This window comes from Parahaliea mediterranea, assembly GCF_017255185.1.
Lineage (GTDB): Bacteria > Pseudomonadota > Gammaproteobacteria > Pseudomonadales > Halieaceae > JAFKCZ01.
On sequence record NZ_JAFKCZ010000001.1, the window covers coordinates 228,248 to 458,933 of the forward strand.

At 62.6% G+C, this 230,686-nt stretch carries 183 protein-coding genes and 2 tRNA genes (2 of these 185 cut by a window edge); 129 read left to right on the plus strand and 56 right to left on the minus strand.

The features are described 5' to 3' along the window. The 6 genes from JYP50_RS00965 to JYP50_RS00990 form a co-directional block, all read left to right on the plus strand. Nucleotides 1-182, plus strand: the end of a protein-coding gene (locus JYP50_RS00965; protein ID WP_206558581.1) for an HAD-IIB family hydrolase. It extends 658 nt beyond the left edge of the window; only the last 182 of its 840 coding nucleotides appear in the window; its start codon lies beyond the left edge, outside the window; it ends in the stop codon at nucleotides 180-182. A 13-nt stretch (nucleotides 183-195) separates the two neighbouring features. Next, nucleotides 196-1,419: a glycosyl transferase gene (locus JYP50_RS00970; RefSeq protein ID WP_206558582.1), complete on the plus strand. Its 1,224-nt coding sequence runs from the start codon at nucleotides 196-198 to the stop codon at nucleotides 1,417-1,419. A 16-nt stretch (nucleotides 1,420-1,435) separates the two neighbouring features. Beyond that, on the plus strand, nucleotides 1,436-3,196 hold the full coding sequence (locus tag JYP50_RS00975; RefSeq protein ID WP_206558583.1) for a sugar phosphorylase: 1,761 nt from the start codon (nucleotides 1,436-1,438) through the stop codon (nucleotides 3,194-3,196). A gap of 407 nt (nucleotides 3,197-3,603) precedes the next feature. Next, on the plus strand, nucleotides 3,604-4,797 hold the full coding sequence (gene fabV / locus JYP50_RS00980) for an enoyl-ACP reductase FabV (RefSeq protein WP_206558584.1): 1,194 nt from the start codon (nucleotides 3,604-3,606) through the stop codon (nucleotides 4,795-4,797). Nucleotides 4,798-4,799: 2 nt separating this feature from the next. Continuing rightward, nucleotides 4,800-5,642 carry an MBL fold metallo-hydrolase gene (locus JYP50_RS00985; RefSeq protein WP_241262684.1) on the plus strand — a complete coding sequence of 281 codons (843 nt, stop codon included), beginning with the start codon at nucleotides 4,800-4,802 and terminating at the stop codon, nucleotides 5,640-5,642. A gap of 65 nt (nucleotides 5,643-5,707) precedes the next feature. Further along, the gene (locus tag JYP50_RS00990; RefSeq protein ID WP_206558585.1) at nucleotides 5,708-7,339 is read left to right on the plus strand and encodes a long-chain-fatty-acid--CoA ligase; all 1,632 of its coding nucleotides are present in this window, start codon (nucleotides 5,708-5,710) and stop codon (nucleotides 7,337-7,339) included. A gap of 206 nt (nucleotides 7,340-7,545) precedes the next feature. Here JYP50_RS00990 and JYP50_RS00995 read toward each other — a convergent pair whose 3' ends face one another. Next, entirely contained in the window at nucleotides 7,546-9,852 is a 2,307-nt protein-coding gene (locus tag JYP50_RS00995; protein WP_206558586.1) for a TonB-dependent receptor, read from the minus strand. 256 nt (nucleotides 9,853-10,108) lie between these two features. Here JYP50_RS00995 and JYP50_RS01000 point away from each other — a divergent pair, with 256 nt between their 5' ends. The 34 genes from JYP50_RS01000 (at nucleotide 10,109) to JYP50_RS01165 (ending at nucleotide 49,753) form a co-directional block, all read left to right on the plus strand. After that, nucleotides 10,109-11,674 (plus strand): FadD3 family acyl-CoA ligase, encoded by a 1,566-nt coding sequence (locus JYP50_RS01000; protein WP_206558587.1) that lies wholly within the window; start codon nucleotides 10,109-10,111, stop codon nucleotides 11,672-11,674. Beyond that, entirely contained in the window at nucleotides 11,671-12,150 is a 480-nt protein-coding gene (locus JYP50_RS01005) for an Lrp/AsnC family transcriptional regulator (protein WP_347136698.1), read from the plus strand. Before JYP50_RS01000 ends, JYP50_RS01005 begins: the two co-directional genes overlap by 4 nt. Beyond that, on the plus strand, nucleotides 12,147-12,614 hold the full coding sequence (locus tag JYP50_RS01010) for an AsnC family transcriptional regulator (protein WP_206558588.1): 468 nt from the start codon (nucleotides 12,147-12,149) through the stop codon (nucleotides 12,612-12,614). The genes JYP50_RS01005 and JYP50_RS01010 overlap by 4 nt, the downstream gene beginning before the upstream one ends. A gap of 155 nt (nucleotides 12,615-12,769) precedes the next feature. After that, nucleotides 12,770-13,642 (plus strand): CoA transferase subunit A, encoded by an 873-nt coding sequence (locus JYP50_RS01015; protein ID WP_206558589.1) that lies wholly within the window; start codon nucleotides 12,770-12,772, stop codon nucleotides 13,640-13,642. A 19-nt stretch (nucleotides 13,643-13,661) separates the two neighbouring features. After that, nucleotides 13,662-14,459, plus strand: coding sequence for a CoA-transferase subunit beta (locus JYP50_RS01020; protein WP_206558590.1), 798 nt, complete (start codon nucleotides 13,662-13,664; stop codon nucleotides 14,457-14,459). 4 nt (nucleotides 14,460-14,463) lie between these two features. Further along, nucleotides 14,464-15,558 (plus strand): NAD(P)H-dependent flavin oxidoreductase, encoded by a 1,095-nt coding sequence (locus JYP50_RS01025; protein ID WP_206558591.1) that lies wholly within the window; start codon nucleotides 14,464-14,466, stop codon nucleotides 15,556-15,558. A gap of 475 nt (nucleotides 15,559-16,033) precedes the next feature. Beyond that, complete coding sequence (locus JYP50_RS01030) at nucleotides 16,034-16,786, plus strand: enoyl-CoA hydratase family protein (protein ID WP_206558592.1); 753 nt, start codon at nucleotides 16,034-16,036, stop codon at nucleotides 16,784-16,786. Between the two features lie 100 nt (nucleotides 16,787-16,886). Then, nucleotides 16,887-18,050, plus strand: coding sequence for an acyl-CoA dehydrogenase family protein (locus JYP50_RS01035; RefSeq protein ID WP_206558593.1), 1,164 nt, complete (start codon nucleotides 16,887-16,889; stop codon nucleotides 18,048-18,050). Between the two features lie 157 nt (nucleotides 18,051-18,207). Next, on the plus strand, nucleotides 18,208-19,251 hold the full coding sequence (locus tag JYP50_RS01040) for an acyl-CoA dehydrogenase family protein (RefSeq protein ID WP_206558594.1): 1,044 nt from the start codon (nucleotides 18,208-18,210) through the stop codon (nucleotides 19,249-19,251). A 166-nt stretch (nucleotides 19,252-19,417) separates the two neighbouring features. Further along, nucleotides 19,418-20,566 carry an acetyl-CoA C-acetyltransferase gene (locus JYP50_RS01045; RefSeq protein WP_206558595.1) on the plus strand — a complete coding sequence of 383 codons (1,149 nt, stop codon included), beginning with the start codon at nucleotides 19,418-19,420 and terminating at the stop codon, nucleotides 20,564-20,566. Nucleotides 20,567-21,239: 673 nt separating this feature from the next. Then, a complete protein-coding gene (locus JYP50_RS01050) occupies nucleotides 21,240-22,127 on the plus strand; it encodes an SDR family oxidoreductase (protein ID WP_206558596.1) in 888 nt (295 codons plus the stop codon). Further along, the gene (locus JYP50_RS01055; RefSeq protein WP_206558597.1) at nucleotides 22,127-23,296 is read left to right on the plus strand and encodes an acyl-CoA dehydrogenase family protein; all 1,170 of its coding nucleotides are present in this window, start codon (nucleotides 22,127-22,129) and stop codon (nucleotides 23,294-23,296) included. The genes JYP50_RS01050 and JYP50_RS01055 overlap by 1 nt, the downstream gene beginning before the upstream one ends. Beyond that, complete coding sequence (locus tag JYP50_RS01060; protein ID WP_206558598.1) at nucleotides 23,293-24,492, plus strand: acyl-CoA dehydrogenase family protein; 1,200 nt, start codon at nucleotides 23,293-23,295, stop codon at nucleotides 24,490-24,492. The genes JYP50_RS01055 and JYP50_RS01060 overlap by 4 nt, the downstream gene beginning before the upstream one ends. Nucleotides 24,493-24,745: 253 nt before the next feature. Continuing rightward, nucleotides 24,746-25,537: an SDR family oxidoreductase gene (locus tag JYP50_RS01065; protein ID WP_206558599.1), complete on the plus strand. Its 792-nt coding sequence runs from the start codon at nucleotides 24,746-24,748 to the stop codon at nucleotides 25,535-25,537. A gap of 208 nt (nucleotides 25,538-25,745) precedes the next feature. Then, a complete protein-coding gene (locus JYP50_RS01070; protein ID WP_206558600.1) occupies nucleotides 25,746-26,948 on the plus strand; it encodes an acetyl-CoA C-acyltransferase in 1,203 nt (400 codons plus the stop codon). 247 nt (nucleotides 26,949-27,195) lie between these two features. Then, entirely contained in the window at nucleotides 27,196-28,941 is a 1,746-nt protein-coding gene (locus JYP50_RS01075; RefSeq protein ID WP_206558601.1) for a GspE/PulE family protein, read from the plus strand. Nucleotides 28,942-28,945: 4 nt separating this feature from the next. Beyond that, complete coding sequence (locus JYP50_RS01080; RefSeq protein WP_206558602.1) at nucleotides 28,946-30,154, plus strand: type II secretion system F family protein; 1,209 nt, start codon at nucleotides 28,946-28,948, stop codon at nucleotides 30,152-30,154. Between the two features lie 54 nt (nucleotides 30,155-30,208). Further along, on the plus strand, nucleotides 30,209-30,649 hold the full coding sequence (gene gspG / locus JYP50_RS01085) for a type II secretion system major pseudopilin GspG (protein ID WP_206558603.1): 441 nt from the start codon (nucleotides 30,209-30,211) through the stop codon (nucleotides 30,647-30,649). Further along, nucleotides 30,588-31,100 (plus strand): GspH/FimT family pseudopilin, encoded by a 513-nt coding sequence (locus tag JYP50_RS01090; RefSeq protein ID WP_241262685.1) that lies wholly within the window; start codon nucleotides 30,588-30,590, stop codon nucleotides 31,098-31,100. The genes gspG and JYP50_RS01090 overlap by 62 nt, the downstream gene beginning before the upstream one ends. Beyond that, nucleotides 31,087-31,479, plus strand: a complete 393-nt coding sequence (locus JYP50_RS01095) for a PulJ/GspJ family protein (RefSeq protein ID WP_206558604.1) — start codon at nucleotides 31,087-31,089, stop codon at nucleotides 31,477-31,479. The genes JYP50_RS01090 and JYP50_RS01095 overlap by 14 nt, the downstream gene beginning before the upstream one ends. Continuing rightward, nucleotides 31,476-32,084 carry a prepilin-type N-terminal cleavage/methylation domain-containing protein gene (locus JYP50_RS01100; RefSeq protein ID WP_206558605.1) on the plus strand — a complete coding sequence of 203 codons (609 nt, stop codon included), beginning with the start codon at nucleotides 31,476-31,478 and terminating at the stop codon, nucleotides 32,082-32,084. The genes JYP50_RS01095 and JYP50_RS01100 overlap by 4 nt, the downstream gene beginning before the upstream one ends. After that, a complete protein-coding gene (locus JYP50_RS01105; RefSeq protein WP_206558606.1) occupies nucleotides 32,084-32,962 on the plus strand; it encodes a hypothetical protein in 879 nt (292 codons plus the stop codon). Before JYP50_RS01100 ends, JYP50_RS01105 begins: the two co-directional genes overlap by 1 nt. A 1-nt stretch (nucleotide 32,963) precedes the next feature. Continuing rightward, the gene (locus tag JYP50_RS01110; RefSeq protein WP_206558607.1) at nucleotides 32,964-33,989 is read left to right on the plus strand and encodes a PilN domain-containing protein; all 1,026 of its coding nucleotides are present in this window, start codon (nucleotides 32,964-32,966) and stop codon (nucleotides 33,987-33,989) included. After that, on the plus strand, nucleotides 33,986-34,552 hold the full coding sequence (gene gspM, locus JYP50_RS01115; protein WP_206558608.1) for a type II secretion system protein GspM: 567 nt from the start codon (nucleotides 33,986-33,988) through the stop codon (nucleotides 34,550-34,552). The genes JYP50_RS01110 and gspM overlap by 4 nt, the downstream gene beginning before the upstream one ends. Then, nucleotides 34,549-35,205, plus strand: coding sequence for a type II secretion system protein N (locus tag JYP50_RS01120; protein WP_206558609.1), 657 nt, complete (start codon nucleotides 34,549-34,551; stop codon nucleotides 35,203-35,205). The genes gspM and JYP50_RS01120 overlap by 4 nt, the downstream gene beginning before the upstream one ends. A 28-nt stretch (nucleotides 35,206-35,233) precedes the next feature. Beyond that, complete coding sequence (gspD, locus tag JYP50_RS01125) at nucleotides 35,234-37,441, plus strand: type II secretion system secretin GspD (RefSeq protein ID WP_206558610.1); 2,208 nt, start codon at nucleotides 35,234-35,236, stop codon at nucleotides 37,439-37,441. 367 nt (nucleotides 37,442-37,808) lie between these two features. Next, the gene (locus JYP50_RS01130; protein WP_206558611.1) at nucleotides 37,809-38,258 is read left to right on the plus strand and encodes a hypothetical protein; all 450 of its coding nucleotides are present in this window, start codon (nucleotides 37,809-37,811) and stop codon (nucleotides 38,256-38,258) included. Between the two features lie 132 nt (nucleotides 38,259-38,390). Then, nucleotides 38,391-40,001 carry a hypothetical protein gene (locus JYP50_RS01135; RefSeq protein ID WP_206558612.1) on the plus strand — a complete coding sequence of 537 codons (1,611 nt, stop codon included), beginning with the start codon at nucleotides 38,391-38,393 and terminating at the stop codon, nucleotides 39,999-40,001. Between the two features lie 193 nt (nucleotides 40,002-40,194). After that, nucleotides 40,195-41,139 carry a peptidylprolyl isomerase gene (locus JYP50_RS01140; RefSeq protein ID WP_206558613.1) on the plus strand — a complete coding sequence of 315 codons (945 nt, stop codon included), beginning with the start codon at nucleotides 40,195-40,197 and terminating at the stop codon, nucleotides 41,137-41,139. A gap of 193 nt (nucleotides 41,140-41,332) precedes the next feature. Next, nucleotides 41,333-44,836 (plus strand): glycosyltransferase, encoded by a 3,504-nt coding sequence (locus JYP50_RS01145; RefSeq protein WP_206558614.1) that lies wholly within the window; start codon nucleotides 41,333-41,335, stop codon nucleotides 44,834-44,836. Then, nucleotides 44,833-45,642 carry a hypothetical protein gene (locus JYP50_RS01150; RefSeq protein ID WP_206558615.1) on the plus strand — a complete coding sequence of 270 codons (810 nt, stop codon included), beginning with the start codon at nucleotides 44,833-44,835 and terminating at the stop codon, nucleotides 45,640-45,642. The genes JYP50_RS01145 and JYP50_RS01150 overlap by 4 nt, the downstream gene beginning before the upstream one ends. 22 nt (nucleotides 45,643-45,664) lie before the next feature. Continuing rightward, a complete protein-coding gene (locus JYP50_RS01155) occupies nucleotides 45,665-47,185 on the plus strand; it encodes a hypothetical protein (RefSeq protein ID WP_206558616.1) in 1,521 nt (506 codons plus the stop codon). Then, nucleotides 47,175-48,656 (plus strand): GMC oxidoreductase, encoded by a 1,482-nt coding sequence (locus JYP50_RS01160; RefSeq protein ID WP_206558617.1) that lies wholly within the window; start codon nucleotides 47,175-47,177, stop codon nucleotides 48,654-48,656. The genes JYP50_RS01155 and JYP50_RS01160 overlap by 11 nt, the downstream gene beginning before the upstream one ends. Further along, nucleotides 48,653-49,753: a hypothetical protein gene (locus tag JYP50_RS01165; protein ID WP_206558618.1), complete on the plus strand. Its 1,101-nt coding sequence runs from the start codon at nucleotides 48,653-48,655 to the stop codon at nucleotides 49,751-49,753. Before JYP50_RS01160 ends, JYP50_RS01165 begins: the two co-directional genes overlap by 4 nt. 44 nt (nucleotides 49,754-49,797) lie before the next feature. On the opposite strand, the gene JYP50_RS01170 is transcribed toward JYP50_RS01165, so the two are convergent. Further along, on the minus strand, nucleotides 49,798-50,589 hold the full coding sequence (locus JYP50_RS01170) for a sulfotransferase family 2 domain-containing protein (RefSeq protein ID WP_206558619.1): 792 nt from the start codon (nucleotides 50,587-50,589) through the stop codon (nucleotides 49,798-49,800). Between the two features lie 341 nt (nucleotides 50,590-50,930). On the opposite strand from JYP50_RS01170, the gene JYP50_RS01175 reads away from it, so the two are divergent. The 15 genes from JYP50_RS01175 to JYP50_RS01245 all read left to right on the plus strand — a co-directional run bounded on the left by JYP50_RS01175 (nucleotide 50,931) and on the right by JYP50_RS01245 (nucleotide 68,951). Further along, entirely contained in the window at nucleotides 50,931-52,211 is a 1,281-nt protein-coding gene (locus tag JYP50_RS01175; protein WP_241262686.1) for an AmpG family muropeptide MFS transporter, read from the plus strand. A gap of 83 nt (nucleotides 52,212-52,294) precedes the next feature. After that, the gene (locus tag JYP50_RS01180; protein ID WP_206558620.1) at nucleotides 52,295-53,440 is read left to right on the plus strand and encodes a glycosyltransferase; all 1,146 of its coding nucleotides are present in this window, start codon (nucleotides 52,295-52,297) and stop codon (nucleotides 53,438-53,440) included. Between the two features lie 2 nt (nucleotides 53,441-53,442). After that, nucleotides 53,443-55,086, plus strand: coding sequence for a hypothetical protein (locus JYP50_RS01185; protein ID WP_206558621.1), 1,644 nt, complete (start codon nucleotides 53,443-53,445; stop codon nucleotides 55,084-55,086). Next, nucleotides 55,079-55,684 (plus strand): DUF4214 domain-containing protein, encoded by a 606-nt coding sequence (locus tag JYP50_RS01190; RefSeq protein ID WP_206558622.1) that lies wholly within the window; start codon nucleotides 55,079-55,081, stop codon nucleotides 55,682-55,684. Before JYP50_RS01185 ends, JYP50_RS01190 begins: the two co-directional genes overlap by 8 nt. Nucleotides 55,685-55,767: 83 nt before the next feature. Continuing rightward, nucleotides 55,768-56,724 (plus strand): glycosyltransferase family 4 protein, encoded by a 957-nt coding sequence (locus JYP50_RS01195; protein WP_206558623.1) that lies wholly within the window; start codon nucleotides 55,768-55,770, stop codon nucleotides 56,722-56,724. 1 nt (nucleotide 56,725) lies between these two features. After that, on the plus strand, nucleotides 56,726-58,015 hold the full coding sequence (locus tag JYP50_RS01200; protein WP_206558624.1) for a hypothetical protein: 1,290 nt from the start codon (nucleotides 56,726-56,728) through the stop codon (nucleotides 58,013-58,015). 36 nt (nucleotides 58,016-58,051) lie between these two features. Beyond that, nucleotides 58,052-59,086, plus strand: coding sequence for a GDP-mannose 4,6-dehydratase (gmd, locus tag JYP50_RS01205; RefSeq protein ID WP_206558625.1), 1,035 nt, complete (start codon nucleotides 58,052-58,054; stop codon nucleotides 59,084-59,086). 2 nt (nucleotides 59,087-59,088) lie between these two features. Beyond that, nucleotides 59,089-59,985, plus strand: coding sequence for an NAD-dependent epimerase/dehydratase family protein (locus JYP50_RS01210; protein WP_206558626.1), 897 nt, complete (start codon nucleotides 59,089-59,091; stop codon nucleotides 59,983-59,985). Beyond that, nucleotides 59,982-61,133 (plus strand): glycosyltransferase, encoded by a 1,152-nt coding sequence (locus JYP50_RS01215; RefSeq protein ID WP_206558627.1) that lies wholly within the window; start codon nucleotides 59,982-59,984, stop codon nucleotides 61,131-61,133. Before JYP50_RS01210 ends, JYP50_RS01215 begins: the two co-directional genes overlap by 4 nt. After that, on the plus strand, nucleotides 61,130-62,296 hold the full coding sequence (locus JYP50_RS01220; protein WP_206558628.1) for a glycosyltransferase family 4 protein: 1,167 nt from the start codon (nucleotides 61,130-61,132) through the stop codon (nucleotides 62,294-62,296). The genes JYP50_RS01215 and JYP50_RS01220 overlap by 4 nt, the downstream gene beginning before the upstream one ends. Beyond that, complete coding sequence (locus JYP50_RS01225) at nucleotides 62,293-64,401, plus strand: glycosyltransferase (protein WP_206558629.1); 2,109 nt, start codon at nucleotides 62,293-62,295, stop codon at nucleotides 64,399-64,401. The genes JYP50_RS01220 and JYP50_RS01225 overlap by 4 nt, the downstream gene beginning before the upstream one ends. Further along, the gene (locus JYP50_RS01230) at nucleotides 64,401-66,167 is read left to right on the plus strand and encodes a DUF7024 domain-containing protein (protein ID WP_206558630.1); all 1,767 of its coding nucleotides are present in this window, start codon (nucleotides 64,401-64,403) and stop codon (nucleotides 66,165-66,167) included. Before JYP50_RS01225 ends, JYP50_RS01230 begins: the two co-directional genes overlap by 1 nt. Beyond that, on the plus strand, nucleotides 66,164-67,309 hold the full coding sequence (locus JYP50_RS01235) for an acyltransferase family protein (RefSeq protein WP_206558631.1): 1,146 nt from the start codon (nucleotides 66,164-66,166) through the stop codon (nucleotides 67,307-67,309). The genes JYP50_RS01230 and JYP50_RS01235 overlap by 4 nt, the downstream gene beginning before the upstream one ends. Then, nucleotides 67,310-68,098 carry a class I SAM-dependent methyltransferase gene (locus JYP50_RS01240; protein ID WP_206558632.1) on the plus strand — a complete coding sequence of 263 codons (789 nt, stop codon included), beginning with the start codon at nucleotides 67,310-67,312 and terminating at the stop codon, nucleotides 68,096-68,098. 4 nt (nucleotides 68,099-68,102) lie between these two features. Beyond that, a complete protein-coding gene (locus JYP50_RS01245) occupies nucleotides 68,103-68,951 on the plus strand; it encodes a sulfotransferase family protein (RefSeq protein WP_206558633.1) in 849 nt (282 codons plus the stop codon). A 76-nt stretch (nucleotides 68,952-69,027) separates the two neighbouring features. Here the strand turns inward: JYP50_RS01245 and JYP50_RS22065 are convergent, their stop codons facing one another. Beyond that, the gene (locus tag JYP50_RS22065) at nucleotides 69,028-70,212 is read right to left on the minus strand and encodes a sulfotransferase family 2 domain-containing protein (protein WP_206558634.1); all 1,185 of its coding nucleotides are present in this window, start codon (nucleotides 70,210-70,212) and stop codon (nucleotides 69,028-69,030) included. Nucleotides 70,213-70,361: 149 nt separating this feature from the next. Further along, complete coding sequence (locus tag JYP50_RS01255; protein ID WP_277602391.1) at nucleotides 70,362-70,691, minus strand: MGMT family protein; 330 nt, start codon at nucleotides 70,689-70,691, stop codon at nucleotides 70,362-70,364. Between the two features lie 85 nt (nucleotides 70,692-70,776). Between JYP50_RS01255 and JYP50_RS01260 the strand changes: the two genes are divergently transcribed. The 9 genes from JYP50_RS01260 (at nucleotide 70,777) to sbcB (ending at nucleotide 81,474) form a co-directional block, all read left to right on the plus strand. Further along, entirely contained in the window at nucleotides 70,777-71,817 is a 1,041-nt protein-coding gene (locus tag JYP50_RS01260; protein WP_206558635.1) for a DUF481 domain-containing protein, read from the plus strand. Between the two features lie 68 nt (nucleotides 71,818-71,885). Beyond that, complete coding sequence (locus JYP50_RS01265) at nucleotides 71,886-72,299, plus strand: FxsA family protein (protein ID WP_206558636.1); 414 nt, start codon at nucleotides 71,886-71,888, stop codon at nucleotides 72,297-72,299. 214 nt (nucleotides 72,300-72,513) lie between these two features. Continuing rightward, nucleotides 72,514-72,804: a co-chaperone GroES gene (locus JYP50_RS01270; protein WP_206558637.1), complete on the plus strand. Its 291-nt coding sequence runs from the start codon at nucleotides 72,514-72,516 to the stop codon at nucleotides 72,802-72,804. Between the two features lie 49 nt (nucleotides 72,805-72,853). Continuing rightward, complete coding sequence (groL, locus tag JYP50_RS01275) at nucleotides 72,854-74,500, plus strand: chaperonin GroEL (protein WP_206558638.1); 1,647 nt, start codon at nucleotides 72,854-72,856, stop codon at nucleotides 74,498-74,500. 825 nt (nucleotides 74,501-75,325) lie between these two features. Further along, nucleotides 75,326-76,279 carry a hypothetical protein gene (locus JYP50_RS01280; RefSeq protein ID WP_206558639.1) on the plus strand — a complete coding sequence of 318 codons (954 nt, stop codon included), beginning with the start codon at nucleotides 75,326-75,328 and terminating at the stop codon, nucleotides 76,277-76,279. Nucleotides 76,280-76,680: 401 nt separating this feature from the next. After that, nucleotides 76,681-77,304, plus strand: coding sequence for a urate hydroxylase PuuD (locus JYP50_RS01285; RefSeq protein ID WP_206558640.1), 624 nt, complete (start codon nucleotides 76,681-76,683; stop codon nucleotides 77,302-77,304). 139 nt (nucleotides 77,305-77,443) lie between these two features. Then, nucleotides 77,444-78,232: a hypothetical protein gene (locus JYP50_RS01290; protein ID WP_241262687.1), complete on the plus strand. Its 789-nt coding sequence runs from the start codon at nucleotides 77,444-77,446 to the stop codon at nucleotides 78,230-78,232. Nucleotides 78,233-78,434: 202 nt separating this feature from the next. Next, nucleotides 78,435-79,958 (plus strand): fumarate hydratase, encoded by a 1,524-nt coding sequence (locus tag JYP50_RS01295; protein ID WP_206558641.1) that lies wholly within the window; start codon nucleotides 78,435-78,437, stop codon nucleotides 79,956-79,958. Between the two features lie 67 nt (nucleotides 79,959-80,025). Beyond that, nucleotides 80,026-81,474 (plus strand): exodeoxyribonuclease I, encoded by a 1,449-nt coding sequence (gene sbcB, locus JYP50_RS01300; protein WP_206558642.1) that lies wholly within the window; start codon nucleotides 80,026-80,028, stop codon nucleotides 81,472-81,474. 249 nt (nucleotides 81,475-81,723) lie between these two features. Here the strand turns inward: sbcB and JYP50_RS01305 are convergent, their stop codons facing one another. Both JYP50_RS01305 and JYP50_RS01310 read right to left on the minus strand, forming a co-directional pair. Continuing rightward, nucleotides 81,724-82,338, minus strand: coding sequence for a class I SAM-dependent methyltransferase (locus tag JYP50_RS01305; RefSeq protein ID WP_206558643.1), 615 nt, complete (start codon nucleotides 82,336-82,338; stop codon nucleotides 81,724-81,726). Continuing rightward, a complete protein-coding gene (locus JYP50_RS01310; protein ID WP_206558644.1) occupies nucleotides 82,331-82,729 on the minus strand; it encodes a hypothetical protein in 399 nt (132 codons plus the stop codon). The genes JYP50_RS01305 and JYP50_RS01310 overlap by 8 nt, the downstream gene beginning before the upstream one ends. Before the next feature lie 89 nt (nucleotides 82,730-82,818). Here JYP50_RS01310 and JYP50_RS01315 point away from each other — a divergent pair, with 89 nt between their 5' ends. From JYP50_RS01315 to JYP50_RS01380, 14 genes are all read left to right on the plus strand, one after another. After that, entirely contained in the window at nucleotides 82,819-83,832 is a 1,014-nt protein-coding gene (locus JYP50_RS01315) for an aspartate carbamoyltransferase (protein ID WP_206558645.1), read from the plus strand. Beyond that, complete coding sequence (locus JYP50_RS01320; protein WP_206558646.1) at nucleotides 83,832-84,449, plus strand: NUDIX domain-containing protein; 618 nt, start codon at nucleotides 83,832-83,834, stop codon at nucleotides 84,447-84,449. The genes JYP50_RS01315 and JYP50_RS01320 overlap by 1 nt, the downstream gene beginning before the upstream one ends. Nucleotides 84,450-84,461: 12 nt before the next feature. Continuing rightward, complete coding sequence (gene murJ / locus JYP50_RS01325) at nucleotides 84,462-86,081, plus strand: murein biosynthesis integral membrane protein MurJ (RefSeq protein ID WP_206558647.1); 1,620 nt, start codon at nucleotides 84,462-84,464, stop codon at nucleotides 86,079-86,081. A gap of 407 nt (nucleotides 86,082-86,488) precedes the next feature. Continuing rightward, the gene (ribF, locus tag JYP50_RS01330; protein WP_206558648.1) at nucleotides 86,489-87,430 is read left to right on the plus strand and encodes a bifunctional riboflavin kinase/FAD synthetase; all 942 of its coding nucleotides are present in this window, start codon (nucleotides 86,489-86,491) and stop codon (nucleotides 87,428-87,430) included. A 20-nt stretch (nucleotides 87,431-87,450) separates the two neighbouring features. Beyond that, nucleotides 87,451-90,255, plus strand: a complete 2,805-nt coding sequence (ileS, locus tag JYP50_RS01335; protein ID WP_206558649.1) for an isoleucine--tRNA ligase — start codon at nucleotides 87,451-87,453, stop codon at nucleotides 90,253-90,255. A 5-nt stretch (nucleotides 90,256-90,260) separates the two neighbouring features. After that, nucleotides 90,261-90,764 carry a signal peptidase II gene (lspA, locus tag JYP50_RS01340; RefSeq protein ID WP_206558650.1) on the plus strand — a complete coding sequence of 168 codons (504 nt, stop codon included), beginning with the start codon at nucleotides 90,261-90,263 and terminating at the stop codon, nucleotides 90,762-90,764. Between the two features lie 6 nt (nucleotides 90,765-90,770). Next, nucleotides 90,771-91,226, plus strand: a complete 456-nt coding sequence (locus tag JYP50_RS01345) for an FKBP-type peptidyl-prolyl cis-trans isomerase (RefSeq protein WP_206558651.1) — start codon at nucleotides 90,771-90,773, stop codon at nucleotides 91,224-91,226. Further along, on the plus strand, nucleotides 91,226-92,176 hold the full coding sequence (gene ispH, locus JYP50_RS01350; protein ID WP_206558652.1) for a 4-hydroxy-3-methylbut-2-enyl diphosphate reductase: 951 nt from the start codon (nucleotides 91,226-91,228) through the stop codon (nucleotides 92,174-92,176). The genes JYP50_RS01345 and ispH overlap by 1 nt, the downstream gene beginning before the upstream one ends. Before the next feature lie 799 nt (nucleotides 92,177-92,975). Further along, complete coding sequence (locus JYP50_RS01355) at nucleotides 92,976-93,521, plus strand: GspH/FimT family pseudopilin (protein ID WP_241262734.1); 546 nt, start codon at nucleotides 92,976-92,978, stop codon at nucleotides 93,519-93,521. A gap of 107 nt (nucleotides 93,522-93,628) precedes the next feature. Continuing rightward, nucleotides 93,629-94,252: a type IV pilus modification protein PilV gene (pilV, locus tag JYP50_RS01360; protein WP_347136699.1), complete on the plus strand. Its 624-nt coding sequence runs from the start codon at nucleotides 93,629-93,631 to the stop codon at nucleotides 94,250-94,252. A gap of 77 nt (nucleotides 94,253-94,329) precedes the next feature. Beyond that, nucleotides 94,330-95,286, plus strand: a complete 957-nt coding sequence (locus JYP50_RS01365; RefSeq protein WP_206558655.1) for a PilW family protein — start codon at nucleotides 94,330-94,332, stop codon at nucleotides 95,284-95,286. Nucleotides 95,287-95,359: 73 nt separating this feature from the next. Further along, nucleotides 95,360-95,857 (plus strand): pilus assembly PilX family protein, encoded by a 498-nt coding sequence (locus JYP50_RS01370; protein WP_347136707.1) that lies wholly within the window; start codon nucleotides 95,360-95,362, stop codon nucleotides 95,855-95,857. A 17-nt stretch (nucleotides 95,858-95,874) separates the two neighbouring features. Then, on the plus strand, nucleotides 95,875-99,075 hold the full coding sequence (locus tag JYP50_RS01375; RefSeq protein ID WP_206558657.1) for a pilus assembly protein: 3,201 nt from the start codon (nucleotides 95,875-95,877) through the stop codon (nucleotides 99,073-99,075). A gap of 42 nt (nucleotides 99,076-99,117) precedes the next feature. Then, nucleotides 99,118-99,567, plus strand: a complete 450-nt coding sequence (locus tag JYP50_RS01380) for a type IV pilin protein (RefSeq protein ID WP_206558658.1) — start codon at nucleotides 99,118-99,120, stop codon at nucleotides 99,565-99,567. A 9-nt stretch (nucleotides 99,568-99,576) separates the two neighbouring features. Here the strand turns inward: JYP50_RS01380 and JYP50_RS01385 are convergent, their stop codons facing one another. Next, nucleotides 99,577-100,947, minus strand: a complete 1,371-nt coding sequence (locus tag JYP50_RS01385; RefSeq protein ID WP_206558659.1) for a sigma-54-dependent transcriptional regulator — start codon at nucleotides 100,945-100,947, stop codon at nucleotides 99,577-99,579. An 11-nt stretch (nucleotides 100,948-100,958) separates the two neighbouring features. Then, entirely contained in the window at nucleotides 100,959-102,584 is a 1,626-nt protein-coding gene (locus JYP50_RS01390; RefSeq protein ID WP_241262688.1) for a sensor histidine kinase, read from the minus strand. A 250-nt stretch (nucleotides 102,585-102,834) separates the two neighbouring features. On the opposite strand from JYP50_RS01390, the gene JYP50_RS01395 reads away from it, so the two are divergent. After that, nucleotides 102,835-104,466, plus strand: coding sequence for an NAD+ synthase (locus JYP50_RS01395; RefSeq protein WP_206558660.1), 1,632 nt, complete (start codon nucleotides 102,835-102,837; stop codon nucleotides 104,464-104,466). Between the two features lie 184 nt (nucleotides 104,467-104,650). On the opposite strand, the gene JYP50_RS01400 is transcribed toward JYP50_RS01395, so the two are convergent. Continuing rightward, entirely contained in the window at nucleotides 104,651-105,529 is an 879-nt protein-coding gene (locus JYP50_RS01400; RefSeq protein WP_241262689.1) for an outer membrane protein assembly factor BamD, read from the minus strand. A 113-nt stretch (nucleotides 105,530-105,642) separates the two neighbouring features. On the opposite strand from JYP50_RS01400, the gene rluD reads away from it, so the two are divergent. From rluD to clpB, 3 genes are all read left to right on the plus strand, one after another. Continuing rightward, a complete protein-coding gene (gene rluD, locus JYP50_RS01405) occupies nucleotides 105,643-106,623 on the plus strand; it encodes a 23S rRNA pseudouridine(1911/1915/1917) synthase RluD (RefSeq protein ID WP_206558662.1) in 981 nt (326 codons plus the stop codon). After that, nucleotides 106,598-107,341 carry a peptidoglycan editing factor PgeF gene (gene pgeF / locus JYP50_RS01410; protein ID WP_206558663.1) on the plus strand — a complete coding sequence of 248 codons (744 nt, stop codon included), beginning with the start codon at nucleotides 106,598-106,600 and terminating at the stop codon, nucleotides 107,339-107,341. The genes rluD and pgeF overlap by 26 nt, the downstream gene beginning before the upstream one ends. 303 nt (nucleotides 107,342-107,644) lie before the next feature. After that, nucleotides 107,645-110,224: an ATP-dependent chaperone ClpB gene (gene clpB, locus JYP50_RS01415; RefSeq protein WP_206558664.1), complete on the plus strand. Its 2,580-nt coding sequence runs from the start codon at nucleotides 107,645-107,647 to the stop codon at nucleotides 110,222-110,224. 77 nt (nucleotides 110,225-110,301) lie between these two features. Here the strand turns inward: clpB and JYP50_RS01420 are convergent, their stop codons facing one another. Next, nucleotides 110,302-110,769, minus strand: a complete 468-nt coding sequence (locus JYP50_RS01420; protein WP_347136700.1) for a DUF4124 domain-containing protein — start codon at nucleotides 110,767-110,769, stop codon at nucleotides 110,302-110,304. Between the two features lie 615 nt (nucleotides 110,770-111,384). Between JYP50_RS01420 and JYP50_RS01425 the strand changes: the two genes are divergently transcribed. Both JYP50_RS01425 and ilvN read left to right on the plus strand, forming a co-directional pair. Further along, nucleotides 111,385-113,130, plus strand: coding sequence for an acetolactate synthase 3 large subunit (locus JYP50_RS01425; protein WP_206558665.1), 1,746 nt, complete (start codon nucleotides 111,385-111,387; stop codon nucleotides 113,128-113,130). 1 nt (nucleotide 113,131) lies between these two features. Further along, nucleotides 113,132-113,626, plus strand: coding sequence for an acetolactate synthase small subunit (ilvN, locus tag JYP50_RS01430; RefSeq protein ID WP_206558666.1), 495 nt, complete (start codon nucleotides 113,132-113,134; stop codon nucleotides 113,624-113,626). A gap of 120 nt (nucleotides 113,627-113,746) precedes the next feature. Here ilvN and JYP50_RS01435 read toward each other — a convergent pair whose 3' ends face one another. Both JYP50_RS01435 and JYP50_RS01440 read right to left on the minus strand, forming a co-directional pair. After that, nucleotides 113,747-115,213, minus strand: coding sequence for a RimK family protein (locus tag JYP50_RS01435; protein WP_206558667.1), 1,467 nt, complete (start codon nucleotides 115,211-115,213; stop codon nucleotides 113,747-113,749). Nucleotides 115,214-115,505: 292 nt separating this feature from the next. Further along, nucleotides 115,506-116,429, minus strand: coding sequence for a histone deacetylase family protein (locus JYP50_RS01440; RefSeq protein WP_206558668.1), 924 nt, complete (start codon nucleotides 116,427-116,429; stop codon nucleotides 115,506-115,508). 104 nt (nucleotides 116,430-116,533) lie between these two features. Here JYP50_RS01440 and JYP50_RS01445 point away from each other — a divergent pair, with 104 nt between their 5' ends. The 4 genes from JYP50_RS01445 to JYP50_RS01460 all read left to right on the plus strand — a co-directional run bounded on the left by JYP50_RS01445 (nucleotide 116,534) and on the right by JYP50_RS01460 (nucleotide 125,903). Next, complete coding sequence (locus JYP50_RS01445; protein WP_206558669.1) at nucleotides 116,534-119,215, plus strand: bifunctional acetyl coenzyme A synthetase (ADP forming), alpha domain/GNAT family N-acetyltransferase; 2,682 nt, start codon at nucleotides 116,534-116,536, stop codon at nucleotides 119,213-119,215. A gap of 62 nt (nucleotides 119,216-119,277) precedes the next feature. Then, nucleotides 119,278-121,437: a prolyl oligopeptidase family serine peptidase gene (locus tag JYP50_RS01450; protein ID WP_206558670.1), complete on the plus strand. Its 2,160-nt coding sequence runs from the start codon at nucleotides 119,278-119,280 to the stop codon at nucleotides 121,435-121,437. 30 nt (nucleotides 121,438-121,467) lie between these two features. Continuing rightward, nucleotides 121,468-121,893, plus strand: coding sequence for a CBS domain-containing protein (locus tag JYP50_RS01455; protein WP_241262690.1), 426 nt, complete (start codon nucleotides 121,468-121,470; stop codon nucleotides 121,891-121,893). 905 nt (nucleotides 121,894-122,798) lie between these two features. Further along, nucleotides 122,799-125,903 carry a LamG-like jellyroll fold domain-containing protein gene (locus tag JYP50_RS01460; RefSeq protein ID WP_206558671.1) on the plus strand — a complete coding sequence of 1,035 codons (3,105 nt, stop codon included), beginning with the start codon at nucleotides 122,799-122,801 and terminating at the stop codon, nucleotides 125,901-125,903. Between the two features lie 32 nt (nucleotides 125,904-125,935). On the opposite strand, the gene JYP50_RS01465 is transcribed toward JYP50_RS01460, so the two are convergent. Then, nucleotides 125,936-126,895: a class I SAM-dependent methyltransferase gene (locus JYP50_RS01465; RefSeq protein ID WP_206558672.1), complete on the minus strand. Its 960-nt coding sequence runs from the start codon at nucleotides 126,893-126,895 to the stop codon at nucleotides 125,936-125,938. Between the two features lie 45 nt (nucleotides 126,896-126,940). Between JYP50_RS01465 and JYP50_RS01470 the strand changes: the two genes are divergently transcribed. Continuing rightward, nucleotides 126,941-128,458, plus strand: a complete 1,518-nt coding sequence (locus JYP50_RS01470; protein WP_206558673.1) for a hypothetical protein — start codon at nucleotides 126,941-126,943, stop codon at nucleotides 128,456-128,458. A gap of 35 nt (nucleotides 128,459-128,493) precedes the next feature. On the opposite strand, the gene JYP50_RS01475 is transcribed toward JYP50_RS01470, so the two are convergent. The 9 genes from JYP50_RS01475 to JYP50_RS01515 all read right to left on the minus strand — a co-directional run bounded on the left by JYP50_RS01475 (nucleotide 128,494) and on the right by JYP50_RS01515 (nucleotide 138,890). Beyond that, nucleotides 128,494-129,858 (minus strand): hypothetical protein, encoded by a 1,365-nt coding sequence (locus JYP50_RS01475; RefSeq protein WP_206558674.1) that lies wholly within the window; start codon nucleotides 129,856-129,858, stop codon nucleotides 128,494-128,496. Further along, nucleotides 129,855-130,898, minus strand: a complete 1,044-nt coding sequence (locus JYP50_RS01480; protein WP_206558675.1) for a class I SAM-dependent methyltransferase — start codon at nucleotides 130,896-130,898, stop codon at nucleotides 129,855-129,857. The genes JYP50_RS01475 and JYP50_RS01480 overlap by 4 nt, the downstream gene beginning before the upstream one ends. After that, a complete protein-coding gene (locus tag JYP50_RS01485) occupies nucleotides 130,889-132,322 on the minus strand; it encodes a class I SAM-dependent methyltransferase (protein WP_206558676.1) in 1,434 nt (477 codons plus the stop codon). The genes JYP50_RS01480 and JYP50_RS01485 overlap by 10 nt, the downstream gene beginning before the upstream one ends. A gap of 168 nt (nucleotides 132,323-132,490) precedes the next feature. Further along, nucleotides 132,491-133,393, minus strand: a complete 903-nt coding sequence (locus JYP50_RS01490; protein WP_206558677.1) for a glycosyltransferase family 2 protein — start codon at nucleotides 133,391-133,393, stop codon at nucleotides 132,491-132,493. Between the two features lie 52 nt (nucleotides 133,394-133,445). After that, complete coding sequence (locus JYP50_RS01495; RefSeq protein ID WP_206558678.1) at nucleotides 133,446-134,399, minus strand: glycosyltransferase family 2 protein; 954 nt, start codon at nucleotides 134,397-134,399, stop codon at nucleotides 133,446-133,448. Further along, a complete protein-coding gene (locus JYP50_RS01500; protein WP_206558679.1) occupies nucleotides 134,396-135,415 on the minus strand; it encodes a hypothetical protein in 1,020 nt (339 codons plus the stop codon). The genes JYP50_RS01495 and JYP50_RS01500 overlap by 4 nt, the downstream gene beginning before the upstream one ends. A 153-nt stretch (nucleotides 135,416-135,568) precedes the next feature. Further along, a complete protein-coding gene (locus JYP50_RS01505; RefSeq protein ID WP_206558680.1) occupies nucleotides 135,569-136,639 on the minus strand; it encodes a DUF354 domain-containing protein in 1,071 nt (356 codons plus the stop codon). 110 nt (nucleotides 136,640-136,749) lie between these two features. Then, nucleotides 136,750-137,856: a DegT/DnrJ/EryC1/StrS family aminotransferase gene (locus JYP50_RS01510; protein ID WP_206558681.1), complete on the minus strand. Its 1,107-nt coding sequence runs from the start codon at nucleotides 137,854-137,856 to the stop codon at nucleotides 136,750-136,752. Continuing rightward, nucleotides 137,853-138,890 carry a Gfo/Idh/MocA family protein gene (locus JYP50_RS01515; RefSeq protein WP_206558682.1) on the minus strand — a complete coding sequence of 346 codons (1,038 nt, stop codon included), beginning with the start codon at nucleotides 138,888-138,890 and terminating at the stop codon, nucleotides 137,853-137,855. The genes JYP50_RS01510 and JYP50_RS01515 overlap by 4 nt, the downstream gene beginning before the upstream one ends. A gap of 428 nt (nucleotides 138,891-139,318) precedes the next feature. Here JYP50_RS01515 and JYP50_RS01520 point away from each other — a divergent pair, with 428 nt between their 5' ends. After that, a complete protein-coding gene (locus tag JYP50_RS01520) occupies nucleotides 139,319-148,630 on the plus strand; it encodes an Ig-like domain-containing protein (protein WP_206558683.1) in 9,312 nt (3,103 codons plus the stop codon). A gap of 78 nt (nucleotides 148,631-148,708) precedes the next feature. Here JYP50_RS01520 and JYP50_RS01525 read toward each other — a convergent pair whose 3' ends face one another. From JYP50_RS01525 to rfbF, 7 genes are all read right to left on the minus strand, one after another. After that, nucleotides 148,709-150,136 (minus strand): lipopolysaccharide biosynthesis protein, encoded by a 1,428-nt coding sequence (locus JYP50_RS01525; protein ID WP_206558684.1) that lies wholly within the window; start codon nucleotides 150,134-150,136, stop codon nucleotides 148,709-148,711. 157 nt (nucleotides 150,137-150,293) lie between these two features. Then, complete coding sequence (locus JYP50_RS01530; RefSeq protein WP_206558685.1) at nucleotides 150,294-151,211, minus strand: glycosyltransferase family 2 protein; 918 nt, start codon at nucleotides 151,209-151,211, stop codon at nucleotides 150,294-150,296. Nucleotides 151,212-151,310: 99 nt separating this feature from the next. Further along, nucleotides 151,311-152,477, minus strand: a complete 1,167-nt coding sequence (locus JYP50_RS01535; protein WP_206558686.1) for a class I SAM-dependent methyltransferase — start codon at nucleotides 152,475-152,477, stop codon at nucleotides 151,311-151,313. A 15-nt stretch (nucleotides 152,478-152,492) separates the two neighbouring features. Beyond that, the gene (locus JYP50_RS01540) at nucleotides 152,493-153,671 is read right to left on the minus strand and encodes a class I SAM-dependent methyltransferase (RefSeq protein WP_206558687.1); all 1,179 of its coding nucleotides are present in this window, start codon (nucleotides 153,669-153,671) and stop codon (nucleotides 152,493-152,495) included. 11 nt (nucleotides 153,672-153,682) lie between these two features. Further along, nucleotides 153,683-154,909, minus strand: a complete 1,227-nt coding sequence (locus JYP50_RS01545; RefSeq protein WP_206558688.1) for a class I SAM-dependent methyltransferase — start codon at nucleotides 154,907-154,909, stop codon at nucleotides 153,683-153,685. 17 nt (nucleotides 154,910-154,926) lie between these two features. Then, a complete protein-coding gene (locus JYP50_RS01550; protein ID WP_206558689.1) occupies nucleotides 154,927-155,952 on the minus strand; it encodes an NAD-dependent epimerase/dehydratase family protein in 1,026 nt (341 codons plus the stop codon). Between the two features lie 19 nt (nucleotides 155,953-155,971). Beyond that, the gene (gene rfbF, locus JYP50_RS01555; RefSeq protein WP_241262691.1) at nucleotides 155,972-156,772 is read right to left on the minus strand and encodes a glucose-1-phosphate cytidylyltransferase; all 801 of its coding nucleotides are present in this window, start codon (nucleotides 156,770-156,772) and stop codon (nucleotides 155,972-155,974) included. 546 nt (nucleotides 156,773-157,318) lie between these two features. Between rfbF and JYP50_RS01560 the strand changes: the two genes are divergently transcribed. From JYP50_RS01560 to JYP50_RS01585, 6 genes are all read left to right on the plus strand, one after another. Beyond that, nucleotides 157,319-158,458: a sugar transferase gene (locus JYP50_RS01560; RefSeq protein WP_206558690.1), complete on the plus strand. Its 1,140-nt coding sequence runs from the start codon at nucleotides 157,319-157,321 to the stop codon at nucleotides 158,456-158,458. Nucleotides 158,459-158,515: 57 nt separating this feature from the next. Next, nucleotides 158,516-159,022 carry an acyltransferase gene (locus JYP50_RS01565; protein ID WP_206558691.1) on the plus strand — a complete coding sequence of 169 codons (507 nt, stop codon included), beginning with the start codon at nucleotides 158,516-158,518 and terminating at the stop codon, nucleotides 159,020-159,022. Then, a complete protein-coding gene (locus JYP50_RS01570) occupies nucleotides 159,012-160,475 on the plus strand; it encodes a GumC family protein (RefSeq protein WP_206558692.1) in 1,464 nt (487 codons plus the stop codon). The genes JYP50_RS01565 and JYP50_RS01570 overlap by 11 nt, the downstream gene beginning before the upstream one ends. 45 nt (nucleotides 160,476-160,520) lie before the next feature. Then, entirely contained in the window at nucleotides 160,521-161,105 is a 585-nt protein-coding gene (locus JYP50_RS01575) for a polysaccharide biosynthesis/export family protein (RefSeq protein ID WP_206558693.1), read from the plus strand. Next, the gene (locus JYP50_RS01580) at nucleotides 161,086-162,339 is read left to right on the plus strand and encodes a hypothetical protein (RefSeq protein WP_206558694.1); all 1,254 of its coding nucleotides are present in this window, start codon (nucleotides 161,086-161,088) and stop codon (nucleotides 162,337-162,339) included. Before JYP50_RS01575 ends, JYP50_RS01580 begins: the two co-directional genes overlap by 20 nt. Nucleotides 162,340-162,415: 76 nt before the next feature. Further along, the gene (locus JYP50_RS01585) at nucleotides 162,416-163,348 is read left to right on the plus strand and encodes a CpsD/CapB family tyrosine-protein kinase (RefSeq protein ID WP_206558695.1); all 933 of its coding nucleotides are present in this window, start codon (nucleotides 162,416-162,418) and stop codon (nucleotides 163,346-163,348) included. 74 nt (nucleotides 163,349-163,422) lie between these two features. Here JYP50_RS01585 and JYP50_RS01590 read toward each other — a convergent pair whose 3' ends face one another. The 3 genes from JYP50_RS01590 to JYP50_RS01600 all read right to left on the minus strand — a co-directional run bounded on the left by JYP50_RS01590 (nucleotide 163,423) and on the right by JYP50_RS01600 (nucleotide 167,499). After that, nucleotides 163,423-164,835 (minus strand): sigma-54 dependent transcriptional regulator, encoded by a 1,413-nt coding sequence (locus JYP50_RS01590; protein WP_206558696.1) that lies wholly within the window; start codon nucleotides 164,833-164,835, stop codon nucleotides 163,423-163,425. 412 nt (nucleotides 164,836-165,247) lie between these two features. Then, on the minus strand, nucleotides 165,248-165,949 hold the full coding sequence (locus JYP50_RS01595; protein ID WP_206558697.1) for a methyltransferase domain-containing protein: 702 nt from the start codon (nucleotides 165,947-165,949) through the stop codon (nucleotides 165,248-165,250). 440 nt (nucleotides 165,950-166,389) lie between these two features. After that, on the minus strand, nucleotides 166,390-167,499 hold the full coding sequence (locus JYP50_RS01600) for an NAD(P)/FAD-dependent oxidoreductase (RefSeq protein WP_347136708.1): 1,110 nt from the start codon (nucleotides 167,497-167,499) through the stop codon (nucleotides 166,390-166,392). 252 nt (nucleotides 167,500-167,751) lie between these two features. Between JYP50_RS01600 and JYP50_RS01605 the strand changes: the two genes are divergently transcribed. Both JYP50_RS01605 and JYP50_RS01610 read left to right on the plus strand, forming a co-directional pair. After that, nucleotides 167,752-169,551, plus strand: a complete 1,800-nt coding sequence (locus tag JYP50_RS01605) for a DEAD/DEAH box helicase (RefSeq protein WP_206558699.1) — start codon at nucleotides 167,752-167,754, stop codon at nucleotides 169,549-169,551. A gap of 166 nt (nucleotides 169,552-169,717) precedes the next feature. Then, nucleotides 169,718-170,368, plus strand: a complete 651-nt coding sequence (locus JYP50_RS01610; RefSeq protein ID WP_206558700.1) for a tellurite resistance TerB family protein — start codon at nucleotides 169,718-169,720, stop codon at nucleotides 170,366-170,368. A 32-nt stretch (nucleotides 170,369-170,400) separates the two neighbouring features. Here JYP50_RS01610 and JYP50_RS01615 read toward each other — a convergent pair whose 3' ends face one another. Genes JYP50_RS01615 through JYP50_RS01625 form a run of 3 tightly spaced genes read right to left on the minus strand, consistent with a single transcriptional unit; the run spans nucleotide 170,401 to nucleotide 173,107 of the window. Next, nucleotides 170,401-171,525 carry a DUF819 domain-containing protein gene (locus tag JYP50_RS01615; protein ID WP_206558701.1) on the minus strand — a complete coding sequence of 375 codons (1,125 nt, stop codon included), beginning with the start codon at nucleotides 171,523-171,525 and terminating at the stop codon, nucleotides 170,401-170,403. Further along, a complete protein-coding gene (locus tag JYP50_RS01620) occupies nucleotides 171,512-172,384 on the minus strand; it encodes an SDR family NAD(P)-dependent oxidoreductase (protein WP_206558702.1) in 873 nt (290 codons plus the stop codon). Before JYP50_RS01620 ends, JYP50_RS01615 begins: the two co-directional genes overlap by 14 nt. Before the next feature lie 3 nt (nucleotides 172,385-172,387). Beyond that, nucleotides 172,388-173,107: a FadR/GntR family transcriptional regulator gene (locus JYP50_RS01625; protein ID WP_206558703.1), complete on the minus strand. Its 720-nt coding sequence runs from the start codon at nucleotides 173,105-173,107 to the stop codon at nucleotides 172,388-172,390. A 393-nt stretch (nucleotides 173,108-173,500) separates the two neighbouring features. Between JYP50_RS01625 and JYP50_RS01630 the strand changes: the two genes are divergently transcribed. The 11 genes from JYP50_RS01630 (at nucleotide 173,501) to JYP50_RS01680 (ending at nucleotide 186,748) form a co-directional block, all read left to right on the plus strand. Next, nucleotides 173,501-175,786 carry a TonB-dependent receptor domain-containing protein gene (locus JYP50_RS01630; protein WP_206558704.1) on the plus strand — a complete coding sequence of 762 codons (2,286 nt, stop codon included), beginning with the start codon at nucleotides 173,501-173,503 and terminating at the stop codon, nucleotides 175,784-175,786. A 208-nt stretch (nucleotides 175,787-175,994) separates the two neighbouring features. Continuing rightward, nucleotides 175,995-177,578, plus strand: coding sequence for a phytoene desaturase family protein (locus tag JYP50_RS01635; protein ID WP_206558705.1), 1,584 nt, complete (start codon nucleotides 175,995-175,997; stop codon nucleotides 177,576-177,578). An 11-nt stretch (nucleotides 177,579-177,589) separates the two neighbouring features. After that, nucleotides 177,590-178,741: a nitrilase-related carbon-nitrogen hydrolase gene (locus JYP50_RS01640; RefSeq protein ID WP_206558706.1), complete on the plus strand. Its 1,152-nt coding sequence runs from the start codon at nucleotides 177,590-177,592 to the stop codon at nucleotides 178,739-178,741. A 9-nt stretch (nucleotides 178,742-178,750) separates the two neighbouring features. After that, the gene (locus tag JYP50_RS01645) at nucleotides 178,751-179,005 is read left to right on the plus strand and encodes a hypothetical protein (protein WP_206558707.1); all 255 of its coding nucleotides are present in this window, start codon (nucleotides 178,751-178,753) and stop codon (nucleotides 179,003-179,005) included. Then, nucleotides 179,005-180,648, plus strand: a complete 1,644-nt coding sequence (locus JYP50_RS01650) for a thiamine pyrophosphate-dependent enzyme (protein ID WP_206558708.1) — start codon at nucleotides 179,005-179,007, stop codon at nucleotides 180,646-180,648. The genes JYP50_RS01645 and JYP50_RS01650 overlap by 1 nt, the downstream gene beginning before the upstream one ends. 20 nt (nucleotides 180,649-180,668) lie before the next feature. Next, the gene (hisC, locus tag JYP50_RS01655; RefSeq protein WP_206558709.1) at nucleotides 180,669-181,760 is read left to right on the plus strand and encodes a histidinol-phosphate transaminase; all 1,092 of its coding nucleotides are present in this window, start codon (nucleotides 180,669-180,671) and stop codon (nucleotides 181,758-181,760) included. Beyond that, nucleotides 181,757-183,241 (plus strand): aldehyde dehydrogenase family protein, encoded by a 1,485-nt coding sequence (locus JYP50_RS01660; protein ID WP_206558710.1) that lies wholly within the window; start codon nucleotides 181,757-181,759, stop codon nucleotides 183,239-183,241. The genes hisC and JYP50_RS01660 overlap by 4 nt, the downstream gene beginning before the upstream one ends. Before the next feature lies 1 nt (nucleotide 183,242). Continuing rightward, a complete protein-coding gene (locus JYP50_RS01665; protein WP_206558711.1) occupies nucleotides 183,243-184,154 on the plus strand; it encodes a sugar kinase in 912 nt (303 codons plus the stop codon). A gap of 15 nt (nucleotides 184,155-184,169) precedes the next feature. Then, nucleotides 184,170-185,363, plus strand: a complete 1,194-nt coding sequence (uxuA, locus tag JYP50_RS01670) for a mannonate dehydratase (protein WP_206558712.1) — start codon at nucleotides 184,170-184,172, stop codon at nucleotides 185,361-185,363. Nucleotides 185,364-185,408: 45 nt separating this feature from the next. Further along, the gene (locus JYP50_RS01675; protein ID WP_206558713.1) at nucleotides 185,409-186,380 is read left to right on the plus strand and encodes a sulfatase-like hydrolase/transferase; all 972 of its coding nucleotides are present in this window, start codon (nucleotides 185,409-185,411) and stop codon (nucleotides 186,378-186,380) included. Beyond that, complete coding sequence (locus JYP50_RS01680) at nucleotides 186,284-186,748, plus strand: hypothetical protein (RefSeq protein WP_347136709.1); 465 nt, start codon at nucleotides 186,284-186,286, stop codon at nucleotides 186,746-186,748. Before JYP50_RS01675 ends, JYP50_RS01680 begins: the two co-directional genes overlap by 97 nt. A 20-nt stretch (nucleotides 186,749-186,768) precedes the next feature. Here JYP50_RS01680 and JYP50_RS01685 read toward each other — a convergent pair whose 3' ends face one another. Continuing rightward, nucleotides 186,769-187,245 (minus strand): Lrp/AsnC family transcriptional regulator, encoded by a 477-nt coding sequence (locus JYP50_RS01685; RefSeq protein WP_206558715.1) that lies wholly within the window; start codon nucleotides 187,243-187,245, stop codon nucleotides 186,769-186,771. 148 nt (nucleotides 187,246-187,393) lie between these two features. Between JYP50_RS01685 and JYP50_RS01690 the strand changes: the two genes are divergently transcribed. Continuing rightward, entirely contained in the window at nucleotides 187,394-190,888 is a 3,495-nt protein-coding gene (locus JYP50_RS01690; protein WP_347136701.1) for an indolepyruvate ferredoxin oxidoreductase family protein, read from the plus strand. Between the two features lie 101 nt (nucleotides 190,889-190,989). Then, nucleotides 190,990-192,177, plus strand: a complete 1,188-nt coding sequence (locus JYP50_RS01695; RefSeq protein ID WP_206558716.1) for an aromatic amino acid transaminase — start codon at nucleotides 190,990-190,992, stop codon at nucleotides 192,175-192,177. Between the two features lie 161 nt (nucleotides 192,178-192,338). Here JYP50_RS01695 and JYP50_RS01700 read toward each other — a convergent pair whose 3' ends face one another. The 3 genes from JYP50_RS01700 to JYP50_RS01710 all read right to left on the minus strand — a co-directional run bounded on the left by JYP50_RS01700 (nucleotide 192,339) and on the right by JYP50_RS01710 (nucleotide 195,436). Continuing rightward, nucleotides 192,339-193,469: an FAD-dependent oxidoreductase gene (locus JYP50_RS01700; protein WP_206558717.1), complete on the minus strand. Its 1,131-nt coding sequence runs from the start codon at nucleotides 193,467-193,469 to the stop codon at nucleotides 192,339-192,341. A 97-nt stretch (nucleotides 193,470-193,566) separates the two neighbouring features. Next, entirely contained in the window at nucleotides 193,567-194,583 is a 1,017-nt protein-coding gene (locus JYP50_RS01705; protein WP_206558718.1) for a hypothetical protein, read from the minus strand. A 289-nt stretch (nucleotides 194,584-194,872) separates the two neighbouring features. Next, the gene (locus tag JYP50_RS01710; RefSeq protein ID WP_206558719.1) at nucleotides 194,873-195,436 is read right to left on the minus strand and encodes a MarR family winged helix-turn-helix transcriptional regulator; all 564 of its coding nucleotides are present in this window, start codon (nucleotides 195,434-195,436) and stop codon (nucleotides 194,873-194,875) included. A gap of 454 nt (nucleotides 195,437-195,890) precedes the next feature. On the opposite strand from JYP50_RS01710, the gene JYP50_RS01715 reads away from it, so the two are divergent. From JYP50_RS01715 to JYP50_RS01745, 7 genes are all read left to right on the plus strand, one after another. Continuing rightward, nucleotides 195,891-196,766 (plus strand): alpha/beta hydrolase fold domain-containing protein, encoded by an 876-nt coding sequence (locus JYP50_RS01715; RefSeq protein ID WP_206558720.1) that lies wholly within the window; start codon nucleotides 195,891-195,893, stop codon nucleotides 196,764-196,766. A gap of 174 nt (nucleotides 196,767-196,940) precedes the next feature. After that, a complete protein-coding gene (locus JYP50_RS01720; protein ID WP_206558721.1) occupies nucleotides 196,941-199,097 on the plus strand; it encodes a TonB-dependent receptor in 2,157 nt (718 codons plus the stop codon). A gap of 20 nt (nucleotides 199,098-199,117) precedes the next feature. Then, a complete protein-coding gene (locus tag JYP50_RS01725) occupies nucleotides 199,118-200,323 on the plus strand; it encodes an MFS transporter (RefSeq protein ID WP_206558722.1) in 1,206 nt (401 codons plus the stop codon). A gap of 194 nt (nucleotides 200,324-200,517) precedes the next feature. Then, nucleotides 200,518-201,768, plus strand: coding sequence for a sarcosine oxidase subunit beta family protein (locus JYP50_RS01730; protein ID WP_206558723.1), 1,251 nt, complete (start codon nucleotides 200,518-200,520; stop codon nucleotides 201,766-201,768). 21 nt (nucleotides 201,769-201,789) lie between these two features. Continuing rightward, nucleotides 201,790-202,080 (plus strand): sarcosine oxidase subunit delta family protein, encoded by a 291-nt coding sequence (locus JYP50_RS01735; protein WP_206558724.1) that lies wholly within the window; start codon nucleotides 201,790-201,792, stop codon nucleotides 202,078-202,080. Next, nucleotides 202,077-204,941: a 2Fe-2S iron-sulfur cluster-binding protein gene (locus JYP50_RS01740; RefSeq protein ID WP_206558725.1), complete on the plus strand. Its 2,865-nt coding sequence runs from the start codon at nucleotides 202,077-202,079 to the stop codon at nucleotides 204,939-204,941. Before JYP50_RS01735 ends, JYP50_RS01740 begins: the two co-directional genes overlap by 4 nt. After that, entirely contained in the window at nucleotides 204,934-205,494 is a 561-nt protein-coding gene (locus tag JYP50_RS01745; protein WP_206558726.1) for a sarcosine oxidase subunit gamma, read from the plus strand. Before JYP50_RS01740 ends, JYP50_RS01745 begins: the two co-directional genes overlap by 8 nt. 67 nt (nucleotides 205,495-205,561) lie before the next feature. Here the strand turns inward: JYP50_RS01745 and JYP50_RS01750 are convergent, their stop codons facing one another. From JYP50_RS01750 to JYP50_RS01765, 4 genes are all read right to left on the minus strand, one after another. Continuing rightward, nucleotides 205,562-206,257: a nitroreductase family protein gene (locus JYP50_RS01750; protein WP_206558727.1), complete on the minus strand. Its 696-nt coding sequence runs from the start codon at nucleotides 206,255-206,257 to the stop codon at nucleotides 205,562-205,564. 66 nt (nucleotides 206,258-206,323) lie between these two features. After that, complete coding sequence (locus tag JYP50_RS01755) at nucleotides 206,324-207,250, minus strand: AEC family transporter (protein ID WP_206558728.1); 927 nt, start codon at nucleotides 207,248-207,250, stop codon at nucleotides 206,324-206,326. Nucleotides 207,251-207,443: 193 nt separating this feature from the next. Beyond that, complete coding sequence (locus JYP50_RS01760; protein ID WP_206558729.1) at nucleotides 207,444-207,812, minus strand: cytochrome c3 family protein; 369 nt, start codon at nucleotides 207,810-207,812, stop codon at nucleotides 207,444-207,446. Continuing rightward, on the minus strand, nucleotides 207,809-208,594 hold the full coding sequence (locus tag JYP50_RS01765) for a hypothetical protein (RefSeq protein WP_206558730.1): 786 nt from the start codon (nucleotides 208,592-208,594) through the stop codon (nucleotides 207,809-207,811). The genes JYP50_RS01760 and JYP50_RS01765 overlap by 4 nt, the downstream gene beginning before the upstream one ends. Nucleotides 208,595-208,858: 264 nt before the next feature. On the opposite strand from JYP50_RS01765, the gene JYP50_RS01770 reads away from it, so the two are divergent. Beyond that, nucleotides 208,859-209,833 carry an N-acetylmuramoyl-L-alanine amidase gene (locus tag JYP50_RS01770; RefSeq protein ID WP_241262746.1) on the plus strand — a complete coding sequence of 325 codons (975 nt, stop codon included), beginning with the start codon at nucleotides 208,859-208,861 and terminating at the stop codon, nucleotides 209,831-209,833. Further along, on the plus strand, nucleotides 209,833-210,927 hold the full coding sequence (locus tag JYP50_RS01775) for a hypothetical protein (RefSeq protein ID WP_206558732.1): 1,095 nt from the start codon (nucleotides 209,833-209,835) through the stop codon (nucleotides 210,925-210,927). The genes JYP50_RS01770 and JYP50_RS01775 overlap by 1 nt, the downstream gene beginning before the upstream one ends. An 81-nt stretch (nucleotides 210,928-211,008) precedes the next feature. On the opposite strand, the gene JYP50_RS01780 is transcribed toward JYP50_RS01775, so the two are convergent. The 3 genes from JYP50_RS01780 to JYP50_RS01790 form a co-directional block, all read right to left on the minus strand. Continuing rightward, nucleotides 211,009-212,916 (minus strand): hypothetical protein, encoded by a 1,908-nt coding sequence (locus JYP50_RS01780; protein WP_206558733.1) that lies wholly within the window; start codon nucleotides 212,914-212,916, stop codon nucleotides 211,009-211,011. A gap of 1,087 nt (nucleotides 212,917-214,003) precedes the next feature. Next, nucleotides 214,004-214,651, minus strand: coding sequence for a hypothetical protein (locus JYP50_RS01785; RefSeq protein ID WP_206558734.1), 648 nt, complete (start codon nucleotides 214,649-214,651; stop codon nucleotides 214,004-214,006). A 141-nt stretch (nucleotides 214,652-214,792) separates the two neighbouring features. Next, complete coding sequence (locus JYP50_RS01790; RefSeq protein ID WP_206558735.1) at nucleotides 214,793-215,140, minus strand: hypothetical protein; 348 nt, start codon at nucleotides 215,138-215,140, stop codon at nucleotides 214,793-214,795. A gap of 295 nt (nucleotides 215,141-215,435) precedes the next feature. Here JYP50_RS01790 and JYP50_RS01795 point away from each other — a divergent pair, with 295 nt between their 5' ends. After that, nucleotides 215,436-215,771 (plus strand): hypothetical protein, encoded by a 336-nt coding sequence (locus JYP50_RS01795; RefSeq protein ID WP_206558736.1) that lies wholly within the window; start codon nucleotides 215,436-215,438, stop codon nucleotides 215,769-215,771. A gap of 35 nt (nucleotides 215,772-215,806) precedes the next feature. Further along, nucleotides 215,807-215,968 carry a hypothetical protein gene (locus JYP50_RS01800; RefSeq protein ID WP_206558737.1) on the plus strand — a complete coding sequence of 54 codons (162 nt, stop codon included), beginning with the start codon at nucleotides 215,807-215,809 and terminating at the stop codon, nucleotides 215,966-215,968. A gap of 231 nt (nucleotides 215,969-216,199) precedes the next feature. Here the strand turns inward: JYP50_RS01800 and JYP50_RS01805 are convergent. Then, nucleotides 216,200-216,276 (minus strand) — tRNA-Met (locus JYP50_RS01805). Between the two features lie 262 nt (nucleotides 216,277-216,538). Between JYP50_RS01805 and JYP50_RS01810 the strand changes: the two genes are divergently transcribed. Further along, on the plus strand, nucleotides 216,539-217,372 hold the full coding sequence (locus JYP50_RS01810; RefSeq protein WP_206558738.1) for an ion transporter: 834 nt from the start codon (nucleotides 216,539-216,541) through the stop codon (nucleotides 217,370-217,372). A 35-nt stretch (nucleotides 217,373-217,407) separates the two neighbouring features. Here JYP50_RS01810 and JYP50_RS01815 read toward each other — a convergent pair whose 3' ends face one another. After that, nucleotides 217,408-218,037 carry a glutathione S-transferase family protein gene (locus JYP50_RS01815; RefSeq protein ID WP_206558739.1) on the minus strand — a complete coding sequence of 210 codons (630 nt, stop codon included), beginning with the start codon at nucleotides 218,035-218,037 and terminating at the stop codon, nucleotides 217,408-217,410. A 128-nt stretch (nucleotides 218,038-218,165) separates the two neighbouring features. Here JYP50_RS01815 and JYP50_RS01820 point away from each other — a divergent pair, with 128 nt between their 5' ends. Continuing rightward, complete coding sequence (locus JYP50_RS01820; protein WP_206558740.1) at nucleotides 218,166-219,113, plus strand: helix-turn-helix transcriptional regulator; 948 nt, start codon at nucleotides 218,166-218,168, stop codon at nucleotides 219,111-219,113. Between the two features lie 65 nt (nucleotides 219,114-219,178). Here the strand turns inward: JYP50_RS01820 and ychF are convergent, their stop codons facing one another. From ychF to JYP50_RS01860, 8 genes are all read right to left on the minus strand, one after another. After that, complete coding sequence (ychF, locus tag JYP50_RS01825; protein WP_206558741.1) at nucleotides 219,179-220,273, minus strand: redox-regulated ATPase YchF; 1,095 nt, start codon at nucleotides 220,271-220,273, stop codon at nucleotides 219,179-219,181. A 42-nt stretch (nucleotides 220,274-220,315) separates the two neighbouring features. Further along, a complete protein-coding gene (gene pth / locus JYP50_RS01830; protein WP_206558742.1) occupies nucleotides 220,316-220,906 on the minus strand; it encodes an aminoacyl-tRNA hydrolase in 591 nt (196 codons plus the stop codon). A 26-nt stretch (nucleotides 220,907-220,932) separates the two neighbouring features. Next, the gene (locus tag JYP50_RS01835) at nucleotides 220,933-221,589 is read right to left on the minus strand and encodes a 50S ribosomal protein L25/general stress protein Ctc (protein ID WP_206558743.1); all 657 of its coding nucleotides are present in this window, start codon (nucleotides 221,587-221,589) and stop codon (nucleotides 220,933-220,935) included. Nucleotides 221,590-221,660: 71 nt separating this feature from the next. Continuing rightward, a complete protein-coding gene (locus JYP50_RS01840) occupies nucleotides 221,661-222,593 on the minus strand; it encodes a ribose-phosphate pyrophosphokinase (RefSeq protein WP_206558880.1) in 933 nt (310 codons plus the stop codon). Nucleotides 222,594-222,946: 353 nt separating this feature from the next. Next, nucleotides 222,947-223,021 (minus strand) — tRNA-Gln (locus JYP50_RS01845). Between the two features lie 12 nt (nucleotides 223,022-223,033). Next, entirely contained in the window at nucleotides 223,034-223,864 is an 831-nt protein-coding gene (gene ispE / locus JYP50_RS01850) for a 4-(cytidine 5'-diphospho)-2-C-methyl-D-erythritol kinase (protein ID WP_347136702.1), read from the minus strand. Beyond that, the gene (lolB, locus tag JYP50_RS01855; RefSeq protein ID WP_206558745.1) at nucleotides 223,861-224,457 is read right to left on the minus strand and encodes a lipoprotein insertase outer membrane protein LolB; all 597 of its coding nucleotides are present in this window, start codon (nucleotides 224,455-224,457) and stop codon (nucleotides 223,861-223,863) included. Before lolB ends, ispE begins: the two co-directional genes overlap by 4 nt. Beyond that, nucleotides 224,454-226,214 carry a tetratricopeptide repeat protein gene (locus tag JYP50_RS01860; protein ID WP_206558746.1) on the minus strand — a complete coding sequence of 587 codons (1,761 nt, stop codon included), beginning with the start codon at nucleotides 226,212-226,214 and terminating at the stop codon, nucleotides 224,454-224,456. Before JYP50_RS01860 ends, lolB begins: the two co-directional genes overlap by 4 nt. Nucleotides 226,215-226,427: 213 nt before the next feature. On the opposite strand from JYP50_RS01860, the gene hemA reads away from it, so the two are divergent. The 5 genes from hemA to JYP50_RS01885 all read left to right on the plus strand — a co-directional run. Then, nucleotides 226,428-227,837: a glutamyl-tRNA reductase gene (hemA, locus tag JYP50_RS01865; protein ID WP_206558747.1), complete on the plus strand. Its 1,410-nt coding sequence runs from the start codon at nucleotides 226,428-226,430 to the stop codon at nucleotides 227,835-227,837. Next, nucleotides 227,834-228,919 (plus strand): peptide chain release factor 1, encoded by a 1,086-nt coding sequence (gene prfA / locus JYP50_RS01870; RefSeq protein ID WP_206558748.1) that lies wholly within the window; start codon nucleotides 227,834-227,836, stop codon nucleotides 228,917-228,919. The genes hemA and prfA overlap by 4 nt, the downstream gene beginning before the upstream one ends. Nucleotides 228,920-228,929: 10 nt before the next feature. After that, nucleotides 228,930-229,763 (plus strand): peptide chain release factor N(5)-glutamine methyltransferase, encoded by an 834-nt coding sequence (gene prmC, locus JYP50_RS01875; protein WP_206558749.1) that lies wholly within the window; start codon nucleotides 228,930-228,932, stop codon nucleotides 229,761-229,763. Beyond that, nucleotides 229,753-230,505, plus strand: coding sequence for a molybdopterin-synthase adenylyltransferase MoeB (locus tag JYP50_RS01880; RefSeq protein ID WP_206558750.1), 753 nt, complete (start codon nucleotides 229,753-229,755; stop codon nucleotides 230,503-230,505). The genes prmC and JYP50_RS01880 overlap by 11 nt, the downstream gene beginning before the upstream one ends. A gap of 64 nt (nucleotides 230,506-230,569) precedes the next feature. Further along, nucleotides 230,570-230,686, plus strand: partial view of an HvfX family Cu-binding RiPP maturation protein gene (locus JYP50_RS01885; RefSeq protein WP_206558751.1) — the start only. The gene runs 471 nt beyond the window's last position; the window shows 117 of its 588 coding nt (coding positions 1-117); its start codon is at nucleotides 230,570-230,572; its stop codon lies beyond the right edge, outside the window.

The window sequence follows — 230,686 nt, forward strand, 5'->3', positions numbered from 1 at the left end:
GCGATGGCGACAACGATCGCGCCATGCTGGAGGCCGCCGGCACCGCGCTGTTGGTGCGTTCGCCGGTGCACGACTTTCCCCAGCTGCGGCGCGGGTCGCGGGTGATTCGCTCCCGCGCCACCGGGCCCGCGGGCTGGGCCGAGGGTGTCGCCACCTGGCTGCGCGGCGATACCGGCAACTGACGAGGACTATCCCATGGGCGATTTCTACCAGAACGGTATCATCACTACCCTGCACAACATGTCCGATCGCCCCCTGTCGGCGCTGGAGGAGGAGTTGACCGGCTTCGCCCGGCGCCGGCCGATGGGCCTGATCCTGCCCTCGCTCTACTCCGAACTGGAGGGCGAGGCCCTGCCGCGTATCCTCGACCACCTGGAGCTTGTCCCCTACCTGTCGGAGGTGGTGGTGGGCCTGGACCGCGCCGACGAGGCGCAATACCGCAAGGCCCTGGCGTTCTTCGCCCGCCTGCCGCAGCATCACCGGGTACTGTGGAACGAGGGTCCCCGGCTCAAGGCCCTGGACGCGGAGCTGCAGCGTTTCGACCTCGCTCCGCGGGAGCTGGGCAAGGGGCGCAACGTCTGGTACTGCATGGGCTATACCCTGGCCTCCCAGCGCACCGAGTCGGTGGCCCTGCACGACTGCGACATCCTCACCTACGACCGCTCGCTACTGGCGCGGTTGATCTACCCGGTGGCGCACCCGCAGTTCAACTACGAGTTCTGCAAGGGTTTCTACGCCCGGGTGGCGGATGGCAAGATCAACGGCCGGGTCAGCCGCCTGCTGGTGACGCCGCTGCTGCGAGCGCTGAAGAAAACCCTGGGAGACATGGAGTTTATCGAGTACATGGACAGCTTTCGCTACCCGCTGGCGGGGGAGTTCTCCTTCCGCCGGGACGTGCTCAATGACATTCGCATTCCCAGTGACTGGGGGCTGGAGATCGGTGTGCTGTCGGAGATGTACCGCAACTACGCCAACAACCGCCTGTGCCAGGCGGACATCGCCGATGTCTACGATCACAAGCACCAGGACCTGTCGGCGGAGGATGCCAGCAAGGGCTTGTCCAAGATGTCGACCGACATCGCCAAGGCCCTGTTCCGAAAACTGGCCACTCGCGGCGTGACCTTCAATACCGAGACTTTCCGCTCCCTCAAGGCGACCTATTACCGCATCGCGCTGGATTTTGTGGAGACCTACCACAATGACGCGGTGATGAACGGTCTCACCCTGGACATCCACAACGAGGAGAAAGCCGTGGAGCTGTTCGCCCAGAACATCATGAAGGCCGGGGAGGCCTTCCTCGACCGCCCCATGGAGCGCCCCTTCATTCCCAGCTGGAGCCGGGTACAGAGCGCGATCCCCGATATCCTCGAGCGCCTGCTGGACGCGGTGGAGCGGGACAACGCTGAATTCGCGGCGTGAGGCGTGGAGTGAAGTGATGCAGGGGGAGACGGGAGCCGCGCTGCGCGACCGGGTCGCGCAGCACATCCAGGCTATCTATCACGACAGCCCGCTGGGTGCCTCCCCGGAGGGCCTGGCGGCGGCATTGCTGGATATCATGCGCCTGCCGCCGGAGCAGGCGCCGCCGCTGCAGCACGTCAATCACTGGAACCAGTGCGACGCGGTCCTCATAACCTATGGCGACAGTCTCTTGGGGCGTGACGAAAAGCCCCTGGCCACCCTCAAGCGCTTCCTGGATGAAAACACCGACCGGCTGCTCAAGGGCGTGCACATCCTGCCTTTTTACCCCTGGAGTTCCGATGACGGCTTTGCGGTGCTGGACTACTCCAGTGTCAACGAGGCGCTCGGCGACTGGAGCGATATCGAGGCGATCGCGGCGGATTACGACTTGATGGCCGATCTGGTGATCAATCACTGCTCCAGCCGCAGCCTGTGGTTCGAGAATTTCGTCAAGGGCCAGGATCCGGGGCGCGGCTACTTCTTTACCGCCGACCCCGGGGAGGACCTGTCTGCGGTGGTGCGGCCGCGCACCTCGCCCCTGCTGCGGGAGGTTGAAACCAGTGAGGGCACGCGCCATGTCTGGTGCACCTTCAGTCACGACCAGGTGGACCTGGATTTTCGCAACCCCGAGGTGCTCAAGGCTTTTGTCAGCATTGTGCGTCAATACCTCGACGCGGGGGTGCGGATCTTCCGCCTGGACGCGGTGGCCTTCCTGTGGAAGGTGCCGGGAACCAGCTGCCTCAACCTCGAGGAGACCCACGAAGTGGTGCGGTTGCTGCGTACCCTGGTGGAGCACGCCCGGCCGGACGCGATGTTGATCACCGAGACCAACATCCCCAATCGCGAGAACCTGTCCTACTTCGGCAACGCCAACGAGGCCCACTGCGTCTACAATTTCTCGCTGCCACCGCTGTTGCTGAATACCCTGGTCACCGGCGATTGCAGCTACCTGAAGCAGTGGGTGATGGCGATGCCGCCGGCCCAGAACGGTACCGCCTATTTCAACTTCATCGCCTCTCACGACGGGATCGGCCTGCGGCCGGCGGAGGGCCTGTTGTCGGACGAGGAGCTGGACCGCTTGATCCAGGCGATGCAGCGCTTCGGTGGGCACGTGTCCTACCGCGCCCTGGAAAACGGCGAGTCCCGGCCCTACGAAATCAATATCGCCCTGTTCGACGCCCTGCAGGGTACCGTGGCCGGGCCCGACGAGTGGGGGCTGGAGCGCTTTGTCTGCGCGCACGCGGTCATGCTTGGCCTGGAGGGCATCCCCGGGATTTATCTGCACAGCCTGCTAGGTACCCGCAACGACTACCAGCGCGTGGAGCACACCGGGCACGCACGCTCCATCAATCGCCACCAGTGGGACCTGGACCTGCTGCAGGAAGCCCTGGCGGACGGCGATAGCAGCCACAGCCAGGTATTTCGGCGGCTGAAGGCGCTGCTGGCCATCCGCCGTCGCCAGGCCGCCTTTCACCCCAACGCCACCCAGTTCACCCTGCACCTGGGCACCGCGGTGCTGGGTTTCTGGCGCCAGAGCATGGACCGCCGCCAGAGTGTGTTCTGCATTTCCAATATCAGTCGCGAGCCGCAGGCGCTGAACCTGATGGACATCAACCTGATCGACTCCCACCAGTGGATGGACCTGATCGGCGGCGAGGTCTACGGGTCGCGGGACCAGCAACTCGAGTTGCGGCCCTATCAGACCCTGTGGATCACCAACCTGCCGGATCACTGCTGAGGTCGGTCGCAGGGGGCGGGCCGTGGGCAACGCCGGAGGGGTCGGTCGAATGAATTCGACCCTACAGCGGGCAGCTCAAACCCCCATGTAGGGTCGAATTCATTCGACCAAACCAGCCCGACCAAACCAGCCCGACCAAACCAGCCCGACCAAACCAGCCCGACCAAACCAGCCCGACCAAACCAGCCCGACCAAACCAGCTCGACCAAACCGGCTCGACCAAACCGGCTCGACCAAACCGGCTCGACCAAACCAGCCCGACCAAACCGGCCCGACCAAACCGGCCCGCCTTCACTGCCCGCGCGCGATCCACTACCAACCATCGGGTTCGACATCCCCCTGTGCTAAACTCGCCAAAACCGGTTCTAGCCCGGTGATCCGACAAGTTTGGTATCAGGAAGCAATCGATGATCATAAAGCCCCGCGTCCGCGGTTTCCTTTGCACCACCACCCATCCCGCCGGCTGCGACGCCAATGTGCGCGCCCAGATCGACTACGTGAAAGCCCGCGGCCCGATCGACGGCGGTCCCAAACGGGTACTGGTGATCGGCGCTTCCACCGGCTACGGCCTGGCCTCGCGGATTAGCGCCGCCTTTGGCGCCGGCGCCTCGACCCTGGGAATCTTCTTCGAGAAAGAGGGCAGCGAAAAGAAACCGGGCACCGCCGGCTGGTACAATTCCGCGGCCTTCCACCGGTACGCCGAGGCCGAGGGCCTGTACGCCAAGAGCATCAACGGCGATGCCTTCAGCGACGAGATCAAGCAAAAGACCATCGACACCATTCGCGCCGATCTCGGCCAGGTGGACCTGGTGGTCTATAGCCTGGCGGCCCCGCGGCGCCTGCACCCGGTAACCGGCGTGGTGCACAACTCCACCCTCAAGCCCATCGGCCAGGCCACCACCCAGCGGGGGGTCAATACCGACAAGGGCGAGATCCAGGATTACCACCTGGAGGCGGCCACCCAGGAGGAGATCGATAACACCGTCGCGGTGATGGGCGGCGAGGACTGGCAGATGTGGATCGAGGCCCTCGATGAGGCCGGTGTGCTGGCGGAGGGCGCGAAGACCACCGCCTATACCTATATCGGTGAAAAAATCACCTGGGACATCTACTGGCACGGCACCATCGGCGCGGCCAAGCAGGACCTGGACAAGCGGGTGATCGATATCCGCGAGCGCCTCGCGCAAAAGGGTGGCGACGCCCGGGTCTCGGTGCTCAAGGCGGTGGTCACCCAGGCCAGTGCCGCCATTCCCGCCATGCCCATCTACCTGGCCATCCTGTTCAAGGTGATGAAGGAGCAGGGCGTGCACGAGGGCTGTATCGAGCAGGTCGACGGGCTGTTCCGCGACTCGCTCTACGGCGGTGAGCCGCTGCTCGACGACGAGGGCCGCCTGCGCGCCGACGGCAAGGAGCTGGCGCCCGCGGTGCAGGAGACGGTAGCGGATATCTGGTCGCGTATCGATACCGACAATCTTAACGAGGTCTCCGATTTCGCCGGCTATAAACGCGAATTCCTGCAGCTGTTCGGTTTCGAGGTAGACGGCGTGGACTACGAGGCCGACGTCGATCCCGTGGCGCCAATCCATAACCTGGTCTCGTAGCGATGCTGGAGCACGGTAAACCCTTCGCGCTCAGCGAGCGGGTACGGCGCCTGGTGGCGCCCAATCCCGGGCTGATGACCGGCCCGGGCACCAACACCTACCTGCTCGGGCGCGACGAGGTCGCGGTGCTGGACCCCGGTCCCGCCATCGACGAGCACATCGACGCCATCCTGGAGGCCGGAGCCGGGCGTATTCGCTGGGTCATCTGCACCCACACCCACCCGGACCACTCCCCCGCCTGGCGCGCGGTTGCGGAGGCCTCCGGCGCCGAGGTTCTGGGCGCCCTGCCGGCGGATGACCGCTTCCAGGACGACAGCTTCGCACCCACACGGGTACTCGAGCACGACGACCTGCTGCGCGCCCCGGAGTTTTCCCTGCGCGCGCTGCATACACCGGGCCATGTCAGCAACCACTTCTGCTTCCTGCTGGAAGAGGAGGGCATGTTGTTTGCCGGGGATCACATCATGAAGGGGTCCACGGTGGTTATCGTGCCGCCGGGAGGCGACATGAAAGCCTACATCGACTCCCTGCGCCTGTTGCTCGACTATCCGCTGCGGCACATCGCCCCGGGGCACGGCGAGCTGATCCTCGATCCCCGCCAGGAAGTCGAGCACCTGGTGGAGCACCGCCTCAAGCGCGAGCGCAAGGTGGTGGCGGGGCTGGGGCAGCTGGGCCGGGCCGACACTGACGCGCTGGTCAAGGCGGTGTACGACGATGTCGACGAGGCGCGCCACGAGTGGGCCAAGTTGTCGCTGGCGGCGCACCTGATCAAGCTGCGGCAGGAGCAGCGTGCCCATCACCATGCCGACGACACCTGGGAATTACGTCGCCCAAGCGACAGTTAGCAGCCGTCCCGCCTGAGATAATCGACGTTTCAGCCTAACAATTACAGAAAACCGGAGCACCTTCCATGAATGGTCTAATGATGGACACCCCGCTGACGGTCACCGCGATAATGGAGCACGCCGAGCGCTTCAACGGCGGCGGTGAGATTGTCTCGGTGACCCGTGACAACCCGCGGCACCGCTACACCTACCGCGAGGCCTTCGCCCGCGCCCGGCAGCTGGCCAATGCCATGGCCGGCTGGAACCTGGCCCGCGGCGATCGTATCGCCACCCTGGCCTGGAACGACTACCGCCACTTCGAGACCTATTACGCCTCGGCCTGTAGCGGCTATGTCTGCCACACCATCAACCCGCGCCTGTTCCCCGAGCAGCTGGTCTACATCATCAATCACGCCGAGGACCAATACGTCTTCTTCGACCTGGATTTCCTGCCCCTGGTCGAGGGTGTCGCCGCGCAGTGCCCGGGAGTCAAGGGCTGGGTTGCCCTGACCAGCGAGGAACACATGCCCGAGACCCGGCTGGAGGGGGTGCTGTGCTACGAGACCCTACTGGCGCAGCACGGCAGTGAATTCGAGTGGCCGGCGCTCGAGGAGAACGAGGCCTGCGCCCTGTGCTATACCTCGGGCACCACCGGCAACCCCAAGGGCGTGCTGTACTCCCACCGCTCCACCCTGCTGCACGCCTACGCCTCGATGATGCCCGACGCCCTGGGCCTGTCCCGGGAGGATGTCGTGCTGCCGATCGTGCCGATGTTCCACGTCAATGCCTGGGGCATTCCCTACTCCTGCCCCATGGCCGGCGCCAAGATTGTTTTCCCGGGCGCCAAAATGGGCGACGGCGAGACCCTGGCCGACCTGATCAACGAGGAGGGGATCACCCAGTCCGCCGGCGTGCCCACTGTGTGGCTGGCGTTGCTGGCCTACCTCAAGGCTTCCGGTAGAACGATCGAATCGCTCCAGCGCGTGGTTGTCGGCGGCGCCGCCTGCCCGCTGTCGGTGCAGGAGGATTTCGAGCGCTATGGCGTGGAGGCGAGGGTCGGTTGGGGCATGACCGAAATGAGCCCCCTGGGCTCGGTCAATGCCAGCGCCGCCACCCGCGACCGTCACAGCCCCGAGGGCTTCGCCAAACTGCGGCTCAAGGCCGGGCGGCCGGTGTTCGGGGTGGAGATGAAGATCGTCGATGAAAAGGGTGATGAGCTGCCCCACGATGGCGTGGCCTATGGCTCGCTCAAGGTGCGCGGTCCGTGGATCTGCTCCAGCTATTTCAAACTGGAGGGCAGCGATGCCCACGCCGAGGAAGGCTGGTTCGAGACCGGGGACGTGGCCACCATCGACCCGGATGGCTACGTGGCCATCACCGACCGCACCAAGGACGTGATCAAGTCCGGCGGTGAATGGATCTCGTCCATCGAGGTGGAGAACGTGGCCACCGACCACCCCAAGGTGGCGGAAGCCGCGGTCATCGGCCACTACCATCCCAAGTGGAGCGAGCGGCCGCTGTTGGTGGTGGTGCGCGGCCCGGAGGGCCAGGACCTCACCGCCGAGGAGATGCTCGCCTGGTTCGATGGCAAGATCGCCAAGTGGTGGGTACCGGACGCGGTGCAGTTCGTGGACGAGCTGCCCCACGGCGCCACCGGCAAGATCCAGAAAGTCGAGCTGCGCAAGCAATTCGAAGACTTCCAGTTCCCCGGCGCCTAACCCCAAAACGGGGGCGGGTACCTATTTCCTGGATAGAAAATAGGTATCCGTCCCGAATGGTACTTACTTAAGTCAAGGACAGGGTATGTTGCCCTCTGTAGGGTCGAATTAATTCGACCAAAAAGGGTGCTGACGGCATCAATGGCCGAATAAATTCGGCCCTACAACGGTTAAGTAGGTGCCATTGGTACCCGTCCCCCTTTGTTTTAGTAGCGCAATTTCAGGTCCACACCCCAGGTCCGCGGCTGCAGGTAGGTGGTGGAGGTCTGGCCAATGCGGTAGTTGACGTTGTCTTCGTCGGTCAGGTTCTTGGCCCACACCGCGAATTGCCACTCGCCGCCCAGTAGCTGCACGTAGTCCAGGCTGATCCGGGCGTTCAGCAGGCCGTAGTCACCCACCAGTACCTCGCCGGCGTCGGTATTGGCCAGGGCGTACTGCTCGTCCTGCCAGGCGTAGTCCAGGTGCGCCTTCAGCTCGCCCAGCGAATCCAGCTGCAGGTAGTAGTCGGCCACCAGGCTGTAGGCATTTTCCGGCGCCCACACCAGCACGGTGGTGTCGGTGCGGTCGGAGCCGTCGGGGAATACCGCGTCGGAGATGTCCGAATCCAGGTAGGCGTAGTTGATGCCGATCTGGAAGTTGTCGGTGATCGCCGCGAGTATGTCCAGTTCCACGCCGCGAATCTCCGCCTCGCCGGAATTGAAGATGTCCACGATGTTGGGTGCGTTCACCGGGTCGGGGAGGTAGTCGAGGATGATGTCCTCGATTTCGGTCTGGTACACGGCGGCGTTGAGGCGCAGTCGGTTGTCGAGCAATTCGGATTTCAGCCCCAGCTCGTAGCTGACCAGTGTTTCCTCGTCAAAGGTCTGGGAGAAATCCAGGGATTTGGGGCTGGAGCCCCCGGAGCGGAAGCCGGTGGAGACCTTGGCGTAGGTCGAAACCTGGTCTGTCCAGCGGAAGTCCGCGGTGGCGCTCCAGTCCGGTTGGTTGATGTCCGAACCGTTGTCACCCGGGTTGAAGGCGTTCCACAGCAGGCCGTCGGTGGTACGGGTAGCGGTGCGTTCGTCCTGGGTGTAGCGCGCGCCGAAGGTCAGGTCCAGGCGGTTGTCGAGAATATCCGGGGTCCAGGTAGCCTGGCCGAACAGGGCGTAGGACTCCACTTCGCTATCCACCGTGAACTCGCCGAGGTAGGCGGGGTAGAAGCTTGGATCGAGCACGTTGCACACCGGCGGCGGAGCGCCGAAGGCGCCGGATACACAGGGGCCGCTGCTGTCGAAGGCGATGATGCCGGTGGATTCCACCAGCGTGCGATCAAGGTACTGTCGCTCTGCCGCACTGCCCTCTTCTTTTAGATAGTACAGGCCCCCGACGTATTTCCAGCTGGCGCTGGAGCCGGAGAGCTGGAATTCCTGGGTGTACTGCTCGTGCTCGGTAACTGTATTCACCTCCAGGCCTGAGGCGCCGCCAAAGGAATCGGCGAAATTCTGCGACAGGTTGTCGTCGAAGGCGCGGTAGCCGGTGATCGATTTGAAGGTGAGGAAATCGTTGATGTCGTAGCTTACGGTCAGCGAGTGACCGCGCGCCCGGGTGGTGGTCAGCGGCAGGTGATAGGCGCGCCGCTGGCCGGTCTTGGCGTCGTAGGTTTTCTCCACCCGCTCGCGGTAGCTGGCCACGATATCGCCGCCAGCGGCGCTGATGCCGGCGCCGGTTGCACCGGAGTACTGGAAGTAGGGGGACGTGGTGTCCATGTCGGAGTAGTCGAAGCTGTAGTCCACCACCAGCCGGTCGATCTGGTCGTAGCGCAGGGCGATGCGAATTCCCTGTTTGTCTTCCAGGTAGAAATCGTTGTAGTCACCGCCCGGCACCTGGCCGGCGCCGCCGTTCTCCACCCAGCCGTCGCGCTCGGTAAACGTCAGGTCCACGTGTGATTTGACGCCGGCAACCGTTGGCAGGTCGACGCTGGTCACCGAGCGCTGGTAGCCGTAGTTGCCCAGGCTGAAGGTCTGGTCGAGGCTGAACTCCCCGCTCGGTTTCTTGGTGATGAAGCTGATGGCGCCGGCGGTGGTGTTGCGGCCGTACAGGGTGCCCTGGGGGCCGCGCAGGACTTCCACGCGCTCCAGGTCGGCCAGGTCCGACAACACGCCGGTGTGGCGCCCGGCGTAGACGCCATCGTAGTAGACGCCGACAGTGTTGTCCTTGGTCAGGATGATGGAGTCGGCGTTGCCGATGCCGCGAATGAAGAAGCCGAGGTTGTTGCTGGTGGTGGGGTAGGCCGGGGTCTGCAGGCTGGGGCTGGCCAGGCCGATGTCCTTGGCGTTATTGAGCCCCATGTTCTCGATGGCCTCGCTGTTGAAGGCGCTGATGGCGATGGGGGTGTCCTGCAGCGATTCACTGCGTTTCTGGGCGGTGACGATCACTTCTTCGAGCCCCTGTGCCAGGGCGGCGATTGGCAGCAGAAGGCCGGAGGCCACGGCGACGGCGGAAGCCAGTCTCCGGCGGACGGTTGTTGGGTTCATGCAAACTACTCCTTTTGTCGTGATCCGGCTTTTTTACGCCGGCGCTTGCGAGGCATTCATGGTGCCAGAGGGGGCGTGGGGGCGGTATAGGCGGGTATACAACTATTTGCACTATGCGTAGATTATTGAGAAAAATATTACGCATTGTGCTTGTTGGGGCCCGGAAGGCCATCTATATTTGTCATCTACAACCCGTCACATTGGCTTGGGAGGCCGCAGAATGCGCGCAGCGGGTGCTGAATCACAAAGCGGTGGAATGAAAACCGTACCGCAGTTGGTCGCCGAGGCCGCCGCCATCCACGGCGAGCGGGTGGCGATCCGCGACGGCGAGGTGGAGCTTAGCTACCGGGCCCTGGACGCCGCGCGCAGGCAGGTGGCCGGCGCACTGGCGGCGATGGGGCTGCAAAAGGGCGAGCGAATCGCCATCTGGGCCCCCAATATGTATCAGTGGATCCTGGCCGCCCTGGGCGCCCAGACCCTCGGTGGGGTGATGGTGCCGCTGAATACCCGGCTAAAGGGCGGTGAGGCAGGCTATATATTGCGCGCCAGCGGCGCGCGCTGGCTGTTTACGGTGCCGGATTTTTTGGGTGTGAATTACCCGGAAACCCTGGCCGGAGAGTCTTTGCCGGACTTGCAGGGCATGGTCATGCTGGAGGGGCGGCACCCGGGGAGCCTGTCCTGGGATGATTTCCTGGCGCGGGCGGCCCAGACACCGGATGCGGAAGTGCAAGAGCGGGCGGCGGCGCTGAGCCCCGACGACACCCTGGATATCCTGTTCACCTCCGGCACCACCGGCAAGCCCAAGGGTGTGGTCACCGCGCACGGCCAGAATATTCGCGCCTTCGCGACCTGGAGCGACACCGTGGGGCTGCGCGCCGAGGACAACTACCTCATCATCAACCCCTTCTTCCACACCTTTGGCTACAAGGCCGGATGGCTGTCGGCCATTATTTGCGGCGCGAAAATCCTGCCGGTGCGCCAGTTCGACCTCGACGCCGTGCTGGAGCAGATCGCCCGCGACCGGGTGTCGATGATCCCGGGTCCGCCCACCATTTACCAGTCCTTGCTGGCCCACCCCCAGCGCGCGGAGTACGACCTCTCCAGCCTGCGCCTGGCGGTGACCGGCGCCGCGCCGGTGCCGGTCAAGCTGGTGGAGCAGATGCGCGAGGTGCTCGGCTTCCAGGCGGTGGTGACCGCCTACGGCCTCACCGAGACCTGTGGCGTGGTATCGATCTGCCGGCCGGACGACAGTGCCGAGCGCATTTCCCACAGCTCCGGTCGCGCCATGGCCGGGGTGGAGATGAAATGCGTGGACGCTGGAGGCGACAGCGTGCCCCCGGGTACCGAGGGGGAGATCTGGTGCCGTGGCTTTAACGTGATGCAGGGTTACCTGGACAATCCCGAGGCGACGGCCCAGACCATCACCGCGGACGGCTGGCTGCGGACCGGCGATATCGGCGTGCTGGACGAGGATGGCTACGTGCGCATTACCGACCGCCTCAAGGATATGTTCATCGTCGGCGGCTTCAACTGCTACCCGGCGGAAATCGAAAACACCCTGTGCGACATGCCGGGGGTGGCCCGGGCGGCGGTGATCGGCGTGCCCGACGAGCGCATGGGCGAAGTGGCCCGGGCCTACATCGTGGCGGCCTCCGGCGCCGACCTCGACGAGGCGGCGGTCATCGCCTGGTCGCGCCAGCACATGGCCAACTACAAGGTGCCCCGTTCGGTGCGCTTCCTGGACGCCTTCCCGATGAACGCGGGGGGCAAGGTATTGAAGAACGAACTGCGCGAGCTGGCCGCCGGGGAAGCGAAAGCGTGAGTACCGCAGCGGCCGTTGAGGCTCACCCGCAGCTGGACGAGGTGGATCACCGCATTATTGCGCTGCTGCGCGAGGACGGGCGCATGCCCTTTCGCGCCATCGCCCGGGAGCTGGGGGTCACCGAAACCACGGTGCGGGCGCGGGTGCGGCGCCTGGAGGACTCCAACACCATGCGCGTGGTGGCGGTGACCGATATCGAGGCCGCTGGCTACAACATGCTGCTGGCGGTGGGCGTGCAGGTGGAAAACCGCACCCCGGAAAGCGTCGCCCGCGATATGGCGGAGATCCCCGAGGTGTTCTCGGTGAACGTGGTGGTGGGCACTCACGATATCGAGGCATTGGTAGTGGCCGAGGATCAGGGCGCCCTGCATACCCTGCTGTCCGAGCGCCTGGCGGGCCTTCCCGGTGTGCGCCGGCTCACGCCCTCGCTGGCGGTGGACGTGCTCAAGAACCAGGCCGACTGGGTGCCGCTGTGAGCCGCCGGCAGCTGGACGGACTGGATCGGGACATCGTGCAGTGGCTGTCGCGGGACGCGCGCATCAGCAATCGCCAGATCGCCGCGGAGCTGGGCGTCACCGAGGGCACCGTGCGCGCGCGAATCAAACGCATGGAAGAGCAGCGCCAGATCCGCATCACCGCGGTGACCAATATCGACCGCTTCCGAGACGCCAGCCTGGCCTATATCTGGATCGAGGTGGAGCGCACCCACCAGGTGCGCGCGGTGGCGCGGGAGCTGGCGGCGATTCCCGAACTCGGTTTCGTCGGCGAAATGCTCGGTCGCTCGGACCTGCTGGCCATCACCATGGTGCGCAACAACGAGCACCTGGCGGAGTTTGTGCACAGCCGCATCGGCACCATCGAGGGGGTGCGTCGCACCGAGAGCACCCTGGGGGTGAATTTTGTCAAGCACGACTACCGCATGGCGCGGATCGTGAAGTGAGGAACTCAGTCTCCGTGTAGGGCCGAATTCATTCGGCCAGCCAGTGCGTACTGGCCTGGCCTATTTGGCCGAATGAATTCGGCCCTACAGGGGCGTCATTCCGGCAGGAATGGCAGTTTGGAAAGTCGGAACCCTTTTAGGTAACGGGAATTATTATGGACAAGCGTATCAGCCCCGCCGAGGCGGTGGCACAAATCTCGGACGGCATGACCGTGGGCATTGGCGGCTGGGGACCCCGGCGCAAGCCGATGGCCCTGGTGCGTGAAATTCTGCGCTCCGATCTCAAGGATCTCACCATTGTCGCCTACGGCGGCGCCGACGTGGGCATGCTCTGCGCCTCGGGCAAGGTCAAAAAGGTGATCTTCGCCTTTGTCTCCCTGGACTTCATCCCATTGGAACCCTACTTCCGCCAGGCGCGGCAAGCCGGCGCCATTGAGGTGATGGAAATCGACGAGGGCATGATGCTGCTGGGCCTGCGCGCCGCCGCCTGGGGCCTGCCCTTCATTCCCACCGAGGTGGGCCTGGGCACCGATATCCTGACCCACAACCCCGACATCAAGGTGATCGACAGCCCCTACGACGACAAGGAGTGGGTCGCCATGCCCGCCCTGAACCTGGACGTGGCGCTGATCCACGCCGACCGCGCCGACGCCCGGGGCGTGTGCCAGATCGAGGGCCCGGATCACTACCTGGACGACTGGATCGCCCGCGCCGCGCGCAAGACCATCGTGTCCTGCGAGGAGGTCGTGGACACCAGCTACTTCCAGGACCCGGCGCGCGCGCGGCAGGTGTTCTGGGAGCGTTCGATCACCGACGCCGTGGTGGAAATCCCCGGGGGCGCCCACCCGACCTCCTGCAACCCGCAGTACGGCTTCGACGTGCCGCACTTCAAGGCCTACACCGGCACCGCGAAAGACGGCGGTTTTGCCGCCTACACCGAGCAGTTCCTGGGCGCCTCCGAGGCCGAATACCAGGAGCGGGTGGGTGGCCTTGACGCCATCCGCAACATCGCCCTGCCCACTTACTGATCGGCCGAGGAGAGACACCATGACCGCAGCAACTGACTACACCCTCGCCGAACTGTGCATCGTGGCGGCGGCGGAGGCCTTCCGCGACGACGGCGAGAAGCTCGCCACGGGCATCGGGGTGGTTCCGCGCCTGGCCGCCAGCCTGGCGATGAAGACCTTCAACCCGGACCTGATGATGACCGACTCCGAGGCCTTTATGCTGTCGGAGCCCAACCCGCTGGGCAAGCGGCCCGACGATTTCGTGCAGGCCAACGAGAGCTGGATGGGCTTCTCGCGCATCTTCGACAACGTGTGGAGCCGCAAGCGCCACGCCATGCTGGGCCCGACCCAGATCGATCGCTTCGGCCAGTCCAACACCTCGGCCCTGGGCGGCAGCTACCAGCAGCCCAAGGTAATGATGCTGGGCGCGCGGGGCTTCCCCGGCAACTCCATTTCCCACCGCAACAGTTTCTTCGTGCCGGCCCATAACACCCGTGTGTTTATTGACGGCGAGTGCGACTACGTCTCCTCCATCGGCTACAACCCGGCGCGCCTGCCCAAGGGGCACAGCCTGGACGACGTGGACATCCACCGCGTGATTACCGATTTGTGCGTGATGGACTTCGGCGGCCCCGACCACCAGCTGCGCATCCTCTCCCTGCACCCCGGGGTGAGCGCGGATCAGGTGCGGGAGAATACCGGCTTCGAATTGTGCATCCCGGAGGGCATTCCGGTGACCCCGGCACCCACCGAGGAGCAACTGCAGATCATCGCCGGCCTGGACCCGCACAACCAGCGCGCGTACCAGATCAAGGACAACCCGCCGGGAGTGCGTTGAGCCGATGAGCCTGGATACACGCCTGACCGAGTTGCTCGGTTGCCGCTACCCCATCGTGCAGACCGCGATGGGGTGGGTGGCGGACCCGAGGTTGGTGGCCGGCAGCTGCAATGCCGGGGGCTTCGGCTTCCTCGCCGGCGCCACCATTCCGCCAGCGGAGATGGAGCGCGACATCCTGCGGGTCAAGGAGCTGACCGACCGACCCTTCGGCGTCAACTTCCACATGTACCAGCCCAACGCGGCGGACATCGTTGATCTGGTGATCAGGCACGGCGTGCGGGCGGTGAGCTACTCCCGCTCCCCCGGCCCGGAGTTCATCAAGAAACTGAAGGACGCGGGCGTGGTTTGCATGCCCACCGTGGGTCTGCCCAAGCACGCCGTCAAGGCGGTGGAGCTGGGCGCCGATGCGGTGACCGTGCAGGGCGGCGAGGGCGGGGGGCACACCGGCGCCGTGCCCACCACCCTGCTGATCCCCCAGGTGATCGACGCGGTGGGAGACAAGGTCCCGGTGGTTGCCGCCGGCGGATTCAAGGACGGCCGCGGCCTGGTCGCCGCCATGGCCTGGGGCGCGGACGGCATCGCCATGGGCACGCGTTTCCTGCTGACCCGGGAGAGCCCGGTGCCGGATGCCACTTTGCAGCGCTACCTGGCCTGCAAGGACCCGGCGCAGATTATCCGCTCCACGGCGATGGACGGCTTGCCCCAGCGCATGATCATGAACGAGTTGCTGGCCGACCTGGAAAAAGCGGGCGGCCTGAAGAAGTTACTGATCGCGGTACGCAACGGCCTGGCCTTCCGCAAACACACCGGCGCCAGCATCGCCAGCCTGCTGAAATCCGCCGTGGCCATGCGCGGCGCCGGCGACCTGACCGCCGCCCAGGCCATCATGTCCGCCAATGCGCCAATGATCATCCAGAAGGCCATGGTGGACGGCCAGCCCGAGCAGGGCGTGTTGCCCAGTGGCCAGGTGGCGGGGGTGATCGATGAACTGCTGAGCTGCGAGGAGCTGATCGGAAGTATTGTCGCCGAGGCGGAACAGCGCCTGGCCGCCCTGGCTTCCCGCGCAACCCGGCTGGATAAACCCGGCCCGACACCGTGATGGATACCCGGCTCTTAAATCGATACATGCGCCCGGCGCGCGGGATGTTCCCCTGTTGGGCGGAGGGCCTGCCCCTCTTTTTCGGGTCATTCATTCCGCCGCGGTCGAATGAATTCGACCCTACATGGCCAGGGCGCACCCCTTGTGGCGCCGAATCCATCCAACCCACGCGCGAAACACCTCGCCCCTGTAGGGCCGAATTCATTCGGCCAACACGCGAAACACCTCGCCCCTGTACGGCCGAATCCATCCGGCCAACACGCGAAACACCTCGCCCCTGTAGGGCCGAATTCATTCGGCCAACGCGCGGAACACCTCTTCCCCGTAGGGCCGAATTCATTCGGCCAACGCGCGAAACACCTCTTCCCCGTAGGGCCGAATTCATTCGGCCAACACGCGAAACACCTCTTCCCTGTAGGGCCGAATTCATTCGGCCAACTGCGCCGGCAAACCGAAAAGGTTCGAGGACATAACCATGACCGCAGTATTCAACACCACTATCACCGATGGCGTCGCCGAGATGGTCCTGGACCACCCGCCGGTCAACGCATTCAGCAGCGAAGGCTGGTTTGCCATCGCCCGCGAGATCGATGCCCTGGGCGCCAACGACGCCGTGCGGGTGATCCTAATCGCCGCCGAGGGCAAGGGCTTTTGCGCCGGGGTGGATATCAAGGAGCTGGCCTCCCACCCGGAACGCATCGTGGACGTCAACAAGGGCAACTACGAGACCTTCCGCGCCATCCACCGCAACCCCAAGCCGGTGATCATCGCCCTGCACGGCTTCGTGCTGGGTGGCGGTATCGGCATGGCCGGCGCCGCGGACATCCTGGTGGCCTCGGACTGCGCCCGCTTCGGGGTGCCCGAGATTGACCGCGGCGCGATGGGCGGCGGCGCCCACCTGCAGCGCATGTTCCCGGTGCAAAAGGTGCGCTATATGTACTTTACCGGTGAGTTTATCGACGCCGCCGAGGCCTACCGCCTGGGCGCCGTTGAACGCGTCGTGCCAAAGGAAGCACTGCGCGCCACCGCCCGGGAGATCGCCGGCAAAATCGCGGATAAATCCCCCGCCATGGTCAAGCTGGCCAAGGAGGCGCTGACCGGTATCGAGGACGGCAACCTGGAGGACAAGTACCGCTGGGAGCAGGGCTTCACCCTGGAGGCCTACACCGTGGGCGACTCCCAGGAGTCCCGCGACGCCTTCGTGGAAAAACGCGATGCCAAATTCTAACAGGGACGGATACCGATTCTCGCCCTGTGGGCTGGGAACTCTCGCCCTGTAGGGCCGAATTCATTCGGCCACCACCGACACAACGAATGACCGAAACACTATGAACCTGACCTACACCGACCAACAAAACGCCTTCCGCGAGGAAGTTCGCGCCTGGCTGGCCGACAATGTCCCGGCCGAGCCGCTGCAAACCTTCGACACCGAAGAGGGCTTTAAACAGCACCGCGAATGGGAGGCCACCCTCAACAAGGGCCGCTGGGGCATGGTCACCTGGCCCGAGGCACTCGGCGGCCGCGGCTGCGACCTGATCGAGTGGTTGATTTTCGAGGAGGAGTACTACCGCGCCCGCGCCCCCCTGCGGGTGAACCAGAACGGCATCTTCCTACTCGGCCCCACCCTGATGGAGTACGGCACCGAGGAGCAGAAAGCGCGCATCCTGCCCAAGATGGCCAACGGCGAGGAAGTCTGGGCCCAGGGCTGGTCCGAACCCAACGCCGGTTCCGACATGGCGGCGATTCGCTCCACGGCGAAGCGCGAAGGCGACAAGTACATCATCAACGGCCAGAAGACCTGGTCCACCCGCGCGGTGTGGGCGGATTGGCTGTTCGGCATGTTCCGCACCGACCCCGATTCCCAGCGCCATCGCGGCCTGACCTTCATCCTGGTGCCCCTGGACAGCCCCGGCATTACCGTGCGCCCGATTCCCCAACTGGATGGGCTGCCCGGCTTCGCCGAGATCTTCTTCGACAACGTGGAAGTGGATGTCAGCAACCGCCTGGGGGACGAGGGCGCCGGCTGGAGCGTGGCCATGGCCACCGCCGGTTTCGAGAGGGGCTTGATGCTGCGCTCGCCGGCCCGCTTCCAGGAGACCGCCCGACGTTTGGTGGAGTTGTACCAGGCCAACCGCGAGCAGGCCGACCGCGACCCGGCGGTGCGCGACGCGGTAATGCGCGCCTGGATGGACGCCGAGAGTTATTGCCTGACCACCTACGAGACCGCCTGCCGCCTCACCCAGGGCGGCAAGATCGGCGCCGAGTCCTCCACCAACAAGATTTTCTGGTCGGAGCTGGACCAGGCCATGCACGCCACCGCCCTGAGCATCCTCGGCGCCCGCGCGGAACTGCTGCCCCACGCCCCGGACGCCGGCGACGTGGGCGCCTGGCTGGACGGCTGGCTGTTCGCCCAGTCGGGGCCGATCTACGCCGGCACCAATGAGATACAGAGAAATATCATCGCCGAGCGCATGCTGGGCATGCCGCGATAGGAGGGGGAATGCGCTATTCACCGCAGCTCTTTGTCAGCTCCCTGCTCAGTCGGTCACGTATTGACGTATACGCTCCCTCCCTGCGCGGGGTGCTTCCTCAATCTGCGACGAATATCGCATCCCTGTCGTTCGGTGGACGAATTAGAGAGTTTTGATCATGGATTTTACCTTTAGCGAAGACCAGCTCCTGTTCCGCGATTCGGTGCGGGATTTCCTGGTGAACGAAGTGACCCCGGAGCGCATTCGCGGTACCTGGGAGAGCGACAGCGGCCGTGACGACGGTCTGTGGCGGCAACTGGCCGAGATGGGCCTGACCGGCATCACCGTGCCCGAGGAGCACGGTGGTCTGGGCATGAATGAACTGGACTTCGTACTGCTGGCCCAGGAGTGCGGCTACGTGGCCCTGCCCGAGCCCCTGGTCAACACCGCCCTGGTGGCGGTGCCGGTACTTACGCAACTGGGTGGGGAGCTTGCCGCCGAGTGGTTGCCGCAGATCGCGGCCGGTGACACCCGCGTTGCCGTGGGCTGTGCCGAAAACGGTTTGGCCGAGGACGCCGCCCAGTGTGGTTTGTTGCTGTGGGCCGAACCCCAGGCTCTCTACTTGCTGACGCCGGAACAGTTCGAGGCGCGTCACAACGCCTCGGTGGACCCCTCGCGCAAACTCTACGCCATCGATATCGCCGAGGGCGTCCCGCCGGTTGCCACCGGCGAGCAGGCGGCGGCCCTTTACCAGGCGGTGCTCGATCGCGGCGCCCTGGGGGCGGCCGCCCAGGCCCTGGGCCTGGCCCAGCGCATGATCGATCTCTCGGTGCAGTACACCAGCGAACGCCAGCAGTTCGGCAAGCCCATCGGCACCTTCCAGGCGGTCAAGCACCACATGGCCAATGTCGCCGTGCGCCTGGAATACGCCAAGGCCCCGGTAACCCGCGCGGCCTATGCCCTGGCCGGGGACGAGTCCCGTGCCGCCCACGCGGTGTCCCACGCCAAGCTGGCGGCTTGCGAGGCGGCCAACCTGGCGGCCAAGAACAGCATCCAGGTACACGGCGCCATGGGCTATACCTGGGAGGTGGATTTGCACATCTTCATGAAGAAGGCCTGGGCCATGGCCGGCACCTTCGGCGATACCGGCTTTCACAAACAGCGTGTGGCGGAGCACATCTTCGCCGACGGCGCCGTCCTGGGGGCAGGTACAACATTTTGAAACCTGCGGGGGCAATAGGCCGAGTGAATTCGACCCTACAGATGTACCGGTCTACCCCCTGTAGGGCCGAATTCATTCGGCCACCGGCGGAACGCCCAAGCCCCCGTAGGGCCGAATTCATTCGGCCAACCGACCACCGAATAATTGCACAGCGAGGAAACACACCATGCCAGAAGCCTACATCGTAGACGCCGTACGCACCCCCACCGGCCGCCGCCGCGGCAGCCTGGCCGAGGTGCACGGCGCGGACCTGGGCGCCCACGTGCTAAAAGCACTGGCCGAACGCAACGCCATTCCCGACAACGAATACGACGACGTGATCTTCGGCTGCGTCGACACCATCGGCCCCCTGGCCGGCGATATCGCCCGCACCTGCTGGCTGGCCGCCGGCCTGTCCGACGAGGTGCCCGGCACCACCGTCGACCGCCAGTGCGGTTCTTCCCAGCAGGCGGTGCACTTCGCCGCCCAGGCGGTGATGGCCGGGGTCAACGATGTGGTCGTGGCCGGCGGTGTACAGACCATGACCAGCATCCCCATCTCTTCCGCGATGCTGGCCGCCGAGCCCCTGGGCTTCAAGGACCCCTTCTCAGGCAGCCAGGGCTGGGTGGCCCGCTACGGCGACACCCCGGTGTCGCAGTTCAACTCGGCGCAGATGATCGCCGACAAATGGCAGTGCAGTCGCGAGGACATGGAGGCCTTTGCCCTGGAATCCCACGCCCGCGCCCTGCGCGCCATCGCGGAGGGCCGCTTCGATCGCGAAATCGTGGCCATGGACCAATTGGCGATGGACGAGACGCCGCGCAAGACCTCGATGGAGAAGATGGCGGACCTGGATCCGCTGGCGGAGGGCGGCACGATCACCGCCGCGGTATCGAGCCAGACCTGCGACGCGGCCTCGGCGGTGCTGATCGTGTCGGAGGCGGCCCTGAAGCGCTACAACCTGACACCCCGGGCGCGCATTCACCACATGAGCGTGCGCGGCGCGGACCCGATCTGGATGCTGACCGCGCCGATCCCGGCAACGGCCTACGCATTGAAGAAGGCTGGCATGAAGCTAGAGGACATCGACCTGGCGGAGGTGAACGAGGCCTTTGCGTCGGTGCCGATGGCGTGGATGAAGGAGACGGGATTCCCGTACGAGAAGATGAACGTGAACGGCGGCGCGATCGCCCTGGGCCACCCGCTGGGTGCGACGGGCACGAAACTGATGACGACGCTGCTGCACGAGTTGGAGCGCACGGGCGGGCGCTATGGATTGCAAACCATGTGCGAGGGTGGCGGGCAGGCCAATGTCACCATTCTCGAGCGCTTGTAATTGGTTGGGTATCGCTCTGGAATCGCATTGAATGGCGCTCCGTAGCAGGGCGCGCCACCTCGGGGGAGGCCGGCGGGACACGCCGTGAACCCGACCATGGGGGCTTGTGTTGCGGGGGGCCGCCCCCGGCATCCATGCCTCTCACAGTCCCGCCAGCCTCCCCCGAGGCGTCACGCCTTCTAGCGTGCCAACTCGAAATGCGTAGCCCAGGGTAACTGAGTTGGAAAATGTGGCTGGCAGTAAACGGGAGTAACCGATTTCGGCAGCTCCGAAGGTAGCCTGTAAAGGGGTCAGAGCCCTTTTAGCTATGGTGCTCCGGCACACGGCCCGGCGCCCACGGACCTCTTCTTGCGCGGCTCGGAGATTGGGCTGCCGGAAACACTGGGGTGAAGGATGGAAGTTAAAGCCTATTTCGACAGCACTGCAGGTAGCCCAGGGGGCGTGGGGGCGTTTTTCAGGACCGTGTGCAGCATGGATGCTGCGCACGAGCCTACATGGACGTATTCACGGCGAGTCCTGAAAAGCGCCCCCATGTCCCCGGGGCGGAATGTTAACCCCGAAGCGACGCCAATGCGGAAAAGGGGTCAGACCCCTTTATTAGAAAAGGGTTCTGACCCCTTTATTGGCCCCCTGTATTAAAACAGAGACACAGAGCAAAGACAGGAACTGAACAATGAGCGGAATCTGCGAAGGACGAGTAGTCATCATCACCGGCGCCGGTGGCGGCCTGGGCGCGGCCCATGCGAGGGTGCTGGCCAGCGAAGGCGCCAAGGTCGTCGTCAACGACATCAACCAAGAGGCCGCGGCCAAAGTCGTTGAGGAGATCAAGGCCGCCGGCGGCGAAGCCGCGGTCAACACCTCCGATATCACCAACTACGACGACAGTCTCAATGCCGTCAAACAGGCCATCGACACCTTCGGTGGCCTGCACGCCGTGGTCAACAATGCCGGCATCAACCGCGACCGCATGTTCGCCTCCATGACCGAGGCCGAGTGGGATGCCATCATGGCCGTGCACCTCAAGGGGCATTTCTGCATCAGCTCCCACGCCGTGCACTACTGGCGCGGGCAGGCCAAGGCCGGTGAGTCCGTCGATGGCCGCATTATCAACACCACCTCCGGCGCCGGACTGCAGGGCTCCATCGGCCAGTCCAACTACGCCGCCGCCAAGGCCGGTATCGCCGCCCTGACCCTCAATCAGGCCGCCGAGCTGGGCCGCTACGGTATCACCGCTAACGCCATTGCCCCCTCCGCGCGCACCGGCATGACCACTGCCGTGCCGGAAATGGCCGAGCGCATGGCCGCGCCGGAAGACGGCGGTTTTGACCACTTCGCACCGGAGAATGTCTCCGTGCTGGTGGCCTTCCTGGCGTCGCCGGAGTCCGCTGGCGTTACCGGCAAAGTGTTCGAGTCCGAGGGCGGCCGCCTGTGCATCTGCGATGGCTGGCGCACCACCGAGGGTCTCGACAAGCAGGCCCAGTGGCAGCCCGCCGAATTGAAAGAGGCGGTGGCCAAGCTGATCGAGAACGAAGTACCGGCACAGAAAGTCTGGGGGACCTGATGGACTTCGCTTTTACCGACGAGCAACAGATGATCCGCGACACCGCGGAGAGTTTTCTGTCCGAGGTGTCCACCAGCGAGGCCGTGCGCGCCGCCATGGCGACCGAGCGGGGCTACGACAGCGCGCTGTGGGAGCGGGTGTGCCAGGAAATGTTCTGGCAGGCGATTCACATTCCCGAAGAGCACGGCGGCATGGGCCTGGGCTATGTGGAACTGGTGGCCATGCTGGAGCAGATGGGGCGCTACCTGTTCTGCTCGCCGTTTTTCTCCACTGTCTGCCTGGGAGTAAACGCCCTGCTTGTGGCGGGCAGTGAAGAGCAGCGGGCCCAGTATCTGCCGGAGATTGTCGCCGGCAAGACCGCGACCCTGGCCTACGCCGCCGCCAACGGCGGTTGGGGCAGCGACGCGGTGACCGCGACCTGCGCCGCCGACGGCGAGGGTTATCGCATCGACGGCAGCTACCGTTACGTGACCGACGGCCACACCGCGGAGTTGCTGATGGTTGCGGCCCGGGCGGACTGCACTGCTGGCGATGAAGGCATCAGCCTCTTTGTCCTGCCGGCGGATACCCCCGGCATCACCCGCACCTGGCTGCCGACCATGGACCAGACCCGCAAGCAGGCCGAACTGGTGTTCGACGGCGTTACCGTGGGCGGCGACGCGCTGATGGGCGAGGCCGGCCGGGCCTGGCCGCAGCTGGCGCGGGTGCTGGATCTGGCGCGGGTCGCCGTCGCAGCCGACCAGGTGGGTGGCGCCCAGCAGTCCCTGGACATCACCGTCGACTATTTGCAGGAGCGGGTGCAGTTCGGCCGAGTGATCGCCTCCTACCAGGCAGTGAAGCACAAGGCGGCGGACATGATGCTCAAGGTGGAAGCGGGGCGCTCCGCCCTGTACTACGCCGCCTGCGTGGCCGACGAGGCGTTGCAGGGCGGCTCGCTGGGCGAGGGCCTGGTGGAGGCCGCCAGTATCGCCAAGGCCTACTGTTCCGACGCCTATTTCTTCAACGCCGGTTGCGGTATCCAGCTCCACGGGGGCGTGGGCTTCACCTCGGAGTACGACATCCAGCTGTACTTTAAACGTGCCAAGTCTACAGAGACTTTTCTGGGCGACGCCAGTTGGCACCGGGAGCGTATCGCGCGGCAATTACTGGACGGGGAGGCGGTAGCATGAAACTGAGCTTCAGTCCCGAGGACGAGCAGTTCCGCGAGGAAGTCGCCAGCTGGCTGGCGGACAACCTCAGCGGTGAATTCGAGTGTGTGAAAGGCCGTGGCGGCCCCGGCGACGAGCACCACCTGGTGGAGGAGCGCAAGGCCTGGGAGCGCAAGCTGCACGAGGGTGGCTGGACCTGTATTGGCTGGCCGAAGGAGTACGGCGGTCGCGGCGCGAGCATCGAGCAGCAGGTGATCTTCAACGAGGAATACGCCCGCGCGGGCGGCCCCGGCCGCATTGGCCACATTGGCGAAACCCTTGCAGGGCCCACCATCATCGCCTTCGGCAGCGACGCGCAGAAACAGAAATACCTGCCCGGTATCCTGCGCGGCGAGGAGTTCTGGTGCCAGGGTTACTCCGAGCCCAGCGCCGGCTCGGACCTGGCCAATGTGAAAACCAAGGCGGTTTTTGAAAAGACAGACGAGGAGGGCGCCGGCACCTGGCGCATCAGCGGCCAGAAGGTCTGGACCTCCCTGGCCCACGAGTCCGAGTTCTGCTTCGTCATCGCCCGCACCGACCCGCAGTCGGTGGCCCACAAGGGCCTGGGCTTTTTCCTGGTGCGCATGGATCAGCCCGGCGTCACCGTGCGGCCGATCGAGCAGCTGACCGGCACCTCCGAGTTCAACGAGGTGTTCTTCGACGAGGCCGAGTGCGACGCTTCGGATATCGTCGGCGCCCCCGGCGAGGGCTGGAAAGTGGCCATGGGCCTGCTGGGCTTCGAGCGCGGTGTGTCCACCCTCGGCCAGCAGATGCTGTTCCAGAACGAGTTCGACGCCATCGTCAAACTGGCGAAGGCCAACGGCGCCGCGCAGAACCCCGCATTGCGCCAGCGCATCGCCGAGGCCCACATCGGCCTGCGTATCATGCGCTACAACAGCATGCGCATGCTTTCCGGCGGCGAGGATGGCAGCCTGCAGAAAGAGGCGATGATCTACAAGCTTTACTGGGCCACCTGGCATCGCAACCTGGGCAAGCTGGCCATGGATGTCATGGGCCAGGAGAGCGAGATCCTCGAGGGCGCGCCCTACGAGCTGGGTCGCCTGCAGTCCATGTACCTGTTCACCCGCTCCGACACCATCTACGGCGGCACCAACCAGATTCAGCGCAATATCATCGCCGAGCGCGCCCTGGGCATGCCCCGGGAGCCCCGTGGATGAGGCATTACCCCATCGCCCGGACGACGGCCTCTCCATCGGCTGCCGGCAGACTCCCCTGTAGGGCCGAATTTATTCGGCCAATGCGCCTCCCGGCAGCCCGGGCCGGCGCACTCCCATACAGGGCTGAAAGTTTGTCCCACTTTTTTGGGCACAGCGGGCCCCGCTTTTCAGGTCATTCATTCGGCCAATGCGCAAGCAGACTTTCTTGGCCGAATGAATTCGGCCCTACACGCTATCTGTCGAGGATTCCAATATGGCTTTGAAAGAACCCCCACCCTACGTCCCCGGCCACAACCTGCTGGCCGGTAAGTCTGTACTGGTAACCGCCGCCGCCGGCGCCGGCATCGGCTTCGCCGCCGCCACCCGCGCCGCGGAAGAGGGCGCTCGCGCGGTGACCATCAGTGACATTCACGAGGGCCGGTTGGAAAAAGCCGTCGCTGCCCTCAAGGAAAATACCGGCCTGGAAGCGGTGTACGGCAAACTCGCCAACGTCACCGACGAGGCCGATGTGCAGGCCCTGATCGACGAGGCCGAATCCCGCATGAACGGCGTCGACGTGCTGATCAACAACGCCGGCCTCGGCGGCACCAAGCTGCTGGTGGATATGGAGGACGACGAGTGGTCCCGGGTGCTGGATATCACCCTTACCGGCACCATGCGCATGACCCGCGCCATGCTCAAAAAAATGCAGCCCCGCGGCGCCGGCGTTATCGTCAACAACGCCTCGGTCCTCGGCTGGCGCGCGCAGAAGGAGCAGTGCCACTACGCCGCTGCCAAGGCCGGCGTCATGGCCCTGACCCGCTGCGCGGCCCTGGAAGCGGCTGACCATGGCGTGCGCATCAACGCGGTGTCGCCCTCCATCGCCTTCCACGAGTTCCTGAAAAAGACCACGCCGATGGAACTGCTGGAGGAGCTGGCCGGCAAGGAGGCCTTCGGCCGCGCCGCGGAGGTGTGGGAGGTGGCCAACGTAATGATGTTCCTGGCCTCGGACTATTCGGGTTACATGACCGGCGAGATCGTGTCCTGTTCCAGCCAGCGGGCGTAGGCGGCGGGATGAATCCAGCCCGGCATGACCTGGGTAGGCACTCCCTGTAGGGTCGAATTCATTCGACCAGGCCGGATGAATCCGGCCCTACATGGATCGTAGTAGCCCTCCCTGTATGGCCGGCACCGAGTTAAATGCGTCAATTGCCCGGAAAATTGGGAATATTTCACAAATTCAAACGTAATCACATTATTAGTAGAGGCTAGCAATGAGAGAAGCAGTCATCGTCAGCACCGCGCGTACCCCCATCGGCAAGGCATTCCGCGGTGCCTTCAACGACACCGAAGCGCCCGCCATGGGCGGTCACGTGGTGCGCGCCGCCGTCGAGCGCGCGGGTATCGACCCGAGCATGGTCGACGACGTCCTCATGGGGGCCGCCGCCCAGCAGGGCACCCAGGGCTACAACCTCGGGCGCCTGTGTGGCGTCGCTGGCGGCCTGCCCGACACCACCGCCGGGATGACCATGGACCGTCAGTGCTCCTCCGGCCTGATGACCATCGCCACCGCGGCGAAATCCATCATCTGCAACGAGTACGACGTCGCCGTCGCCGGTGGCCTTGAGTCCATCTCCCTGGTGCAGAACAAGCACAAGAACAGCTACCGCAATGTCTCCAAGGCGGTGCTGGAAGTGTCGCCCCAGGCCTATATCCAGATGATCGAGACCGCCGAGGTGGTCGCCGAGCGCTACGGTATTTCCCGGGAGGCCCAGGACGAGTACTCCCTGCAGAGCCAGCAGCGCACCGCCCGGGCCCAGGAAGCCGGTGCTTTCGACGACGAAATCGTGCCCATGACCAGCACCAAGGCGGTGTTCAACAAAGAGACAAAGGAAACCACCTACGAGACGGTGACCCTGGAGAAAGACGAGGGCAACCGCCCCGGGACCACGCTTGAGGGCCTGCAATCCCTGGAGCCGGTGTTCAAGGACGGCCAGTTCATCAAGCAGGGCCAGTTCATCACCGCCGGCAATGCCTCGCAGCTTTCCGACGGCGCCTCCGCCTGCGTGCTTATGGACAGCCAGCTCGCCGAGCGCCAGGGCCTGGAGCCCCTGGGCATCTACCGCGGGCTGTCGGTGGCCGGTTGCGCCGCCGATGAGATGGGTATCGGCCCGGTATTCGCGATTCCCAAGCTGCTGCAGCGGCACAATCTCACGGTGGACGACATCGGCCTGTGGGAACTCAACGAGGCCTTCGCCTGTCAGGTGATTTACTGCCGCGACCAGCTGGGCATCGACAACGACAAACTGAACGTGAACGGCGGCGCCATCGCCATCGGTCATCCCTTTGGCATGAGCGGCGCGCGCATGGTCGGGCACGCCCTGATCGAGGGCAAGCGCCGTGGCGCGCGCTATGTGGTGGTGACCATGTGCATCGGCGGCGGCATGGGGGCGGCGGGCCTGTTCGAAGTGGCCTGACCTGTAGGGCGGACAGCGGGCCCCTCTTTTCGGGTTAGTTATTGCGCCGCTTTTGGTCGAATGAATTCGACCCTACAAGGGAGCATCGCCCCTGTAGGGCGGAATTCATTCCGCCAACCCCAGTGGGGGCGGGCTTGTTCCGCCATCGGGCGACCCCGCCCCTGTGCTACAATGGCGCCGTTTACCGCCCGGGGAAATCCCCGGGCCCTGACAACATTGCAATATTTGCAACGACAGACGGCGTGGAATGACCAAGATTGGCGAGCTGCTGGTGCAGCAGGGCAAGATCTCCGAGCGGGATGTGGAGCGTACCCTGCTGGCCCAGAACGAAATGGGCGACCTGTTTGGCCAGGTGCTGGTCAAGCTGGGCCTGGTTTCCGACCTGGATCTCGCTCAGGCGCTGAGCCAGCAACTCGATATCCCCCTGCAGGCGCTTTCCGACTACCCCGAGGAGGCGATCAAGCTCGACGGGGTGTCCCAGGACTTCCTGTTCAGTAACGCCGTGGTGCCGGTGACCGCCAGCGAGGAGCGCGTCACCTTCGCCGCCACCGTGCCCCAGGACCCCTTCCTCGCCAAGGCCCTGGCCCTGGCCCTGGACAAGCCGGTCAGCATCGTCCTCGGCCTGGAAGCCGATATCAACAAGACCCTGCAACTGCACCTGCAGGCCGAGGAGGGCGGGGACGACGAGGAGCTTTCCGACCAGTTCGCCGGCCAGAGCGACGACGAATTCATCGAGCACCTGCGCGACCTCGCCAGCGAGGCGCCGGTGATCCGCCTGGTCAACCAGATCATCCACCGGGCGGTGGATATGGGCGCCTCCGACATCCATGTCGAGCCCTTCGAGGACGGCCTGCACCTGCGCTACCGGGTGGACGGCGTACTGCAGGACTCCCGCGATGCGCCCTCACCCAGCCTGGCGCCGGCCATCGCCTCGCGCATCAAGCTGCTGTCGCACATGAACATCGCCGAGCGGCGCCTGCCCCAGGACGGCCGCATTATGACCCGGGTCAAGGGCCACGAGCTGGACCTGCGGGTGTCCACCATTCCCACCGTACACGGCGAGAGCATCGTCATGCGGGTGCTGGACCGGGGCAGCATCCGCCTCAGCCTCACCGAGATGGGTTTCAGCGACGATACCCTGGAGCGTTACCAAACCCTGCTGGCCCGGCCCCACGGGGTGTTGCTGATGACCGGCCCCACCGGCTCCGGTAAAACCACCACACTGTACGCCTCGCTGGCTTCCCTGGACTCCGAGCGGCTCAAGATCATCACCGTGGAAGACCCGGTGGAATACCAGCTCCAGGGCGTCAACCAGATCCAGGTGCAGTCCCAGATCGAGTTGAGCTTCGCTCGCGCGCTGCGCGCTATTTTGCGCCAGGACCCCGACATCATCATGATCGGCGAGATGCGCGACACCGAAACCGCGCAGATTGGCGTGCAGTCCGCGCTTACCGGTCACCTGGTGTTGTCCACCCTGCATACCAATACCGCAGCCGGCGCCATCACCCGCCTGGAAGACATGGGGGTGGAGCGCTTCCTGATTACCTCCTCGGTGAACGGGGTGCTGGCCCAGCGGCTGGTGCGCACCCTGTGCAAACACTGCAAAACTGAAGTCGAGCTCTCCGGCGAGGCCATCCGCCGCTACGGCCTGAAGCCCTTTCTCGCGCCCGGCCAGACCACGGTTTACCAGGCGGTGGGTTGCGAGCACTGCCTGGAATCCGGCTACGCGGGCCGTACCTCCATCCACGAGTTGTTCGTGCTGGATGAGGAGATGCACCGGGTCATCATGTCCGGCGCCGACGCGACCCTGCTCCACGCCGCCGCGCGCAAGCAGGGCATGATCACCCTCTATGAGGACGGCCTGCGCAAGGTGGTCGCGGGCAAGACCTCCCTTGAGGAAGTGCTGCGGGTGACCCAGGATCAGACCGAATCCGAGGACGAGGCCGCGGAGATGGAAGCCCAGCTTCAGCAACTGGCCTCGCCGGCCGCCTGAACCCATGGCGCATTTCAGCTACAGGGCCATCGGCCGCGACGGCAAGCCCCGCAATGGCAGTATCGAGGCCGACGGCCTCGAACTCGCCTCCCGACAGCTGCGCAGCCAGGGCCTGACCCTGCTCAAGCTCGAACCCGGCAGCGGCGTCGCCGGTGGCGACGAGGCGGTGGCCGGCAAGCCTCCGGGGCGACAGGAAGTACTGTCCATGACCACCGAGCTCGCCGTGCTGCTGCGCGCCGGCCTGCCCCTGGACCGCGCGCTCAAGGTGCTGATCGACATGGCGGCGGAGCCGGGCATCAGCGGCCTGCTCAACGACCTGCTCAAGTCGGTGAAGGGCGGTAAGTCTCTCAGCCAGGCGCTGGCGCCACACGACAAGGTGTTCGGTTCTTTCTATATCAATATGGTGCGCTCGGGGGAGGCCAGTGGCCACCTGTCGGCGGTGCTCGACCGCTTGGTGGAGTACCTCGAAAACGCCAAGGCCAACCGCGATGCGGTGGTTTCCGCGCTGATTTACCCCTGCATTTTGCTGGTGGTGTCGGTGCTGTCGGTGATGGTGATGCTGGGCTTTGTGGTGCCCCAGTTCGAGAGTCTGTTCGAGGACATGGGCGAGGCCCTGCCCGCGCTCACCCGCATGATCATTTCTGCCGCCGATTTCATCAAGGCCTGGGGTTGGCTGCTGGCAGTCGCCGCCGTGGGCGCGGGCTTCTATCTGCGCAGCTGGGCGCGCAGCGAGGCGGGGCGAACTACCCTGCACCGGCGCATGCTGAAAATGCCCCTGGCCGGGAGGATCGTGTTCGAGTTCGAGATGTCCAAATTCGCCCGTACCGTGGGTACCCTGGTGGGCAATGGCGTATCCCTGCTCAAGGCCATCTCCATCGCCATCGACACGGTCGACAACACGGTGATGAAAGAGGCCCTGCAGGTGCTGCCGCCCGCGGTCAAGGCGGGCAAGCGCATGTCGGTGGCGCTGGAGGAGACCAATATGTTCACGCCGATGGTCATCCAGATGACCCGCGTCGGCGAGGAGTCCGGTAGCCTCGACAAAATGATGCTGGAGCTGGCCAAGGTCTTCGACGACCACGTACAGTCCGGCGTGAAGCGCGGCCTGACCCTGCTGGAGCCGGTGCTGATTTTGAGCATGGGTGCCATCATCGCGGTGATCATTATCGCCATTTTGATGGGCATCCTGTCGGTGAACGACCTGGCGATGTAGCGGGGAGTTTTCTCCCCGGACGCCACCAACAAACCTGCTGAAGGAAATCACTCTATGAAGCAACACAAGCGCAACGGGCGGCAGTCCCGTCAGACCGGTTTCACCCTGATGGAGCTGCTGGTCGTGCTGGCCATCCTCGGCCTGTTGATGAGCCTGGTCGGCCCGGCTGTCCTGAAGCAGCTCGGTGGCGCCAAGTCGAAGACCGCCGGCATCCAGATCAAGGACCTGGAACAGTCGCTGGAAATGTACAAGCTGGACGTGGGGCGCTTCCCCACGACCGAGCAGGGCCTGGAGGCCCTGGTGCGCAAGCCCTCCAATGCCGCCGGCTGGAACGGCCCCTACCTGAAATCCAAGGAAGTGCCGCTGGACCCCTGGAACCAGGAATACCACTACAAATATCCCGGTGAGAAGGGCGAGCTGGATATTTTCACCTATGGCCAGAACGGGGTTCCCGGTGGTGATGGCGAAGATGCCGATGTGGGCAACTGGCGCTAGCACCCCGCATCATCGCCGGGGCTTCACCCTGGTGGAGCTGATGGCCGCGTTGGCCATCGCCGCCGTGGTGCTGGCGGTGGCGGTGCCGTCCTCGGTGCGTATGTACGACACCATCCGCTACCGGGAGGCCGTGCGGGAGGTGATTACAATGCTGGCCACCGCCCGCTACCGGGCCATCGCCAGCGGCCTGCCCCAGAGCGTGGAGGTCGTGCCCGGCGAGCGCCGCCTGCGCTTTGACGACAAGAGCACCGTGCTGCCGGCCAACGTCAAGATGGCCGTCCACTCCGCAAAGGAGTTGAACCGCGGCAACACCGGGGTGATTCGCTTCTATCCGGAAGGTGGCTCCTCTGGCGGCGGCGTGGATATCGAATCGGATCGCGGTCGCGGCGTCAGCATCCGCGTCGACTGGTTGATGGGCGGTGTTACCCAGCAGACCTATGCCGCTCGCTAAACGTGCCCAGGGTGGTTTTTCCCTGCTGGAAATGGTCGTTGCGATGGCCATTCTGGCGCTGTCGCTGGGGGCGCTCTACCAGGCCACAAGCGGCGCCACCCGCAATATCCGCAGTGACGAGCGTTACGCCTACGGCGTGGAGTTGGCGCGCTCACTGCTGGCGGATTCTTCCCAGGTGCCATTGAGGGGGCGCAACGACGGCGGGGAAACCGAAGGCGGCTTTCGCTGGCGCGTGGAGACGCAGCCACTGGATATCGACAACGCGGGCCTGGAAAAAGGCCAGCTGCAACGTATCCAGGTGACCGTGAGCTGGGCCGACGGCGGCCGTGAACGGCAGGTGGTGCTGGACTCTGTCGTGGAGGGCCGGCGGTGGGAGTGAGCTGTCGTACCCCGGCCCGCTCGACGCAGCGCGCCTTCACCCTGGTGGAAGTGATGGTGGCGCTGGCGGTGTTGTCGTTGATCATGCTCGCGACGGTGACGGCGATGAGAACCCTGGCCAATACCCAGCGCACGCTGGATGCCAGTGTCAGCCGGATTGACGAGGTGCGGACCGTCACCAGTTTTATTCGCGACCAGCTTGAGGTCGCTACGCTGGGATCAAATTCCAGTGGGTTAAGCCTGGGGGCGGGTGCTAACGAGGGTGCCTACTTCCGCGGCTACAGCAACAGCATGGAGTGGAAGGCCACCATAAAATTTGGTGAGTCCTACGGCGGACAGTACCTGCTGAGAATTGTTCGCAATGACGATACGTTGTGGTTGCAGTGGCGGGAAATGCCGCAGGTCACAGCAGAGATTGACTGGAGCGGGGCCCAGTCGCGGCGTTTGATCGATGGTGTGCAGGATTTTCGCCTGGCCTACAGGGCTACTCATGTGGACCCCTGGGAAGGGGCGGCCGAGCAAGGTGTGGTGCCTGCTCTGGTGCGGCTGCGTATTAAAACGCGTGAGCGCTATTGGCCAGACCTGATAATGGCGGTACCACGGTAATGGAATACGATACCGGAACAATTCGTCTGTCAGATAAACAGTCCGGCGTGGCCCTGGCGATTGTATTGTGGTTTTTGGCGGCGATGTCGCTGCTTGTCGCGGGTATTGTGCACCAGGGGCGGGTGGATGTACGCCTGGCGCAGGCGCATGTGGCTCGCGCAGAAGCGATAGCATCCGGGGACGGGGCCATTCACTTGATGCTGGCACGGTTCACCGCCGCGCCGCTAGAAGGCGGGGGGCGCCGTGGAGAGTTGCCGCTCAGCGGGGTGTTCGATCTGGGCAATACGCAGGTTTGGGTAAAGATGGTTCCAGCCTCCGGCCTGGTGGATGTCTTTGGTTCGCCACCGCAGTTGCTTGCTGCGCTCTTTGCTCAGCGGGGCGGCCTTTCGCCCGCCGATGCGCAACAGTTGGCCGACAGTGTGGTAGAGTTGCGCTCGCCCCTGGCCCGGCGCCAGCAACTCGGCATGCAGCGGGCCGTACGTTTCTCCACACCCGAGGACTTGCTGAGGGTGCCGGGCTTCAATCGCGCCTTGTTGGACGCGATTCAGGACGATATACGCGCCGTACCCGGGGGGAGAGATAATTTGAACTGGTCTGCGGCGTCACAGGGTCTGCTTCAGGCAGTCAGCAGTACCAACCCCAGGCGTGCGGCTTACCTCGCGGACCGCCGCAGTGAGGCGGCGGGCGCCCGGCTATGGAACGTCCAGGTAGAGGAGCTGTTCCGCGTTGATGCCGTGATACAGTACGGCGACCAATACTGGATGCGTCGTCGCTGGATCAGGTTGGAGCAAGGGAGAGGGTCGCAGTTACCCTGGTATGCTGTAAGGAGCGAAGCGCCGCGCGCCGTGCCGCAAATTATGAACAGTGGGGTGGAGTGATTTGATCCTCGATAGCAGTAGTCAGCAGTGGCAGCTGTTTGGTTTTGACGTGCGTCACATCGGCCGGCACTGGCAGCACGCGTGGGCGGAATTCCTGTGGGGCGACCAGTCGCCGGTCCGTGCTCGGCTCGATGAAGTGGTGCTGTTGCACAGCGAGTCTGGCAGCGAGTTCTACCACAGCGGTCGTACCGTGGAGCCGACAGATGCAAAGTGCGAAGCTATTCTGCTCCCTGCTGAGTTGGTGCTCACCAAGAGCTTGCGCTTGCCGAGGGCCGCAGAAGCGGAACTCGAGGCGGCGATGGCCCTGGAAGTAGGCAGTAAAAGCCCGTTTCCAGCCGATGATACCGCCTCAGGTTGGACGCTACTGGGGCGAGACGACGACAGGTTGGAAGTGCAGTTGGCGATCGTTTCTCTCAGCGCCACCATGCGTTACCTGGGGCGGCACTACGATATTCACGATGTTGGTGCGCGCGAGGTGTGGGCACGCCTTAACGAGCGGCCCATCGTATTGCAGGGGTTTGGTGAAGATAGGCGTCTGGCGCGCTACAAGCGTCGTTTGCTGCGCATGGGTGGGCTGTTGGCCGGAGGTCTTTGCCTGTTGCTGGCGATGGTGCTGCTGTCGGTGGGGGGTAAATACCTCGTGATGAAGCAGTATCAGGACCTGTCTGCCAGGGTGACGGCGCAAACCCGGGATGCCGCTGAACAGCGCGAGTCACTGTCGTCCGCCAACCAAATCATTGCCTCGGTGGAGGCTGTGTCGCAGGCGTTTCCCAGCCCTCATGTCGAGCTGGCGCGGTTGACCCAGCTGCTTGGTGATGATGCCTATATCGCCCAGTTCGCCATGAATGGCAATGAAATACGACTGCGTGGCCGCTCCGCGGATGCCGCGGCGGTAATGGAAAGGCTCACTGCTGTCCCGGAGTATGCCGAGGTGTCTGCGGCGCAGGGTGGTATTACCAAGCTAGGTAATACCGGGTTGGAGCAATTTTATGTGTCGATTCGCTTGCGCGGCGAGGGCGACGCGTGAATTGGCTGAGCGAAAACCGCCGGGACGCAGCCTTTATTCTGGCGACCATGGCCCTGCCGATTGTCCTGTTGTTCATGTTGGTGCTCAATCTATTCGCCATGCGTGGAGAGTATCAGGCCGAGATCGATCGTCTTGAGCCGCGCATCGCCCGGCTGGTCGGTTTGAGGATGCAGGAGGATGTGCTAGCTGAAGCCGCGAGTCAGGTGGATTCGAAAGTTTATGACCTTATCTACCCGGCCACTGACGATAGCGCCTCCGTGGCGGCCTCTTTGCAGAAAAACGTGCGGGACATATTCTCTGGCGCTGGAATGACCGTCAATAATAGCCAGATTTTGCCGGCGAAGCAGGAGGGAAGCCTGGAGCATATCGTCGTCAAGATTACTGCCACTGGCTCTCTCGATGCCCTCGATTTGGCTTTAACGGAAGTGGCCTCTTACCGTCCCATGCTGGTATTGGAGTCGCTGGATGCCTACCCCATGCGCGGCGCCTCGGCCCGGGGTGACCGCAAGCCGCAGCATGTAACCACCAATATCCAGGTGCGCGCCCTGAGGTTGGCGCCATGAGCTGGTTGCTGGATTTGCGAGAGCGCTACCGCGTCACCTCCGACCCCTTGCTCAGCGAGCGTCGGCTGGAGTTGGGCGTGCTCCTGTTGGTGGTTTTACTGGCGCTGCAATTGATCGTCAGCGCGGTGGGCTTGGCAATGCCGCCAGCGCCCGAGCCCGTGCCGCCCGCGGCGGAATCCCTGCGGGTGGGCAAGATTGAGCCGCGCCAACTGGTCAGTGGCGAGCAGAGCGCCCAGATTCGGGCGCGGCCGGTATTCTTCGAAAGTCGCCGGCCACAGGAGCCTGAAAAAGAGACCGAGGCTCAAAAGCCGCCACCGAAGGTGAAAAAAACCAAGGCGCCCGAACTTAAGTTGGTGGGGGTATTCGGGGCCGCCGAGGCCAAGGGTATCATTGCCCTGCACAAGGGCAAGCGTATGCGCCTGCTGGTAGGCGAGGATGTATCCGGCTGGGTGCTCCAGGAAGTCAGCCGTGACCGGGCCAAGTTGCAAAACAATGGCGAGTCCCTGTCCGTTGTGCTCCAGCGCACGGATACGGGGATTAGCCCCGGTAGTGAGCCCGAGCAAAACGAAGAGGCCGGCGGCGAAAAATCCGGCGCTCCAGAGCGAGATACCGACAAACCCAAGCCGTCTGGCGCACTGGTGCTAGGCGGTTGATGAAAACTGGGACCAAGGAACTAAAGGAATGCCACATTTGCCGCGGATTGTAACTCCGCTTGTGTTGCTGCTGTCGCTCAGTGGCTGCGCATTACTGGAGAACCAGTACAAGGGCTCGGTTGCTGAGAGCCCAGAGCCCGATGAGGCGACAGCGGAAAACGGTGACAAGACGGCAGGCGGCATTTCCCGTTCCGCCGCCGAGCTGGCCCAGAAGCAGATCGAGGAGCGCGACCGGGTGGCCCCGGTGTTGTACCGCGGGACCGACCGGCAGTTCAAGGACGTCAAGGCCAAGGAGCCGGTGAAATTGATCGGGGACGCCGCCAGCCTGAATTTCGAGGAGGCGCCCCTGGGCGAGGTCCTGCACGCGGTAATGGGCGAGATCCTCGGCCTCGACTACATAGTCGATCACCCGGTGCAGGGCAAGATCACCCTGCGCTCCCGCACCCCCATTCCCCGGGATCAGTTGCTGCAGGTGCTGGAGTCCCTGCTCAAGGCCAATGACGTGCTGATGGTGCGCGATGAGCAGGGGCGCTATCTGATTACCGGCTCCCAGCAGGCCTCGCGCCTGTCACCGGAGATTTCCAGTGCGCAGGCGACGGGTTCCGGCTATAGCGTGATCGTGGTGCCGCTGCAGTACATCAGTGCCGGCAATATGGCGGAAATCCTGCGCCCCGTAGCCGAAGAATCCGCTTTCGTGCGGGTGGACAACGTCCGCAATCTGTTGATGCTGGCCGGCACCCAGGCCCAGTTGGCTGGCTGGCTGGACATGGTCAATACCTTCGACGTGGATATGCTCAAGGGTATGTCGGTGGGCCTGTTTCCCCTGGAGCACAGCGGGGTAGAAGAGACAGCCCAGGTGCTCAACGGCATGTTGAGTACGGGGGGGGAGAAGGGCAACTTCTCTCAGCTGGTGAAAATCATTCCGATCAAACGCCTGAACAGCCTGCTGATCGTCACCCCGCGCGCGCATTATCTGGATACCGTGGATACCTGGATCCAGCGCCTGGATGCGGCGCCAGATTCCAATTTCGCCAAGAGGCTGTACGTCTACCCGGTGCAAAACACCACCGCGACCCGGCTGGCGGACCTGCTGACCAATATCTATTCCGGTGCGAGCGGTGGCAGTGGCGGCGGGGCTCCTGCGGGTTCGGGCTCAAGTTTTGGCCAGGGAGGCGTGGCGCCAGGCCTGGGTGCGGAATCGATTGGCGGCGGCGGGCTAAGCGCGCCCGACGTCTTCGGTGGTTCCGGATCCGGTGGCGAAGAGGGCAATACCAGCAAGGGCATCGGTGGCGTGGCCGCGATGGTCGATACTGGTACCCCGGAAATCGAGGATGTGCGGGTGGTGGCCGATGACGAGAACAATGCGCTGATGATCTATGCCACCGGCAAGCAGTACAACATTATCGCCGATGCCCTGCAGCAGCTGGATGTGGTGGCCACGCAGGTGATTATCGAGGCCAGTATTCTGGAGGTGACGCTGACAGATGAACTCAAGTATGGCCTTGAGTGGACCTTCAAGGGCGGGTTCGGCGACGATTATGCCGGCGAAGGCCAGCTTTCTATTGGTGAAGAGGGCATCGCTGCACTCTCGGGGTTTTCCTACACGCTGCGTAATTCGACCAATGGCATTAGCGCCGTGCTCAATGCCCTGGCGAGTGACTCATTGGTCAACGTAATATCCACACCGTCGGTCATGGTGCTGGATAACCACGAGGCTTACATTCATGTGGGCGACCAGGTGCCTATTGAGCAGGGTTCCCTGGTCAGCGATGGCGGGGTTGTGACGGAGAACTACCAGTACCGGGATACCGGGGTGAAGCTTACCGTCAAGCCATCGGTCAATGCCGGGCGCCTGGTGACCATGAATATCGAGCAGTCAGTGACCGATATTGGAGGTGAAGCAGGTATTGGCGGGCAGCCCACCTTTCTTGAGCGTACCATTTCCAGTCGTGTGGCGGTGCGCTCCGACGAGGCCGTGGTGCTGGGTGGGCTGATTCGTGAAAATGCTTCGGCCAGTGATAGTGGTGTGCCGATTTTGCATCGATTGCCGGTCGTAGGTAGCTTGTTCGGTACCACCTCCAACGGGAGTAAGCGAACGGAACTGATCGTTATTATCACACCTCGGGTCATTGCGGACGAGACGGAACTGCGCGACGTTAGTCGTGAGCTGCGCTCCAGGGTGCGCAAGATGGAACTGATCCGGGGCGGCGTGGACCAAGTGAGTGGTTCGGAGTAAGGTCGTGCGCCGGGATTGGGCAGCGGTTTAAGACGGGAATTCGCTCTGGCGAATGCGGGGTGTAAATCCCCGGGGCCGTGAAATATCGGCCCAAAGTCAGAAATTGAGAACTTTTTACGTTTTTTGTCGTGCCCTGGCGGCAGTTCCCTGGGAATCAGTCGGCGCGATTCGGGGAGTGGGGCGGTTCTCGCCGCCCGGCCTGGCTTCCGCTCCTTTTCATGTGGCGTAAAAACGGGTGCTGCCGGGTGGGCTGAATGGCCTTTCTGGCGTCGATCGGACCACTGGGTCAATGGCGGCTTCCGGCTTGGTAATCACCGCGGGTGCCCGTATAATCGGCGCCCGCTCGGATAAAGGTAAGTAATACAATATGTTACGACATGGTTTCTGGCGAGTGGCGGCTTTGTTACCGCTGTTGACACTGGTTTTCACCGGCTGTGGTCTCAGCCCCAGGGCCCCCGAAAAACTCACCCCGGAACTGTCCGCCCAGCTTGAGCAGCGGGTGCGTGACAGATGGCAAACTTTGTCCGACAGGGAGTTCGACAAAGCCTGGGAATTTTCCACACCTAACTTCAAAGAAGTTTTCCCCAAGCACCTGTTTGTGCGTGGTTTTTCCTATGGAGTGGAATGGGAGTTGACAGGCGTCGAAATACTTAACTATGATGGCCGGGCAGCTGTGGCAAGTGTGGCGGCTAGGGTCATGTCCAAGCCTGTCAAACCTACCTCGGAAGCGTCTAAAGCCTTGGGGGCTATCCCTACTACAATTAATGAACGCTGGATCTTCATTGATGGTCAGTGGTGGTACAGCTCAAGGAATTAAATGTGTAGTTGATCCGTCAACGTGATGCACAGAGGATGATAAGCCGGGTTGACAGCTGGCTGCAGCTAGCAATAATAGCGCTAGCAATCTGTTTAATTTGGTTGTGACGTAATACATTAGGAGTCTCCTTTTATGAAAACCAATTTCAAGCCCTTGGGTATTGCTGCTGCAGTTGCTGCTGCAACCGCAAGCTACTCCAGCGTTGTATCCGCGCAGGCAGTGACTGTCGACGCCAGCGACCTGGGTAGCATGGCCGTCGTTCCCTACTACACCGTTCGTGAAGGTTTCGGTACTGGTGTTCACCTGACCAACACCAGCGAGCGCACTCAGGTGGTTAAATTCCGCCTGCGTCGTGGCGCCGACTCCATGGACGCCCTCGACTTCAACATCATCATGTCACCGAAGGACGTGTGGACCGGCTTTATCAACAACGACGGTGATGACATCGTTATCGCCAGCCAGGACACTACCTGTACCGCTCCGGCAATGTCTAACGGCCGGTTCGTTATGCCCGCCATCTATCGCGCTGGCGCCGAGGAAGGTTATGTCGAGCTGATCGGCATGGGTACCCCGGTTGACGAGGGTGAGCCCATCGCGTACTGGGCCGAGCACACCACCGAGGGCGTACCCCGTAATTGTGACTATGTGCGCTCCAACTTCTTCCGTCAGGGCGAAGGTCCCTCCGGCACTGGTATCGTTAATGCCAGCGGTGGCGCCCAAACTCTGGGTCTGACTCTGGATACTGATGGTAAAACCGTAATTACCGGTACCTCAGACTATGTGGCGCCCGAGAACTTCCTGAAAGCTTCTTTCTTTGTTCGCGACGCGGATGCCGGCCTTGAGTTTGGTAACAGCGCTGTGCATGTTAAGGACTTCTTGACTGCGCCTTCTGTTACCAACCAGCAGAGCGGTGTGAACTCCGGTGACATCCTGGGCTTTGACTTCCCGGACCTGGATGGTGGTGTTCCCGGCGTTGAGCGCGGCCGCTATGTCGAACTGCGTAACGCTATTGGTGGCGCGTCCGTAATCAACGACTGGTCCGCCAACGGCGACCTGAATGTAGGTACCGACTGGGTGATCACCGTGCCCGGCCAGTACACCATGGTTGACTTGCCGGCTTACTTTGCGTCGCTGAATGCAATGCAATCCGAGCCGAACGCCACCAACACCAACGCGTGGAGTGGCGATGACGGCGACGGTGATGGTGTGACCGACTACTGTACCCGTACCGGTATTGCGCCTTCAGCTGCAAACCCGGCGGGTGTGGCGCCATGTGACTTCCGTGATATTCCGCTGACCGCCACTTTCGATGTCTACGATCGTGAAGAGCAGCAAATTCAGGAAGAGCAAGGCGATCTGGTTGTGTCTCCCTCGCTGCCGGGCGAAACCGTGCGCACCATCCTGCCCGCGGAAGTGAACGTGGTAAGCTGGGGTGTAGAGCCGGTACTGGATAGCCCGCAGGCCATCACCGTCGAACAGCCGGGCATTTACGGCTGGGCTGAGTTGAGCGTAGTGGGTGCCACCTCTGGCACACGCGAAGTTTGTAACCCGGTGACCACGGACACCGCAAGCCCCATCGGCACCGATATCGTTTCCGGCTTGGTTTGTACCGATATCACTGCTAGTGCTGATGCGACCATCCCCATGGTCGGCTTCGTGGCCTGGGAGCGTAGCTTCGCATCTAACCCCGATGCCAACTACGGCCGTATGGTTGAGCACAGCTACGGCGTAACTTCTTCCTAAGCTGAATTCTAAGCTCTAGGAAGCCAAAACAAAGCCGACACCCACGGGTGTCGGCTTTTTTGTGCGTGTTTTTCCAGGTACCATCGACCGTCGTCTTCCATATTGCCCTTCTGTAGCGCCGGAAGGCGAACTACAGTGTGGTGCGACTGTCATAAGGCGTAGCAAAACGTCTGACTAAGTGAGTTAATTCGAAATGCATAGAAATTTTTTATCTTTCATCAAGCTCCTGACGTTAGGACTGTTCCTGAGTGGCGCTGTGGCTCTGGCTCAGGAGCCGGACTTCGCGCAGTCTAGCGATAGGGTAGTGGTCGTCTCCGACCAAGGCGCCAGCATTACTGAGCAGGAACTGGCCTACATCATCTCCAAATGGCCACCCGATATGCAGCAAGCCGCCGCCAACAGTAAAGGTGAGCGCCTGGAACTGTTAAATGCCAGCCTTGCCTCCCGCAAAATGGCTGCGGAAGTGGATGGTTTGGCTATTCCCTCAGCTGCTGATGAAGCCTACTGGAAACTTCAAACCAGTATCGTTAATGCCAAACGCAATTATCTGTTGCAACGGCATCTCAGTACCTTGGAACTCCCGGATATGGATAAACTCGCCCGGGAGCGGTATGAGACCGACAAGCGTAAATACGCCCTGGTGCCGGAAAAGCGTCTGACCTCGCATATTTTGTTCCGATGTGTGGCGGGCGAGTGCGACCGGGATGAATTGCGCCCCAAGGCTCAGGAGGTTCTCGAGCAATTGCGCGCTGGGGCTGATTTCGAGTCCATGGTCGAGGAGTACTCCGAGGATCCCGGCAGCAAGGCCCGGGGTGGGCGCTTTGATCGCTGGATGCAGCTCGGGGAGTTGGGTGTAGAGCCCCACTACAGTGGTGGTGCCTTCGAGATTGAGAGCAAGGGAGATTATTCCGACCTGGTCGATACCCGTTTTGGCCTGCATATCATCCGGCTGGATGATATGCAGGAAGAGCACTTCGAGCCCTACGAAAACGTGCGTGAGGATATCATCAAGGACCTAGTGGCTGAGTATCGCAAATTGGCGCTAAAAGAGTTCCAAGCCCAGTTCCAGATTAGTGACGACGCTTATATCAACGGTGATGTCGTCGATGGGTTATTGACCCCCTATAAAGGGAAGTAGTCAATTAGCCGGGCTGCCAGGGTTTGCAGATATGCCGAAAGCTTGTCTTCCATTTCTGCGTATAGTCCTGGCAGTTTATCCCTTTTGGTGGGGGCGGTGAAGCCACTTGATTGTCCGTTTGCACTGATGGTGCAGCACCCAATGCAATCCAAACGGTTTGCCTGCCTTGTAATTCAGCTCTTTAGATAAGACCATGACCCGAAATATCGTCATCCTCGGCATGCACCGCTCCGGTACCTCCATGGTCGCGGGAGCCCTATGCCGCGCGGGTGTCTACGCCGGTACACCCGGGGAATTACTGGAGGACCAGGAGGATAACCCCCAGGGTTTCTGGGAGCGGCGCGATGTCGTCGAGCTGGATGACGCCATTCTGGAGTCGCTGGATAGCACCTGGTTCAGGCCGCCGACTGGCGATCGTCTCGACCCCCAGGCTTGTCTCCAGCGTATTGAGAGTGTGCTGGGGCGCTTGCCCGGGGATTCAAGCTGGCTGCTGAAAGACCCGCGCATGGTGTTGACCTGGCGGGCCTGGGACGCCGCACTGGCGGCGCGGGGCGACAATCCGCTGCTGCTGTATGTGTACCGTGATCCGCGCGCGGTGGCGGTGTCCCTGGCGCGGCGTAACCACTTTCCCCTGCAGCTGGGCCTGGCCCTGTGGGAACACTACAATCGCCTGGCGCTCGAAGCCCTGCGTGGGCGCGATTACCTCGCGGTCGACTTCGCCCGAATCCAGGCCGACCCGGCGGGGGAGCTGGGTAAACTGCTGCGACAGCTCGACGGTTTTGGTGTCCAGCTGGAATCCCTGCCGGAACAGGGCGGCTTTGACCCCTCGTTGGTGCGTTCCTCGCGGCAGAATGCCTCGATTCACAGCGCCGGCCAGTTGATGACGCCCTCGCAAACCGCGCTCGAGGGTGCCTGCCGGCAATTGTGTGAGCAAGGGAGCCTCGAACTGCCCGCGGCGGATCCCGGGCTGCAGGGGCGCATGAGCGACCTTGCCGCGGCGATGGCGCCTCTGGCCGACGCCTATGAGACGCGCCTGGCGCTGGAGGAATATACCCGGCTCTGTGACGACCGCACCCGGGAGCGGGATCACTCCCTGCAACAGCTAAAGAGCATGGAGGAGAGTTATGAGTCCCTGGTAGGGGCTCATGACAAAGAGGTCGGTTTGCACAAGTCCCTGCAGCGGCAGCATGAAGACCTGCAATCGCAACACAGTGCTCTCGCGGAAGCGCACCACAATGAGGTGAGCGAGCACCGGCAATTGGCCACCGAGTACGTCGAGCTTAAAGAAAAGGCGGAATACCTATTTACCGCCCTGACCCACGCCTACCGCAGCCTGTTGTCCTTTGAGCAATCCCACCTGGCGGCGATCAATCGCAATGTCGGCCGCGCCTACAAACTGTTGACCCGCCGCCGGGGCGTGCGCACCAGCTACGAGGATGCGCTGGCGGATGCGCGTGAGCATTTCCGCGAATTCGAGCTCGAGCTGCCGGAGAAGCCGCCCGGCAAGCTCGCTCATTTGCGGGGCGTCCTCAAATACATGCGGGAAAACCCCGCCGCGTCCGCGCGCAGTTTCAGCTTGCCAAGGTTGAAGCGCGGCCTGTCCGTGATGTTGCGTTCCTCCCCCGAGGATTTCGAAACCTGGGTCAACAGCCGTTTTCCGGACAGGGACGCTCCCGGGCTGGATTTTGATCCGGGTGAGCTGGATGCGTCCCTGGACACGCGGGAACTGGACTTTCCCCGCTTTGAAACGCCCCGGGTGTCGATTGTCGTTCCGGTGTACAACGACTACCGGGTGACGATGAACTGCCTGGTCGCGCTGCTGGAGAATACGCCGGACATCCCCTACGAGGTAATCCTGGCCGACGACTGCTCCACTGACCTGACGGCGAGCATCGGCGAACGCGTGCGCAATATCGTGATCTCGCGCAACGAGACCAACCAGCGCTTCCTGTTGAACTGCAACGCGGCGGCGGAGCACGCTACCGGCGACTATATCCTGTTTCTCAACAACGACACCGCCGTGTGCCCGGGCTGGTTGGAGCCGATGGTGGAGTTGTTGGACAGCCAGGAGGATGTCGGAATCGTCGGGCCCAAGCTGATCTATGCCGATGGACGCCTGCAGGAAGCCGGCGGCATCATCTGGCGCGACGCCTCGGGCTGGAATTTTGGTCGCATGGACGACCCGGCCAAGCCGGAGTACAACTACGTCAAGGAAGTGGATTACATCTCCGGCGCCTGTTTGTTGGTGCGCAGCGAGCTTTGGCGCCGGCTCGGGGGCTTTGATACGCGTTTTGTACCGGCCTATTACGAGGATTCCGATCTGGCCTTCGCGGTGCGTAGCCTGGGGTACCGGGTGCTGTACCAGCCAGCGTCGCAGGTGTATCACTTCGAGGGCGTGAGCAATGGTACCGACCTGGCCAGCGGCCAGAAACAATACCAGGTAGTGAACCAGGCCACCTTCCGCGAGAAGTGGGCCGCCGAGCTGGATGCGTTTCATTTTGACAATGCCGAGCACGTATCCTGGGCCCGGGATCGCTCCCGCGATCGCCGTACCATCCTGGTGATCGACCACTACGTGCCGCACTACGACAAGGACGCGGGCTCCAGATCCACCTTCATGTATCTGCAATTGATGTGCGAGATGGGTTACCGGGTCATGTTCATGGGGGCAAACTTCTTCCCCCATGCGCCCTATACCCGGACCTTGCAGCAAATGGGGGTCGAAGTACTGGTGGGCGAGTCCATGGCGCGCCACCTGAACCGTTGGCTGGCGGACAATGCGCCCTATATCGACGCTATTTACCTCCACCGGCCCCATGTCGCCGAACAGTTTCTCGCTCAGCTGCACAAGATGAATCCGCGGCCGCCCATCGTGTTCTTTGGCCACGACCTGCACTACCTGCGTATCCAGCGCGAGCTGGCGATAACCAGCGACGCGAGTCTGGCGCAAACAGCGGAATCCTGGCGCAAGCGGGAGTATGCCGTGTTCGACCAGGTCGACAGGATCTACTATCCCTCAGAGATTGAAATCGAGAAAATCCGAGCCGAGCGCCCGGATTTGAACCTGCGCGCGATTCCCCTCTACGTGCTGGAAGACAAGCAGCGCCCCCCGCACGACCCCGACAGTGCCAGGGATATTCTTTTTGTGGGTGGTTTCAACCACCCGCCCAATGTCGACGCCGTCTGCTGGTTTGTTGCGGAGGTTTTGCCGGATATTCGCGCCAAGTGTCCCGATATCCGCCTGCATGTCGTGGGGTCCAACCCCACCGCGGAAGTTGAAGCCTTGCACTGCGGCGAGGTGGTCGTGCATGGCTATGTTTCCGATGAGGAACTGGATGCCTTGTACCGCGGTATCGCGGTTGCCGTAGTGCCCTTGCGCTATGGCGCGGGGGTCAAGGGCAAGGTGCTGGAAGCGGTTCAGCAGAACGTGCCCCTGGTGACCACGGCGGTGGGTGCCGAGGGTATTCCCGATGCCGAGGAGGTGATGACCATTGCCGATAGCGCGCGGGATTTCGCCGACCGTGTCGGCGAGGTACTGGCCGGCGATGCCGCGACCCTGGCTAAGCTTGAGCATTACCCCCAGTGGTTGGCGCGGCATTTCAGCAAGTCTCGCGCCGCCGCCATGCTGGCCGAGGATTTTGGCGAGCCGCGGCGTGGCCAGCCCAAGCCCGCGGAGGCGGTAGCGGCGGCCCCATGAGGCATATCCTGCTGCACGCCCATATCTTCAAGAACGCGGGAACCACCCTCGACTGGGCGCTGCAACGGTATTTTGGCGACGGGTTTCTCGACCACCGTGATGAAGAGAGCATGCGGGAGCAGGGCGTCGCCTGGCTGCGGCAGCTGGTGGAGCAGGGCCCGGGCCTGAGGGCTATTTCCAGCCACCATATGCCCGCCACCGCACAGGCCCCGGGTTGCGCTTTCCACGCGCTTTACCTGTTGCGGCACCCCTTGCGTCGCGCGCTCTCGGTCTACGCTTTTGAGCGTCGCCAGGACGCCCAGAGTCGCGGTGCGCGTGCAGCCAAGGAAATGGATCTGCAGTCCTACCTGGCCTGGCGCATGCGGCCGGACGTCCCGAATGTGGTGCGCAACTACCAAACCGCCTACCTCGCGGGTTGCCATCGGCCCATGATCGGCGAGCAGGAGATGGCGGAGTTGTTTGGCCGGGCCCTGGCCGCGTTGAACGCGGCGCCACTGGTTGGACTGGTGGAGCGCTTTGACGAGAGCATGGTGCTGTTCGAGGCCTTGCTGGAATCGCGGTATCCGGGGCTGGACCTGGCGTACAAGCCGCAAAATCGCACGCCGGGACACGAGGGAGGTGATCTGGCGCGGGTGTTTTCGACCCTCGGCGACATGGCCCCGGACCTGGTGGCGGAAAACAGCTACGATCTGGCGCTCTACCGTCTCGCGCAGGCCAAGTTTAACCGGGCGATAGCCGCGATCCCCGGCTTCGAGGGCAGGTTGAGGGAATTCAGAATTCGCTGTAACGTCATACAACAAGAATAAGGCGTCGCTGTGAGATCAAATATTGACCAGGCAATTCAGCCAGCTGCCGTATTACGATCGTTTGCACAAGCAGCTGCAGTCGCTCAACGAGTTTGTGACGCCTCGGGCCGTGCTGCGTTACCAGTCGGGGATTGTATCCACGGGGAGTTTTACACTGCCTTCGCCCTGGACCGGCGAACCCCTGCGTTCGCTGGATTGTTACCTGGCCAATATCAGCCCCCTGGGCTTTGGCGACATCCCGATAGCCTATCGCTTTAAGTGCGAACATACCTTCTGGCTGATCAGTGGTATCGTCAAGGATGGGTTTCCTCTCAATGAATTGTATGTGCCGGAGTGGGATTGCAGCCCCTGGAGTATTCTTGCGGAGCAGGAGCGGGATCGAAACGCGGCAGTCAGGCAGCAGCTGCGGGAAATTGACGATGGCCCCACTGAACACCCGCTACCGGCCGGGCCGCCGGTCCTGTTACTCGGTCACCCGAATTTTGCCCATAATCTCTGGAATGAACTGCCGGGCCTCGCGGTGCTGGAAGAGAGGCTTTCGCAGAGCTGTCCAGGCCTTGAAGTCATGACCCTGTGCCAGCCAATATTGTCGATCGAACAGGGTTTCGCGTCGTTGGGCTGGCCCCACAAGCCCGTGGAGAGCCTGTCGGCGCTGTTGGGTCGGCAGTGGCGGATTTTTACCCGCGTGGGCTCGACCCAGGTGAGCGATTCGGTGCGCGCAAGGCTGGCCCGTTCGTTGCGGGTATGCCGTGATGAAGCGGTAACCGAGCCAATGCGGCGGCAACTGGAGGGCTGTTTTCCTGTCGTATGGATGTCGGCGAGACTGGATTGCCGGACCGCCCAGAACCAGGAAGACATGATCATTGCCGCGGTGCTTGCCATGGCGGATGAATACCCCGAAGCCGGCTTTATACTCGATGGTTTTGCCTATCCGGATGATTTCGACAATCCTGTCTATATGCTGCCCAGCGGCACGCATCTGGAAAATGGTTTCCGGGGCGCGACCGGTGATTGCGTTTCCAGTCTGGGAGAGTCACTGGTGGCCCGCGAGCGGGAAATCACCTCCTACATCTCCCGGCTTCAGCGAAGGCTGGAGAGTCGGGTGCGCAACCCGGTTGCCAGTACGTCCGGCCTGCGCATGACAGATACGCTATTTCTGGGGAAAATGGCGGATTACTACATCTGTCACGCCGGATCCCTGCAACACAAAATGGGCTGGATTCACAATGTTGCGGGTATCGTTCACTCCAACAGCACCGGCCTGGGGCGCGGAGCCGCGCGCTGGATGGCCCGGCAGGTGGAGAACGGTGTTGAGCCAACACTGATCGACAGTGCCCTGGTGACCGACCAGGGCAGTATCCGCGGCATCAATCAGGTTGAGCGAAACCGGGACTATCGGTTTGTCGATATTCCCGGGGTGGTATCCCAGATCCTGGAGGATATGGCCCGGAGGCTGCCCGATCCCCAGGGCGGCGGGGAAGGAGGGCGCCCGCGAGGGTGGCGACTATGGAGAAATTGGTTGGGACGGCGTAATGATCGATGATTTAGCGGTATCGCCCCAGCCTTACGCAGGCGGTCTGAAGTGCGATGTGTGTATCGTCGGGGCCGGTCCGGCGGGTATAAGCCTGGCGCTGACGTTGGCGCGCCTGAGGCCCGAGTGGCGGGTAGTCCTCCTGGAGGCGGGCGGCCGCGACAATGCCAGCGAGCGCGAGAGGGACATCTATCGGGTGAGCCAGAGTGGCAGGGATTATTCGGTACTGGATATCTCGCGACGCAGAAAGCTGGGTGGCACCACCGCGCATTGGGGGGGGTGGAGCAAACCCCTGGACGACAGCGATTTCGAGACCAACCCGTCCTGGGATATGCCCGCCTGGCCAATCGGCCCGGCGGATTTAAAGGCCTATTACCAGCGCGCGTGCGACTGGTGTGAACTCGGCGGCAGTGATTTTGAGGCGGAAGCGGTGGCCGGGCGTTTTCCCGGCGCGATGCTCGAGTACGGTGACCTGCAAGGGATCGGCCAGCGTCTCTTTCGTTTTTCGCCGCCCACGCGCTTCGGGGCGCGCTATGCGCCGGAACTGGAAGCGCAGGACAACCTGACCTGCCTGCTGCACGCCAATCTTCTGCAGCTGGTTAGAGCGCAAGGCAAGCTGGTGGAGGCGGTCGTCGCGCCGCTGGACGGTGATACCCTGCGCATTGCCGCCGACCGGTTTGTCCTGGCCATGGGCGGTATGGAAACCACGCGTCAGCTGCTGCACCTGCGAGAGCGTGATGTCGACGACGGGGAGGGTGTGTACTCGCCCCACCTCGGGCGCTATTTTGCCGACCATTTCGGTTTCAGCCCCGCGCGTTTGCTGGCTCCCGCCGGCCTGAAGTACCACATGTTCACCGAGAGCCAGGAGCGCTTGATGCCGGTGCTCACCTTCTCCAACGAGGCGCTGCGCGGGGAAGGGCAGAACAATGCCTGCATGCGCCTGTACGCCAATGCGCCGGACCCACTGCTGTCACCGGCATACGCGGAGCATGCCGCCTTTGGCTTCCGCCCGGGAGAGTATTGGCAGTACGACGTGAAAATGACCGTCGAACCCCGGCCCCATCGCGACAGTCGACTGGCGCTGACGAACGAGCGCTGTGAATTGGGCCTGCGGCGCCTGCACCTGACCTGGAAGATTGACGAGCGCGATTTTACCTCGGCCTACCAGTTGCTCGACCGTCTGGGGCAGGCCTGCAGTGTGGCGGGCCTCGGTCGCCTGCAGATCACCCGGGAAAATTCGCCGGAATTACGTGCAAATGTGAGTGGTGGCTGTCACCACATGGGCACCACGCGGATGGCCGCCCGGGTCGGGGATGGAGTGGTGGATCCCGATCTCAGGGTCTTCGACCTGGAAAACCTGTATATTGCCAGTTCGTCGGTTTTCCCCCGCTACGGCTATTCCAATCCGACCTTAACCATCGTTGCCCTGTCACTGCGTTTGGCCGAGCACCTGGCGGGCGTGTCCGCGGGAGGGCGCCCATGATTTCCCGGCGCAGGCTTCTGGTGGGCGGTGGCGCGCTTGCGGGGACGGGGCTGGGCCTGCTCTGGTTGCGCCAGGGCGGTGATTCGTCGTTGCCTCCGGATACCTCCGCTACGGGTGGATTAAGGCTGGACAGCGGCCTGGGCAAAGGGTTCGACCGATTCCTCGCCTCCCTGGCGGGAACCGACCCGCTCGGCGCCGCCTGGGTGGAAGCCGAGGGAGTCGAGCATATCGGCTCCCTGGTCGATGCCCTCGACGGCTCGATACATACCGCGCAGAATGCCCGGGAGCTGGCTGACGCCGTGGCCGGGCGGGTGCGCGCCGACTTCCAGGAGGGCTTGACCTGCCGGGTGGGCGGCTGGGTGCTCAGCGGCACCGAGTGTCGCCTGGTGGGCCTGCGCCACCTCCTGCTTCGCCTGGAGCCCGGCAACGCTCAACTGGTCGCGGCGGAGACCAAGGTGCCATCCGTGGCGGATTATGCGGAGGGTCACATTGCGCCGCTGGCCAACTGGGGGCCGAAAAGCACCCGGGTGGGAGAGAAGTTCAACGTTCAAATCGATGGTCACAGCGGGTTGTGGTTCCAGTTCAGCGGCGCTCCCGCCCATGCCCGCATTGTCATTGACGGCGAGTTGGTGAAAACCAGCGTCAGCGCCAAGGTGGTCACCTCCGGTTTGTTCGGGGAGATGCAGGAGCGAATACTGGCCACGCCGGGCCGTTACGATATCGCCCTCGTGGATCCCGTGCGCGGCATCAGGCAGCCGGTCGGGCAATTCGTGGTCCGGCCGCGCAAGGCCGCCTCGGGGCCGGGCAAGGCGGGATTCTGTGAAATCGAGAAATGGGGGCCGCAATCCACCCGGGTCGGGCTGGCCAAGAATGAGCAGCCCGACGGCGCCATGGGGCTGTGGGTGCGCAGCGCCTGCATGCCCCGGGATGCCCAGCTAATCGTGGGGGACGACGTGGTGAAGTCGAGCGTGAAGAAATTTGGCCTGTCAGCCGCAATCCCGGCGGTTTTCCTGGAGGCGCCGGGTGAGCTGGAACTGGTGCTTTACAGCCCGGCGACCGGTCAGCGCCAGCCTGTGGGTGTATTGGTTGTTGAGTAAGTCGAGTCGCTTGAGTAGAAAGTGGCTCTACAAGCGCAAGCCACTCAGCTTCTATCTTCGCCGGGCAGCTGCCAAAGCCTGTCCTCAAAGGCGGCCACCGCGAACCGATACAGGCGGTGATCCACTCCGGTACGGCGCCGGATTTCGGCCAGGGCATTGTCGCTGAGCGCGTAGTCCCTGGGTTTGTTCCGCGATCGGTTGACTTGCCCGATTTGCAACTGTTTGCGGGTTGATACAACGCTTTGCAGAAGCCGCATGGAGCTGTCTATTTGCTCCGTTATACCGAAGAAAGGCAGGTCTATCAGCAAGCGCTCGGCAATCGGTAGCAGCGCTTCGTCGCTCATGCCCGGGTAATCACTGCTCAGGCCTTTTACCAGGTAGCGTGTCTGGAAGTTGTCAAAGATGTGCGCGTGCTCATAATCGAAGAAGTCCTCGATGGGCCTGTTCTCGACGAACTGGTGAATCTCCCTGGCCAATTCCGGTTGCTGGCACAGCCGGGTCGTGTAGGTGAAAGTGGGGTCGATTTTCAAATGAAAGAAGGTCGAGATGTAGTGCGCCACCGGGTCGCGAAGAAACGTGAGGATAAAGCTCGGTTGCTTCGGGAGGCGCTTGCCGTACACGTCATGGGTGAAATGCCCGTGCAGAAACCTGGCCCCGAGATAGATGTCCCGCGGGTGCTTCCGCACGTTGTTCATCTGGTAGTGAGTCAGCACCCGATCTTCGGGAAACAGGGGGGAGAGTGACTTGGATACCGCGGTTCCCGCTGTCTTGGGAATGTGGAGGAAGAAAACGAAATCCTCGTCGGTGCACTTCTCGGGGTACTGTTTCCGGGGCATGTTCGGTGCATTGGCATCAGGGCCCGCGTCGGCTTTGGTCGCGGCTTGATCTTTCCGGGGTGTCGTGGGCGCTTGAGTTTTCAATGGTCGTTGGGTGCTGTTCAGGTTGAGGCTGTTGGGCCACCCTCGCGAGGGCGGTGAGAGCGGGCTGCGGCCGCGGCGTAGCCGTCCATTATACCAGCAAGCGCGCTTTTCCCGCTACGCCATCTTGGGACCTGCCGCAGCCCGAAAGCGGGGGTTTTAGACGCCGCCGGGGTGTGTTGGTACACTGCTCCCCTTCCGGTTACCTCGCGGGCTGTTTCTGCCGGCTTTGGGGCCAAACACCAGCGAGACCCTTCTTCATGGAACCCGCCTCGGACGAGAACTGGCGCCAGGCCCTGCTGAACCGCCGCATGCTGATCTGCGTGTTCGTGGGCTTCGCATCGGGCTTGCCGCTGTATGTGCTGTTGCAGCTCGTACCCGCCTGGCTCAAGGACCAGGGTGTCTCCCTGACCGAGATCGGCCTGTTTGCCCTGGTGGGCATCCCCTATAACTGGAAATTCCTGTGGGCGCCCTTCATGGATCGTTGGGCGCCCCCGGTTCTGGGGCGGATGGGGCGCCGGCGGGGCTGGATGCTATTCACCCAGCTGGCCCTTGTGCTCTCGATCGGGGTGCTGGGGCTGTTCCAGCCTGCCGCGTCCACGGGCGTTATCGCCTGGCTTGCGCTGGCGGTGGCGTTTTTCAGCGCCAGCCAGGATGTGGTGCTCGATGCCTATCGGCGGGAAATCCTCCCCGACCCGGAGTTGGGCCTGGGCAGTGCCATCCACGTCCAGGCCTACCGTATTTCCAGTTTGATTCCCGGGTCACTCTCGCTGATTCTCGCGGATTTGATGCCCTGGGAAAGCGTGTTCTGGATAACCGCGGCATTTATGCTGGTGGGGGTGGCCATGACCCTGGCGGTCCGCGAACCTGAGTCGGAGGTACCGCTGAGTCACGGGCTGCGCGAGACCGTCGTGGCGCCCTTCCAGGAATACCTGGGCCGCCGCCAGTGGTCGGGCGTGCTGCTGGTGTTTGGCTTCATGTTTCTCTATAAGCTGGGCGACAACATGGCCACCGCGCTGGCCATGCCCTTTTACCTGGACATTGGCTTTACCAAGACCGAGATCGGGCTGGTGGCCAAGCACGCCGCCCTGTGGCCCGCGATCGTGGGCGGGCTGCTGGGCGGGATTATCATGGTAAAACTCGGTATCAATCGCAGTCTGTGGGTGTTCGGGGTGGTCCAGCTGGTCAGCATCCTGGGTTTCGCGTTGTTGGCGGCCAGTGGCGCCCACCTCTGGTTGCTGGCCGGGGTGATTGCCTTTGAGTACCTGGGCGTCGGCCTGGGAACGGCTGCTTTCACGGCGTTCATCGCCCGGGAGACCAGCCGGGCATTCGCCGCCACGCAGTTTGCGCTCTTTACCGCCCTGGCGGCCCTGCCGCGGACCTTCGCCAACGCCAGCACCGGGGCGATCGTGGAAAAAACCGGATGGGTCGATTTTTTCTACCTGTGCGCTTTATTGGCGATTCCAGGTATGCTACTGCTTTTCAAGGTCGCCCCGTGGCGCACCCGGGCAGGTGAATCGCCGGCGGCGTCCCCCGGGTAAAGGTTGTTGACAGGCCTCCTGATCCTATTGGATAGTCATTGTTCGCTATCTTCCCCCCACTATAACAAGCCCGTGCCCGCCAAATGAATGTTTTGCATGTATATCGGACGTATTTTCCCGACACTCAAGGGGGGCTGGAAGAGGTCATTCGGCAGATATGCCTGGGGTGTATCGACCGCGGTATCCACAGCCGCGTTTTCACGCTTAGCGCAAACCCGGCGACCGGCGATATACGCCGACCCGAGGCAGAGGTCGTGCAGGTGCGCAAGACCTTCGAAATCGCCTCTTGCAGTGTCGCCCTGACAGGATGGACCCGGTTCGCGCGGGAGATTGAGTGGGCCGATGTGGTGCATTACCATTTTCCATGGCCATTTTCAGATATCCTCTACCTCCTCGCCGCCCGGCATAAGCCCTCGGTGTTGACCTATCACTCGGATATCGTGCGCCAGCGCGTGCTTGGCGCCATTTATCAGCCCTTGATGAAGCGCTACCTGGCGGGCATGGACCGGATCGTCGCGACTTCGCCCAATTACTTCGCCACCAGCAAGGTCCTGTCGGATTTTGCCGACAAGGTGGAGGTCATTCCCATCGGGATCAATGAACAGTCCTACCCGGGAACCCGGCTGTCCGAGACCGATTTACAACGGGCCGAGGCGGTATGTGGTCGCGACTTTTTCCTGTTTGTGGGCGTGCTGCGCTACTACAAGGGTCTGCATATACTGCTGGATGCCATTCGCGGTGCGCCGTACCAGGTCGTGATAGTCGGTTCCGGGCCGGTGGAGCGGGAATTGCGCGAACAGGCCGCCAGGCTGGGTCTCGACAATGTGCACTTTACCGGCTTCGTGAGCGACAGTGAGAAAATGGCCCTGTTCAAGCTGTGCCGGGGCGTGGTATTCCCGTCCTATTTGCGATCGGAAGCCTTCGGCGTCACCCTGCTGGAGGGGGCGATGAGCGGCAAGCCGCTAATCTCCGCGGAAGTGGGCTCTGGTACCAGTCACGTCAACATCGATGGCGAAACCGGGTATGTCGTACCGCCGGGCAGCGCGCCGGCCCTGCGTGCGGCCATGGACCGGCTGTACCGTGACGATGAGATCGCCGGGGCGATGGGGCGGCGTGCCCGACTGCGCTATGAAAAGCTGTTTACCGGCTCCCTGATGGCGCAGCGCTACGCAAAAACCTACAGGGAAGTGTTGGACGAAGGGCTTGTCGCGGTAAAGTCCGAGGCCTGAACATGAGCCAGCCCGAGATCGCTTTTCTTCACATACCCAAAACGGCGGGTACCAGCCAGCACCAGTCCTTTAACCGGTGGTATGGGCGCGAGCAGATATTCTGGTTCGGTGACGACTGCCCGGCGGATGTTGCGACCTTTCCTCGGGAAGCCCTGGGTTCGCGCCAGGTGATTGGCGGGCACAAGCCCCTGGGGTTCTATCCCGGGGATTTCGACCCATTGTTCTGCGCGGTGTTGCGGGAGCCGATCGAGCGCGCGGTGTCCCTGTTCGCGTACTACACGCGCCCGGACCTCGCCGGCCAGCCCGGCGAGAAAGCCGCCAGGGAACGAGCGCTGAGTCGCAGTCGAGAAGTGGGCATGGTGCCGGACGACCTGCTGGCGAGCCTCAAGCGCAGCCGGCAGTTTCGCGCGGAGGTGTCGAATGTCCAGTGCGGCTATCTCAGTCGGCGCGCGGCGACCTTTGCCGGCGTCCTGCGAACGCTTGGCAAGCGGGACGCCGTCGTCGGTACCTTGAATGAATACCCGCGCTTCCAGCAGCGGCTGTCCGATTTGCTTGACTGGCCCGTTGCAACTGTCGGCTCGGCGAACCGTTCGCGCGCCAATTACCTGGATGAATACCTCGATGACAAGGAGCTGGTGGCGCTGCTGCGTGAACTGAATGGCGAGGACCGGAAACTGCTTGATCATGTGAACGGGGAGCATGGCGGACTGTGGGTTAACCTGCGTGACGAAGCCCGCCGGCGCGAGCGTTTGCAGGCCATTCCGACCCGGAGATTCGCGCTGACCCAGGCAGAGGCGAGAAAGGCCGGGCTTTGGCCGCGCCGCGACAATCACTTGCCCTGGCCCGCCAGGAATTACCTCGCCTTGCCCGGGCGGCGCCAGCTCTTTGTGCCCGTGCCCGGTGGGGCCAGTATGCTGGTGGTCGACCTGCTGGCCGCCACGCTGCCGATTGTCGACAAGCAGAGGTTGCCAACCCAGAACCTGTACCCGTGGATGGTTCGCTTCAACCTCGGGCAAATGTTGAAGGACTGGCCGGCCGCCGATGCGCAGGCCTACCTGGGGCGAGGGGATGTTTCCGGCGCGGCCCTGATTCAGGACCCCGTCAGCCGTTTGCTCGGGGTGTATCTCAAGCACCTGGTGCGCGAGCCAGAGTCCCTGCGTGGGCAGATGTTGTTCCTGGACAGCCTGGCGGCGGTGCAGGGGAAAGAGCATCCCGATCTCGCGCTAGGTATGACTTTTCGACAGTTTGTCGAAAACATCCGCGCCACGCCGGTAGAGCGCTTGGGGCTGGCCAGGGCCCCGCAATCACACTTCCTGGCCTCCCTGTGGCCGGGTAACGAAGCCCTGTTCAGCACCCGGAGTTTGCCGGCACTCATGGATTTTCTAGGCATCCCGGAGAGCGTGAGACAACTGCATAACCAGAGAATCGAGGTGCTATCCCGGGAGGAGCCGGTTCCGGCCCCGCTGGGCGACCTGGCGGATGCGATGCCGGAGGAGCTGCGGGCGATCCCCCAAATCGATCCGGCGAGGTTGCTGGATGCCGGTCTTGAAGCCTCGTTGCGCGAATACTACGCCGAGGACGATGCCCTCTACCGCCGCGCCGCCAGCACCTCGAGCGAACCCGCGAAGCGAGTTCACCGTGCCTGAGCAAGTGAGGCACCTGCAGCGCCTGGTTGCCGAGCGGGTAGCGCTGCGGCAGATGGATCAATCGGTATCGGGACTGGCAGGCTCTGGTGCCGGGCTCAGTCTCCCGCCGCGCGCGGCTTTTCCGGTCGTCGATCCGGATCGGCGCCATTTTCGATTGTCGGAGCTGTTGGCCTACTACGACCGCGATTTCGTGCAGTTTGCCTATCTCGTCGTCCTGGGGCGCGATCCCGACACCGCGGGCCTGGATTCGAGGCTACAAGCCCTGCAGCAGGGGCGCAGGAGTCGGGTGGGCTTGCTGATGCGCATGCGGCACAGTGCGGAGGGAAAGGTACGGGGTGCGCGAATCAAGGGATTGTACCGGGCCTTTGCGGTGGAGTGCGCGGGCGCGGTTCCCGTGCTGGGGTACCTGGTGCGGGGCTTGCGCGCCTTGATCAGCCTTCCTCGCCTTCATCGGGAGCTTGAGGATTTGCGGGCCAATCTGGTCATGCAGCGCAATGATATGGACGACCGTCTGGCGCGGGTGGTTGAGTACCAGAACAGGGTGTCCCGCGATGCGCGATACGCCAATATTTCCCCGGAGTCGACGGACGGTCAGTGAATATCCTCATTCTTAATACCCAGGTTCCCTACTGCCGGGGCGGGGCGGAAGTGTTGGCGGAGGATCTATGCCAACAGTTACACATGGCGGGACACCGTGCGGAGATTGTCACGATACCGTTCAAGTGGTATCCGCAGCAGACGCTCATCGACAGCATGCTGAGTGCGCGGCTACTGGACCTTGACAGCTTTAACGGCGTTACCATCGACAAGGTGATCGCGCTGAAGTTTCCCCTTTGGCTGGTGAGGCACCCCTCGCTTTCGCTCTGGGTTTTACATCAGCACCGGACGGCTTATGACCTCTGGGATTCCGGGTTTTCGGATGTAGCCGGCATGCCCGATGGCCCGGCGGTGAGGGAGATGATCCGCCACGCGGACAACGAGGCGTTCGAGCGCGCCGAGAGTATCCATACCATTTCCAGAACCGTTTCGGCCCGCCTGCTGGCCCACAACGCTACCGAGTCGGGGGTGCTGTACCCGCCGCCGCGCGATATGGAGGCCTTTTTTGGCGGGGAGTACGGCGACTACTTTTTCTTTCCCAGTCGAATCACGCCCCTGAAGCGGCAGTCACTCGTTCTCGAGGCGCTGGCGCACACCCGCGAGCCCGTGCGCGTCGTCTTCGCTGGCGAAGCCGATAGTCCCGAATACCTCGCGACGCTGCAGGCCCGTGCCGCGGAACTGGGCGTGGACGCCCGGGTGGAGTGGCTGGGGCGAGTCACCGAGGAACGCAAGCGCGAACTCTACGCGGGCGCCCGTATGGTGATTTTTCCGCCGGTCGACGAGGACTACGGCTACATCACACCGGAGGCCATGCTGTCGTCGCGCGCGGTGGTGACGCTCGAGGACGCCGGAGGGCCGACGGAGTTTGTTTCCCATGACCATACCGGGCTGGTGTTGCCGGCCGATGCCGAAGCCATCGCCGCCGGCCTCGACGGTGTGTGGCGGGATCGCTCCCGGGCCCGGCAAATGGGCAGGGCCGCTCGCGACTATATCGATGGCATTGGCCTCAACTGGGATACCGTCCTGCAGGGGCTGTTGTGATATGGGCTTGCACTGGTATTCGCCGCTGGAAGTCGATAGCTCCGAAATAGCCCGTTACAGCGCGCAGGTGCTTCCCGCGCTGGCGGAGACCGGGGAGCTGGCGGCGGTATCGAATGGCGAGAGCGCGGGGCGGAGCTTGCCGGCCTGGGCGCGGGAGCTATCCCTGCCGCCGGCTGCGACTAGCGGTGATCAATTGCCTGTCTACCACATTGGCAACCACGCCCAGCATGTGCCGATCGTGGAGCGGGCGCTGCGTGAGCCGGGTATCGTGGTACTGCATGACCTGAACCTCGTCGACCTCGCTCGCTCCTACGGCGTGGCGCGAGGCCAGCCGGGCTGGTGGCGGCAGATGTTGCGCCTGCAATACGGCGATCGTTGCGAGCCACTGCTGCGCGAGAGCCGGTATTCCCCGGAAGCGGAGCAGGCGCTGATCGCTGGTTTTCCCCTGTTCCTGCCATTTATCGCCAACGCCCTGGGTGTCGTCGTCCACTCGCGGATCGCGGAGGACTCCCTTGAGGGGCAGTACCCTGGCCGTTTCCGGTTGCGCAGAATGTCGCTCCCTTATCTGGCGCCCGGCCGTCTGCCAGCCCGCGATTATTCGGAGCGCCCCCTGCGCGTTCTGTTTTGCGGACACCCCGGTCCCAATCGACGGCTGGAGCAGTTTATTGCCGCCTGGGGACGTATGCCGGAACCCGGGTCCCTGAGTCTGGAACTCTTTGGCAACCTGGGCAATACCGCCATGTTGCGGGCGGCGGCGCTGGAAGCCGGTGTGGACGACTGGCTGACCTTTCGTGGTTTTGTGGCCGACGCCGAACTGGACGAGGCCTTGGCGCGCGCCCATTTCGCGTTGAACCTGCGCTGGCCTTCGATGGGGGAGGCTTCCGCCAGTCAACTTCGATACTGGTCGGCGGGGCTGCCGACCCTGGTGACCGCCACGGGCTGGTATGATGAATTGCCAGCCGAGGTGGTGTGCAAGATCGATCCGGAACAGGAGTCAGCCGAGCTCGACCGGTGCCTGGCGCACATGGTGGGGAGCGCTACGGGGTATGCCGCGATGGGGGAGGCCGGCCATCGCCGTTTGCGGTCCGAGCATGCCATATCAGCCTATGTGTCGGGGCTGACCCGCTTTGCGGGCGAGCTTCGCGATGGGCGCCTGGCAACGCAGTACCTCGAGCATCGCCTGGTGGGGGCAATCGCCGACCTGTGTCCCGATACCCGCTGCGCGGCGCTGTTCGAACGGCCGCTGCGGGCGGCGACGGACCTGTTGCGTGTGCCGGAAGAAATTACCTAGAAACAATTGCCTAGAATCAAAGGAAACGTGAACTCAATGAAAAATGCCATTGTTACCGGCGTACTCGGCCAGGACGGCGCCTATCTCACGCGATTGCTGCTGGACAAAGGCTATCGCGTCTGGGGCGCCACGCGGCGCACGAGCACGCAAAACTACTGGCGTCTGGAAGAGCTGGGGGTCGCCGGTCACGACAATCTGGTACTGGTTGACTATGATCTCACGGACCCGGGCGCGGCGGTGCGATTGCTCCAGCGTAGCGACGCGCAGGAAGTGTACAACCTGGGCGCGCAGAGTTTTGTCGGCGTTTCCTTCGACCAGCCGGTAACGACCGGGGAGATCACCGGCTTGGGCGCGGTGCACCTGCTGGAGGCCATCCGCATGGTGAATCCCGGGGCGCGCTTTTACCAGGCCTCCACCTCGGAGATGTTCGGCAAGGTGCGCGAGATTCCGCAGACGGAGGCTACGCCCTTTTATCCGCGCAGCCCCTACGGCGTTGCCAAGCTGTATGCCCACTGGATGACGGTCAACTACCGGGAATCATTCGGCATCTTTGGCTGTAGCGGCATCCTGTTCAACCACGAGTCGCCGCTGCGTGGCCTGGAGTTTGTTACTCGCAAGATCACCCACGCGGTGGCCCGCATTGAACTCGGTCTCCAGGACAAGGTCAGCCTGGGTAACCTCGATGCCAAGCGGGATTGGGGGCATGCCTCGGATTATGTCGAGGGCATGTGGCGCATGGTCCAGCAGGACGAGCCGGATACCTACGTACTGGCCACCAACAGGACCCAGAGCGTGCGTGACTTCGTCGAGATGTCCTTCGCCTGCGTGGGCCGGGAACTGGAATGGCAGGGCGAGGCCGAGAACGAACGCGGCTACTGTCGTCGGACGGGGGCGCTGCTGGTCGATGTCGATCCCCGGTTTTACCGGCCGGCCGAGGTGGAGTTGTTGATCGGGGATGCCACCCGCGCCCGGGAAAAACTGGGGTGGGTTGCCGAGACCACACTGGAGAGCCTCTGCGATGAAATGGTGCGGGCCGACCTGAAACGCTGCGAGACGGGTCGCGCCTTCTGATCATGGCAAAGAAAGTACTGGTAACCGGGTCGAGGGGCTTCACCGGCCGCTACGTGTCAGGCGCACTGCAACGCGCGGGGTATGTTGTGTGTGAGCTGGGCGGTGGGCCCGGCGGTGAGCCCGCGGCCGAAACGCTGGATCTTTTGGATGGCGATAGCGTGTGCCGCTCGGTCGCGGCCCTGGCGCCTGACTATGTCATTCACCTCGCTGCCGTCGCCTATGTGGGGCACGGTGACGTGGAAGCCTTCTACCGCACCAATGTGGTTGGCACCCGTAACCTGCTGGCGGCGCTGTCGGCGCAACAACGGGGCCCAGACAGGGTCGTGCTGGCCAGCAGCGCCAACGTTTACGGTACCGCCACCGCGGGCCTGGTGGACGAAACGGCCACGGTGTCCCCGCAGAACGACTACGCGGTCAGCAAGTACGCTATGGAGCTGATGTCGCGGCAATTCAATGATCGCCTGCCGATCGCCATCGCGCGGCCTTTCAACTATACCGGCAGGGGGCAGTCGGAATCCTTCCTGTTGCCCAAGCTCGTGGCCCATTTCGCCCGCCGTGCGCCGGTGGTCGAGCTCGGCAACACCAACGTGTATCGCGACTATTCCGATGTGCGGCGAACGGCCCAGGCCTATGTTGGGCTGTTGCGCGGCGCCGAGGCGGGGGAGGTCTACAACATCTGTTCGGGTACCGAGCACAGTATTGCCGATGTACTGGATATGCTCGCGGCGATTGCCGGCTACCGGATTCAGGTGAGGGTCAATCCCGATTTCGTGCGCGAGAACGATGTGATGCGCCTGGTTGGGTCTCCCGCCAAACTGGAAGGGGTGACGGGACCGCTCGAGGCCATTCCCGTCGCCGACACGCTGGACTGGATGTATCGGGGTTTTGCCGGCGCGTGAAGCTCTTGTTGGACATATCCGCTGTACAGGCGCCCCTGTCGGGGATCGGTCGCTACAGTTGCGAGCTCGCCGCCCACCTGCCGCGGGTTGAGGGCATCGACAGCGTGCTGTTTGTCCGCGGCACCGGGGTGGATGCCCATTTCGATCCGGCGCAATTGCCCCGGCAGCGCCGCGATGGCGGACTGCGGCGCTGGTTGAAACGGCTTCCGGGGCTGCGCCGTGGCCTGTCCACCTATCGCCGGCTCAAGGCCGGACGCGTGGCCGAATCCCTGGATCGTTTTGCGGACCATGTTTACCTGTCGCCCAATTTCAGTATTCCCCGGTTCAAGGGGCGGTCGGTGGCCACTATCCACGACCTCTCGGTATTTCGTTATCCCGAGTTTCATCCCAGGGATCGGGTAGAGCACCTGCAGGCGGAGATTCGCTACAGCCTTGCCAATGCGAACCACCTGCTCACGGACTCGCACAGCGTGCGCGATGAATTGTTGGCGCGGTTTCATCTCGAACCGGGACGCGTTTCCGTCGCGCCACTGGGCGTGGACAGCGCCTACCGTCCCCGGCCGGCGCACGAGCTGCGTGCGCCCCTTGCCGCGCACGGCCTTCAGGCGGGTCGCTATGTCCTGACCGTCGGCACCATCGAACCGCGGAAGAACCTCGATGCGCTGCTGGACGCCCACGCGCGGCTCGATGCCGGTTTGCGCCGGCAATACCCGCTGGTGATCGTCGGCGCCTACGGCTGGAGCAGCCGCGCAGTACTGGACAGAATTCGCGCGGCACCCGCTGGCGAGGTGATCTACCTGGATTATGTTCCGGAGTCCGAACTGCCGCTGATCATCGGTGGCGCGGCCATGTTCTGCTGTGCCTCGCACTATGAGGGTTTCGGTCTTCCGGTACTGGAGGCCTTCAGCTCGGGCGTGCCCGTGGTTTGCGCCGACAATTCGGCGCTTTCGGAGCTTGCCGGCGGGTGTGCCCTGATGTGGCCCGGCGGGGACCCCGAATCGCTCGCCGGACTGATTGCCCGCGCGCTGGAGGATGGCGAGTGGCGCGAGCGCGCTGTGGCGGATGGCTTGGCGCGCAGCGGGCAATACCGCTGGCGTAACACCGCAGAGGCCGTGGCCGAGGCCCTGCGGGGGATGGTCGACCGATGACGCCCGAGCCGCTTCGCATCGCGGTTGACGCCCGTCCCCTGTGTCATCCCGGCACGGGGATCTACCGGCACACCGTCGAGTTGTTGCGCCGGCTTTGCCGGCGCGGTGGGCAATGGTATTTCTATAGTGTTCAGCCTTACGATGACGGTGACTTTCGCCTGCCGAACGTCAGCCACCGCACCCTGCGCCTGCCCCGGTCATTGCGCGCCAGCCAGCTGGCCCACGTGGTGTTTCCCTGTTGGGCGCGCAAGGACGCGGTCCAGGTATTTTGGGGCACCCGTCATCAGCTGCCGGCGGGTTTGCCGGCCGGCGCGCGCCGCATTCTCACGTTGTACGATTTTGTCTGGCGCCGGTACGGCGAGACCATGCGATTTCCCGGTCGGCAGATCGAGGCGTTGTTTACGCCACCGGCGCTCGCGCGGGCCGAGGTCATCGCCACCATTTCCGAGTTCACCGCTGGCGAGTTGAGTCACTTCTACCCGCGCTTTGCCGACAAGGCGGTTACCGTTCCCTGCGCCAGTGTTCTCGGGCCAGGCGTCGGCGAGAATGGCCTGGCGCAGGGGTCCGGGCGGGGGTATTTCCTGGCGGTGGGCACGCTCGAGCCGCGCAAGAATTTGCGCCGAGTGCTTTACGCCTATCGCGACTATGTGAAGCAACAGCAGGCGGAGGCCCGGCCGCGGCGCCTGAAAATCGTCGGAGGCGAGGGCTGGGGCGGGGAGCGCTTGCCGGAGCTGGTGAGTGAATTGGGGCTGGAGAAGCTTGTCGACCTGACCGGACGTGTCAGCGACGAACTGCTGGTGGGACTGTATCGAGGCGCGCACGCACTGTTGATGCCCTCACTCTACGAGGGCTTCGGGTTGCCGGTGGCCGAGGCAATGTCCGCGTCCCTGCCAGTGATAACGTCGCGGAACTCCCCCATGGCCGAGGTCGCGGGCGAAGCCGCGGTGTTGGTGGACCCGTTGTCCGAAGCCGAAATCGCCGCCGCGATGACCCGGCTCTGCGTCGATTCGCAACTACACGCCAGCCTGAGGGCGGCCTGCGCCGGCCGGGCTCGCCGCTATAGCTGGGAGCGTTCCGCCGACGTCATGTGGCGTGTTCTCCACGGGCCTCAGAGATCGGGTAGTGATCGCAAGCCGGCCGAGCAACCGGAGGTATCGTCTTGAGGCTATTTCTGGCTTACGCGGAATTCAACAGCCGCAGTATCCGCGAGGGCCTGGGTAAGGCGGATTACAGTTACTATTTCGTCCTGCGGCGCTATATCCCCTTGCTGGAGGAGTTCGGAGAGGTCGAGGTGCTCGATGCCCCGCCGACCGACGATCTGGTGCGCCGCCGCAAGGCCGCCGGCGGCCAGGTGTACTTTTTCTCGTTTACACCGCCAGACAAAGCCGTGCAGCTCAGCGAGTGCCCGGTCATTCCGGTGTTCGCCTGGGAGTACAGCTCGATTCCCGACGAGCCCTTCACCGGGCCGGGCGACGACTGGGTGTCGATACTGCGCGCGTCCGCCGGGGCGATAACACACTCCAGCCATGCCCTGAACGTTTTGCGTGAACAGGTTGGCGAGGGGCTGCCCGGCGCTTCGATTCCGGCGCCCCTGTGGGACGATTTCAGTGACTTGCGTGCACGAAGGGGCAGGGCCGCGCCCGGGGGGCTGTCCGCGATACAACTGGCGGGCACGGTGATCGACAGTGCGAGCTACGACATCAGCAATACGGCGGTGAAGCCGCGTCTCGGGGGCGGGTCCAATGAGGTGGACTCGCTGCGCCCCCAATGGGGTGGCGAGCCCCTGCTGATGCCGCTGCGCAAGGGAGTTGCCGATGACCGCGCGACCTTGATTGGTTTCAACGACTGCGAGGACTGGGGCGTCTGGACCCGTTCGGGCTTCCCCTGGATGATGTTGCAGGAAACCGTGCAGGGTGAGGTCGAACTGGTCATTGAAGTCTGTGGTTACGCTGAAAATATCGGCAAGCCGCTGTATATCGAGCTGGGCGAGGCGCGGGCCTGCATCCTGCTGTCGGAAACCCTGCGTTGCCATCGCCTGCGCTTGCAGGTGGAATCACCCACCAGCTTCCTGACGTTCCAGGGGGTGGGGGCCAGGGCCGAGGGCATGCCCGATCCGCGCGATATTGGCATCGGGCTCTCCCTGTTGGAGATCCGCCGGCCGGAGGGCGCGGGCGATGCCGGCCTGGAGTTGGATCTTCGCGCGGGCGGTGTCGGCGACAGTGTCGTCGCGCATGGCTTTCATCCGGCGGAGGCACAGGGAAGGTGGACGGCGCAGCCCTGGTGTTTACTGGAGTTGCCACGGTCGGTGGCGGGGCCGTTGGCGCTGAGTATCGAGTTTTTTCACAGTTTCCAGCAGCCCGGCTCCCCGGTGCGCCTGTCATTGGGCGGTGTCGAAGTCGAACTGGAGATCGCCGAGGGGGCGACGGTGGCTCACTGTCAGTTTGACGGGGTAGCGGCCACCGACTTCCTGGTGTTTGATGGCGTCAGTCTCCAGCCCAGCGGGAATCCGGAGGATTCGCGCCAGTTGGGCCTCGGAATTGCGAGGATCACGCTGTCGCGGGATAGCGCTCGGCCTCGTTCCCGGTTGCCCACGCTGAAGCCGCCCGCTCTTCCGGCTGGCGCAATCCTGTACACCGCGGTCCTAAATCCCAACGATGGTCGCAAGAACTGGGAGGATATTGTCACCGCCTTTGTGTACGCGTTTCGGCAGCAGCGGGATGCAACGCTGCTGATCAAGATTGCCAGCCAGGACATGAGCCTGTTTTTCGAGGACATTTTTACGTTCTTCATGGAGTTGCATCCCTTCGATTGCCGGCTTGTTTTCCTGCAGGGGTATCTGGACGACACACAGTACCGCGATATGGTCGCCAACACGCATTTCGTAGTGAACGCTTCCCGGGGAGAAGGACAGTGTCTGCCCCTGATGGAGTTCATGTCCAGCGGGGTGCCGGCCATCGCTCCAGGGAACACCGCCATGGGGGATTACCTCGACGCCGGCTGCGGTTTCCCGGTGCGCTCATCTCCCGAGCTGACCTATTGGCCGCACGACCCCCGGCAGGTCTACAGGACCTGTTGGCACCGGATCGATTGGGAGTCGCTCCGCGACGCATTCACAGCCAGCCGCAAATGCTGGAAGTGGCGCCGTTGGCGCTACAACGCCATGGGCCGCGCGGCAGCCGAGTCCCAGCGGCACTACTGCGGCGGGGAGCGCGCGCGCGAATCGCTGGGGCAGTTCCTGGAGCAGGTGGACAGGCGGATGGGCGATTGATGCGGATTCTTGTCTATTCAGAGACCAGCGGCGCCAGTGTGGCGGCGAATCTCGGCATGGCGGAGTACAGCTACTTTTTCATTCTGGACAAGTACCAGCCAGTACTCGAACAACTGGGCCGCGTGCAACGGGTAGAAGACCCGGAGCTCGAAGTCGATGCCCTGTACGAGGAGGCCAGGCGCGAGGGAGAGCGCTGTGTCTTCCTGTCGTTTACCCCGCCGCACAGGACGGCTCGCAACCTGCGGTGCCCCACCGTGGCGGTGCTCGCCTGGGAATTCGACCGCATTCCCAACGAGAGCTGGGACGACAATCCCTGGAACGACTGGGTGCGCGCAATTCGGGAAATCGGCGCCGTGGTCACGATTTCCGACTACGCGACCCGGATTATACGGCGGCAGGTGGGGCGGGGAGTACTGGTGGAAACGGTTCCCGCCCCCATTGCTGCGGTGGGCGAGGGCCTCGGCGGGTGGCGGTCCTTGCTGTCAAATGTCGGCCATCGCGCCCACGCGTCCGCGCATGTCCCCGGCACAACGCGTGAGCTGGATCTCGAAGCCGGTATCATTGATACGCGCGCCCTGGCCATTGACGCGGAAGGCGTGTCACCGCTGTCGGAGACCGGCAGTGGGGTCTACCACGCCGGGCGGCGCTGGGAGGGCGATCCGGTCAGCTGGGACTTCAGCCTGGAGGGCGGGGGCGACAGCCAATACCTGCTGGGCTTCTACGAAGAGGAACACTGGGGGAGCTGGTCGAAGACGGCGCGCCCCAGTGTCATATTGCCGTGGTTGCTTACGGGGCCGCTGGTGCTGGATCTGGAGGTCCAGGCCTATGGCGATAATGTCGACAGGGAACTGCGCATAGTGATCGGCCGCTGCGAGCAGCGCTTGATCCTGCCGGCCAGCCTGCGGCGTTTCTCCCTGGCGTTCGAGGTGCCGGAAGACGGGGCCACGCGTATCCAGTTCTACGGGTTGGCGGCGATCGCGGCTTCGGGGGCCCGCGACCACCGGACGCTGGGCCTGGGACTGGCGAGCCTGCGCCTTCGGCGACCCGAGGGAAGCGGCGGCAGCGCGGCGCCGTCGACGGCGGCTACGGGGCTGATCAACGCCGCGGTTCAGCGGTTACAGCTTGACGGTACTGTCTATACCTCCGTATTCAATCCGGTCGACGGCAGGAAGAACTGGGAGGACATGGTCACGGCGTTTTGCTGGGCATTCCGCGACGATCCGCGCAAGACCCTGGTGTTGAAAATGTCGCACCACAATCGCTCCACCTTCCTGGGCAAATTGCTGCTGTTGTTTTCACGCCTGTCGCCGTTCCGCTGTAGAATCGTGGCACTGCACGGCTTTTTGCCGGATCAGCAGCTGCGGGAATTGATGTCCGCCACTGATTTTTTCGTCAATACCTCGCTGGCGGAAGGCCAGTGCCTTCCGCTGTTGGAGTTTATGGCGGAAGGCGTGCCCGCCATTTCCCCGGACCATACGGCGATGGCAACCTATATCAACGATCGCAATAGCTACGTTGTCAGGTCCAGCGAACAACCGCACATTTGGCCCAACGATCCCCGGCGCGCCTACCGGACGGTGTCACACCGTATCGATTGGGATGACCTTCGCCGTTGCTACCTGGCCAGCGCCGAGGTGACGCCGGATCGCTATCAGGCGATGTCGCAAGCGGCGAGCAGCGAGGTGCGCAGGCATTACTCGACGGACAGGGTCTACCGGCAGCTGCGCCGGGTGTTGCGCAAAGCCTCCGCGAGGCGCGGGGCGTGAACGCTTCCCGGGGCCAGATCCAGGACATCCAGATCCTGCGCGCGGTGGCGGTCCTCGCGGTGATTTTCCAGCACCTGCGCGGAAACCTGCTGCCCAAGAACGCCTTCGAGGGCGCGTGGTGGCACCTGTTCGGTGGCGGCTGGGTAGGGGTGGATCTGTTCTTCGCCATCTCGGGCTTTGTGATAGCGCGAAGCCTGTTGCCGCGCTTTGACGCGGTGCACGGCGCCGGCGACTTCCGCCGTGTGGCCCTCGGGTTCTGGACCGCGCGGCTGTTCCGCCTCGCCCCGTCGGCCTGGTTGTGGTTGTTTATTATTCTTTTGTTGTGCGTGTTCTGGAATCGTTCCGGCGTATTCGGCACCCTGGAAACCAACCTGTGGTGGACCCTGTCCGGGGTGCTGAACTTTTCCAACTACCTGTTCGTGCAGTATTTCGGCGTGGCCAAGCCCGGCGCCAGCTTCGTGTACTGGAGCCTTTCGCTCGAAGAACAGTTCTACCTGGTGTTTCCCTTCCTCGTCTGGCTGTTCCGGCGACGGCTTGTTTGGCCCCTGCTGCTGCTGGTCGCGGTACAGCTGTTCTCGGCGAGGGGCCTCTATGGCATGATGTTCCGCACCGACGCGGTCGCACTGGGTGTCATCATCGCGCTGGCCCAGGATATGTCCGGTGGCACATTGGGTGTCGATCGAGTGCCGCTGGCGTTGCGGCGTCTGCTGGTGGTGGTATCGTTGGCCGGCCTGGTGGCTGTCGGCAACATTCCCCAGGACCAGTTGCCGACCCGCGTGGGGCTTGTCGCCCTGCTTTCCGGGCTGTGTGTCTGGCTGTGCAGCGGGCGCGATGAATGCCTGGTTTCGCGCCGCTGGCTTGCGGATGCATGGCTGTGGATAGGCGCACGATCGTATGCGCTGTATCTTGTTCACGTGCCCTCGCTGTTTTTCACCCGGGAGCTGTTCTATCGCCTGGACGTCCCTCTCGGCGAGTACAAAGTGGTGGCGATTGGTATCGCGTTGGCGCTGATGTTTGTCGCGGCGGCACTGAACTACGGTTTGGTTGAGCAGCCCCTGCGATCCCGTGGCACGGCCCTGGCCCGCGGCATTGAGTCGGGCGGCAGGAAGTCTTCTGAAACCCCCTTAGCGGAAGGTAATTGAATGGCAACACCCGAACAGCGACCCAGTGCCTCGAAGCTCGGTTTGCACGACTGGTTTTTGGAAGGCTGGTTTAATGGCGAGACCGGGGAGTTGACCCGGGGCTTTCCCATCCGTTCAACCGATACGGTGATTGATGTCGGTTGCGGCAACGGCGGATTTACGCGTTTTTGCGGCATGCAGGGGGCGGAGGTCATCTTCGTCGATAGCGACCCGGAGAAAATCGAGGCAACCACGGAAAAGGTTCGCGATTCCGCGGCCAGGGCCTACCGGGGAATTCTGTCGCAGTGTGATCCCATTCCGCTCGATGACGATACGGCGGATGTCCTGATCTGTACCGAGGTGCTAGAACACGTCCCCGACCCGCAACAGTTCCTCGGCGAGCTGATACGCGTGACGCGTCCCGGGGGCAGTATGCTGATTACCGTGCCGGACGCGAGGTCAGAGGCCTTTGTTGCCGCGACGGCGCCGCTCGAGTATTTCCAGGTGCCCAATCATATCCGCGTCTATAACAAGGAGGGATTCCGGGCCCTGATCGATGAAGCGGGACTGGAAGTGGTGGATCACCGGTTCATTGGCGGCTTCTGGAGCGTATATTGGCCCCTGGCCTGGCTCAACGCCAAGGAGAGCGACGGGGAGCTCCCGTTTAATTCCGATCACCCCATGGTGCAGCACTGGGTTGCCACCTGGCACGAAGTCCAGAAGCATCCCCAGGGCCACAAAATCCGCGATGCGCTCAACCAGTTGCTGCCCAAATCGCAGTCCATTCTGTGCCGGAAACCACAGCGCTAGGCTCATGACGCAGCGTGTCGATTTTTTGGTACCCGGTTTCAGTAAATGCGGAACCACCACGCTGTGCGCATTACTGGCGCAGCACCCCGGTATTTTTATTCCGTCTCTGAAAGAACCCTGGTATTTCAGTGCGGATGACTTCGAGGAACGCGGTTCCATGTACCGCTCACTGTTCAGTCCTGCGGAGGAAGGGCAACTACTGGGTGAAGGTAGTGTGAATTACAGTGGATACGAGAGGGAAGCTATTTCCGTTGAAAGAATCCACGCCAACAATCCGCACTGTCGTTTTATCTTTATCGCGCGCAATCCCATCCAGCGGATCGAGTCAAGCTATCGGGAAATGCACCATAGCGGCGTTCGCTTTGGACTGAATGCCCCCTATTCGCTGGAAGCCTGCCTCGAGGTCTTTCCGCAGATGATTAATGACTCCTGCTATATGAGCCGGATTCGCCGCTACCTCGACAGGTTTGGCGAGGAGGCGATTCACGTGTTGTTTCTCGAGGACCTGCGTCGCGATCCGCAAGGGGAGCTGGACAAGTGCTTTGCACATCTCTCCCTGCCCGCGCACGGGGTCAGCAACTCCCTGACGCTCAACCGTGGCTCAGAGAAGCTGAAGGATAGCCGGCTGATGCGTTTCCTGCGGACCCGGGCCTGGTCGGGCGTTCCACTTTCACGCATCCGGCCCGAGCGACAGGATGAGCTGTTCAAGCCCCTTGGTCTGCGTGTGCCATTCAGGCGCAAAATTGTCTGGGACGGGGATTCCCGCAAGCGCTTTGAGGAAGAGGTGGCACCGGATGCCCGGGAGTTTCTGCAGCGCTTTGGCAAGCCGGAGGAGTACTGGGCCCTGTCATAGCGCCGCGACTGTCACCGTGTTTGTCCTGATAGCTTGCTGTGTTTGTGCGGGGCCTTTATTCGGCCCCGCGGACTCGCTACCGGCCAGCCTGATGGTACAGCTGCACGTCTTCTGAGTAGTAGCTGGCGAGCCTGTCGCGTATGGTCTCGTCCAGCAGGCTCGCCGGGTCGATACTGCCCGCGGCTTCAATGTCTCCGGGCAGCATACGGGCCGCTCCGTCGAGCATTGACGTCGATTTTTCGGTGCGGTTCTGGTGGTCCAGGGTGATGCCGCGGCCCAGGTGCTCCCCGAGGTCGCTGGCCAGCTGGTCGATGTGCTCCAGGCGATAGATGCCGTGAAAGTGGGGGACGCCCTTGATGTACAGGTACTGCGGCCGCCAGTGGCTGTCGAGGTCGTGAGGCGAGCACTGGGTAATGTGCGCGACGAATTCCTCGAAGGTGATACCGCGTTCAATATCGATATCGGCGCTCTGCTGCACCTGCTCCAGTACCGGGCGGGTATGCAGGAGGTTGCGCGGGTTGTGGCGCTTGTAAACAAACTTCTCCAGATACGCGCTAAGGATACGTTCGACCGGGTCGCGCACAACGGTAAATTTGAAGTAGTCCTGCGACGCGAGAATTTCCCGCGCCGCCGCCATCGGTTTGTCTTTCAGCTGGACCCCGGTATTGAAGCGGTCCGTTACCCAGTGCACGCCCATGAGTGAAGCCAGCTCCCGGTGGGGAATGTCGGCCAGTTCGATCATCAGGGTCTTGAGTGTCGTGCAAGCGCACTTTGCGATGGGCACGTAGAGCAGGCGCTGCGACTCCGACACCATCATGGCGCTGTAGGGCCAGCGCAGGAGATTGTTCGCGCCCCTGGGCCAGGTGCTCTCCGCTATCGCCATTTCCAGCTTTGCCGGGGCGTCCGGCGATCCCGTCTCCAGCGCCAGCTTCTGCGAGTGGGCGGGATGCAGGTTTTCCACCCAGTATTCTCCCTGCAGCAACAGCCCCACCCGCAGTTCCCTGACCCTGGAGAAGTATTCAGGTGGCACGTGAACTGTCACCCACTGGTAATGCTCCGCGCCGCCGGCGATGCGCGCCGACAAGGGGCTGCGCACGCTTTCCACCGACAGGCGCTCGCCATTGGCCGCCCACAGGCTGACGCCGAACACCAGGCCTTCGCCGGTGTCCGGGTCGATTTCCGTGCACGAGCGGTTATGCACGATCACGGGAATCCGGGCGGTGGGTTCCTCGGGGCTCAGGCGGATCGAATCGCCGGCCACAATGTTGACTTGCGACCAGTCCGGCGTCGCATTTGGGGTTTGTGCGTGTTGTCGGTTGGGAGTGTTCACGGTAACTGCCGGTAGTGGGGCGACCTCGATGGGGTCGCAATCGGGTGAACAGGGATGTTATGCGAGTTTGGGCGGGTTGGCTATGTTGAAGCCCCGGGATGCCATCGGTAGCTGCGCAGCGGAATTTTGCCGCCGATGAACGCCACGCCCTCTGCCTCCAGCCGCTCCCTTTGGGTATACTCGCCCCCAGTGCCCGCCGGCAGTGATATACGCCCCTGGGCATTGATTACCCGGTGCCAGGGAATGCGGGAGCCGGCAGGTAGTTGGCGCAGGGCGTAGCCCACCCGGCGCGCGGCGCCCGGGAGGCCGGCATGGCGAGCCACATCGCCGTAGGTGGCGACCTTGCCTGGCGGTATCAGGGCCACCACCTGCCAGATACGCTGATTCAGGTCGGGTTCATTTTGATGCATTGGAATGAATGCCGGGTTCTGTTGTCAGATGTCGCTTGAATCGCATCAAAATCACGCACGTACCTTAACCAGAAAAACGAGTATCTTGAAAGTTCATCGCTCCCACAAGTCGCTTCTGGCACTTTTCACCTGTCTGCTTGCCCTGGCCGGCGCCGCCGGCGCCGCCCGCGCCGACCGTCTCTTCACCACCGATGGCGAGTCCATTCCCGGTACCCTGGTCGGCCTGAAAGAGGGCAACCTGGTGTGGTCGTCGGAGGTCTTTGGCGACCTGGTGATCGACCAGCATCATATCGCCCGCATCGAGTCCGGCGACCACTTCGATTTCAAGCTCAGCAGCCGCGAACTCAATAACTGCTGGATGTTCGTGCAGGACGACCACCAGCTCCTGCACTGCGACGAGGGGGTGGAAGTGCTTTCCGACTGGAAGCTGGTGGTGGCAGCGGGGGAGGCGGTCAATGACCCGAAGCCACTGCTGACCCAGAAGGGCAACGTCAATGTCGCCGCGGAGGATTCATCGGGTAACAACGACATCAACAAGGTGGACGTGACCGCGCGCTCGGAGATGCGTTTTATCGAGTCCCGGCACACCCTGGCCCTGCGCTACCAGGAGGAGCAGGTGGACGACACCAATGCCCGTAACATGTGGCGCAGCGGTTACCAGTACGACCAGTTTTTTACCGACCAGTGGTTCGTCGCCGGCAATGCCTCCTACGAGGAGGATGAATTCAAGCAGATCGACCAGCGCACCCTCGCCGGGATGGGTATGGGCTACCAGTTCCTGGAGACCAGCTACTTCGACCTGCTGGGCAAGGGCACCGTCAACTACGTGGACGAGCAGTTTACCTACGGCGAGGACCGCGCCACCCCGGCCTTCCTGTGGAACCTGGACTTTGCCTGGCGCTTCAATGACAAGGGCATGGAATTTTTCCACCGCCACGCGATGTTGCAGGCCTTTGAAAACAACGACGACTTCGAGATCACCAGCACCACCGGCCTAAAGTACCCCATCAATGGCCATTTCAGCTCGGTGATCCGTTTCGAGTACGACTACGACAATTTGCCCGCCCAGGACGCCGTGGACAAGAAGGACCAGAAGTGGTCCATCGGCCTCACTTACGACTGGTAACCCCCACCGCGTCGCTATCGCTTGCATTCGGGATTTTTACCCCCATACACTGGGGAGAGGAGAATTCCATGCGTATATTGTTGTTGCTCCTGCCCTGGCTGGAGCTGGCCACCCTGATCCAGTTGGGTGTTGAAACCGACCTGTTCACCGCCCTGCTCTACGTGCTTGCCACCGGCGTGCTGGGTTTGTTGATCCTGCAGCGCCAGGGCGTCGGCATGTTCCGGCACTTGCGCGAGGCGCAGGCGGGCCGGGTTTTCGGTACCCGCCTGCTGCTCGATGATATGGCGATGGGCCTGGCTGGCCTGCTGCTGATGATCCCCGGAATGATTACCGATTTCGCCGCCCTGGTGGTGCTGATCGGGCCCCTGCGGCGCAAACTCGCCCGTTTTTTCACCGGTCCCCAGGCCGAACCCTACGCGCCAGAGCGGGATTCAGGCACCCGCAGCACCATTGAGGGGAACTATCGCCGGCTCGACGACTAAATTGGTCTGCTGATATAACTCATTGAAATATAAACCTTTATAACTGCTTTGATCGGTCTCGTGGACGCTTGACTGCGGGCCGTCTCCAACTAGAATTAGCACTCTCTTGCAAAGAGTGCTAATCGGGCCTTGAAATCGTTTTTCACCGCCCCCATACAGCTAGCTAACCCCATACTGGGGCTTGCATAACATCGTTACTAGGAGAGCTTCACAAATGAAAATCCGTCCGCTGTACGACCGTGTGGTCGTTCGTCGCAAGGAAGAGGAAGAAACCACCGCCGGTGGCATCGTTCTGCCCGGCTCCGCCAAGGAAAAACCGAACCAGGGTGAAGTGGTGGCGGTTGGCGAAGGCAAGGTCCTGGACAACGGCGAAGTGCGCCCCGTGGCCGTCAAGGTCGGTGATCGCGTTGTGTTTGGCCAATACGCCGGCGGCAACACCATCGAGATCGACGGTGACGAACTGATCATCATGGGTGAGAGCGAAATCTACGCTGTTGTCGAGTAAGCGACACCCCGAATTCAAGATAACTGTTTGAAAATCAAGGACATATACAATGGCAGCTAAAGACGTATATTTCGGTGACGAAGCCCGCCAGCGCATGCTCAGAGGCGTGAACATCCTGGCGGACGCAGTCAAGGCCACCCTGGGCCCGAAAGGCCGCAACGTAATTCTGGACAAATCCTTCGGCGCTCCGACCGTGACCAAGGACGGTGTGTCCGTGGCCAAGGAAATCGAGCTGGAAGACAAGTTCGAGAACATGGGTGCGCAAATGGTCAAGGAAGTGGCTTCCCAGGCTTCCGACCAGGCTGGCGACGGCACCACCACCGCTACCGTACTGGCCCAGTCTATCGTGAACGAAGGCCTGAAAGCGGTTGCCGCCGGCATGAACCCGATGGACCTGAAGCGCGGCATCGACAAGGCCGTGGCCGCGGCCGTGGCCAAGATCGAGGAAGCCTCCATCCCCTGTGAAGACAGCAAGGCGATCGCCCAGGTAGGCTCCATCTCCGCCAACTCCGACGTCCAGGTAGGCCAGATCATTGCCGACGCCATGGAGAAAGTGGGCAAGGAAGGCGTGATCACCGTCGAAGAGGGCACCGGTCTGGACAACGAGCTGGACGTGGTGGAAGGCATGCAGTTCGACCGCGGCTACCTGTCTCCCTACTTCATCAACAACCAGGAGAACATGACCGCCGACAACGAGTCGCCGTTCATCCTGCTGGTCGACAAGAAAATCTCCAACATCCGCGAGCTGCTGCCCCTGCTGGAGCAGGTAGCCAAGGCTTCCAAGCCGCTGGTTATCGTTGCCGAGGACGTGGAAGGCGAAGCGCTGGCCACCCTGGTGGTCAACAACATGCGCGGCATCGTGAAAGTAGCCGCCTGTAAGGCGCCCGGCTTCGGCGACCGCCGCAAGGCCATGCTGCAGGACATCGCCGTGCTGACCGGCGGTACCGTGATCTCCGAGGAAGTGGGCCTGGACCTGGAGTCCGCCACCCTGGAGCACCTGGGCACCGCCAAGCGCGTGACCATGGACAAGGACAACACCACCATCATCGACGGCGCCGGCGAAGCCGCTGCCATCGAGGCCCGGGTGAAGGAAATCCGCGTCCAGGTCGAGAACACGTCTTCCGACTACGACCGTGAAAAGCTGCAAGAGCGCGTGGCCAAGCTGGCCGGCGGTGTTGCGGTGATCAAGGTTGGCGCCGCCACCGAGGTCGAGATGAAGGAGAAGAAAGCCCGCGTTGAAGACGCCCTGCACGCGACCCGCGCTGCTGTGGAAGAGGGTGTTGTCGCCGGTGGTGGCGTGGCCCTGGTACGCGCCGTGGCCACGATCACTGGCCTGGAAGGCGACAACGAAGACCAGAACGCCGGCATCGCCGCTGCCCTGCGCGCGATGGAAAACCCGCTGCGCCAGATCGTTGCCAACGCTGGTGACGAGGCCTCTGTTGTCCTGAACAAGGTGAAAACCGAGGGCGAGGGTAACTTCGGCTACAACGCGTCCACTGGCGAGTACGGCGACATGCTGGAAATGGGCATCCTGGATCCCGCCAAGGTGACCCGCACCGCGCTGCAAGCCGCTGGTTCCGTGGCCGGCCTGATGATCACCACCGAGGTGATGATCGCCGACGCACCGGAAGACAAGGCCGCTGCTCCGGCCATGCCCGACATGGGCGGCATGGGCGGCATGGGCGGCATGATGTAAGCCCAACCCAGGTCCTTTGCGAAAGCCCCGCCTCTTTGAGGCGGGGCTTTTTTTGTTTTCAGGCCTGGTGATGGGTTTTTTATTTCGTCGAAGTAGGGCTTTTGAGGGCGTTGGATAGCTCTTGGAGTCCTGGTGTCGAGGAGCATTGGAGGCTCAAGGCTCAAGGCTCAAGGCTCAAGGCTCAAGGCTCAAGGCTCAAGGCTCAAGGCTCAAGGCTCAAGGCTCAAGGTCTAAATCTGGAGGCGGCCTGCGGCCGCTGCGTCGCTCCGGCGCAGGCCAGGTGCTTTTTGGCCCTCTGCTACGGGGCATGCGGTGCGTTTGCCTGTTGGCTTCTCGCAGGGGGCGTTGTTTTGGGGACCTTGCTGGTTGGTGTGGTGGGTACTGATGATGTGGAGTGGTTGTTTGGCTATCGTCCGGGCGAGCGGGCTGAGAGGCTGCTGCCACTAAGCGGATGCGGTGGTCGCACCGACCCCTGCGCGCCGGGCCAAAAAGACCTGACCTACCCCGGATCAACGCGGGGTGCCGGCGATCGACTCCTGATGGAAATAACCTCTCCTCCTCAACCTCCGCCGGCCCGCTCTCCTTGAGATGGTTATTTGCAGGCATGCGGCAGCCGCCCATGAACTGCATGCTGTCTTATTTATGAAATTCTTATTGAAATGGCCTGACTGTCAACTTTTTTTACAGCTGGATCACGTTTTGCGCCGCAGTTGGGCGGTAGAAGAATGCTGGTGCATAAAATCAAAGACTTATACTTTGGTGGTACAAACTGTGCTTATTTAGTTCCCGCTATATTATTTTGCCTTAAACCATCGGAAGGTATATATGAAAAGAATAGTTTTTGCGGGAAGTATCTTGTTATACAGCTCTTTCTCACCAGCGGGTGTATTTGACGATATCCTAGATAGTGCCAAGGACGTCATCAAAGAAACGTCCGATGCTGTGATGAACAGTGCTGGGGATGCGGTCACGAAGTCGGCCACTGATGGCATCAATGGTAGTGACACTGTTCAGTCGGAACCCGCACCTGACGTAGCCCAAGAGGCTTCTCCAGCGACGGTTCAGTCAGAACCCGCACCGGACAAAGCCCACGAGACGTCTCCAGCGGCGAGCCAGCGACCCTCGCAGGTTGTTGATTCGGCAGGTGGCCCTTACGATATTCTCGGTATTCGGCTTGGGATGACCGTAGAAGAAGTGCAGCAGGTATTGGCTGCTACTGATCAGGGCTATGAAATCACAGTAATCTCGAGTTCAGCCTTGAATGACCGTGATAGTCGTTTGTTGCTCAAGGATCAGGAATACCCATTGATGCTCAGAGCGCAAAAGGCAGAGGAGCGGATGGATATCGCGCTCTCGGCACCACCCAAGGGCGGCCGTGCATACTTGGTGAAAAGATCGATAACGTTTAGTGAGCCCGTTGCAACGCAAACCATCGTTGATTCGTTGCACTCCAAATACGGTTCATCTGTGGAGTCAGTCCCGCCTAATTATTATAACTGGAGCAGGAGTGCCCGGACGAAAGTTAGCTCATGCCGCCCTAGTCCGGACATCTCGGCCCCTAATCCTATGGGGCGCGTTGGAGAATGCGGAGAAGTTGTCATTGGGCGCATCGATTTGAATAGGGACCAAGCTGTGAGTTCGCTGGAGATTACACTGTATAATGGTGGTTTGCATCAAAATCACTTCGAGCAGACTATGGAATATAAAAAACGGCTTGCACAGGAGGAAAAAGAAAAGGCTCAGCAAAAGGCGCAACAACAATCAGCGCCGGTTTTGTAGTTCCTTTGGGCCGTTCCGGCAGCTCGATATGCGAACATGTAATACCATGCAGCGGTACGGCTTCCCCATCACTTCCGAGGTGGTAGTGCGGGGATGCTAGGCATAGGGCAGTAGTAGATAGGTCTAGGGTTCCTGCTTCTTTGCCTTTGCGGTTCCGAACTAAGAGAATGGCCCCGATGCATGTCCAACGTTATGAAGTCCTGTAGTCAAGCCATTTGAAATTAGGAGCTGTATGTTGTGTTCTGCCAGGGGGGCCCGCGTGGCAGCAGCTGTTAGGTCGCGTCCCGGTAAGAAGCGCCACTCCCAATCCCATGCTCCCCGGCATAAAACCCCCGGTTGTTAATCACTCACCCATCGGGTGTACAATCCCCGAGGGATCATAACGAGAAAAGGAGCGATCCATGGCTGTCGTCGAATTTATCTTCCGGTGGTTTCACGTTATTTTCGGCATTACCTGGATAGGGATGCTGTACTACTTCAACTTCGTCCAGACCGAGTACTTCAAGGAGGCAGAGGCCGACGCCAAGGCCGATGCCATGAAGAAGCTTGCGCCCCGGGCGCTGTGGTGGTTCCGCTGGGGGGCCATGTTCACCTTCCTCACCGGCCTGGTGCTGCTGCATTTTGTGGGAGCCTTCAACAACTTCGTCGCCGGTTCGCTGATCTGGATTGGCGCCCTGGCCGGCACCCTGATGTTCCTCAACGTGTGGCTCATTATCTGGCCCAAGCAGCAGATCGTGCTGGGTATGAAGGAGGGCGACGGGCCCGCGGCCGCGGCGAAGGCCGGGCTGGCCTCGCGCACCAATACCCTGTTCTCCGGTCCCATGCTGCTGGGCATGCTGGGTTCCAAACACCTGTACATCCCCGACCTCAGCGCCAATGGCCTGATCGCCTGCGCGGTGGTGATCCTGCTGCTGGAAGCCAACGCCCTGTTTGGCAAGACCGGGCCGATGACCAGCGTGGTGGGCGTTATCCACTGCAGCCTCGGCCTGACCGCGGTGCTCTGGGCGCTGCTGGCCTTCCTGTAACACGGCCGCGAGCGGTCAGTTCTGCCAACCTGCCGGGGCGAAGCCCCGGCAGCTAATATGGCCCTTCCGGGTATCCGGTTTCTGCCCCTGTGGCCGCTATGTATAATGGCGGCTCTTATCCAGGAATCACCGCTGTTTTATGCCGCAAGACGATTTGGAACACATCCCCTCGATTGTTCCCTCGAGGGACACCGAGCAGCATTACGCCACCAGCAAGGCCCGTGGCAACAACAAATCGGGCTCCCGAAATGGCCGGGGCAAGCCGCCATCGGGGGGCTCCGGTGGCGGGGCGGGGCTGTGGGCCCGTCTGTTTATCACCCTCTCCCTGGTGGTGGCCGCGGTGGCCTGTGCCTGGGCCTGGCAATTGCAGGAACAGCTGGGCCAGGCCAATCACCAGATGGAGCGTTACGCCGAGCGCATTGCCGACCTTGAGGCCCGGTTGTCGGATACCGATGAGGGCTTGAGCCAGAATACCCAGGCGATGGCGGTAAAAATCAAGGAGTTGTACTCCGAGGTGGACAAACTGTGGGCTTCCGCCTGGCGCCGCAACAAGGCGAAAATCGAGGAGCTGGAGGTGGCCCGCGATAGCCAGGCCAAGAAGGTTGCCGCCGCGGAGAAGTCGATCAGCGCGACCGAGAGCCAGCTCAAGGGCGCCACCGCCGACCTGGCCAAGCTCAAGGGCGTGGCGGGTGACCTGGAGCGGTTGATGGACAGCGCCCGGGCCAATGGCGCCGAGGTGGAGCGGGTGGCCGACAGCCTGAACAAGATCAATTTGGAGCTCGCCAAGCTCAACAAGCGGGTCCAGAGCAACGAGGAGTGGGTCGGCTCGATCAACGCCTTCCGGCGCCAGATCAACGCGACCATCTCTGACTTGCAGGCCTCGATTCGCAGCCTGCAGGCGTCGCCGGCGGCCGCGCCGGCGCCTTGATCCCGCCCCTCGTAGGGGCGCGTCGCAGGCTGAGTCCCGGTCGAATAAATTCGACCCTACACGCACCGCACCCCTGTAGGGTCGACAGCGGGCCCCTCTTTTCGGGTCATTCATTCGACCTGGGTTTGCTCGGGTGAATCCAGCCCTTCAGGAGGTATAATGCCACCCCTGATTTTGCCGCAGTAAAGAAAAGGTATCTGCCATGACCCTCATTCGCCAGGACGATTTTATCGACAGCGTCGCCGATGCGCTGCAGTTCATTTCCTACTACCACCCGCTGGATTTCGTGAAGGCGGTGCACGAGGCCTACGAGCGGGAGCAAAACCCGGCCGCCAAGGACGCCATGGCGCAGATCCTGATCAATTCGCGCATGTGCGCCACCGGTCACCGCCCGATCTGCCAGGACACCGGCATTGTGACCGTATTTCTGAAGGTAGGTATGAATGTGCAGTGGGACGCGACCATGTCCGTGGCGGACATGGTCAACGAGGGCGTGCGCCGGGCCTATACCCACCCCGACAACGTGCTGCGGGCCTCGATTCTGGCGGACCCGGCCGGCGCGCGCAGAAACACCAAGGACAATACCCCCGCGGTGATCCACATGGAGATCGTCGAGGGCGATACCGTGGACGTGCAGGTGGCGGCCAAGGGCGGCGGTTCGGAGAACAAGTCCAAGATGGTGATGCTGAACCCTTCCGACAGCATTGTCGACTGGGTGGTGAAGACGGTGCCGACCATGGGCGCCGGCTGGTGTCCGCCGGGCATGCTGGGGATCGGCATCGGCGGCACCGCGGAGAAGGCGGCGGTGATGGCCAAGGAGTCGTTGATGGACCCCATCGACATCCACGAGCTGCGCGAGCGCGGTCCTGTCAACCGCGCGGAAGAGCTGCGCCTGGAAATCATGGACGCGGTCAACAAACTGGGAATCGGCGCCCAGGGCCTGGGCGGCCTGACCACGGTGCTGGACGTCAAGATCAAGGACTACCCCACCCACGCGGCCTCCCTGCCGGTGGCGATGATCCCCAACTGCGCCGCCACCCGCCACGCCCATTTCGTGCTGGACGGCTCCGGCCCGGCCCTGCAGACCCCGCCGGACCTTGACCAGTGGCCGGATATCACCTGGGAAGTGGGGGACTCGGTGCGCCGGGTCAATCTCGATACCGTGACCCCGGAAGAGGCCGCCCAGTGGCAGCCCGGCGATACCCTGTTGCTGTCCGGCAAGATGCTGACTGGCCGCGATGCCGCCCACAAGAAGATGAAAGAGTTGATCGAGTCCGGCGAGGGCCTGCCCCCGGAAGTCGACCTCAAGGGCCGCTTTATCTACTACGTGGGCCCGGTGGACCCGGTGCGCGACGAGGTGGTCGGCCCCGCCGGCCCCACCACCTCCACCCGCATGGACAAATTCACCGACTTCGTACTGGAGCATACCGGCCTGCTGGGCATGATCGGCAAGGCCGAGCGCGGTCCCACCGGTATCGAGGCGATCAAGAAACACCAGGCTGTGTACCTGATGGCCGTGGGCGGCGCCGCCTACCTGGTGTCCAAGGCCATCACCTCGGCGCAGGTCGTGGCCTTCCCCGAGCTGGGGATGGAGGCGATCTACGAGTTCGAGGTCAAGGACATGCCGGTGAGTGTGGCGGTCGACGCCAAGGGCACCTCGGTGCACGAGATAGGGCCGAAAATCTGGCGGCAGAAGATCGAAGAAGAAGCCATCGAGCTGATCTGAAGCCCTCTTCGAGTCGCCCCCGCGTAAGTGGGGGCCCATTGTTCACAGCGCTTCGGAGAACGTCGCATTGTCCCAAACGTTCTACTGGCACGACTACGAGACCTTCGGCGCCGATCCCTCCCGGGATCGGCCGGTGCAGTTCGCGGGCCTGCGCACCGACGCCGACCTGAACCCGATCGGCGAGCCGCTGGTGATCTACGCCCGGCCCGCCGCCGATGTCCTGCCCCAGCCCCAGGCCTGCCTGGTGACCGGGATCACGCCCCAGGAGGCCCTGGAAAAGGGTGTCCCCGAGTGCGAGTTCATTGCGCGTATCCACGAAGAGCTGGCCCGGCCCGGCACCTGTGGCGTGGGCTACAACTCCCTGCGCTTCGACGACGAGGTCACGCGTTTTACCCTGTACCGCAACTTCTTCGATCCCTACGCCCGGGAATGGCAGAACGGCAATTCCCGCTGGGATATTATCGACATGCTGCGCGCGGCCTACGCCCTGCGTCCCGAGGGCATCGAGTGGCCGCTGCGGGAGGACGGCCAGGCCAGTTTCCGCCTGGAGGAGCTCACCGCCGCCAACGGCATCGCCCACGAGGCGGCCCACGACGCCCTCTCGGATGTGCATGCGACTATCGCCATGGCGCGCCTGGTGCGGGACAAGCAGCCCCGCCTGTACGACTACGTGCTCAAGCACCGGGATAAGCGCGCGGTGCAGCAGCAGCTCGATATCGTCAATATGAAGCCGGTGCTTCACGTGTCGGGCATGTTCGGCGCCGAGCGCTTCAATACCGCCCTGGTGGTGCCGCTGGCCCAGCATCCGGCCAATCGCAACGAGGTGATCTGCTTCGATTTGAGCGCGGATCCATCGGTGCTCGCGGAATTGACCCCGGATGAAATCCGCCAGTTGCTGTACACGCGGACCGAGGACTTGCCCGAAGGCCAGCAGCGCCCGGGACTGAAATCGATCCATATCAACCGCTGCCCGCTAGTGGTGACCGCGAAAATGGCGAGTCCGGCGGTGGCGGCGCGCATTGGCCTGGACGGCGATACCTGTCGCGCCCACCTGGCGGCCCTGCGCGCCCAGCGCGAGGCGGGGCCGCAAGCCTTTGCCGCGAAGCTGCAGGCGGTGTACGCGGAGCGCCCCTTCGAGCCCATCGAGGACCCCGACCGCATGCTCTACAGCGGCGGTTTCTTCCCCGAGCAGGACAAGCGAGGCATGAACCGGGTGCGCGAGGCCTCGCCACAGGAACTGGCCGAGCAGAGTTTCGTGTTCGAGGATCCGCGCCTCCCGGAAATGCTGTTCCGCTACCGGGCGCGCAACTACCCGGACAGTCTCAACGCGGAGGAGCGGGCGCAGTGGGAGGAGTACCGCTTCCAGCGCCTGACCGAGCCGGAGGCGGGGGCGAGCATCTGCATGGAGGCCTTCCACGCCGAAATCGACGCGCTGCTGGAGAGCGGGGAATTGCCCCCGGCGAAGGAGCAGGTGCTGCACCGGCTGCTGGAATACGGCGATTCACTGCTGGCTTGAGGGGCGGTTTTTATCGGCGGGTATCTGGTCGAATGAATTCGACCCTACAGAACCCGCCCAAGCCCCTGTAGGGTCGAATTCATCCAACCGAAACACCCCACACCCCCCTGTAGGGTCGAATTCATTCGACCGAAACACCCCAAACCCTCTGTAGGGTCGAATTCATTCGACCGAAACACCCCGCACCCTCTGTAGGGTCGAATTCATTCGACCGAAGCAGCACTCCGTGGTCCCGTCCCGCAGAAACAACTACCCCGGCTTGCGCGCGATGATGGTTTTCACCACGTCCAGGAAAATGTGGTTGACCTCCACCAGCTCGAAGCCCGCCGCCACCACATTATCCACGGTCCTGCGGTTCATCGCCGGCCCGAGTTTCTCGGTCAGCAGGCTCATCAGGTTCATCATGCCGCGAAAGGGATAGAACCGGCTCCCGGTGTGCTCGAACATGCACAGCTCCGCGCCGGGCTTCATCACCCGGTACAGGGACCGCAGGCCGTTCACCGGGTCCGGCACCGAGCAGAAGGTGCAGGAGGTGAAGACCTGGTCGAAGTGGTTGTCGTCGAATTCCAGTTCGTGCACATCCATCACCCGGGCCTCCAGCTCGCCGTCATAGGCCGCCACCCGTGGCGCGGCCACCGCCAGCATGGCCGGGCTGATGTCGATGGCGGTGATGCGCTTGCCCGGCGGGAAGGCGGCGATGTCCAGCCCGGTGCCCAGGGCCATGAACAGGATGTCGCCGTCGCCCATGCGCCCGAACAACCTTTCCTTGTGCGGCCGCCAGCGCACTTCGGCGCCGCGGCCGGCCATCAGGTCGAAGGTGGGCGCGGCCTTGTCCCACTTGGCCTGTGTCAGCGTATCAACCATTGCGGCTGTCCTCCCGCGCTGGCGGCTGGACGCCGCGCAGGCTGTTATTGGTGATCCACACCGCGACAATGCAGGCGAGCCCGCACACCGCGCCCTCCACCAGGGCCTGGCCGCCGCCGACGGCGCCCATGGTGGCGCGCATGCCCACGACCATGCCGGCAACCATGCCGGTCAGCATCAGCGGCACCATCACCTCCATCGCCCCGAAACAGGCGCCGAATGGCAGCCACAGCAGGGTGGCCAGCACCATGCCCAGGGCCATGGCGAGCAGCATGACCAGCCACATATTCCAGTCCTGTGGCGTCAGCAGCCACACCAGCCAGCCGATGATGGCGCCGCCAGCCACATTGCTGAACAGATCGCCCAGCACGAAAAACAATCGTTGATCCACGGAGGGCCTCCTTGAGCCGTTCCCGAGCTATCCCCAAGTATTGCCGTCACCTATAATGCACCGGAATCCCCATTTATTGGAGCCCCTTCGTGCAGTTCGCCGGCAGCCATATTCTCTCCGTCACCCAGTTCGAGCGCGCTGATGTCGAACGCATTTTCGCCGTGGCCGATCGCATGCAGCCCTACGCCCATCGCGAGCGCGTGACCAAGGTGCTGGACGGCGCCATTCTGGGCTCGATGTTCTTCGAGCCCAGCACCCGTACTCGGGTGAGCTTTGGCAGTGCCTTTAACCTGCTGGGGGGGGAAGTGCGCGAGACCACCGGTTTCGAGAACTCCGCTATCGCCAAGGGCGAGTCCCTGTACGATACCGCGCGGGTGCTCAGCGGCTATTCCGATGTGATCGCCATGCGCCACCCGGCGGAGGGCTCGGTCGCGGAATTCGCCGCCGCCAGCCGGGTGCCGGTGATCAATGGCGGCGACGGCGCCAACGAGCACCCCAGCCAGGCCCTGCTCGACCTGTACACCATCAAGAAGGAGCTGGCCGGTCGCGGGCGCGGTATCGACCAGCTGCGCATCGCCATGGTTGGCGACCTGCGCTACGGGCGCACGGTGCACTCCCTGTGCAAGCTGCTGTGCCTGTTCAAGGGTGTCCAGGTGGTGCTGGTGTCGCCCCAGGAGCTGTGCATGCCGCCGGCGATCGTCGAGGAATTGCGCGAGGCCGGACACGACGTGATGACCTCCGAGGTGCTCGAGGCCAGTATTGCCCATGTGGACATCGTCTACTCCACTCGCATCCAGGAGGAGCGCTTCAGCTCCCAGCAGGAGGCGGATTTGTACCGCGGCCGCTTCCGTCTCAACCAGTCCATCTATACCCAGCACTGCGAACCCAATACGGTGATCATGCACCCGCTGCCGCGGGACTCCCGCGATACCGCCCGCGAGCTGGACGACGATCTCAACGACAACCCCAACCTGGCCATCTTCCGCCAGACCGACAACGGGGTGCTGGTGCGCATGGCGCTGTTCGCCCTGGTGCTGGACGTGGTGGAGCAGGTGGACGCGCACGCCCGGGACGTCAACTGGTACACGGCGGGCCGTTTCTGATGGCCTTTGCCTTGCGTTTTGGCGCCGACGCGGTGCGTGTTCTGGAGCAGGAGGCGGTCTACGACGGCCACTTCTCGGTGCGCCGCCTCACCCTGCAGCACCGCTGCTTTGGCGGCGGCTGGAGCGCACCCCTCAAGCGCGAGGTGTTCGACCGCGGCGACGCGGTGGGTGTGCTGCCCTACGACCCGGAGGACGACAGCCTGGTGCTGATCGAGCAGTTCCGCCCCGGCGCCCTGCGCGGCAGCGACTCGCCGTGGATGCTGGAGCTGGTGGCGGGGGTGGTGGAGCCCGGGGAGACCGATACCGACGTGGTCCACCGCGAGGCCATGGAGGAGGCCGGCTGCGAACTCAGCGAGCTGCTCCCCATCGCGCGCTATTACCCCAGCGCCGGCGCCTGTTCCGAGCAGGTGCGTTTGTTCTGTGGCCGGGTGACCCGGGCTGGCGTGGGCGGTATCCACGGTGAAGACAGCGAGGGCGAGGATATCCTGGTGCATTCGGTGCCGCGCGCCGACGCCCTGCGGCTGCTGCGGGAGGATCGCATAGCCAACGGCCACACCCTGGTCGCGCTGCAGTGGCTGGCCCTGCAGGGGGATGAACTGCGCCGGCGCTGGACCTGACACCGGCCCCGCATGAGCGACGCGCCAAGCCAGCAGCCCGGCCCCGACCGATCCCGGCCCCGCCCCGGCCTGTTGCGCTCCAGCGCCCTGGTGGGCGCCATGACCATGTTGTCCCGGGTCCTGGGGCTGATCCGCGATATCGTTATCGCCGCCACCGTGGGCGCCAGCGCTTACGCGGACGCATTCTTCGTGGCGTTCAAGATACCCAACTTCCTGCGCCGGCTGTTCGCCGAGGGGGCTTTTGCCCAGGCCTTCGTGCCGGTGCTGGCGGACTACCGGGAGCGGGGCAGCGCGGCGGCCGTGCGCGAGCTGCTCAATCGGGTGGCCGGAGTGCTCGGGGGGACCCTGGTCATGGTGACCGCGGTGGCCGTTGTCGCGGCGCCGCTGGTGGCGGGGCTGTTCGCCCCGGGTTTTGTCGACGACCCGGGCAAGTTCCGGGCCACCACCGATATGGTGCGCATTACCTTCCCCTACCTGGCGCTGATTTCAATGACGGGGCTGTGCGGCGCCATCCTCAACAGTTACGGCCGTTTCGCGGTGCCCGCCTTCACCCCGGTGTTCCTCAATCTCTCGCTGATCGGCGCCGCCATCCTGGCGGCGCCGCACTTCGCCGAGCCGGTCTACGCCCTGGCCTGGGGGGTGATGATCGCCGGGGTGGTGCAGTTGCTGTTCCAGCTGCCCTTCCTGTACCGCCTGGACCTGGTGCCGCGACCGGTCTGGGATACCCGGGACGCGGGTGTGCGGCGCATACTCAAGTTGATGGTGCCGGCCCTGTTCGGGGTGTCGGTGAGCCAGCTCAACCTGCTGCTGGACACGGTGTTGGCCTCTTTCCTGCCCACCGGCAGCGTGTCCTGGCTGTACTATTCCGATCGTCTCGCCGAGCTGCCCCTGGGGGTGTTCGGCATTGCGGTGGCCACGGTTATTCTGCCCAGCCTGTCGGCCCACCGCGCCGCCGCCCGCAGCGAGGACTTCACCCTCACCCTCGACTGGGCGGTGCGCATGATCCTGCTGGTGGCGGTGCCGGCGGCAGTGGCCCTGGTGGTGTTGGCGGAGCCCATCCTGGTGACCCTGTTCCAGTACGGCGAACTGGGGGCGCGGGACGTGCGCATGGCCAGTTACAGCCTGCAGGCCTACAGCCTTGGCCTGATCGCCTTCATGCTGATCAAGGTGCTGGCCCCGGGTTACTACGCCCGCCAGGACATGGTCACCCCGGTGAAAATTGGCATTCGCGCGATGGTGGCCAATATGGTCCTCAATCTGCTGTTCGTGGTGCCGCTGTATATTTACTTCAACCTGGGGCATGTGGGCCTGGCCTTGGCCACCAGCGCCTCGGCCTGGCTCAACGCGGTACTGTTGCTGCGCGGCTTGCTGCGCGAGGGCGTGTTCCGTTTCCAGCCGGGCTGGGGGCGTTTTGTCCTGCGGCTGCTGGTGGCTACCGGGTTGATGGCCCTGGTGGCGGCGGTCCTGGTGCCCGGCGTGGACCAGTTGCAGGCCATGACCTGGCCGTTGCGGGCGCTGTGGATCGGCCTGGTCTGCGCTGGCGGCGGTCTCGCTTACCTGCTGGCCCAGCTGGCCCTGGGCACGCGCCTGGCCCAGCTGCGCACGCCCCGAGCCTCTTCCGCGGTCGAATAAATTCGACCCTACAGGAGAGCGCTAACCACCCGCAGGGCCGAATCCATTCGACCAACCACAAGAGCCGCACCCCTGTAGGGTCGAATTCATTCGACCAACCGCGAGACCCGCCCCCTGTAGGGTCGAATTTATTCGACCAACCGCGAGATCCGCCCCCCCGCAGGGCCGAATTCATTCGACCAACCGCGAGACCCGCCCCCCGCAGGGCCGAATTCATTCGACCAACCGCGAGACCCACCCCCTGTAGGGTCGAATTCATTCGACCAACCACAAGAGCCGGACCCCCCGCAGGGTCGACCCATTCCGCCAATCATCCTGCAGCAAACCATAGGATAAGCCCGCCGCTTTCCGTATAATCGCGGGTTTGAGTTGATAATGGGCCGTCAACGGGCCCTGATACCGGTGCCATGGAGCTGATTCGAGGCCTGCACAATTTACGGCCCAGACACCGCGGGTGTGTGGCCACGATCGGGGCCTTCGACGGGGTGCATCTGGGCCACCAGGCGGTGATCCGTCACTTGCTGGACAAGGCCCGGGAACTCGGGTTGCCATCGGTGGTGATCGTGTTCGAACCCCTGCCGCGGGAGTACCTGCTTCCGCTCAAGGCCCCGGCGCGGCTGATGAGTTTTCGCGAGAAGTTCCGCGCCCTCGAGGCCCTGGGCGTGGACCGGGTACTGCGCATCCGCTTTACCGAGGCCTTGCGTAATATGACGGCCCAGGCCTTTGCCGACACAGTGTTTGTTGCCGGGCTCGGGGTGCGCGCCCTGGTGCTGGGGGACGACTTCCGCTTCGGCAACGATCGCGAGGGCGATCTCCAGTTCCTGCGCGAGCAGGGGCGGCGCCACGGTTACGAGGCCGGCCCCACCCCCACTTTCGAGCTGGCGGGCGAGCGGGTCAGCAGCACGCGCGTACGCAAGGCCCTGGCGGACGCCGATTTCGAGTTGGCGGAGCGGCTGCTCAGCCGGCCCTACAGCATCGCCGGCAAGGTGGTTTACGGCCGCCAATTGGGGCGCGAACTGGGTTTTCCCACGGCGAACATGGAGCTACACCGGCTGCGCGCCCCCCTGTCGGGGGTGTACGTGGTCTCGGTTCGCGGCGCGGGCCTGGAGCAGACCCACGGCGTGGCCAATGTGGGCACGCGGCCCACGGTCAACGACAGCATCAAGGCCAATCTCGAGGTGCACCTGCTGGATCGGAACTGCAACCTGTACGGCAAGCACATAGAGGTCACCTTCCTGCACAAGGTGCGGGACGAGCAAAAATTCGACGCCATCCCGCAGTTGCGGGAGCAGATCGGCAAGGACATCGCCACGGCCCGGGACTGGTTGGCCGGGCATGCGACACAGTGAATGACGGGTTAGACGACGGAATGAGCGAGTACAAAGACACCTTGAACCTGCCCCAGACGGCCTTCCCCATGAAGGCCAGCCTGGCCCAGCGCGAACCGCAGCGCCTGAATCAGTGGCAGGAGATGGACCTGTACGGCAAGATACGCCGGGCCGCCGCGGGGCGCCCGAAATTCATCCTCCACGACGGCCCGCCCTACGCCAATGGCGAGCTGCATGTGGGCCACGGCGTCAATAAGATCCTCAAGGACATTATCGTCAAGTCCCGTGGCCTGGCGGGCTTCGACGCCCCCTATGTGCCCGGTTGGGACTGCCACGGCCTGCCCATCGAACTGAACGTCGAGAAAAAGGTGGGCAAGCCCGGTGGCAAGGTAACGCCCGCGCAGTTCCGGCAGAAGTGCCGCGAGTACGCGGCCAAGCAAGTGGATGCCCAGCGCGAGGATTTCGTGCGCATGGGGGTGCTGGGCGACTGGGACAATCCTTACCTGACCATGAATTTCCGCTTCGAGGCGGATATCGTGCGCACCCTGTCGAGGATCATCGACAACGGTCACCTGCACAAGGGCTTCAAGCCGGTGCACTGGTGCATGGACTGCGGCTCCGCCCTGGCGGAGGCCGAGGTGGAGTACAAGGACAAGCACTCTCCGGCTATCGACGTGGCCTACGTCGCGCTGGACCCGGCGGCGGTCAACGCCGCCTGCGGCAGCGACTACACCGGCGAGATCGCGGTGCCGATCTGGACCACCACCCCCTGGACGCTGCCGGCGAGCATGGCCGTCAGCCTGCACCCGGATTTGGATTACGTCCTCATTGAGGGCGATGGCCGCGCACTGCTGGTGGCCGAGGAACTGGCACCGGCCTGCGCCGAACGCTTCGGCCTGCCGGGGGTGACCGTGCTCGGGCGCTGCAAGGGCGCGGCGCTGGAAAGGCAGTTGCTGCGGCACCCCTTCCTGGAGCGGCAGGTGCCCGTGGTGCTGGGCGAGCACGTGACCACCGACGCCGGTACCGGCGCGGTGCACACCGCCCCGGCCCATGGCCAGGACGACTTCGCGGTGGGCCAGCGGTACGGTCTCGAGGTGTACAATCCCGTTGGCGGCAACGGGGTTTACCTGCCGGAAACGCCGCTTTTCGCCGGCCAGCATGTGATGAAGGCCAATGCCGCGATCGTGGAATTGTTGCGGGACAAGGGCGTCCTGCTGCACCACGAGGACTACGAGCACTCTTATCCTCACTGCTGGCGGCACAAGACGCCGATTATCTTCCGCGCCACGCCGCAGTGGTTCGTGAGCATGCAGCAGCAGGGCTTGCTGCAGGGAGCCAAGGCGGCGGTGGAAAACGTGCGCTGGCTGCCCGAGTGGGGCAAGGCCCGCATTGACGCCATGCTCGCCAACCGCCCCGACTGGTGTATTTCGCGCCAGCGCACCTGGGGCGTTCCCATCGCCCTGTTTATCCACGTCGAGAGCGGCGAGCTGCACCCGCGTACCGCCGAGCTTATGGAGCAGGTGGCCCAGCGCATCGAGGAACAGGGCATCGACGCCTGGTTTGACCTCGAGCCCGCGGAATTGCTGGGGGAGGAAGCCGCCGACTACGAAAAAGTCACCGATACCCTGGATGTCTGGTTCGACTCCGGCGTGACCCACGCCTGCGTGTTGCGCCAGCGCGAGGGCCTGCAAGCCCCCGCGGACCTCTATCTCGAGGGCTCCGACCAGCATCGCGGCTGGTTCCAGTCCTCCCTGCTGACCGGCATCGGCGCCTACGGCGAGGCCCCCTACAAGAGTGTGCTCACCCACGGATTCACCGTGGACGGGCAGGGCCGCAAAATGTCCAAGTCGCTGGGCAATATTATCCCGGCGAAGAAGGCAATGAACGACCTGGGCGCCGACATCCTGCGCCTGTGGGTGGCGGGGGCCGATTTCCGCGGCGAAATCGCGGTGTCGGACGAGATCTTCAAGCGCACCGGCGACGCCTACCGGCGCATCCGCAACACCGCCCGCTTCCTGCTGTCCAACCTCAACGGCTTCGATCCCGCGCGGCACGCCCTGCCGACGGGTGAACTGCTGTCTCTGGACCGCTGGGCGATCGACCGCGCGGCGCAGTTGCAGGCGGAGCTCGAGCAGGACTACGAAAACTACCAGTTCCACCTCATCTTCCAGAAGCTGCACGCTTTCTGCGCCAATGACCTGGGCGGTTTCTACCTGGACGTGATCAAGGACCGCCAGTACACCACCCGCGCCGACAGTGTGGCCCGGCGCTCGGCGCAGACCGCCATGTACCATATTGGCGAGGCCCTGGTGCGCTGGGTGGCCCCCATCCTCAGCTTCACCGCCGAGGAGATCTGGGAGAACCTGCCCGGAGAACGGGGCGAGTCGGTCTTCCTGGCCCAGTGGTACGACCAGCTGGCGTCTCTCGACACCGGTGCGGCCATGGGCCGTGAATACTGGGAGCGGGTCATGACGGTACGCGCGGCGGTCAACCGCGAGATCGAGGTCCAGCGCGCCGCGGGCGCGGTTCGCGGCTCCCTGGATACCGAGGTCACCCTGTATTGCAGCGACGACCTGCTGGCCGACCTGGAAGCCCTGGGCGACGAGCTGCGTTTCGTGTTGATTACCTCCGGTGCCGCGCTGGCATCGCTGGCGGATGCCCCGGCCGATGCCGCCGCCACCGAGATCGAGGGCCTGTGCCTGCAGGTGGCTGTGTCGGGGAGCGACAAGTGCGAGCGCTGCTGGCACCGTCGCCCCGACGTCGGCAGCCACCAGGCGCATCCGACCCTCTGTGGGCGCTGCGTGGAAAACATCGAGGGGCCCGGCGAACAGCGTCGGTTTGCCTGATCGACATGACGACTCGCAATGGCGTGGCCGCCTGGCGCTGGTATCTGTTGGCCGTGGCGGTCATTGCGCTGGACCAGTACACCAAGTCCCTGGCTTCCGGCGCTTTGCAGTACGGGCAGCCGGTGGAGATATTTTCCTGGTTCAACCTTACCCTGCAGCACAATACCGGTGCCGCCTTCAGCTTCCTCAGTGACGCCGGCGGCTGGCAGCGCTATTTCTTCACCGGCATCGCGGTGGTGGTCGGCGCCGTACTGGCGATCTGGTTGTACCGCCTGCCGCGCAACCAGCGCCTGCTGGCCCTGAGCCTGGCGCTGGTGCTGGGTGGCGCCGTGGGCAACCTTTGGGACCGATTGGTGTTGGGCTACGTGGTGGACTTCATTTCCCTCCACTATGCCGGTTATTACTTCCCGGCCTTCAACGTGGCCGACTCGGCCATCACCGCCGGCGCCGTCGGCATCATCCTGGACAGTTTCCCGGCTCGCGAACCGGCGGGCGAACAAGAGGAGTAGGGCGCTATGGGCACCCTGAATGTACCCGTTAGCGAGGGTACCCGCGTATTCCTGAATTTTTCGGTCAGCCTGGAGGATGGCTCCGAGGTGGACTCCAATTTCGGCGGCGAGCCGGTGGACTTCGTGGTTGGCGATGGCAGCCTGCTACCCGGCTTCGAGCGCCTGATCTTCGGCATGTCGCCGGGCGAGCGCCAGCTGTTCACCGTGCCCCCGGAGGACGCCTTCGGCCAGCCCAACGACAACAATGTACAGGAAATCCCCCGCAGCCATTTCGACGACGAGGTGGAGCTGGAAATCGGCCTGGTGTTTTCCTTCGCCGACGCCGGCGGCGGCGAGCTGCCGGGCCTGGTCGTGTCCTTCGACGACAAGGCGGTCACGGTGGACTTCAACCATCCCCTGGCGGGGCGTACAATCCTGTTTGACGTACTCATTCACCGGGTGGAACCCACGGAGCTGCACTAGTGGACATCCAGTTGGCCAACCCGCGCGGCTTCTGCGCCGGCGTCGATCGCGCCATCGATATTGTGAACCGCGCCCTCGATCTCTTCGGCGCGCCTATCTACGTGCGCCACGAAGTGGTGCACAACAAGTTTGTTGTCGATAACTTGCGCGATCGTGGCGCCATTTTCGTCGATGAGCTGGAAGAGGTCCCGGACGATCGCATCGTGATCTTCAGCGCCCACGGCGTTTCCCAGGCCGTGCGCCGGGAGGCGGCGGACCGCGGCCTGAAGGTCTTTGACGCCACCTGCCCGTTGGTGACCAAGGTGCATATGGAAGTCGCCCGCTACAGCGCCCAGGGCCGTGAGTGCGTCCTTATCGGCCACCGTGGTCATCCCGAGGTGGAGGGCACCATGGGCCAGTACGATCGCGGCGCCGGCGGCGATATCTACCTGGTGGAGGACGAAACGCAGGTGACGCAACTCGAGGTGCGCGATCCGCAGCACCTGTCCTATGTGACCCAAACCACGCTGTCGATGGACGATACGGCGCGGGTGATCGACGCGCTGCGGGCCAGGTTTCCCGCCATCGAGGGACCGCGCAAGGACGATATCTGCTACGCCACCCAGAACCGCCAGGACGCGGTGAAACAGCTGGCGGCCCGCTGTGACCTGATGCTGGTGGTGGGCTCGCCCAACAGCTCCAACTCCAACCGCCTGCGGGAGCTGGCGGAGCGCATGGGGGCCCAGGCCCACCTGATCGACGGGCCGGGGGATATCGACCCGGCCTGGCTGCAAGGCAAGGCGAACATCGGCATTACCGCCGGTGCCTCGGCGCCGGAGGTGCTGGTGCAGGAGGTGGTCGAGGGCCTGCGGGCGCTCGGGGCTAAGGCGCCGGTGGAAGTCGAGGGGCGGCCCGAGAATGTGACCTTTTCCCTGCCGCGCGAATTGCGGATCGAGGCGAAGAACATCTAGGTTCCAGGTTCTGGTTATGTCGCGAGTGGCGGCCTGGCGGCCGCTGCGTCGTGCCCCGGCAGGCGGTGCCTCTTTTGTTCCGCTCCGGGGAGCATGCGGCGCGCCGGCCTCCTTGCTTCTTGATGAGGCGAGTTGCTCCTAACTTCGAATTGCCTGAATGCCGGGCAGGGCTCTTGGGCTTCGTAACCTCGGTAGTCCGCTGGAGGGTGCTGCGGTCGCGTTGCCACTAAGCGGTTTTGAGCTCGCACCGACTCCCCTGCGCTGCACAAAAGAGGCTCCACCCAACGCGGGGGACGTTGACGATGCGTTCAGCGCGAACGTTGCTCCTTTCCGTGTAGGGTCGAATTCATTCGACCAAAAAGCGGCGGAATAAATGACCCGAAAAGAGGGGCCCGCCGTCCGCCCTACAAGGGCAGGCAGCCCCTCCCCGTAGGGCGAATTTATGCGACCAAAAAGCGGCGGAATAAATTCCGCCCTACAATGGCAGGCAGCCCCTCCCCGTAGGGTCGAATTCATTCGACCAAAAAGCGGCGGAATAAATGACCCGAAAAGAGGGGCCCGCTGTCCGCCCTACAAGGGCAGGCGCCCCCCCCTGTAGGGTCGAATTCATTCGACCATAAACCGGACAATTACATCCTCACCCGTCGATTGCCACCCCGCCACCCCACTCCTACTTCCACAATGGAAGGCAAAACGCCCCATCCCAATCACCCACAATTCGTCAAATTCCACTGAAACCTGGCCCCCCGGGACTCAGCGCCTAAGCTGGCAAATAACAGGGAGGTGCGCAGTGAACAGGATGTTCCCCCAATCCCGGCGCCCGGGGTTTACCCTCGTCGAGTTGCTGGCCGTTGTGGCGGTAGTCGCCATCACTCTGTTCTGGGGGCTGCCGTCCTTTTCGCGCCTCGTTACCGCCAGCCAGTTGCGCTTCGAGGCCGCGCGTATCCAGCGCGCGGTCAACCTGGCCCGGTCCGAAGCCGTCAGCCGCAATACCCCCGTCACCATTTGCCCCTCCCCGTATGCGACTAGCGGTGCCCTGGAATGTGGGGAGGCTTTTGGCGTCGGGTGGATTGTTTTCAGTAACCGGGATCGCGACGACGAGTTCGATGCCGGCACCGATAAACTGCTTCGTGCCTTTGGTCCCATGCCGGATGGTTTTCGCGTCATGAACAAGGCGGGCACCAAGGTGATCGCCACCGAATTGACTTACTGGGCGGATGGCGCCTCGCGGCGAAACCTGACGTTCATGGTCTGCCCTCCGTCGGGTGTGGCCCTCGATTCCTGGAGTGTGGTGATCAACCTGGTGGGGCGGCCGCGGCTGGCAAAAGGGTGGGGAACCTGTTGATGCCAATAGGCTGGTAAAAAAACGATGCATGGCCGCCCTGCCCGGTGTTGGGCGGCAGGTTTCATTCAAGCCGAAGAAGTTTGGACGGAAAATGCAGGAGGGGAATTGTGCCACGCTGCCCCGTTCGAGTTAAGTTCCATGGTGGCCCGCCCGGAGCCAGCAGGCAGTCGGGTGCGGGACTGGTGGAGGTATTGATTGCGGTACTCGTTCTGGCCATAGGCTTGTTGGGCCTGGTGGGCATGCAGCTTGCCGCCAAGCGGGCCAGCTATGAGGCGACCCAGCGGACCATTGCCACTGGCCTGGTGCGCGATTTGATCGAGCGCATGCGCAGCAATCCCGGGCAAATGAATGCCTACGTCGTGAGTGAACTCGGTGACGAAAGCAATCCTCCGGCGGCGGCGGATTGCATCGCGTTCGATTGCCCTCCCGGGCATTTGGCTGCCTTTGATATCCACGACTGGTACCGGCTGCTGATTGGTGTCACCGAGACAATTACCGTGGAGGGTAGTGCCGGCAATGCGGGTGGACTGGTCAATCCCCGGGCCTGTGTCACCAACAACGGCGGCAATATCAAAGTGGCCATCGCCTGGCTGGGGGCGGGAGAACAGGATAGCCCCACCGACCCCGGCGACGTTTTTGGGTCCGCTTGCGGTCTCGGCAAGGGGCTCTACGGCGATGGCGATAAACAGCGTCGCCTGCTGGTGTTGACCAGCTACGTGGGCGCGCCGTGATCATTGCGTGGAAACGATGCACGCGAGCCAGTCGGTTGTCGGCGGACTTGCACCGAGTGGCCGCGGGGGGCTTTTCCTTGATCGAGCTGATGGTGTCGATCGTACTGGGTTTGCTACTCACCTCGGGAATTGTGGCAGTCTATCTCGAGAGCAAGCGCCACTACCTGATCGAGGACGAAATGGCCCGGATGCAGGAAAACGGCCGTTTTGCCCTCCACCTGCTGAAACGGGAACTGACCCTGGCGGGTTTTTACGCCGGCGACCTCACTATCCGGGCAATGACTCCGCCGGGCGTCGCGCCCGATTGCGGCAGTGCACTTGACTGGTCTCTGGATCCGAACCCGCCGCTGGAGCTGATCAACGATTTTTCCGGCAGCGCGGTCACCGCCCAAGGGTCCACCCTCGACTGCCTGGATACCGACGACATCCTCGAGGCCACCGACGTGGTTAGCGTCAAGCGCTCGGCGGGAGAGCCCACGCTGCGCAACGGGGTGTATCGGGCGGGTACCGTCGCGGCGGACCAGAACCAGTGGTACCTGCGGGTAGCCGATTACGGCGACGATGTCACCTGGGAATATATCGGCGAGGCCGACTTCGATGGCGCCGACGCAACCGCCGGTTCCCGGGTGGACTACTGGGAGGTCTACGCCAACATCTTCTTTATCCGTGAATACTCCGAATCCGGCGACGGTATACCCACTCTGTGCACCGAGCGCCTGTCCGCCGACAGCATGGGGCCCGTGGAATGTATTGTCGAGGGTATCGAGGACTTGCAGGTCGAGTTTGGAATCGATGCCGATGCCGATGGGGTACCCAACCAGTACAAGGCAGATCCCACGGCGGCGGACATGCCGGCGGCCGTGGTGGCGCGTGTTTACCTGTTGGTGCGCAGCCTCAACGAAATCAGTGGCTACACCAACAGCAAGAGCTTTCAATTGGGACAGAAAACCGTGGCCCCCAAGAACGATGGTTACCTGCGCCGTGTGTTGACCACCGCGGTGCAAATGCGCAACGCCACCTTGCCGCCGGGGTGACACTAGAGTGAAGGCAGAACCAGGGATAAAGGATACGGCGCATTGTCACGGCGCCGTGGGACAGCGTGGCGCGGTGCTGTGGCTTGCCATGATTTTTCTGCTGCTGCTGGCGATGATCGCCAGTACGGTCACCCGCACCAGCGTCCTGGAGTTCCAGATGGCCGGTAACGATCAGTTCCGTGAAGAAGCGTTCCAGAAGGCCCAGGCCATTGCGAGCGCGCTGGCCGAGGATGAAGACAACTTCCCGGTGGCGGGCTCGGTGGGTTCACGCATCTGTGAGCCGACGGACCCCGACCCCAACTCGGTGTGTAATTTTACCTCGCTGGCGGTGAATGCCGAGACCCGGGCCGTGCCGGCGGGGGTCGATGTGAGTTTCCACATCGAACGCCAGGGCCCCCTGTTTATCGAGAGCCTGCCTTTCCGTCAGAGAGAGAGTGAAGCGTCGAGTGCCCAGGCCTTCGGCGCGGCGGTATTCGAAACCGTGGTGGAAGTGGATGGCAGTGACGCCCGGCTGGGCCGGGCGTCGGTCGTGGAAGGTATTGTCAGGAGGGTTGCGGCCTCCGCCCAGTAGGGCAGGGAATGGTGCTTATGAAGAACTTTATTGGCATGGTCGTGCTTTGCCTCACCCTTGGGGTGGGCAAGGTGTCGGCGGACGATATCGAAATCTACCTGAACAGCTCGGCGGGTGGCACGCCCTATGTGCTGCTAGTGCTTGATTTACGCTCCAGTACCTTCAGTACAGCCTGTAACAAATTCAGTAGCTGCGGGCCCCCCTACATGTCCGTGAAGGCCTATGAAAAACTGACTGAGTTCGGCAGCTTTGGTCCCAACGACAAAGTGTCATTGTTCGAGGTATTTCGCGCGGTACTCGCTGGTGTGCTGGAGAACACCGATTTTAACGGCATCCAGTTCGCGATTGCGGGTTCAAATTGGGCGGACGGCGGCACCATGCTCGATGGCTACAAGCTCCTTGAAACCCACCGTGCCGACCTGGTCGCCACCCTGGCCGCCATGCCGGGCACCATGAGTGGCAAGGACGCCCACGAGTTCGGCGCCAAGGAAACCTACTACGAGTGGTTTCGCTACATTACTGGCGGCAATGTGCTCTACGGCGATGAAACCGGCGGCAACTTCAAGGGCACGAAAACGCCCGACTTCGACGATGACATTATCACGGGCAACAAGTACGACTCCCCGTTCCAGGACCCCCAGGCCTGCTCGAAGCTGTTCTCCATTGCGGTCGCCATGCAGGGCCCGCCCAAGGGGCAGGATGGTTCCGCCGACAATGCCATCAAGAACGACCCCTATCTCAGCGCCCAGCCCAATTTCCCCAGCAAGGGCTTTAGCAAGATCGAGGACCTGTTGCAGTTTATGCACGCCTCGACCACCGATCTGTTGCCCGTGGTCAACGGCATACAGCCCCTGGAAAAGAGCTGGGTAATATCGGACGACGGCAGTGTCGGCCAGACCCGGGATATGGCCCAGGCCGGCGGTAGCGGCGCGCCGCTCAGTCTCAGTGATCCCCAGCAACTGGAGGAGGACCTCACAAATATTTTTAAAGAGGTGATCAGTGTCAGCAGCACCTTTGTGGCGGCCTCCGTTCCGGTGAATGTGTTCAACCAGGCCGAGTCGCTCGATAACCTGTTTATTGCCCTGTTCGAGGCCCAGTCCGAGGTGAGTTGGCCGGGGAATGTGAAAAAGTTGCGGCTTGCGGATACCTTCGATCCGGGGGACCCGAACAACCCCGCCGCGCGAGATGGCATTTTTGACGAGATCGTTGACGTGAACGGCAATCCAGGATTTGAATCCACCGGTGATAACCGGGGGAGGATTACCTTTGATGCCGTGACCTTCTGGACCGATGTAGCCAGTTTGCCGCCGCCCGGGGCCAATCCGACAATCCCCTTGAACGCCGATGGCCGGGTGGTCGCCCGTGGCGGGGCGGGGCAGAAAATTCCCGGGTTTATCGACGACGGCATCCATACCATCGGCGATAGCAACAGCGGAACCACTCGCAACCTCTACGTCGAGCCGGACACGGTGAACAACGGCTTCAACAACAGCTTCGTCGAACTCAATGCCACCGACGCGACTCTCGCCACGGCGGGCTATCTGGAAACCGCGCTGGGGGCGGCGAATTCAACCGAGGCCAAGGCCTTGATCCGGTGGGCGCGGGGCCAGGATGTCGATGACGAAGATGGGGATGGCAATACCGCCGAGGCGCGCTCATGGATATTGGCCGATGCCATTCATTCGCGTCCCTTTGCCCTTAACTACGGAGCCACCGCCGGCTATAGCGACGACAACCCGAATATTCGCCTGTTCCTGGGTACCGGGGACGGTATTTTTCATGCCATCGAAAACACCGACACCTCCGGCAATGAAACCGGCAGGGAACTGTACGGTTTCCTGCCGAGGGATGTTCTGGGAGTGGTGCCGGTAAAACGCGCCAATACCGAAACCAGCGGCAAGATGCGCTATGGCGTGGACGGGCCGCCCGTGGTGATGACCAACGATGTTAACGGCGACGGCAACCTGATCGCCAATGACGGCGACGAGGCCTATGTCTACTTCGGCCTGCGGCGTGGCGGTATGAGCTATTACGCGCTGGACGTCAGCAATCCCTCGGCACCGCCGGTGCTGAAATGGAAAATCTCCCAGACATCGGGTGGTGACTTCGACAACCTGGGCCTGACATTCTCCGAGCCGGTCGTCGGCAAGGTGCGTTTCGGCAGTGATTCCACCGACGTGTTAATTTTCGCCGGCGGCTATAACGGCGGCTGGAACGCCGGTTATACCGCGCGGGTGGGCAAGGACGCGGGCGACGCGGACGATGCGATTGGCAATGCAATCTACATTGTCGACGCCCGAAGCGGCGGCCTGATCTGGAAAGCAGTTTACGGGGGCGGCACCGGCAGCGTCAGCAACACCGAGTATACCCACACAGGGCTGGTGGACAGCATTCCCTCCAAGGTGGCGGCCTTGCGGGATAATAATGGCAACATCCACCGCCTCTACGTGGGCGACACGGGAGGCGCGATCTGGCGGGTGGACCTGCCGGTGGGCAGCGACACCGACCACCGTCTCGACAACTGGTTTATCACCAAGTTTGCCGAATTGGGCACTGACGGCACCACCACCGATCGCCGTTTTTTCCATGCCCCGGACCTGGTGGAGGTAACGGGCTCGGATGGCGTGCCCTTTGATGGCGTGTTGATTTCCAGTGGCAATCGCGCGGATCCGAACGAAACCGATGTGACCAACTTCCACTTTTACCTGAAAGACTTCAAGATCTCCTCGGGCGATACCACGGTCAAAAGCCGTTCGCCACTGACGCTCGCGGACCTGGCGGACCAGACCGCCTGTGTGATTGGTACCGAGCCGGCCTGTGCCGCGGCGCTGCCCAAGGGCTGGAAGATCGAGTTGGAACGCGCTGGCGAGAAAGGCCTGTCGACGCCACTGACCGATGGCGGACGGGTCTTTTTCACCATCTTCGTGCCCTCGTCCGGCGCCGCGATGTGCGCGCCCACCGAGGGTGAGGGCTCGGTATATGTGGTGAACCTCGCCGATGGCACCGCGGCGGAGAACAACGTTCGTATCTATGATATCGGCCCCGGCATCCCGCCTGGGGCCATTCTGGTGGGCGACGTGATCCTGCTGCCCGGTGGTGGCATCGATCTCGAGGACCTGGACCAGGACGGTGATCGCGATACTTCCAAGCTGCCGCAGGTCAAGGGCTCGCGACTGTTCCGGATCTACTGGCGCGAGCCGGGGATCGATAAACTGTAGCCTGGCGGGTTGATGAAAACAGCGCTCGGGAGGAGAGCCACTATGCAGCACAGTCAACGCGCCGGGCGCGGGTTCACCCTGATCGAAGTGATGATCGTGGTGGTGGTGGTCGGTGTGCTCCTGATGGTGGCCCTGCCGAGCTACCAGCAGCAGGTGCTGAAAACCAAGCGCAGCGTGGCCAAGTCGACCCTGGAGGCCCTGCGGGTCCGGCAGGAGCAGTTTTTTGTCAATAACCGCCGCTACGCCACCGATCTGACCACACTGGGTTACGCCACCTCGCCCTACGCCATCGACGAGGAGGGCGAGCCGGTGGCCGTGGGCAGCACGGCGCGTATTTACACCATTTCCATCACCGGCGCTTCGGCCACCGAGTTTACCCTGAAGGCGGATGCACAGCTGGGGCAGGCCAAGGACGGCAATTGCAAGACGCTGACCCTGAGCCACACCGGGAATCGCGGGGCCAGCCCCGGTAGCGCCGGTGACTGCTGGTAGCGGGCTGGCCTAGTCTTCCAGTTTGAGCTTTTGCAGCCGGTAGCGCAGGCTGCGGAAGCTGATGCCCAGCTGCTTGGCGGTGGCGGTCTTGTTCCAGCGGCACTGTTCCAGCGCCGCGCTGATGATCTGTCGCTCCACGTCCTCGAGGTAGCCCTCCAGATCGCCCATCGCGGCCTCGATATCGGGGGAAATCGCCGCGGGTCCGGAGCCGCCGGGCGCGCCGGTGCTGCCGCCCGCGAACTGCAGATCGTCGGCGGTGATGCGCGGGCCTTCGCTCAGTGCCCAGGCCCGTTCCAGGATGTTTTCCAGCTCCCGCACATTGCCGGGAAAGTGGTAGCGCCGCATGGCGTCCAGGGCCGAGGCGTCGAGTGCGGGCGGTTTGTCGCCCTCGGCGCCGACGCGGCGCAGTACCGCGTCGACCAGTGCCGGCAGGTCCTCCAGGCGATCGCGCAGGGGCGGCACCTGAACATCGATGACGTGAATGCGGTAGTACAGGTCGTTGCGGAAACGGCCGGCGGCCACCTCGGCGGCGAGATCCTTGTGTGTGGCGCTCAGCAGGCGCACGTCGGTGGGTTGTTCCGCGCTGCCGCCCACCGGACGTACGGCCTTTTCCTGAATGGCGCGCAGCAGCTTGACCTGCATCGCCAGGGGCAGGTCGGCCACCTCGTCGAGGAACAGAGTCCCGCCCTGGGCGGCCTGGAACAAGCCCGGCTTGTCCTGGATGGCGCCGGTAAAGCTCCCTTTTACATGGCCGAACAGCTCGCTCTCCATCAATTCGTGGGGGATGGCGCCGCAGTTGACGGCGACGAAGGACGCGTTGGCGCGCGGACCGTGGTTGTGGATCAGGCGGGCCACGACTTCCTTGCCGCTGCCGGATTCGCCCTGGATATGTACCGGGGCCTGGCTGCGGGCCAGTTTGAGTGCCTGCTGCCTGAGGGTGGCAATGGCCGGGCTGTCGCCTATCAGGCTGGGGCCCCGCGCGGGGTCCTGGGGTGTGGCGCGTGCCTCCCCGGCGTCGCTGAGCTTGAGCGCGGAACTCACCAGGCTGCGCAGGCGCTCCAGTTCGATGGGTTTGCTGATGAAGTCGAAGGCACCCGCCTTGAGGGCCGAGATTGCCGTCTCCACGCTGCCGTGGGCGGTGATCATTGCCACCGGCACCTCGGGGAAATCCCGTTGGATGTATTCCACCAGGCTGATGCCGTTGCCATCGGGCAGACGCATGTCCGTCAGGCAGAGGTCTGGGTGTTCCTCGCGCATGCGTCGCTCGGCTTCACCCAGGCTGGCGGCGCTGCAGGTGTTGAGCCCCATGCGGCTGAGGGTGATGTCCAGCAGCTCTCGGATGTCGGGTTCGTCGTCGACGATCAATACGGTCTGGGTCATATGCGGCTAGTCTAAAGTGCGCGCTTGTTCAGCGCCAGGCGGAAGCAGCTCTCGCCCTTGTTCGTGGGGGCGTAACGCAGGGAGGCGTTGTTGATCTCGCAAAGCTCCTGGCACAGGTACAGCCCCATCCCGCTGCCGGATTCCACGGTGGTGTAAAAGGGCTCGAACAGCTTGTTCTGGTCCTGGGGCGGTACCCCGGCGCCGTAGTCGATGACATCGATCAGGCACTGGCTGGACTGGAAGTCCAGCGCCACCTCGATGCGCGCTCGCTCGTGACCGGTTGCCAGCTTGCTGTGGCGCAGGGCGTTGTCGAGCAGGTTGCCAAGCACCCGGCGCAGGTTTTCCGGGTCGAACTCCACCAGCAGGTCGCGGTAGCTGCAGTCCACGGTGATGTCGGCGGGGCGGTTGAGGGTGTCGAGGTAATCGCCGACAAACTTCGCCAACCACTCGGCCAATAGCAGGTACTCCGGTTTCGGGGGTTCGCGGCGGGAGATCTGCATCACGCTCTCGACGATCTGGTTCACCCGCGCGCTGTGTTCCTGGATGATCTCCGCCAGGCGGCGGTCCGGGGCTTGCAGGTCGGGGGATTCCTGCAGCAGTTGCGCGGCGTGGCTGATGGCTCCCAGGGGGTTGCGAATTTCGTGGGCGATACTGGCGGTGAGCCGGCCCAGGGATGTGAGCTTAAGGGCCTGGGCGTACTGGGTAACGGGGGTGTAGTCCTCCACGAACACCAGCGCCTCGCCCTGGCTGCCGGGTTGCAGTTCGCGGAAGTTGGCGATCACCGGGGGCGCGCCCTCCTGCACGGAAAAGGGCTGTGCCCGGTGCAGGCCGCTGTCGCGCCAGTGTTCGTACTGGTACGCCAGTTCCTCGCTGTATTCCGCCAGTTGCCGCCCCTGTTCCACGGTGAGGGGGCGTTCCGGCGCCAGCAGTCCGGTGGCGGCCTTGTTCATCACCCGTACCCGACCCTCGCTGGATACCAGCAGGATGCCGGTCTGCATATGCTGCACAATCTGCTCGTTGAGGCGTTGCAGGTTGTACAGGTCGCTGGCCCGGGTCCGCGCCAGCTCCTCGGCGCGTCCCAGGCGGTTGGCGATGGCCTGTACCATCAGCGACACGCCGAACAGCAGCAGGCCGAGCAGGCCCGCGGGGAACAAGGCATTGATGGCGAGCTTGTGGACCACCACCAGGCGCGCGGTGTCCAGCAGGATGGCCAGTACGCTCAACGCCGCCACCAGGGTCGCCAGGGTTCGGTTGGTTATCATCACCGCGCTGGCCGCGACCGTGATCACCAGTAGAATGGGCAGGCCGCTCACCATGCCGCCGCTGGCGTCGGCCAGCAGGGTGATGGCGGCGATATCCACCAGGAAAACCAGGAACAGGTAGCGGTGGTTCTGGTGCCAGTTGGCCGACAGAGAGCCCATCAGGACAACGCTGGTGGCGACATAGGCGATGGCCACGCCAATGTACAGCGGCGGGTTCAGCCCGCCCACCAGCTGCCGGGTATTGGGGCTGACCAGCATGATCAGCAACACCACCGACAGCAGTGAGCGGTAGGCCACGTAGATGCGGAACAGGGTGGTGTTCTGCTTGCTGCTACTGGTGGTGACGGGGTTGGTCAGTATCGAAGGCCGGTTCAAAGTCGCCCTGCTGTCGTTGTATGCCACCCGGGCCCTGCCCGGGCCGGTTCGCGGTAGGGCACAGTGTAACGTAAGCCGGGAGCAGGGTCCCCACGGCCCGTCGGGTCGCCACCTGCGGCCCGTTGATGTCTTGTCCGGAACTCTCCAGTCCGGGACTCTCCAGTCCGGGACTCTCCAGTCCGGGACTGGCCATGGTGGACGCTTTCCCGGAGAATACGGGGCCCGGCGGTTTGAGCAGATTTTAACCTAGATGACGACCCTGAATATTCTCATGGCCCAGATGAACACCCTGGTGGGTGGCTTCGAGGGCAATACCCAAAAGGTGATCGAAACCATCCAGCGCGCCGAGGCCGAGCACGCCGCGCCGGTGGTGGTGTTCCCCGAGCTGACCCTCAGCGGCTATCCGCCGGAAGACCTGCTGTTGCGGCCCAGCATCGAAATCCGTGTTGCCAAGGCCCTGGACCAGGTCCGCGCGGCCATGACCGGTGGCGCGTGGGTGATCCTGGGTTATCCCCGGCGCATCGGCACCGCCCTGTACAACGTGGCCGGCGTGCTGCACCGCGGCCAGGTGGTGGCGGAATACCGCAAGCAGAGCCTGCCCAACTACCAGGTGTTCGACGAGAAACGTTATTTCGAGGCGGGCGATGAGCCCTGCGTGGTGGACATTGACGGCGTGCGCGTGGGCCTTACCGTGTGCGAGGATATCTGGGAGCCCGGTCCCGCCCGACAGGCCGCCCGCGCCGGTGCCGAACTGTTGCTGAACATCAATTCCTCGCCCTATCACCGGGGCAAGCGGGGCGAGCGCTGGCGCCTGGTCGGCGAGCGCGCCCGCGCCGCGGGCATTCCCATCGTCTACGTCAACCAGGTGGGTGGCCAGGACGAGCTGGTGTTCGACGGCGGGTCCTTCGCGGTTTCCGCGCGCGGCGACGTGTGCGGCGCGGCGCCCAATTTCGAGGAGGGGGAATACTGGCTGCAGGCGCGGCGTGGCGACACCGGTATCGAGCTTGAAGGCCTGGCGGCGGCCCCCCCCATGGACGAGCTGGAAGCCACCTGGCAGGCCCTGGTGCTGGGCGTGCGCGACTACGTCAACAAGAACCGCTTCCGCGGCGTGGTGCTGGGGTTGTCCGGCGGGGTCGACTCCGCGCTGACCCTGGCGGTGGCGGTGGAAGCGCTGGGGCCGGACCGGGTGGAAGCGGTGATGATGCCCTTCCGCTACACCGCCCAGATGAGCGTGGAAGACGCCGCCGAGCAATCCGCGACCCTGGGCGTCAAGCACAAGGTGATCTCGATCGAGCCCATGTACGAGGCCTTCATGACGGGCTTGCGGGAGGAGTTCGTCGGGCTGGAGGCGGATACCACCGAGGAAAACCTGCAGGCTCGCTGTCGCGGCGTGCTGTTGATGTCGATTTCCAACAAAAAGGGCCTGCTGGTGCTGACCACGGGCAACAAGAGCGAGCTGGCGGTGGGTTACTCCACCCTGTACGGCGACATGGCCGGCGGTTTCGATGTGCTCAAGGATGTGCCCAAGACCCTGGTCTACGAGCTGTGTCGCTATCGCAACCGTCTCGGTCCCTGCATCCCGGAACGGGTGATCGAACGCCCGCCCTCGGCGGAGCTGCGTCCCGACCAGCAGGACCAGGACAGCCTGCCGCCCTATGACGTGCTCGACCGCATTCTCGAATTGTATGTGGAACAAGATTGCAGCGCGTCCGCGATTATCGCATCGGGGATGGATCCGGACGACGTGCACCGGGTATTGCGCCTGGTGGACCTGAACGAGTACAAGCGGCGCCAGGCGCCCATCGGCGTGCGTATCACCCAGCGTGGCTTCGGTCGCGACCGGCGCTATCCGATTACCTCGGGGTGGACCCTGGGGGACTAGGGTTCGGCGGGTTGTGGCCGAATGAATTCGGCCCTACGCGGTGAGATGCCCTAGCTTGGGTTTGGCCGAATGAATTCGGCCCTACAAGGTCTGGTGCCTGGTCTGGGTTTGGCCGAATGATTCCGGCCCCGCAGGGTGTGGTGCTTGCCCCCCTGTAGGGCCGAATTCATTCGGCCGATGTGCCTTATTCGAAGGTTTCCCGGTTGTCGAACTGGGGCGGCTCCGGCGGATCGAACAGGCCGAAAGTCGCCTTGTTGACCCAGGAGCGCTGCACGCCGTCCAGGGTGTAGACGCTGTCGAAGTTGCCGTCCTTGTCCAGGGAGGGGTGTTCCGGGTAGTTCAGCGCCAGCACGTCGATGGCGTCCTCCGCCAGGTCGTTCATACCCAGCAGAATATAGCCCTGGGCCATTACCGCCAGGCCGTCGGCCACCGCCGGGGTGCGCTGGAAATGCTCCACCACATAGCGGCCGCGGTTGGCGGCGGCCAGGTAGGCGCCGCGGCGGAAGTAGTAGTTGGCCACGTTGATCTCGTGGCGCGCCAGCAGGTTGCGCAGGTGGACCATGCGCGCCTTGGCGTCGGCGGCGTAGGGGCTATCGGGATAGCGGGACACCAGCTGGGCGAATTCAGCGAAGGCCTCCCTGGCGTGGCTGGTGTCGCGCTTGGTGTCGTCGGTGGGCAAGAAGCGCGAGAACAGGTCCTGGCTGCCGGAGTAGGCCGCCAGGCCCTTCATGTAGTAGGCGTAGTCCACGTTGGGATGCTGGGGGTGCAGGCGGATAAAGCGGTCCGCCGCTTCCACCGCCGCCTCGTGCTCGTAGGCGCCGTAGTGGGCGTAGATCAGCTCCAGCTGGGCCTGCTCGGCGTACTTGCCGAAGGGGTAGCGCGATTCCAGCAACTGCAGGCTGCGCACCGCGAGGTCGTAGTTGCTGTTATTGAGGTAGCGCTGGGCCTCCCGGTACATTTGCTGCTCGCCGGCATCGGCGGCGATGTCGGGGCTGTCGTTGCCGGAGCAGGCGACGAGGCCGCCCAGTAGCAGGAGTGTTGCGACGATTCTGAGTGATTTCAACAAGTTGGCGACCGCTGGCGTGATAGACTGTATTCGGGATTGTGGGAGCGTATTTAACCACAGTGGCGCGGGGGCATAAACAGCTCCCGCCAGTTGCATTTCAAGGGAGCACAATGGCGGAAACGGTCAGCGAACAGGCAGTGATCACCCCGGAACTGAACGGCGAGCGCCTGGACGCGGCCGCGGCGCGCCTGTTCCCGGCCTATTCCCGCTCGCGGCTGCAGGCCTGGATCAAGAGCGGCGCCCTGCGCCTGGACGGCGAGAGCTGCCGTCCCCGGGACAAGGTGCGCGCCGGGGCGACGCTGGCGCTGGAGGCGGAGCTGGAGGCGGAGGTCACGTGGCAGCCGGAGGCCATCGCCCTGGATATCGTCTACGAGGACGACAGTATCCTGGTGTTGAACAAGCCCGCGGGCCTGGTGGTGCACCCCGCGGCGGGGCACGCCGACGGCACCCTGGTCAACGCGCTGCTCAATCACGTCCCGGCGATGGAAAACCTGCCCCGGGGCGGCATCGTGCACCGCCTCGACAAGGAAACCTCCGGCCTGATGGTCGCCGCCAAATCCCTGCCGGCGCACCACAGCCTGGTGGCCCAACTCCAGGCTCGCAGCGTCAAGCGCCAGTATTGCGCGATTTGCGTGGGTGCCATGACCGGCGGCGGCACTATCGATGAGCCCATCGGGCGCCACCCGCGCCAGCGCAAGAAGATGGCGGTGGTGGCGGTGGGGGGCAAGCCCGCGGTGACCCACTACCGCATCGCGCAGCGCTTTGGCCACCACACCCGGGTGGCGGTCAACCTGGAGACCGGTCGCACCCACCAGATTCGGGTGCATATGGCCCACCGCAAATACCCGCTGGTGGGCGATCCGGTGTACGGTGGCCGGCCGCGCATTCCCAAGGGCGCCTCAAGCGACCTGATCGAGGCCCTGCGCGGTTTTCCCCGCCAGGCCCTGCACGCCGAGGCGCTGGGATTGGTGCATCCGTTGACCGGCGAGGCGATGCAGTTCGAGTGCCCGCTGCCGGCGGATATCGCGGCCCTGTTGGCGGTGCTCGCCAGCGAGGATCCGGTGGATGCCGGTGCCGCCAGCCCTTATTGAGGCCGACTGGCCCGCTCCCCCCGGGGTGCGGGCCTTTTGCACCACCCGCCGGGGCGGTTGCGGCGCACCGCCCTTCGACAGCTTCAATCTCGGTCACCATGTGGGCGATCCGGCCTGTGCACAGAACCGTCGCTGTTTGCAGGCGCTGCTGCCTGGTGGCGCCCGGCTGCAATGGTTGCAGCAGGTCCACGGCACCGCGGTGGTGGAAGTCCCGTCGAGGGTTTTCACACCCGAGGCCGATGCCAGCTGGACTCGCACCCGCGGCGCGGCCTGCGCGGTACTGACCGCGGACTGCCTGCCGGTGCTATTTTGCGACCGCGGCGGCACCCGGGTCGCCGCGGCCCACGCCGGCTGGCGCGGCCTGGCGGCGGGGGTGCTGGAGGCGACGGTGTCAGCGATCGGCGTGGCGCCCGCCGAATTACTGGCCTGGCTGGGGCCGGCGATCGGCCCGCGGGCCTTCGAAGTGGGACCGGAGGTGCGCGCGGCCTTTTGCGCGGGCGCCGATGACGCCGAGGCCGCCTGTTTCGAGCCCTCGGGTCGGCCAGGGCACTACTTTGCCGACCTCTACGCCCTGGCCCGCCTGCGCCTGGCGCGCGCTGGACTGACCGCGGTCCACGGCGGTGGACATTGCACCTTCAGCGACGCCGAGCACTTTTTCTCCTACCGCCGGGACGGCAATACCGGCCGCATGGCCTCCATCGTCACGCTCGCCCCCTGACTACCGCCGCGCAACGCGGCATCTCGGGGTATTTCACGCCCGTTTACGGCCGAATTTGACGCCCTGTGTAGGGTCGAATTCATTCGACCAAAAGCGGCGGAATGAATGACCCGAAAAGAGGGGCCCGCTGTCCGCCCTACAGGGTGGTTCCTCCCGGCCTCTGTAGGGTCGAATTTATTCGACCAAATACGCCCCTGGAGCTATAACCCCACTTGAAACAGGGCCATTCCTCCCCCATATCTGCAGGCAGAGTTCAAACAACCGCTCCCGCCGCAAGCCGGAGGTTGAAGGAGAATCACACGCATGAGAATGGACAAACTGACCAACCAGCTGCAGGGCGCGCTGGCCGACGCCCAATCATTGGCCCTGGGCAAGGATCACAACTTTATCGAGCCGGTACACCTGCTGGCGGCCCTGCTGCAGCAACAGGGCGGCTCGACCCGCCCGCTGCTGCAGCAGGCCGGGGGAGACCTGGTGGGCCTGGCCAACAAGGTCAAGGCCGCGCTGGACGCCCTGCCCACGGTGAGCGGCGGCAACGCCGGGGACGTGCACCTGTCCAACGACCTGGGGCGCATCCTCAACGTGGCCGACAAGCTGGCCCAGCAAAACGGCGACGCCTACATCTCCAGCGAGGTGGTATTGCTGGGCATGCTGGAAACCAAGTCCCAGGCCGGCGAGTTGCTCAAGGCCCACGGGGTCACCCAGGAATCGCTGAAGGCCGCCATCGACCAGGTGCGCGGCGGCGAGGCGGTGAACAATCCCGAGGCCGAGGAATCCCGCCAGGCCCTGCAAAAATACACCATCGACCTGACCGAGCGCGCCGAGCAGGGCAAGCTCGACCCGGTGATTGGCCGCGACGACGAGATCCGCCGCACCATCCAGGTGCTGCAGCGCCGCACCAAGAACAACCCGGTACTGATCGGCGAGCCCGGCGTGGGCAAGACCGCGATTATCGAGGGCCTGGCCCAACGGGTGGTGAACGGCGAGGTGCCCGAGGGCCTGAAGGACAAGCGCATCCTGTCCCTGGACCTGGGCGCGCTGCTGGCCGGTGCCAAGTTCCGCGGCGATTTCGAGGAGCGCCTGAAGGCGGTTCTCAACGAGCTCTCCAAGCAGGAGGGCCGCATTATCCTGTTCATCGACGAGCTGCACACCATGGTCGGCGCCGGCAAGGCCGAGGGCTCCATGGACGCGGGCAATATGCTCAAGCCCGCCCTGGCCCGCGGCGAGCTGCACTGCGTGGGCGCCACCACCCTGGACGAGTACCGCCAGCACCTGGAGAAGGACGCGGCCCTGGAGCGCCGTTTCCAGAAGGTATTGGTTGACGAGCCCAATGAAGAGGACACCATCGCCATTCTGCGCGGCCTGAAGGAGCGCTACGAGGTGCACCACGGGGTGGATATCACCGACAGCGCCATTATCGCCGCGGCCAAGTTGTCCCAGCGCTATATCACCGACCGCCAGTTGCCGGACAAGGCCATCGACCTGGTGGACGAGGCCGCCAGCCGTATCCGCATGGAAATCGATTCCAAGCCGGAATCCATGGACCGCCTGGAGCGGCGCCTGATCCAGCTCAAGATCGAGCGCGAGGCGGTGAAGAAGGACAAGGACCCGGCCTCCCAGAAGCAGCTGGACCAGCTCAACGAGGAGATCGACAAGGTCGAGCGCGAGTACTCCGACCTGGAGGAAGTGTGGAAGGCCGAGAAGGCCACCCTGCAGGGCGCCGCCCACATCAAGGGCGAGCTGGAGCAGGTGAAGCTGGACATGGAGGCGGCGCGCCGGGCCGGCGATTTGACCCGCATGTCGGAACTGCAGTACGGCCGTATTCCCGAGCTGGAGAAGCAGCTGGCCGCCGCCCATGAGGCGGAGACCACGGAGCGCACCCTGCTGCGCAACAAGGTCACCGACGAGGAAGTGGCGGAGGTCGTGTCCCGCTGGACCGGTATCCCGGTGGCCAAGATGCTGGAGGGCGACCGCGAGAAACTGCTGCGCATGGAAGAGTCCCTGCACCACCGGGTGGTGGGCCAGGACGAGGCGGTGACCGCGGTGTCCAACGCCGTGCGTCGCTCGCGCTCCGGTTTGGCCGATCCCAACCGTCCCAACGGCTCCTTCCTGTTCCTGGGCCCCACCGGGGTGGGCAAGACCGAGCTGTGCAAGGCCCTGGCGGAGTTCCTGTTCGACTCCGAGCAGGCCATGGTGCGGGTCGACATGTCCGAGTTCATGGAGAAGCACTCCGTGGCGCGGTTGATCGGCGCGCCCCCCGGTTACGTGGGCTACGAGGAGGGCGGCTACCTGACCGAGAAGGTGCGCCGTCGCCCCTATTCGCTGTTGCTGCTGGACGAGGTGGAAAAAGCCCACCCGGACGTATTCAACATCCTGCTGCAGGTATTGGAGGACGGGCGCCTGACCGACGGCCAGGGCCGCACGGTGGACTTCCGCAACACGGTGGTGGTGATGACCTCCAACCTCGGCTCCGACCTGATCCAGGAAATGGCCGGCGAGGACAACTACGCCGCCATGAAGTCGGCGGTGATGGGGGTGGTCGGCAAGCACTTCCGGCCGGAGTTCATCAACCGTATCGACGAGACGGTGGTGTTTCACCCCCTGGCGCAGTCGCAGATCCGCGGTATCGCCGATATCCAGCTGGCGGCCCTGCGCAAGCGGTTGCAGGAGCGGGAGCTGGGTCTGGAGATCTCGGAGGCCTTTATGGAGCATCTCTGCGCCGCGGGCTTCGATCCGGTCTACGGTGCGCGGCCGCTGAAGCGGGCCATCCAGCAGGAGCTGGAAAACCCGCTGGCCCAGCGCATCCTGGCGGGGGATTTCGAGGCCGGGCAGACCATAGCTGTCGATATGGAGGGCGAATCGGCGGTGTTCAGTCACCGTTGAACGCGTTCCGATAGCCACCTATAAAAATGGCCCCGAAAGGGGCCATTTTTATATCAGTTGAGGTTGTCCTTCGCGTGTCAGGGGCAGTGTACGTCGATCATTTGCTCGGCCTTGGCAACCTCAGCCGCTTTTTGTTCGTCGCTCAGGAACACCAGTTCGCCATTTTCATCGCGCAGCCTGACGCGGGCGGCGGAATTCAGTGTACTGAGGTTTGAACGCGCCAGCTCGCACAGCTCGGGGTTTTTCTCGAACTGCTCTTCCTTCGCCTTGGTATCCACTTGCTCGAATTCATTGCCCACCCGCGGTTTTACTTCCGGCGGCACGGCTCCCTCATCGGGTGTCACCACGCGCTTGAGGCTGCTGCCGGCGGAGATTACCTCGTAGGGGGTGCCCGCGGGGGGAGGCCGGTCGCTGTGCACGGGATTGCCGCGGTCGTCGAGCCAGCGGTAATAGCTTTTATCGGCACTGGCGCCCGGACTGGTACAGGCCAGCAACAATGACAACGCCAGCAACAGCGGAGCGTGGTAACCCTTGGCAATGTGCACGCGCCCTTCCCCTTGTGTGCGGTATATCGTGCTAAAAGTAACCCAGAAGCTCACAGGGGTGCAATGCGCGAACCGCAGGCATATTTGGCCGTATTCCGCTGCGTGGCGGTTGACTTCCGCGGCGCGGCGGCGAACAATAGCCCGGTCTTACAGGTGGCAACGGCTAACGTTGAGTACCCTCAACCCCTGGCCCACTGCCGCGATGCGATGATTCGCGCCAGCTGCCTGTGAGTCCCGTAACCAGCCAGAGCCGCATGGGCCGGGCTGGGGGCCAGATACTGCGCTACCCCGCAGGGCGACCGATACACGGGTTCGTGATCGCTTTCCCCTTCCTCGCCAGCCATGGCGAGCGTGGAAAGAGCCTTTGAGGATAGCCTCTCCGTGCGCTCTTTCCGCTTTCCGCAGAAAGACCCTGGAGGGCTTCCGGCAATGCCGGGGGACGAAGGTTTCGTAGAAGGTCTCGTATCTTCTCGCACTGTATCTCGCCCGTACCGGGAGTGGCGTCGCCCTGCGGTGTACCGGGCCAGGTATTTCACAGTGCTTCTCCACACAGACGATCGGAACTGCCGCCGGCGAGGGTAACGCGTCGGGGCGTTTTGCAATCAGGAGATAATCGTGGAGATGTTATCCGGCGGTGAAATGATCGCCCGCGCCCTGGAAGACGAGGGAGTCGAGTATATCTTCGGCTACCCGGGCGGCGCGGTGCTGCATATATACGACGCTTTGTTCAAGACGAGCAAGATTCCCCATGTGCTGGTGCGGCACGAGCAGGCGGCGACCCACGCCGCCGACGGCTACGCCCGCGCCACCGGCAAGCCCGGTGTGGTGCTGGTGACGTCCGGCCCCGGCGCCACCAACGCGGTCACCGGTATCGCTACCGCCTACATGGACTCCATTCCCATGGTGGTGCTGTCGGGCCAGGTGGCCAGCCACCTGATCGGCGAGGACGCCTTCCAGGAGACCGACATGGTGGGCATCTCCCGGCCCATCGTGAAACACAGCTTCATGGTGCGCGAGCCGGAGGAGATCCCGGCCACCATCAAGAAGGCCTTCCATATCGCCGCCAGCGGCCGTCCCGGGCCGGTGGTGATCGACATTCCCAAGGACGCCACGCGCCCGGATGCCAAGTTCGAGTACCACTACCCGGACGCGGTGAAAATCCGCTCCTACGCCCCCGCCCAGCGCGGCCACACCGGGCAGATCAAGAAAGCGGCGCGCCTGCTGCTGTCCGCCAAACGGCCGGTGATCTATGCCGGCGGCGGCGTGGTGCAGGGCGAGGCCAGCGGCCTGCTCACCGAGTTGGCGCGCGAGCTCAATTACCCGGTGACCAATACCCTGATGGGTCTCGGCGCCTACCCGGGCACCGACCGCCAGTTCCTGGGCATGCTGGGCATGCACGGTCTGTACGAGGCCAACATGGCCATGCACCACTCGGACGTGATCCTGGCGGTGGGCGCGCGCTTCGACGACCGCGTCACCAACACGGTGTCCAAGTTCTGCCCCGGGGCCAAGATTATTCATATCGATATCGATCCCACGTCCATCTCCAAGACCGTCAACGCGGACATTCCCATCGTGGGCCCGGTGCAGTCGGTGCTCGCTGACCTCACCGAGCAGGTCCGTCAGCTGCGGAAGAAAGACACGGAACTGCCCGATCCCGGCGCCCTGGCGCGTTGGTGGCAACAGATCGACGAGTGGCGCGGGGACCACGGCCTGTGGACCGGCCGCCGCTATGGCGAGAGCGACCGGATCATGCCCCAGCAGGTGATCGAGAGCCTGTACCGGGTGACCGGCGGTGACGCCTACATTACCTCCGACGTGGGTCAGCACCAGATGTTCGCGGCCCAGTACTACCGCTTCGACCAGCCCCGGCGCTGGATCAATTCCGGGGGGCTGGGCACCATGGGCTTCGGCCTGCCGGCGGCCATGGGCGCCAAGTTGGCCTTCCCGGACAAGGAGGTGGCCTGTGTCACCGGCGAGGGCAGTATCCAGATGAATATCCAGGAGCTGTCCACCTGCACCCAGTACAAGCTGCCGGTGAAGATCATCAACCTGCGCAACAACTACCTGGGCATGGTCAAGCAGTGGCAGGACATGCAGTACGAGGGCCGTTACGCCATGAGTACCTACGAGGACTCGCTGCCGGATTTCACCCGGCTGATGGAGGCCTACGGCCACGTGGGCATGCAGGTCACGGATCTGGCCGATCTGGACACGAAAATGGAAGAGGCCTTCGCGATGAAGGACAAGCTGGTGTTCCTCGATGTCTTCATCGACCCGATGGAGCACGTGTACCCGATGCACGTGGCGCCCAACGGCGCGATGAAGGACATGTGGCTGAGCAAGAACGAGAGGACCTGAGATGCGACGTATCATATCGATCCTGATGGAAAACGAGCCCGGGGCCCTGTCCAGGGTGGTCGGCCTGTTCTCCCAGCGCGGCTACAACATCGAGACCCTGAACGTGGCGCCCACCGACGACGCCACCCTGTCGCGGCTGACCCTGACCACGGTGGGGGATGACCGCATCATCGAGCAGATCACCAAGCAGCTGAACAAGCTGGTGGATGTGGTCAAGGTAGTGGATTTGACCGAGGGCGCCCATATCGAGCGCGACATGATGTTGATCAAGGTGCGCGCCAACGGCGGCGCCCAGCGCGACGAGGTCAAGCGCACCACCGACATCTTCCGCGGCCAGATCGTGGATGTGGGCCCCAACGTCTACACCATCCAGCTCACCGGCACCGGCGAGAAACTGGATTCCTTCGTGGCCGCCATGGCCGAGGCGGAGATCCTGGAGGTGGTGCGCTCCGGCATCGCCGGCATCTCCCGCGGCGAGAAGGTCCTGCGGTTGTAGAGTCTACAACAGGCCCGCTGTCCGCCCCACACGGATAGGAAGTGCCCCCTCCCTGTAGGGTCGAATTCATTCGACCAAATACCCGCAATGGCCGGATGAATCCGGCCCTACAGGGGGCAGTCAATGCCCCCGCTTTGCTTCCATCCGTTTTAGCAGGGTGGACATAATCATCCGGTACAGCTCCGTTCCCAGGTAGCGATCCTCGACGCCGCTGTCGATGCTGGGATTGTCGTTGACCTCGATCACGAAGCCCTTGCCCTGGCTCTCCTTGACGTCCACGCCGTAAAAGCCGTCGCCGATCGGCCGGGTGGCGCGCACCGCGGCTTCCAGCACCGCCGGGGGCACCTCGAATGTGGGCAGGGTATCGAATCCGCCGGAATCGGTCTTCTGACCGTGGCGGTAGATCTGCCAGTGGTCTTTCACCATGTAATAGCGGCAGGCGTAGAGCGGTTTGCGATCGAGAATGCCGATGCGCCAGTCGAAATCGGTGTACAGGAACTCCTGGGCCAGCAGCAGGGTGGAGTGCTGGAACAGGCGCTTGCAGATCGTCTTTAGCTCGCCGGGATCGGCGGCCTTTTCCACACCCTTGGAGAAGGCCCCGTCGGGGATCTTGACCACGATCGGGTAACCCAGCTTTTCGCCGAGTTCATCCAGCTGTCCCGGCTGGTCCTTGTACAGCACCACGGTCTTTGGCGAGGGCACTTTGTGGGTGCGGAACAGGTCCGCGAGGTAGATCTTGTTGGTGCAGCGCAGGATGGAGTTGCTGTCGTCGATGACCACCAGGCCCTCGCTCTCGGCCTTCTTGGCGAAGCGGTAGGTGTAGTGATCGATATTGGTGGTGGCGCGGATGAACAGGCCATCGTACTCCGGCAGGCGCAGGTAGTCTCGCTGGGTGATCAGCTCCACGTCCACACCCAGTTCCCGGCCCGCCTTGACGAAGTGCTTCAGGGCCTTCGCATCCGAGGGCGGCAGCGCCTCCGCCGGGTCGACCAGCACGGCCAGGTCATAGCGGGCGGATTTTTGTTCCCGCTGCCGGCGCCACACCTTGCGGCTGAACTCGTCCAGCGCCTCGGCAAAGCTGCTCTCCTCGGCGTCGCCGAGTCCTTTCGGCGAGCGCGGGCGCAGGCTGGCGATTTCCCACTGTTTGCGGTAGCGCAGGGTGATCTCCAGGATCGGGCAGGGGAAGACCTCAAACAGTTTTTGCGCCAGCTCGTCGTAGCGCGGGTCGCCGGTGTGGCCAAAAAAGCTCAACAGGGGAATGTCGCGCGAGGTGTCGGCGTCCTTCAGCGCCTTGTACACCCGCTGGCTGAAGTCATCCAGGTGGATGCGGTACAGCGAGCGTTTGCTGAGGTCGTTGAGGGTGCGCACCGAGGGGATGACCCGGTGCCCCCGGGCCTCCGCCAACAGGGAGCAGTAGTAACCCTGGGACAGGTAACCGAAACTGCGACTCAGGTTGATGACCCGGGTGCGCGCCGCCCCGGAAGGGTAGTGGCCGCCCAGGTAGTCGGCGAAGGTGATGACCTGTTCGCTGGGGTAGTAGGGCGCCCAGTCGGCGCGGTTGTCGATGACGATCAGGGTTTGCGACATGTCGCGGTGTCCGCCGTGACTCAAAGGGGCGAGTATTCGCCACCCGGGCGTGGCGCGTCAATTGGCGCCCGTGCCTTAGCCCATGAATTAATACCAAAGATCCGAAAAAGAAAAATAGGTATCCGTCCCGAAAGGTACTTGCTCAACCGTTGTAGGGCCGAATTTATTCGGCCATTGATGCCGTGAGCGCCTTTATTGGTCGAATGAATTCGACCCTACAGAGGGCAAAATACCCTGTTTTTCACCTAAGTAAGCGCCATTCGTATCCGTCCCCCATTTTTTATGTCCCCGTTTAGGTGGCGCCGAGGAAGGCTTTCAGGTGGGCCTCCACGCTGCGGGCCAGGGCGTGCAGTTCATAGCCGCCCTCCAGGCAGGACACCACCCGGCCCGCGGCGGAGGTCTCGGCCTGCTCGCAGATGCGCCGGGTGATCCAGTGGTAGTCGGTGTCCACCAGGTTCAGGCCCGCCATGTCATCCGCCTGGTGGGCGTCGAAGCCCGCCGATACCAGTATCAGCTGCGGCGCGAAGTCAGCCAGCGGCCCCAGCCAGTGGTCTTCCACCGCGCGGCGGAAGCCCTCGCTCCCGGTGCCCGCGGGGAGCGGGGTATTGATGACATTGCCCGCCCGGCAGGTGTCGCCGGTATGGGGGTAGAAGGGGTGCTGGAAGGTGGAGCAGAACAGGATGCGTTCGTCGCCCTGCACGATGTGCTCGGTGCCGTTGCCGTGGTGGACGTCGAAATCCAGGATCGCGACGCGTTCCAGGCCGTAGTGTCCCAGCGCGTGATAGGCGCCCACCACGACATTGTTGAACAGGCAGAAGCCCATCGCCCGGTCGCGCTCGGCGTGGTGTCCCGGGGGGCGCACGGCGCAGAATGCCCGGTCGACCTCGCCCGACATGACCAGGTCCACCCCCAGCTGCGCCGCGCCGGCGGCGCGCAGGGCAGCGGGCAGGCTGTGTGGGTTCATGCTCGTGTCGGGGTCCAGCGGGTGGTAGCCGCTGGTTGGCGCGGCGGCGAACAGGGACTGTACGTAGGCCGGGTCGTGAACCTGCTCCAGCAGGGAGCGGCTGACTTGTGGAGCTTCGTGGTGCCGCAGCACCGCGTCCAGGCCGCAGGCAATCAGGCGGTCGGCGATGGCGTTCAGCCGCGCGGGCTGCTCGGGGTGGGGGCCCATTTCGTGCAGCAGGCATTCCGGATGGCTGATATAGGCGATGGTCATGGTCGCAATTCCCGTGGCGGCCGTCGCATTGTGGCTGCGGCGTCGCCCTGTTGAGGTCTATACTGCGAGCAACTGTAGTACAGGATGCACCACAGGTTAAGCGAATGAGACCACACAGGCTGCACCGCATATTCGAACCGCGCTCGGTGGCGTTGATTGGAGCCTCGCCGCGTGAAAATTCCGTCGGCTACCAGGTACTGCGCAATATCCTCGACGCTGGGTTCAGCGGCGCGGTGTATCCGGTCAACCGCAACCACGAATCCATTCTCGATCGCCAGTGCTACCCCTCGATCCGGGATGTCGGGGAGCCCGTGGACCTGGTGGTGATGGCCATTCCCGCCCAGCGTATCCCCGAGGTCATGCGCGAGTGCGTGGACAGCCGGGTGGGCGGCGTGGTGGTGATTTCCGCGGGTTTTGGTGAGGTGGGCCCCTTCGGCCAGCAACTGCAGGACGAGATCGTGGCCCTGGCCCGGGGCGCGGACATTCCCCTGGTCGGCCCCAACTGCCTGGGTGTTATCCGGCCCACGGCGGGGCTCAACGCCACTTTCGCCCACAGCGGCGTGCGCCCGGGCCAGGTGGCGCTGGTGTCCCAGTCCGGGGCCTTTTGTACCGCGCTGATGGATGCCGCCGAGTCCGGCGGTCGCGGCTTTTCCGCCGTGGCCTCCCTGGGGGCGACGGCGGACGTGGGCTTTGGCCAGGTGCTGGACTACCTCTCGGTGGATGCGCGCACGCGCAGTATTCTGCTGTACATCGAGGGCATCTCCGATCCGCGGGCCTTTCTCAGCGGCCTGCGCGCGGCGGCGCGGCTCAAGCCGGTGATCGTGGTCAAGCCCGGGCGGCACGAGGCCGGGCGCCGGGCGGCGGTTACCCATACCGGCGGCCATTTCGGCAGTGACGAGGTGTTCAACGCCGCCCTGGAGCGCGCCGGCGCGGTGCGGGTGCTGACCGCCAACGAATTGTTCGCCGCCGCCAATATCCTGTCGTCGAAGGTACGGGTGACCGGCCGGCGGCTGGCCATCATTACCAACGGCGGCGGCCCCGGGGTGATGGCCGCGGACCGCGCCGACGAACTCGACGTCCCCCTGGCGACCCTGAGCGCGGAGAGTATCGACGCGTTGAGCGCGGTGCTGCCGGCGCACTGGTCCCACACCCACCCGATCGACCTGTTGGGGGACGCCGATAGCGCGCGCTACGAGCAGGCGGTGCGCATCGTGCTCGCCGACCGCAATGTCGACGGGCTGTTGGTGCTGCTGACCCCCCAGGGCATGACCGAACCCACGGCCTGCGCGGAGGGGCTGGTCGAGGCGGCCCGGGGCGCCCGCAAACCGGTGCTGGCCTGCTGGCTGGGCCAGAACCAGGTGCGCGAGGGGCGGGCGCGCCTGGAAGCCGCGGGCATTCCCCACTTCAACAGCCCCGAGGCGGGGGTCAACGGTTTCGGTTACCTGGCCGCCTATCGCCGCAACCAGGACAAGTTGATGCAGGCCCCGCCGCCCCTGTCCAGCCACCGCCCGCCGCGGGTGCAGGCGGCGCGGGCGATCCTGGGCACGGCGATGGCCGAGTCCCGCCGCGCGCTGGACGGCGTGGAGGCCCGGGAACTGCTGGCGGCCTTCCACATACCCGTGGCCACCTGCGTCAATGCCCGCGACCCGGAGCAGGCGCGGGCCGAGGCGGAGGCGATGGGCCTGCCGGTGGTGATGAAGATCAACTCGCCGGACATCTCCCACAAGAGCGATGTCGGTGGAGTGCGCCTCAATGTGCGCGAGGCGGCCTCGGTGCCCATCGTGTACCGGGAAATTGTCGCCGCGGTGGCGGCGGGGGCGCCGGCGGCGCGCATTCGCGGCGTGACCCTGGAGCGCATGGCGGAACGCCCCCACGCGCGCGAAGTGGTGGTGGGCATCGACCGGGACCCGGTCTTCGGGCCGGTGATCCGCTTTGGCACCGGCGGCATGGCGATGGACATCTACGCCGACACCCAGGTCGCCCTGCCTCCGCTCAATGTGTTCCTGTGCGAGGACTTGATCCACCGCACCCGGGCGAATCGCGCTCTGCGCGGCTTCCGCCACCTGCCGGGGGCAGATGTCCAGGGCCTGGTGGATATCCTGATGCGCGCCTCGGAGATGGCCTGCGAACTGCCCGAAATCGAGCAGCTGATTATCAACCCGGTGCTGGCCGACGAGCACGGGGTGCTGGCGGTGGATGCCTGGGTCGCCGTGTCGGCGCCCGCCCGAACCGGCGCGCGCTATGCCCACATGGCGATCCACCCCTATCCGCCGGGACTGGAGTACAGCCTGAATACCCGCGACGGGCGGCCCCTGTCGGTGCGGCCTATCCGGCCGGAAGACGCGGCCATCGAGCAGCGTTTCGTGGACGGACTGTCGCCCCAGAGCAAGTACTTCCGTTTCATGTACGGCATGGGCCATATCACGCCCGCCATGCTCGCCCGCTTTACCCAGATCGACTACGACCGCGAAATGGCCCTGGTGGCGGTCGACGGCGACGGTACCGCCGAGGCCAGTCTCAAGGCGGTGGCGCGCTACGTGGCCAATCCCGGTGGCGACTCCTGTGAGTTCGCCCTGGCGGTGGCGGACGAGATGCAGCGCCAGGGTATCGGCAGCCAGTTGATGCAGCGCCTGATGGCGCTGGCGCGGGAGCACGGCTTTCGCGAGATCGAGGGCGAGGTGCTGGCGGAGAATGCGAAAATGCTGCAACTGTGCCGCCGGCTGGGTTTTTCGATTCACCGCAGCGCGCAGGACGCGGAGGTGATGGCGGTGCGGCGCGCGCTGTAGCGAGGCGTCTTTCCGGGGTAGTGGTAAGATCCCCGTAGTGAATCGCAACCGGAGATCTCCACATGACATCGCCCATGCAACTGCCCGCGCTGACCCTCGCGCTGTGCCTGTCCGGCGCCGCGGCGGCTGGCCTGGATTACCCTGACACCCGTCAGGTGGACCAGAAAGACGACTTTCACGGCACCGTGGTGGCCGACCCCTACCGCTGGCTGGAGCAGGATGTGCGCGAATCCGCGGAGGTGGCGGACTGGGTGGCATCGCAGAATGCGCTGACCTTCGACTACCTCGGGCAGTTGCCGGCGCGGCAGGCAATTGCCGAGCGCCTTACCACCCTGTGGGATTTCGAGCGCTACTCCACCCCGGAGCGGCGCGGGGAATACTGGTTCTACCTGCACAACGACGGCCTGCAGGACCAGGCGGTGCTGTACCGCAGTAAAACGCCGGGGAAGAATCCGCAGGTCGTGCTGGACCCCAACACCTGGTCCGACGACGGCACCGTGGCCCTGGGCGGCTTCGAGGTCAGCCCCGACGGGCGCTACATCGCCTACGGTATCCAGGACGGGGGCAGCGACTGGCGCACCTGGCGGGTGAAGGACCTGGCCAGCGGCGAGCTGCTGGCGGAGGAACTGAAATGGATCAAGTTCTCCGGCATCAGCTGGGCCGCGGATGGAACGGGCTTTTACTACAGCCGCTATCCCGCGCCCGAGGAGGGGGCCGAGTTCCAGGGGCTGAACAAGAACATGGCGGTGTATTTTCACCGCGTGGGCACGGCGCAAACCGCCGACCGGCGGGTGCATGCGCGGCCCGATCACCCAGAGTGGGGCTTCAACACCTCGGTCAGCCGCGATGGCCGCTACCTGTTTATCGCCACCTGGATCGGCACGGATGCCCGCTATCGGCTGGAGTTTATCGACCTCGAGCAGGCCCCGGGTGAAGTGGTCGTGATCGAGGATGAATTTCGCGCGGATTTCAGCTTTGTGGCGGTGGCCGACGGGCTCGCCTATTTCCGCTCCAGCCTGGATGCGCCCCGCGGCCGGGTACTGGGCTACGACCTCCGGCAAGCCGGGGAGGCCAGCTGGCGGGAAGTCATACCCGAGCGGGAGCCGGTGCTGCAGGATGTGAGCCTGGTCGGCGGCCACCTGGTTCTGGAATACCTTGAGGACGCCCACGGCAAGGCGGAGGTGTTCACCCTTTCCGGCAAGCGGGTGCGCGAGGTCGCGCTGCCGGGGTTGGGCAATGTGTCGGGCTTTCCCTCGGATCCGGGGGCAACCGGCACCTACTTCAGTTTTTCCTCCCTCAATCGCCCAGCCACGATTTACCACTACGATGTCGCCAGCGGCGACATGGAAGCGGCCCTCGCGCCGGAACTGGCCTTCGATCCCGAGGACTACGTGGTCGAGCAGGTTTTTTACCGCTCGAAGGACGGCACCCGGGTGCCGATGTTCATCGCCCACCGCAAGGACCTGAAACTCGACGGCGGCAATCCGACCCTGCTGTACGGCTACGGCGGTTTCAATATTTCGCTGACGCCGCGGTTCTCGGTTACCCGCCTGGCCTGGATGGATATGGGCGGCGTGTATGCCCAGGCCAACCTGCGCGGTGGCGGTGAGTACGGCGAGGCCTGGCACAAGGCCGGTACCCGGCAAAACAAGCAGAACGTGTTTGATGATTTCATCGCCGCGGGTGAGTACCTGGTGGCGCAGAAATACACCAGTCCGCAACACCTGGGGATCTACGGTGGCAGCAACGGCGGCCTGCTGGTGGGGGCGGTGCTCAACCAGCGTCCGGACCTGTTTGGCGCCGCTATTCCGGCGGTGGGCGTGATGGACATGCTGCGCTTTCACCGCTTTACCGCGGGCCGCTTCTGGGTGGACGATTACGGCTCGGCGGAAGACCCCAAGGAATTCGAGGCTCTCTACGCCTATTCGCCCTATCACAATATCGCCAGGGGGGGTGACTACCCGGCGGTACTGGTAACCACCGCCGATACCGACGACCGGGTGGTGCCGGGCCACAGCTTCAAGTACATCGCCCGCCTCCAGGATTACCAGGACGGCGAGGCCCCGGTGCTGATTCGTATCCAGACCCGGGCCGGCCACGGCGCTGGCAAGCCCACGGCGATGGTGATCGAGGAATACGCCGACATGTGGGCCTTTATGGCGCGGCACCTTGGATTGAAGGTCGGCGGCCCCGGGGGAGCGGTACCGGGGGCGCGGCAATAAGACGTATAAACAGGCACGAGGAGCACGGCAATGGCAAATCCCACAACCATCCAGGAATGCATGCACCGCAATCCGCTGACGATCCACCCGGAGGAAAACCTGGTGCAGGCCATCTCCATGATCGTGGAGTACAAGCTAACGGGCATCACCGTCACCGACCACGATGGCGCGGTGGTCGGCATCCTGTCGGAGCTGGATTGCATCCAGGCGGTACTCGCCGCTATCTACAATGAAGGTGACCCGGAACATGTGCTCGTGGAAGACGCCATGAAGTCCGACGTCAATACCTGTGTCTCAACGGACAGTATCGTGGAAATTGCGCAGGACCTGGTAAAAACGAAGCAGCGTCGGCGTCCGGTGGTGGAAAACGGCAGACTCGTTGGCCAGGTCAGTTCCAACAATGTGTTGTGGGCATTGATGGAACACTCGCGGCGCAAGTACCTGGGGCGCTCCTGAGGGGGCGACCAACCGTTCCCCGGGGTCGCGACGCGGCCCTGGTGGTATCCGCGGGTGGGTGGATTGCCCGGCGGTGTACGCCCGCGCCGCGAAATGCCCCGTGTTCGACTCCGGCGGGGACGGGCTCGCCGGCGGAGGCCGGTGACCTATCTCTGTAAGCTGTTGCTCCGGCACCGATAGCTGTCTGGATTTTGCGACAGCGTAACTGCCTGATTTGCGGGGTTTATGGACGAGGCGAGGGTTTTGCTGTCGCCATAAGCAGACAGCTTTTGTTGATTTTCACGCAGAGCGCCTCGCGTTCGCACAGCCTTTTTTTCGTAAGTAGCTGATATAACTAAATATAAATAAGCATGGCGCGGTTTATGCTAAAGGTGATTCTGTTGTCCGCTCGCCCGGTGAAGAATGGCTGTGCGCAAGTCACGACCAGGCAGTTTCACCGGCTGAGGGCCAATCGGTTTACGTTTTCTGGGCTTTTCTCAAGAAATTCCTATGAGGAATGAAAAGTTCGATATTAACTTTCGTTTACGGAATGCCTGAGCGAAGGCCTGGCCGCGATACTTCCAGTTTTCTTGCGTATGAAAATCACCGCAGAGTCTGCAGTGGACAGGTTTGTAACAGGCAGCACGGTCATGGGCGAAGCAACCCGGAAGTCGGGATGCAACGCCGAAAGCCGTGATAGTTCGCCTCGGGCGTTGACGTCGAAAACGTACCCGGCAGTGCCGGAATCGGTCGGCGAAGGTCCGAGTCGCCACCGGTACTCGCAAGCCCCCGCTTGTCCTGGGCGCGTAGCCTGTCTACGCTCAAGGGCAGTCTGGTTTTTTGGGCTTGTGGGTTTCGCTGGCGTCAAAGTACCCAAACACTGTTCGCGAGAACAGCTCCTAATCCCCATCATCCAAGGCTGCAAAATGTTTCAACTTTTTCTGGTGTTGTTCGGCTTCACGCTGCTGCAAGCATCAAATGCCAACGCCGCAGATTTGACGCTCGACTGGGACGAAGTCGCTGATCCCACCGTTGATCACTACCAGGTAGCCTGGGGCTACAGCAGCGGTAACTATGCCAATTTTAGAGATGGCAATACGCCTCCGCTGACCCTGGAGTCGCTTGCTGAAAAGCAGACCTACTATATTGCCGTCAGGGCATGCACGGCGGACAAGCAGAGCTGTAGTGACTATTCGAACGAGATAATCGTCGATACGACGGGAGAAGACGCGGGCGAGTCCCTCGGCGATGCCGTGCTGACATACTCTTTTGATGAGGGCCATGGCTCGGTGGTAAGGGACGAGAGTGGCAATGGTTACGACGGCCGACTGATCGGTAATCCCGCGTTCGAGAAGGTATCGGAAACCGGGGAAGGCTATGCGCTGCGTTTCGATGGCGTCGATGACTCTGTCGATGTGGGGTCGCTGGATCTGCGGGGGAATGAAATGACCCTGGCGGCCTGGTTCAAGGCCGATACCTTTCCTGGTGACTATCGCGATCCGAGGATTATATCGAAGGCCTCGGGCGTGGCTGACAACGATCACATCTTTATGCTGGGTACTATCCGTTCGGGTGACCGAACCCGGCTGCGTGGCCGTGTCAGGGTAGGCGGACGAACCACCACACTGATCGCGAGCAGTGGCGATATCGGTGCGGGCAACTGGCATCATGCGGCGCTAACCTACAATGGAGCGTCGCTTCGACTCTATCTGGACGGACAGGTTGTCGGCAGCACGGCCCTGTCTGGCACTATCGATACCGATGCATCCATGCCTGTCGCGATCGGCAGTCAACCGCTTGGAAACACCCGCTGGTTTGACGGACTCATCGACGGCGTACATATTTTACGGCGCGGTCTCGATGCCGCCGCAATTGCCCAGCTGGCTTCCGAATTCGGCAATTCAGGAGATCCCGATGATTCGGGTGACCCCGAGCCCGAGCCCGAGCCCGACCCCGAGCCGGAACCGGAACCCGAGCCGGAACCCGAGCCGGAACCCGAGCCGGAACCGGAACCGACTGCGCCGACGGCCGAGTTTGGCGCCAATGTAACCGCGGGCCAAGTGCCGCTGCAGGTAAGTTTCGACAACACATCTACAGATGCAGACTCGTTCCTATGGGATTTTGGCGACGGCAGCGAGAGTACGGCGGCTTCGCCCACTCACACCTATACCCGCCCCGGCGTGTATTCGGTCAGCCTGTCCGCTACCGGTAAAGGCGGTACCGCGGTGAATTTCAAGGGGAGCTACATTACCGCTCTCTCCCCGGAACTGGACGCCGCGTTCAGTGCAAGTGTGACCCGCGGGCAGGCGCCATTGAAGGTGCGGTTTACGTCCACTTCCTCGGGTGATATTGACGCCTTCCAGTGGAGCTTTGGCGACGGCGGCAGCGGCGCCGGGGCCAATCCGGAGTATGTATACGAGAAACCCGGCACCTACAGTGTATCGCTCACGGTCTCGGGCCCGGATGGATCGGATTCGGTGGAAAAGGCACAACTCATTCAGGTGACGGAAGCCGATGAAGAAAGCGCTGGACTCCAACTGGAAGCGGGGGAGATCCGGGTGAATCATCGCTGGAAGACGATCAAGTTCCGCGAGACATACAAGAACCCGATTGTGCTGGTCGGGCCGCTGAGTCTTGAGGATGCCAGCCCGGCCGTTGTGCAGGTCAAAAATGTCACCAATGACGGTTTCACCGTGCGAGTGCGGGAATGGGACTATCTTGGACATGTCTGGCATCGTTTCGAAAAAGCCGGTTATATCGTCGTTGAGGCTGGGCGTCACCAATTGCCGAATGGCGGCTGGATAGAGGCAGGCAGTGTGGATGTCGACTCCTCCACACCTGCCTACCCGGTCAGTTTTGAAGGTGTGTTCCCTGTGCCCCCCGTTATCTTGAGCACGATTGCAAGTAACAACGACCCCAGCGGGACAGCGGTTACCACGCGAATCAACAATGTCGATGACTACGGTTTTGAGATCGGTCTGCAAAAAGAGCAGGCTCTGCCCCAGGTTCATGCCAAGGAAACGATCAACTACCTCGCCTGGCAGCGCTCGAAAGGCGTCGTAAACGGCTATGAATACACCGCCGACCACACCGCAAAGCGGGTGACGGAGCGAGGCTACAAGATAGCGTTTTCCGACGCGCCGGAGGAACCGCCCGTCTTCTTGTCAGACATGCAAACCATGAATGGTGGCGATACAGCCAACCTTCGCTGGCATTCCAAAAGCCAAGCCTCGGTGACAGTTCTGGTGGATGAAGAGCAGTCCCTTGATCGGGAGACCAGTCACGTCAAGGAGACGGTTGGCTTTCTCACCCTGTCTGAATCATCTGCCGAAGATTCGACGGATGACGATGACAAACCGGCGGAAAAAGCCGCTCTTCTGTTGGTCTATACTTTCGATGACGGTAGTGGCTCGAAGGTCCAGGACATGAGCTCTCAAGGCAATGATGGCCTGCTGAACGGTGGCCCGGAATATGAGTGGAGCTATACAGCACCGGCCGGGTATGCGCTTGATCTCGATGGCGTTGATGATTATGTCGACGCCGGCAGTGTCGATGTGTCGGGGGGTGGCCTGACCATGGCGGCATGGTTCAAGGCTGAAAGTTTCCCTGGAAGTTCGCGCGACCCCCGGCTGATCTCAAAGTCCTCTGGCACGGCCGACAACGAACATATTTTCATGTTGAGTACGATTGCGGTCGGCGGTGATACGCGCCTGCGCGCTAGGGTTCGTGTCGGTGGAAAAACCACGACGCTTATAGCCAGCAAGGGAAATCTCGAAACTGGCGTCTGGTACCACGCCGCGGCGACTTACGATGGCGCGACGCTGCGCCTGTATCTGGACGGAGCGGAGGTGGGACAGGTCGGCCTCTCGGGCAGCGTGGATCGCGATCCAAGCATGGGCTTGGCGATTGGAAGTCAGCCCCATGGCGCGGCGCGATGGTTTGACGGCTTGATAGACGACGTTCGCATCCTTGACGGCGGCCTGGACAGCAGTGAGGTGGCTGATCTGGCGAAGCCTGTCGAAACGAAATAGGTAGTGATGCCCTGTCTTGCAAAGCACGGGCGTCAGTTTGAAAAGCCGTTTGATTCGGGAATTGGCGCGATATCGGAAGCTGGTTTTTTCCACAGCGCCACGAATTCACCGGCGGTGAGTTCTTCGACGGAGTACTCTTTGAGCTGACCCTGGTTGTGCAAGCTGGCTGCGACCGCGGTGCAATCAGGTACATAGGGCGGAAGCAGGACTTTGACTTCGGGTGCCTTCTGTGAAAAAAGACGCCGCCAGTCAGGGATGCGGAGTTTGTTCAGATAGGCGTTGGACCGGACCAGGCCACTCGATTCGGAGCGCAAATGAGGCCACATGCCAAGGGCGGCGATGTCGCCGGACAACAGCCTGGTATCCAGGCAGCCCGTCGGGTTTGTATAGGGATGAAGCGCAATGTAAGCCGCTCCGCCGGGGCGAACGATGCGATTGATCTCCGCTACGGCCTTTGCCGGGTCTGGCAAGTGATGAAAAACGGCGCGGGAATAGACGAGGTCAAAGGTGTTGTCCGCAAAGCTCGTTTCGGTGGCGTCCATCTGCATGACTTTGAGTTCGGGGGCGGAGGTGCATCCGAGTTGCCTGAAGAGCTCGGACCGGTAACGTCGATCGATTCCCATCGTCCGACGGCCGAGGGTTTTCAGTGTGCGTCTCGCGCCGTTTACCCGCAGCATCCTGGCGTAGCCCGAAAGCTTCGGGTTTTGGATGATGACGTCGAGATCGATAGCGGTTACTCGGTTGTGCAACGCAAAATAGATCGTTTGGCTGAGGTACTGGCCGGGACCTATTTCAAGTACATCCAGGTTGCCGGTGTTTACTCCAAGAAGGTCCTTCAGTCTTCTCTCAACTTGCCGGGCATTGTCGATAGAGCGTTTAACGCTGCCGGCTATGTCGTGTGAATGAACATGGTATGAATAGAGTGATTGGCGAAAAATATCAAACCATCTGGAATGAGAGGTATACGAACCCTTGTTTTTTCGCGCTTTCATGAATTTTTTTTACTCCATTTATCCAGCAAATCCAGGGATACCGTCATGCTGAATTGGAAAAGTCTATTACTGAATATTGTAGTACCGATAGTCGCGTTTTCTACCGCGGCTGGGGCTGGCGCGGCCACCTACTACATAGATTATGCGGGAGGTGCCGACGGCAACGATGGCCGCTCCCCTGACACCGCTTGGAAAGCGCACCCGTATATGGCGTGCTGGTCCGGCGGAGAGTACACCCACGCCGCTGGTGACCGTTTTATATTCAAGGGTGGAGTTACGTGGCCCAATCGTTGTTTCCAGATGTCCATCTCTGCGGGGGGGCAGGCCGGGAAAGTCGATTACTACGGTGTAGACAAGTCCTGGTTCCGGGGTAGCTCCTGGGAAAGGCCGATATTCAACGGCGAACACAAATCGCTTGCCAATGGCGGCAACATCGTCAATCTGGGAAGCCAGAAATACGTGCGCATGGATAACCTGGACATCAGGGGCCACCGGACTTTTGTTGGAGGTGACCAGACGGCGAGCATTCGCTACAGCTGCCCCAAAAACGTAACCATGTCGAATCTGTGGGTTCATGACTGGTCGGTGGCTCCGTCTGTTACCAAGGACAATGGCCAGGGCGGAATCTATGGTCATATCGCGGGCTGTAGTCCCGCCACGGTATGGGTTGAACATTCCAAGCTGTCAAACGCGGAATGGACTGGGTCCGGTCGGCAGAGCGGTGCGGCGCTGCGGGGCGGGAATTGCCGTTTCTGTGAAATCCACGATGCCAACACGGGTATTCTCCACGGCACCATGCATGACTCTCACATGTATAACATCTCCAACGAAGGCAATGGCAGTTTTGACAGCTCCTTCCACACCAACTCGCTCTACATCGACAACTGGGCGGGGGTAGGCGTCAATCCCGGATCGACCCCCGCACTCATTTACAATAATTATATTCATCACGTGGGAAGTGGTTCGGGAGCTATCTATCCAAATCCGCGATTTGGGGCCGATAGCACTATTTATATCTACAACAACCTTGTGCACGATGTTTCCTGGTTGGGAGCCGTCAACATTGACACCTATTGCTATGGGTGCAGCCATGATTCCGTGGGCAAAGTGTACATCTGGAACAATACCTTCCAGGTTGGAGCAAATGGCAATGGCTTCAAAGGGGTAAGGGTTACGCCCACGGGTAACAGTCGCCCGCCGTTGAACAAGCTTGTAATGCAAAACAACCACTCCATCAATGACAATGGCTTTTGGGGTGGCGGCAATGTGAAACAGCGGATAATCGAGCAGAACCTGTCGCAAACCAACGCACAGGCCAGCGCTTCCGGATACAAGACGGCGAATCAGTTCCGGCCTCAATCGTCGAGTAGCCCGACTGTCGATGGCGGAGCTGAAATAAGCTGTCCGTCCTGCTCCTCGATCAATGCCGACAGGTTGCGGTCGGCGCGAGGCCAGGGGCAGAGCTGGGATCTTGGCGCCTATGAGTTTGGCGGCGCTCCCGTGGCGGAAATCCCCAAGCCCACCAATCTTACGGTCAAGAGTCTCAAGCTGGATAGCCCCTGAACACCGTGGCAGTCAGAGCCGGACGCCGGACAAGCTCATTTCGGGTTCCCGCCTTGCGGTGACCCGAATGGCTTTCTTCCACTATCTTCCCCGCCCCGAGGTGGTCGTGGAATGGGCATCGGCGTCCGTCTTTTTTCGGGGAAGGTGACATAGGTGCTTGAGAGTGTGGCGAGCATTGCCAGTTGGAACAGATAGATAAAATGGAACTGATCGTAGTAGACAAGCCCGAACCAGTTGAACACGTGTATGGTGAGTACGATTCCGAAGGCCCATACGAGTCGTTCGGCTTCGGGCGTTAGGCCGGGGTCAAGGCGTATTGCACGAAGCGCTCGCCCGACGTAGCTGAACGCTTTGTAGAGCATATAGCAGAATAGCCCGATAGCGCCCAGGCCGGCTGCAACGCCAAAATCCAGGTAGTAATTGATAATGTCGGCCCCGCCAGTCACTACAATGTAGGGGAACCAGTCCTTCGTATTCAATACCGACATCCCCGCGAGCCACCATTGGTCAAGTGACCTGAAAGCCATATCCATCAGATAGGACCTGTGCCAGCCGTCGCCACCGGTGATCGCGCTTACTTTCGCTGGCAGATACCATAGCGGCGCTTTCATTGCCAGGGATAACAAAACGAGCAGGCAGGCGAATGTGATACGGACAACATGCATTCTCGTTCGAACTATCCACAACAGCCATCCCAGGATTCCGAGTGCCGCGCACATTAGCGGGCCACCCGAGTTCGAGAAAAAAACAATCGCCGAACACAGCATGGTTCCCAGCAGGCCGATAATGCGAAAGCTGTGTGTGAGAATCAGTGCAAAAAACAAGGGCATGAAGCTCGCGCCAAAGGATCCCAATAGCGTGGCATGGCTGAAGCTTCCCATTGAGCGCGGATTGCCGTTGCGAAAGCTGTGCTCATAAATGCCCCCTACAACGGCAAAGGGGTTGTTCCAGGTCGAATATTCGATAAATACCAGTATTGTGTAGGGAATTAGCAATAAGGCCAATGATCCGAGCAGCCAGAGCATGTCTTGCGGTGATCGGAGCAATCCTCTGCCCGCGAGATATGCCAGGCTCGTATCGATCATCAGGCCGACAGCGCTGATTGTCGCGCCGTTGCCACTGGCGATATAGATTACCGTCCTGTAGCCATAGGCCAGCAAAAGTGCCTTATCCAGGCCGTTGAATTCAGACAGCGGGAATTCCCGGCGAGCGATAATGCGAATAATGGCCGCCAGGGTCAGGAAGCGCATGGGATAGATTGCGATGCCCGCGACCTCGATCGCCTGCCCAAGCGTCATGAACAAGGCGCCGCCGAAGAGCGCAAGCATTGCCCAGCGGGCGGGTCCAGCCACTACCAATGTCAACAATATGGTGAGTGTCGCCACCCCCAGGCCGTTCACGTCTTCTCCGCTTGTACAACGAGGCACTCGCCGATCAGTGGACGTAGCGGTAGAGCGGCCTGTTCGATAGCTGTGAATAGCAGTGCGCGCATCTTCTGGCTAGAGCTCAGAGTGTGGTTGGGGCCGCAATTGCCGTTCTCGAGCCAGATGCTTTGCTGCCACATGTAGAGCGAATTCGTGGTTTTGATGTCCGGATTGCAAAATCCCGCGGTTGCGAGTGCGGCCTGCATGGCGCGTTGGCTGAACAAGTAAAGATGTCGCGGTGGTTCCAGTCCACGCCAGGACTGCTTGAAGACACGGTGGCCCATGCTTTCACTGTTTGGCGTGTACAGCATCAAAACCCCGCCAGGCTTCAAAATACGGTGGCACTCGCTGAGTGTACGAAGCGGGTCGGGCAGATGCTCGATAACGTGGTTCAGGGTAATCGCGTCAAAGTGGTCTTGAGGATAGTGTTGTGTCTCAAGCGATCCCTGGTCGATCCGCAAGCCCGCGGCTTTCGCGACCTCTACGGCATCGCTGTCAAAATCGATGCCGCGGGTTTCCCATCCAAGTTGCTGCATCTCGACAAGCCACTTTCCAGAGCCGCAGCCAACGTCCAGCAAGCGGCCGCCCGAAACCGCGTGTAGATGCCGGACCTCTTCGTCGATCTCGGAGCGTCGACGGGGAAAAAGATGGAGTAGTCTGCTCAAGTAGCCAAGTGAGGCGCTTGTTGATAACTGGGTGTAACCGAAACGGGTCGCCAGGTAATGTTCCTTTAGTGATCGATAGAGTCGTTTGGGCACGCTGGCCGGTTCGGCGGAATGCGAATTGGCGTGAGTATAGTAATTGTTGTAAGCCTTTGCGGTTTCACCGGCTTCTGGTGTCGGGTCGAGCCACAGTAGCTTGCAGGAAGGGTTGGTGCACTGGGAAATTCTCCACGAGCCGGAAGCGCCGAATAGCCGGTCCGTTAGGACGCCGTAGCGCAGTTTGCCGGTGCCTCCGCAAAGAGCGCAACTGGAGGTTCCGGCATTGGCTGTCGTGGCCGCGGTTGCTATGTCCATTGGGACCTGACGCTCCAGGACGAGTTTGCCCGGGTAGAGAATACGATATCGGGCGCGAGCAACGTGTTGTCTGTGCGCTTGGCGATAAGGCTCCGGACCGATGAAGATGGGTTCCTGCGATAGCGTATGTCGGAGTGAGGCAATCCACTTGCCCGAAGCCAGCAAAGCAGGCGATTTGCATTGGTTAAATGTAGCTTCGATTGGGTGAAGGGCTGTTCCATAAACCTGAATTTATTGCGGCCAGAGAGCTTCGCAAGGAAACGTCGCTGCGTACCGAGGTTCGGCACAATCCCTACCATGACGCCGTCCTCCGTCAGAAATTCAATGAGCTGACGAAGGGTGCGCATTGGATCTTCGATATGTTGAAGAACGTTCAGCAGAACTATTGCGTCGTACTTTTTACCTCTGATTTTCTCGAAAGCCAGATTGAAATCGGGAGGCAGTACCTTGACTCCGCGTACCTCCGTGATTTTTCCGATGATCGAATCCAGGGGTATGACCGTAACATCCTTGCCCAGGTCGGTGAGCGCGGTTTCGGTTTCGCCACTCCCGCAGCCAACGGAGAGAATACGTGTCGCCTGTGATGGGATCTGATCAATAATGTCTGTGTGGCACGACTCGTAGTAGTGCTTGTCCCATTCTGGAGTTTGCAGGTTTTTCTGCGCACACAGTAATGTCGAGGAACACAGTCGCTTATCCAGAATGCCGAACATGGTTTCGATCTGTAGCTGGTAGTCCTGCTCGGAAAGGCCCACTTTGCCGAGATAGGCATTGGAAAGGTGATATAGCTCAAACTCGGCCAAATGTGAAATACAGATTACCTTGGACATGCCACACTGTGTATATGGGTCCGTCGCGGCCGCGCACAGCATATCGTAGCGCCCCTTGTGTGGTTCTACCAGGTAACCCCCGGATGCTATTGCGCGACCGAGCTGTTGTTGAGTGAGCATGTAGCAGGCCGAGTGTTCATTGGACAGGCTGGCCACCACGTACTGATTGATACGCCGTACCGAGCCGGCAATCCAGTGAAAGGGGCCGTGAAAATCCAGATAGTTACGTCGGCCGTCCGGGTATTCCTCGTATCGTACGAACCCGGGAATAAGATCGGGTGGCAGCGCGCTGGATGCTTTCAGGAAGGCTTCTATATGTCCTTCAGTGATCAGCATGTCGTCTTCCGTATATATAAACAGGTCGTAGTCCGTGGCGCGATCACAAAACAGTCTTCGGTGAGCAAACGGCAGCGACCAGGGGTCCGAATTGGGCAAGCCTACCAGCTCGCTGATATCGGGCCCAAGATTCTTTGGGGTCTCGCAAAGCACAACGATATCCGTTTCATAACGCATCGATGAGTATTCATCGATAATCCGCTCTACAAGCGACCTGTTTTTTGTCCCGTAATTCGCTATTGCTACCAGTACTTTCATGATGATTCCCGTCTGGCGGATAGGCTGGGTATCTGGTTATTCTGCCGTACGCTGACATCTGCGGCGCGCTGCACCGGATACTTTCCCTGTTGGAAAACGAATGCCTTTTCTCGCGTTCGGCGGCAGCCGTTTAGTCCTGTGTTATCGAGTCCGCTATTTCTCATTGCGTCATGCGGTGCTTTTGGCGGCGGATCTGAACGGGGACGCGAGCCGGGTCAGTCGAAGTTTCTGCTCGCGACGGAGATAGTCGACGGTTTCGGGGGGTAGTAGTGGCGTATCCATGCTCATGCTGCCCCTGACGTATCCATAAAACCGAATCAGGCTGGCGATGACATAGGGCTTTTCGCGGTATCTGCGTGCGCACTTCAATATCTCGAATACAGGATGCGAGCCGAAAGAGGCATCCATCATGCCGAGACGCACCAGCCCGCGAAGGCGGCCATCGGCGCTTGATGTGGGTCTGTGATGAAAGGCGGCCAATGTGGTGAGCGCGCGAATATGCCAGCCGAACCTCTTCGCTTCTATCTGCGCCAGCCAGTCTTCTCCGCCGAAACGCAAAGGGGTATAGCCACCGATATCCTCGAAACAGCGGCGTCTGAACATCTGAAGACCGCCCGCCACTGCTTGCGGCGAGTTTGCCGGGCGCGATCGCCAGCGCCCATGATTCTTTTCGAAAATGTAGCCTCCGGCCACGCCGAGCGAAGAATCCGCTGTGAAGGCCGCCAGTAGGTTTTTGAAATAGTCTGTACTCTGCAGGGCGATGTCGGCGTCGTGCATGCCGACAAAATCGTAGTCTAGCCCGGATTTTCGCGCCGTTTGATATGCCATTGTTATTGCCCGGTATTGCGCGCCGAAACTTCTCTCGCCTCCGGACTGGTTGTGGAGCAGATGTATGAAGGGATAAGCTAGCGCATAGCGCTCCACGACATGTGGCGTACTGTCCGTCGAGCCATCGTCGACAATGTACCACGCCAGCGGGTGGACGCTTTGCCGCACGACAGATTCCAGTGCGAGCCCTATATATTTCTCTTCGTTTTTTGCCGCTGTCAGGAGTACGAAGCCGGAATCCATTGTAGTTGTGCTCCCCCTGGACCTTGAAGGCCAGGCTGTGCTGTCGAAAACGTCAATGCGTTGCGTGCCCAAACAGTGTGGCGAGGCATGCGGCGCTTCGCCGGACCTTGTACCAGGGCTTGATTCCGCGGCCGCGATACGCGATGGTTTTGATGGAATAGCCGAGCACGCGAATGGAGTGATGGCACACGGCGATGATCGAGTAGAGGGCAGAAGGCAGTCCAGGGTGGTGCTTTCGCCAGTACTGCAAGTCGGCTTTCTGCTTTTCAACGAAGAAGCGGGTAGGTGAGTTGCTCGAACTGGCTCCGCCATAGTGAATGGCTTTTGCCTGCGGAATGAATACGACGTCCCAGCCTGCATCGTGAAATCGTTTGCACCAGTCCATGTCTTCGCCGTAGATAAAAAAGGATTCGTCGAGCACGCCGACGCTATCCAGGGCGAAACGCGACGTTAGCCAAAAACAGCCACTTAGAATATCTACCGAAGCAGTGCTGGCATGGTCCCAGTCGCCCATGAAATACCTGTTGAAAAGCCCGCTTTTGGGGAAAATCGAGTCGAGCGCCAAGGCGCGGCATGTCATATTCCAAAGGGTTGGCGCCGCCCGACAGGAAAGCTGTTGCCTTCCGTCAGCGCCAATGATGAACGGACCCACCAATCCAACCGATGCATGGCCCTCCAAAAACTCAACCAGGGTTCGCAGGCAGCCGTTCAGGATGTGTACATCAGAATTTACCAGGGCGATATAGCGGCCCTGGCATACGTTTATGCCGAGGTTGTTGGCCTTGGCGAATCCGAGGTTTTCAGAATTACACAGGAGTACGGTTTCGGGAAACTGTTCCTTGACCATGCCAACAGAGTTGTCATCGGATGCGTTGTCGACAACGATGACCTCAATTTTTCCCGAAAGGCCTTCCTCGCGGATGGATTGAAGGCATTCCCTGAGATAGTCGCTTGCGTTCCAGCTGACTATAATAATGGACAGGTCAGGTGGTGTTTCCGCTTTCATGATTCGCAACTCGTTGCCTGGTGTAAGTCGAAGTCCGAAAACCCCCCAAACCCTACCCGGTCCCGATGCTGTGCAATGTACTTCAGCAGCGGGCGCATTGAACGCGCGTTATAGTCCGTAAATAGCTTGGAATGGCCGATAAGCACAAAGGGGATCGGGGTGGGGGAATCTGTAATACCTGATTCCGCGCGTTTTAATGCCGATATCAGTTGCCGGCCGGTACATTGATTGAAATCCGCCTTCCACGCGTGTTTGGCAAACAGCTTGCTCGCCTGCGTCGCCAGGCTGGAGGTTCTTGTTCGACGACTGGCGGACTGTTGGCTTGCTGGTTCCTGGATGCGGTGATGTCTGCCCAGTACGGCCCTGTGAAGGCGTCCGGCCGTGGCAAAGGCCGCGATCGATCGGTTTTCCGCGTAGATGGGGAACTCCCAGATGGGTCCGTCCGGTGTGCTGCGGCAAATGTCTTTCCTGTTCACCCGCCAAGGGCGAAGCGCGCTGTACGCGGAGCGATAGTCAAAGTTCACCCTGCCTTCGCGACGGCCGTACTTGAAGACGGAGGTATCAATACGTATATCGTTGTTTTCCAGTGTCTTAACCACATTTTCGGACGGCGATACAGACCAGTTCGCCGCGCGAAATACGTAACATCGATAGTTGCTGTCGACAGGGCGCAGCATTGACTCGAGAAAACGCTTGCCTGTGTCGACCATGCAGTCCATGCGCCCGGGAGGCAAGCTGGCGAAGTCGTATTCGTCCCAGTTTTGCTTCCATCGCTTACCATCGAAACGGGCGCCAAAGTACGAGGAATGTATATGCAGCTGGACATCGTGACCGCATTTTATGGCGTCGCGAAGCTGCTGCTTGATGCTTTGGTAATGAAAGCGATCATTGCCCGTATCCCGGAAGTAGTCCCGGTATTTTATTATCTCGGCAACGTCGGCCATGATCGTGAGTCTGGCGCCGTATTCGCTGAAGAGACGAAGCAGGCGATCGGTAGGGTCGACCATGAGTGCCATGGGGCATCCGTCGCCGTTTCCGTGAATTTCGTAGTCCAATGTGAATATCGATGAGAGCATGTTAAAACACTTCGTGTTATGTCCCGATTGCGAAAATTACCATGAACTCACCCAGGGCCTGCTCATTGAACGTGTCAACTCTCAGTCGCCCTTTCACACGGCATGCGCCTGCGAGCACAGGTTTTCCTGCCGCAAGATCTCTTCGATATGCTCCAGGATCGTTGTGAGGGGAGTGTTCTGAGTTTCCTCGATTGGCCTGGACGTTTTTTTTCGCAAGCCGATCTCTTGCACTGCGCTCACACTGTCGACCATTACCAGGCGCCGCTGTCGAGCCAGCTCTTTGTCTACGAGGCCGGCCGGGCCCCTGAAGATGCTGTATACAGGCACATTGAGTGCCGCCGCTTCCCGGTTCATCGTGCCGCCACCGCTCACCACGAGGTCCGAGTGCCACAGCAGGTCCAGCCCGTTTACGGCGATTTCCGGTACAATCACTCGTTTACCGATGAACCACTCAGGGTGAGAGGCTCGATAGAAAGCCTCCTGCTTCCGGTTTCTGGGAAGTAAAATGATCTGCAGTTCACTGTTTGAGCAAGCCCGGTCCATGAACGCCTCGAACAGCAAATCGCTTTCAGCTTGATGGTAGTGAGATTCTGTCGCGGGCGGCCTCACGGTGACGACGATTTTGTCGGTATTTATCCCCAGCGCCCCCGGTAGTGAAGGGTCCACGACAAAGTCGTGGGCATAGACGTCCTCCTTGATGCCGTCGTATGCGAGGATGCGTTTCCTGTTTCTGCATTGCAGGCGCTCGCTCCAGATCGCGCTGGGCACTATCTGCCAGCGTGGCCTGAGTAGCAGTGGTGTTTTTGCATGTTCGTAGTCCATCAGCATGACAGTAGGTATGCGCAGGAGATTACAGATCAGGATTTGCGATCTGGATCCGTGCGAAAGCGCCAGGGACGGACGCTTGCGCAGCACAAACGGAATCATTTGCACGCTGCGCCAGACGAGCCCCGTTATCTTGAGGAATGGGTTTTTCCCGTAGTGGCGCCCGATTTTCTGGTAGCGGACACCCAATAGGTCAGCCAGTTGGCATACCTGAAAAGCTTCGCGTGCCGTCACCGCTACCTTTTCCCCCCGGTCGGTGAGTTGTGCGATGATCGGCCGGAAGAAGGGGACGTGGGGCGTATTGTCCAGGTCGATCCATATTCCGTTGTTGCTGGCCACAGTCTGTCCTGATTAAGTGGTGGATGGACGCTGTTCGTCGCGCCTTTTGGCTCCGTCGGCTCGTCCTATCCGCGTTACGATTTTTTGCCGGCAGGCTCGTCGGCAAGCTGTCATGCGGTTTCCTTTAGCGCAGAGCGCAGTACGTTATTCACTTGCATTGCCTCGTGTTTTCCCAGCTCGGCAAAGATTGGCAGCGAAAGAAGTTCTCCCGCGGCGCGTTCTGTAACCGGCAGATCGCCACTGACGCAACGGCTGGTCGCGTAGGCGGCCTGCAGGTGAACCGGTATTGGGTAGTGAATGCCCGTTTGTATATGGCTTTTATCGAGGTGTTGTCGTACGCGATCCCTGTCGCGAACACGTATTGCATATACGTGGTACACATGCCTGGTGTTGCTTTGCTCCCAAGGGCATGTGATATCACTGCCCGCGAGCAGCTCGTCGTAGTAACTGGCGATATCGCGCCTGGCCGTGGTCCAGGCGTCAAGATGTCGAAGTTTTACGCGAAGTATGGCGGCCTGAAGACCTTCCATGCGATAGTTGAACCCCTTGTGCACATGGTGGTATTTCCGCTCCTGTCCCCAGTCGCGCAACATGCGTATTTTTTCGGCATACAGAGGGTTGTCTGTCAGTACGATGCCGCCTTCGCCACAGGCGCCGAGGTTTTTTCCAGGATAGAAGCTAAAACAGCCCATGTCGGCCAGGGTGCCGACCCGCCGACCCCTGTATTCGGCGCCGTGAGCCTGCGCTGCATCCTCTATGACAACCAGGCCGTACCGCCTGGCTATTTCCATAATAGGGTCCATGTCCGCCGGCTGGCCATGAAGGTGAACAGGAACGATTGCTTTCGTTTGCGTTGTTATGGCTGACTCTATCAGGCCGGGATCGATGTTCAGGGTGTGTTCGTCGACGTCCACGTATACAGCCTGGGCCCCGGTGTAATCGATCGCCGCCACGGTCGCGACAAAGGTGTTTGCAACGGTGATGACTTTATCGCCGGGCCCGATACCGGCGGCCAGTAGCGCGAGGTGCAAGGCGCTGGTGCCGGAATTCACGCCGACTCCGATACCCGCCGAGCAGTACTGTGCGAACTCATTCTCAAACGCCGTCACCTGATCGCCCAGAATCCATTGCGTGCTCGCCAGCGTCTCACTGACCGCCGGCATGATTTCATCCTTGATGCTTTCGTATTGAGCCTTCAGGTCCAGAAACGGTATCATGCCACTTTCATGCCTCTCCCGTTCCAGCCGAGTTTAACGGGCCTGCCCCGTTCCGAGAGTGACACTGTCGCCGCTTCGAGAATTCGCAGCACGCGCAGGCCAGCCTGCCCGTTACTGGGCGAAGCTATATTCTCGTTGATACAACGCAGGAACTGCTCGGCTTCAACCTGAAGCGCTTCCCTGATGTCCAGTTCCGGTGCAAGCATGTCGCCGCTGCGATAGGCCACCCTTTGTTGATAGGCTTTTTCCTTGTCTTCGTGCAAGGTAATTCCCTTGTCATAGATTTTTATCTTTTCGCTCGGTTCAAGGTCGTCGTACACAATCATCTTGCGACTTCCGCCGAGCAGGGTTTTGCGCAGCTTGACTGGTGATAGCCAGTTCACGTGCAGGTGGGCGATACAGTTGTCTTCAAAGAAGACGGTAAGATATGCGACGTTAGCGGGTTGCCCTTTGAGATGACTCACGCCCGACGCCGAGACAGCCGTAACCTTGGACGGCAATACATAGTCCATTATGGACAGGTCGTGTACAGCCAGGTCCCACATTACGTTGACGTCGGACTGGAACAGGCCGAGATTGACGCGGGTCGAGTCGTAGTAGTAGATATCACCAATTTCGCCGTCTCGCACTAGATCGCGCATTTTTCTCACCGCACCTGTATAGATAAAGGTGTGGTCGACGTGCAGCACGAGATCGCGCTTTTCGGCTTCTTCGATTAGGTGCTCGGTCTGCTCGGAATTTTCGGCGATCGGCTTTTCGACAAATACGTGCTTGTTTGCACGCAGGGCCTGCAATGCAAGTTCGTAATGCGTGGAAACCGGCGTCGCAATAGCAACGGCGTCCAGGTCGGGATTGGCGAGGAGGTCCTGTATATCCGCCGTTACTTCAATTGCCGGGTTCAGCTGCTTTACCCTGGCCAGCCGCGCGGGGTCGAGATCGGCGACGATTTTGACTTCGGCTCCCTGTGTTGTGGAAAAATTCCGGACCAGATTCGGGCCCCAATACCCATAACCGACGATACCTATCCTTAGCAAAGTGGCCCCCTATTCATTGGCTAGGTGGAAGCAAGGACTGCAACACTTCGATCCGCGCTGCGAAGTCTCGCGAGTCGCTGCAAGATGCAGGCCAATTTCATGGCCCGCTTCGCTGGCGCACTGCGGTATGAGGCTTTCAGCCGCCCGCTCCTTGCAATGGCTTGCCAGGTGTTGAGTCGTATCAGTCGGCGGGCCCCAATGCGGATTCCCGGCCCGTCAGTTGGTGGCGCGTTATTTGCAAAAGGAATAGAGATATACGGAATCAATTCACTGGTGGAGGAAATTCATTGTTCAAGCACTCGGTGGGGCGGGCGCCTGGTTTAACGGGCCATTCAGAATACTGTCCTTTTGTTAAGTAAGCCGAACACTTTGAAGTACCACGCTATACACCGAGTCATGTCGGGCCGCGCCATGAACAGGAACTGTCTATGAGGACACCCGCGTCCATTTTCGGCGTCTTTCTCCTGGGGCTATGCTGCATCTGGTCCACGCCGGGTTTCGGCGCCAAGGTTGTGCAGCTGTCCCTCGACGAGGGCAGTGGCACCCAGGCGCTGGATGGCAGCGGCCAGGGCAACCACGGCGAGCTTATCGGCGGCCCGGCTTATGAGTCCGGCACGGCGGACGGCAGCGCCTACGCGCTGCGGCTGGACGGCGTCAACGACTGGGTCGATCTCGGCAACCTCGACGTGGCCGGGGCCGGCCTGACGCTGGCCGTGTGGTTCAAGGCGGACAGTTTTCCCGGCGCCGCGCAGGACCCGCGGCTGCTGTCCAAGGCCGTGGGATTGTCCGACAACGAGCACGTGTTCATGTTGAGCACCATCCGCTCGGGCGACGCGGTTCGCCTGCGCGGCCGGGTGCGGGTGGGTGGCAGCACGCGGACGCTGATTGCCGATACCGGGAATCTGCTCACCGGGGTGTGGCAACACGCGGCCCTGACCCACGACGGGTCGACGCTGCGGCTCTACCTCGACGGGCAACTGGTTGGCAGCGCGCCGCTGGCGGGGGCGATGGACGTGGACCCCTCGATGGGCGTTGCGGTGGGGGCGCAGCCGGGCGGGGGCAACCGCCTGTTCGCGGGCCTGCTGGATCGGGTGCAGATCCTGGACCGGGCGCTGGATGCCGGCGAGGTACTGGCGCTGGTCACCGGGAACGGGGCTCCGCAGGCCGCGGCGGACGAGTACGCGGTGTCCGAGGATACGCCGTTATCGGTGGTGGCGGGTGGCGGCGTATTGAGCAACGACACCGACCCGGAGGGCGACCCGCTGCAGGCGGAACTGGTGGACGATGCCGCGCATGGCGGCCTGGTGCTGAACGCGGACGGTTCATTTGACTACACGCCCGGGGCCGACTATGTCGGCACCGACACCTTTACCTACCGGGCGAGCGATGGCTTGCAATTCTCGTCCCTCGCGCAAGTCTCCCTGGTTGTGGGGGATGTCGCCGACGCGCCTTTGGCGGTGGACGATACTTATCTCGCAGTCCCCGGAGAGTCTCTGGCGGTCGCCGCGGGCAGCGGCGTGCTGGCCAACGACACGGATGTTGACAGCGTGACTTTACAGGCAGTGCTGGAGGCCGGTGTCAGCAACGGTCAGTTGAGCCTGAGTCCGGACGGTTCCTTTACCTATTCACCCGACGTGGGCTACGACGGCAGCGACAGCTTCCGCTATCGAGCCAGTGACGGCGAACTGGAGTCGGAGTCCGCAACGGTGACCATTATTATCGCCACTCCGCCCGTGGCGATGGCGGATGCCTATACAGTGAACGAGGACGAACTGTGGCTGACCACGGCGCTGGACGGCCTGCTGCTCAATGATATCGATTCCAGCGGCGCACTGGATTTAGTGGCTGAACTGGTGTCGGGGCCGGTCCACGGAACGCTGCAGAGCCTCGGGGCGGACGGTGCCTTCAGTTACCTGCCCGCGGCGAACTTTGTCGGAGACGACAGTTTTGTCTATCGGGCGGTGGATGGCGGCACGGGTGCCAGCGCCGAGGCGACGGTGACGCTGACGGTGCTGGCGGTAAACGACCCCCCGGTGGCCCTCGCGGACAGCTACCAGATCAGCGAAAACGGCGCGCTGGTGGTCGGGGTGGCCGACGGCGTGCTGGCCAACGATACCGATGTGGATGGCGACTCGCTGCAAAATGCGACCCTGGTGGACGATGTCGATCACGGCACGCTGGCGCTGAATGCCGACGGCTCCTTTACCTATATGCCGGAAGCGGGTTACCGCGGCGCAGACCTGTTCAGCTATACCGTCGGGGATGGCCTTGCCCTGTCGAACACGGCAACCGTGACGATCGACGTTCAGGCGGAGCTGCCGGTGATCTCAGGTTCGGTGGTGCAGTTGTCCCTCGACGAGGGCAGTGGCACGCAGGCGCTGGACGGCAGCGGCCAGGGCAACCACGGCGAACTCGTCGGCGGCCCGGCCTACGAGTCCGGCACGGCGGACGGCAGTGCCTACGCGCTGCGGCTGGACGGGGTCAACGACTGGGTCGATCTCGGCAACCTCGACGTGGCCGGGGCCGGCCTGACACTGGCCGTGTGGTTCAAGGCGGACAGCTATCCCGGCGCGGCGCAGGACCCGCGGTTGCTGTCCAAGGCCGCGGGATTGTCCGACAACGAACACGTGTTCATGTTGAGCACCATTCGCTCGGGCGGCGCGGTTCGCCTGCGCGGCCGGGTGCGGGTGGGCGGCAGCACGCGGACGCTGATTGCCGACGCCGGGAATCTGCTCACCGGGGTGTGGCAACACGCGGCCCTGACCCACGACGGGTCGACGCTGCGGTTGTACCTCGACGGGCAACTGGTTGGCAGCGTGCCGCTGGCGGGGGCGATGGACGTGGACCCGTCGATGGGCGTCGCGGTGGGAGCGCAGCCGGGCGGGGGCAGCCGTCTGTTCGCTGGCCTGCTGGATCGGGTGCAGATCCTGGACCGGGCGCTGGATGCCGGCGAGGTGCTGGTGCTGGCCTCGGGGAACGGGGCGCCGCAGGCCGTGGCGGACGAGTACGCGGTGTCCGAGGATACGCCGCTGTCGGTGGCGGTGGGGGGCGGCGTGTTGAGCAACGATACCGACCCGGAGGGCGACCCGCTACAGGCGGAGCTGGTGGAGGATGTGGCGCATGGCGGCCTGGTGCTGAACGCGGACGGCTCATTCGACTACACGCCCGGGGCCGACTATAGCGGTTCCGATACCTTCGTCTATCGGGCGGTGGATGGCAGCACGGGTGCCGGTGCCGAGGCGACGGTGACGCTGACGGTGCTGGCGGTAAACGACCCCCCGGTGGCCCTCGCGGACAGCTACCAGGCCAGTGAAAACGGCGCGCTGGTGGTCGGGGTGGCCAACGGCGTGCTGGCCAACGATACCGATGTGGATGGCGACCCGCTGCACAACGCGACCCTGGTGGAGGATGTCGATCACGGCACGCTGGCGCTGAATGCCGACGGCTCCTTTACCTACATGCCGGAGGCGGGTTACCGCGGCGCGGACCTGTTCAGCTATACCGTCGGGGATGGCCTTGCCCTGTCGAACACGGCAACCGTGACGATCGACGTTCAGGCGGAGCTGCCCGTGATCCCAGGTTCGGTGGTGCAGTTGTCCCTCGACGAGGGCGGTGGCACGCAGGCGCTGGACGGCAGCGGCCAGGGCAACCACGGCGAACTCGTCGGCGGCCCGGCCTACGAGTCCGGCACGGCGGACGGCAGCGCCTACGCGCTGCGGCTGGACGGGGTCAACGACTGGGTCGATCTCGGCAACCTCGACGTGGCCGGGGCCGGCCTGACGCTGGCCGTGTGGTTCAAGGCGGACAGCTATCCCGGCGCGGCGCAGGACCCGCGGTTGCTGTCCAAGGCCGTGGGACTGTCCGACAACGAGCACGTGTTCATGTTGAGCACCATCCGCTCGGGCGGCGCGGTTCGCCTGCGCGGCCGGGTGCGGGTGGGCGGCAGCACGCGGACGCTGATTGCCGATGCCGGGAATCTGCTCACCGGGGTGTGGCAACACGCGGCCCTGACCCACGATGGGGCGACGCTGCGGTTGTACCTCGACGGGCAACTGGTTGGCAGCGTGCCGCTGGCGGGGGCGATGGACGTGGACCCGTCGATGGGCGTTGCGGTGGGAGCGCAGCCGGGCGGGGGCAGCCGTCTGTTTGCGGGCCTGCTGGATCGGGTGCAGATCCTGGACCGGGCGCTGGATGCCGGCGAGGTGCTGGCGCTGGTCACCGGAAACGGGGCGCCGCAGGCCGTGGCGGACGAGTATGCGGTGTCCAGGGACACGCCGCTGTCGGTGGCGGCGGGTGGCGGCGTGTTGAGCAACGACACCGACCCGGAGGGCGATCCGCTGCAGGCGGAGCTGGTGGACGATGTGGCGCATGGCAGCCTGGCGCTGAACGCGGACGGTTCATTCGACTACACGCCCGGGGCCGGCTACATCGGCACCGACACCTTTACCTACCGGGCGAGGGACGGTTTGCAGTCATCGAGCCCGGTGGCGGTTGGATTGACGGTGGGCGGCCTGGTCTCGGATGACTTTGTGGGGACCTCGCTGGACCCCGGTGTCTGGACCCTGGTGGACCCGCTTGGCGGTGGCCAGGCCAGCGCGGTTGGCGGCCGGCTGGTGATCGATGTCCCGGCCGGGCAGAACCATGAACCCTGGGTCGGAGGCAACAGCGCGGTACGTGTCATGCAATCGGCCGCGGACGAAGACTTCCAGGTCGAGGTGAAGTTCGACAGTGTGGGGAGTCAGGTCTTCCAGATGCAGGGCGTGCTGGCCGAGCAGGACGGCGCGACCTTTGTTCGGGCCGGGTTCTATCACGATGGCTCCCAAATCCGGGTTTTCACCGCCGTTATCGACGGTGGCAATTCGGTGGTGCAGGCCAATCTGGCGCTGCCCGGCGCGGTGCCGCCGCTGTACGCGCGCCTCGCGCGCGAGGGCGATAGCTGGACGCACAGCTACTCCATGGATGGCGGTGACTGGCAGGTCGCGGCGACCTTCACACAGCCCCTGTCGGTGTCCGCGGTGGGCATCTACGGCGGCAATAGCGGCAGTCCGGCACCGGCGCACGCGGCCCTGGCCGATTACTTCATGAACCTGGCCGCCCCCCTCGAGCGCAGCTATGTTCTGTCGCGGGAGACAACCGGCCGGGGCGCGGTGGTGGCGACCCCCGACCAGGGCAGCTATGCGCCGGGCTCCGCGGTGACCGTTGAGGCGAAAGCGGACCCCGGCTGGCTGTTCCACAGCTGGAGCGGTGACCTGGCCGGGGCCGGGAATCCGGCGCAGCTCACGATGGACGGCAATGTCGAGGCGCTGGCGAATTTCGTGCAGGACTGCGGTGGCTTGGCGCAATACAGCCTGGGTATCTCGACCTCGGGCTCCGGGCTTGTTGCCGCCGATCCGGCGGTGGGCTGTTCTCCGGGCAGCGCCCTGTATCCGGAAGGGGCGGTGGTCACGCTGACGGCCCTGCCGGACACGGGCTGGATGTTCGAGGGCTGGAGCGGCGATCTGGCGGGCGCGGTCAGTCCGGCGAGCATTACCATGAGCGGTGATGCGGTGGTGCAGGCGCACTTTAGTCCGGTACCGGTGCCGGAGTACACCCTGACGGTGGCCACCAGTGGCGCCGGTGCCGTGACACTGGACCCGGCGGGCGGTACCTATGAGGAGGGAACGGTGGTCACGCTGACCGCGGCACCAGAGGCGGGCTGGCTGTTCGAGAGCTGGGATGGCGACCTGGCCGGGACCGTCAATCCGCAAACGCTGACGGTGACAGCGGATGCGCTGGTTCAGGCGAACTTTATCGAGCCGGGCAGTGCCAGTGGCCTGGTCTCGGATGACTTTGTGGGGACCTCGCTGGACCCCGGCGTCTGGACCCTGGTGGACCCGCTTGGCGGTGGCCAGGCCAGCGCGGTCGGCGGCCGGCTGGTGATTGATGTCCCGGCCGGGCAGAACCATGAACCCTGGGGCGGGGGCAACAGCGCGGTACGTGTCATGCAGTCGGCCGCGGACGAAGACTTCCTGGTCGAGGTGAAGTTCGACAGCGCGGGAAGTCAGGCGTTCCAGATGCAGGGCGTGCTGGCGGAGCAGGACGGCGCGACCTTTGTTCGGGCCGGGATCTATCACGATGGCTCCCAGGTCCGGGTTTTCACCGCCTTTATCGACGGTGGCAATTCGGTGGTGCAGGCCAACCTGGCGCTGCCCGGCGCGGTGCCGCCGCTGTACGCGCGCCTCGCGCGCGAGGGCGATAGCTGGACGCACAGCTACTCCATGGATGGCGGCGACTGGCAGGTCGCGGCGACCTTCACACAGCCCCTGTCGGTGTCCGCGGTGGGTATCTACGGCGGCAATAGCGGCAGTCCGGCACCGGCGCACGCGGCCCTGGCCGATTACTTTATGAACCTGGCCGCCCCCCTCGAGCGCAGCTATGTTCTGTCGCGGGAGACAACCGGCCGGGGCGCGGTGGTGGCGACCCCCGACCAGGGCAGCTATGCGCCGGGCTCCGCGGTGACCGTTGAGGCGCAAGCGGACCCCGGCTGGCTGTTCCACAGCTGGAGCGGTGACCTGGCCGGGGCCGGGAATCCGGCGCAGCTCACGATGGACGGCAATGTCGAGGCGCTGGCGAATTTCGTGCAGGACTGCGGTGGCTTGGCGCAATACAGCCTGGGTATCTCGACCTCGGGCCCCGGGCTCGTTGCCGTCGATCCGGCGGTGGGCTGTTCTCCGGGCAGCGCCCTGTATCCGGAAGGGGCGGTGGTCACGCTGACGGCCCTGCCGGACACGGGCTGGATGTTCGAGGGCTGGAGCGGCGATCTGGCGGGCGCGGTCAGTCCGGCGAGCATTACCATGAGCGGTGATGCGGTGGTGCAGGCGCACTTTAGTCCGGTACCGGTGCCGGAGTACACCCTGACGGTGGCCACCAGTGGCGCCGGTGCCGTGACACTGGACCCGGCGGGCGGTACCTATGCGGAGGGAACGGTGGTCACGCTGACCGCGGCACCAGAGGCGGGCTGGCTGTTCGAGGGCTGGGATGGCGATCTGACCGGGACCGTTAATCCGCTAGCCGCGCCCGTCGACGGGGATATGACGGTTACCGCGATATTCCGGGAAATCGGGGGGAGTGGCCCGATACTGAGTAATGTCGTGGTCCAGCCAACCGGACCGACAACGGCGACCGTCACGTGGTCTACCGACGTTGGTGCCGTATCCCGCGCCGACTATGGAATTACCACCCAATACGGTGCCAGTGCGTCGAGCGAGGTATATGAGTTCGAGCACAGCCTCGAACTCGACTGGCTGCGCTGTGAGCAGAGCTATGCGCTGCGCCTGACCTCGGAGGCGTTTAGCGGAGACAGCGGCACGGCTTCACTGGTATTCACGACGGCGGATTGTCCGCACCCGGGTATTGGTAGTGCGCCCTCGATTACGCTGTTCGACGACAATGTGCTTACCTTTGGCGACCGGGGGCGGGCGCAGCGCTGGATCAACGTTCGGGGGCGCGTGGCCACCGCCCACGCCCTGAATTCGCTGACCTACGCCCTCAATGGCGGCAACCCGGAAAACCTGAATGTGGGGCCGGACAGCCGGCGTCTGGCTGGAAAGGGCGACTTCAATGTCGAGATCGACTATACACAGCTTGTTCCGGGCGCCAATCAGCTGGTGATCCGGGCGGAAGATGATTCCGGGCGTAGCACGAGTGAGACGGTGACGGTCGTCCTCGACACAACGACGCTCGACCCCGATTACACCGTCGATTGGTCACTGGATGGAACGGTTGAAAGATGGGCGTATCCCGTTGATGGCGAGTGGTCGGTCGAGAACGGAGAAGTGGCGTCGAGAACACTGGATTACGACAGGCTGTTGGTGATAGGTGATGTCGGCTGGACCGATTACGAAGTCACTGTTCCCGTTACGGTACATGAACACGGGCCGCACGCCTATGTCTGGCAGAGCGGCAGCCCCCTGGTCGGCCTGGCGATCAGGTGGCCCGGACATACACCGCTGGGGTCGGAGCAGCCGAGCCAGTACTGGTTCCCCGCCGGCGCCTTCGCCTGGTATCTATGGGGATCGGGGTATGAGCTCATCGGCAGCGACAACTCACGCTATGACAGTCACGTGGCGCCGCTTGTGTTCGGCGTACGATATGTGTTCAAGGTGCAGGTGGAGACGCTCGACGCCACCGACACCCGCTACCGCTTCAAGGTATGGGAGGAAGCCGAACCCGAGCCGCTACAGTGGCACATGGAATTCGTCACGGACCAGGGGCCGGTGTCGGGGGCTATCGGCCTGCTCGCTCACCATGCGGATGCGCGATTCGGTAACGTCGAAGTCAAGGCGCTCGTCAATCCGGAGATTCCCAGCACACCGGAAAACCTGGTTGCAGTACCCATGGGTGCGTCCCGCGTCGACCTGTTCTGGGATGCCTCGATTGATGATGTCGGTGTAACGGAATATCAAATCTACAGGGATTCCATTCTCGTGGCCACGGTGACAGATACGCGCTGGACCGATGGCAATGCAGGCGGGGGGCCCTACCTCTACGAGGTGCGGGCCGGCGATGAGGCGGGCAACCAGTCGGAAGCCGCCGTGGCGACAGTGACCGCTATCGGTAGTGACAGCGGGGCCTGGTGGGACAGTAACTGGCGCTACCGTACCTTGCTCAGTGTCGGGTCCGCGGAGTTCCCTCGCGAGGGGCGGGTCGCGGAACTCGACGTGAATTTCACCCAGTTGATTGCGGATCTTGGGGCAAGCGGAGAAGTCGACCTGTCGACGCTGCGCTGTCATGAGGTTGACGCCAACGGGGCGGTAGTGTCAGCCGACATCCCCTTCCAGTTCGTCCCGGCGATCAATTTCGATCCGGTTTCCAATGCCGTCGGTGACATCGTGATCTACATGAGCGGCTTGACTCCGCAGCGATCCGCTCGCTACTTCCACTTGTATTTCGATACATTGGGTGGCGGCAGTACACCCTCGCCGGGCAGTGCGCCACTGGTAGCGCTGACAGACGATGTGTTCGACGAGGATCAGTACGCCTATGAAATTCAAACCCAGGTCGGCACCTACCTTTTCCAGAAGCAGGGAGGCGCGTTCTCAAGTGTCCTGGACAATAACGGTAACGACTGGGTTGACTATCATCCGACCGGCGGTTCTGCGGGCAATTTCCGGGGCATACCCAACCTGGTGTATCCAGAGGGGCATTTTCACCCTGGCTCGCTTGGCGCCACGAGCTCCCTCGTACATCACGGTCCCGTGAAGGTTGTCGTGGATTCCCAGACCAACGACGGGCTGTGGAAAACACGTTGGGAATTCTACCCCAACAGGGCGACAATGACCGTTCTGGCCGCGGCAAGGCCGTACTGGTTCCTGTACGAGGGGACGCCCGGGGGCGTGTTTGATGCGAATAGCGATTTCTCGGTAAGGTCGGACGGCAGCACTGCACTGCTGTCTTCGAGCTGGTCGGGCGATCTGCCGGCCGATCAGTGGGTCTATTTCGCCGACCCGGTCGCGGGCCGGTCACTGTTTCTCGCGCAGCATGAAGACGATCTCGTTATCGACTCCTATCGACCCCAAGAAGGCGTGATGACGGTGTTCGGTTTCGGCCGGAACGAGCTGGAAAGCTTGATTACGTCGGTGCCGGCCAGCTTCTCGATGGGGCTAATCGATGCCACGGATTTCAGCGATGCATCTGAATTGATCGAGTCGGCGATCAAGCCCCTGGAATTGTCGGTTTCAGTTCCGGCCGCCCTCGATTGACCGAAACGCTCGGGAAAGGCGTGTCGGCGTATTGCCTTGAACCTGAATCCCTGCCGGTCCGGGTTTGGAGACCAACGTTCAGGATCGCTGTATTTTCAGGAACAGAAATACATCCTCGATCGCCGAAATCCGCAGGGCTCTGGCGGCGATCGCATAGGCCAGTATCGCCAATCCACTTGCCAGCGCCACCACCAGCAGCGCGGAGTCCAGCAGTTCGAACAGGATCGATTTGGCCAGTATGGCGACACTGACCATTAAGCCCGTGGCCGCCGCGGTTGGCAGCAGCGCCCTCCAAAAGCCGGATAGCTGCGTGTTTAGCAGCCGGAATGGAATCATGAAAGTAGGGTAGGCAAGTATCAGCGTAACGGTGGCGTAAGCGGCCACGATACCCTCGACTCCCCAGGGCAGGCCGATAAAAAACGATGTTAGCTGGGCGACCCCCGCAAAGACCTGCCAGGCCAGCAGCAGGTGTGGTTTATCCTTGGACATGTAGATACTGCCCACGGTTCTCGCAAGGCATTGAATCATGGTGGGAACAGTAAAGAGAATGATCAGCGGTATCAGCGGTGCCCACTGCTCGCCGAGCAGTACCCGGATCGCCGGTTCCGCCATCGCACCCATCAAGGCGATCATTGGGAACGCGATTAACGAGATGGAGACACAGGCCCGGGTGTACATCGCGGCTATCTTGACGTTGTCGTGGCTCATGCTGGAAAAGGCAGGGAAAAGAACACTGGATACCGGCGTGGCGATGCAGCTCAGGACCAGCTCCATCAGGCGTTGTGCAAAGGCATAGAGGCCGAGAGCGACCTGGCCCAGGAACACACCCAGTAGGAACTTGTCAGCCTGGGTCACGATATAGCTGAATATGTGAGAGCCGGTCATGCTCATACACCAGCCCTTGATCTCTCCGATGTCCGCGAAAGTGAGTGCGAGGGAGGGGCGCCAGGAATGCGAGAACCAGATCAGAATGGAATTGAAGAAAGCCGCGGCTACAGTGGCCAGCGCCAGGCTCCAGACCTCGAACCCCCTAAGCGCGAGACAAATGGCAATGAATCCGTAGAGTACCGCGGATAGAATGTCTATGATTGCCAGGCATCCGAACCGCAGTTCCCGTTGTAGAAGCGCGCGTTTGCTCAGGCTCAAGGAAGTGATGGGCAGGGTGAGCGCAATGACGCCGAGAATGTCCGTGACGTCCGGTTGTGAGTACAGCTTGGCGAACAGTGGCGCCAGAAGCAATATCACGGCATAGATAGCCGCGCCAACCATGAGGTTCAGATAGAATACGCCATTGACGAGTTTGTTCTGCAAATGTTCAATCTTGATCATGGCCGAGCTGGTGCCGAGATCCTTGAACAGGTCGGCAAAGCCCACAACAACCATGGCCATTGCTATCAGGCCGAACTCGGCGGGCCCCAGCAGCCGCGCGAGCAACAGCGATATGCCCAGTCGAAGAATTTGGCTGACGACCTGGCCGATGGTCGCCCACCGGGTAGCCGATATCATGTATCGACGCGCACCAGCCGCGGATGCCCGTTCTCCCGATTTAAGCGGCGGGATAAACACGGGCGGCCTGGTGTTTTGATCGGGAGCCCGGGGAAAGCGACAGCGGAATGGTTGGCGGGTTGGTCCCATACCCTGGCAGCGCTAGGCGGCTCATCCCCTAGTTACCCAGTGGTCGCAGTAAGTGGGCTTTAATATTGCCCGCGAAGCAGCGAAACCGCGCATAGCCGTAAACGACGGGTACAGACAAACCGCAGAGTATGCTGTCATAGCGGGAAATGCCGATCGTTTGTGTCGATTTTATCCACTCCGTCAACAGGCGGACGCGAATGGACGTGGTCGGAAACCAGGTGTGAAACCTGGTGAATGTTAAGCGCCTTGAAGGGTCGAACCACGCCTGCACCGCTTGGTTCGAGGTATTGGCATATTGCGACGCGCCGTGGTGTATGCGGCGTAGATACAGCGGTTCGCGCACTTCCCAGAGCTCTCCGAGCATTGCCAGCTCCGCAAGCAGTACATAGTCGGAAGCGATAAAGGAATCGATGAGTCGCGTCTTGCGAAGTGCTTCGCACCGGATAACACCAAAAATGGCGTTGGCCATACTGACATGACAGAGAATACGAGAAAGGCGCATATACGGCTTGCTGTGTCTTGTCTCCAGGATATCGGCGTCTTCGGATAGGTGTTCGCCCTGGTCATCGATGAATCGCGATTGCGGATAGACGAGGACGACGCTCGAGGGAGCCTTGTCAATAGTGGTGACGCACCGACGGAAATGGCCTGGAAGGCAGATATCGTCGTGCGTTGCCCATTTGAAGTACTTTCCCCGGGCGAGCAGGAATACTTTGTTGTAGTTGCGAGCGGCGCCGATATTGCGCTCGTTTCGGTGATAGCTGATGCGCTGGTCAATGGCGGCGAATTCCAGACAAATCGATTGCGTGTCGTCTGTTGAGCAATTATCCGAAATAATCAACTCAAAATCGGTAAAGTCCTGGGAAAGGATGGCTTCCAGTGCCTGTCTCAGAAAGGGCTCGCCATTGTAGACCGGCATGCCCACGGAAAGTATCGGGGTGTTCATCGAGCCGTTGCCTTTTCATCGTCCTGGAGATTTTCAGCTTCCGTACCGGGGCCGGGAGCGAAGCATTGCCACTGACGCAGGCTGCTTTTCGTCAGCCTGCTAGGCGGGCACAACCTGCGCCCTGCTTCCCAGCTCCCTCAGCTGGGACTCAATTTCCTGTGTATACTGCGGATTCATCACGACCACATAGGCGCTATCCCGGAGCGCACTGGCTGAAACGCCTGAGATAGGCAGCCCGGTTCCGGCGATGTAACGGTCATGCTTCTTGGGGTTCTGGTCGATCAGGCCCGCGATTCTCCCCTGCGGGTCCACCAGGTTGCTGAATGTTATTCCCTTGGAACCGGCTCCCCAGATATGGGTGCGTTGCAGAAAGTCCGCGTTGGCCGACATCCAGGCGGTATACGTTTCCATCTTGGCGTGGAACCTGCCGCTGAATTGCCGGGCGATCCCGGTTTCCGTCTCCGAAACCGAAGCTGCCTTTTCCGCGCAAGACCGGCCGCCGGCTACCGCCTCAACATACAGATACTGGCCGCCGAAGGACTCACCCATGTCGAGGATTTCCAGCCCGCAACTCTTCACCAGGCGGCTGATGGATGATGGGGTGAAATATGACACGTGTTCATATATCAAATCCCATATACCCAAGTCCCTGGCCGTATACAGTCCGTTGGGAACTTCGATGTAGATGATTGGCCTGCCCACCCTGAATGTCCGCGTCTGGCTCAGGCGGTTGAGGAATTCCAGCGGGTTATCGGTGTGTTCCAGCACCTGCTGGCAGACGATGAGATCCGCTCTGATCTCTTCATGTTCCGGGGAGAAATAGTCGCGAACGAAGGATACATTGGGTAGGCTCGGGTCGGCGCCCTCGAAAGGCGCGGAGGTATCGAAGCCGATACCGCAATTGTTGCCTGCTTCGCAGATGCTGCGAAGAAAGTCGCCCCGGCCACAGCCAATTTCAAGCACTTTCTTGTCCTGAATGCCGTAGACCGATACGAACCTGTCCACCAGTGACGAAGCATGGTTGCGGAATACATGTGACGCGTAGAGCGACGTTTCGTAGTTTTTCGAGTAATAAACGAGCTCCGGCTTGAAGGAGCGGTTGAAATAGTGGCCACAGCTTGTGCAGAAACTGAGATCTATTCGGCCGGTGGGGGCGTCGCGCCCATCCCGTGAGGTCCGATGCAGGTCGTTGCACAGTACGGGAACGCGATCAATAGTGACAAGCCCTATTGTTTGGCGGCCTCCACAACTGATGCAGTTGGACATGAGGGCTTCGCACGCCTAGAGAGTAAGAACGGTCGGCGACAAACCGATGCTGGAAAGGTCCCTGGTTATTTCGCGCTTGTAAATCGGGTTCATTGCTATGACCAGGTCCGGCCGCGACTCGGTGAGCTCAGCGGGGGATACGATCGGATGCCCGGTGCCAGCCATGTAATGTCCCCAGCGGTGCGGATTGATATCTACGATTTGTTCAATTTCCGACGTTAACTCCAGTGTGGTCAGGAAGGAAACCGCCTTGGAACCGGAGCCCCACAGCGCCACTTTGTCACCATTGGTCGCCGCCCTGTCGAGAACGGAGCGCCATTGTTCGAGCTTTTTCCGTACCCGCGATGAAAAATCCGCGGTGTAACGGCGCAGCGTGGCAAGATCGTCCTCTTGATCGAGGGGCGGTGACTCGTCACCGGCGGCACGCGGCCTGGCTTCGATGGTGAGATACTGGCCGTCGTATTCGGTTGAAAGCTTCGTTACGGTGAAGCCCTTGCTGCGGAACAGGCGTGCCAGGGAGCCTGGCGTAAAATAGGAGCAGTGCTCGTAATAAATGTCTTCAAAGGCGCAGTCGGCCAGGATTCGTGTTGCCTCGGGTATCTGGAAGAAGACATCGCAACGGTATTCGCCGATGGCGCGACGGACACCAGCGACGAAGTCGCCAGTTTGCGAAATATGCTCCAGCGTCATCTTGCTACATACAAAATCCGCCTTTTCATGGGCATACTTGTCGCTGTAAAAATCCTGTACAAACGTGATGTCGGGCGAACTGTCGCTGCCTATTCGTTCAGGTCGAAAGCCCGGGTCGAATCCTATTCCGGAATTATTGCCCTTCTGGCATATCAGCTTCAGAAACTCGCCCTTGCCACAACCAATTTCGAGGACGCGCTTTCCCGTCAGTCTGTAGTCACGAATAAGCCGTTCGACCAGGGCGATGTGGAATGCGTTGAACGTGCCGGAGAAAGCCTGGGTTTCCTCGTAGCGTTGGCTGTATTCGGTGAGTCGCGGATCAAAAGACAGGTTGGATATGAATCCGCAGCTGTCGCAAAAACCCATGTCCATTCGCCCGCGGGGATAGGCTATCGCTTCCTTTGGGGAGGACAGCAGTATGCAGCTGTTTGAAGGCACGCTATCCTGGGAATAAAAGATGCTCATCTGGCCATCGAGGCAGCCTGGGCAGGTATGTGTTTTCATCGGGCAGCCTTTCAAAGCACGCGGGGTTCGGGCACCGGAACGATAAACCTGCCGCCGCCCTCGAGATAGCGCTGTTGCTGCGCCAGGATTTCATCCGCAAAATTCCAGGCAAGCATCAGGACATAGTCCGGCGCACTGTGGATCAGCGCTTCGGGGGCTTTTATCGGAATGTGGTGTCCCGGCATATAGCGTCCCTGCTTGTGGACGTTGCGATCGACAACAAAATCCAGGGTGTCCGTGCCAATCTCCATGTAGTTAATGAGCGTGGCGCCCTTGGCGGCCGCGCCGTATGCGGCGATGGATTTACCCTCCGCCTTGATGTCGGCCAATAGTGTGTTGACGCTATTTTTTAGCGTGGCGACGCGTTGGGAGAACTTGTGATAGTAGTCACTTCTATCCAGGCCCACCGCGTGTTCGGATTCCAGCATGTTGCTTACGTTGTCGCTGACGTTTTCAGACTTCTCGCAGTAATATCGCAGCGAGCCACCGTGAATGGGCAGCCATTTCACATCATTGAGATACAGGCCGTGTGCTTTGAACAGCGCTTTTGCCGAAGTGACGGAGAAATAGCACAGGTGTTCGTGATAGATGGTGTCGAATTCGCAGTTGTCTATCAGGTTCTTTACATAGGGCGCTTCGATAACGGCAACGCCGTCGTCCTTGAGTAGCGTGGCAATCCCGCTAACGAAGCCATTGGTATCCGCGACATGAGCCAGTACATTATTGCCGTGAATGATGTCTGCCCGCTTGCCCTCGTTTGCCAACTGCCTCGCCAGGCTCTCGCCAAAGAAAGCATGCAGGGTATGAACGCCGGCGTTGTTCGCGGCCTCGACAGGGCCCTTGGCGGGGTCGATCCCCAGTACAGGAACGCCCGCGTCCACATAGTTTTTCAGGAGGTAGCCATCGTTGCTGGCCAATTCAACTACAAAGCTTCGCGGCCCCAGTTTCCGACGTTCAATCAGCTCATCGACGTTTGCTTTGCTGTGCTTGAGAATGTAGGGGGAGAAGGAGGAGTAATAGGGATAGTCATCGGAAAACAGTGTCTCGGGAGCGACGGTTTCAAGAATCTGCACGAGTGCGCAGTGCCTGCAAAAGGCAACGACAAGGGGAAATCTCGGCTCGTCTTTTTCCAGGTCATCGGCGCTCACCAGACCGTCAGCCAACGGTACCCTGCCGAGGTCAAGGAACTGATAGAGGCTGTCCGAGTGACATGAGCGGCAGGTGGTATTTGTCGGCATGTGGATGTACTCCGTTGTCAGGCAATCCAGCGCATTTCTTCATTCAGGATGTTTGAACTGATCAGGTGCTTGACGTGGGCAATGCGCTGAAACCGGGCGCCCTCGAAATCTTCCATTTTCAGGCCCACTTCGACATACTTTTCATACAGCTGGCGAATGCCGCGCTCTACTGTCCACTGAGGTTTGAAGCCGTGCAGGGTGCGCGATAGCAGGTTGCAGTCGACTCGATAGCAGCGTTTGTCCGGCCCGCCGTCGACGGAAAACTCCACCTTGCTGTTGGGTACACAGTCCTCGACCATTTCCGCTATATCGGAAATGCGGTAGTTTTCGCTGGTCTGGCCTACATTGAAGGCCCTTGCGTGTACCATTTCCAGGGGTGCCTCCAGGGTCGCGACGTAGGCGCGGGCGATATCCTCGACATGGACAAGAGGTCGCCAGGGCGTGCCATCGCTCTTCAGGTAGACGCGGCCCGTGGTGAAAGCCCAGGCCGTCAAGTTGTTCACCACCAGGTCAAAACGAAGCCGAGGGGATACGCCATATGCCGTCGACGCTCGCAGGAATGTTGGAGAGAATTCATCATCGGCAAGTGGCAACAGTGCTTTTTCTACCGCGACCTTGGATTCCCCATAGGGTGTCACCGGGTTGAACGCGGCTGATTCGTCGAGGAATGTCTCCCCCGCGGCGCCGTAGTTGCTGCAGGAAGACGCGAAGATAAAGCGAGGGACACCAGCGGCCTTTGCCAGTTCGGCAAGTCTGATCGAGCCCTTTCGGTTTATGCTGTCGGTGAGCGAGGGTTTGTAGTCACCGAGTGGGTCATTGGATAAACCCGCCAGGTGAATGATCGCGTCGTAGCCCGTAACATCGTCCAAGGTGATATCGCGTACATCCTTATTCAGGTAGGGCACCTGTGGTACGCAATCAACGAATGTACAGTTTCTGTAGATGTCGGAATCCAGACCGTGAACATCGTGCCCGTGTTCAATCAAGAGCTGCGTCAACACGCAACCGATGTATCCCAGGTGACCGGTTACGAGTACATTCATTCTGACTTTCCCCTGTTGTCTACCATGATTTCCAGGGCGCGCCATTCTGCCATAGCTCTTCGAGCAGGTGCTTTTCCCGAAGCGTATCCATGCATTGCCAGAACGATTCGTGACGATAGACCATAAGCTGACCATCCGCCGCGAGGCTCTCCAGGGGCGCATGTTCAAACATCACGTCATCGCCGCTGATGTAGTCCATAATGCCCGGTTCCAATACGAAAAACGCGCCGTTGATCCAGCCCTCGTGTAGCTGGGATTTCTCGGTGAAACGCGTGACCTGATCGCCATCGGTTTCGATATTTCCATATCGGGCGGGGGGGCGAACAGCGGTGACGGTAGCCAGGCGACCGTGTGCCTTGTGGAACCGAATGAGGGCGTCGAGATCGACGTTCGATAGCCCGTCGCCCCAGGTGAGCAGGAAGGTCTCCTTGCCGAAGTAGTCGCTCAAACGCTTGATGCGGCCGCCGGTGAGCGTCTTGGGGCCGGTGTCGATAAGGTCGACGACCCAGTCGGGGCGCTCTCCATTGTGCGTTTTCGATACCTTTCCGTTACCCGTTTCGATACGAAGGTTGCCACCAAGACTGCAGAAATCCGCGAACCAGCGTTTGATGTAGTCGCCTTTGTAGCCCAGGGCGATGGCGAAATCCCGATGCCCGTATTGGTAGTAGTGCATCATGATATGCCAGAGAATGGGCATTCCGCCGATTTCCACCATGGGCTTGGGGCGAACCTCGGTCTCTTCGGCAAGTCGTGTGCCGTAGCCTCCGGCGAGTATGCCAACTTTCATCTGGGAAACCCTTTCATTCGCTGTCCGTTCCATGGCCGCAAGTTTCCGGCTCCGTATGGGTGATTGCATCGGCTCGCGCCCCCGACCCTGATTAGGCAAGCATCGTGCCAGAATTGGGGCGGAACACTGTGAGCGGCACTCACTCGCGTGCAGGGCGGGTGGCAAGCCGCTCGGCCAAAGTGCCGGGGTGGGCTCGGTTCAAGGTGTCGCGTTTTTTCCGGTGGCGGATTTTCGAACGCCCTTTGTCCGGTTCGGCGACGCAGGCAATGGATTGTGTTTTGTTGTATCGATTGTATTACAGGCCCATGGCGGCCCGTCGCCGGTTCGTGAAGTGGCCGGCTGTTGCGGTCGGGCGGGCTTTGCGCACCACCATGCGAAGCGCGTTGGGTGGCCTAATCGAGATGCCGGGGCCATGCCTTGAACTCGCGGCGGGTATGGGCGGCCTTGCTTGGCATATATATTGCGTATACCCATGAGGCGAATTGGGCTTTCCCCATTGTCGCTTCTGGATTTCTGGCGCTGAAGTCTGCCAGGCAGTACGAAGCGGGAAAGCCATTGCCGCTATTCGGGATGCATGGCATGTACAAGGCTGGTCAGAGTATGGTGTCCGAGGCACCACCTGCAGATGACAAGAAGACACTGGCGCGATCGCATTGCCGGCGAGCGCGGGCAATGCCGGTGCTGCCCAAGGCCCTGTTCCTGGCGGAGGTCTCTCGCGAACGGTTCCGTAGCGACCGCTCCGGGTCGCCGGTCTCGCTGCTACTATTGACACTGGGCGAGGAGGGCGACGCGACACACGATGTAATGTCGCAAGCGCTGCCAGCACTCCGGGGCGCACTGCGTCAAACCGACAGCGTGGGCATTCTCGATGCCAATGTCGTTGGCGTACTGCTCCCGGACACGGATTCTCGCAATGTGGATAGGGTTGCTGAAAAGGTTTGCGGAGCGGGGGGATACCCGGTGGCATCCGTCGTCAAAGTCAGTTATCCACACGTCATTCTAGACCGCCTACAGGCACAGGCGAAGGCTGTTGATGACCGCGAAGGACACTACTTTGTTCGCGGTCCGAAAAGGCGCGCCTGGGAATTACGCACCAAGCGAGGCATCGATATTCTCGGCGCTGTTGTGGGGCTGGTGTTGTTGTCGCCGCTGATGCTGGCGACCATGCTCGCGGTCAAATACAGCTCTCCCGGAGACGCCATTTTCAGGCAGGTTCGTGTCGGCAAAAATCTCGTGCCATTTACGTTCTACAAGTTTCGCTCCATGCATTCCGGTTCCGACGACAGCGTCCACCGCAACTATCTGGAAAAACTGATTAGCGGTGAGGCGGAGCAGACGGTGAGCGAGGAAGACGGGAAACGACTCTATAAAATGGCTTCTGATCCCCGGGTGACCCGGGTTGGGCGTTTTATCAGGAAGACCAGCATCGACGAGCTCCCGCAGCTGTTCAATGTGCTGAAGGGTGACATGAGTCTGGTTGGACCAAGGCCGCCCATTCCCTATGAAACGGCGAAGTATCGCTGCTGGCACTTGCGCAGGATTCTGGAAGTCAAGCCGGGACTTACGGGTTTGTGGCAGGTTGTCGGGCGCAGCGAAACAACCTTCGAGGATATGGTACGGCTGGACCTGAAATACGCGCGGGATTGGTCGGTAGCAATGGATATCAAGCTGATCATTCGTACCGTGCGGGTTGTACTGGAGTGCAAAGGCGCGGTTTGAACCGCGAAAATCGCAAGACAGACGGTCCTTGCGAGTCATCGTTTAACGGGAAAGCGCATGATCAAAGAGGATGTGGTGCTTGGCAAGGCGGTGCGAATACCCCACCCGGAGCTGGTTAACCTCTATGGATGCAAGGTGGGTGACGAAAGCGGAATCGGAACTTTTGTTGAAATACAGAAGGGGGCAACGATCGGCGCGAAATGCAAGATTTCGAGCCATTCTTTTATCTGTGAGGGCGTCGATATTGGCGATGGCGTATTCGTTGGGCACGGAGTCATGTTCATCAACGATCGCCGGCCAAGCGCGGTGACCGAGGACGGTGAGCTGCAAACAGAGGCCGACTGGGAGCTTCTAAATACCAGAGTATGTGATCGGGCGTCGATTGGCAGCAATGCCACGATAATGGGCGGCGTAACCATCGGAAAGTCAGCGTTGATCGGTGCCGGTGCGGTCGTCACGTCGGATGTACCGGATTACGCGGTTGCGGTGGGCGTGCCTGCGCGCATCGCCGGCGATGTTCGTGAGGCGGCGCTCGCCCGTGTGGATACTCCCCATGCTGGCTAACCTCGGTGTGGTGGGTGATGTTGCCAGAATACTGAAAAGGCGACGCTGGTATTTTTTGGCAACATTTCTATCGGCGCTATTGCTGTCACTAGCGCTTGCGTTTTTGTTACCGAAGACCTACGTGTCCACGGGGACGATCGCGGTGGAGAGCCAGCAGATACCCGAGGACTTCGTTCGCTCCACAATAACCACCCTGGCCGGTGAGCGGGTAGGGATGATGGAGGCGAGGGTAATGACCAGCGCAAGGCTCCAGGACCTTGTTGTGCGACTGGGCTTGTATCGGGAAGATTGGAAGCAATACCCGAAAGCCTCGCTGGCTGACCGGCTCAGGTCCAATGCCCTTGTGGAGGTAATTCGCGATCCCTTTGCCAGCCGGCTCGGAGCCATCGCATTCACCATTTCATTCGAACATGAAAGTCCTGAAATGGCGCAGGCCGTGGCGACTGAACTCGTTGAGATGTTTCTCGCCGAGAATGTTTCAACTCGTACCGAGCGGGCAGCCGAAACCACCGATTTTCTCGAAAGAAAGGCGGAAGCCTTCGGAAACCGGGCCCGAGAAATAGACCGGGAGATCGCGGCGTTTAAACAAAAACACCAGAATACTTTGCCTGAACACCTGGAACTCAAGCTGAATATGGTAAGCCGCATAGAGTCGGATCTCAGATCACTGAGAATGGAAATCTTTGCCCTGGACCAGGAACGCAGATCACTCCGGTCACAGCGCGCCGCCGTTGCGGCACTGTCGAGCAGTGAAGGCGAGTCCGTGTTCGCTTCCCCGGCAGCCCAGCTGGATGCCAGGAAAAGCGAGCTGGCGGAGAAATCCCTGCGTTACAAGCCGGGTCACTGGGATATCCGCCGCCTCAAAACGGAGATCGCGGCGTTGGAAGCACAGCTGGATGTGTCCGTGTCAGCGCCCGCCGCCGGTGTGAAGGGAACAACGTCCCTTGCCGCCCAATCCGCGGTGGAAACCCAGATCGGTACGATAACGAAAAAACTGGCGCTCCTTCGAGACCAGGAAAAAATCCTGCACGACGATATAGGCCGATTGCAGGAAGAAATCCTGGCTATCCCGGAAGTGGAAATTGAATTGCGACGATTGACGGATCAGTACAACGTTTACATGGAAGAGTACAGCGAGATTCGCGCAAAACGCTATGAGGCATCTCTAGCCCAAAGCCTTGAACAGGAAAAAAAGGCGGAGCGTTTTGTGTTGTTGGAGCCACCACAGCTTCCCTTGGAACCGGTACGCTCAACGGCGAAGATGGTGGCACTGGCTCTGGTTTTTTCCCTCGGCGCGGGTGCGGGCATGGCCTATCTGGCTGAACTGCTGGACGACCGTATCTACGGTCGAAAAATGCTGGCATCGTTGACGGGCGAACCCCCCCTGGCCGTGATCCCCTATATTGAGCCACTGCTGCGAGATAGCGGCGGCGGGTCGAGGAATGTTGGTTGACAGGTGTTGGTTGACAGGAAAGTGACTCTATGGAATGCACGCATCATGTTACTGTTTAGCGGCCTGTCGGGAGGGGGCTGGCGCCTCGCGATGGGCGTCCTGATGGTCGGTGCCATGAGCCTTGGCGCATTGGCGAGTCCGGCCACCTATATCATCAATCCCGGGGATATCCTGCGGATTGACGTATGGAACGAAGCGGATTTGAGCCGGGAAGTTCTTGTGCGCCCGGATGGCTATATTACGTTTCCAATGGTTGGCGATGTGAAGACGGCGCACAGTACCCCGGCCCAGGTTGGGCATGCAATTTCGTCGGCCCTGGGCCAATACATGAACGAGACCCCACCGGTAGTCGTGTCTTTGGTGAGTACCAACGGCAATAAAATCTATGTTATTGGCAAGGTCAATGAACCGGGGGAGTTTCTGATCACCGGCAACACGGATGTCATGCAGGCCCTGGCCCTGGCGGGCGGTTTGAATGCCTTTGCCAAGGAAAACAGTATCGTCATTCTGCGTCGCCGGGCCGATGGAACGCAGGTCGCGATTCCCTTCCAATACGAGAAAGTCAAGGAGGGCAAGCAGCTGGAATCCAATATTATCCTGGACAGCCGAGATGTCATTGTCGTTCCCTGAGCGAAGTCAGTCTTTGCTGGCGCGTGTTGAAGCCATTCGCCCGGCAATTTACGCCATTTCCGCTGTCGTGGGCCTGGGCGCGGAGCCGCTCAAGGCCGAGGAATATTCCGTGGAGTACGCCGTTGAGGCCGCGTACTCCACAGATGACAATGTGACGATGTCCACTGGCGAACCTGATAGCATTTACGGCATGAACGTATCGCTGCCTGTCACCCTCGCCATGCGTAGTGAGCGCTTGGAAGCCGCGTTGACCGGCGATTTTGTATTCTCGCATTTCGATGACGATGCTTACGACAGCGATGATCAGTATCTCGAGGCAATAACGTCCTATCGTTTCGAGAATAGCGATTTGGCGCTGGCCGCGAACTATGACCGTTCGTCCACCCGAAGCACCGAATTTCTGGATACCGGTGTCGTCGGTACGGAGGCTACGCGGGTGGAAAGCCTCCGCCTGGGCCTTGAATTCGACCACGCATTTACACCCCTTTACGGCCTGGTCAGTGGCCTGGAGTACGCCGATGTCACCTATGACGCGGATATCTACCAGGACTATTCGTTCATTGCGGGCTTCCTGGGAGTTACACGAAGACAGGACAGCCGCATGCAGCTGCGTTTTCAGCTCAGCGGTGACCGATACGAGAATAAAACTGATTCGGCGGTTACCGCCGATAGTCTGGGTTTGGAGGCGGGCCTGGACTACAGGATCGCCAATCAGCTCGCCGCCCAACTTCTGGTCGGGTGGGCCTGGGTCGGCAGCCGGTACGGAAGCGGTCAGTCCGGCTCGCTCGAGGATGCGGATGAAAACGCACTGCTGTTGAACGCCGGGCTGGACTATGAGGGCGAGCGGCAGAGTCTGGGCTTTACCGTCGAGAGCGGCCCAAGCTCCAGCGGAGCCGGTTACCTGCGCTATCTCCGCCAGTTCGGCGCGAAGTACAGTTACCACCTGAGCAAAAGCAGTAGCCTTTCCCTGGGGGCCACGCTTGGTCGATCCGAGCCGGTCGACAGTCACATCGAAGGCGACCGCGAGTACGCCAGGATATCGCTTGGTCTCGAACACACTCTCACCAGCGCCTGGCGTATTGCCGCCACCTATACTTATTCCCTTCAGGAGCAGAGTGACGGACGCGACGAGGCCTCGGTTACCGATGAAGGGTATCTGGTAGGCAGGGCCTACTCCAATGCTGTGGTGCTTGGCGTTACGTACACATCCAGAAAGGCCACACTCTCTAGATGAAGGCGTGGCGTCCGGCTACGGTGGTCTGGCTGGTATAGGTAAAAGGAAGGCAATCTTTACATTCGAGGGAGAGTGCATGGCGGAACAGTTGGAAGGGGCATCCGATAGTACTCGGGATGAGTACCGCGACGACCGAGACGAATCCACTGACTCTCGGGGAAGGCGGGGCGAACCGGCTTCCAGGCGGTCGACACTGGTATCGGCGCCGAAGGAGACCGCGGTTCAGCGGGTTGGCGACAGTTACGGGTTTAAAGGCGCACCTGGCACGCTAGCCGGGTTTGAAGCCGAAGTGGGCGGCACGGCAGGTGCCGTATCGTCGGCGCCGGCGGGTATTCACTACAGCCGCACTCGCCAGGTCGAGCTCTGTGACAAGGCGCTTATGGAGAACAAGGTCATAGCCGGGTGCAAGAACGATCCCAGGGTAGAGGCCTATCGTCAGCTGCGCAGTCAGGTATTGGGAGCCATGCGGCGCAACGGCTGGCGAACACTTGCGGTGACCAGCGCCAGGGAGAGGGCGGGGAAGACCCTGACCTGTGTTAACCTGGCTATCTGCATGTCGCAGGAGATGAACCAGACCGTACTGCTTGTTGACCTGGATCTGCGAAAGCCCGACGTCGCCAGAACCCTGGGGCTGCAGGTCGACAAGGGCATCATCGACCATCTGTTACACGCCGAACCGATCGAGAAAATCATGATCAATCCGGGGCATTCACGCCTGGTGATAATTCCGGGAACGAGACAGGATCACTTTGTCTCCGAGGTGCTCACTTCCCCGGAAATGAAAGTGTTTCTGGCCGATATTACCGCGCGCTATGAAGATCGTATAATAATTTTCGACCTGCCACCGCTACTGCGCAATGACGATGCCATGGTATTCGTACCCAAGGCCGATGCCTGTCTATTCGTGGTGGAGGACGGCGTTTCCCGTCCGGACGACATGGAATACTGCTTCCAGCTTCTTCGGCACTCCAATGTTATCGGCACGGTACTCAACAAGTCGCGCGAATAGCCGTGCGTCGTCGCCGATCGGACATAGGCGTTTCCCCGGTCATTGTCGCGACGGGGTGTCCCGCTTGCGCGTATTCAGGTTTTGTTCGACTGCCAGTCTATGTTGTGGAACTCCATCAAGCGGTATAGCGTTACCCGGGAAATGTCCAGCTGTCGGGCGGTCTTCGATACGTTGTTGCGCATGTAGGCGAGGGTCGCTTCAATCGTCTCTTTCTCGGCTGCTTCCCGGGCTTGGGCGAGGGTGCCCAGGTTGCTCGGAATGTTCTGGTCCAGCCCCAGGTTTCGGATGCATATCAGTTTACCTTCACACATCACCACGGCGCGTCGAATTCGGTTCACCATTTCTCTTACATTGCCGGGCCAGTGATGGTTGTTCATGGCGTCGACGGCCTGTTGAGTAAAGCCCTTGAGGGAAGGATTGACTTCCCGCGCATATCGGCTGAACAGGGCGCTGGATAATACGCCGATATCTTCTCCCCGGTCCCTCAAGGCCGGCGTGTCGATCTGTAGAACGTTCAAGCGATAGTAGAGATCCTCCCTGAAACGGCCCTCTTTAACCGCTTTTTCCAGGTTGACGTTGGTTGCCGCAATGGTTCTGACATTGAGAGGTATTTGCGTGCTGCCACCGATACGGTCTATGCTGCCCTCTTGCAGAAAGCGCAACAGGTTCGTTTGCATGTCGAGCGGCAAGTCGCCAATCTCGTCAAGAAACAACGTGCCGTTCTGCGCCGCCTCTATTTTCCCAATGCGCGCCTTGTCGGCGCCGGTGAATGCACCCTTTTCGTGCCCAAAGAGCTCGGCTTGAATCAGGTCCTTGGGCAGGGCGCCGCAGTGCACCGGTATGAACGGGCCGCTCGAACGTCTCGACAGCTGATGTATCGCATTCGCCGTCAGCTCTTTCCCGGTGCCGCTCTCTCCACGCACCAGTACATTGAACTCCGATGACGCGACGCGTTGTATTTCCTGCCGGAGTTTCATTATGGGAGGAGACTGGCCGATCATTCCTTCAATGGTGACGGGGGCCGTGGAATCCATGTCATTGGCCACCCTGGCCATCCCGTGTGCATGGCCCAGGGTTACCAGGAGTCTTTCGGTATCAACCGGAAGCGTATGATAGTCGTAGAAATAGCGATAGATGACCGAGGCAATTGCATGGCTGATGTCGGTCGAACTTGAAAGCATGGCTACCAGGTTGGTGCGGCTATTGGCGGTGGACAGGGCTTCGATATGGTAGTGAAGTTTTTGCAGGTTATGGGCCTGGCCATCGCAGTGGACGAGCCCCACTGAATATTTCTCGGTTTCCATGCGTCGAACGGCTTCGCCGTAGTCGTCGATGACGTCAACCGACCACCCGTTGTCTTCAATGGCGCTCCACAGCAAGGCGTTGTTGCAATTACTGTCGGTATTGGGTTGTAGGTAGAGTAGGTGCCGTTCCGCCAGCCTGTCCTCTGGCGGCTTGTATAGCCGGTTTGGTTGTGAATTCTCCATGTTCTCGTGCCCCCCCGGCACTTGAAAATGCGGCAGAATTTGCTTGTTGACTGCTAGTGGACAGCGTTAGGCCCACGAATTTGGTCGTGCAGCCCACACTAGATTTCATTGTTCGGGAGTGGATTTGTTTGCTGTTGTGAAGGCACGGGCGTGTTTAACTGCACAGGCCATGCGTGTGCCGGTTGGATTTGCGCCAGTTTGGCGGCTCGCGTAGCGACCATATACATGACCTCCGCGGAGGAAGTGTATCCAAAGTGGAATTCGATAGGCATCTATAAGCCTAGCAATAAACAGGCCAATTTAAATAAATCAAGCACTTGCAGGGAGCTGGTATCTGTCGGCAAGCGATTTTGTAAGAATAGCTGACAGTAGCGTTTATGCCAGCCCGCTTGCTCGGCTATCGCTCGCCGGATTAGGCGATTTCGGGTTTGATGCCGTAGAAGAAACTGTCGCAGCGGGAATCGCCCGCCGAAGTCTGGTAGATAGAGCAGATGATCTCGTCAAAATCCTCGAACAGGATCTGGAATCCGCGCGGGGTAAAATACCAATACCTCGGCTGACCGCTCGTGTCGTCCGGCATGTCGGGCCTGCTGAGGGGCGCCTGGGCCCAGAGCTGGCCGCGGCGTTTTAGCACCCGTCGCAGTTCTTTTGCCAGGCTGTTTGGTCGCGAAATCTGGTCCAGACCGGTGCAAAGCACCAGATCGAAGCAGTCGTCCTCGAAATCCAGGGAAATGCTGCCCGCTTCCCGGGCCTTGCGTTCAACGACGGACAAATCAACATTGACCCAGTGTTCGGCAAATACCGGGTCGGAAAGGGGGTTGAACTGCAGGCGTAATCCAGTGTGAGTTTCGTGCTCTGTCAAAAAGCGCTCGAGCAGGTAGCCCGCTTCGCCAAATTCATTGATCCGAATAGACGAGGATTGGCCCGAGTCCTCCCTGGAAAATCTAAGCCGTCTGGCGTCCATCGCGTTTGCAGCGAGTCCGTTTTCGGGCAGCACGATCGCCTCGAGCAGTTTGCTCACGGCCGCCTTCGGACCGGCAGGCGTCCGCTGCCATCTCATCGCCGGAACAATCTGCGCCCTGCTTTGATCCTTGTTGTTGGAGGAGTGATCCATTGGCCGGTTTCTCTATATTGGATGCATATTTCTCTGGTTGATGCGTGTCGGTTCGAGGCGGGGCGCCGGCCCGTGCCTGGATGTACTGTGCGCCCTCATCGCCAATACGCGGCGCACGGCGTTTGCCAAATCCTTGCAAGGCTATTCAACATCCCGCCAAAGGCAAAAGAGGCATTTTTCATGCCAGCCAGACTCCTCACGGTGCGTCGCGCCCGGCGCGCACCCGCGGAAAATGAGTGGTCGCGGCCTACTTTGGGGGGAATCAGCGGCGATGCGTATCGCGACGGGACGGGTCTCCCGGCAGGTATCCCGCGGGTGTCGATGGCAAACGACTATTTGGCGCGTCCTTCGGTGCCCCATGGGATGAAGGTGTAAGCCAGACAGTACACTGAGGCAATCTGTGGCGGTGTTGGAGGCAGCGGGCATGCTCCCGGTGCCGGCTACCTTCCCGCAATCGCGGTTGCAACATCCTCTGCTATTGCAAGGCTGGCGGTCAGGCCGGGAGATTCGATGCCGTGGAGGCTTACAAAACCTGGAATCCCGTGCTGCGGCTCGGCCAAAATGGCAAAATCGGCGTCGGCGGAGCCGGGTCCGACCACCTTCGGTCGAATCCCCGTGTAGGCGGGTGTCAAACGGCTGGTTACAAGGCCCGGGAAATACCGGCGAATTGCCGCGATAAACCCAGCTTTCCCGCCCTCGTCAAAGGTGTAATCAATACCGTCTACCCAGTGGACATCCGGTCCGAAGCGGACCTGCCCAGCCATATCCAGGGTCGCGTGGATGCCGAGTCCGCCCGCGGTCGGGAGGGGGTAGATCAGTTGTGAGAAGGGCGCTTTTCCCGAGTAGGCGTAATAGTGCCCCTTGGCAAAGAACTGGTCCGGGGGCATCGCCGAGGCTTCACCGCCGTCGAGTCGCACCCAGGTTTCCCGAGCCCACAGGCCGGTTGCATTGACCAGGGCCTTGCAGGTGACGGTGGTTGGAGCGCTCCCGCCGCAGCTAACGCTGTGTTGACCTTTTGCCCCCAGGGTGCCGGCCAGCGCCGGGGTGGCGAGGGCGACGATCCCGCCGGCGGCTTCGAGCTCTCCCTGGAGCGAAAGCAGGAATTGGTGTGAATCCAGAATGCCTGTCGAGGGCGAAAGCAGCCCCGCGGCGGCTTCGATCGAACTCTCCAGTTGCCGGATGTCGTCACGGGACAGCTCGCGGAGGTCGTCGACGCCGTTTCGGCGGGCGCGTTCGGCGATGGCGTCAAGGCGGGGACAGTCCGCGCTGTCGGCGGCCACGATGATTTTGCCGCAGCGCCGGTATGGGATGCCGTGCGACTGGAGGTAGTCGTACAGCAGTTTCTTGCCGCGGGTGCAATAGCGGGCTTTTGCCGAGCCAGGGGGGTAGTAGAGGCCGGCGTGAATGACCTCGGAGTTGCGGCTGGAAGTTTCGCTGCCTATGGTGCCAGCCTTTTCCAGCACCACGGTCTCGAGACCGCGCTGCGCGAGGGCCCGGCCGATGGCGAGGCCAATCACGCCCGCGCCGATGACAACCGCGTTGGTATTCACTGCCAAGCTGCAACCTGCTTAAAATACGAGGTGAAGGCCGGTTTGGTTTGACCCGTCCGGGCATAGCGGTCCTGTGGAGTCTGCCGTTATAGTAGGCGGCTTGTCGCCTGGCGACAATCGCTGGATAGCCAATGTGCCCGGAGAAGTGCTCGGTGGTCATCTCTATACTCGTCGTGGCGATTTGCAGCAATCCGCCATGGTTGTATACTTGCCGCCCGCCGTCCGGCGCCCATTTCCCGTCAGGTCTCTGTCATGTCCCAGGAACTCCATGCGAACAGCTTCGCAGAACTCGCGCTACCCGATTCCCTGCAAAAGGCACTGCGGGATGTTGGCTATGAAACGCCTTCCGCCATCCAGGCGAGGACGATTCCAACCCTGTTGAACGGTGTCGACATGGTCGGCCAGGCCCAGACCGGTACGGGCAAGACCGCGGCTTTTGCGCTGCCGGCGCTGGCGCGACTCGAACTCGATCGCGCGGTACCGCAGGTGCTGGTATTGGCGCCGACGCGCGAGCTGGCCATCCAGGTGGCGGAGGCCTTCCAGAAATACGCGCACTACCTGCCGGGCTTTCGCGTGCTGCCGCTGTACGGTGGCGCCGATTACCGCGGCCAGCTGCGCCAGCTGCAGCGCGGCGTGCACGTCATTGTGGGCACGCCCGGCCGGGTAATGGACCACATGCGGCGGGGTTCGCTGTCGCTGGACTCCCTGCGCCTGCTGGTGCTGGACGAGGCCGATGAAATGCTGCGCATGGGCTTTATCGACGATGTGGAGTGGGTGCTCACGCAGACCCCGCCGACACGACAGATCGCACTGTTCTCCGCGACCATGCCGGACGCCATTCGTCGAATCGCGCGACAGCACCTCACCGAGCCGGCTGAGGTGACCATCGCCGCGCAAACGGTGACCAACGAGGCCATCCGCCAGCGGGTGTGGATGATGGCTGGCGTGCACAAGCTGGATGCCTTGACCCGAATCCTGGAGGTCGAGGACTTCGACGCCGCCATTATCTTCGTTCGTACCCGCCTGGCCACCAGCGAGCTGGCGGACAAACTGGCGGCTCGCGGCTATACCGCCGCGGCCCTGAATGGCGACGTGCCACAGAAGCTGCGCGAGAAAATCGTCGACCAACTGAAAAAGGGCCAGCTGGATATCCTGGTGGCCACCGATGTGGCCGCCCGGGGGCTGGACGTGGAGCGGATCAGCCATGTGATCAACTACGACATCCCCTACGACGTGGAAGCCTATGTTCACCGCATCGGCCGCACGGGCCGCGCCGGACGCGCCGGGGAGGCCATCCTGTTTGCCGCCAACCGCGAGCGGCGCCTGTTGCGGGCGATCGAGAAGGCCACCGGCCAGTCGATCGAGAAAATGGAGCTGCCCAGCGCCGAGCAGGTGGCCGACAAGCGCCAGGAGCGCCTGTTGGCGCGTGTCACCGAGACGCTCGCCAGCAGCGACCTCGACGCCATGCGGCAGATGATCGAGCGCTACCAGCATGAGCACGGCGTGCCGGTGCTGGATATCGCCGCCGCGCTGGGGCGGCTGTTGCAGGGCGCGAAAGGTTCGGCCAAGGATAAGGGGGGCGAGCAAGGGGCCAAAGGGCAGGGCGCGCCGAAGAGCAAGCCGGCTCGTCGAGACGACCGGGCTCGGGAGGAGGCGTTTTCGGAGGACCGGCGCCCGGAAGCGCCGCGCCGGGACAAGGCCGGCGCGCCTCGCCGCGAGTCCGCTCCCCCGGGCAAGGGCATGGAGCGATTCCGTATTGAGGTGGGACACAGCCACGGCGTCAAGCCGGGCAATATCGTGGGCGCCATCGCCAATGAAGCGGAGATCGACAGCCAGTACATCGGTCATATCAATATCCACGACGACCACAGCACAGTGGACCTGCCGGAGGGCATGCCCGCGGAGGTCTACCAGCACCTCAAGGGGGTGTGGGTCAGCGGTCGGCGCCTGCAAATCCAGCGACTGGATAGCGAGGTCGAAAAACACGCTCAACGCAAGCCGCGCAAACCCAAAGGCGGTCCCGGCCGCGCCGCGAAGCGGCCGAAGCGGTAGCCTGCGGCTTCGGGGCTGCAACGTCCCCGATTCCCCTGATCACTTCCGGGGAGCTGGCGTGGCTCGACGATGGCGTCGCCGGTGCCGGAGTCGGGTTCGAAATGAACGAATGCCACCCGCGGGCGTCAAAACGCCGAAGCGATGATTCAGGAGCGAGCACAGGGCAATGGATATCAAGGGACTACTGAACCAGGTACTGGCATCGGGCAATGAACTGGCGAGCACCGCCGCCGGCAAGCAGGCGGGCGGCATGTCTGACATGACCAAGGGCGCTATCGGCGGCGCCGTCGGGGGCAGCCTGCTGCCCCTGCTAATGGGCAACAAAAAGACGCGCAAAATGGGCGCCAAGGCGGCCAAGCTCGGGGGCACCGCCGCCCTCGGCGCGCTCGCCTACAAGGTTTACAACGACTGGCAGGCCGGGCAGCAGTCTGCGACGGTCACGTCCGCGCCCGCGGCGACGATCCCGCCGGATACGCCGCAGCATTCGATGAACGTGCTGCGCGCGATGCTGGCCGCCGCCAAGGCTGATGGGCATGTGGACGATGCCGAGCAGGCGCGCATCTATAAAGCGGTCCAGGCGATGGGCGCGACCCGGGAAGTGTCGGCCTTTGTGGAGACCGAGCTGGCCAGGCCCCTGGACCCGGCCGAAGTGGCGCGGGGCATCACCTGTCCGGAGGAAGCGTCCGAGGTATACCTGGCGTCACTGTTGATGGTCGACGAGCAGGGCTTTATGGAGCGGGCCTACCTGCAGGAGTTGGCGCGCGAACTCGGGCTGGCCCCCGAACTGGTGGCGCGGCTGGAATCGCAGGTGGCCTGAGGAGGCAGCCCCCGGTTCCCGCGAGGCCGCGCTCAACTCAGGATGGAGGTCACCCAAACCCCGATAAACGTGCCGATCACGTAGCCGAAAATACCGCACATAATTCCCGGGGTAATCAGCTCTGTCCAGCCGCGTGACACGGCAATGGCCGCGGTGGGCGCGGGGCCGACGAGGGCGGCCCCGGAGGCGACGATGGCCTCGGGCAGGGATATGCGCAGCACGCGGGCGCTGATAATCACGATGGCCAGGTGCAGGGTGATGATCAGCATGCCGTAGACAAAAAGATTGAGCGCCGAGGCGATGAACGTCGTGGCGTCGGTGCCGGCGCCAACGGCGGCGAAGAACAAGTACATCAATAGCATGCCGATTTCGAATTCCCCGCTGAGCCTGGCGCAGGCGCCCGGCGCCAGGTTGGCGAGGACGATCGAGAGCAGGGTGATGAACAGGATGCTGTAGCCCGGTACGGACAGGTACTCCGCGAAGGCCTTGGATACGGCGCAGATGGCGAAGCTGATCGCCAGGGCGGCGCAGACATGGGTGAGTCGCAGCAGCGGCGGCGACGCCGCGCCGTGGTCTCCCGGCACCGGTCCCGGGCCGGCGGTGTTGCCCGGGCTGAGGAAGCGGCCGAGCAGGGCGAAGGAGGGCAGGGTCACCAGTATCGTTAGGGCGGTGATACTGACTACGCTGCTGGCGCTGATCGATTCGCTGAACTCCTGAGGCGACATTTCGACGGCCTGGGAAACGGCCAGGAAATTGACCGCGCCGCCTATCCAGCCGCCGGTGTACACGCCCGCCACCTTGGCACCGATGTCGCCGAGATCCAAAAGAAAGTAGCCGACAACCGCCCCGGTGACGGTCGCCGCGCTGGCGATGCAGAAGGTGATCATCACCCGGCCGCTTTCGCGGAAGATGCGCCGCAGGTCGGCCTTCATCAGTAGCAGCGGAATGGCCAGGGGCACGAGCGATGCGTGGATAAAGTTGTAGACCGCGTGTTCGAGCGGGATCAGTCCGGTGTTGGAGAGCAGCATGGCGCCCGCCAGGACCCAGACCACGCCGGACGTGCGTTTGCCGATGGCATTGGTATCCAGCCAGAAGCCCAGCCAGGCGAGTCCAAAAAGAACCGCGCAGAGCGCCAGCATGTTGTCAGGGGGCGTCATTGTCAAGCGGGGCCTCTCGTCCGTCCAGCCACCAGTCGATGGCCGATGCCTGGCGCAGGAACTGGTCCCTGGCCTCGTTGTCCGCGCGCCACAGCGTTTGCATCACGTGTTTCGCCAGGGCGTCGGCCTGCCAGCGCAGCGGGCCGTTGTGTGCCCCGGCGATGGCGGGCAGCAGTTCCCCTACCTGGCGGGGATGGGGTGCCTGCCCACGGGCCGCGGTGGCCTGCGCCTGCTGGGACTGGATAAGGGGGCGGTAGGGCGAGTGCCGCGGATAGTCATCGTCGGGTTCGCCACCCTGCAGCCCGGTTGCGTAGCTGCCGCACTCCACCAGGGCAAAGCGGATGCCAAAGCGGCGGCATTCGTAGCTCAACGCCTCGGTGGCCCCCTCCAGGGCGAATTTACTGGCGCTGTAGATAACATCGCCGGCCAGTCCGGCAATACCGGAGAGGGAGCTCATCATGATAATCACCCCGTTGCGGCGCTCGCGCATGCGGGGCAGTGCCGCCCGGGTCAGCAGCAGGGGGCCGAAGAAATTGGTTTCCATGACCGCGCGGATGTCGGCTTCCGGCAGGTCTTCCAGTGCCCCGCGCTTGTGAATGCCGGCGTTGTTGACGAGTATGTCCAGCGGCCCGAGTTCCTGCTCCAGTTGTGCGAGGAAGCCGGGGAAGTCATCGGGCCGGGTGGTGTCCAGCTGCCGGATATGTATTGCAAGTCCTTCCAGGCTGGCTTGTTGGCGCAACTGTTCGGCGCGCTCGGGGCGGCGCACGGCGGCGGCCACGGTGTGTCCCTCACGGGCAAAGGTCAGCGCCGCTTCGAAGCCGAAGCCGCTGCTGCAGCCTGTGATAAGGACCAGCGGCACGGCTCAGGTCTTGCCGCCGAAATGGGAGCGGTTCAAATCCAGCATTTCCACGGAGACGCTGTAGGCTTCTTCCGGCTTGCCGGTGGCGATGGCCCAGGCGATTTTCCGGTGCTGCTCGAGGTCCTCCTGGTCGGCGGCTCCGGACACTTCTTTGCCGAGATCGACGTGTGCCTTGAGGTAGGTGCTGATCGCGTGCTTGAAATGGCTGATGATCGAGTTGTGCGAGGCTTTTAGAACCGCCGAGTGAAAGGCGATATCCGCGTCCAGCCGCTCCTGTTGATGACTGCCGTAGCTGGCCATTTCCTCGTAGGCCGACAGGATCTGCGACACGTCCTCGCGGGTGGCGCGACTGGCCGCCAGCTCGGCCGCGCGGGGCTCGATCAGGCAGCGCAGCTCGATCAGCTCGAGCATGAACTTCTCCGAGGCGAATTCCGGTTTTGCGTGCCAGCCCAGGACGTCGGGGTCGAGCATGTTCCACTCGTCGCGCGGGCGCACGCGGGTGCCGCTGCGCTGGGCGGTGACCAACAGCCCCTTGCCCGAGAGCACCTTGACCGCCTCTCGCAAAGCGTTCCTGCCGACATCGAGACTGTCGGCCAGCACCTGCTCAATCGGCAGCGCCTCACCTTCCTTGTAGATGCCGGAGATGATGCGGGAGCCCAGGATGTCGACGGTGGCCGTGACGTGTCCGCGGGAGGAGCGTTTTTTGGAGGACGTATTGTTCATAAGGGTTTTGGCGCCGGTCTCGAGGGAGTGAAATTGAGGTCTGACTTTACCTGATAAATCCGTCGGTCGCAGCATGGGCAAAATACTACCATGGCGGAAAAGATAAAAACAAATAATGGGATTATAAATTTAAGATCCGTGATTGTTTGTCGCGCGGGTGTTATCGGGCCTCGTCCTCTGTTGGCGTCTTTTCTTCCTCTAATAACCGCTTATATGCTGGCTTTTCTGTGTTTTCAAATAAGAGGTTCTTATGCATGACCAGCATTGTCGTGCCGTTTTAATATTATTAAAAGATTGTTGAAGTATAAAATAAAATGGGTTTAAGATTGCTCGAGTCGACACAAGACGTCGCTGAGCGACAGAATTCAATAACGTAAGCTCGAGGATATAACAGTGCGAAATTCCAGATATTTGCTGCGACTCGCGGTGGTTACGGCCATGGGCCTGGAGGTGTCCGCGCCATTGGCGATGGCTCAGGATCAGCTGCTGGAGGAGGTGGTGGTCACCGCCCAGCGGCGCGAGCAGGCTCTGACCGATGTGCCCATCAGTCTCACGGCGTTTTCCGCGTCCGATCTCGAAAGGGGCAATATCGGCGAGGCCAGGGACTATCTCGCCATTACGCCCAACGTGGCGTTCACCGACGACGGCGGCACCGGGTCCCGCAGTATCAATATCAGTATTCGCGGTGTGGGCAATGTGAGCCTGGGCGAGGTGTCCACGGCCAATTCCATTGGCTATTACATCGACGAGTTGAATGTGGGATCGGTCAGCAATGGCACCATCAATCCCGAGTTGCAGGACATGGCGCGGATCGAGGTATTGAGGGGGCCGCAGGGCACCTATTTTGGTCGCAACGCCCTGGGCGGTGCGATCAATATCACCACCAACCTGCCCAGCGAGGAGTTCTACAGCGAATTTTCCGCCAGTGCGGGTAACTACGGGACCTATGGCGGAGAGGCGATTGTCAATGTACCACTGACCGACAGGTTCATGGTGCGCGGTATGTACGCCTACAACGAGTCGGATACCTGGGTGGAGAACACCCACGGGCCCGGCAGTGAGCTGGGATACGAGCACCACAATGCGCGCATTGCGCTGCGCGCCCTGCCGACCGATCGCCTGACGGTGGATTTTTCCCTGGCCTACACCGACGAGGAGGAGGGCGGGGACCTGTCTGTCGCCACCGGCGTGCTCAACCTGGACACGCAGTCGATCTTTGGCGCCGATTTCCAGGCGATCGATGAGGAAGGTTTTTTCCCGGACAACGACGACAAGGTCAGCCGCGATCTCGACGAGATCAACAACAATGAATTCACCATTGCCAACCTGCGGCTCGCCTACGACTTTGACAATGTCATGCTGCGCTCGGTCACGGGTTGGGTCGACAGCAGCACCGACCGCGACGCCGACCTGGACAATACCAGTCTCGATACGCTGCGCCGTTTCAATCGCTACGGGGGCGAGTCGTTCAGCCAGGAGCTTCGGTTGCAATCCACCGGCGCCGGCGATCTCGACTGGACGGTGGGAGTGTTCTACGCGGAGGATGAAATCGAGCAGTTCAACTCCATCCAGGCCGGCGCCCAGGGCAGCTATGTCGATCCGGCCACGGGAATGGAAGTGCCTTTGCTGCCGCCGATTCCGGCGGGTTTTCGCATCAATGAAAACAATCGGGTATTTGAGACCAGTAGTTTGGCGGTCTTTGGCGACATGGTTTGGCGCTTCGCCAGCCAGTGGGACCTGACCCTGGGCGCGCGTTACACGCGGGACGAGATCGACAACAAGTCTTTCGACGTGGTGGCCTTCGAGGGCGCGGTGCCGGATAGTCAGGCGGATGATTCGTTCACCGACTTTTCGCCGCGGGTGGTTCTCGCCTATCACCCGCAGGAGGCGACCAATATTTACGGTTCGCTCACCAAGGGCTACAAGGCGGGTGGTGTCGACTTTCTCACGGAGGGGGCGACCTCGTCATTTGATCCCGAAGAGCTGCTGAGCTATGAGCTCGGCTTCAAAACCGAGCTGGCAGGAGGAAAGATTCGCCTGGGCGGCGCCGCGTTCTACCTCGATTGGGACGATATGCAGGTGCAAACCAACTACCTCGCCGATCCGGACGATATCAGCTCCGCGGTGGAGCGAACGCTGAATGCCGCCAAGGCCAACGGCAAGGGCGTTGAGTTCGAGGTTCAGGGAGTGTTGGCGTCGGGCCTGACCGGGGCGCTGAACCTGGGTTACCTGGATATCGAGTTCGATGAGTTTCCCAATGCCATCATCAAGGGTTCCGTGACGCCGGTGGACCTCGGTGGCCAGGTGTTGCCGCGCTCGCCGAAAATTTCCGCCAGTGCCACGCTGGAGTACAGCTTTGATCTGAGCGATCAGCTCTCTGCCTATGTCAGGGGGCAGTGGATGTATCGGGATCAGTCCGAGGGGAATCTCGAGGCGGTTGCCGCGAAGGCCGGCTACCTGTCGCTGCCCGCTTTTCCCTATGAGGTCGATGCCTATGATGTGGTCAACCTCGGCTTTGGCGTGGAGGGCCGCAGCTTCCGGGTGAATGCCTTCGTTCAGAACCTGTTTGACGAGGAGTACTACACCGGTACCGGTGACGGCTTTGGCCTGGCGGGCATCAAGGTCAAGTCGCATCCCACGCAGTACGGTGTGAAGTTTACCTGGTTTACCGGGTCCTGACTGGGTCCCTGTGTTCGGGGATTTTTGGCGAGGCACGATGTGTCTCGCCTTTTTTATTTAATGGGATTAAAAAATCGATAGTGAGTGCTATGGCGCGAAAATAAGTGGATAAATGGCGCTATTTTTACGGGGCGCGAGGTTTTTGTATTGCCTTTTAATGGGGTTATAAATAAAATGACCTCATTCAAGCAGTGAGAGGAGTTGTTACATGGCGGACTATGATGTCGTGATCGCCGGCGCCGGGCACAACGGCCTGATTTGCGCGGCCATGTTGGTGCGCAAGGGTTTGAAGGTGTTGGTGCTGGAGCGCAACGAGTGGGTCGGGGGCGGCGTGCTGACCCGTGAGCTGACCCTGCCGGGGTTCAAGCATGATCCCTTCGGCTCGTCCCACGTGTGGATTCACCTGAATCCGGATTTCCAGGAACTCAAGCCCGAGCTGGAAAAGCACGGCCTCAAGTACATCTGGTCGGACGACCACATTACCGGCCACCCCAACAAGTACGAGGGTGACGGGATCATCGTCTACAAAGACATCGATAAGACCTGTGACACGATTGCCGCGTATTCGCAAAAGGACGCCCAGCGCTATCGTGAGATCTACGAAGAGTTTGGCGAGATCCAGGACGGGGTCATCAAGGGCATGTTCTCGCCGCCATCCCCGCCGAGCCTGCTGGCGCAGGGCCTGGAGAACAATCCCGAGGGCTTGAAGCGCCTGCGTGACTATCAGTTGAGCTCGCGGCAGTTCACGCTGGAAAACTTCGAGAACGACCACGTGCGCGCCTTTATTCTGGGTTGGGCGATGGCGCCCCAGACCCTGCCCGACCAGCTCGGCACGGCGCAGGGCTTTTACGTGATGATTCCCAGTATCCACTACTACGGCCAGTCCATCCCCGAGGGGGGGAGCGGCATGTTGTCCGAGGCGCTCAAGAGTTATGTCGAGGCCAATGGCGGCAAGGTGATGACCGGCGCCACGGTGCGCAGGTTTATTGTCGAGGGTGGGCGTTGCACGGGGGTGCGTCTCGAATCCGGCGACGAGATTTTCGCCGGCCGGGGCGTGGTCAGCACGCTCGACCCCTACCAGACCTACCTGCAGGGTTTCGACGACGCGGAGCTGCCGTCCGGCTTCAAGGACATGGTGCGCAACTTCAAGTTCGGCGATATCACCATTGCCCGCGTGCACTACGCCCTGGACGAGGCGCCGAAATTCAAGAGCGGCGCGGAGATGGACAAAACCGCGTTCCAGCGCATGTTTGGTACCGTGGCCGATATCGACAAGCAGTACCTGGAAATAGCCGCCGGGCAGGCGCCGACCGACCCCTTCCTGTGGACCGCCGCGTGGACGACGATGGACCCGACACGGGCGCCCCAGGGCAAGCACACCCTGATCATGGATACCTTTGTGCCGGTCGACCTGGCCAGCGGCGAGGACTGGGAGGCCAAGGGCCCGGGTTACTGTCGCGACGTGCTTCTCAGGCAGTTGCAGAACTACACCACCAACATGGAGCCGGACAATATCCTGGCGGAATATGTGGAAACCGGGCCGAGCCTGGCGCGCGCCAACCTGTGTTTCCATCGCGGGGTCACCACCGGCGGCGAACGCACCCTGGCGCAGATGGGCGCCTTCCGGCCTTTCCCCAACTACGCCAACTACCGCGGCCCGGTGAAGAACTTCTACATGACCGGCCCCTCCTGCCATCCGGGGGGAGGCATCTGTGGCATGGGCACGATCGCGGCGCGCGAGATCCTGATGGACCAGGGTGTCGTGCAAGAAGACGACGATTTCGATTTCTGAGGAATATAACGATGAGAGAGCGTATCGATCCGTACACCGCGCTGATAGTCCAGCCGGAGGTAACGGTGGTCAACGACCGCGAAGGTATCCAGCGCAACCTGGACCGGGTCAAGAACCTCATTCACTTCGGTGTCGGTTACTTCTGGGAAGTGCCGGTGCGCCTGGTGGTTTTGCCGGAGTACTTTTTACAGGGCGTGGGAACGCCCGGGAAAGGCGAAAGCAAGATCGAGGACCAGATGAAAAAAGCGGTGACCATTCCGGGGCCGGAGGTGGAGCAGCTCGGCGAGATCGCCCAGCAGTACGGGCTCTATATCTGCGGCGGGGGCGTGGTGGAAAGCGTGCCGGAATTCCCCGATCGCTGGTTCAACACCAACTTCATTGTCGGGCCCAGTGGCGACGTGGTGCTCAAGTATCACAAGTGGCATATCAATGCCTCGCTTGGGCTGGGGACCAGCCCACACGATATTTTCGATGAGTACTGCGCGCATTTCGGCGGCGGCATCAAGGACCTGTTCCCGGTCATCGATACCGAGATCGGCAAGCTCGGCACCATGACCTGTCACGACGGCTGCACGCCGGAAGTCTCGCGGGCGCTGGGCTACAACGGTGTCGAGGTCATCTGTCACCCGGGCGCGATCCAGGAAGTGGAGGGGGTTTCACAGCCCTGGGATTTCTGGAAATTCACCCGCCGCACCCGCGCCCACGACAATATGTGCTACCTGCTCGGCTCCAACTGGGGCAGCGTGAACTACGATTACTACCCGAAGGCCTTTTGTCCGGGCCACTCTTTCGCCATCGACTACACCGGCATGGTGTTGCGCGAGGCGCCCTATCCGGCGGAGCAGGTGCTGTCGGTCACCGTCGATATCGAGGCGCTGCGCCACTACCGCACGCGCACCAATCACAACTGCTGGATCGATGTGCGCACCGAGGGCTTCCGGGAAATGTATACCAACCCGATTTATCCGCCCAACCGCTTTCCTGCTGGCAAACCGCCGAAGGCGCTGGTGGAGAAAATCTCCATCTGCAAGGAAGTGTTTGACGATCTCTACGCGCGGGGCCAGTTCACGCCGCCACACGGGTACGAGCCGGGGGATATTTCCGGTCTGTTGGAAAAGCGCATCCAGTACGCCCAGGAAACCGGGCGGCTGAAAAAGAGCTGAGGGGAGGCCATGAAAGTCAGAAGCAAGCTGGCGGATATCGACTTCGAATTCGGCCGCTTTGAATACAAGAAGGATCACCTGATTGTGCACAGCCACCCCAGTCAGGCGATGCAAAGCAAGGTGTATGTCAGCCCGAACGATGTCGTGTCGGCGTTGGGCAAGGCCCTGGTCCAGCCAATGGTATGGGTCTACCTGCTGGGCTTTCCGTTTTTCCTGGTGCGCTATCGGCGGCGCCATGCCCGCAAGAAAGTGGAGAACAAGTAATGACTAAAATGACTGGCGCCCAAGCCATCGTGAAATCCCTGCGCGTCAATGGCGTGGATACCGTATTCGCACTTCCCGGCGGGCAGTTGGATTTCCTGTTCGACGCCATGTACCAGGAGGGGGACAACATCCGTCTGATTCACACCCGCCACGAGCAGGGCGTGGCCTACATGGCTTACGGGTATGCGAAATCCACTGGCAAGGTCGGCGCCTATGCCGTGGTTCCCGGTCCGGGACTGTTGAATTCGGCCGGCGCCCTGTGTACCGCCTGGGCCAACTACGCGCCGGTACTGTGTATATCCGGCCAGATTCCCTCGACCGGTATCGGCAAGGGTTATGGCGATCTGCACGAAATCGACGACCAGCTGGGCATGATCAGCCACATCACCAAGTGGGCCGCCCGTATTGACCATCCCACCCTGGCGCCTGAATACGTCGGCGAGGCTTTCCGGCAGATGAGCACCGGCAGCCCGCGCCCGGTGGAGATCGAGATGGCCATGGATATCATGGCGCTGGAGGCGGAGGTGGAACTGCTGCCGGCGCAGGCGGCTCCAGTACTGCCGCCACTCGACGAGGAACAGGTACAAGCCGCGGTCGAGCTGCTGCGCGGTGCGAAAAAGCCCCTGATTTATATCGGCTCGGGTGCCCTGGAAGCCGGGGACGAGATTCTTCGCCTGGCGGAGCGCTTGCAGGCGCCCGTGGTGGCGTTTCGCAGCGCCAAGGGGGTGGTGTCGTCGGAGCATTACCTGAGCGCCAATTTCCCCATGGGGCACCGTTTGTGGGGTGAGGCGGACGTGGTGCTGGCGATCGGCACCCGCCTGCACTGGCCGCTGGTCATGTGGGGCAAGGACGAGGACATGAGCCTGATCCGGGTGGACATCGACCCGGCGCAGGTGACGCGTATCTGCGAGCCGGAGCTGGGCGTGGTCGGGGACGCGGCGCGGTTCGCCGGGGCCCTGGCGCAACGACTGGAACACGAGGGACACCAGGCCGCGTCCCGCGAGCAGGAATTGAGTGCCCTGAAGGCCAGGGTCGATGCCGAGATTCGCGACAAGGTGGGGCCGCAGATGGCTTACCTGGACGTGATCCGCGAAGAGCTGCCCCGGGACGGTATTTTCGTGGACGAAGTGACCCAGGTGGGTTTTGTGTCCTGGTACGGCTTCCCGGTCTACCAGCCGCGGCAACACATCAGCGCCGGCTACCAGGGGACACTGGGCTACGGCTATGCCACCGCGCTTGGCGTCATGGCGGGCAACATGGACAAGCGCGTGATCCAGGTGAGTGGCGACGGCGGCTTTATGTTCAACGTGCAGGAGCTGTCGACCGCGGTGCAGTACCAGTTGCCCCTGGTCACGGTTATCTTCAACGACGGCCGCTTCACCAATGTCCAGCGCCAGCAGAAAGAGTGGTTCGACGGCCGCGTCATCTGCTCGGACCTGCACAACCCGGATTTCGTGCAACTGGCGGAGAGCTTCGGCGCCGCCGGTTATCGCGCCAACGACCCGGAGAGCCTGCGCGCGGCCATTCGCCAGGCCTTTGAACAGAACGGCCCGGCAATCATCGAGGTGCAAATCGAGGAGTTCTTCCCCGCGCCCTGGCCCTTCCTGATGATGCCCCAGAACCGCAAGGCGGTGTGTAAGTAACCTATTCGGGATCCAGAGACATGACACAACTGAAAGCCGTTCCCGCGCTGGACAAGCTGGCGCCCTACGTGCAGGGCCAGAGCCGCATTGACGGGGTGGAAAAGCCGATCAAACTGTCGTCCAACGAGTCGTCCCACGGGCCTTCACCGGCGGCGCTTGCGGCCTTTGAGGCGGCGGCGCCGGCGCTTCACCGTTACCCGGACGGTTCGCAACAGGCCCTGCGCGAGGCCATCGCTCGCGTGCACGGCCTGGACGCGGGCCGTATCATCTGCGGCAACGGCTCCGATGAGTTGATCTCGCTGATGGTGCGGGCCTATGTCTCGGCCGGCGACGATGTGTTGCTGAGCGAGAACGGCTTTATCATGAGCAATATCCACTGTACCGCCCAGGGCGCCAATCTGCTCATTGCCCCCGAGCGGGATTATCGCGTGGATGTGGATGCCTTGCTGGCGCGGGTGACCGAGCGTACCCGCTTCTGCACCATCGCCAACCCCAACAACCCCACCGGCACCTATATCAGCGGCGCGGAGCTGCGCCGCCTGCACGCGGGGCTGCCCGGGGATTGCCTGCTGCTGATCGACGACGCCTACGCCGAGTACGTGACGGCACAGGACTACGAGGACGGTTCAGCGCTGGTCGACGCCTTCGACAATGTAGTCATGACCCGGACCTTCTCCAAGGTCTACGGGCTGCCCTCGCTGCGCATCGGCTGGGCTTATTGCCCGCCGGGGGTGACCGACTATGTGCAGCGCATCCGCACGCCCTTCAACACCAATGGCCCGGCCCTGCAGGCGGCCGCCGCCGCGGTGCAGGACACGGATTTCACACGGCGGGTCAGGGACTATAACGCCAGCGAATACGCGCGAATCCGCGACGCCCTGGTCAGCCTGGGCATTGAGGTCGTTCCCAGCCAGACCAATTTCTACCTGCTGCATTTTGAAGCCGGTTCGGGCAAAAGCGGCAGCGCCGCGGCGGCGGCCCTGCAGGCCCGCGGCATCATTCCGCGGCCGGCGGGGGGGGGCGACCAGTACCTGCGCATCACTATCGGCTTGCGCGAGGAAAATGACGCGGTGCTGGCGGTATTGCGCGACTATATGGCGGCGCCGGCATGAGCCGGGCGGATTCGCCGCGGGTCCGTGAGACCCTGCAACGGAACCAGCCTTTGTTGATTGACGGGCAGTGGCGGGGCGAGGGCGGTGAGGGTACGAGCGCCGTCCACGACCCTTCCACCGGCGAGGCGATTTCCACGGCGGCGGTTGCCGGGCGCGAGGATGTCGACGGCGCGGTGGCGGCGGCGCGCAAGGCATTTGACGCCGGGCAGTGGCGGGACCTGCCGCCCGCCGAGCGCGCGCGCATCCTGTGGCGGGTGGCGGACCTGCTGGAGGCCGATGCGGCCTATATCGCCGAGCTGGAAATGCTCGACGCGGGTAAATTCTACGCCGGCGCCAGGCAGGGTGAGGTGCCCTTCGCGGCGGAGTGCTTCCGCTACTTTGCCGGCTGGTGCAGCAAGCTGGAGGGCGATTCGAAGCAGCTCTCGGGTTTCCCGCCATCGCAGTTTCACGCTTACACCCGCCGCGAACCCATCGGCGTCGCCGCATTGATTGTGCCCTGGAATGGCCCCCTGGTGCAGGCGGCCTGGAAAGTCGCGCCAGCCCTGGCTGCTGGCTGCAGCTGTATTCTCAAGCCGGCGCAGGAAACGCCGCTGTCGTCGGTTCGCCTGGCCGAGTTACTGCTTGAAGCCGGGGTGCCCGGCGGCGTGTTCAACCTGCTCCTGGGCGGTAGTGAAGTCGGGTCAAACCTGGTGGCGCACCCCGGTGTGGATAAGGTGTCCTTCACCGGCTCAACCGAGGTGGGGCGCAAAATCATCCAATCGGTGGGCGCGGACCTGAAAAAGGTATCCCTGGAATTGGGCGGCAAGTCCCCGGTACTGATTTATGACGACGCCGACCTGGATGCGGCCATTCCCGCCGCCGTCGACGCCATTTTCGGCAATGCGGGGCAGGTCTGTGTGGCCGGCTCCCGTCTCTACGCGCAGCGCGCGGTCTATGCCGAGGTTGTTGAGCGGGTGGGCCGCATTGCGCGGGACATGCGCGCCGGCAGTGCCCATGACGACGGCAATCACATGGGACCACTGATCTCCGCCGCCCACCTGGAACGTGTGACGGGGTATGTCGAGCAGGGTATCGCCGATGGCGCGCGCCTGGTGGCCGGAGGTGTGCCCTCGCCACAGGGGGGCGGCTATTTTATGGCGCCGACGGTGTTTGCCGACGTCAGCCAGGATATGCCGATCGCACGGGAGGAAATCTTCGGGCCGGTGTTGTCGATACTTCCCTTCGACAGTGACGACGAAGTGCTGCACCTGGCCAATGACAGCCCCTACGGGCTCGCGGCAAGTATCTGGACCCGCGATGTGGGACGCGCCCACCGGGTCGCCGCGGCGATCCGCGCGGGCCTGGTTTGGGTGAACTGCCACGGCATCCCGGACATGGCGATTCCCTTTGGCGGTTACAAGCAGTCGGGCTGGGGCAGGGAAAACGGCTTCGAAGCGCTGCTGCAGTACACCGAGCTCAAGTCGGTGGTGGTCAAGCTCTGATATGGCGCTGTCGACCGCCAGGGATCGCGCGGCGCGCGTGTGTTGCATCGGCGAGGTCATGCTGGAATTCGCTCCCTGTGGTGGAGCGCGGGACTACCGTCTGGCCTACGGCGGCGACACCTACAACACCGCTGTCTACCTGGCCAGGAAGGGGGTGGCTGTCGAGTATCTCACCGCCCTGGGCGATGACGCCTTTTCCGATGAAATACTGGCGGAGCTGCGCCGCGAGGGGGTGCGCTGCGACAACGTGCACCGCAGCGTCGGGCAGCAACCGGGCCTCTATGTGATCAGCAACGACGCTGATGGCGAGCGCGCGTTTCACTACTGGCGCGACAGCAGCCCGGTGCGCGCGCTGTTCGATGGGCCGATGGCTCCGCCCCGGTGTGAAGTGGTGTATTTCTCCGGGATTACCCTGGCGGTGATCCGGCGCGGCCTGGATCACTTTCTGGCGATGCTGGACACCCTGCGCGGGCGCGGCGCGGCCATTGTCATGGACTGCAATTACCGTGCACGCCAGTGGGCCTCCAATGCCGAGGCCCGGGAGATTTACCGGCAGGTGCTGCCGCGCTGTGACCTGCTCTTTAGCGGCGTCGACGACGAGTGCGCGCTGTGGGGGGACGGAGAGGTCGAGGCCAGTCATGCCCGCTACCGCGCCGCCGGCATCAGCGAAGTGCTGGTCCGCGACAGCGCGCTGGTTACGCACCTTTTTACCGGCGGTGATTACCTCAGTGTACGGGCGGAGCGCACGTCGCCGGTGGATACCACCGGGGCGGGGGACGCCTTTAATGCGGCCTGTCTCGCCGGCAGGTTGCAGGGACTGGATTGGCGGGCGGCGATTGTGGCTGCCCAACACCTGGCGGCGCGGGTGGTACAGGCGCGGGGCGCCGTTATCGCTCCGTCGGCAATGGATTAAAGGAGAATACGCAACATGTTGGAAACCTGGCGTTGGTTTGGTCCAAGCGACACGGTCACCCTCAAGCATATACGCCAGTCGGGCGCGCGGGGCGTGGTGACCTCGTTGCACGACGTGGCCACCGGGGATGTCTGGACACTGGAGGCGATCGAGGCTCGCAAGGCGCTGATCGAAGCCGCGGGGCTGCGTTGGGAGGTGGTGGAAAGCCTGCCGCTGCACAACGATATCAAGACACGGTCGGGTGACTACGCGCGCTACATCGATAATTACCGCACCAGCTTGCGTCACCTCGCCGAGGCGGGGATCGAAGTGGTGTGCTACAACTTCATGCCGGTGGTGGACTGGACCCGCACCAGCCTGATGCACCCCGGGCCGGACGAATCCAAGACCCTGCGCTTCGAGATGACCGATTTCGCCGCCTACGACGTTTACATGCTCGAGCGGGAAAATGCCGAGCGCGACTATCCCGCGGCCCTGCTGGCCCGCGCCCGGGAGCGTTTTGCGGGGATGTCCGCGCCGGAGCGCGAACTGCTGGAAAAGAACATCATCGCCGGCCTGCCGGGCGGCGAGGGTTCCTATGGTCGCGATGGCATTCGCGAGGCGATCGCGCAGTTTATCCGCCTGGGTGAGACCGGCCTGAAACAGAACCTGCAGGCCTTCCTGAACGATGTGCTCCCGGTGGCCGAAGCCGGCGGCATCCGCCTGTGCGTCCACCCCGACGACCCGCCCTTCACGCTCTTCGGCCTGCCCCGGGCGATGTCCACGGCGGACGATGCGCGCGCCCTGTTCGAGGCGGTGCCCAGCCCGAGCAACGGCCTCACCCTCTGCGCGGGCTCGTTCGGTTCGCGGCCCGACAATAACCTGGCGGACATGGCGCGGGAGTTCGGCGAGCGTATTTTCTTTGTGCATCTGCGCAACGTGCAGCGTGACGCCGACGGCTCATTCTGCGAATCCGGGCATATCACCGGCGACAACGACATGGTCGCGTTGATCGAGGCGCTGCTGGACGAGGAGGCGCGCCGCGACCGGGCCGGCCGCAGGGACCGGATTCCCATGCGTCCCGATCACGGGCAATTGCTGGAAGATGAATCGAACAGGCCGGGCATCAACCCCGGCTACTCCTACGCCGGGCGTCTCAAGGGACTGGCGGAGCTGCGCGGGGTCATCCACGCGCTGGAGTCGCTGCGCCAGGCCGGCAGGTTGAGCTAGGTGCCGTTGCTTCAGGCTGCGCGGTGTGTGATGGGGCCTCTGCTTTTGCTGGCCCTGGTCACGTTGCCCCCGAAGGGATGGTCTTCCGCGGAGGTGACCGAGCCGCCTGAGCGCCCCAATATTCTCGTCATACTTACCGACGACATGGGCTACGGCGACCTCGGTGTTTATGGGGCAATCCGTATCCGTACGCCGAATATCGACAGCCTCGCCCGTCGGGGCATGCGCTTTACCCAGGGCTATGCCAGCGCCAACGTCTGCTCGCCGTCCCGGGCCGGGCTGATGACGGGGCGGTATGCCATTCGGTCGGGGCTGGCCTGGAAAGTGCTTGAATCCGACTCGGTGCACGGCATGCCCGCCAGCGAGGAAACGCTGGCGGAACTGGCCGGGCGCGCGGGTTACAGCACGATGCTCGTGGGCAAATGGCATCTCGGCCACGAGGCGGAACACTGGCCATTACGGCACGGTTTCCAGTCGTTCTACGGTGTGCCCTTCAGTAACGACATGTCGAATTTCGCGCTCTACGAAGGCGAGCAACGGCTGGAGTATCCAGTGCGCCAGGAGACTTTAACCGCGCGTTATACACAACGGGCGGTGCAGTTCATCCGGCGCCGCCAGGGCCAGCCGTTCCTGCTGGTGGTTTCCCATACTTTCCCGCATATCCCGCTGTATGCGTCCGATACTTTTCAGGGCTCTTCGGACGCGGGAACCTACGGTGACACGGTACAGGAAATCGACTGGAGCACGGGTGAACTCCTGAAGGCCTTGCGTGAGACCGGGGCGCTCGACAATACCCTGGTGATCTTTACCTCGGATAACGGTCCGTTCTTCGAGGGAGCGACGGCACAGTTACGCGACCGCAAGGGCAGTACCTGGGAAGGGGGTATCGCGTCCCGTTTATTGCGTTTTGGCCGCGCTATATTCGTCAGGGACTCGTCTCCAATAGTATGGTTTCAAACCTGGATGTGTTGCCCACTGTTGCCGCGTTGCTGGGGGTCAAGCCTGCGGCGGCGTTAATCGACGGGCGTTCCCTGCTTCCGGTGTTCCGTGATCCGGGTGAGCAAATCCACGACTATCTGTATTATTTCGACAATGAACGCGTCGTCGGTGTGCGCTCACCTCGCTGGAAACTGGTCAGCCACGGCTATTATCGCCGGCACCTCGGGGCTTTTGAGGCCTTTGACCAGTTGCCGGGTTTCCAGGGGTCCTACGACCTGCTGTTTGATATGCAGGGCGAGGGCGCCGAGGATTATAGTTACGCTGACCGCTACCCGGCGGTGGTGAGCCGATTGAAAAACGCCCTATGGGCGTTTCGCCGTGAAGTTGAGCCCCTCCAAACCCAGCCGCCGGGCCGGGAGTTTCCTGACCGACAAAACCTGCAGTAAGCCGGTTTCTGTATTCTCGCTCAGTCGCCCTCGCGCATCGCGTAGTCCAGGGGCAGCGCGGTATCGCGCTTCAATTCCCGCAAGGCGATGTTCGAGCGGACCTGGCTGATTTGCGGCAGCGAAAACAGGAATTCCTCCAGGAAGGCGTCGAAGGAGGCGATGTCCGCGGTGACCACCTGCAGAATAAAATCGGCATCCCCGGTGGTCGCGAAGCACTCCAGTACCTCGGGGCGTTCCAGCACGGCTTCCTCGAAGGGAATCTTCGATTCCTGCACGTGGCGTGCCAGGGTCACGTGCACAAAGGCGCAGAGATTGAGCCCCAGCCGGCGCCGGTTCAGCAGCGCCGCATAGCGATCGACGACCCCGGCCTCTTCCAGGCCCCTGACCCGGCGCCAGCAGGCCGCCGGTGAAATGCCGAGTTCCTCGGCGAGGGCCTGGTTGCTGATGCGGCCGTCGCGCTGCAGGCGCTCGAGTATGCGAATGTCGGTTCGGTCCATGCCAAATCGTGATAATGAATATTTCTAAAATTACGCATAAATCTAAAGATCCTTTCTATTTTTGTCAATCGACACGCAAAATAGAAAGCACATTCCCCGAATTCCCGCGTAAAGTCGGCAGAAAATTTCATAACGTAATGGTGATGCTGTGGCTACCTCGATCTCAACGCCGGTGCTGGACAACTACGAACTCAACGACCGCTATACCCGCGACTCCGGCAGGGTCTTCCTGACCGGAACCCAGGCACTGGTGCGTCTGCCGCTGGTGCAGCGGGCCCTGGACCGGCAGCGCGGCATTGCGTCGGCCGGCTTTATTTCCGGCTACCGCGGCTCGCCGCTGGGCGGTTACGACCTGGAACTGTGGCGGGCGCGCAAGTCCCTGGCGGACAACGACATCGACTTCCTGCCGGCGATCAACGAGGACCTCGCCGCCACTGCGGTGCTGGGGACCCAGCAGGTGGAAACCGCCGGCGACAGGCAGGTCGACGGCGTGTTTTCCATCTGGTACGGCAAGGGCCCGGGGGTGGACCGCGCCGGGGACGCGCTGAAACACGGCAACGCCTACGGCAGCTCGCCCCATGGCGGTGTGCTGGTCATTGCCGGTGACGACCACGGCTGTGTGTCCTCCAGCATGTCGCACCAGTCCGACGTGGCCTTCATGACCTTCTTCATGCCCACGCTGAATCCCGCATCGGTGTCGGAGTACATTGCCTTCGGCCTCTATGGGCTGGCGCTGTCGCGCTTCTCCGGTTGCTGGGTGGGTTTCAAGGCCATCTCCGAAACGGTGGAGTCCGGCGCCTCGGTCGAGCTGCGGGACCTGCCGGAATTCCGGATACCGGAAGATTACGAAGTCCCCGAATACGGCCTGCACTACCGCTGGCCCGACCTGCCCGGTCCGCAGATCGAGGCGAGGATGGTGGAGAAACTGGAGGCGGTCCGCGCCTTCGCCCGCGCCAACCCCATCGACCGCCGTATCTACGACATTCCCGACGCGCGCTTCGGCATCATCACCACCGGCAAGGGCCACCTGGATCTCATGGAGGCGCTGCGCCTGCTGGGCATCGACGAGCAGCGGGCGCGCGAGATCGGCATCGACATCTACAAGGTCGGCATGGTTTGGCCCCTGGAGACCGAAGGGGCCCGCGCTTTCCTGCGCGGCAAGGAAGAAGTGCTGGTGGTCGAGGAAAAACGCGGCATTATCGAGAGCGAGCTGAAGGAAGATCTCTACGACTACCAGGACGACAAACCCAGCCGCATGGTGGGCAAGTACGACGAGGAGGGCAATCCGCTGGTGCCCTGGACCGGCGAGCTGAGCCCAACCCTGCTGGCCCCGATCGTCGCCGCACGCATCACCCACGAGTTCCCGGAAGTCACCTTCGAGGCGGAACTCGCCGAACTGGCGAGCACCCGCACCGAGGTGTCGGTGCCCACGGACGTCAAGCGCACGCCTTACTTCTGTGCCGGTTGCCCCCACAACACCTCGACCAAGGTGCCCGAGGGCAGCAAGGCGCTGGCGGGTATCGGCTGCCATTTCATGGCCTCGTGGATGAACCGCAACACCGAGTCCCTGATCCAGATGGGGGGCGAGGGCGTCAACTGGGTGGGCCGGTCGCGCTTCTGCGGCAACCCCCATGTATTCCAGAACCTGGGCGAGGGTACCTACTTCCACTCCGGCTACATGGCGCTGCGCCAGGCGGTGGCGGCCGGCACGAATATCACTTACAAGATCCTGTTCAACGATGCCGTCGCCATGACTGGCGGACAGCCGGTGGACGGGGTGATCACCGTGCCCGCCATCGCCAGCCAGGTGCGCGCCGAGGGTGTACAGCGCATTGCCGTTGTCAGCGACGAACCGGAGAAATACCGCGACAAATCGCAGTTCCCGGCCGGCGCCAGCTTTCACCACCGGGAGGAGATGGACGCTTTGCAACGCGAGTTGCGTGAGGTACCCGGGGTCAGCGTGCTGATTTACGACCAGGCCTGTGCCGCGGAGAAACGCCGCCGCCGCAAGCGCGGCACCTACCCCGACCCGGCCAAGCGCGTGTTCATCAACGATGCGGTGTGCGAGGGCTGCGGCGACTGCTCTGTGCAATCCAACTGTCTCGCCATCTATCCCAAGGATACCGAACTGGGGCGCAAGCGCAGGATCGACCAGTCCTCGTGCAACAAGGATTATTCCTGCGTCAAGGGGTTCTGTCCCAGTTTCGTGACCGTGGAGGGCGGCGAGCTGCGCAAGCCCGATGTGTCCGCGGTGAGCGCGGGCTTCGACGAGCTGCGCGCCGGCCTGCCGGAGCCGGCCATGGCCAGCCTTGACAACGTCTTCGACCTGTTGGTGGCCGGTGTCGGCGGCACCGGTGTGGTGACCGTGGGCGCTTTGATTACCATGGCCGCCCACCTTGAGGGCAAGGGCACCAGCGTGCTCGACTTTACCGGCTTCGCGCAGAAGGGCGGTTCGGTCATCAGCTACATCCGCATCGGGCACAGCCCCGCCGCGGTCAACCAGGTGCGCATTGCCGACGGCCGGGCCGACGCGCTGGTGGCCTGCGACGTGGTGGTCGGCACCGACCCCCGGGCGGTCAAGGTGCTGGCGAAGGACCGCACCCGCGTGCTGGTTAACCAGAGCGAGGTGCCCAGCGGGCAGTTTGTGCAGAACCGCAACGCCGACATCCACATGGACCGACGCCTGCGCGCGATCGCGGGGGCCGTCGGCGCCGGCAACCTGGATGTGATCGAGGCCAATAACCTGATGGAGCGGTTGATGGGCCACACCGTCTATGCCAACGTGTTCCTGCTGGGTTACGCCTGGCAGGAGGGCTTGGTGCCGGTATCCGAAGCGGCCCTGCTGCGCGCCATCGAGATCAATGGCGTGAACATCGACGAGAACAAACGCGCCTTCGCCTGGGGCCGCCTCGCTGCCCACGATTTCGACCGCGTGCTCGCGGCCGCCGGCTCCCCCGGGCCGGAAGTGGCGGACAAAACCCTGGAGGAGCTGATCGAGCATCGCGCCGCTCTGCTGGAGGCCTACCAGAACAGCGCCTACGCCGACCAGTACCGCGATCTGGTTGCCCGGGTGCGCACTGCCGAGCAAAATCTCGATGCTTCCGAGTTGGCCTTGACCCGCGCCGTTGCCACCTACCTGTACAAGGTCATGGCCTATAAGGACGAGTACGAGGTGGCGCGCCTGTACAGCGATCCGGCGTTCCACGCGCAGCTGAAGCAGACCTTCGCCGGCGACTACACCCTGCACTTCCATCTCGCGCCGCCCATTTTCAACCGCGGGCTCGACGAGCAGGGGCGGCCGCGCAAGACCACCTTCGGGCCCTGGATGATGCCGCTGTTCAAGATACTGGCCAAGGGGAAATTCCTCCGCGGCACCGCCTTCGATCCCTTTGGCCGATTGGCGGAGCGCCGGGAGGAGCGCGAACTGATCGCGGATTATCGCGCGTTGGTGGAAGAGTTGCTGCCCGGCCTGTCGCGCGACAACCTGAGCGTGGCGGTGGAATGTGCCAGCCTGCCAGATCAGGTCCGCGGCTATGGCCCGGTCAAGAGCCAGTCGATTGAGGAGTACCGCGGCAAGCGGGCGGGGCTGCTGCACCGTTTCCACAATCCCGCGGATGTGGTGCAGATCCAGGATGTGGCCTGAGGGTTCTGCCCCCGAGCGAAAGATTGAGCGGCCGTCGACGGCGGCCCTTGTTTTTACCGCCCGGTCGGGATACCGAACGGGCTACGAGAGAGAAAAATAGCATGCTGGAAAACCTCGAAGTCCTGCCGCCGGATCCCCTCCTGGGCCTGATGGCCGCCTTTGCGCAGGACCCCAACCCACAAAAAATCGACCTGGGTGTGGGTATTTACCAGGACAACACAGGCCAAACCCCGGTGATGGGCGCGGTGCTCGAGGCCGAGGCGCGACTGCTGGCGAGCGAGGGCAGCAAGCGCTACCTGCCGCCGGCCGGCGACCCGGCCTTCACTAGCGGTATGCTGGCATTGGTGCTGGGGGAGGGCGCTGCCGGGCAGTTTGGCGAGAGGGTCCGCGTGGTCCAGACCCCCGGCGGCTGCGGCGCGCTGCGGATCGGCGCGGAAGTGATTGCGCGCAGTCGTCCCGGGGCGCGGGTGTGGGTGAGCGACCCCACCTGGCCCAACCATGTACCCCTGCTGGGCGGTGCCGGCCTCCAATTGCAGACCTATCCCTACTACGACTTTGCCCATCACCGACTGGACTTTGACGCGATGTTCGCGGCGCTGGGCGAGGCCACCGCGGGCGATGTGGTGCTGTTGCACGGTTGCTGCCACAACCCCTCCGGTGCCGACCTGAGCCTTCAGCAGTGGCAGGTGTTGACCGAGTTGTGTGAGCAAAAGGGTTTTACACCGATGGTGGACGTGGCCTACCAGGGACTGGGGCAGGGCCTGGAGGCGGATGCCGCTGGCTGGCGCTGGATGGCGGAGCGGGTGCCTGAAATCCTCATTGCCAGTTCCTGCTCCAAGAACTTTGGCCTGTACCGCGAACGCACCGGTGCGCTGCTCGCCGTGGCACGCGATGGCCGGGCCGCCCAGGCGGTGCACAGCCAGGCGCTGTCCGCCGCGCGACAGATCTACTCGATGCCGCCCTCGCACGGCGCACTCGCGGCCGGAATGATCCTGCAAGATGCCGACCTGGGCGACACCTGGCGGCACGAACTGGCGCAAATGCGCGAGCGTATCGCCTCGGTGCGCCGCGGTGTCGCCCAGAGCCTGGGGAGCGATTTTCAATTTATTGTGCGCGAGGCGGGTATGTTTTCCTTCCTGGGCATCCGGGCGGAACAGGTGAAGAGGCTGCGCGAGGAGTTCGGCATTTACATGGCCGAATCCACGCGCATCAACCTGGCTGGGCTCAACGATGGCAATTTGGAGTACTTCTGCACGGCGATGAATACGGTGCTGAATGAACGGCACTGATATCTTGTAAACCATCGATGGGGAAGCGTGTCCGGGCGCTCAGTGTCCGATATCGCTGGCAACCGCATACGCCGTCACCGTGCCGTCGGGAATGCCGCTGCCGACCCCTGTGAATTTCGCCAGCCACATCGCTGCCGTAACAGCGGTGGCTGGCGAGGCACTTAGACTTGTGTGATGATCTCGGAACGCGCGCCGCGGCTGGTTTGCTCCGCCAGCCAGGGATTGGCCAGGAGGTGGGGAATGATCTCCGAGCGCACCTCGTTGGGGATATTGGCAATTTCACCAAACAACGAGGCCCAGTGTTGGCAGTGATCCACGAGCGGGCGCATTGTCGCTTCCCAGGTCTGTAGCGCCGCCGGGACATCGCGCCGGTCATCGACTGCGGCGAGATGTGCCGCCAGCGCCAGGCCATTCTGCATTGCCATGCCGCCACCTTGTCCCAGGTTGGGTGTGGTGGCGTGGGCCGCATCGCCGAGGATGCAGGCGTTCCCCGCCGACCAGGTCCGGCACTTGACCAGGCTGTAAACGTTCCAGGTTACCGGCCCGGTGATGCGATCAAGCAGGAATGCCCAGTCGGGAAAACTGTCTTTCCAGCAGGACTGGATGGCGGTATCACGACCCTCGTTGTCAGTCGCGGGGCACGTCAGCGCCAGGTAGACCTCTTCGTCGTTGATGGGGGTTATCAGCAGGCGTCGCTGGCCGTTCCAGCACTCGATGCAATGGCCGCGGGAGTCCTCGGGCATCTCCGCCTGGGTCGCCTTGACGATCGTTCTCAGCGCCCCCTCCCGGGTCTGCTCCTGGGATAGCAACAAACCGAGGGTGTTCCTGACCGATGACCAGGCGCCGTCGGCGCCAATCACGACGTCGCCATGGGCGCTGTCGCCGGAAGCGAAGAACAGGCTGCCATCAGCGCGCGCCTCCACCACCTCGGTGCCGGTCACGATCCTGGCCCCGGCCCGGCTTGCGGCGTCTGTCAGTCCGGCGTGCAGGTCGCTCCGGTGCACCGCAACCACGCGTGCTCCCGGTGGCAACTCGGCGGGTATCATGGCATTGCCGAGGTGGTCCCGTTGCTCTACTCCGCTGGCCAGAAAGGCATTGCGCATGGCGCGCTCATAGGCGCCGATTTCGGACAGCACCGCCAGGCCGTTGTTCCACAGGTAAATGCCTGAGCCGTTGACGCGCAGTTCCGGGTGGCGCTCATAAACGGTCACATCCCAGCCCCGTTGTCCAAGGGCGGCGGCGGTGGCGAGCCCGCCGATACCGGCGCCGGCGATCAGTGCTTTGCGTGTCATGATGAATATCTCCTGTAAACGGCCTTGCCTGTCGTACCAACGAAGTCATCGGGCAAGGCGGTTATTGGTGGCAGTAGTGTATGGTCGCTGGTCGGATCTAGTTCGCCGATAAGGCCTTGTCATAGGACAGGACCGACACCCCGCCCATCCACTCCCTGACGGGTTCATAGAACAGGGTGCGGCCGGGAATGCCGTTCAGGGCTCCCATCATCATGACCCACAGGGCCATTTCGTAACCGCCGTTGCCCGCGTCGCGGTAAATATCCTCATAGTTCATGCTCAATAATGTTTCCTTGTCGCCCCGTTCCAGAGCATTGAGCACGCGCCGGTCCCAGTCAACATTGATCAGGTCGTCTCGCGTGGCGGCCATTTCCATCTCACGCTCCGCGATCATCCGGGAAAGTTCGGGGTCTTTCGTCATGCCGCCGGGGCCGGCGCGTTGGGCTTCCAGCATTCTTTGCTCGAACTCGTCGAGTGGCTGGTCGGTTTCGTTGACGAAAGGCGGCCAATGGGAAATCCCGCCACTGGCGATGATGGCGACTTTTTCGGGCCGTTTGGCGATCACCCGAGCCAGCAGCTGACCAAGGTCAAAGCATCTTGATAGGGTGGGGCAGGGAGGTACGAAGCAGTTGGTGAAAATCGGCACCACGGGAATGTCGCGTTCCGGCCGCAGGAAGCGCATGGGAAGCAGTACGTTGTGTACGAGTTCAGCCGACCCCCAGCGCGTGATATCGAAGCCCGCCGCGATGCCGCTTTCCAGGATGGTCATGGCGTAATCCCGGTGGCCGGCGATCGGAGCGCGTTTGAGCTGAATCCAATCCTCGAGGTGAGCGGGTGGGCCATAGTGCTGATCCGCCACGGATATTGAAAATGCCGGCATGTTGTCCATGGACGACATGTCGAAATGGTCGTTGACCAGGGCCAGGATGATATCCGGCTGGGCGCGCGCGAGCAGGCTCCGGGCTTCGTCGAAGCCGGCAAGGATGTTCTCTACCTGGCCCTCGGGGGGCAGCGACAGGAGATTGCCGAGGCCGGGGGTATGGGTCATGCCAAAGGCGGCTACGATCTTTGATTCGGTGCCTGCAATCAGCTGCTGGGATGTGTCGATGGTCATAGGCTCACTTCTCCGTTGGTGTGCCATGGTTGAAACGGCACTGGGTATTTTTTTGTGGAACCCAATGGCTGGACTCCGTGTATAGGTCCGTCGCCGCGGGATAAGTGCGCATATTTATATGTTATTACATATGAAAGTGCAAGTTAATGCGAGTGCCCGTCGAGGAGAGGGCAGTGAGTGAAGGCGCAAGTGGTGCGTCTGTGGCCGGGTTGGATAAGCGCGGAGGCCGATCGCCCGGGCGGCTAGCCCGAGCGGGGAGGGCGCAACGCGGGGGGTTGGGACGGCAGGGTTAGCCGTCGAGAACCCCCGCGTAACTCGGGGAGGTGATGTGGTTAAAAATCCGCGACAGCATTTCTGTCAGCGATTTGCGTTCCTTTTCGCTAAGCACGCTTAAGGCATCGGCCTGGATCGCATAGGCGATTGGTTGCAGGTGAGTGATCAGGCTTTCACCTTCCGGTGTCAGGCAGACATTGACAATCTTGCCATTGACCTCAGATCGGCTCTTTTCCACCAAGTTGCGCGACACCAGCTGATTGATAATGCGGCTGACAACGGATTGCTCAATTACGATGTCGCGTGCCAGGTCGCCGATACTGATCGGTTGTGCGTTGGCGATCACCTGCAAGGCGCGAAACTGGACAACGTTGATGCCGGATTCGCGAAGGTGTTCCAGCAGCAACATGTTGAGGGCGTGTGTCACACAGCTCAACTCATGGGGGAGATAGCCACCTTTTATGGTGCGATATTCCTCGCTATCGAACCGCTTTACCGGATTCTTTTTTGTCCGTGCTCGCTGTGAGCCAGGTGGACTGTTTCCACCCGCCGGCTTTTGATGCCTGCTTTTTTTCTGCATTGATAAGTCCCAGGGGCATAGACAAGCAGCCGTGACACAGCCAGTGCTGCAAGCCTGTCGATAACGAAAGATACCCTGCGCCAGCGGCGTTCGGCGCAGGGCGCCGACAGCCTGGAGACTGGCTCCTCTTACAGGAGGGTACTCGCTTATGTTACCGAATTTCCATGCCGGGCTGCATCATCGAGGCGCGAGACATGACTGGACGCAATCCACGCCGGATTCCCCTTGTCGGTCTTGATTGGGATAGCGCGGCGCACTGCGGAAACTTTTAAGTCTAAAATATTCGACCAATAAACTTGTAATTACAGATGTAAAGGCATATTGTGAGGGTCAGGCGTTGTTCGGGGTAAGCCGGTGGGCTTCATGGGGCGCGGTATCAGGTATATCCGTCCGGTGCGGGGTTCACATCCGGGCTTCCCGGGGAAACAGAGTCCGACAATAAAAGGAGTGTCCCGTGTCGCTAGACGATATGCCAATCCAGCCACCGCTGCGGCTACCCGAGGGAAACGCATACGGTGAGCGTGTACTCGCCGCCTCCCGGTCGGTGCTTGAAACCCACCAGGGGCATCTTGACCAGTCTTACGGGCCGGATTACTGGCAGAAGGTGGATGTATTCCTCCCGCGGGTGCCGTCAGCCGCGGCGTTGCCATTGTTGGTCTTCGCCCACGGCGGGTCCTGGGTGGGCGGCTACAAGGAGTGGATGGCCTATATGGCGCCGGCCGTGACGGCAATTCCCGCCATATTCGTATCCGTGTCCTATCGGCTGGCGCCGCAAAACCCCTATCCGCTTCCCTTCGAGGACTGCTGCGATGCGATCCACCTGGTGTATGAAAGAGCGGAATCATTGGGCGGCGACAAGTCGCGGATTTATGTCGGTGGCCATTCGGCGGGGGGGCACCTGATGAGCCTGGCCGCGGTGCGCGGTGATTGGCAGCGCGAGCGCAATCTTCCCGCGGATGTCGTCAAGGGATGCTTGTCGATCAGTGGTGTTTATGACCTGCAAACGGCGCAACTGGACGCGGCAGAGAAAGCAGCCCGGAGCAATGCCTTGATCGGGTGTCCGGCGGACGAGGCGCCTGCGAGCCCTGTTGTGCATGTATCGGCGTCTTCGCCGCCATTTGTCATCACCGTGGGGGAGTTGGATTTTCCCCCGCTCAGGCAACAGGCGAGAGAGATGCGCGATCGGCTCGAAGCCGCCGGTGTCGCGGTGGTTTTTCAGGAAATTGCCGGCGCGGATCACTTCGCTACCAGTGAGCATTGCGTGAATGCCGACCACCCCTGGCTTGCCGCGGCAAGCCGATTCCTGCGGGCGGAACACGCCGCACGGTGACAGCAAACAGCCAGTAACTATTTCACATTCATTATTCAGGTGGAGTTCGAGATGAAAAAAATAAGTCGTTCCCAATTAGCGCACCGCACTATGGCGCTCTACTGTCTGTCTCCGCTGGCGATGGCCCATGCAAATCTTGCTGGTGCGGTCGACAGCGCGGGGGGTAGTGCCAGGTTGGAAGAGGTAATCGTAACCGCCGAAAAGCGCCAGGCCAGTATTCAGGATGTGCCCATCGCGGTGACGGCCCTGTCAGGCGACAGCTTGCAACAGCAGGGCATCAACGATGTTGCCGCGATCGCGGTGAAAATCCCCAACTTCGACTTCGGCGAGTCATTCGGCGCCGCGAAACTGTCCATTCGCGGTATCAGCTACAGCAACCTGTCCACCGGCGCCGAGGGCAGCGTTGCCTACAACTTGAACGGCGTCTATGTCTCGCGGCCGGCGGCGCAGTTGGGCAGCTTTTTCGACGTGGACCGGGTGGAGGTGCTTCGCGGCCCGCAGGGCACACTCTATGGCCGCAACGCCACCGGTGGTGCCGTGAATATCTACACGGCCAAACCGGACGAGTACTGGTCCGGATTTGCACAGCTGAGCCTTGAAAACTACGAGCACAGAATCCTGGAGGGCGTGATTGGCGGTCCGCTGGGCGACAACCTGGGCGTGAGGCTGGCCGTTTTCGACCAGCGCAGGGACGGCTACGGGGAGAACATCGTCACCGGCAAGGACGTGGACAATATCGATGCCAGCAGCGCTCGCGCTACCGTCGCCTGGGAGCCCTCCTCGGTGCTGTCGATTGCTGTCATTGCCGACACCAGTCACCAGAAAGACGCTTCCAGGGCGACCCGCACGATCGCCCAGAGGGGCTTGACCGGCGAGGAGGGGGTATCCGGAGAGCCGATTCTCGGGGTGCAACTCGGCGGTACGGCCTTGCTGCAACAATTTGATATCGCCAGTGATATCCAGCCGCGCTATTCCCGGCGCTCGGAGGGGGTAACCCTCGACGTCAATTGGGACGTCTCGGATGCGCTGACCATCCGGTCGCTCACGGCCTACCGGAGTTCGGAGTTTGCCCTCAACAGTGATCTCGACGGGACCGACGTGGCGCTGAGCCAGATTTTCTATGATGAGGAGTCCGTGCAGTACTCCCAGGAGATCAATGTTCACTTTAGCGGCGACAGGCTTCAGTGGACGGCGGGGGCCTATATTTTCGATGAGGATATCGATGGCGTGTTCTGGACGCCCGGGGCGCCACCGCAGGATCCGGGGAATTTTCTCGCCGCCTATGCGGCCGGCGGTAGCATTAACACGCGTGCGTACGCCGTTTTTGGGCAGGCGGAGTATTCGCTGACGGACCAGCTTGCGGTGATACTGGGGGGGCGCTTCAGTAGCGAGGAAAAGGAAGACCGGGACTTGTACACCGATTTTGTCACCGATACCAAGTTCCTTGAGCCGGCAAATCTCGATCATCCCAATCCACCGCTGTCCGGCCCTTTTGAGCAGTCCGAGCGCTGGAATTCCTTTACCCCGAAAGTGGGGGTCAACTACCACATGACCCAGGACACCATGTTGTACGGCTCTGTTTCGGAGGGCTTCAAGGCCGGCGTGTTCAATCTCGGTGCGACCTCGGTCATTCCCGTCGGCGGCGGGGAGGTCGCGCTGAGCAACCCGGCGGTTGACCCCGAGTCGGTATGGGCCTATGAAGTGGGCGTCAAAACGGACTTGCTGGACCAGTCGTTGCGCTTGAACTCGGCGGCGTTTTACTACGACTACTCTGACTTGCAGTTGACCAAGATCGTCGGCTTGCTGGCCACGTTGACCAACGCCGCGAAAGCGGAAATCTACGGCCTGGAGATCGACGCCGAATACCAGGCATCCGAAAGTCTTAACCTGCAGCTGACCGGCGGGTGGCTGCATGCGCGCTTTAGCGAATTCGACAGTACCGACCCCGGGCGCCCGACGCTGGGCGTCCAGGACCTGTCCGGTAACCAGCTGCCCCAGGCACCCGAGTTTTCTGTTGGTCTGGGCATCGAGTACAGCGTGTTCTTGCCGCGCGGCATTCTCAAGCCTTCCCTCCAGGCGAACTGGCGCTCGCGCAATTACTTCGACGAGTTCAATATCGAGGCGATCTCCCAGGCGGAGCACACCAAGGTGGACTTGTCCCTGTCCTACCAGGACCAGAGCGGGGTCGAGTTGGTTGCGTTTGTACGGAACCTGACGGATGAGGAGACCTTGGAAACGGCGTACCAATCCAGCGGCAGGTTGGGCTACAACATCAATGGATTCCTCTCGCCGCCCAGAACCTATGGTATTCGCGCGCGGTACACGTTCTGACCGGGCGTGTGGCGATGTGCGTGGAACGAAAGGCCGGTACTCGCCAGGGGCTGACCATCCTGGTGGGATCCGCGCTTCCGGTTATGGGCGTGGTGTTACTGGCGCCGGTAGCCCAGAACTTGCGCGAGGGACTGGCTGGCGCGTCGTTGCCTTTTGATGTGACGTCCCTGGTATTGACCGCGCCGGCACTTGCGATCGCCCTGTTCTCTCCCCTGGCGGGATATATCGTCGACCGTGTCGGGCGCCGGCCGGTTTTGTTGAGCATGCTGTTGCTCTACGGGGTCGTTGGGATGGCCCCCGTCTTGCTGAGCCATCCGCTGGCCATCGTCGCGGCCCGTTTTCTACTGGGTATCGCCGAAGCCGGAATCCTGGCGGCTAACTTCGCCCTGATCGGTGACTACTTTCGGGGAGAGCAGAGGCGCCGTTGGATCGCCTACAAGAGCAGCGTGGCGGCGGTGATGGCCACAGTGTTCTACATCGTGGGCGGGTTTCTGGGGGAGTGGGGCTGGCGGGCGCCCTTCGCTTTCTATGGCATTGGCATCCTGATAGCCCTTCCCGCGGCGCGGTACATTTTCGAGCCCAACAGGTCTCCCGCGATCGACACCAGCCCTGCACCGGCGGCGCCTCCCACCGGGACTGTGCTGCCCTACCTCGTGATTACGCTGCTGTGCGCCATCCTGTTCTACATCGTACCGCTGCAGCTGGGATTGTTTCTTGAGCGTCGCGGCGAGTTTACCCTCACGGCGATCGGCGTCATGATTGCCCTTGCCGGATTGGGCAACCCGATCGGCGCGCTGGCCTTTCGGTTTCTGAGTCACATCAGCTTGCCCGTGTTGATGCTGGCCAGTGCCTTGCTGGCGGGGGCGGGCCTGATGGTGGCCGCCATGGCGCCCGGGGCGCCGGCTTTGGTACTGGGGGGATTCATCAATCAGGTGGGCTGCGGGCTGTTCGTGCCAATAACGGTGTCCTCGCTGTTACAGGTTGCGCCCTCGGAGCGTCGCGGCACCAGTGGAGGGGCCTGGAGTACGGCCTTCTTCATCGGCCAGTTTCTATCTCCACTGTTGGTCGCGGCGCTGATACAGCGGTCCGCCGCCGGTGGGGAACTGCTGGTGCTCGGCCTGGTAAACCTGGCGATTGGGGCCGTCGCCTACCTCGCGTTGCGCGGTGTTCGCCGTGTCGGGACCAGCAATGAGTCCACCCGTGTTAAAATCAAGGGGATTGGCTAGCCGCGCGGATGTTATCGGGCAGTAAATGAAAATGCTCGAGCGCGGGGCCGGCCAGAAGAACCATTCCGCGCCGCAGTATCACCTGGGTATCAAGCTGGCCCTGATCGAGGCCGTCGACGGCTTCTTCCAACGGCATATTGACGAGGTGCGGGCGTGGCGACGGCAGGTGTACACCGTGCTGTTAAGGAGGGCTCGTGGAAAAGTATTCCGGATTCAACCTGCTCAAGCACGCGTTGACAGGCCACCGTCGCTGGCCGCGCTCCTGGCGCAGTCCCGAGCCCAAGCCGCGCTATGACGTGGTGATCATCGGTGGCGGCGGGCACGGCCTGGCCACGGCCTACTATCTGGCCAAAGAGCAGGGCATCACCAACGTGGCGGTGCTGGAAAAGGGCTGGCTGGGCGGCGGCAATACCGGCCGCAATACCGCGGTGAGCCGCTCCAACTACTTCTACCCCGAAAGCACGCGCTTTTTCGAGCATTCCCTGAAGCGCTTCGAAACCATGGGGCGCGATCTCAACTACAACATCATGTTCAGCCAGGTCGGGCTGCTGAACCTGGCCTTCAGCCGCCATGAGCTGGAAATTTTCCGGCGCTGGGCGACCGCCATCCAGGTACAGGGGGTGGACTGCCAGGTGATGAGTCGCGACGAGATCGCCGCCGCAGTGCCGCTGCTCAATATGAGTCCGCACGCGCGCTACCGTGTGTACGGCGGCTTTATGCAGCGGCGGGGCGGGATTTCCCGCCACGATGCGGTGGCCTGGGCCTACGCCCGGGCGGCCGACAACCTGGGCGTGGACATTATCCAGAACTGTGAAGTGACCGGGCTCGAAGTCGGCGACGGCCGCATTCGGGGTGTCAAGACCTCCCGCGGCGCGATACGCACCGACAAGGTGGGCATGGCGGTGGCGGGCCACAGCACGGCGGTGGCCGCCATGGCGGGTATCAAGCTGCCGATTGTCAGCCAGTGCCTGCAGGCCATGGTCAGCGAGCCGGTCAAACCCTGCTTCGACCACGTGGTGATGTCGCCGATGGTGCACTGCTATGTGTCCCAGTCCGATCGCGGCGAACTGGTGATCGGCGGCGGCGCCGACACCCACCCTTCCTACGGGCAGCGGGGCAACCTGCCGACGACCGAGGCGGTGTTGAACGCGGTGGTGGAGATGTATCCCACCTTCAGCCGCCTGAAGCTCATGCGCCAGTGGGGCGGTATCGTGGATATTGCCCCCGATTCCAGCCCCATTGTGTCGAAAACCCCCGTAACCGGTTTCTACATCAGCACCGGCTGGGGTACGGGCGGCTACAAGGCTATTCCCGCCGGGGGCGAAACCCTGGCCCACACCATCGCCCACGATCGGCCCCACCCGCTGGTGGAGCCCTTTTCCCTGGACCGCTTCGCGCAGGGACGGCTGGTGGACGAGGGCGCGGCGGCGGGCGTGGCCCACTGACCGGAGCAAGGAGATGCAAGCGTGATTCGAATCGAATGCCCCTGGTGCGGCCCGCGCAGCGAGGCGGAATTCACCTGTGGCGGCCAGTCACACATTGTTCGCCCCGCCGATCCGGCGGCGGTGTCCGACCGCGAGTGGGCACAGTACCTCTACCAGCGCGACAACCCCAAGGGCCTGCACTACGAGCGCTGGCGCCATACCTTCGGCTGCCGCCAGTGGTTCAACGTGGCCCGCGATACCGTGACGCACGAGATCCGCGCCGTGTACCGGATGACCGACCTGAAGCCAGCGCCCGGCGGGGAGGGCGTGTGAAGCGCACCGCACAGCGCCTGCCCCACGCCCGGGTGGATCCGGGCAAGACCCTGCGCTTCCGCTTCGACGGGCGGACCTACGAGGGCGTGGCGGGCGACAGCCTGGCCTCCGCCCTGCTGGCCAATGGTGTCGGTGTGGTGGGTCGCAGCTTTAAACTGCATCGCCCGCGGGGTGTATTCGGCTGCGGCAAGGAAGAAGCCAATGCCCTGGTCCAGCTGGAAAGCGGCGGTTACAGCGAGCCCAATGCGCGGGCGACCCTGGTGCCCCTCTACGAGGGGCTCGAGGCCCGTGGACAGAATGCCTGGCCGAATGTACGCAGTGATGTGTTCGGGGCGCTCGGTGTATTCAAGCGCCTGCTACCGGCGTCCTTCTATTACAAAACCTTTATGTGGCCCAACTGGCAGCGGTGGGAGGGGCTGGTGCGGCGTCTGGCTGGCCTCGGCATTGCGCCGACAAGCGCCGATCCCCAAAAGTATCTCAAGCAGAACGTCCATGCCGATGTGGTGGTGGTGGGCGCCGGGCGCTCAGGCCTTGAGGCCGCGCTCGCGACCTCCCGGGACCCGGCGTGCCGGGTGCTGCTGATCGACGAGCAGGAGGAGCCCGGTGGCGGCCTGCTGGCCAGCCCGGCCGCGGCGGATCGGTCCTGGCTGGAGGAAGCGCTGCGGGAAGTGGCGGCCCGCGACAACATCACCTTGTTGTGTCGCACCACGGTCAACGGCTATTACGACAACAACGTACTGGCCGCCCTCGAGCGGTTGTCCAACCACCACGGACCCGCCGCCGGCGGGGCGGTGCGCGAGCGCTTCTGGCGTATCTTCGCCGGCCGGGTGGTGCTGGCCACCGGGGCCATCGAGCGACCGCTGGTATTTCCCAACAACGACCGGCCCGGCATCATGCTGGCGTCCGCGGTGCGCGAATACTGTCACCGCTACGGTCTCACCCTGGGCGAGCGGATCGTGTTCTACACCAACAACGATTCCGCCTGGCGCACGGCCCTGGAACTGGTGGACGCGGGCGTACCGGTGGTGGCGATTATCGACCTCCGCCCCGCGGTGGAATCCGAACTGCGCCAGCGTGCCCGGGAGGCCGGCATTGCTCTCCACCTCGGCACTGTCGTCACCGATACCCGGGGCCGCAGCGGCCTGCGCCGGCTGGTGCTGCACCGCCTGGCGGGGCCGGGCGATGCCCTTGAAGCGCCCGCCGGTACCCTGGATTGCGATGTACTGGCCATGTCCGGTGGCTGGACGCCGACTGTCCATCTCTACTCCCAGTCCGGGGGCCTGCTCGCCTATCGCGACAGCGACGCCTGTTTCGTACCGGAGCGCGCGCACCAGGCGGTCACCGCGGTCGGTCGCGCCAACGGCGAGTTTGCCGCGCCGCTGAATCTCCAGCCCCAGTGGCTGACCCCGGGGGTGTCAGCGGAGCATCAATGGGTGGACTTCCAGTACGACGTGACCGCTTCGGACATCCAGCTCGCGGCGCGGGAGAACTTCGTGTCGGTGGAGCACGTCAAGCGCTACACCACCAACGGCATGTCGGTCGACCAGGGCAAGACCAGCAACGTGAACGGCCTGGGGATACTGGCCCTGGCGACCGGCCGGCCGATCCCCGAGGTGGGCACCACGCGTTTCCGTCCGCCCTACCATCCCACCTCCCTCGGTGCCTACGCCGGTATCGAGCTGGGGGCGCTGTACACCCCCTTCCAGCAGTTGCCGGCCCACGCCGCCCACGTCGCCGCGGGGGCGCTGTTCGAGGACTACGGCGCCTGGCAGCGCCCGGCCTGCTACCCGCGGCCCGGCGAGGAGGAGGAAGCGGCGATGGCGCGGGAGGCGAGGGCGGTGCGCAGCGCCGTGGGGCTGCTGGATTACTCCCCCCTGGGCAAACTCGAGGTTCGCGGTCCCGATGCCCGGGAATTCCTCAATCGCATGTACCTTAACAATATCCGCACGCTCGAGGTCGGCGCGGCGCGCTATGGGCTGATGCTGAACGAGGCGGGCATCGTGATCGACGACGGCGTGGTGGTCTGCCTGGCGCGGGACCACTTCCTGCTGCACACCACCAGCGGCGGCGCCACCACCATTCACCAGCACCTGGAGGAGTGGCTGCAGTGCGAGTGGACCGATCTGGAGGTGATCGTCGGCAACGCCACCACCCAGTGGGCGACGCTGATGCTCAGCGGCCCCAAAGCGCGCGCGGTACTGGCACAGCTCGATGGCGACATCGATGTCTCACGCGAGGCCTTTGGCCATATGCAGTATCGGGAGGGCCGCTTGCTCGGCCAGCCCTGCCGCATTCTGCGCGCCAGCTTTACCGGCGAGGTGTCCTTCGAGATCAGCGTGCCCGCGAACTGTGGGCTGTCGCTGTGGGAGGCGCTGATGCAGGCCGGTGAACCTCACGGCATCGTACCCTTCGGCATCGAAACCCTGATGCTGCTGCGCACCGAGAAGGGCTACCCGCATGTCGGCGCGGACACCGACGGCAATACCATGCCCCAGGACCTGGGCTGGGGCGGGGCGGTGGCGAATAAACCGGACGACTTCGTCGGCCGCCGGAGCCTGTCCCAGCCGGTGGGCTCGGACCCCGGCCGCTTCCAGTTCACGGGGTTGGAGCTGCTGGAAGCGGATGCGCGCACGGTGAGCGGCGCTCATATTCTAACGGCGGATGGCGAAAGTACCGCCGGCTATGTCACCTCGGCCTTCCACAGCCCCAACCTGAACCGCACCGTGGCGCTGGGCATCGTCGCCGACGCCCGGGATCGGCAGGGCGAGGAAGTGACGGTTTTCTACGCGGGCCAGCGCCAGCGTGCCCGCCTGATCAAACCGGGCGTCTATGACCCGGCGGGAGAGGCACTCAATGGCTAAACTGGACAGGGCGACCCCGCTGGCGGGCACGGGGCTGGAGCGCGCGGGTCTGTGTGTCGCGGAAAACACTGGCCTCGGTCTCATTCGTCTGCAGGCCTTCCATCGCAGGCCAGGCGCCGTGGAAGAGCTGACCGCCCGTCTGGGCATCGAACCGCCCGGCCCCGGGAGTCTCCGCAGCGAGCGGGACCGGCAGTGGTTCTGGTCCGCGCCCGGCGAATGGCTGATCGCGATCCCGGCCGGTACCGAGGACGCGGTGCTCGGCGCGTTGCGGGCGCAGCTCGATGGCCTGTTTGTTGTACTCAGCGCGATTACCGACAGTCAGGTGGCACTGGATATCACGGGTGAAGCCGTGCGCGAGGTTCTCGCCCGCGGCAGTACCGTGGATTTTCACCCGGCGAGCTTCGGCGCCGGCAACTGCGTGCTGACGCGCTTTGCCGGCGTACCGGTGATGCTGGCCAGCCCCGGCCGGGGCGAGCAAATTCTGCTGTTCGCGGACCGTTCCCTGGCGCGCTACCTGCTCGACTGGTTCGAGGCGGCAAGTATCGATTGTTGAGCTGGACGCGCTCGCCAGGCAGCCGGAGCGATTACCGCCAGCGTTCGGGCAGCCGGGGCCCCGGCGACTATTCCGCGGCAGCGGGCTCGAGGAAACTGGCGATCTGCTCCAGCGGTTTCTTGACGGTTGCCGCCCGCGGGATCATGGCGTTGTCCGCCGGGTGACCGACAACCAGCAGGATATACGGTCGCTCGTTGCCGGGCCGGCCCAGTATTTCGTTGAGGAATTTCATCGGGTTGGGTGTGTGGGTCAGCGTGGCCAGCCCCGCGTTGTGCAGGGCGTTGATCAGGAAGCCGGTGGCGATGCCCACCGATTCCGGCATGTAGTAATTCTTGCGCCTGTTACCCTTTTCATCGATACCGTAGCGCTCGGCGAAAATCGCGATTAACCAGGGCGCGGTCTCCAGGAAAGGCTTTTGGGCATCGGTGCCGATCTTCTTGAGGTCATTGAGCCACTCGTCGCCGGCCTTGCCGCCGTAGAACTCGCGTTCCTCCTGTTCCGCCGCCTTGCGAATGCGCCGTTTTATCGCCGGGTCGCTGACACAGGCGAAGTGCCAGGGCTGGTGATTGGCCCCGGAGGGCGCCGTCCCCGCGGCCAGCAGGGCGGTTTCGATCACCGCGCGATCCACCGGCTGGTCGGTGAAATCGCGCACGGAGTGGCGTTGGCGAATAAAGGCGTAATACGCCTGCGCCCGGCGCAGGGACTCCCCGGGCGAGAGTGCCTGCCGGTGGGGCAGGGGGATGGGGTCGTAGTGAAAATCCATCGCTGGTCCTCGTGTGTCTGTAAAGCAAAGCGCCGCAACGGCGCGTCCGGGGCGGGTCGCGCCGCGTTAGCTGAGCCCCATCATCGCGATCCACAGACTGATTGTCACGAAGGAAACCGCGGTGGTTGCCACCACGGCGCCGGAGAGCACTTCCTCGCGCCCGTAGCGCACGGCGAGAACCGGAAACACCGTGGCAATGGGCATGGCCGCGTTGACCACGGCCGCTGCCTCGAGGGTGATATCCCCGCTTGGCATGAGCCAAAAGGCCAGGCAGACAAACAGGGGGTGCAGCAACAGCTTGCCACAGGTGATTGTCGCAGCGGGTCCCGCAAGCTGAGAAAGCCTTTGCTTCGCCAGGGTGCAGCCAATGTAGACCAGCGCCACCGGTGCGCAGGCGGCGGCCAACAGATCTAGGCTATGCAGTAGCGCCTTGGGCAGTGGAATCGCAAGGGCGCCAAACAGGCCGCCGGCGATGATGGCCAGTATCAGGGGATTGCCCAGCAGTCGACGTGCCACGCCGAGCAGATGCTCCCCGAGGCGCCCCTGGTTGTCGTGCCACTCAGCAAGCACCATCATCAAGGGGAGGAGTACGATCATCTCGAAGCTGATAAAGAAGGCCGCCAGAGTCGCTGCCTGGGGGCCGATGAGGGACAGACCGACAGGCAGGCCGATGAATGCGCTGTTACTGTATGTCGCGGCAGTGGCGTAGGCGGCCACGGAAGTTCCGCGGACACGCAGTGCACGGGCAAGGGCCAGGGCCACTACCAGCCACGTCAACGAGCCGGCGATGTATCCGGCCATCAAGCCGCCGTTCATTGCCGCGGTATCGTCATTGCCAGACAGCGCGCGAAACAGCAATGCCGGCAGGGCCAGGTATATGACAAACAGGCTCAGGGCGCCGGGTGCCGCGTCGGGCAGCACCCGGAAGCGGGTGAGCGCGAAACCGAGGGCGATCAGTATAAAAAGTGGGAGAATGGTTTGCAGTACCAGCATCGCTGTATCGAGCCCTGTATTTTGGTGATGTGAGCCTCGGGCGGTCCGCCCGGCAGCCCCATTATCCATCGCTAGTGTGACAAGATCAGCCCTGGCGGGTGGTTTCAGTCGATGCCAACGCAAGCCCGCGCTTTCAAGCAGCCACCGTCCGCGTTCGCCCTCTCAAGTCTCGGTTTGCGCCAGTGGCTAGCCACTACGCCCGCTCATCGCCCAAATGGCAGGCGATGCATTGCCGTGTCGGACCGCCCTGTTCACCCAGGGCGGCCTTTTCGACATGGCAGCCGCGGCAGAGATGGTGAAATTGCCGTTCCAACGACGGCCAGAGCTGTTCGCTAGTGACATGGCAGCTCATGCACGGTCCACTGCCGCTGTCGTCGACAAAATTGTGATGGCAGTTGGCGCAGTTGATTCCACCGTGATCGGCATGCGCGAAAGTCATCGGAAGTATCGGCGCGGGACTGCCGTAGTAGCGTCCCATTTTCGGCTGTGGTCCCGCAATGGGCGAGCCAAGAATGACGACCAGTATTCCGGTCAAGGCAAGCAGCCCCAATAGTGTCTTCATAGTGGCGCATTCCTTGCGGCCGCGAACAGCAAGGTCATGACGATGCAAAGCAACAGTACGCTGAACGGTGAAGTGGCGGCCGGATGAAAGAGCCTGGTCAAGGCGGGCCGGCCAATGAGCGCGAACAGGGCAAGCCCGGCAAACAGCGCTTTCTGGTACCCGTTGTTGAGATAAAAGCCACTGGCCAGTATGTGATATGTCGCCGCGGCTATGGTTGATTTCGCCATCAGCCGGTGCCAGTAGTGAAATTTCGAGTGATCTGGGTAGAGGCGCTGGCGATCGGTCGGCAAGGCCACAGTGATCATTGCGGCCAGCAGCGCCAGGCTGAAAAGCCCCAGCCACATGTAGCCGGGTGCGCCGGGTTTGAGGTACTGGGAGAGCGCGGCATCACCGAGGAGAAACCAGAACGCGTGGGCCATGGCGATGAAAAGCAGGATATAGCCAGTACGCTGGTGACTTCGTACGTTGAGCGGGCGGCCGCTGGAAACGGTGAGAAAAAGCAAACCGCCGAATGCCGCGAATCCGATACCGTTGCCGATGTCCCAGAACCAGCCCGCGCCCAGGCTCGGAGTTGCGATAAAGGTCATCGCATAGACTGCGGCAAACATTGTGACGAGTAGTTTCAACGCATAACCCGCGAATTCAGGGTGAGTGGATTGGCAAAGAGTGCCGTCCGCAAACGATCGGCCTGGCGCGTTTCGCCATAATAAAACGAACATCGTGGGCTTCACCATACCCCGCAAGAGGGCCGATTCCCGAGCCGCGGCCTGGTTAAATCGCATGGTGCATACATGGTGGAGGGTGTTTCCGGACCGGCATGTCGGGTTGCTTGCGGCGACGCCGTCTTCTGCTATACATAAATAGAAAGGGGGCAATGCGCCCGGGTCGCGGGTGACAATCAGGGACGGGGTCAGTGATGTCTTGATTGCCGTTCCGTCCCGACAGGCCCCGTCCATGGTTTTCCAAGACTTCCAGATTCTTAGGCGTAAGTGCCGGCAAGGTTATCGCCCGCAGCAAGGGGGGTTGAAATGCCTGACGATAGTCGCATGCTCTGTGCTCTGGTAATAGGCCACAAACACGCGTCACCTGGCGCCGTGAACGAAGACAGCAAGGTCACTGAATTTGATTTCAATGACGCGCTGGCACGTGACATAGAGGCGAAGCAGGGCGAGGTCGCCATCCAGCGCGTGTACCGCCGCACCTACCGCAGTCTGCCCCAGGACATCAACGAGTTGGGGCCGGATTTTGTCGTGAGCCTCCACTGCAACGCCTACAACAAACGGACATCGGGTAGCGAGGTGTTGTATTACCACCGCTCCGAAACAGGCGGTCAAATCGCCGGGATGCTGAACGCGAAGCTGGTCGATGCATTGAAAAACAGGAATCGGGGTATCAGGCCCCGTTCAGCTGAAGAGCGGGGAGGGTACTTACTGCGCTACACCAATGCGCCCTGCGTCATCGCTGAGCCCTTCTTCATCGACAACAACGAGGAGTTGGCCAATGCCAAACGCCGCAGGCGCTACTTGATAAAAGCCTATCTGGAAGCGATTGAGGAGATCGGCCGGTTGGTTAGGCCCGGTCCGACCATTGCGCCATTACTCCAGGCCGCGGCACTTGCGCCGGTCGCGAACTCCGTCGGCGGTGGTGCAGTGGCGGCGGGCGCGGGCGGGAGCAACGGGTGGAGTACCGCCGTTGCCCACCAGGTAAGTATCGATTACTGGGCCAATACCTATCCGGAGGGTTATAGCGGGGTGCTCGCCAACCCGCGGGTAAAGGACATGAGTTTTTTCAACGCGGACGTGTCGCCAGTGGTTCGCCGCAACGAGATGCGCATCGTGGCGGGAGGCTTTCTCGCCTTTCACGCGGCATTGGGCAATTCAGCGCAGCCGGGGGGGATTGGCGAGGACGAGGCCTTCAACCTGCTGGTTTCCCAGTTTACCCAGGGGGAGTGCCGGCTTTCCCTGAGTGCCCTGGCTGCGGATGACTGTTACCTGTTTCCGGACGAACAGGGGGTCGGCTGATGGCGGGCGCGCGATCGATCGCGCTTTGCCCCTGCTTGCTCGCTGGGGTTGCCGCGGCGCAGGACGCACCGCCATTTCCGGGTTATCTGGAGGATGTGCGGGGCCTGCTCAACGAAGACGCCAGGGCCGCGCTCGCCAGCGTGTTGTCAGAGCGCTCCCGCTTTCTCGATATCAATTACCAGGAACCGGACGCCGCCAGTGAGAATGGTGGCTGGAACATCAAGTACGACCTTCGCTATGCCTACCTGGCAGGCGAGGGTTTCAATACCAGTAGTGGCGTCGCGACACTCGCCGCCCTGGAGGCGAAGCTGAACATTGGCGGCAGCTACTCCTTTGGCAGTGCCGCAAACAATGAGGACTTGTCGTCGGTGATGGCTTCGCTCGCCTATATAGGCGGCTGGTTTGGGGCCGTGCCATATGCGAACAGCGAAAGCCCCCCTCAAACACTGGCCTATCAGCAGTGCAAGGGCGAGCTGGAGGTGCCCCGTCCGGGCGATGAAAACGCCATTGAGGCCTACGAGCGGGCATCGCGTCGGTGCATATCACAGGCGGCGGTTGATGGCCTGTTCCAGGCCTCCGGGCCCGCCTATGCCTATGAGATCGGCTTGCAGGCCGGCCTCGAAGGCAACCAGGACTACTCGGACACGCACGATGTCTACGGTGTGTCGGGGGTTGTGTCTGCCCGGCACTGGCCGTCCCTGCGGCTGGAGCTGGAGCGCGTCGACGCCGCGGACAACGAGCTGCGCGGCAGGCTCACCAGCGATGACAACTATGACCGCATTACGCTGGAAATTGGCTACCAGTACAGCATGCAGGTGGTGAAGGACTTGCCCGTCACCCTCTCGCTGGGCTACCGGAACTTTCGCGAACTCAGCGCCCCCCTGGAAATAGAACAAGCGGATCTCGACGAGTTTGATCACTGGTCGGTATCCCTGCGCGTGCCGGCGCGGATGTTTCGCTTTATCGAAAGCGAGGACTATTCCCTCTATGTGCGCTACACCGATGGCCAGCTCCCTTTCGACCGGGATGCCGACAGCGCATTTGAACTGGGCTTTTCGAGCAATATTGCCCTGCTGGCCAAGCTATTCGAATAGCGGCGCGTGGAAAGTCGTGTACGGCCAATGCGCCAGCCCCCGGGCGCACCGGCCCGGGGGTATCCAGCGCGAGGCTTGGAGCTAGCTGTCCCCCTCGAGCAGCGACGCCTCCTTTCTGGCATAGCTGGCGGCTTCAACGTCCTGCGTCAGCGCGGCGGCGCCAGTCGATGCACGGGTCTGCTCGTTGAGCTGGTGAAGCTGGGAAGCGTTGGCCAGGTCGCGGTGACTGGTGATGGATGCAATCGACTCCCGGTCTTTCAGGAAGCTGATCACGTCGGTTTTGATCGACAGCAGCTCGTTTTCGTCACGGTGCATTTCCAGAATATGACGCGGGTGCTCCAGGTTTTTCAAACCCGTTGCCGCAAATGTCGTCGATACGATACGCGACACAATCACCCACGGAGTGATACTGCTGCGCACCAGGGTGTTCTCTGAACGGGTACTGTCATAGATACCGGTGCCGGTGGAGATCTTTGACTCTGTAAAGGTACCTTCGCACTTGAAGTAGATCAGCAGCGACTCAAACTGGATCTCGGCGAAAAACACATGTGCCGCATTGGTGAGGATACGAGCGAAGGCCTTGAACATCACGCCCAGTAGCAACAGGTGCACACAGGACATTACCAGGTCGCGGATCATATAGGGCTCGCCACTACTGGCGAGGCTGGGCGCCATCAACGACAGGAAAGTCTCGGCGTCGAGCTGTCCCCACATTAACCTGAAGAATTGCAGGGCATCGGCCACGTTGTACGCCAGAAAGAAGGTGGCTATTACCGCGACCACAAACAACAGGTTGCCCACCAGCAGGCTGCCCAGGCGGGCTTTTTCAAACAGGGCGCCCAGGGACATCGGTTTAACCCGCGGCTGAATTTCCTGCATCATCTCGCCGCGAAAGCCGCCTTTTTCATCAACCTGCTCCTCGAGCTGAGGGTCCAATTCCCGATAGACGCGGTTCGGCACCTCCTTGTAACGGCGATTTGCCATGACAAGATTGTCGAGATTGATGAAAATTTCGTCGGGATGGATGGATTCCTGCCAGTTCTCGCGTAACTCGGAGACTTCCGCCACGGGGTTGGCGGCCTGCAGGCGCGCGCGCAGCATGGTCACCAGGAAAACGCTCGCCAAACCCGCCAGGGCAAAGATGCCCAGCATGTACCAGGCGATGTGCAGTTGGGGCAAGCGATCGATCACTGCGTGCATTTCCGCCGGATCCACACCGGTTTGCTGCATCAGCCAGGTGACGGCGAGAGCCAGCAGGACAGGAACCAGCAGGGACATGGCAATCACTTTCACCAGCCCGGCCACAGAGGATGTTTCGATCTGCATTTCAGCCTTGCGGTCGATCGGCCGCCCCGCGGAGCGCCAGATCCACAGCAAATAGCCCAGCAATAGCGCTGAGTACAGCGGGAACATGAGTTCGCCGGCCGCTCCGGCAAAGCCCGCAAAGGACACAAAAGCGACAAAACCGTAGGCCAGTAGCGCGACAAGGGTTTTCACCCAGGTGCCAAACAAGCGTTGCGCCAGGTTCCGGATCGGGTAGGGCATGAAGAGCAGTTTGGGAAAAATGCTGTGGATAAGCCGCGCGAGGAAGCCCCGTGGCTCTTTAAAGGTACTGTTCTTTCGCCCCACCAGCATTTCTTCCAGAAGCTGGGCGCTGTAGGCCACATGGGCGGCTTCTTCCTGGGAAGTGCTGGCTTCCGACTTGCTGAAATTGCGCGCCAGCGACGTCGGGTGATTGCGCCCGACAAAGTAGCGCAGCATGGCATAGGCGCCAGCCCCCGCTGAACGCAGTCCGGCGCCCAGCAAGAAAACGCCAAACAGCACCAGAACCCAACCCACGAGCTGCTGTTCCTTCACTTCCGAGGCGGCGGCGACCAATAGGTACATACCCAGGCCCGCCTGGATGCCACCGCGAAGCGCCGTAACCAGGCCTTCCTTTTTAAAGGGGTTTTTCAGCCCCAGATCAATTGACCCGTAATCAAATGCCATTCTCGTTTGAACCTTTGTTGAATGTTTACGCCAATAGTCGGTCGGCTAGCCGCAACCAGTGGAGAATCCCTCATCGTTATCGGCCAGCCGGTACTTTTCCTTAGCGCATGTGGGCATTCCCCCTGCAAGGAAACCACCGTAAAATGACAAGCTGGGGCACGGCCTGGTTGGGCAGTGCCCCCGCGGTTCATCTTGATCCAGCGTCACCAGGGAGCAGTATGGGTTTCGGGGCTCATTAGGCTAGCCACCACAACGGGGAGTGCCCGTGTCCCGCACGGGGGGGCGATTATAGGCGTGCTTGATCGAGATATCGAATGTCACGGGCAGCGTCGGGTACCCGTCGCCGATGCAAATCCCGTTCCTTCAATGATGTGGCGCGGGCTTCCTCCACATTGCCCTACTCGCCATCAGCATCAACGCCGCCAGCCCCCCCAGTGCCCAAGTGTGTTTGACAGGAATGCCAGCTGGTGTCGAAGCCCCCGGCAAAGCCGGTTCAAATCGGTCGCGAATACGGCCGGGCGCCTCTTCCGAATCACCGACCCCGTTGCAAACGTGCGGGCAGTCCCACCTCCGCTCAGCGTAGCGATCGCAACACCCGATATGCCGGAAACCATGCCGGCTGCGTTAAGTTGGATCGGAGTCACCGGGGTACTGCTCCCTGCGAACGGTGGCCCCGCGCTGTTTTGTGCCCTTATGTGGAAACAGTACTCTGATCCGTTGTCGGACCCGGCTACCATGCAGTATGCCCGATGGCGTGGGAGGGCGGCGGGGATAGCCCTGCCCCCTGCTCGATCTGATGGTGTTGTCGCCGGCCACACCATGGTGGCTGACTGCAGCGTAAGTACTGGGCGCGCCATTGTAGGCAAAGAAAACCGGACTTTCCCTCTGATGCCACTTCGGTTACGTTCCTATCGGACTTCTGTTGTTTTTCATCCGCCAACCACTGGTTGGAAGCGTAGAGACATTGTCGAAATTTTTCGATGAAGGCCTGTGCTGACGCTTGGCCAAACAAGACTGCAGTACAGCGAGGATGTCTACTCTCGATAGGCCGTTAATAGCTCCTATGCCTTTATTGCGAGTTCTCAGGTTAGGGAAAGGACCAGTTATCATGCTCGATGCGAAAAATGCGTATGGGGGCGTCGGGCTGGTCGGGGTCGGCTCGCAGTCGGAAGATCGCAGTGTGGTGATGGCCGAAGTTCACAATTTCCACGTTCAAGCTAATCATCCCGCGAAACATCGCTTGACCGGGGTCTGGAACCGGCTCGCCGTAGCTTCCAGAAAAATTCTGGACGCCAAATACTGGATCAGCCTGAGGCGGCTGCGCTTGCATCGATTGTACAACGTCAGCCGAAAAGTAGTTCAATGCATTGGCTGGGTCGAGCGGATGAGAGTCGACATTCGCAGCGGAACCCGCGTTCTTGTAGAGCGCACGCACCAGCAGCACTGCATCGGCAATCATGGCATCGCTTCCAGCCGGTGCCGAAGTCTGCGCTGTTTCGTATGCATCGCCCACCAGGTAGCGTTGTGGCACCCAGCCGGCCCTGGACAGATCCGCCGAACGCATCAGGCACCAACGCTCGGGAATCGCGTCAAACTGCGCCTGCGTCAACTTCTCGTATGTCGCCCCTGTCAGGAGAGGAACACAGGTGACTTGCTGCAAGCCCCGCTCATCGGCTTCGAAAGCATCGATGACAGGATAATAGTTCGTGCCGGGCCCGATCCGGGCGTTGAGCACCTCTCCCGGAGCGATATTGTGAACCCGCCAGGTATCGGGTCCATAACCATCGATCTCGGCATGACTGACGGCCGAGAAACAGGACAGGAGCAGCGCTGACAGACTGACTCCGAAACCGTGGGCTCTTATTGTCAGGACTTTTTATTCCTCAGCGGATTCGCATCTATTCAACGCAGCCCTGGTGACAGAGAGCGGGATATTCACCTTGGTACCGAAACTTGGGTGATCCTTCAAAATCGGATCAGCCCTGGGATACTCCCGCTGCCTGGCAAAGGTATTGATAGCATATTCGGTGCCATCGTGTACAAACAAGGCCAGTTTCTCACCATTGTCCACGATGCACTTGAACTCTCCTGTGTTGACGGTGAAAGGCCAGTTCTCCCCAAACTCGCCAGCCAGGTCAGTCGGGGGCCCACCAGTTGAATCGCTACAGGAGGACAGCAACGATAGTGAGGAGGCAAAAATAAACGAAAATTTCCCGATACTCATGTCATCGCCCCTGATTTACAGTTCTTTTCTGTGGAGTTCTGTAACACCAAGCATGGTAAACATGGCTTGGCACATTAACGTCGCAGTTAACTCGGCGTCTGTGTTCTGCCAAGATATCCTGGCCACCATCGACTGGGAATAGTGCAAATGCCCTACAGGGAACAATAAACGGGGTGTTCATACACGGAGCGCCGTAGACCAGGCAGGGGCACACTCGGTAGGCACCCTACGAAATGACGATTCAAACTGAGCCACTACCGGACAAGGCCAGGACTTCACCGCGCGATACGCCGGCGTGTATACTCGCGGCACTCTGCACCAGCCGCGGCGCGAAACGATGCCGGACATGCTGCAAGGCCTGACACAGTACGCACCCAAGCTGCGCCGCGGACTCGCGTTGCTGATCCTGCTCGGCTCGCAGGTACTGGAGGCGCAGCACGACCAGCTCGGCGAGGACCGCGCCGCCGACTGCCCGCTGTGCCAGTTCTCCAGCCAGAGCGCCGCCCTGGTCCAGGCGGCGCTACCGCCCATCCTCATTGCCCACAGCCCGGTGGCCGCCCCAGTGGCCCGCGCCGCATGCGGCAACGCCACCTTCATCCACCTCGCCCGGGGACCGCCCGCCGTCGCCTGAATCACGCAAGCCCCCAACTGCATTCAGTAGACAACATGAAACGCTATTTGCTGATCGCCGCGGCAAGTGCCGCCGGTGCTGCGTCGGCTGAACCCGTGCCCATGGAACATGTGCTGGTTTCGGTCCCCATTCACAAAAGAGAAGCGGAAACCGCCCTGCCGGTCACCGGCGGGAGCAGATTACCGCCGTCTATTTAGGGTCGCTAGCCATGCAGATCCAACCCCGCCTGATCCGGCTCCGTGATGCCCCGGTGCTCCTGGGTCACAAAAACGGCCAGATCACAACGCATTATTCCGCCACTGAAATCGGAGAATTGATAGCGGCGGTGGAAAAAGTGAGCTGGTCGGGTAGCTCGGCACCGACTCGCGGCTTTTGGGGTATAGGAAGTGCTTTGGCGTGATGCCAAGTGATGCTATTCAGGAGGGAGGTGGTAGCTACGGGTGGACTTGAACCACCGACCCCAGCATTATGAATGCTGTGCTCTAACCAGCTGAGCTACGTAGCCACATCGGTCAATGGGACCTCGTGGTCCCGAAGAGGCGCGCATTTTGCCCATTTTGGGGGGGCAAGTCAAGCGTCCCGAAGGCGCCTTTGGGAGGACGGGGGCGAACCAATTTTGCCGTGCGCGGTCACAGAAAGCCGCCCCGCTGGCCGCCAGGTATTACGCTGTGGCGTGGGCCGCGCGGCGCATTATAATGCGCGGTCGCCGGCTCCCCCGATTGGCATCGGCGGGTGCGGCTTGCACTAACCCGACGTAGAAACCCGATATGACAACGCTGAACTCCCGGCAATGGCAGGGCCGATTCGAGCGCCTGCGATCCAACAAACTGTTCGAGATGGTGGTGGTATCCATCATTTTGCTGTCCGCCCTGGTGATCGGGGTGAAAACCTACGCCCTGCCCGAGACGGTTACCCAGGTCATCATAGCCCTGGACTGGGCCATCACGGTGTTTTTCCTGGTGGAGATCACCGTCCGCCTGCTGGCGGAGCCCGACAAGAAGCGCTTCTTCCGCAGCGGCTGGAACGTGTTCGACACCCTGATCGTGGTAGTCAGCCTGATTCCCATCGAGGACTCGGAGCTGGCCCTGGTGGGGCGCCTGGTGCGCATCTTCCGGGTGCTGCGGATGGTGTCGATCATCCCTGAGCTGCGTACGCTGTTGAACTCCCTGTTGGCGGCGCTGCCCAAGCTGGGCTACGTGTCGCTGATGATGTTCATCATCTTCTACATCTACGCCGCGGTGGGGACCACCTTCTTCGCCGATATCAACCCCGGTTTGTGGGGGGACATCAGCATCAGCATGCTGACGCTGTTCCGCATCATGACCTTCGAGGACTGGACCGACATCATGTACGAGACGATGGCGGTCTACGGCCTGAGTTGGGCCTTCTACCTCAGTTTTATCTTCCTCTCGGCCTTCGCCTTCCTCAATATGATTATCGGGATTGTGGTCAACGGGCTCGAGGAAGAACACCAGCGGCAGGCCCGCGCCGACGCCGAGGCGGCGGGCGAGCCGGATATCGCGACCCTGCAGGCCGAGATCGCGTCACTGAGGGAGCTGTTGGAAGAGCGCCTGCCGCCGGCCGAGCAGCGGGTGGCCTGAGTCGGCCACCCGCCCGTCGCCTGCGGCCTGGCGGCTCAGCCTGCCGCTGCCTGGGGGAGTGCGTCGTCCAGTGCGTTGGCCCGTGTTGCGGCCTCCCTGGCCTGGCAGCGCTCCACGTAGTTCACGAAGGCGGGGCGTGGCTCCAGGGTCTTGGTGACCTGCATTTCAAAAGCCAGGTAGCTGGCCAGTAGCAGGTCAGCCGCGGTGAAGCGGTCGCCACAGAGGTAGGATTCACCTGCCACGGCCCGCTCCAGGGTGTCGGCGGTGTCCCCGGTTTTTCCACAGCCCACCGACGAGGCGTTGTCGTCGTCGATGCGCCAGTTGTAAGTCTTTGCGCTCATGGCTATCTCCACGGGCCCGGCAACAAAAAATAGCCAGCGGTAATAGCAGCCGCGCAGCGGGCTGTCCACTGCCGGCGCGAGCCCCTTGCCGGGGAACTGGTCGGCCAGGTAGGCACAGATCGCCGCCAGCTCGGTGATCACCGTGTCGCCATGCACCAGTGCCGGGACCTTGCCCATCGGATTCAGTTGGAGGAATTCCGGGGATTTGATATTGCCGTCGAAGTCCATGACGCGGACCTCGTAGTCGGCGCCGACCTCTTCCAGCATCCAGCGCGCAATCCGTCCCCGGGATTGAGGGTGGGTGTAGAACGTCATCTGGGTCATGGATTGATCTCCTTCTAGGGTTTAGTGACGGGCCTTATCACCCGTTGGCGACAAGATACGGTCTAACTAGGTTAGAATCCGTCCTAATTAAGTGGATGATGGCTCGTTATTTGTAGGAGGGCGGCGCAATGGCGGGGCCGACAATTCGGGTGCTGGCCCTGCTGGAGCTGCTGCAGAGCCATGGGCGCCTGTCCGGTGCGGAGCTGGCAGAACGCCTGGGGGTCGAGCGGCGCACGGTGCGTCGCTACATCCGGGTGCTGGAGGACCTGGGTATCCCGCTCACCGCGGAGCAGGGCCGCAATGGCGGCTATATGCTGGTGGCGGGCTACAAACTGCCGCCGATGATGTTCACCAACGAGGAGGTGCTGGCCATTGCGCTGGGCCTGCTGGCGGTGCGCGAGAGCGGGTTGCTGGAGGACGGGCCGGCGCTGGAAAGCGTGCAGGCCAAGCTGGAGCGGGTGATGCCTGCCGCGCTCAAGCACCGGGTGCGCTCGGTGCGTGAAAACACCCGGCTGGTGCTCGAGCGCGGCAGCGATCCGCGGCAGCGCGAGGTCCTGCTGGGGCTGACCGAGGCGGCGGAATCGCGGCGAACGGTGAGCATGGACTACACCTCGCGGCAGGGCGAGCGGATGCGGCGCGAGATCGATCCCTACGGCCTGGTATTCCGCTGGGGGCACTGGTACGTGAGCGGCTATTGCCACCTGCGCGAGGATTTGCGCTCGTTCCGGCTCGACCGCCTGGCGAATGTCGAACCGTTGCCGGGGCGCTTTGAGCGCCCGGCGGACTTCAACGCCGCCGAGCACCTGCAGGACAGCATGCAAAAGGCCTGTCGCCAGTATGACGTGGAGGTGTGGCTGTATACGGACATGGCCTCCGCCAGCCGGCACCTGGGTAGTTCAGAGGCGGTGCTGCAGCAGGGGGAGGGCGGTTTGCTGTTGTCCACGCGCACCGACAGCTATAGCTGGTTTGCCTGGTGGCTGGCGCAGCTGCCCTGTGATTTCAGTGTAGTTTCCCCGGATGAGCTGAAAGCGGCGGTGCGCAAGCGCGGGGAGCGGCTGTTGCGCAGTTGCGGTTGAAAAGACCACCGGCGCCGCGCGGCAATGCGGCTGGCCGGTGGTCCTGATCGGGGGCGTTGAGAGCCTCAGACGTTAAAGCGGAAGTGGATGATATCCCCGTCCTGAACGATGTAGTCCTTGCCCTCCAGGCGCCAGCGGCCGGCATCCTTGGCGCCCTGCTCGCCGTTGTGGGCGATAAAGTCGTCGTAGGACACGACTTCGGCGCGGATGAAACCCTTCTGGAAATCGGTGTGGATCACACCGGCGGCTTCCGGTGCGGTGGCGCCGACTTTCACGGTCCAGGCGCGCACTTCTTTCTCGCCGGCGGTAAAGTAGGTCTGCAGGTTGAGCAGCTGGTAGCCGGCGCGGATCACCCGGTCCAGGCCCGGCTCTTCCATGCCCAGGTCGTTGAGGAATTCCAGCCGCTCCTCGTCGTCGAGCTCGACGATTTCCGACTCCAGCTTGTTACAGATGGCCACCACCACCGCGCCCTCGGTCTCGGCGATCTCGCGCACCGTGTCCAGGTGTGCATTGCCCTCGAAGCCGTCTTCGTCGACGTTGGCGATGTACATGGTGGGCTTGGTGGTCAGTAGGTGCAGGGTTTTGACCAGGGCGCGCTCGTTGTCGTCCAGCTCGAGGGCGCGTACCGGCTGCGCCTCGTTCAGTTGCGGCAGCAGTTTGTTTTCCAGCAGGGCCTTCATTGCCACGGCTTCCTTGTCACCGCCCTTGGCGGTGCGGGTCACCTTCTGCAGTTGTTTTTCGCAACTCTCGAGGTCCGCCAGGGCCAGCTCGGTGTTGATCACCTCGATATCGGCCTTGGGGTCCACCTGGTTGGCCACGTGGATTACGTTGTCGTCATTGAAGCAGCGCACCACATGGGCGATGGCGTCGGTCTCGCGGATATTGGCCAGGAACTGGTTGCCCAGACCCTCGCCCTTGGAGGCGCCCGCCACCAGGCCGGCGATATCGACAAACTCCATGGTGGTGGCGATCTCCCGCTGCGGCTTGATGATCTCGGCGATCCTGCGCTGGCGCGGGTCGGGAATCGGCACCACGCCGGCGTTGGGCTCGATGGTGCAGAAGGGGAAGTTCTCGGCGTCAATGCCGGCCTTGGTCAGGGCGTTGAACAGTGTGGACTTGCCCACGTTGGGCAGGCCGACGATTCCGCATTTAATACCCATGTGCGATTCCTGTTTGTGTAGGGCCGGTCCCGGGCGCGGGCCTCAGGCGGCTTTGAAACTGTGTAGGCGGGTCATGGCCCGGGTGTTGTCGCCCTCCAGCAGCAGGGGCAGGGCGGCAATGGCCTCGTCAATGCTCTGGTCGATGCGCGAGCGGTCCTCCGCAGAGGGGCGGCCCAGCACGTAGCCGGTGACTTTCGAGGCGTGCCCCGGGTGTCCGATGCCAATGCGCAGGCGGTGAAAATTCTTCTGGTTGCCCAGCGCGGGTACGATGTCGCGCAGGCCATTGTGACCGCCGTGGCCGCCGCCCTGCTTGAAGCGGGCCTGGCCGGCGGGAATATCCAGCTCGTCGTGGGCGATGAGGATTTCCTCGGGGGCGATCTTGTAAAAGCTTGCCAGTGCCGCCACGGACTGGCCGCTGCGGTTCATGTAGGTCGTGGGGATCAGCAGGCGCAGGTCGTGCCCCGCCAGGGTGGTGCGAGCGCTGAGGCCGAAAAATTTGCCTTCGCTCTGGAGCGTGGCGCCGCACTCGCGTGCCAGCGCCTCGACAAAATCGGCGCCCGCGTTGTGGCGTGTCCCCCGGTAGTCGCCGCCGGGGTTGCCAAGACCAACAATGAGTTTGATGGCTGCAGTCAACGCGAGTGCCGTTGGCGGCGAGGGGCTTAGTCCTCGCCGCCTTCCTCTTCTGCTCCGGGCGCTTCAGCGGCGGCTTCATCGCCAGCGTCGCTGCCGCCTTTCGGCGCGATAACCGACGCCACCGCCAGGTCGTGGTCCTCACCCAGGGCCAGGGCCACGGAGGTCACGCCTTCCGGCAGTTTGATGTCGGACAGGTGCACGATTCCGCCGGTTTCGACGTCGATCATGTCGACTTCGATGTACTCCGGAATCTGGGTCGGCAGGCACTGGACTTCGATATCGGTCGCCTGGTGCTGGATCATGCCGCCCTGAATCTTGACGCCCTTGCAGGTCTCTTCATTCAGGAAGTGGATGGGCACGTGTACCTTGATGGCGACCTTGTCGTCCACGCGCAGGAAATCGGCGTGCATGACTGCGTCGCGGGAGGGGTGGCGCTGCAGGTCCTTGAGAATGGCTTTCTCGGTGGTGCCGCCATCAACGTTGATGGTCAGTACGTGGGAGAAGAAGGCCTCGTTCTCCAGTGCCTTCTCCAGGTCCTTGCGGATCAGGGTCAGGGGCTGGGGATCTTTGTCGCCACCGTAGATGATGGCGGGAACCTGGCCGGCGTGACGACGCAGGCGGCGGCTCGCACCTTTCCCCATGTCCTCGCGCACTGCTGCGTTCAGTTCAAATTGGTCAGACATCGTCTGGACTCCTTTGATAACACTGCCTTGCTTGCGACCAGCGCGGCAGCGGGTTGGTAGTTGCGCCGAACCTACTGGAACAGCGCGCTAATGGATTCCTCGTTGGACACGCGGCGGATGGACTCCGCGAGCAGGTCCGAGATCGTCAGCTGGCGAATCTTGCCGATCGCCTTGGCCGACGCGCTCAGGGGAATCGTGTCGGTGACCACCAGCTCGTCGAGCTGGGAGTTCTGTAAATTTTCCAGGGCGCGCCCCGACAGTACCGCGTGGGTACAGTAGGCCACCACTTTCACCGCGCCGCGATCCTTCAGGGCGTCGGCCGCCTTGCACAGGGTGCCGGCGGTGTCGACCATGTCGTCCACCAGCAGGCAGGTGCGGCCGTCCACTTCCCCGATCAGGTTCATCACCTGGGCCTCGTTGGCCTGGGGGCGGCGCTTGTCGATGATTGCCAGGTCGGCATCGTCCAGCTGCTTGGCGATGGCCCGTGCCCGCACCACGCCGCCGATGTCCGGGGATACCACGATCAGGTTGTCGTAGTTGCATGACTGGATGTCGGCATTCAGCACCGGTGAGCCGTAGACGTTGTCCACCGGGCAGCCGAAGAAGCCCTGGATCTGTTCCGCGTGCAAATCCACCGTCAATACCCGGTCGACACCCACGCCGACCATCATGTCGGCCACCACCTTGGCGGTGATCGGAACCCGGGCAGAGCGCACCCGGCGATCCTGCCGGGCGTAGCCGAAATAGGGCACCACCGCGGTGATGCGCGCTGCCGAGGCGCGACGCAGGGCGTCGATCATCACCAGCAGTTCCATCAGGTTGTCGTTGGTGGGGGCGCAGGTGGATTGCACCACGAACACGTCCTTGCCGCGCACGTTTTCGTTCAGTTCAACGGCGACTTCGCCATCGCTGAATTTACCGACATCGGCTTTCCCCAGGGAAAGGTACAGTCGGCTGGCTACCCTCTGGGCCAGTTCCGGGTTGGCGTTTCCGGTAAAGACCATCAGCTTGGAAGACACGGCGGATTCCCTCTGGTCGTTGCTGGGAGAAGGTGCATTAAGCCTGCACATGCATCGCTCCAGGCTTATGCCCTCTCGCGACATACTGTACGTCCTGTACATGCATCGCTCCGGGCTCCTGCCCTCCCGCGATATACTGTACGTCCTGTACATGCATCGCTCCGGGCTCCTGCCCTCCCGCGATATACTGTACGTCCTGTACATAAAACAAGTGCCATACACTGTGGTCAGTGTATGGCACCCTGATTCCAGTAGCCAAGTTGGCGGTACTCATCGGCGAGTACTCCTGGATTGGTTAACGTATCCCGCCAACATCGTGGCGCATACGTCCCAGTATATGGCTGGGGTGGCAGGATTCGAACCTGCGAATGCCGGGATCAAAACCCGGTGCCTTGCCGCTTGGCGACACCCCAGTTATTCGTTGATCAGGGCAGGGCGTCCAGTACCGGTGACCGGTTGAGCCCGCGGGCTACGAAGCCGGTCCACTGCGCTGGCACCCGGTTCAGGACCGCCCGCGCTTCCGTTTCGCTGGAGAACTCGGCAAACACGCATGCGCCGGTTCCGGTCAGCCTGGAATTCCCGAAATTTGCCAGCCATTTCAACGCCTTGGCTACCTCTGGGTAGCGTTTGGCGACTGTGTCCTGGCAGTCGTTCCGGGATCCCCCCCTAAAAAAGGCCGCTATTGTGATTGGCGGACTGTCCCTTGTCAATTGCCGGTCGGAAAAAATTTCTCCGGTGCCGACATGACACCCGGGGTGGATGACCAGGTACCAGCGCGGGGGCAGTTCCAGCGGGCTGAGTTGCTCGCCCACGCCTTCGGCCCAGGCGCTGTGACCGGCGACAAACACCGGTACATCGGCGCCCAGTCGCAGGCCCATGCGTTGCAGTTCGGCGTTGCTGTGGCCGCGGCGCCACAGGTGGTTGAGCGCCAGCAATGTGGTGGCGGCGTTGGAGCTGCCGCCGCCCAGGCCCCCGCCCGTCGGAATGCGCTTGTGAACCCGGATATGCGCGCCCCGGTCGCCGGATTGCAGCAGGGCGGCGGCCCGGGTGATCAGGTTGTGTTCCGGGGCCAGGCCCAGGTCGTCCCCGGCGAGCGTCACCGAGCCGCTGTGGTTCGCCTCGAAGTCCAGGGTGTCGCCGTAGTCCAGCAGCTGGAACACGCTCTGTAACTGGTGGTAGCCGTCCGCGCGCCGGCCGGTAATGTGCAGGAACAGGTTCAGTTTGGCCGGCGACAGCAGCTTCAGCGGTTCCGTCACCCCGGCTCCCCCGTCTGCCATTGGCGAATGACCAGTTTCGCCCGGGTCCCGCCGCGCTCGACCCGCAGCCGGGTGGGCAGGGTGTAGCGGCCAAACTGGCCGTAGGCCTCGAAACTGACCCGCCAGCCGTCCTGTTCCAGGCTGCGCAACAGGTGCTGCTCCACCGCCATGGCCTCGGGTTCGGTACCGGGATAGGGGACGCCTTTCATCCAGTATGGCAGGGAGGCCAGGGGAAGGTCCCAGCCGGTATTGAGTCGCACGGCCCGGGGGGTGGAGATGTCGATGACCTGGAAATCCCCGTCGCGCTGGATTTCCAGGGTCTGCCCGTCGCTGTGGATGCGTGTGGCGGCCATGCCCAGGGGGCCGCTGAGTTGCAGCTCGGTGTCGCGCCCCGCCTGGCGCCACAGCAGGGTGGCGGATTCCGCCTGTTCGTCGTTGCGCAGCGCCAGTTTGCCCTCGGCCTGCCAGTGGGCCAGCTGGCGCAGGTCTCGGGCGCGCTCTTCCCAGGGCGTGTCCGCGCCCTGCGGGGCGGGCGTGGTGGCGCAGGCCGTCAGCAGTGCCAGCAGCAGCAGGGTGGCCAGTCGCGGTATCACGGGGCGCTTTGCAGCATGCTTACGTCGTAGCGCTGGATGGTGCTGACCAGGATCTCGTGGGAGGGGGCTTTCTCCAGCGCGTCTCGCCACACCTCCCGGGCCCGCTCGGCATTGCCGGAGACCCACAGGACTTCGCCCAGGTGGGCCGCCACTTCGGGGTCCGGGAAGGCGCGGTAGGCACGCTCCAGGTAGGGCAGGGCCTCGTCGTACCGACCCAGGCGGTACAGCACCCAGCCCATGCTGTCGAGGATGGCGGGTTCCTCCGGTTCCAGTTCCAGGGCTCGGGCGATGAGGTCGTGGGCTTCCTGGTAGCGCTGGGTGCGGTTGGCGAGGGAGTACCCCAGGGCGTTGAGCGCGGTGGCGTTATTCGGGTCGTTCTCGAGAATGGTGCGCAGGTCGCTCTCCATCAGCGCCAGGTTGCCCTGCTTCTCGCCGAGAATGGAGCGGCTGTAGCGCAGGGCGGTGGATTCGGGGAGCTCGCTCAGTGCCCGGTTCAGCAGCGCCATGCTCTCCGAGGCGCGGCCGGCACTCATCAGCAGCTCGGCCTCCAGGGCGTAGAGGCGCTCGTCGGCGTCGGGGTGGTCCCGGCGCAGGTCGTTGAACAGGGCGCGGGCGCGTTCCGGCTGGCCGCCGTCCAGCAGGATGCGGCCGATGCGCCCCTTGGCGCTGAAGAAATCCGGGCTGTCTGGCTCGGTGACGGCCATATAGGACTCGACCGCTTCCTGCAGCTGCCCGTCTTTCTCGGCGATGCGGCCGAGGTAGTAGTGGGCCTCGTCGGTGCGCTGCCCAAGGTCCAGCAACTGCCGCAGGTAGGCTTTGGCGGTGAGGTCGTCGCCCGCTTCGTGGTTGATCAGGGCCAGGGAGAACAGCAGGTCGCCGTCCCGGGGCGCGCGGGCTGACAGGATCTCGAATTGACCGCGGGCCGCGGCGATATCGCTGCGGGTGAGCAGGCGGGCGTACTGCAGGCGCAGCTTGTTGTTGTCGGGCTCGGCTTCCAGGGCCGATTCGATGCGCGCAAAGGGGGCCTCGTCCTCCTGCTCCAGCAGCAGCTTGGCTTCCAGCAGCAGGGCCTGGTACTGGTAGGGCGATTGCTCGAACAGGATCGCGAGGGTGTCCAGGGCGCGGGCGTTGTCTTCCAGCTCGTCATAGGCGAGGGCGCGGGTCAGTAGCAGCGAGGCGCTGCCCGGGAATTCGTCCGACAGCGACTCCAGTCCGGCGACCAGTTGTTGTTGCTCGGCCCGGTCCAGCTGGCGAAAGCGGTTGAGCACGATGGGGAAGTTGGCCTTCTTGCCGCCGCGGGCGATCACCGCCAGGTGGTCCAGGGCCTCGGGCGTGCGGCCGTCGCGGGCCAGCAGGGTGGCGAGGGTGTTGTTGGCCTCCAGGTTGCCGGGTTCCAGCTCGACCCACAGCAGGGCCGCCGCCAGGGCCTCGGGCTCCCGTTGCAGGTACTGGGCGATATGGGTGGCGTGGGCGCTGACGCCGCGGTCGCGCAAGGTTTCCGCCAGCGTCATGTACTGTTCCAGGGCTACGTCGTAGGCCTGGCGCCGCAGGGCAAACTCCGCCACCAGCAGGGGGTAGAGGGCGTCCTCGGGGATCGCCCGCTCGGGCGGAGCCGGGGGCTCGGCCTCCGGTTTGATGGCCTGGCGCTCGGCGGTGTCGGGCCCCCGGGGTTCCGGCGTGGTGGCGCAGGCGCCCAGGAGCGCGAGCAGGCTGGCGGCGATTAGCAAACGGGGCATGGCGGGGAACAGTCCAGACATCGGCGATACGGTCCAATCATGACACAAGCGCTGGCGTAAACCTACCGGATTCAGACCCTGGCCGGGGCTGCCGGTTCCGCCCGAGAGCGCTATATTTTGCCCTGTAACTTGTTAGAATTACGGGAAATTTCCCCTGGATATGCTATGGTGCGCGCCATTTTGCCAAAGGACCATCGCCGCCATCCGGCCCGCCGGAGCGGCGCCTGACCGACGATGAATTTTCTCGCCCTGGGTATCAACCACAATTCCGCCGCCCTCGAGGTGCGCGAACGCGTGGCCTTCGCGCCGGAACAGGTCGGCGAGGCGCTGGAGGAACTGTGTGCCCTGCCGGGAGTGGAGGACGCGGTTATTCTCTCCACCTGCAACCGCACCGAAGTCTACGCCCAGACCAGCGAGGCCGGGGCGCTGTCCGCGCAGGCGAAAGCGATTATCGACTGGATGGCGGGATACCACCATCTGTCGGCGGAGGAATTGCACGCGGCCGCCTACAGCCACTGTGGCGCGAATGCCCTGGAGCACGTGGTGCGTGTCGCCAGCGGGCTGGATTCGATGGTGCTGGGAGAGCCGCAGATATTCGGCCAGCTCAAGTCGGCTTTCGCCGTGGCGGTGGACACCGGGGTGGTGGGGGCCGAATTCAACCGCCTGTTCCAGCGCGTATTCGCGCTGGCCAAGCGTGTGCGCACCGACACCGCCATTGGCGAAAACCCGGTATCGGTGGCCTATGCCGCGGTGGACCTGGCCGGGCATATCTTTACCGACCTGAGTGCCTGCAACGCGCTGTTGGTGGGCGCCGGGGAGACGATCGAGCTGGTGACCCGGCACCTGATCGAGGCCGGCGTGCGCGGTATTACCATTGCCAACCGCACGCTGGGCCGCGCCAGGGACCTGGCCCATCGCTTCGGCGCCGAGGCGGTGCTGATGGCCGAGATCCCCGATCAGCTGGCGCGGGCCGACATCGTGATCACCTCCACCGCGAGCCAGTTGCCGATCCTCGGCAAGGGCGCGGTGGAGCGCGCCGTCAAGGCGCGCAAGCACCGCCCGATCCTGATGGTGGATATCGCGGTGCCCCGGGATATCGAGCCGGAAGTCGGCGATCTGCGCGACGTATACCTGTACAGCGTCGACGACCTGCGCGAGATCGTGGACCAGAACCTGCGCAGCCGCCAGAGCGAGGCGCGCAAGGCGGACCTGATGATCGCCGAGGGCGTGCGCGCCCACCAGGAGGAACTGCGCAGTCTGGCGGCGGTGGATTCGGTGAAGGAATACCGGCGGATGGCCGAGCTCCTGCGCCAGCGCGAGCTGGATCGCGCCCTGGGTGCCCTGGCGCGGGGCGAGGAGCCCCAGGTGGTGCTGGCGAAACTGGCCCGTGGCATTACCAATAAACTCATTCACGCCCCCACCGCCGGCCTCAAGCGGGCCAGCCTGGAGGGGCGCGAGGACCTGCTGGCGGGTGCCCGGCGGCTGTTGGGCCTGGATGCCCCCGGCGCCGCCAGTGATAGCGACGAAGACATCCCCGGGTCCGCCGGGGCCGATAGCCCGGCACCGAAAGAACCGGCGGCCGGCGCCCCGACGGGCGACAATCCGGCGGAGTCCACTGTACCGACGAGACGCACCCTGCAATGAAAGCCTCCCTGCTGAGCAAACTGGATACCCTCACCGACCGCCACGAGGAAGTGGCGGCCCTGCTGGGCGACGCCGAGACCATCGCCGACCAGAACCGTTTCCGGGATCTGTCCCGGGAGTACGCCGAGCTGGAAACCGTGGTCAAATGCTACGGCGACTACCGCCGGGTGCGCGGCGACCTCGAGGACGCCCGCGCCATGCTGGCGGAGAGCGATCCGGACCTGGTGGCCATGGCGGAAGAGGAACTGGCCAGTGGCGGCGAGCGGCTGGAGGCGCTGGAACGCGAATTGCAGACCCTGCTGCTGCCGCGGGACCCCCGCGACTCCAACAACGTGTTCCTGGAGATTCGCGCCGGTACCGGGGGGGACGAGGCGGCGATCTTTTCCGGGGACTTGTTCCGTATGTACTCCCGCTACGGCGAGCGCATGGGCTGGCGCATCGAGGTGTTGTCCGAGCGCCCCGGCGAGCACGGGGGCTACAAGGAGTTGATCACCCGGGTGGAGGGCCGCGATGTCTACGCACACCTGAAATTCGAATCCGGGGCGCACCGTGTGCAGCGGGTGCCGGAGACCGAGTCCCAGGGGCGCATCCATACCTCCGCCTGTACCGTGGCGATCCTCCCCGAGGCCGAGGAGGTGGACCAGGTGGATATCAACAAGGCGGACCTGCGCGTGGATACCTACCGCGCCTCTGGCGCCGGTGGCCAGCACGTGAACAAGACCGATTCGGCGGTGCGCATTACCCACCTGCCCTCGGGCATCGTGGTCGAGTGCCAGGACGAGCGCTCCCAGCACAAGAACCGGGCGCGCGCGATGTCCCTGTTGCAGGCCAAGCTGTTCAGCAGTGCCCAGGACAAGCAGGCCGCGGAGCAGGCCGAGGAGCGCCGCAACCTGGTCGGCAGCGGCGACCGCTCCGATCGCATCCGCACCTACAACTTTCCCCAGGGGCGGGTCACCGATCACCGCATCAACCTGACCCTGTATAAGCTGGACGAAGTCATGCAGGGTGACCTGGACGCGATCATCGCGCCCTTGCGCCAGGAGTATCAGGCGGACCAGCTCGCCGCCCTGTCGGAGCAGTGAGGCGCGCGCCGTGAGTACCGTGCGGGGCCTGCTTGGCCTGGCCGCCGGCCTGGATTCCGACAGCGCCGCCCTGGACGCGGAAGTCCTGCTCTGCCACTGCCTGGACAAGCCCCGCAGCTGGCTCTATACCTGGCCGGAAAAAAACGTCGACCCCGCGATCGAGGCGCGCTACCGCGAGCTGATGGCGCGGCGGGCGGCGGGCCACCCGGTAGCCCACCTCACCGGCCGGCGTGACTTCTGGTCGCTGGAGCTGGAGGTCACCGCGGATACCCTGATTCCGCGGCCGGATACCGAAACCCTGGTCGCCTGGGCGCTTGAATTGCCACTGCCCGATATCGCCCGGGTGGCCGATTTGGGCACCGGCAGCGGGGCCATCGCGCTGGCGCTGGCGACGGAGCGGCCGCGGTGGGCGGTCACCGCCACCGACGCCAGCGCCGCCGCCCTGGCCGTTGCCGGGCGCAATGCCGAGCGCCTGTGTCCCGGGCGGGTGCGCCTGCTGGAGGGAAGCTGGTTCGCGCCCCTGGCCGGAGAGCGGTTCGATCTGGTGGTGAGCAACCCGCCCTACGTCGAAGCCGGCGATCGCCACCTCGCGCGGGGCGATGTGCGCTTCGAGCCCCGGTCCGCATTGGCGGCGGGACCGGAGGGGCTGGACGATTTGTCCCACATCGCCCGGAATGCCCCCGCCTACATCCTCCCCGGGGGCTACCTGTTGTTGGAGCACGGCTGCGACCAGGGCGAGCCGGTGCGCGCGCTGCTGCGGCAGGCGGGGTTCGAGGCGGTGAACACCCGGCGCGACCTGGGCGGCCTGGAGCGGATTACTGGGGGGCGTCGCCGTGCTCAGTGACGAACAGCTGGCGCGGTACGCCCGGCAGATTTTGCTGCCGGGCTTCGACATCGCCGGCCAGGAGCGCCTGCTGGCGGCCTCGGTGCTGGTGGTGGGACTGGGGGGGCTGGGCAGTCCGGTCGCCCTGTACCTTGGGGGTGCCGGGGTCGGCCGCCTGCTGCTGGCCGACGATGACCGCGTGGAGCTGAGTAATCTGCAGCGCCAGCTGGCGCACACCCAGGCGGGTCTCGGCACCAATAAGGCGGCCTCCGCCGCCGCCGCGGTGGCGGCGCGCAACCCTGACGTGGCCGTGGAGGTGATCGCCGAACGACTGTCGGAGCCGCGTCTGCGCGAGCTGGCGCGCGGTGTCGACCTGGTGGTGGACTGCACCGACAACTACCCGGCGCGCCATGCCCTGAATCGCGCCTGTATCGCCGCCGGGGTGCCGCTGGTGTCCGCCGCCGCGGTGCGCGCCGAGGGCCAGATCGCGGTATTCCACCCGGCCGCCGGCGGCCCCTGCTATCGCTGTCTCTACCCGGAGGCCGGCGCCGCTACCGCTCTCAGTTGCAGCGAGAGCGGGGTGTTGGGCCCCGTGGTGGGGGTGCTGGGCAGCCTGCAGGCGATGGAGGCGCTGAAGCTGCTGGCGGGCTATGGCGAGGCGCTGGTGGGGGGGCTGCTGGTTCTGGATCTGGCCTCCCTCGAAGTCCGCCGTCTGTCGATTGCCCCGCGGCCCGGCTGCCCCGACTGTGCGGCGTGTCGCTAGTACCTGGCAACTTTCCCCGGGTAACATTGTCACAACAGCCAATGACCGCCTATTGGGAGCCCGCATGAACGCACTGGCACGCGCCTATTACGCGCTGCACGACGCCCTGTTTCCCCGTCTGCAGCATCTCGACGGGCTGGCTCCACTGGCCCTGCGGCTGTATCTGGTACCGGTGTTCTGG

Bases quoted from the DNA above. Each gene is read 5' to 3' on its own strand.
- JYP50_RS01745 (WP_206558726.1), top strand. From the start codon at position 204,934: ATGGCTAAACTGGACAGGGCGACCCCGCTGGCGGGCACGGGGCTGGAG.
- JYP50_RS01080 (WP_206558602.1), top strand. From the start codon at position 28,946: ATGGCGCATTTCAGCTACAGGGCCATCGGCCGCGACGGCAAGCCCCGC.
- groL (WP_206558638.1), top strand. From the start codon at position 72,854: ATGGCAGCTAAAGACGTATATTTCGGTGACGAAGCCCGCCAGCGCATG.
- JYP50_RS01705 (WP_206558718.1), bottom strand. From the start codon at position 194,583: ATGACCATCGACACATCCCAGCAGCTGATTGCAGGCACCGAATCAAAG.
- JYP50_RS00995 (WP_206558586.1), bottom strand. From the start codon at position 9,852: ATGAACCCAACAACCGTCCGCCGGAGACTGGCTTCCGCCGTCGCCGTG.
- clpB (WP_206558664.1), top strand. From the start codon at position 107,645: ATGAGAATGGACAAACTGACCAACCAGCTGCAGGGCGCGCTGGCCGAC.
- lspA (WP_206558650.1), top strand. From the start codon at position 90,261: ATGACGACTCGCAATGGCGTGGCCGCCTGGCGCTGGTATCTGTTGGCC.
- ychF (WP_206558741.1), bottom strand. From the start codon at position 220,273: ATGGGTATTAAATGCGGAATCGTCGGCCTGCCCAACGTGGGCAAGTCC.
- JYP50_RS01025 (WP_206558591.1), top strand. From the start codon at position 14,464: ATGAGCCTGGATACACGCCTGACCGAGTTGCTCGGTTGCCGCTACCCC.
- JYP50_RS01665 (WP_206558711.1), top strand. From the start codon at position 183,243: ATGGCGCTGTCGACCGCCAGGGATCGCGCGGCGCGCGTGTGTTGCATC.
- prfA (WP_206558748.1), top strand. From the start codon at position 227,834: ATGAAAGCCTCCCTGCTGAGCAAACTGGATACCCTCACCGACCGCCAC.
- JYP50_RS01650 (WP_206558708.1), top strand. From the start codon at position 179,005: ATGACTAAAATGACTGGCGCCCAAGCCATCGTGAAATCCCTGCGCGTC.
- JYP50_RS01290 (WP_241262687.1), top strand. From the start codon at position 77,444: ATGCCGCAAGACGATTTGGAACACATCCCCTCGATTGTTCCCTCGAGG.
- JYP50_RS01540 (WP_206558687.1), bottom strand. From the start codon at position 153,671: ATGAAAACACATACCTGCCCAGGCTGCCTCGATGGCCAGATGAGCATC.
- JYP50_RS01160 (WP_206558617.1), top strand. From the start codon at position 47,175: ATGATCGATGATTTAGCGGTATCGCCCCAGCCTTACGCAGGCGGTCTG.
- JYP50_RS01445 (WP_206558669.1), top strand. From the start codon at position 116,534: ATGAGACCACACAGGCTGCACCGCATATTCGAACCGCGCTCGGTGGCG.
- JYP50_RS01685 (WP_206558715.1), bottom strand. From the start codon at position 187,245: ATGGACCGAACCGACATTCGCATACTCGAGCGCCTGCAGCGCGACGGC.
- JYP50_RS01060 (WP_206558598.1), top strand. From the start codon at position 23,293: ATGAAACTGAGCTTCAGTCCCGAGGACGAGCAGTTCCGCGAGGAAGTC.
- JYP50_RS01065 (WP_206558599.1), top strand. From the start codon at position 24,746: ATGGCTTTGAAAGAACCCCCACCCTACGTCCCCGGCCACAACCTGCTG.
- JYP50_RS01520 (WP_206558683.1), top strand. From the start codon at position 139,319: ATGAGGACACCCGCGTCCATTTTCGGCGTCTTTCTCCTGGGGCTATGC.
- JYP50_RS00970 (WP_206558582.1), top strand. From the start codon at position 196: ATGGGCGATTTCTACCAGAACGGTATCATCACTACCCTGCACAACATG.
- JYP50_RS01220 (WP_206558628.1), top strand. From the start codon at position 61,130: ATGACGCCCGAGCCGCTTCGCATCGCGGTTGACGCCCGTCCCCTGTGT.
- JYP50_RS01195 (WP_206558623.1), top strand. From the start codon at position 55,768: ATGGCGGGACACCGTGCGGAGATTGTCACGATACCGTTCAAGTGGTAT.
- JYP50_RS01470 (WP_206558673.1), top strand. From the start codon at position 126,941: ATGCTGAATTGGAAAAGTCTATTACTGAATATTGTAGTACCGATAGTC.
- JYP50_RS01150 (WP_206558615.1), top strand. From the start codon at position 44,833: ATGAGGCATATCCTGCTGCACGCCCATATCTTCAAGAACGCGGGAACC.
- JYP50_RS01615 (WP_206558701.1), bottom strand. From the start codon at position 171,525: ATGACGCCCCCTGACAACATGCTGGCGCTCTGCGCGGTTCTTTTTGGA.
- JYP50_RS01635 (WP_206558705.1), top strand. From the start codon at position 175,995: ATGGCGGACTATGATGTCGTGATCGCCGGCGCCGGGCACAACGGCCTG.
- JYP50_RS01835 (WP_206558743.1), bottom strand. From the start codon at position 221,589: ATGTCTGACCAATTTGAACTGAACGCAGCAGTGCGCGAGGACATGGGG.
- JYP50_RS00990 (WP_206558585.1), top strand. From the start codon at position 5,708: ATGAATGGTCTAATGATGGACACCCCGCTGACGGTCACCGCGATAATG.
- hisC (WP_206558709.1), top strand. From the start codon at position 180,669: ATGACACAACTGAAAGCCGTTCCCGCGCTGGACAAGCTGGCGCCCTAC.
- JYP50_RS01460 (WP_206558671.1), top strand. From the start codon at position 122,799: ATGTTTCAACTTTTTCTGGTGTTGTTCGGCTTCACGCTGCTGCAAGCA.
- JYP50_RS01860 (WP_206558746.1), bottom strand. From the start codon at position 226,214: ATGTCTGGACTGTTCCCCGCCATGCCCCGTTTGCTAATCGCCGCCAGC.
- fabV (WP_206558584.1), top strand. From the start codon at position 3,604: ATGATCATAAAGCCCCGCGTCCGCGGTTTCCTTTGCACCACCACCCAT.
- JYP50_RS01170 (WP_206558619.1), bottom strand. From the start codon at position 50,589: ATGCCCCGGAAACAGTACCCCGAGAAGTGCACCGACGAGGATTTCGTT.
- JYP50_RS01560 (WP_206558690.1), top strand. From the start codon at position 157,319: ATGTACAAGGCTGGTCAGAGTATGGTGTCCGAGGCACCACCTGCAGAT.
- JYP50_RS01535 (WP_206558686.1), bottom strand. From the start codon at position 152,477: ATGTCCAACTGCATCAGTTGTGGAGGCCGCCAAACAATAGGGCTTGTC.
- JYP50_RS01020 (WP_206558590.1), top strand. From the start codon at position 13,662: ATGACCGCAGCAACTGACTACACCCTCGCCGAACTGTGCATCGTGGCG.
- JYP50_RS01035 (WP_206558593.1), top strand. From the start codon at position 16,887: ATGAACCTGACCTACACCGACCAACAAAACGCCTTCCGCGAGGAAGTT.
- JYP50_RS01790 (WP_206558735.1), bottom strand. From the start codon at position 215,140: ATGAGTATCGGGAAATTTTCGTTTATTTTTGCCTCCTCACTATCGTTG.
- JYP50_RS01165 (WP_206558618.1), top strand. From the start codon at position 48,653: ATGATTTCCCGGCGCAGGCTTCTGGTGGGCGGTGGCGCGCTTGCGGGG.
- JYP50_RS01135 (WP_206558612.1), top strand. From the start codon at position 38,391: ATGAAAACCAATTTCAAGCCCTTGGGTATTGCTGCTGCAGTTGCTGCT.
- JYP50_RS01185 (WP_206558621.1), top strand. From the start codon at position 53,443: ATGAGCCAGCCCGAGATCGCTTTTCTTCACATACCCAAAACGGCGGGT.
- JYP50_RS01820 (WP_206558740.1), top strand. From the start codon at position 218,166: ATGGCGGGGCCGACAATTCGGGTGCTGGCCCTGCTGGAGCTGCTGCAG.
- JYP50_RS01525 (WP_206558684.1), bottom strand. From the start codon at position 150,136: ATGATATCGGCTACCCGGTGGGCGACCATCGGCCAGGTCGTCAGCCAA.
- JYP50_RS01780 (WP_206558733.1), bottom strand. From the start codon at position 212,916: ATGGCATTTGATTACGGGTCAATTGATCTGGGGCTGAAAAACCCCTTT.
- JYP50_RS01240 (WP_206558632.1), top strand. From the start codon at position 67,310: ATGGCAACACCCGAACAGCGACCCAGTGCCTCGAAGCTCGGTTTGCAC.
- JYP50_RS01130 (WP_206558611.1), top strand. From the start codon at position 37,809: ATGTTACGACATGGTTTCTGGCGAGTGGCGGCTTTGTTACCGCTGTTG.
- JYP50_RS01550 (WP_206558689.1), bottom strand. From the start codon at position 155,952: ATGAATGTACTCGTAACCGGTCACCTGGGATACATCGGTTGCGTGTTG.
- JYP50_RS01265 (WP_206558636.1), top strand. From the start codon at position 71,886: ATGCGTATATTGTTGTTGCTCCTGCCCTGGCTGGAGCTGGCCACCCTG.
- JYP50_RS01610 (WP_206558700.1), top strand. From the start codon at position 169,718: ATGGATATCAAGGGACTACTGAACCAGGTACTGGCATCGGGCAATGAA.
- JYP50_RS01145 (WP_206558614.1), top strand. From the start codon at position 41,333: ATGACCCGAAATATCGTCATCCTCGGCATGCACCGCTCCGGTACCTCC.
- JYP50_RS01395 (WP_206558660.1), top strand. From the start codon at position 102,835: ATGACGACCCTGAATATTCTCATGGCCCAGATGAACACCCTGGTGGGT.
- gspG (WP_206558603.1), top strand. From the start codon at position 30,209: ATGAAGCAACACAAGCGCAACGGGCGGCAGTCCCGTCAGACCGGTTTC.
- JYP50_RS01385 (WP_206558659.1), bottom strand. From the start codon at position 100,947: ATGACCCAGACCGTATTGATCGTCGACGACGAACCCGACATCCGAGAG.
- JYP50_RS00975 (WP_206558583.1), top strand. From the start codon at position 1,436: ATGCAGGGGGAGACGGGAGCCGCGCTGCGCGACCGGGTCGCGCAGCAC.
- JYP50_RS01490 (WP_206558677.1), bottom strand. From the start codon at position 133,393: ATGGATTCCGGCTTCGTACTCCTGACAGCGGCAAAAAACGAAGAGAAA.
- JYP50_RS01565 (WP_206558691.1), top strand. From the start codon at position 158,516: ATGATCAAAGAGGATGTGGTGCTTGGCAAGGCGGTGCGAATACCCCAC.
- JYP50_RS01245 (WP_206558633.1), top strand. From the start codon at position 68,103: ATGACGCAGCGTGTCGATTTTTTGGTACCCGGTTTCAGTAAATGCGGA.
- rluD (WP_206558662.1), top strand. From the start codon at position 105,643: ATGGCGGAAACGGTCAGCGAACAGGCAGTGATCACCCCGGAACTGAAC.
- JYP50_RS01755 (WP_206558728.1), bottom strand. From the start codon at position 207,250: ATGCTGGTACTGCAAACCATTCTCCCACTTTTTATACTGATCGCCCTC.
- JYP50_RS01320 (WP_206558646.1), top strand. From the start codon at position 83,832: ATGGCCTTTGCCTTGCGTTTTGGCGCCGACGCGGTGCGTGTTCTGGAG.
- JYP50_RS01660 (WP_206558710.1), top strand. From the start codon at position 181,757: ATGAGCCGGGCGGATTCGCCGCGGGTCCGTGAGACCCTGCAACGGAAC.
- JYP50_RS01575 (WP_206558693.1), top strand. From the start codon at position 160,521: ATGTTACTGTTTAGCGGCCTGTCGGGAGGGGGCTGGCGCCTCGCGATG.
- gmd (WP_206558625.1), top strand. From the start codon at position 58,052: ATGAAAAATGCCATTGTTACCGGCGTACTCGGCCAGGACGGCGCCTAT.
- JYP50_RS01840 (WP_206558880.1), bottom strand. From the start codon at position 222,593: ATGGTCTTTACCGGAAACGCCAACCCGGAACTGGCCCAGAGGGTAGCC.
- JYP50_RS01175 (WP_241262686.1), top strand. From the start codon at position 50,931: ATGGAACCCGCCTCGGACGAGAACTGGCGCCAGGCCCTGCTGAACCGC.
- JYP50_RS01040 (WP_206558594.1), top strand. From the start codon at position 18,208: ATGGATTTTACCTTTAGCGAAGACCAGCTCCTGTTCCGCGATTCGGTG.
- JYP50_RS01760 (WP_206558729.1), bottom strand. From the start codon at position 207,812: ATGAAGACACTATTGGGGCTGCTTGCCTTGACCGGAATACTGGTCGTC.
- JYP50_RS01435 (WP_206558667.1), bottom strand. From the start codon at position 115,213: ATGTCGCAAACCCTGATCGTCATCGACAACCGCGCCGACTGGGCGCCC.
- JYP50_RS01510 (WP_206558681.1), bottom strand. From the start codon at position 137,856: ATGATACCGTTTCTGGACCTGAAGGCTCAATACGAAAGCATCAAGGAT.
- JYP50_RS01045 (WP_206558595.1), top strand. From the start codon at position 19,418: ATGCCAGAAGCCTACATCGTAGACGCCGTACGCACCCCCACCGGCCGC.
- JYP50_RS01480 (WP_206558675.1), bottom strand. From the start codon at position 130,898: ATGGACATAGCAACCGCGGCCACGACAGCCAATGCCGGAACCTCCAGT.
- JYP50_RS01495 (WP_206558678.1), bottom strand. From the start codon at position 134,399: ATGAAAGCGGAAACACCACCTGACCTGTCCATTATTATAGTCAGCTGG.
- JYP50_RS01295 (WP_206558641.1), top strand. From the start codon at position 78,435: ATGACCCTCATTCGCCAGGACGATTTTATCGACAGCGTCGCCGATGCG.
- JYP50_RS01450 (WP_206558670.1), top strand. From the start codon at position 119,278: ATGACATCGCCCATGCAACTGCCCGCGCTGACCCTCGCGCTGTGCCTG.
- JYP50_RS01595 (WP_206558697.1), bottom strand. From the start codon at position 165,949: ATGGATCACTCCTCCAACAACAAGGATCAAAGCAGGGCGCAGATTGTT.
- JYP50_RS01765 (WP_206558730.1), bottom strand. From the start codon at position 208,594: ATGCGATTTAACCAGGCCGCGGCTCGGGAATCGGCCCTCTTGCGGGGT.
- JYP50_RS01015 (WP_206558589.1), top strand. From the start codon at position 12,770: ATGGACAAGCGTATCAGCCCCGCCGAGGCGGTGGCACAAATCTCGGAC.
- JYP50_RS01355 (WP_241262734.1), top strand. From the start codon at position 92,976: ATGTTCCCCCAATCCCGGCGCCCGGGGTTTACCCTCGTCGAGTTGCTG.
- JYP50_RS01305 (WP_206558643.1), bottom strand. From the start codon at position 82,338: ATGGTTGATACGCTGACACAGGCCAAGTGGGACAAGGCCGCGCCCACC.
- JYP50_RS01210 (WP_206558626.1), top strand. From the start codon at position 59,089: ATGGCAAAGAAAGTACTGGTAACCGGGTCGAGGGGCTTCACCGGCCGC.
- JYP50_RS01580 (WP_206558694.1), top strand. From the start codon at position 161,086: ATGTCATTGTCGTTCCCTGAGCGAAGTCAGTCTTTGCTGGCGCGTGTT.
- rfbF (WP_241262691.1), bottom strand. From the start codon at position 156,772: ATGGAACGGACAGCGAATGAAAGGGTTTCCCAGATGAAAGTTGGCATA.
- JYP50_RS01585 (WP_206558695.1), top strand. From the start codon at position 162,416: ATGGCGGAACAGTTGGAAGGGGCATCCGATAGTACTCGGGATGAGTAC.
- hemA (WP_206558747.1), top strand. From the start codon at position 226,428: ATGAATTTTCTCGCCCTGGGTATCAACCACAATTCCGCCGCCCTCGAG.
- JYP50_RS01570 (WP_206558692.1), top strand. From the start codon at position 159,012: ATGCTGGCTAACCTCGGTGTGGTGGGTGATGTTGCCAGAATACTGAAA.
- JYP50_RS01375 (WP_206558657.1), top strand. From the start codon at position 95,875: ATGAAGAACTTTATTGGCATGGTCGTGCTTTGCCTCACCCTTGGGGTG.
- JYP50_RS01500 (WP_206558679.1), bottom strand. From the start codon at position 135,415: ATGGCACTCATGGTCGACCCTACCGATCGCCTGCTTCGTCTCTTCAGC.
- JYP50_RS01270 (WP_206558637.1), top strand. From the start codon at position 72,514: ATGAAAATCCGTCCGCTGTACGACCGTGTGGTCGTTCGTCGCAAGGAA.
- JYP50_RS01545 (WP_206558688.1), bottom strand. From the start codon at position 154,909: ATGCCGACAAATACCACCTGCCGCTCATGTCACTCGGACAGCCTCTAT.
- JYP50_RS01230 (WP_206558630.1), top strand. From the start codon at position 64,401: ATGCGGATTCTTGTCTATTCAGAGACCAGCGGCGCCAGTGTGGCGGCG.
- JYP50_RS01800 (WP_206558737.1), top strand. From the start codon at position 215,807: ATGAAACGCTATTTGCTGATCGCCGCGGCAAGTGCCGCCGGTGCTGCG.
- JYP50_RS01075 (WP_206558601.1), top strand. From the start codon at position 27,196: ATGACCAAGATTGGCGAGCTGCTGGTGCAGCAGGGCAAGATCTCCGAG.
- JYP50_RS01455 (WP_241262690.1), top strand. From the start codon at position 121,468: ATGGCAAATCCCACAACCATCCAGGAATGCATGCACCGCAATCCGCTG.
- JYP50_RS01530 (WP_206558685.1), bottom strand. From the start codon at position 151,211: ATGAACACCCCGATACTTTCCGTGGGCATGCCGGTCTACAATGGCGAG.
- JYP50_RS01590 (WP_206558696.1), bottom strand. From the start codon at position 164,835: ATGGAGAATTCACAACCAAACCGGCTATACAAGCCGCCAGAGGACAGG.
- JYP50_RS01095 (WP_206558604.1), top strand. From the start codon at position 31,087: ATGCCGCTCGCTAAACGTGCCCAGGGTGGTTTTTCCCTGCTGGAAATG.
- JYP50_RS01200 (WP_206558624.1), top strand. From the start codon at position 56,726: ATGGGCTTGCACTGGTATTCGCCGCTGGAAGTCGATAGCTCCGAAATA.
- JYP50_RS01120 (WP_206558609.1), top strand. From the start codon at position 34,549: ATGAGCTGGTTGCTGGATTTGCGAGAGCGCTACCGCGTCACCTCCGAC.
- JYP50_RS01750 (WP_206558727.1), bottom strand. From the start codon at position 206,257: ATGGATTTTCACTACGACCCCATCCCCCTGCCCCACCGGCAGGCACTC.
- JYP50_RS01645 (WP_206558707.1), top strand. From the start codon at position 178,751: ATGAAAGTCAGAAGCAAGCTGGCGGATATCGACTTCGAATTCGGCCGC.
- JYP50_RS01815 (WP_206558739.1), bottom strand. From the start codon at position 218,037: ATGACCCAGATGACGTTCTACACCCACCCTCAATCCCGGGGACGGATT.
- JYP50_RS01380 (WP_206558658.1), top strand. From the start codon at position 99,118: ATGCAGCACAGTCAACGCGCCGGGCGCGGGTTCACCCTGATCGAAGTG.
- gspD (WP_206558610.1), top strand. From the start codon at position 35,234: ATGCCACATTTGCCGCGGATTGTAACTCCGCTTGTGTTGCTGCTGTCG.
- JYP50_RS01070 (WP_206558600.1), top strand. From the start codon at position 25,746: ATGAGAGAAGCAGTCATCGTCAGCACCGCGCGTACCCCCATCGGCAAG.
- JYP50_RS01030 (WP_206558592.1), top strand. From the start codon at position 16,034: ATGACCGCAGTATTCAACACCACTATCACCGATGGCGTCGCCGAGATG.
- JYP50_RS00985 (WP_241262684.1), top strand. From the start codon at position 4,800: ATGCTGGAGCACGGTAAACCCTTCGCGCTCAGCGAGCGGGTACGGCGC.
- JYP50_RS01640 (WP_206558706.1), top strand. From the start codon at position 177,590: ATGAGAGAGCGTATCGATCCGTACACCGCGCTGATAGTCCAGCCGGAG.
- JYP50_RS01140 (WP_206558613.1), top strand. From the start codon at position 40,195: ATGCATAGAAATTTTTTATCTTTCATCAAGCTCCTGACGTTAGGACTG.
- JYP50_RS01000 (WP_206558587.1), top strand. From the start codon at position 10,109: ATGAAAACCGTACCGCAGTTGGTCGCCGAGGCCGCCGCCATCCACGGC.
- ilvN (WP_206558666.1), top strand. From the start codon at position 113,132: ATGCGACGTATCATATCGATCCTGATGGAAAACGAGCCCGGGGCCCTG.
- JYP50_RS01090 (WP_241262685.1), top strand. From the start codon at position 30,588: ATGGCCAGAACGGGGTTCCCGGTGGTGATGGCGAAGATGCCGATGTGG.
- JYP50_RS01485 (WP_206558676.1), bottom strand. From the start codon at position 132,322: ATGAAAGTACTGGTAGCAATAGCGAATTACGGGACAAAAAACAGGTCG.
- JYP50_RS01180 (WP_206558620.1), top strand. From the start codon at position 52,295: ATGAATGTTTTGCATGTATATCGGACGTATTTTCCCGACACTCAAGGG.
- ribF (WP_206558648.1), top strand. From the start codon at position 86,489: ATGGAGCTGATTCGAGGCCTGCACAATTTACGGCCCAGACACCGCGGG.
- JYP50_RS01625 (WP_206558703.1), bottom strand. From the start codon at position 173,107: ATGAACAATACGTCCTCCAAAAAACGCTCCTCCCGCGGACACGTCACG.
- JYP50_RS01775 (WP_206558732.1), top strand. From the start codon at position 209,833: ATGGCGGGCGCGCGATCGATCGCGCTTTGCCCCTGCTTGCTCGCTGGG.
- JYP50_RS01345 (WP_206558651.1), top strand. From the start codon at position 90,771: ATGGGCACCCTGAATGTACCCGTTAGCGAGGGTACCCGCGTATTCCTG.
- JYP50_RS01255 (WP_277602391.1), bottom strand. From the start codon at position 70,691: ATGCATCAAAATGAACCCGACCTGAATCAGCGTATCTGGCAGGTGGTG.
- JYP50_RS01050 (WP_206558596.1), top strand. From the start codon at position 21,240: ATGAGCGGAATCTGCGAAGGACGAGTAGTCATCATCACCGGCGCCGGT.
- JYP50_RS01695 (WP_206558716.1), top strand. From the start codon at position 190,990: ATGCTGGAAAACCTCGAAGTCCTGCCGCCGGATCCCCTCCTGGGCCTG.
- JYP50_RS01440 (WP_206558668.1), bottom strand. From the start codon at position 116,429: ATGACCATCGCCTATATCAGCCATCCGGAATGCCTGCTGCACGAAATG.
- JYP50_RS01280 (WP_206558639.1), top strand. From the start codon at position 75,326: ATGAAAAGAATAGTTTTTGCGGGAAGTATCTTGTTATACAGCTCTTTC.
- pgeF (WP_206558663.1), top strand. From the start codon at position 106,598: ATGCCGGTGCCGCCAGCCCTTATTGAGGCCGACTGGCCCGCTCCCCCC.
- murJ (WP_206558647.1), top strand. From the start codon at position 84,462: ATGAGCGACGCGCCAAGCCAGCAGCCCGGCCCCGACCGATCCCGGCCC.
- JYP50_RS01710 (WP_206558719.1), bottom strand. From the start codon at position 195,436: ATGCAGAAAAAAAGCAGGCATCAAAAGCCGGCGGGTGGAAACAGTCCA.
- JYP50_RS01810 (WP_206558738.1), top strand. From the start codon at position 216,539: ATGACAACGCTGAACTCCCGGCAATGGCAGGGCCGATTCGAGCGCCTG.
- JYP50_RS01105 (WP_206558606.1), top strand. From the start codon at position 32,084: ATGGAATACGATACCGGAACAATTCGTCTGTCAGATAAACAGTCCGGC.
- ileS (WP_206558649.1), top strand. From the start codon at position 87,451: ATGAGCGAGTACAAAGACACCTTGAACCTGCCCCAGACGGCCTTCCCC.
- JYP50_RS01605 (WP_206558699.1), top strand. From the start codon at position 167,752: ATGTCCCAGGAACTCCATGCGAACAGCTTCGCAGAACTCGCGCTACCC.
- JYP50_RS01770 (WP_241262746.1), top strand. From the start codon at position 208,859: ATGCTCTGTGCTCTGGTAATAGGCCACAAACACGCGTCACCTGGCGCC.
- JYP50_RS01700 (WP_206558717.1), bottom strand. From the start codon at position 193,469: ATGACACGCAAAGCACTGATCGCCGGCGCCGGTATCGGCGGGCTCGCC.
- JYP50_RS01285 (WP_206558640.1), top strand. From the start codon at position 76,681: ATGGCTGTCGTCGAATTTATCTTCCGGTGGTTTCACGTTATTTTCGGC.
- uxuA (WP_206558712.1), top strand. From the start codon at position 184,170: ATGTTGGAAACCTGGCGTTGGTTTGGTCCAAGCGACACGGTCACCCTC.
- JYP50_RS01465 (WP_206558672.1), bottom strand. From the start codon at position 126,895: ATGAAAGCGCGAAAAAACAAGGGTTCGTATACCTCTCATTCCAGATGG.
- JYP50_RS01055 (WP_206558597.1), top strand. From the start codon at position 22,127: ATGGACTTCGCTTTTACCGACGAGCAACAGATGATCCGCGACACCGCG.